At 71.8% G+C, this 193,989-nt stretch carries 181 protein-coding genes and 7 tRNA genes (1 of these 188 cut by a window edge); 130 read left to right on the top strand and 58 right to left on the bottom strand.

Annotation, left to right across the window (positions count from 1 at the left end; genetic code table 11):
• From LRP67_RS04775 to LRP67_RS04785, 3 genes are all read right to left on the bottom strand, one after another.
• Positions 1–595: the 5' portion of a type IV toxin-antitoxin system AbiEi family antitoxin domain-containing protein gene (locus tag LRP67_RS04775; RefSeq protein WP_231269051.1), read on the bottom strand. The gene continues 428 nt to the left of window position 1, outside the view; 595 of the gene's 1,023 nt are visible here — the first part of the coding sequence; it begins with the start codon at positions 593–595; its stop codon lies off the left edge, out of view.
• Positions 596–752: 157 nt separating this feature from the next.
• Positions 753–2,438, bottom strand: coding sequence for a lysine--tRNA ligase (gene lysS, locus LRP67_RS04780; protein WP_231269052.1), 1,686 nt, complete (start codon positions 2,436–2,438; stop codon positions 753–755).
• A gap of 28 nt (positions 2,439–2,466) precedes the next feature.
• Positions 2,467–3,384, bottom strand: a complete 918-nt coding sequence (locus LRP67_RS04785) for a diacylglycerol kinase family protein (protein ID WP_231269053.1) — start codon at positions 3,382–3,384, stop codon at positions 2,467–2,469.
• A gap of 119 nt (positions 3,385–3,503) precedes the next feature.
• On the opposite strand from LRP67_RS04785, the gene LRP67_RS04790 reads away from it, so the two are divergent.
• Positions 3,504–4,787 (top strand): adenylosuccinate synthase, encoded by a 1,284-nt coding sequence (locus tag LRP67_RS04790; RefSeq protein WP_231269054.1) that lies wholly within the window; start codon positions 3,504–3,506, stop codon positions 4,785–4,787.
• A 16-nt stretch (positions 4,788–4,803) separates the two neighbouring features.
• On the opposite strand, the gene LRP67_RS04795 is transcribed toward LRP67_RS04790, so the two are convergent.
• Both LRP67_RS04795 and LRP67_RS04800 read right to left on the bottom strand, forming a co-directional pair.
• Entirely contained in the window at positions 4,804–6,846 is a 2,043-nt protein-coding gene (locus LRP67_RS04795; protein ID WP_231269055.1) for a protein kinase, read from the bottom strand.
• Complete coding sequence (locus LRP67_RS04800; protein ID WP_231269056.1) at positions 6,843–9,032, bottom strand: protein kinase; 2,190 nt, start codon at positions 9,030–9,032, stop codon at positions 6,843–6,845. Before LRP67_RS04800 ends, LRP67_RS04795 begins: the two co-directional genes overlap by 4 nt.
• An 89-nt stretch (positions 9,033–9,121) precedes the next feature.
• On the opposite strand from LRP67_RS04800, the gene purD reads away from it, so the two are divergent.
• Genes purD through LRP67_RS04815 form a run of 3 tightly spaced genes read left to right on the top strand, consistent with a single transcriptional unit; the run spans position 9,122 to position 12,068 of the window.
• On the top strand, positions 9,122–10,363 hold the full coding sequence (purD, locus tag LRP67_RS04805) for a phosphoribosylamine--glycine ligase (RefSeq protein ID WP_231269057.1): 1,242 nt from the start codon (positions 9,122–9,124) through the stop codon (positions 10,361–10,363).
• On the top strand, positions 10,360–11,778 hold the full coding sequence (gene purB / locus LRP67_RS04810; protein ID WP_231269058.1) for an adenylosuccinate lyase: 1,419 nt from the start codon (positions 10,360–10,362) through the stop codon (positions 11,776–11,778). The genes purD and purB overlap by 4 nt, the downstream gene beginning before the upstream one ends.
• A 2-nt stretch (positions 11,779–11,780) precedes the next feature.
• Positions 11,781–12,068 carry a DUF1330 domain-containing protein gene (locus LRP67_RS04815; RefSeq protein ID WP_231269059.1) on the top strand — a complete coding sequence of 96 codons (288 nt, stop codon included), beginning with the start codon at positions 11,781–11,783 and terminating at the stop codon, positions 12,066–12,068.
• 496 nt (positions 12,069–12,564) lie between these two features.
• Here LRP67_RS04815 and LRP67_RS04820 read toward each other — a convergent pair whose 3' ends face one another.
• Positions 12,565–14,037 carry an MFS transporter gene (locus tag LRP67_RS04820; protein ID WP_231269060.1) on the bottom strand — a complete coding sequence of 491 codons (1,473 nt, stop codon included), beginning with the start codon at positions 14,035–14,037 and terminating at the stop codon, positions 12,565–12,567.
• Positions 14,018–14,632 (bottom strand): hypothetical protein, encoded by a 615-nt coding sequence (locus LRP67_RS04825; protein ID WP_231269061.1) that lies wholly within the window; start codon positions 14,630–14,632, stop codon positions 14,018–14,020. The genes LRP67_RS04820 and LRP67_RS04825 overlap by 20 nt, the downstream gene beginning before the upstream one ends.
• Positions 14,633–14,736: 104 nt before the next feature.
• Here LRP67_RS04825 and LRP67_RS04830 point away from each other — a divergent pair, with 104 nt between their 5' ends.
• The gene (locus LRP67_RS04830; protein ID WP_231269062.1) at positions 14,737–15,624 is read left to right on the top strand and encodes a hypothetical protein; all 888 of its coding nucleotides are present in this window, start codon (positions 14,737–14,739) and stop codon (positions 15,622–15,624) included.
• Here the strand turns inward: LRP67_RS04830 and LRP67_RS04835 are convergent.
• Positions 15,567–16,568, bottom strand: a complete 1,002-nt coding sequence (locus LRP67_RS04835) for a sulfotransferase (RefSeq protein ID WP_231269063.1) — start codon at positions 16,566–16,568, stop codon at positions 15,567–15,569. The genes LRP67_RS04830 and LRP67_RS04835 overlap by 58 nt on opposite strands.
• A 45-nt stretch (positions 16,569–16,613) precedes the next feature.
• Here LRP67_RS04835 and LRP67_RS04840 point away from each other — a divergent pair, with 45 nt between their 5' ends.
• From LRP67_RS04840 to LRP67_RS04855, 4 genes are read left to right on the top strand one after another with little or no spacing between them, the layout of a single operon-like run.
• A complete protein-coding gene (locus tag LRP67_RS04840; protein WP_231269064.1) occupies positions 16,614–17,504 on the top strand; it encodes a phosphoribosylaminoimidazolesuccinocarboxamide synthase in 891 nt (296 codons plus the stop codon).
• Entirely contained in the window at positions 17,504–17,926 is a 423-nt protein-coding gene (locus LRP67_RS04845) for an SRPBCC family protein (RefSeq protein ID WP_231269065.1), read from the top strand. Before LRP67_RS04840 ends, LRP67_RS04845 begins: the two co-directional genes overlap by 1 nt.
• Positions 17,927–17,969: 43 nt before the next feature.
• Complete coding sequence (locus tag LRP67_RS04850; protein ID WP_231269066.1) at positions 17,970–20,051, top strand: MMPL family transporter; 2,082 nt, start codon at positions 17,970–17,972, stop codon at positions 20,049–20,051.
• A 38-nt stretch (positions 20,052–20,089) separates the two neighbouring features.
• Positions 20,090–21,667, top strand: a complete 1,578-nt coding sequence (locus LRP67_RS04855) for a long-chain fatty acid--CoA ligase (RefSeq protein ID WP_231269067.1) — start codon at positions 20,090–20,092, stop codon at positions 21,665–21,667.
• Positions 21,668–21,683: 16 nt separating this feature from the next.
• On the opposite strand, the gene LRP67_RS04860 is transcribed toward LRP67_RS04855, so the two are convergent.
• Entirely contained in the window at positions 21,684–22,187 is a 504-nt protein-coding gene (locus LRP67_RS04860) for a general stress protein (RefSeq protein ID WP_231269068.1), read from the bottom strand.
• A gap of 132 nt (positions 22,188–22,319) precedes the next feature.
• Between LRP67_RS04860 and purS the strand changes: the two genes are divergently transcribed.
• From purS to LRP67_RS04875, 3 genes are read left to right on the top strand one after another with little or no spacing between them, the layout of a single operon-like run.
• The gene (purS, locus tag LRP67_RS04865) at positions 22,320–22,580 is read left to right on the top strand and encodes a phosphoribosylformylglycinamidine synthase subunit PurS (RefSeq protein WP_231241672.1); all 261 of its coding nucleotides are present in this window, start codon (positions 22,320–22,322) and stop codon (positions 22,578–22,580) included.
• Positions 22,577–23,257, top strand: a complete 681-nt coding sequence (gene purQ, locus LRP67_RS04870) for a phosphoribosylformylglycinamidine synthase subunit PurQ (protein WP_231269069.1) — start codon at positions 22,577–22,579, stop codon at positions 23,255–23,257. Before purS ends, purQ begins: the two co-directional genes overlap by 4 nt.
• A complete protein-coding gene (locus tag LRP67_RS04875; RefSeq protein WP_231269070.1) occupies positions 23,254–23,700 on the top strand; it encodes a DUF3817 domain-containing protein in 447 nt (148 codons plus the stop codon). Before purQ ends, LRP67_RS04875 begins: the two co-directional genes overlap by 4 nt.
• 9 nt (positions 23,701–23,709) lie before the next feature.
• Here the strand turns inward: LRP67_RS04875 and LRP67_RS04880 are convergent, their stop codons facing one another.
• Positions 23,710–25,110 (bottom strand): glycoside hydrolase domain-containing protein, encoded by a 1,401-nt coding sequence (locus tag LRP67_RS04880; protein ID WP_231269071.1) that lies wholly within the window; start codon positions 25,108–25,110, stop codon positions 23,710–23,712.
• A 206-nt stretch (positions 25,111–25,316) separates the two neighbouring features.
• Here LRP67_RS04880 and LRP67_RS04885 point away from each other — a divergent pair, with 206 nt between their 5' ends.
• From LRP67_RS04885 to LRP67_RS04900, 4 genes are all read left to right on the top strand, one after another.
• Positions 25,317–25,865, top strand: a complete 549-nt coding sequence (locus LRP67_RS04885) for a TetR/AcrR family transcriptional regulator (protein WP_231269072.1) — start codon at positions 25,317–25,319, stop codon at positions 25,863–25,865.
• A gap of 30 nt (positions 25,866–25,895) precedes the next feature.
• On the top strand, positions 25,896–28,157 hold the full coding sequence (purL, locus tag LRP67_RS04890; protein WP_374107392.1) for a phosphoribosylformylglycinamidine synthase subunit PurL: 2,262 nt from the start codon (positions 25,896–25,898) through the stop codon (positions 28,155–28,157).
• A complete protein-coding gene (arfB, locus tag LRP67_RS04895) occupies positions 28,150–28,575 on the top strand; it encodes an alternative ribosome rescue aminoacyl-tRNA hydrolase ArfB (protein WP_231241668.1) in 426 nt (141 codons plus the stop codon). The genes purL and arfB overlap by 8 nt, the downstream gene beginning before the upstream one ends.
• An 80-nt stretch (positions 28,576–28,655) precedes the next feature.
• Positions 28,656–29,408, top strand: a complete 753-nt coding sequence (locus tag LRP67_RS04900; protein WP_231269073.1) for a S9 family peptidase — start codon at positions 28,656–28,658, stop codon at positions 29,406–29,408.
• A 6-nt stretch (positions 29,409–29,414) separates the two neighbouring features.
• Here LRP67_RS04900 and LRP67_RS04905 read toward each other — a convergent pair whose 3' ends face one another.
• From LRP67_RS04905 to LRP67_RS04915, 3 genes are all read right to left on the bottom strand, one after another.
• Positions 29,415–30,131: a hypothetical protein gene (locus tag LRP67_RS04905; RefSeq protein WP_231269074.1), complete on the bottom strand. Its 717-nt coding sequence runs from the start codon at positions 30,129–30,131 to the stop codon at positions 29,415–29,417.
• A 105-nt stretch (positions 30,132–30,236) separates the two neighbouring features.
• Positions 30,237–31,040: an ABC transporter permease gene (locus LRP67_RS04910; RefSeq protein WP_231269075.1), complete on the bottom strand. Its 804-nt coding sequence runs from the start codon at positions 31,038–31,040 to the stop codon at positions 30,237–30,239.
• On the bottom strand, positions 31,037–32,068 hold the full coding sequence (locus tag LRP67_RS04915) for an ABC transporter ATP-binding protein (protein ID WP_231269076.1): 1,032 nt from the start codon (positions 32,066–32,068) through the stop codon (positions 31,037–31,039). The genes LRP67_RS04910 and LRP67_RS04915 overlap by 4 nt, the downstream gene beginning before the upstream one ends.
• Before the next feature lie 62 nt (positions 32,069–32,130).
• Between LRP67_RS04915 and LRP67_RS04920 the strand changes: the two genes are divergently transcribed.
• On the top strand, positions 32,131–33,078 hold the full coding sequence (locus LRP67_RS04920; protein ID WP_231269077.1) for a YafY family protein: 948 nt from the start codon (positions 32,131–32,133) through the stop codon (positions 33,076–33,078).
• A gap of 7 nt (positions 33,079–33,085) precedes the next feature.
• Here the strand turns inward: LRP67_RS04920 and LRP67_RS04925 are convergent, their stop codons facing one another.
• Both LRP67_RS04925 and LRP67_RS04930 read right to left on the bottom strand, forming a co-directional pair.
• Positions 33,086–34,603 carry a multicopper oxidase family protein gene (locus LRP67_RS04925; protein WP_231269078.1) on the bottom strand — a complete coding sequence of 506 codons (1,518 nt, stop codon included), beginning with the start codon at positions 34,601–34,603 and terminating at the stop codon, positions 33,086–33,088.
• Entirely contained in the window at positions 34,600–36,702 is a 2,103-nt protein-coding gene (locus LRP67_RS04930; RefSeq protein ID WP_231269079.1) for an MMPL family transporter, read from the bottom strand. The genes LRP67_RS04925 and LRP67_RS04930 overlap by 4 nt, the downstream gene beginning before the upstream one ends.
• Before the next feature lie 79 nt (positions 36,703–36,781).
• Between LRP67_RS04930 and LRP67_RS04935 the strand changes: the two genes are divergently transcribed.
• The 5 genes from LRP67_RS04935 (at position 36,782) to LRP67_RS04955 (ending at position 41,113) form a co-directional block, all read left to right on the top strand.
• Entirely contained in the window at positions 36,782–37,102 is a 321-nt protein-coding gene (locus LRP67_RS04935; RefSeq protein WP_231269080.1) for a PadR family transcriptional regulator, read from the top strand.
• Positions 37,103–37,156: 54 nt separating this feature from the next.
• The gene (locus LRP67_RS04940; protein WP_231269081.1) at positions 37,157–37,807 is read left to right on the top strand and encodes a permease prefix domain 1-containing protein; all 651 of its coding nucleotides are present in this window, start codon (positions 37,157–37,159) and stop codon (positions 37,805–37,807) included.
• 98 nt (positions 37,808–37,905) lie between these two features.
• Positions 37,906–38,253: a sterol carrier family protein gene (locus tag LRP67_RS04945; protein WP_231269082.1), complete on the top strand. Its 348-nt coding sequence runs from the start codon at positions 37,906–37,908 to the stop codon at positions 38,251–38,253.
• Positions 38,250–39,593 (top strand): dipeptidase, encoded by a 1,344-nt coding sequence (locus LRP67_RS04950; protein ID WP_231269083.1) that lies wholly within the window; start codon positions 38,250–38,252, stop codon positions 39,591–39,593. The genes LRP67_RS04945 and LRP67_RS04950 overlap by 4 nt, the downstream gene beginning before the upstream one ends.
• Positions 39,594–39,715: 122 nt before the next feature.
• Positions 39,716–41,113, top strand: a complete 1,398-nt coding sequence (locus LRP67_RS04955; protein WP_231269084.1) for an FAD/NAD(P)-binding protein — start codon at positions 39,716–39,718, stop codon at positions 41,111–41,113.
• 25 nt (positions 41,114–41,138) lie between these two features.
• Here LRP67_RS04955 and LRP67_RS04960 read toward each other — a convergent pair whose 3' ends face one another.
• Positions 41,139–42,914 carry a cell wall metabolism sensor histidine kinase WalK gene (locus tag LRP67_RS04960; RefSeq protein ID WP_231269085.1) on the bottom strand — a complete coding sequence of 592 codons (1,776 nt, stop codon included), beginning with the start codon at positions 42,912–42,914 and terminating at the stop codon, positions 41,139–41,141.
• A gap of 96 nt (positions 42,915–43,010) precedes the next feature.
• Between LRP67_RS04960 and purF the strand changes: the two genes are divergently transcribed.
• The 3 genes from purF (at position 43,011) to LRP67_RS04975 (ending at position 45,988) form a co-directional block, all read left to right on the top strand.
• On the top strand, positions 43,011–44,561 hold the full coding sequence (gene purF, locus LRP67_RS04965) for an amidophosphoribosyltransferase (protein WP_231269086.1): 1,551 nt from the start codon (positions 43,011–43,013) through the stop codon (positions 44,559–44,561).
• Positions 44,562–44,574: 13 nt separating this feature from the next.
• Positions 44,575–45,651: a phosphoribosylformylglycinamidine cyclo-ligase gene (gene purM, locus LRP67_RS04970; protein ID WP_231269087.1), complete on the top strand. Its 1,077-nt coding sequence runs from the start codon at positions 44,575–44,577 to the stop codon at positions 45,649–45,651.
• Positions 45,652–45,802: 151 nt separating this feature from the next.
• A complete protein-coding gene (locus tag LRP67_RS04975; RefSeq protein ID WP_231241656.1) occupies positions 45,803–45,988 on the top strand; it encodes a DUF3073 domain-containing protein in 186 nt (61 codons plus the stop codon).
• Positions 45,989–46,154: 166 nt separating this feature from the next.
• Here the strand turns inward: LRP67_RS04975 and LRP67_RS04980 are convergent, their stop codons facing one another.
• From LRP67_RS04980 to LRP67_RS04990, 3 genes are read right to left on the bottom strand one after another with little or no spacing between them, the layout of a single operon-like run.
• Complete coding sequence (locus LRP67_RS04980; protein WP_231269088.1) at positions 46,155–50,579, bottom strand: response regulator; 4,425 nt, start codon at positions 50,577–50,579, stop codon at positions 46,155–46,157.
• Between the two features lie 20 nt (positions 50,580–50,599).
• A complete protein-coding gene (locus LRP67_RS04985) occupies positions 50,600–51,940 on the bottom strand; it encodes a hypothetical protein (protein WP_231269089.1) in 1,341 nt (446 codons plus the stop codon).
• The gene (locus LRP67_RS04990; RefSeq protein ID WP_231269090.1) at positions 51,937–54,237 is read right to left on the bottom strand and encodes an aminotransferase class III-fold pyridoxal phosphate-dependent enzyme; all 2,301 of its coding nucleotides are present in this window, start codon (positions 54,235–54,237) and stop codon (positions 51,937–51,939) included. The genes LRP67_RS04985 and LRP67_RS04990 overlap by 4 nt, the downstream gene beginning before the upstream one ends.
• 57 nt (positions 54,238–54,294) lie before the next feature.
• On the opposite strand from LRP67_RS04990, the gene LRP67_RS04995 reads away from it, so the two are divergent.
• Positions 54,295–54,816, top strand: a complete 522-nt coding sequence (locus LRP67_RS04995; RefSeq protein WP_231269091.1) for a DUF1360 domain-containing protein — start codon at positions 54,295–54,297, stop codon at positions 54,814–54,816.
• An 8-nt stretch (positions 54,817–54,824) separates the two neighbouring features.
• Here the strand turns inward: LRP67_RS04995 and LRP67_RS05000 are convergent, their stop codons facing one another.
• A complete protein-coding gene (locus LRP67_RS05000) occupies positions 54,825–55,700 on the bottom strand; it encodes an NAD(P)H-hydrate dehydratase (RefSeq protein WP_231269092.1) in 876 nt (291 codons plus the stop codon).
• The gene (locus LRP67_RS05005; protein ID WP_231269093.1) at positions 55,693–56,445 is read right to left on the bottom strand and encodes a histidine phosphatase family protein; all 753 of its coding nucleotides are present in this window, start codon (positions 56,443–56,445) and stop codon (positions 55,693–55,695) included. Before LRP67_RS05005 ends, LRP67_RS05000 begins: the two co-directional genes overlap by 8 nt.
• A 189-nt stretch (positions 56,446–56,634) precedes the next feature.
• Here LRP67_RS05005 and LRP67_RS05010 point away from each other — a divergent pair, with 189 nt between their 5' ends.
• Positions 56,635–57,021, top strand: coding sequence for a hypothetical protein (locus LRP67_RS05010; protein ID WP_231269094.1), 387 nt, complete (start codon positions 56,635–56,637; stop codon positions 57,019–57,021).
• Positions 57,022–57,033: 12 nt separating this feature from the next.
• Here the strand turns inward: LRP67_RS05010 and LRP67_RS05015 are convergent, their stop codons facing one another.
• Positions 57,034–58,620, bottom strand: coding sequence for an AMP-binding protein (locus LRP67_RS05015; RefSeq protein WP_231269095.1), 1,587 nt, complete (start codon positions 58,618–58,620; stop codon positions 57,034–57,036).
• Between the two features lie 67 nt (positions 58,621–58,687).
• On the opposite strand from LRP67_RS05015, the gene LRP67_RS05020 reads away from it, so the two are divergent.
• Positions 58,688–59,314 carry a TetR/AcrR family transcriptional regulator gene (locus LRP67_RS05020; protein ID WP_231269096.1) on the top strand — a complete coding sequence of 209 codons (627 nt, stop codon included), beginning with the start codon at positions 58,688–58,690 and terminating at the stop codon, positions 59,312–59,314.
• Here the strand turns inward: LRP67_RS05020 and LRP67_RS05025 are convergent.
• Positions 59,311–60,186 carry a LysR family transcriptional regulator gene (locus tag LRP67_RS05025; RefSeq protein ID WP_269211146.1) on the bottom strand — a complete coding sequence of 292 codons (876 nt, stop codon included), beginning with the start codon at positions 60,184–60,186 and terminating at the stop codon, positions 59,311–59,313. The genes LRP67_RS05020 and LRP67_RS05025 overlap by 4 nt on opposite strands.
• Positions 60,187–60,254: 68 nt before the next feature.
• Between LRP67_RS05025 and LRP67_RS05035 the strand changes: the two genes are divergently transcribed.
• Positions 60,255–60,980 (top strand): SDR family oxidoreductase, encoded by a 726-nt coding sequence (locus tag LRP67_RS05035; protein ID WP_231269097.1) that lies wholly within the window; start codon positions 60,255–60,257, stop codon positions 60,978–60,980.
• 7 nt (positions 60,981–60,987) lie between these two features.
• On the opposite strand, the gene LRP67_RS05040 is transcribed toward LRP67_RS05035, so the two are convergent.
• The 3 genes from LRP67_RS05040 to LRP67_RS05050 are packed head-to-tail and all read right to left on the bottom strand — an operon-like array spanning position 60,988 to position 64,246.
• A complete protein-coding gene (locus tag LRP67_RS05040) occupies positions 60,988–62,088 on the bottom strand; it encodes an acyl-CoA dehydrogenase family protein (RefSeq protein ID WP_231269098.1) in 1,101 nt (366 codons plus the stop codon).
• 2 nt (positions 62,089–62,090) lie between these two features.
• Entirely contained in the window at positions 62,091–63,071 is a 981-nt protein-coding gene (locus LRP67_RS05045) for an acyl-CoA dehydrogenase family protein (RefSeq protein WP_231269099.1), read from the bottom strand.
• Complete coding sequence (locus LRP67_RS05050; RefSeq protein WP_231269100.1) at positions 63,068–64,246, bottom strand: acyl-CoA dehydrogenase family protein; 1,179 nt, start codon at positions 64,244–64,246, stop codon at positions 63,068–63,070. Before LRP67_RS05050 ends, LRP67_RS05045 begins: the two co-directional genes overlap by 4 nt.
• 47 nt (positions 64,247–64,293) lie before the next feature.
• Here LRP67_RS05050 and LRP67_RS05055 point away from each other — a divergent pair, with 47 nt between their 5' ends.
• From LRP67_RS05055 to LRP67_RS05065, 3 genes are read left to right on the top strand one after another with little or no spacing between them, the layout of a single operon-like run.
• Complete coding sequence (locus tag LRP67_RS05055; RefSeq protein ID WP_231269101.1) at positions 64,294–65,472, top strand: acyl-CoA dehydrogenase family protein; 1,179 nt, start codon at positions 64,294–64,296, stop codon at positions 65,470–65,472.
• Positions 65,469–66,272 carry an SDR family oxidoreductase gene (locus LRP67_RS05060; protein WP_231269102.1) on the top strand — a complete coding sequence of 268 codons (804 nt, stop codon included), beginning with the start codon at positions 65,469–65,471 and terminating at the stop codon, positions 66,270–66,272. Before LRP67_RS05055 ends, LRP67_RS05060 begins: the two co-directional genes overlap by 4 nt.
• A gap of 24 nt (positions 66,273–66,296) precedes the next feature.
• Positions 66,297–67,448 (top strand): acetyl-CoA C-acetyltransferase, encoded by a 1,152-nt coding sequence (locus LRP67_RS05065; protein WP_231269103.1) that lies wholly within the window; start codon positions 66,297–66,299, stop codon positions 67,446–67,448.
• Positions 67,449–67,492: 44 nt separating this feature from the next.
• On the opposite strand, the gene LRP67_RS05070 is transcribed toward LRP67_RS05065, so the two are convergent.
• Positions 67,493–67,566 (bottom strand) — tRNA-Phe (locus LRP67_RS05070).
• 138 nt (positions 67,567–67,704) lie between these two features.
• On the opposite strand from LRP67_RS05070, the gene LRP67_RS05075 reads away from it, so the two are divergent.
• The 3 genes from LRP67_RS05075 to LRP67_RS05085 all read left to right on the top strand — a co-directional run bounded on the left by LRP67_RS05075 (position 67,705) and on the right by LRP67_RS05085 (position 68,405).
• Positions 67,705–67,777: transfer RNA gene (locus LRP67_RS05075), tRNA-Glu, on the top strand.
• A gap of 96 nt (positions 67,778–67,873) precedes the next feature.
• A tRNA-Asp gene (locus tag LRP67_RS05080) sits at positions 67,874–67,947 on the top strand.
• A 101-nt stretch (positions 67,948–68,048) separates the two neighbouring features.
• A complete protein-coding gene (locus LRP67_RS05085) occupies positions 68,049–68,405 on the top strand; it encodes a metallopeptidase family protein (protein ID WP_231269104.1) in 357 nt (118 codons plus the stop codon).
• A 22-nt stretch (positions 68,406–68,427) separates the two neighbouring features.
• On the opposite strand, the gene LRP67_RS05090 is transcribed toward LRP67_RS05085, so the two are convergent.
• Positions 68,428–69,369: an ATP-binding protein gene (locus tag LRP67_RS05090; RefSeq protein WP_308189700.1), complete on the bottom strand. Its 942-nt coding sequence runs from the start codon at positions 69,367–69,369 to the stop codon at positions 68,428–68,430.
• A 236-nt stretch (positions 69,370–69,605) separates the two neighbouring features.
• On the opposite strand from LRP67_RS05090, the gene LRP67_RS05095 reads away from it, so the two are divergent.
• Complete coding sequence (locus LRP67_RS05095; RefSeq protein ID WP_231269106.1) at positions 69,606–71,096, top strand: NAD(P)/FAD-dependent oxidoreductase; 1,491 nt, start codon at positions 69,606–69,608, stop codon at positions 71,094–71,096.
• 15 nt (positions 71,097–71,111) lie between these two features.
• On the opposite strand, the gene LRP67_RS05100 is transcribed toward LRP67_RS05095, so the two are convergent.
• Positions 71,112–71,783, bottom strand: coding sequence for a PaaI family thioesterase (locus tag LRP67_RS05100; RefSeq protein WP_231269107.1), 672 nt, complete (start codon positions 71,781–71,783; stop codon positions 71,112–71,114).
• Between the two features lie 40 nt (positions 71,784–71,823).
• Here LRP67_RS05100 and LRP67_RS05105 point away from each other — a divergent pair, with 40 nt between their 5' ends.
• The gene (locus LRP67_RS05105; protein ID WP_231269108.1) at positions 71,824–72,384 is read left to right on the top strand and encodes a GNAT family N-acetyltransferase; all 561 of its coding nucleotides are present in this window, start codon (positions 71,824–71,826) and stop codon (positions 72,382–72,384) included.
• Here the strand turns inward: LRP67_RS05105 and LRP67_RS21295 are convergent.
• On the bottom strand, positions 72,372–73,574 hold the full coding sequence (locus LRP67_RS21295; protein WP_269211148.1) for a lytic transglycosylase domain-containing protein: 1,203 nt from the start codon (positions 73,572–73,574) through the stop codon (positions 72,372–72,374). The two genes, LRP67_RS05105 and LRP67_RS21295, sit on opposite strands and share 13 nt — an antisense overlap.
• Positions 73,575–73,812: 238 nt before the next feature.
• Between LRP67_RS21295 and hemL the strand changes: the two genes are divergently transcribed.
• The 6 genes from hemL to ccsB are packed head-to-tail and all read left to right on the top strand — an operon-like array spanning position 73,813 to position 79,754.
• Positions 73,813–75,189, top strand: coding sequence for a glutamate-1-semialdehyde 2,1-aminomutase (hemL, locus tag LRP67_RS05120; protein WP_231269109.1), 1,377 nt, complete (start codon positions 73,813–73,815; stop codon positions 75,187–75,189).
• A complete protein-coding gene (locus tag LRP67_RS05125) occupies positions 75,186–75,866 on the top strand; it encodes a histidine phosphatase family protein (protein ID WP_231269110.1) in 681 nt (226 codons plus the stop codon). Before hemL ends, LRP67_RS05125 begins: the two co-directional genes overlap by 4 nt.
• A gap of 1 nt (position 75,867) precedes the next feature.
• On the top strand, positions 75,868–76,449 hold the full coding sequence (locus LRP67_RS05130; protein ID WP_231269111.1) for a TlpA disulfide reductase family protein: 582 nt from the start codon (positions 75,868–75,870) through the stop codon (positions 76,447–76,449).
• Positions 76,442–77,203 (top strand): cytochrome c biogenesis CcdA family protein, encoded by a 762-nt coding sequence (locus LRP67_RS05135; RefSeq protein ID WP_231269112.1) that lies wholly within the window; start codon positions 76,442–76,444, stop codon positions 77,201–77,203. The genes LRP67_RS05130 and LRP67_RS05135 overlap by 8 nt, the downstream gene beginning before the upstream one ends.
• Positions 77,200–78,783 (top strand): cytochrome c biogenesis protein ResB, encoded by a 1,584-nt coding sequence (locus LRP67_RS05140; protein ID WP_231269113.1) that lies wholly within the window; start codon positions 77,200–77,202, stop codon positions 78,781–78,783. Before LRP67_RS05135 ends, LRP67_RS05140 begins: the two co-directional genes overlap by 4 nt.
• Positions 78,780–79,754, top strand: coding sequence for a c-type cytochrome biogenesis protein CcsB (ccsB, locus tag LRP67_RS05145; RefSeq protein WP_231269114.1), 975 nt, complete (start codon positions 78,780–78,782; stop codon positions 79,752–79,754). Before LRP67_RS05140 ends, ccsB begins: the two co-directional genes overlap by 4 nt.
• Before the next feature lie 97 nt (positions 79,755–79,851).
• On the opposite strand, the gene LRP67_RS05150 is transcribed toward ccsB, so the two are convergent.
• Positions 79,852–80,064 (bottom strand): hypothetical protein, encoded by a 213-nt coding sequence (locus LRP67_RS05150; protein ID WP_231241626.1) that lies wholly within the window; start codon positions 80,062–80,064, stop codon positions 79,852–79,854.
• A gap of 54 nt (positions 80,065–80,118) precedes the next feature.
• On the opposite strand from LRP67_RS05150, the gene LRP67_RS05155 reads away from it, so the two are divergent.
• On the top strand, positions 80,119–80,403 hold the full coding sequence (locus LRP67_RS05155) for a DUF4229 domain-containing protein (protein ID WP_231269115.1): 285 nt from the start codon (positions 80,119–80,121) through the stop codon (positions 80,401–80,403).
• 13 nt (positions 80,404–80,416) lie between these two features.
• Here the strand turns inward: LRP67_RS05155 and LRP67_RS21300 are convergent, their stop codons facing one another.
• Positions 80,417–80,551, bottom strand: coding sequence for a hypothetical protein (locus LRP67_RS21300; protein ID WP_269211149.1), 135 nt, complete (start codon positions 80,549–80,551; stop codon positions 80,417–80,419).
• Between the two features lie 157 nt (positions 80,552–80,708).
• Complete coding sequence (locus tag LRP67_RS05160; protein ID WP_231269116.1) at positions 80,709–81,584, bottom strand: 1,4-dihydroxy-2-naphthoate polyprenyltransferase; 876 nt, start codon at positions 81,582–81,584, stop codon at positions 80,709–80,711.
• A gap of 100 nt (positions 81,585–81,684) precedes the next feature.
• Here LRP67_RS05160 and LRP67_RS05165 point away from each other — a divergent pair, with 100 nt between their 5' ends.
• From LRP67_RS05165 to LRP67_RS05190, 6 genes are all read left to right on the top strand, one after another.
• Positions 81,685–82,662 (top strand): AMP-binding protein, encoded by a 978-nt coding sequence (locus LRP67_RS05165; RefSeq protein ID WP_231269117.1) that lies wholly within the window; start codon positions 81,685–81,687, stop codon positions 82,660–82,662.
• A complete protein-coding gene (locus tag LRP67_RS05170) occupies positions 82,659–83,618 on the top strand; it encodes an o-succinylbenzoate synthase (RefSeq protein ID WP_231269118.1) in 960 nt (319 codons plus the stop codon). Before LRP67_RS05165 ends, LRP67_RS05170 begins: the two co-directional genes overlap by 4 nt.
• Entirely contained in the window at positions 83,615–85,186 is a 1,572-nt protein-coding gene (gene menD / locus LRP67_RS05175; RefSeq protein ID WP_231269119.1) for a 2-succinyl-5-enolpyruvyl-6-hydroxy-3-cyclohexene-1-carboxylic-acid synthase, read from the top strand. The genes LRP67_RS05170 and menD overlap by 4 nt, the downstream gene beginning before the upstream one ends.
• A 106-nt stretch (positions 85,187–85,292) precedes the next feature.
• Positions 85,293–85,802 (top strand): hypothetical protein, encoded by a 510-nt coding sequence (locus tag LRP67_RS05180; protein WP_231269120.1) that lies wholly within the window; start codon positions 85,293–85,295, stop codon positions 85,800–85,802.
• 39 nt (positions 85,803–85,841) lie between these two features.
• The gene (gene nhaA, locus LRP67_RS05185) at positions 85,842–87,722 is read left to right on the top strand and encodes a Na+/H+ antiporter NhaA (protein ID WP_231269121.1); all 1,881 of its coding nucleotides are present in this window, start codon (positions 85,842–85,844) and stop codon (positions 87,720–87,722) included.
• A gap of 2 nt (positions 87,723–87,724) precedes the next feature.
• Complete coding sequence (locus LRP67_RS05190; RefSeq protein ID WP_231269122.1) at positions 87,725–89,605, top strand: cation:proton antiporter; 1,881 nt, start codon at positions 87,725–87,727, stop codon at positions 89,603–89,605.
• Between the two features lies 1 nt (position 89,606).
• On the opposite strand, the gene LRP67_RS05195 is transcribed toward LRP67_RS05190, so the two are convergent.
• Entirely contained in the window at positions 89,607–90,107 is a 501-nt protein-coding gene (locus LRP67_RS05195; protein WP_231269123.1) for a GNAT family N-acetyltransferase, read from the bottom strand.
• 27 nt (positions 90,108–90,134) lie between these two features.
• Here LRP67_RS05195 and LRP67_RS05200 point away from each other — a divergent pair, with 27 nt between their 5' ends.
• Complete coding sequence (locus LRP67_RS05200) at positions 90,135–90,767, top strand: MBL fold metallo-hydrolase (protein ID WP_231269124.1); 633 nt, start codon at positions 90,135–90,137, stop codon at positions 90,765–90,767.
• Positions 90,768–90,798: 31 nt separating this feature from the next.
• Here the strand turns inward: LRP67_RS05200 and LRP67_RS05205 are convergent, their stop codons facing one another.
• Positions 90,799–92,073 (bottom strand): isochorismate synthase MenF, encoded by a 1,275-nt coding sequence (locus LRP67_RS05205; protein ID WP_231269125.1) that lies wholly within the window; start codon positions 92,071–92,073, stop codon positions 90,799–90,801.
• 58 nt (positions 92,074–92,131) lie between these two features.
• On the opposite strand from LRP67_RS05205, the gene LRP67_RS05210 reads away from it, so the two are divergent.
• A complete protein-coding gene (locus LRP67_RS05210) occupies positions 92,132–92,749 on the top strand; it encodes a hypothetical protein (RefSeq protein WP_231269126.1) in 618 nt (205 codons plus the stop codon).
• A 7-nt stretch (positions 92,750–92,756) separates the two neighbouring features.
• On the opposite strand, the gene LRP67_RS05215 is transcribed toward LRP67_RS05210, so the two are convergent.
• Complete coding sequence (locus tag LRP67_RS05215) at positions 92,757–93,632, bottom strand: L,D-transpeptidase family protein (protein WP_231269127.1); 876 nt, start codon at positions 93,630–93,632, stop codon at positions 92,757–92,759.
• A gap of 145 nt (positions 93,633–93,777) precedes the next feature.
• Between LRP67_RS05215 and LRP67_RS05220 the strand changes: the two genes are divergently transcribed.
• From LRP67_RS05220 to LRP67_RS05295, 16 genes are all read left to right on the top strand, one after another.
• On the top strand, positions 93,778–94,467 hold the full coding sequence (locus LRP67_RS05220) for a demethylmenaquinone methyltransferase (RefSeq protein ID WP_231269128.1): 690 nt from the start codon (positions 93,778–93,780) through the stop codon (positions 94,465–94,467).
• 264 nt (positions 94,468–94,731) lie between these two features.
• The gene (locus LRP67_RS05225) at positions 94,732–95,091 is read left to right on the top strand and encodes an NADH-quinone oxidoreductase subunit A (RefSeq protein WP_231269129.1); all 360 of its coding nucleotides are present in this window, start codon (positions 94,732–94,734) and stop codon (positions 95,089–95,091) included.
• Between the two features lie 55 nt (positions 95,092–95,146).
• A complete protein-coding gene (locus tag LRP67_RS05230; protein ID WP_231241610.1) occupies positions 95,147–95,701 on the top strand; it encodes an NADH-quinone oxidoreductase subunit B family protein in 555 nt (184 codons plus the stop codon).
• Positions 95,698–96,423, top strand: a complete 726-nt coding sequence (locus LRP67_RS05235) for an NADH-quinone oxidoreductase subunit C (RefSeq protein ID WP_374107393.1) — start codon at positions 95,698–95,700, stop codon at positions 96,421–96,423. The genes LRP67_RS05230 and LRP67_RS05235 overlap by 4 nt, the downstream gene beginning before the upstream one ends.
• On the top strand, positions 96,423–97,757 hold the full coding sequence (locus LRP67_RS05240; protein WP_231269130.1) for an NADH-quinone oxidoreductase subunit D: 1,335 nt from the start codon (positions 96,423–96,425) through the stop codon (positions 97,755–97,757). Before LRP67_RS05235 ends, LRP67_RS05240 begins: the two co-directional genes overlap by 1 nt.
• A gap of 64 nt (positions 97,758–97,821) precedes the next feature.
• Positions 97,822–98,583: an NADH-quinone oxidoreductase subunit NuoE gene (gene nuoE, locus LRP67_RS05245; RefSeq protein ID WP_231269131.1), complete on the top strand. Its 762-nt coding sequence runs from the start codon at positions 97,822–97,824 to the stop codon at positions 98,581–98,583.
• Positions 98,584–98,657: 74 nt separating this feature from the next.
• The gene (nuoF, locus tag LRP67_RS05250; RefSeq protein WP_231269132.1) at positions 98,658–99,977 is read left to right on the top strand and encodes an NADH-quinone oxidoreductase subunit NuoF; all 1,320 of its coding nucleotides are present in this window, start codon (positions 98,658–98,660) and stop codon (positions 99,975–99,977) included.
• The gene (locus LRP67_RS05255) at positions 99,974–102,397 is read left to right on the top strand and encodes an NADH-quinone oxidoreductase subunit G (protein ID WP_231269133.1); all 2,424 of its coding nucleotides are present in this window, start codon (positions 99,974–99,976) and stop codon (positions 102,395–102,397) included. The genes nuoF and LRP67_RS05255 overlap by 4 nt, the downstream gene beginning before the upstream one ends.
• A complete protein-coding gene (nuoH, locus tag LRP67_RS05260) occupies positions 102,394–103,728 on the top strand; it encodes an NADH-quinone oxidoreductase subunit NuoH (RefSeq protein WP_231269134.1) in 1,335 nt (444 codons plus the stop codon). Before LRP67_RS05255 ends, nuoH begins: the two co-directional genes overlap by 4 nt.
• Positions 103,721–104,281, top strand: a complete 561-nt coding sequence (gene nuoI, locus LRP67_RS05265) for an NADH-quinone oxidoreductase subunit NuoI (RefSeq protein ID WP_231269135.1) — start codon at positions 103,721–103,723, stop codon at positions 104,279–104,281. The genes nuoH and nuoI overlap by 8 nt, the downstream gene beginning before the upstream one ends.
• 26 nt (positions 104,282–104,307) lie before the next feature.
• Positions 104,308–105,105, top strand: a complete 798-nt coding sequence (locus LRP67_RS05270; protein ID WP_374107394.1) for an NADH-quinone oxidoreductase subunit J — start codon at positions 104,308–104,310, stop codon at positions 105,103–105,105.
• Positions 105,102–105,395, top strand: a complete 294-nt coding sequence (gene nuoK, locus LRP67_RS05275; protein ID WP_231241603.1) for an NADH-quinone oxidoreductase subunit NuoK — start codon at positions 105,102–105,104, stop codon at positions 105,393–105,395. The genes LRP67_RS05270 and nuoK overlap by 4 nt, the downstream gene beginning before the upstream one ends.
• 16 nt (positions 105,396–105,411) lie before the next feature.
• On the top strand, positions 105,412–107,343 hold the full coding sequence (gene nuoL, locus LRP67_RS05280) for an NADH-quinone oxidoreductase subunit L (protein ID WP_231269137.1): 1,932 nt from the start codon (positions 105,412–105,414) through the stop codon (positions 107,341–107,343).
• A complete protein-coding gene (locus LRP67_RS05285; RefSeq protein ID WP_231269138.1) occupies positions 107,340–108,860 on the top strand; it encodes an NADH-quinone oxidoreductase subunit M in 1,521 nt (506 codons plus the stop codon). The genes nuoL and LRP67_RS05285 overlap by 4 nt, the downstream gene beginning before the upstream one ends.
• Entirely contained in the window at positions 108,860–110,449 is a 1,590-nt protein-coding gene (gene nuoN / locus LRP67_RS05290) for an NADH-quinone oxidoreductase subunit NuoN (protein WP_231269139.1), read from the top strand. Before LRP67_RS05285 ends, nuoN begins: the two co-directional genes overlap by 1 nt.
• A 71-nt stretch (positions 110,450–110,520) precedes the next feature.
• The gene (locus LRP67_RS05295; protein WP_231269225.1) at positions 110,521–111,453 is read left to right on the top strand and encodes a polyprenyl synthetase family protein; all 933 of its coding nucleotides are present in this window, start codon (positions 110,521–110,523) and stop codon (positions 111,451–111,453) included.
• A gap of 9 nt (positions 111,454–111,462) precedes the next feature.
• On the opposite strand, the gene rarD is transcribed toward LRP67_RS05295, so the two are convergent.
• Positions 111,463–112,374, bottom strand: coding sequence for an EamA family transporter RarD (gene rarD / locus LRP67_RS05300; RefSeq protein ID WP_231269140.1), 912 nt, complete (start codon positions 112,372–112,374; stop codon positions 111,463–111,465).
• Positions 112,375–112,397: 23 nt separating this feature from the next.
• On the opposite strand from rarD, the gene LRP67_RS05305 reads away from it, so the two are divergent.
• On the top strand, positions 112,398–112,793 hold the full coding sequence (locus LRP67_RS05305) for a hypothetical protein (RefSeq protein WP_231269141.1): 396 nt from the start codon (positions 112,398–112,400) through the stop codon (positions 112,791–112,793).
• A gap of 71 nt (positions 112,794–112,864) precedes the next feature.
• The gene (locus tag LRP67_RS05310; protein WP_231269142.1) at positions 112,865–113,257 is read left to right on the top strand and encodes a hypothetical protein; all 393 of its coding nucleotides are present in this window, start codon (positions 112,865–112,867) and stop codon (positions 113,255–113,257) included.
• A gap of 146 nt (positions 113,258–113,403) precedes the next feature.
• Here the strand turns inward: LRP67_RS05310 and LRP67_RS05315 are convergent, their stop codons facing one another.
• Both LRP67_RS05315 and LRP67_RS05320 read right to left on the bottom strand, forming a co-directional pair.
• Positions 113,404–114,474: a 2-oxoacid:ferredoxin oxidoreductase subunit beta gene (locus LRP67_RS05315; protein ID WP_269211176.1), complete on the bottom strand. Its 1,071-nt coding sequence runs from the start codon at positions 114,472–114,474 to the stop codon at positions 113,404–113,406.
• Positions 114,475–114,500: 26 nt separating this feature from the next.
• A complete protein-coding gene (locus LRP67_RS05320) occupies positions 114,501–116,498 on the bottom strand; it encodes a 2-oxoacid:acceptor oxidoreductase subunit alpha (protein ID WP_374107395.1) in 1,998 nt (665 codons plus the stop codon).
• A 244-nt stretch (positions 116,499–116,742) separates the two neighbouring features.
• Here LRP67_RS05320 and LRP67_RS05325 point away from each other — a divergent pair, with 244 nt between their 5' ends.
• The 4 genes from LRP67_RS05325 (at position 116,743) to LRP67_RS05340 (ending at position 120,457) form a co-directional block, all read left to right on the top strand.
• Complete coding sequence (locus tag LRP67_RS05325) at positions 116,743–117,783, top strand: sulfate ABC transporter substrate-binding protein (protein WP_231269144.1); 1,041 nt, start codon at positions 116,743–116,745, stop codon at positions 117,781–117,783.
• Between the two features lie 95 nt (positions 117,784–117,878).
• Positions 117,879–118,658: a sulfate ABC transporter permease subunit CysT gene (gene cysT, locus LRP67_RS05330; protein WP_231269145.1), complete on the top strand. Its 780-nt coding sequence runs from the start codon at positions 117,879–117,881 to the stop codon at positions 118,656–118,658.
• On the top strand, positions 118,651–119,460 hold the full coding sequence (locus tag LRP67_RS05335; RefSeq protein ID WP_231269146.1) for a sulfate ABC transporter permease: 810 nt from the start codon (positions 118,651–118,653) through the stop codon (positions 119,458–119,460). The genes cysT and LRP67_RS05335 overlap by 8 nt, the downstream gene beginning before the upstream one ends.
• Positions 119,461–119,485: 25 nt before the next feature.
• A complete protein-coding gene (locus LRP67_RS05340) occupies positions 119,486–120,457 on the top strand; it encodes a sulfate/molybdate ABC transporter ATP-binding protein (RefSeq protein WP_231269147.1) in 972 nt (323 codons plus the stop codon).
• Between the two features lie 47 nt (positions 120,458–120,504).
• Here LRP67_RS05340 and LRP67_RS05345 read toward each other — a convergent pair whose 3' ends face one another.
• On the bottom strand, positions 120,505–120,996 hold the full coding sequence (locus LRP67_RS05345; protein WP_231269148.1) for a YajQ family cyclic di-GMP-binding protein: 492 nt from the start codon (positions 120,994–120,996) through the stop codon (positions 120,505–120,507).
• A gap of 102 nt (positions 120,997–121,098) precedes the next feature.
• On the opposite strand from LRP67_RS05345, the gene LRP67_RS05350 reads away from it, so the two are divergent.
• Both LRP67_RS05350 and LRP67_RS21775 read left to right on the top strand, forming a co-directional pair.
• Positions 121,099–121,181 (top strand) — tRNA-Tyr (locus tag LRP67_RS05350).
• Between the two features lie 75 nt (positions 121,182–121,256).
• Positions 121,257–122,021, top strand: a complete 765-nt coding sequence (locus LRP67_RS21775; protein WP_231269149.1) for an MOSC domain-containing protein — start codon at positions 121,257–121,259, stop codon at positions 122,019–122,021.
• Between the two features lie 34 nt (positions 122,022–122,055).
• On the opposite strand, the gene LRP67_RS05360 is transcribed toward LRP67_RS21775, so the two are convergent.
• From LRP67_RS05360 to LRP67_RS05375, 4 genes are read right to left on the bottom strand one after another with little or no spacing between them, the layout of a single operon-like run.
• Positions 122,056–122,994 (bottom strand): metallophosphoesterase, encoded by a 939-nt coding sequence (locus tag LRP67_RS05360; protein WP_231269150.1) that lies wholly within the window; start codon positions 122,992–122,994, stop codon positions 122,056–122,058.
• Between the two features lie 9 nt (positions 122,995–123,003).
• Positions 123,004–123,486, bottom strand: coding sequence for a nitroreductase family deazaflavin-dependent oxidoreductase (locus tag LRP67_RS05365; RefSeq protein WP_231269151.1), 483 nt, complete (start codon positions 123,484–123,486; stop codon positions 123,004–123,006).
• Between the two features lie 32 nt (positions 123,487–123,518).
• A complete protein-coding gene (gene fahA / locus LRP67_RS05370; protein WP_231269152.1) occupies positions 123,519–124,697 on the bottom strand; it encodes a fumarylacetoacetase in 1,179 nt (392 codons plus the stop codon).
• Positions 124,694–125,509, bottom strand: a complete 816-nt coding sequence (locus tag LRP67_RS05375; protein WP_231269153.1) for a hypothetical protein — start codon at positions 125,507–125,509, stop codon at positions 124,694–124,696. Before LRP67_RS05375 ends, fahA begins: the two co-directional genes overlap by 4 nt.
• A gap of 79 nt (positions 125,510–125,588) precedes the next feature.
• On the opposite strand from LRP67_RS05375, the gene LRP67_RS05380 reads away from it, so the two are divergent.
• Entirely contained in the window at positions 125,589–126,785 is a 1,197-nt protein-coding gene (locus LRP67_RS05380) for a homogentisate 1,2-dioxygenase (protein ID WP_231269154.1), read from the top strand.
• A 1-nt stretch (position 126,786) separates the two neighbouring features.
• Here LRP67_RS05380 and LRP67_RS05385 read toward each other — a convergent pair whose 3' ends face one another.
• Positions 126,787–127,566, bottom strand: a complete 780-nt coding sequence (locus tag LRP67_RS05385) for a hypothetical protein (protein ID WP_231269155.1) — start codon at positions 127,564–127,566, stop codon at positions 126,787–126,789.
• 142 nt (positions 127,567–127,708) lie between these two features.
• On the opposite strand from LRP67_RS05385, the gene LRP67_RS05390 reads away from it, so the two are divergent.
• The 12 genes from LRP67_RS05390 to LRP67_RS05445 all read left to right on the top strand — a co-directional run bounded on the left by LRP67_RS05390 (position 127,709) and on the right by LRP67_RS05445 (position 136,668).
• Positions 127,709–130,078, top strand: a complete 2,370-nt coding sequence (locus LRP67_RS05390) for an FdhF/YdeP family oxidoreductase (RefSeq protein WP_231269156.1) — start codon at positions 127,709–127,711, stop codon at positions 130,076–130,078.
• A gap of 21 nt (positions 130,079–130,099) precedes the next feature.
• Positions 130,100–131,110, top strand: a complete 1,011-nt coding sequence (locus LRP67_RS05395) for a pirin family protein (protein ID WP_231269157.1) — start codon at positions 130,100–130,102, stop codon at positions 131,108–131,110.
• A gap of 31 nt (positions 131,111–131,141) precedes the next feature.
• Positions 131,142–131,717 carry a DNA-3-methyladenine glycosylase I gene (locus LRP67_RS05400; protein WP_231269158.1) on the top strand — a complete coding sequence of 192 codons (576 nt, stop codon included), beginning with the start codon at positions 131,142–131,144 and terminating at the stop codon, positions 131,715–131,717.
• Positions 131,714–132,073, top strand: coding sequence for a CidA/LrgA family protein (locus LRP67_RS05405; protein WP_231269159.1), 360 nt, complete (start codon positions 131,714–131,716; stop codon positions 132,071–132,073). Before LRP67_RS05400 ends, LRP67_RS05405 begins: the two co-directional genes overlap by 4 nt.
• Positions 132,070–132,777 carry an LrgB family protein gene (locus tag LRP67_RS05410; RefSeq protein ID WP_231269160.1) on the top strand — a complete coding sequence of 236 codons (708 nt, stop codon included), beginning with the start codon at positions 132,070–132,072 and terminating at the stop codon, positions 132,775–132,777. The genes LRP67_RS05405 and LRP67_RS05410 overlap by 4 nt, the downstream gene beginning before the upstream one ends.
• Positions 132,778–132,933: 156 nt before the next feature.
• On the top strand, positions 132,934–134,337 hold the full coding sequence (locus tag LRP67_RS05415; protein WP_231269161.1) for an amidase: 1,404 nt from the start codon (positions 132,934–132,936) through the stop codon (positions 134,335–134,337).
• Between the two features lie 73 nt (positions 134,338–134,410).
• A tRNA-Thr gene (locus LRP67_RS05420) sits at positions 134,411–134,483 on the top strand.
• A gap of 36 nt (positions 134,484–134,519) precedes the next feature.
• Positions 134,520–134,593, top strand: a tRNA-Met gene (locus LRP67_RS05425).
• 33 nt (positions 134,594–134,626) lie between these two features.
• Positions 134,627–134,797: a 50S ribosomal protein L33 gene (gene rpmG, locus LRP67_RS05430; protein WP_170259177.1), complete on the top strand. Its 171-nt coding sequence runs from the start codon at positions 134,627–134,629 to the stop codon at positions 134,795–134,797.
• 74 nt (positions 134,798–134,871) lie between these two features.
• A complete protein-coding gene (locus LRP67_RS05435) occupies positions 134,872–135,273 on the top strand; it encodes a MaoC family dehydratase N-terminal domain-containing protein (protein WP_231269162.1) in 402 nt (133 codons plus the stop codon).
• Positions 135,270–135,647, top strand: a complete 378-nt coding sequence (locus LRP67_RS05440; RefSeq protein ID WP_231269163.1) for a MaoC/PaaZ C-terminal domain-containing protein — start codon at positions 135,270–135,272, stop codon at positions 135,645–135,647. The genes LRP67_RS05435 and LRP67_RS05440 overlap by 4 nt, the downstream gene beginning before the upstream one ends.
• Positions 135,640–136,668: a UDP-N-acetylmuramate dehydrogenase gene (locus LRP67_RS05445; protein ID WP_231269164.1), complete on the top strand. Its 1,029-nt coding sequence runs from the start codon at positions 135,640–135,642 to the stop codon at positions 136,666–136,668. Before LRP67_RS05440 ends, LRP67_RS05445 begins: the two co-directional genes overlap by 8 nt.
• On the opposite strand, the gene LRP67_RS21780 is transcribed toward LRP67_RS05445, so the two are convergent.
• The 3 genes from LRP67_RS21780 to LRP67_RS05460 are packed head-to-tail and all read right to left on the bottom strand — an operon-like array spanning position 136,665 to position 139,548.
• Positions 136,665–137,231 (bottom strand): DUF4190 domain-containing protein, encoded by a 567-nt coding sequence (locus LRP67_RS21780; protein WP_231269165.1) that lies wholly within the window; start codon positions 137,229–137,231, stop codon positions 136,665–136,667. The two genes, LRP67_RS05445 and LRP67_RS21780, sit on opposite strands and share 4 nt — an antisense overlap.
• Before the next feature lie 44 nt (positions 137,232–137,275).
• On the bottom strand, positions 137,276–138,283 hold the full coding sequence (locus LRP67_RS05455; RefSeq protein ID WP_231269166.1) for an adenosine deaminase: 1,008 nt from the start codon (positions 138,281–138,283) through the stop codon (positions 137,276–137,278).
• Entirely contained in the window at positions 138,280–139,548 is a 1,269-nt protein-coding gene (locus LRP67_RS05460) for a pyridoxal phosphate-dependent aminotransferase (protein ID WP_231269167.1), read from the bottom strand. Before LRP67_RS05460 ends, LRP67_RS05455 begins: the two co-directional genes overlap by 4 nt.
• 167 nt (positions 139,549–139,715) lie before the next feature.
• On the opposite strand from LRP67_RS05460, the gene LRP67_RS05465 reads away from it, so the two are divergent.
• The 15 genes from LRP67_RS05465 (at position 139,716) to LRP67_RS05535 (ending at position 153,498) form a co-directional block, all read left to right on the top strand.
• A tRNA-Trp gene (locus LRP67_RS05465) sits at positions 139,716–139,788 on the top strand.
• A 56-nt stretch (positions 139,789–139,844) separates the two neighbouring features.
• Positions 139,845–140,099, top strand: coding sequence for a preprotein translocase subunit SecE (gene secE / locus LRP67_RS05470; RefSeq protein WP_231269168.1), 255 nt, complete (start codon positions 139,845–139,847; stop codon positions 140,097–140,099).
• Between the two features lie 79 nt (positions 140,100–140,178).
• The gene (nusG, locus tag LRP67_RS05475; protein ID WP_231269169.1) at positions 140,179–141,057 is read left to right on the top strand and encodes a transcription termination/antitermination protein NusG; all 879 of its coding nucleotides are present in this window, start codon (positions 140,179–140,181) and stop codon (positions 141,055–141,057) included.
• A gap of 199 nt (positions 141,058–141,256) precedes the next feature.
• The gene (rplK, locus tag LRP67_RS05480) at positions 141,257–141,685 is read left to right on the top strand and encodes a 50S ribosomal protein L11 (protein ID WP_231241571.1); all 429 of its coding nucleotides are present in this window, start codon (positions 141,257–141,259) and stop codon (positions 141,683–141,685) included.
• A 115-nt stretch (positions 141,686–141,800) separates the two neighbouring features.
• Positions 141,801–142,520, top strand: a complete 720-nt coding sequence (gene rplA, locus LRP67_RS05485; protein WP_231269170.1) for a 50S ribosomal protein L1 — start codon at positions 141,801–141,803, stop codon at positions 142,518–142,520.
• A gap of 217 nt (positions 142,521–142,737) precedes the next feature.
• The gene (locus LRP67_RS05490; protein ID WP_231269171.1) at positions 142,738–143,685 is read left to right on the top strand and encodes a D-2-hydroxyacid dehydrogenase family protein; all 948 of its coding nucleotides are present in this window, start codon (positions 142,738–142,740) and stop codon (positions 143,683–143,685) included.
• Positions 143,686–143,862: 177 nt separating this feature from the next.
• Positions 143,863–144,915, top strand: coding sequence for a BMP family protein (locus LRP67_RS05495; protein WP_231269172.1), 1,053 nt, complete (start codon positions 143,863–143,865; stop codon positions 144,913–144,915).
• A 10-nt stretch (positions 144,916–144,925) separates the two neighbouring features.
• The gene (locus tag LRP67_RS05500) at positions 144,926–146,452 is read left to right on the top strand and encodes an ABC transporter ATP-binding protein (protein WP_231269173.1); all 1,527 of its coding nucleotides are present in this window, start codon (positions 144,926–144,928) and stop codon (positions 146,450–146,452) included.
• Positions 146,449–147,591, top strand: a complete 1,143-nt coding sequence (locus tag LRP67_RS05505; protein WP_231269174.1) for an ABC transporter permease — start codon at positions 146,449–146,451, stop codon at positions 147,589–147,591. Before LRP67_RS05500 ends, LRP67_RS05505 begins: the two co-directional genes overlap by 4 nt.
• A complete protein-coding gene (locus tag LRP67_RS05510; protein ID WP_231269175.1) occupies positions 147,588–148,784 on the top strand; it encodes an ABC transporter permease in 1,197 nt (398 codons plus the stop codon). Before LRP67_RS05505 ends, LRP67_RS05510 begins: the two co-directional genes overlap by 4 nt.
• A 48-nt stretch (positions 148,785–148,832) precedes the next feature.
• Positions 148,833–149,816 carry a queuosine salvage family protein gene (locus tag LRP67_RS05515; RefSeq protein ID WP_231269176.1) on the top strand — a complete coding sequence of 328 codons (984 nt, stop codon included), beginning with the start codon at positions 148,833–148,835 and terminating at the stop codon, positions 149,814–149,816.
• An 11-nt stretch (positions 149,817–149,827) separates the two neighbouring features.
• Entirely contained in the window at positions 149,828–150,901 is a 1,074-nt protein-coding gene (locus LRP67_RS05520; protein ID WP_231269177.1) for a nucleoside hydrolase, read from the top strand.
• Complete coding sequence (locus LRP67_RS05525; protein WP_231269178.1) at positions 150,898–151,467, top strand: DUF1989 domain-containing protein; 570 nt, start codon at positions 150,898–150,900, stop codon at positions 151,465–151,467. Before LRP67_RS05520 ends, LRP67_RS05525 begins: the two co-directional genes overlap by 4 nt.
• Entirely contained in the window at positions 151,464–152,591 is a 1,128-nt protein-coding gene (locus LRP67_RS05530) for a class II histone deacetylase (RefSeq protein ID WP_231269179.1), read from the top strand. The genes LRP67_RS05525 and LRP67_RS05530 overlap by 4 nt, the downstream gene beginning before the upstream one ends.
• Positions 152,584–153,498 (top strand): PfkB family carbohydrate kinase, encoded by a 915-nt coding sequence (locus LRP67_RS05535; RefSeq protein ID WP_231269180.1) that lies wholly within the window; start codon positions 152,584–152,586, stop codon positions 153,496–153,498. Before LRP67_RS05530 ends, LRP67_RS05535 begins: the two co-directional genes overlap by 8 nt.
• 1 nt (position 153,499) lies before the next feature.
• Here LRP67_RS05535 and LRP67_RS05540 read toward each other — a convergent pair whose 3' ends face one another.
• Positions 153,500–154,534, bottom strand: a complete 1,035-nt coding sequence (locus LRP67_RS05540; RefSeq protein ID WP_231269181.1) for an AbrB family transcriptional regulator — start codon at positions 154,532–154,534, stop codon at positions 153,500–153,502.
• Between the two features lie 176 nt (positions 154,535–154,710).
• On the opposite strand from LRP67_RS05540, the gene LRP67_RS05545 reads away from it, so the two are divergent.
• The 15 genes from LRP67_RS05545 (at position 154,711) to LRP67_RS05615 (ending at position 170,939) form a co-directional block, all read left to right on the top strand.
• The gene (locus LRP67_RS05545; RefSeq protein WP_231269182.1) at positions 154,711–155,574 is read left to right on the top strand and encodes a carbon-nitrogen hydrolase family protein; all 864 of its coding nucleotides are present in this window, start codon (positions 154,711–154,713) and stop codon (positions 155,572–155,574) included.
• The gene (locus LRP67_RS05550; protein ID WP_231269183.1) at positions 155,571–156,932 is read left to right on the top strand and encodes an amidohydrolase family protein; all 1,362 of its coding nucleotides are present in this window, start codon (positions 155,571–155,573) and stop codon (positions 156,930–156,932) included. Before LRP67_RS05545 ends, LRP67_RS05550 begins: the two co-directional genes overlap by 4 nt.
• 1 nt (position 156,933) lies before the next feature.
• Positions 156,934–157,875: a GntR family transcriptional regulator gene (locus tag LRP67_RS05555; protein WP_231269184.1), complete on the top strand. Its 942-nt coding sequence runs from the start codon at positions 156,934–156,936 to the stop codon at positions 157,873–157,875.
• Positions 157,872–158,849 carry a hypothetical protein gene (locus LRP67_RS05560; RefSeq protein ID WP_231269185.1) on the top strand — a complete coding sequence of 326 codons (978 nt, stop codon included), beginning with the start codon at positions 157,872–157,874 and terminating at the stop codon, positions 158,847–158,849. Before LRP67_RS05555 ends, LRP67_RS05560 begins: the two co-directional genes overlap by 4 nt.
• A 24-nt stretch (positions 158,850–158,873) precedes the next feature.
• A complete protein-coding gene (locus LRP67_RS05565) occupies positions 158,874–160,289 on the top strand; it encodes a 4-hydroxyphenylacetate 3-hydroxylase family protein (protein ID WP_231269186.1) in 1,416 nt (471 codons plus the stop codon).
• Complete coding sequence (locus LRP67_RS05570; protein WP_231269187.1) at positions 160,286–161,467, top strand: amidase family protein; 1,182 nt, start codon at positions 160,286–160,288, stop codon at positions 161,465–161,467. The genes LRP67_RS05565 and LRP67_RS05570 overlap by 4 nt, the downstream gene beginning before the upstream one ends.
• Positions 161,464–162,339 carry a polysaccharide deacetylase family protein gene (locus LRP67_RS05575; RefSeq protein ID WP_231269188.1) on the top strand — a complete coding sequence of 292 codons (876 nt, stop codon included), beginning with the start codon at positions 161,464–161,466 and terminating at the stop codon, positions 162,337–162,339. The genes LRP67_RS05570 and LRP67_RS05575 overlap by 4 nt, the downstream gene beginning before the upstream one ends.
• Positions 162,336–163,490 (top strand): amidase, encoded by a 1,155-nt coding sequence (locus LRP67_RS05580; protein ID WP_231269189.1) that lies wholly within the window; start codon positions 162,336–162,338, stop codon positions 163,488–163,490. Before LRP67_RS05575 ends, LRP67_RS05580 begins: the two co-directional genes overlap by 4 nt.
• Positions 163,487–164,908 (top strand): NAD(P)/FAD-dependent oxidoreductase, encoded by a 1,422-nt coding sequence (locus tag LRP67_RS05585; protein ID WP_231269190.1) that lies wholly within the window; start codon positions 163,487–163,489, stop codon positions 164,906–164,908. Before LRP67_RS05580 ends, LRP67_RS05585 begins: the two co-directional genes overlap by 4 nt.
• Positions 164,895–165,761 (top strand): hypothetical protein, encoded by an 867-nt coding sequence (locus LRP67_RS05590; protein WP_231269191.1) that lies wholly within the window; start codon positions 164,895–164,897, stop codon positions 165,759–165,761. Before LRP67_RS05585 ends, LRP67_RS05590 begins: the two co-directional genes overlap by 14 nt.
• Positions 165,758–167,212 carry an amidohydrolase family protein gene (locus LRP67_RS05595; protein ID WP_231269192.1) on the top strand — a complete coding sequence of 485 codons (1,455 nt, stop codon included), beginning with the start codon at positions 165,758–165,760 and terminating at the stop codon, positions 167,210–167,212. Before LRP67_RS05590 ends, LRP67_RS05595 begins: the two co-directional genes overlap by 4 nt.
• The gene (locus LRP67_RS05600) at positions 167,209–167,727 is read left to right on the top strand and encodes a flavin reductase family protein (protein WP_231269193.1); all 519 of its coding nucleotides are present in this window, start codon (positions 167,209–167,211) and stop codon (positions 167,725–167,727) included. The genes LRP67_RS05595 and LRP67_RS05600 overlap by 4 nt, the downstream gene beginning before the upstream one ends.
• 102 nt (positions 167,728–167,829) lie before the next feature.
• Entirely contained in the window at positions 167,830–169,080 is a 1,251-nt protein-coding gene (locus tag LRP67_RS05605) for an HNH endonuclease signature motif containing protein (RefSeq protein WP_231269194.1), read from the top strand.
• A gap of 143 nt (positions 169,081–169,223) precedes the next feature.
• Positions 169,224–169,883, top strand: coding sequence for a hypothetical protein (locus LRP67_RS05610; RefSeq protein WP_231269195.1), 660 nt, complete (start codon positions 169,224–169,226; stop codon positions 169,881–169,883).
• A 6-nt stretch (positions 169,884–169,889) separates the two neighbouring features.
• Positions 169,890–170,939, top strand: coding sequence for an ImmA/IrrE family metallo-endopeptidase (locus LRP67_RS05615; RefSeq protein ID WP_231269196.1), 1,050 nt, complete (start codon positions 169,890–169,892; stop codon positions 170,937–170,939).
• 181 nt (positions 170,940–171,120) lie between these two features.
• Here the strand turns inward: LRP67_RS05615 and LRP67_RS05620 are convergent, their stop codons facing one another.
• The gene (locus LRP67_RS05620) at positions 171,121–171,996 is read right to left on the bottom strand and encodes a hypothetical protein (protein ID WP_231269197.1); all 876 of its coding nucleotides are present in this window, start codon (positions 171,994–171,996) and stop codon (positions 171,121–171,123) included.
• Between the two features lie 240 nt (positions 171,997–172,236).
• On the opposite strand from LRP67_RS05620, the gene LRP67_RS05625 reads away from it, so the two are divergent.
• From LRP67_RS05625 to LRP67_RS05640, 4 genes are all read left to right on the top strand, one after another.
• Positions 172,237–172,941: a hypothetical protein gene (locus LRP67_RS05625; RefSeq protein ID WP_231269198.1), complete on the top strand. Its 705-nt coding sequence runs from the start codon at positions 172,237–172,239 to the stop codon at positions 172,939–172,941.
• A gap of 1,160 nt (positions 172,942–174,101) precedes the next feature.
• Positions 174,102–174,350, top strand: a complete 249-nt coding sequence (locus LRP67_RS05630; RefSeq protein WP_231269199.1) for a hypothetical protein — start codon at positions 174,102–174,104, stop codon at positions 174,348–174,350.
• Positions 174,351–174,480: 130 nt separating this feature from the next.
• The gene (locus tag LRP67_RS05635; RefSeq protein ID WP_231269200.1) at positions 174,481–174,720 is read left to right on the top strand and encodes a hypothetical protein; all 240 of its coding nucleotides are present in this window, start codon (positions 174,481–174,483) and stop codon (positions 174,718–174,720) included.
• Positions 174,721–175,140: 420 nt separating this feature from the next.
• Positions 175,141–175,299, top strand: a complete 159-nt coding sequence (locus tag LRP67_RS05640; RefSeq protein WP_231269201.1) for a hypothetical protein — start codon at positions 175,141–175,143, stop codon at positions 175,297–175,299.
• Between the two features lie 534 nt (positions 175,300–175,833).
• Here LRP67_RS05640 and LRP67_RS05645 read toward each other — a convergent pair.
• Both LRP67_RS05645 and LRP67_RS05650 read right to left on the bottom strand, forming a co-directional pair.
• Positions 175,834–177,201, bottom strand: a complete 1,368-nt coding sequence (locus LRP67_RS05645; protein WP_231269202.1) for a helix-turn-helix domain-containing protein — start codon at positions 177,199–177,201, stop codon at positions 175,834–175,836.
• 283 nt (positions 177,202–177,484) lie between these two features.
• Positions 177,485–178,357: a tyrosine-type recombinase/integrase gene (locus tag LRP67_RS05650; protein ID WP_231269203.1), complete on the bottom strand. Its 873-nt coding sequence runs from the start codon at positions 178,355–178,357 to the stop codon at positions 177,485–177,487.
• A 1,426-nt stretch (positions 178,358–179,783) separates the two neighbouring features.
• Here LRP67_RS05650 and LRP67_RS05655 point away from each other — a divergent pair.
• From LRP67_RS05655 to LRP67_RS05685, 7 genes are all read left to right on the top strand, one after another.
• On the top strand, positions 179,784–180,587 hold the full coding sequence (locus tag LRP67_RS05655; RefSeq protein ID WP_231269204.1) for a hypothetical protein: 804 nt from the start codon (positions 179,784–179,786) through the stop codon (positions 180,585–180,587).
• 75 nt (positions 180,588–180,662) lie between these two features.
• A complete protein-coding gene (locus LRP67_RS05660; protein ID WP_231269205.1) occupies positions 180,663–181,103 on the top strand; it encodes a hypothetical protein in 441 nt (146 codons plus the stop codon).
• Positions 181,100–181,432, top strand: coding sequence for a hypothetical protein (locus tag LRP67_RS05665; RefSeq protein WP_231269206.1), 333 nt, complete (start codon positions 181,100–181,102; stop codon positions 181,430–181,432). The genes LRP67_RS05660 and LRP67_RS05665 overlap by 4 nt, the downstream gene beginning before the upstream one ends.
• Positions 181,433–181,649: 217 nt before the next feature.
• Complete coding sequence (locus tag LRP67_RS05670) at positions 181,650–182,813, top strand: hypothetical protein (RefSeq protein WP_231269207.1); 1,164 nt, start codon at positions 181,650–181,652, stop codon at positions 182,811–182,813.
• Between the two features lie 308 nt (positions 182,814–183,121).
• Entirely contained in the window at positions 183,122–184,009 is an 888-nt protein-coding gene (locus tag LRP67_RS05675; RefSeq protein ID WP_231269208.1) for a TIR domain-containing protein, read from the top strand.
• Positions 184,010–184,193: 184 nt separating this feature from the next.
• Positions 184,194–184,745 carry a hypothetical protein gene (locus LRP67_RS05680; protein WP_231269209.1) on the top strand — a complete coding sequence of 184 codons (552 nt, stop codon included), beginning with the start codon at positions 184,194–184,196 and terminating at the stop codon, positions 184,743–184,745.
• Between the two features lie 387 nt (positions 184,746–185,132).
• Positions 185,133–186,251 carry a hypothetical protein gene (locus tag LRP67_RS05685; protein ID WP_231269210.1) on the top strand — a complete coding sequence of 373 codons (1,119 nt, stop codon included), beginning with the start codon at positions 185,133–185,135 and terminating at the stop codon, positions 186,249–186,251.
• A gap of 38 nt (positions 186,252–186,289) precedes the next feature.
• On the opposite strand, the gene LRP67_RS05690 is transcribed toward LRP67_RS05685, so the two are convergent.
• From LRP67_RS05690 to LRP67_RS05715, 6 genes are read right to left on the bottom strand one after another with little or no spacing between them, the layout of a single operon-like run.
• On the bottom strand, positions 186,290–187,246 hold the full coding sequence (locus LRP67_RS05690) for an acetylserotonin O-methyltransferase (protein ID WP_231269211.1): 957 nt from the start codon (positions 187,244–187,246) through the stop codon (positions 186,290–186,292).
• A complete protein-coding gene (locus LRP67_RS05695; protein ID WP_231269212.1) occupies positions 187,243–188,844 on the bottom strand; it encodes an NAD(P)/FAD-dependent oxidoreductase in 1,602 nt (533 codons plus the stop codon). Before LRP67_RS05695 ends, LRP67_RS05690 begins: the two co-directional genes overlap by 4 nt.
• Positions 188,841–190,262 carry an amidohydrolase family protein gene (locus tag LRP67_RS05700; RefSeq protein WP_231269213.1) on the bottom strand — a complete coding sequence of 474 codons (1,422 nt, stop codon included), beginning with the start codon at positions 190,260–190,262 and terminating at the stop codon, positions 188,841–188,843. The genes LRP67_RS05695 and LRP67_RS05700 overlap by 4 nt, the downstream gene beginning before the upstream one ends.
• Positions 190,259–191,473, bottom strand: a complete 1,215-nt coding sequence (locus LRP67_RS05705; protein WP_231269214.1) for an aspartate aminotransferase family protein — start codon at positions 191,471–191,473, stop codon at positions 190,259–190,261. Before LRP67_RS05705 ends, LRP67_RS05700 begins: the two co-directional genes overlap by 4 nt.
• Entirely contained in the window at positions 191,470–192,888 is a 1,419-nt protein-coding gene (locus LRP67_RS05710) for an aldehyde dehydrogenase family protein (RefSeq protein WP_231269215.1), read from the bottom strand. The genes LRP67_RS05705 and LRP67_RS05710 overlap by 4 nt, the downstream gene beginning before the upstream one ends.
• Positions 192,885–193,760: a hypothetical protein gene (locus tag LRP67_RS05715; protein ID WP_231269216.1), complete on the bottom strand. Its 876-nt coding sequence runs from the start codon at positions 193,758–193,760 to the stop codon at positions 192,885–192,887. Before LRP67_RS05715 ends, LRP67_RS05710 begins: the two co-directional genes overlap by 4 nt.
• Between the last annotated feature and the right edge of the window lie 229 nt (positions 193,761–193,989).

Consider the following 193,989-nt stretch of genomic DNA (forward strand, 5'->3'; position numbering starts at 1 on the left):
CGTCGGCCAGGCCTACCGCGGTCCGCGCCCGGGTGACGTTCGGCCAGTTCCGCATGGGCTCGAGCGCGGCCTCCAGTTCGGACCTCCGAACACCCATGCGAAGCGCCGAGTCACAGGCGATGAGACCGTCCCTCTCACCGCGTTCCCGCCCGATGTCCACGGCCGTACGCGCGTGGTCGAGCACCGGCACGTCGTTCACGTGGAGCACCTGCTCGGGGTGGAAGCGCGCCAGGTGGTGCTTGACCCCGTACTCCGTCCAGGCGCCGGTGAAGCCGGGGCGGGTGATGTGGACGAAGGGTGCGGGTGGAGCCAGGATGGCGAGCCCGAGCTCGTGCGCGGCTGAATCGTGGCTGAGCACCCACGCTCGCCGCATCGTGAGAATCGCCGCCCGCGCTCGCAGGCGGGGGCGGCCGACGTACTCATCCGCCGCCTGCCAGATCGGGGCGTCGCAGTAGACGCCACGCCGGACCAGCACCCACTCGCCGTGCCGCACGAGCGAGCGGATCGTGGCGGGACTGAGGCCCAGGTCCAGCGCCGCACTGCGGGTGATCAGCCCACCTGACGCTGCGAAGGCTGCGACGACTCCAGGATGCATGCCACAGATCGTTCCCGCGTCCGCGCGGTCCGCCACGGCGGCTTTTGCATCTGTGGATAAGCGCGACCGCGAGATGTAACCCAGTGTCCGACCGTCAAGGACGGTGACCGGTCACCTCCGTAGTGGACCCAACACTGAGTTACATGCGGCCGCAGGCTCAGCCGCCGAGCAGGGCGCGGACGCGGTCCGGGCCGAGGGCGACGAAGAGGGTGGGGAGCCGGGGGCCGCGGTCGGCGTCGACGAGGAGCCGGTAGAGCAGCCGGAAGAACTCCTTCTGGTCGGCCTTGACCTCGTCGGTCGGCGGGTCGTCCAGGTCGAGGCCGCGGCCGAGCTTGGGGACGCCGTAGATGAGCGTGGTGAGCTCGTCCTGGTCGAAGGAGTCGGGCAGGCGGTCGAGGAGCTGGGCCAGCCACCGCTGCTCGTCCTCGGTGAGCGCGGCGAGGCGAGTCGTGTCCGGCGCCGAGCGCACCGTCGTGCGGTCCTCGGCGGGCACGAACTCCCGGATCCAGGTCATCGCCTTCGACAACCGGGGCTCGAGGTCGGACACCGAGTCGTGCGGGTAGCCGAGGCGGCCCACGGTGGTCGAGATCAGCGACGCGGACCCGGCGGTGACGTCGGCGACGGAGGAGAGCAACCGGAACGGCACCGGCACCGGAGAGGTGGGCAGCGTGCCGGCCGATGCGGTCGCGGACGCCCGCTCGAAGGCCAGGACCGCGCCGTCGCGCCTCTCGGGGTCGGCGGCCTTGCGCGCGAGCGCGTCCCACTCGTCGTAGAGGCGCACGACCTCGGGTCCGAAGTCGATCGTGAAGACCTGGCGGGGCTGGCGGCGGACGTAGAGCCAGCGCAGCATCGGGGCCTCGAGGACCCGCAGCGCGTCGGCCGCGGTCGGGACACCGCCCTTGGACGAGGACATCTTGGCCATGCCGGCGACCCCGACGAAGGAGTACGCCACGAACGAGGGCGCGCGGCCGCCGTAGATGGTCGACACCAGCTCCTTGCCGACCGTGTACGACGAGCCGGGCGTCGCGTGGTCGTCACCGCCGGGCTCGAAGTCGACGCCTTCGAAGGCCCAGCGCATCGGCCAGTCGACCTTCCAGACCAGCTTGCCCTCGTCCTGCGTGGCCAGGTTGGTGACGCCCACGAAACCGCACGAGTCGCAGGTGTAGGACAGGTCGGTGGTCTCGTCGTCGTAGCCGGTGATGGTCACCGTGTCGCGCCCGCACTGGCGGCAGTAGGGCCGGTAGGGGAAGCGCGCCAGCGAGCCGTGGTCGGCGGCCGCGGCCTCCTCGTCGGCGTCGTCGACCGGGGCTCCCTTGGTGCGGTAGCGGCCCATGACCGCCTCGATCTCGTCGCGGCGCGAGACCGCGGTCAGGATCTGCGAGCGGTAGGTGCCCGCGCCGTACCTCTCGGTCTGCGACACCTCCTCCATCTCGCAGCCCATCTCGGCGAGCGCGGAGCGCAGCGGCGCCTTGAAGCGCTCGGCCCACGAGGAGAACTCGCCCGACGGGTCCGGTACGGCGGACAGGGGGCGGCCGATGTGCTCGGCCCATGCCGGGTCGACTCCCACCGGGACCTTGCGGAACCGGTCGTAGTCGTCCCAGCTGTGCAGGTGGCGGACCTCGATGCCGCGGCGGCGGATCTCCTCGGCCACGAAGTGGACGGTGAGGAACTCGCGCAGGTTGCCCAGGTGGATGGGGCCGGAGGGGCTGATGCCGGACGCGCAGGTGATGCGCGCGGCTCCGCTCGGCCGCTCCTCGAGGCGAGCGTGCCGGATCGCGTCGTCGGCGGCGCGCGTCACCCAGTCGACGGGGTCGCCACCTTGGCCCTGCTTGCCTCGTGCCACAGGCGGCAACGCTACCCGTCCGCCGGGCTCAGCCGGCGGGCAGGACCATCGAGTAGGCGGCCGGCTCGATGTGCCAGGTGCGGTGCCGCTCGGGTCCGGAGATCTCGCCGTCGGCGCTGATCCAGAACTGCTCGCCGCTCACCGACACCTCGCGGCCCCGCAGGGCGCTGACCTCCTCGGCCTCCTCATGGGTGCCGAGCCCGAGCCGGGCGGCGAACCGGAACCGCGCGAACAGCCCGGTCGCGCGGGAGACCATCACGTCGATCCGGCCGTCCGCGGGGTCGGCGCCGGGCGTGAGCTCGGTCCCGCCCCCGACGGAGGAGCCGTTGCCGAGCGCCACCATGAGCACCCGGGTGTCCAGGTCGTTGACCACGACCCCGTCCACCTCGACGTGCAGGCGCAGGACGGGCGGGTTCCACGCGGTGAGCAGCGCGCCCAGGGGGTAGCCCAGCTTTCCGAGGTTGACCTTGCCGACGCCCACCGAGTGCAGGCGGCCCTTCCAGCGGTGCCCGCGGCGGCTGGCGTTGGCGCCGGCGCCGACGTGGACGCTGTTGACCACGATCTGCCCGACCTCGTCGACGATCAGGTCCATCGGGGTGACCTGCCCCTTCACGAGCACCGTCGCCGCCTCCTCGAGGTCGAGCGGGATCCCGACGCCGCGGGCGAAGTCGTTGCCGGTGCCGAGCGGCAGCAGCCCGAGGACCGCCTTGCTGAGGTCGTGGCGCCGGTGGAGTGCGGCGACGACGGCGTGCAGGCTGCCGTCACCGCCGGCCACCACGATCCGCCGGGAGCCGGCGCGGTGCAGCACGCCGTCCAGCTCCCCGGGGTTGGCGGTCGCCTGGACCTCCACGGAGGTGTGGTCGCGCAGCACGGCCAGGGCGCGCTGCAGCGTCGCGTCGTCGGCGGTGCCGGCGTCGCTGTTGGTGATCACCAGGAGTGGGTCCATCGCAACCGGACCCTAACCCAGGACGATTGAGCGCTGGGCGCCACGCTTTGGTAGCGTGTCGCCGCAAGAGCCCCGGCCGCTGTTGCCGGGGTTTTGTCGTTTCACCACGAGGAGTGCACATGCCCGCCATCGCCATCATCGGCGCCCAGTGGGGCGACGAAGGCAAGGGCAAGGCGACCGACCTGCTCGGAAGCCGCGTCGACCACGTCGTGAAGTTCAACGGCGGCAACAACGCCGGGCACACGGTGGTCATCGGCGACGAGAAGTACGCCCTGCACCTGCTGCCCAGCGGGATCCTGAGCCCCAACTGCACGCCGGTCATCGGCAACGGCGTCGTCGTCGACATCGAGGTGCTGTTCGAGGAGCTGGACGCGCTCACCGCGCGCGGCGTCGACGTCAGCAAGCTCAAGGTCAGCGCCAACGCCCACGTCATCGCCAGCTACAACCGCAGCCTCGACAAGGTGACCGAGCGGTTCCTGGGCTCGCGCCGCCTCGGCACGACGGGGCGCGGCATCGGACCGACGTACGCCGACAAGATGAACCGCATCGGCATCCGCGTGCAGGACATCTTCGACGAGAACATCCTGCGGCAGAAGGTCGAGGGGGCCCTCGAGCTCAAGGGCCAGATCCTGGCGAAGATCTACAACCGCCGCGCGCCCGAGGTGGACGCGATCGTCGAGGAGCTGCTCGAGTACGTCGAGCGGCTGCGGCCGATGGTCTGCGACACCGGGCTGCTGCTCCACCAGGCGCTCGACCGTGGCGAGACCGTGCTGCTCGAGGGCGGCCAGGCCACGCTGTTGGACGTCGACCACGGCACCTACCCGTTCGTGACATCGAGCTCGGCGACCGCCGGCGGCGCGTGCACGGGCTCGGGCATCCCGCCGAGCCGGCTCGACCGTGTCGTCGGGATCGTGAAGGCCTACACGACCCGCGTCGGCGAGGGCCCGTTCCCCACCGAGCTCTTCGACGACTACGGCGCCCACCTGAGCAAGGTCGGCGCGGAGTTCGGGGTCACCACGGGGCGGGCGCGCCGCTGCGGCTGGTACGACGCCGTCATCGCCCGCTACGCCGCCCGGGTCAACGGAGTCACCGACTTCGTGCTCACCAAGCTCGACGTGCTCACGGGCCTGGAGAAGGTGCCCGTCTGCGTGGCCTACGACGTCAACGGCGTGCGCCACGACGAGATGCCGGTCAACCAGAGCGACTTCCACCATGCGAAGCCGATCTACGAGGAGTTCCCGGGCTGGTGGGAGGACATCTCCCACGTCCGGACCTTCGAGGAGCTCCCGGCCAACGCGCAGGCCTACGTGAAGGCGGTCGAGGCGATGTCCGGCTCCCGGATCTCGGTCATCGGGGTCGGCCCCCAGCGCGACCAGACGATCGTCGTCCACGACCTCCTCTGAGCGGACAGCCGCCTCGCTAGGGCTCGAACGGGCCGATCGCACCCATATCCAGCTTCTCCTCGGACACCCTTCGCTGCGAGCCGGGCAGGACCCGGAACCCGCTGCCGGTGGACTCGAGGACCTCCAGTCCGCGGTCGTACTGCGCGACCACCACGTCGTCGTCCCCGTCGCCGTCGATGTCGCTGACGCCGGCGTGGGAGACGGTGAAGGTGGTCTCGCCGCGCGCGAGCCAGGTCTCGGGGGTGAACCGGCCGCCCTCCCACCTCCACACGACCGCCTCCGGCCCGTAGTCGAGGCTCACCATCTCGGTCGCCCCGTCGCCGTCGAAGTCACCGGTCTGCCAGGTCACGTACGCGTTCTCCTGGGGGATGCGCGTGGGCTCCTCGGGGGCGAGCTCCGAGCCGGTGGACCTCAGCACGTGCAGCCGCACGGGCTGGTCGTCGAGCGCCTCGATGTGGATCAGGTCGGCCATCCCGTCGGCGTCCACGTCGCCGACGGCGAACTCGTTGTCGGCCGACCCCCACGAGGTGGTCGCCGGCCTGTCCAGCCAGCCTCGGGCGCGGCCGAAGGTGCCGTCGGCGCGAGCCTTGGCCACGGTGACGACCAGGCGCCCCACGCCGGTCCTGACCAGGCCGAGGTCGGCGCGTCGGTCGCCGTCGACGTCGGCGAGGAATCGCACGGTGCTGGCGTCGATGTCGCCGAACGCGGGGCTCCGCACCAGCGACGCCGGGCTGGCACCGGACGCGAGCCGCACGGTGACGCTGGTCGCCGGTGGCTCCCCCTCGGTCGTGACGACGTCGAGGCGGCCGTCGCCGTCCACGTCGCCGCTCACCGCCGGGTAGCTCACGTCGCCCATCGCCTTCGGCGCGCCGAGCCCGGTGCCGTCGGAGCGCAGCAGCCAGGCGCCCTCGTGGGACTGGGCCGCGAGGTCGCCGAGCCCGTCGTGGTCGAGGTCGCCGGTGACCGCCTGCTCCGGCGGGTCGGGGGCTGGCGTGCCGGTGGGCGCCGGGTCGCCGGTGCCGGTGGTCGGCTCCGGGTCCCGTCCCGGGTCGTCCGCGCCGGAGGTGAGCAGGACCCCCGCGGCCACACCGCCCAGGACCAGCACGGCGGCCACGCCGCTGGCGAGCGCTGCCCGGCGCCGCCGCCGGCGCCGGCCCAGCACGAGGGGCGGGGAGGTCGGCGTCGAGGGCGTGAGGCCGCCGCCCAGCTCGCGCAGGGCGTCGCGCAGGGCACGCGCGGTGGGGTAGCGCTCGGCGGGATCCTTGGCCAGCGCGCCCGCGAGCACCTGGTTGATCCGCACGGTGAGCTCGTCGCTGCCGGGCAGCTGCGGCACCGGCTGCTGCAGGTGCGCCATCGCGACCGCCACGTCGGCCCCCGTGTACGGCGGTCGGCCGGTGAGGCACTCATAGAGCAGGCACCCGACGGCGTACACGTCGCTGGCGGGGCCGCCCGGCTGGCCGGCCGCCCGCTCCGGTGCGAGGTAGTTCCAGGTGCCGGCGACGGCGCCGGGCGTGGTGAGCCCGGCACCCTCGGTGTGCGCCACCCCGAAGTCGCAGAGATAGACGTGGAGTCGGTCGGTGCGCTCGTCGCGCAGCAGCACGTTGGCGGGCTTCACGTCGCGGTGCGTCACTCCGACGGCGTGCGCGGCGGAGAGCGCGTCGGCCACCTGGGCGCAGGCCCGGAAGGCGAGGGGCGGCGGGAGCGGACCCCGCGCCCGGATGAGTCGCCCGAGATCCCCGCCGGCGGCGTACTGGGTGACGATGAACGGCCAGCCGTCCTGCTCGCCGTGGTCGTAGATGGCGACCACGTGGGGGGAGTCCAGCTTGGCCAGGACCGACGCCTCGCGCTGGAAGCGCTGCCGGAACTCCGGTGAGGTGCCGACGTGGCCGAGCATCACCTTGAGTGCGACCTGGCGGTTGAGTCGCAGGTCGGTGGCGGAGAAGACCATGCCCATGCCGCCCACGCCGAGCACGCTGTCGACGCGGTAGTGGCCGATCACCTCGCCGACGCGCGGCGGGCGGCCGCCGCCCGGAGGCGGGGATCCGGACGGTGTGGTCACGGGAAGGTGCTCCCGAGCAGCTCGACGCTGTAGGAGTCGCCGAGCTCGATCGCCCAGGTGCCCCATTCGGTCGTGGTCGCGAAGCGCCTGCCCTTCGAGAGCGCCACCTGCAGCGACGCGCGCCCCTTGGTCTTCGTCGGCCCGATGCTGGCCAGGTCGTCGCGGCCGTCGCCGTCGTAGTCGCCGACGGTCAGGTCGGAGGAGAAGAAGTCGTCGCTGGGGAGCTGGATCAGCCCCCACGGACGCGGTCGCTGCGGGCCGCCCGGCCCGTGGTCGGCGACGAGCAGCTCCACGAACCCGGTGCGGTTGAGCCCGACCACCAGCTCGGCGTCCTCGTCGCCGTCGACGTCCGCGGAGAGGAAGTAGTGACCGATGGCGCTCTCGAAGGTCAACGGCTTCCCCCGCTCGACGAAGGTCCCGTCCGGCCGGCCCAGGTAGGTGTGCAGCGTCGAGCGCGTCGCCGAGTACGACGGCGTCATCAGCACGCCCACGTCGACGATCGCGTCACCGTCGAAGTCCCCGGTCTCCAGGGATCCCTGCTCGTAGCCGAACGGCACCGTGCCGCCCAGGGCCGGCTCGCCGAAGCCGGAGCCGTCGGAGGTGGCCACCCACACCTCCATCCGCTTCATGTGCTGGCCCCAGCTCACCAGCAGCAGGTCGTCGGCCCCGTCGCCGTCTGCGTCGCCGGCGTGGGCGGTCAGCGCCCGGGCCTGGTCCGGCCGGCTCATCGGGTGGTCCACGGGCGTCCCCCCGGAGAGCGCGGCGGTGATCGTGAGCGCGCCACGGGTCGGGACCCTCACCTGGACCAACTCGAGCTCATCGTCGCCATCGAAGTCACCGAGGACCTGCTCCACGGCGGTGCGGTCCTTCAGGCGCGGCTCCTGCCTCTCCGCGGCCGGCACCAGCGCGCTCCCGTCGGAGTGCCACGTGCCCACGCGGTCGTGGCTCGGCTTCTTCTTCGTCTCCTCGACGTAGAAGCTGGCGACCAGATCGGCGTAGCCGTCGCCGTCCATGTCACCGGTGACCGGCCCCACCACCTCGGGAGCCGGCGGCTCGCTGCGGGTGGGCTCGCTCGCGGTGGGCTCCGAGGACGAGGTCGACCCGCCGGTGGGGTCCTGGTCGCCGTCGCCGGGCATGGTCACGGCCACGATGCCGCCCGCGACGGCGAGGACGGCCAGCGAGGACAGCACGACCGCGAGCGCCGTACGCCGTCGGCGCGGCGCGCCGGCGGTCGTCGCCGCCGCACGGGGCAGCGAGCCCAGCGACACGCGTCCGCCCGACGGGAAGGCGGTCGGCGCGGCACCGCCCGGCGGCACCGTTGAGCGGGCGGCGACCGGCCGGACGCCGCTCGTGGGGATCGCCGCCGCGGACAGCAGGTCGGCGCGCAGCGCGTCGGCGGTGTCGTAGCGGGCGCGCGGCTCCTTGGCCAGGGTGTTGGCGAGGATCGCGTTGGCGTGGCGCGTGAAGGGGTCGTCGCCCGCGAGCTGGGGGACCGGGGCGTTCTGGTGGGCGATGGCGATCTCGACGTCGCTCCCGCGAAACGGCGGCTGCCCGGTCAACGTCGCCCAGAACAGGCAGCCCAGCGCGTAGAGGTCGGAGGAGACCGTGCCCGGTGCGCCGGCGCCGCACTCGGGGGCGAGGTAGCTCCAGGTGCCGGACACCGAGCCCGGCGCGGTGAGCCCCTCGCTGTCGGTGCGGGCGATGCCGAAGTCGCAGAGGTAGGCGTGCAGGTCGGTGGTGTCGGCGTCGCGCAGCAGCACGTTGGTGGGCTTGACGTCGCGGTGCACCACGCCGGCGAGGTGGGCGTCGGAGAGCGCGTCGGCGACTTGGGCGCACACCTGGGCCGCGAGCCGCGGCGGCATCGGACCGCGAGCCGCGAGCAGCGCTCCGAGGTCGCCGCCGCCGACGTACTGGGTGGCGAGATAGGGGCAGCCGTCCTGCTCGCCGTAGTCGAAGATCGCGATGACGTGGGGCGAGTTCAGGCGCGCCAGCAGCGATGCCTCCCGCTCGAAGCGGGCCAGAAACTCCGAGGAGCCGCCCAGCGCCGCCGAGACCACCTTGAGCGCGACCCGCCGGTCGAAGGCGGTGTCGGTCGCGGCAAATACGACGCCCATGCCGCCCTGTCCGATCTGGGCGTCGATGCGATAGCGACCGAAGAGGTCGCCGACGCGGGGGAACTGGGGCATGGCTGCTTCTTTCCCGGGAGAGACGAGTCGCAATCATGCCCGGTGGGACGGTGCGGCGCGGCACCCGGCGCGCACTAGGCTGGGTGCCCGTGAAGACTCTCGTGATCGGCACGGGCGGGCGCGAGCACGCGTTGGTCCGCTCGCTCGCCCAGGACCCCGGTGTCGACGAGGTGCACGCGGCGCCGGGCAACCCCGGCATGGCGGCGCTGGCCACGCTGCACGACGTCGATCCGATGGACGGCGTCCAGGTCGCGGACCTGGCCGAGCGCCTCGGCGCCGGCCTGGTGGTGGTCGGGCCGGAGGCCCCGCTGGTGGCCGGCGTCGCGGACACCGTCTGCGCCCGGGGGATCCCGGTCTTCGGCCCGTCGGCCGCGGCCGCCCACCTCGAGGGGTCCAAGGCCTTCGCCAAGGAGGTCATGGAGGCGGCCCACGTCCCCACCGCCCGCGCCCTGGTCTGCGGCGAGGACGACCAGGAGGTCGAGCGGGCGCTGGTCGAGCTCGGACCGCCGTACGTCGTCAAGGACGACGGGCTGGCCGCCGGCAAGGGCGTCGTCGTGACCGAGGACTACGCCGAGGCCGTCGCGCACGCGCGGACCTGCGGGCGGGTGGTGGTCGAGGAGTACCTCGACGGCCCCGAGGTCTCCCTCTTCGCGATCACCGACGGCACGACGGTCTACCCCCTGCAGCCGGCGCAGGACTTCAAGCGCATCGGCGACGGCGACACCGGCCCCAACACCGGCGGCATGGGTGCCTACACCCCGCTGCCGTGGGCTCCGGCCGACCTGGTCGCCGAGACCCTGGCGACCGTACTCCAGCCGACCGTCGACGAGATGCGCCGCCGCGGCACGCCGTTCGCCGGGCTCCTGTACGCCGGCCTCGCGCTCACCTCGCGCGGCCTGCGGGTGGTGGAGTTCAACGCCCGCTTCGGCGACCCCGAGACCCAGCCGCTGCTGGCGCTGCTCGACTCCCCGCTCTCGCCGCTGCTGCTCGGCGCGGCCACGGGCACGTTGGCCGAGGTCCCCTTTCCGCGGTGGAAGGCCGGCGCCGCGGTCGCGGTGGTGATGGCGAGCGCCGGCTACCCGGAGTCCTCGTCGGTCGGTGACGTCATCACCGGCCTCGACGCGGCCGAGGCGCTCGACGGCGTCCACGTCATCCAGGCCGGCACCGCCCAGCGCGGCGACGACCTCGTGACCGCGGGCGGCCGGGTGCTCGCCGTGGTCGCCACCGGCGCCTCGGCCGAGGCCGCACGCGACGCGGCCTACGCCGGGGTCGCGCACGTAGAGTTCCCAGGTGCCCAGCACCGCACCGACATCGCGGCAGGAATCAGATGAGCGTCCCTAACGTCCTGGCCACCCGCTACGCCGGCGCCGACCTCGCGGCGATCTGGTCGCCGGAGCACAAGATCGTGCTCGAGCGCCGGCTCTGGATCGCGGTGCTGCGGGCCCAGCGCGACCTCGGGATCGAGGTACCGGACGGGGTCATCGAGGCCTACCAGGACGTCGTCGACAAGGTCGACCTGGAGTCGATCGCCGCCCGCGAGCGGGTCACCCGCCACGACGTGAAGGCGCGGATCGAGGAGTTCTCGGCGCTCGCCGGTCACGAGCACATCCACAAGGGCATGACCTCGCGCGACCTCACCGAGAACGTCGAGCAGCTGCAGCTCAAGCAGTCGCTGGAGCTGCTGCGTGACCGCGCGGTCGCCGCGCTGGTGCGCCTGGCCAGGCTGGCCGCCGAGCACGAGACCACGGTCATGGCCGGCCGCTCGCACAACGTCGCCGCGCAGGCCACCACGCTCGGCAAGCGGTTCGCGAGCGTCGCCGACGAGATGCTGATCGGCGTCGAGCGGGTCGAGGACCTGCTGCGCCGCTACCCGCTGCGCGGGATCAAGGGCCCGATGGGCACCGCCCAGGACATGCTCGACCTGCTCGACGGCGACGAGACCAAGCTGGCCGCGCTCGAGGAGGGGGTCGCGCGCCACCTCGGCTTCGAGCGGGTGCTCACCTCGGTCGGCCAGGTCTACCCGCGCTCGCTGGACTTCGACGTGATCTCGGCCGTCGTGCAGCTGGTCGCCGGGCCGTCCAACCTGGCGACGACGATCCGGCTCATGGCGGGCAACGAGCTCGTCACCGAGGGCTTCAAGGAGGGCCAGGTCGGCTCCTCGGCGATGCCCCACAAGATGAACACCCGCTCGTGCGAGCGCGTCAACGGCCTCGCCGTCGTCACCCGCGGCTACCTCTCGATGGTCGGCGAGCTGGCCGGCGACCAGTGGAACGAGGGCGACGTCTCCTGCTCCGTCGTACGCCGGGTGGCGCTGCCGGACGCGTTCTTCGCCGCCGACGGGCTCTTCCAGACGTTCCTCACCGTCCTCGACGAGTTCGGCGCGTTCCCCGCGGTGATCCAGCGCGAGCTCGACCGCTACCTGCCGTTCCTCGCGACCACGAAGGTGCTCACGGCCGCCGTGCGCAACGGGGTCGGGCGCGAGACTGCGCACGAGGCGATCAAGGAGGCCGCGGTCGGCGTCGCGCTCGACATGCGGCGCGGCCAGGCCGACAACGACGTCTTCGCCCGGCTCGCCGCCGACCAGCGGCTGGGGCTCACCGCCGCGCAGCTGTCCTCCCTGGTGGCCGACCCGATCACCTTCACCGGCGCGGCCGTGGCGCAGACGCAGTCCGTCGTACGCCGGGTGGCCGAGCTCGCCGAGCGCTACCCGGCCGGCGCGGCGTACTCCCCGGGGGCGATCCTGTAAGCATGACCGCCTACTGGATCAGCCTGTACCGCGAGACCACCGACGAGGCGAAGCTCGCCGCCTACGCCAAGCTCGCCGGCCCGGCCCTGGAGGCCGCCGGCGGCGCCTTCCTCGCCCGTGGCCTGCCCGAGCAGACCTACGAGGCCGGCGAGGCCACCCGCTCGGTCCTCCTCGAGTTCCCCTCCGTCGAGGCGGCGGTCGCGGCCCACGACAGCCCGGCCTACCAGGAGGCGCTCGCGGCCCTCGACGGCGGCGCCGTCCGCGACCTGCGCATCGTCCCCGGCGTCTGACCCGCCTGAGGACCCCCCTTCCTGACGACCTCCTCAGACGAGCGGGTCGGGCGTGGCCGGGCGCCCCAAGGTGACGGCGTCCCGCACCGGGGCGGGGGCGGCGCGGTGCAGCTGGGAGTCGGGTGTGGCGCCCAGGGCGTCGTTGCCGTCGCCGCGACCAGGATGCCGCGCTCGCGCAGGGTGAAGCCGCCCGTGGCGTTGACGCGTCCGAGCAGGTCGAAGAGGCCGGACATGGCCTCGGGCTGGTGCGCCCAGACCCGGGTGAGGTTCATGACGTAGCCGACGTCGCGCGACGTCAGCGACGAGCGGCCCGCGGGGCCCGCCGCGCCGCCGCGGTGGAAGCAGGCCTGCGTGATCTTCCTGGCGTTCTTCCCGCTGAGCCTGCTGGTCAACACGCTCAGCGGCTGGCTGGTGCCCGACCTGGTCATGCCGCTGCGGGTGCTGCTCACGATCCTGGTGATGACACCGGTGATGACCTACGTCGCCATGCCTTGGATCACCCGTCGGATGGCATGGTGGCTGCACCCCGGGAGCGCCGCTCCTGACGCAGCGCCTGCACCGACATCGCCAGCGCGACGGTGAGCACGACCAGGGCGGTGGCCAGGGCCGCCTGGAGCGCGTGCTCGCTGGACGCGGTGCGCCGGGTCAGCTCGTAGACGGTCATGAGCAGCGCGGCGCCGATGGCCGAGCCGATGCGCTGCCCGGTCTGCAGCGCCCCGCCGGCGGCCCCGCCCATGCGCGGGGGTACGTCGTGGAGGGTCAGCGTGATGTTCGGTGAGATGACGGCGCCGCCGCCGAGGCCGGCGACCAGCAGGGCCGGCACGGCGACCGGCCACAGCGGGTCGGCGTACGGCGTCAGGAGCGTCAGCGCGAGGACGCCGGTCATCATCACGGCCAGCGCGACGACGGTGAGGCGGCGCCCGAGGTCCGAGACCACCCGCCCGGCCAGCGGCGCGGCGATCGCTGAGCCCACGGCGAACGGCAGCAGCAGGAGCCCGGTGGCGAGCGGGGTGTAGCCGAGGTCGCCCTGGAGGTGGATCGAGAGCACGAGCAGCACGCCGGTGAAGCCGGTGAAGTACAGGGCGCCGACGGCGAGGCCGTTGACGTAGCCGGGCAGCTGCTTGAGCAGTGCCAGGTCCAGCAGGGGGGCCTGGCCGCGTCGGGCGAGCCGCCGCTCCCAGGTGACGAAGACCCAGGCGAACACCGGGACGCCCACCAGCAGCACCAGCGGCAGCCGCTCGCCACCCTCGAGCCGGACCACGGGATAGAGCAGGCACAGCACGGTGAGGCCGAGCAGCAGCGCGCCGGGTACGTCGATCCGGTTGGCGGGGTCGCGCCGGGCGCCCGGGGGGCGCTTCGGCACGAGCAGCGCGACCGCAGCGATCGCGACCAGGCCGATCGGGATGTTGATGAGGAACAGCCAGCGCCAGCCGTCCTCCTCGCCGACCGCGGCGATGATCAGGCCGCCGAGGACGGGGCCCACCGCCGTGGCGCTGGAGACGGTGAAGCCGAACATCCCGAACGCGCGGGCGCGCTCCCGCCCGCGGAAGAGCTGTTGGATGATCCCGGAGTTCTGCGGGGTGAGCAGTCCGGCGGTCGCGCCCTGCGCCAGGCGGGCCAGCACCACGAGCGTGGCGTCGGCCGCCAGCCCGACCGCCGCGCTGGAGACGATGAAGCCGGCCAGGCCGACCAACATCATGCGGCGCCGGCCGAAGGCGTCGCCGAGGCGTCCGCCCGCCACGAGCGTCAGCCCGAACGTGAGCGCGTAGCCGGACACGACCCACTGGATCATGCCGGGCGAGGTGTCCAGCCCCTCCTGCATGGAGGGCACCGCGACGTTGACGATCGACACGTCGAGCAGCGACATGAAGCCGACGACGAGCGTGACCCCGAGAATGCGCCAGCGTCGCGGGTCGGCGACGTACCCCTGCTCCGCAGCAGGGCCCGGCTCAGGCGCGGGCGTCGCCACCCCAGTTGGCCAGCTTGGTCGCGACGGTGTGCAGGTCTGCCCGCCAGACATCCTCGGGTCCCGCGGGGATGATGTCGTCCCACTCCAGTGCGGTCGAGCCGCTCACGCCGGTCAGCCGGGCGGTGCGGGCGAAGAACCACAGGTGGAAGTGGGAGCCGCCGTCGCCCCAGCGGTTGACGTGCACGCGACCGATCTCGGGGAGGTTCTCGATGATCCGCACGAGCCGGTTGGTGATCCGGCCGAGCTCGGAGGCCCGGTCGTCGTCCATGCCGCCGGCGTCGAGGTGCTCGCGCGTGTGCAGCATGAGCACCAGCGGCAGGCCGGTCGGCGCTCCAGGATGGGTCAGCAGCCAGTGCTCGTCCTCCCAGACGACCGTGGCCGGGTCGAGCGCGCAGGAGCCGCACGGCTTGTCGGGGCTCTCGCCGAAGCGGGCGGGCTCGTCGGCCGGCGGGGCCAGCACCTTCGGTGCCAGGACGCCGTCCACGACCTCCCACGGGAAGATGTCCCAGCCGGTCGACGCGGGCAGCTGCAGGCGGCCTTCGGGGCCGGCGGCGGCGACGACTCGGGCGTAGACCTCTTCGGCGGACTCCGGCATGGTCCAACTCTGCCACCCCGCCCGGTCGCCGCGTGACCCACCCCGGCGGCGCGCGGCGCGGCCGCCACCGATAGTCGATCGACTCGCTCGACTATGCTGGGTGCATGACCACCGACATCCTCGTGCCCCTGCCGTCGTACGACGACGTCGAGGTCGTGGTCCCAGCGCCCGATGCCGGACCCGGCAACTGGGCCGGCGCCGCGAGCGCGGTGCTCGTCGACGGCGTGTTCTGGCTGACCTGGCGGGTACGCCGCCCGCTCACCGACGGCCGTGGCGTCACCGTCGTCGTCGCCCGCTCCGAGGACGGCGTGTGCTTCGAGACCGTGACGCAGGTGCACCGCGACGCCTTCGGCGCGGAGTCGTTCGAGCGCCCGGTCCTGGTGCCGGTGCCCGGACTGGGCTGGCGGCTCTACCTGTCGTGCGCGACGCCCGGGTCCAAGCACTGGTGGGTCGACAGCCTGACGGCGCCGACCGTCGAGGACCTGCCGTCCGGGCGCCGCCAGGTCGTGCTGGCCGGCGACGCGCACACGGGAGTCAAGGATCCGGTCGTCACCGCGGTCGACGACGGCTGGGAGATGTGGCTGTGCTGCCACCCCCTGGACGAGCCCGGCCAGGAGGACCGGATGACCACCCGGCGGCTCACCAGTCCCGACGGTTTGACCTGGATCGACCGCGGCGAGGTCCTCGCCGGCCGCCCGGGGGAGTGGGACGCGCGCGGAGCCCGGGTCGCCGCGGTGCTGCCGGGCAGCCCCCTGACCGTGCTGTACGACGGCCGGGCCGACGCCGCGGCCAACTGGCATGAGACCACCGGGGTGGCCCGCTGGGACGGCACCCGCCTCGTCCCGGACGACCGGCCTCCCATCGCCTCGCCGCACTCCGACGGAGCCTTCCGCTACGCCGCCGCCGTCGCGCTGCCGGACGGGCGGACCCGCTTCTACGTCGAGTCGGCGCGACCCGACGGGGCGCACGACCTGGTGACCTGCGTCCGCTGACTGAAGGAGCCGCGGCTGGCGGTGGACAGCCAGTCGTCGAAGCGTTCGCCGGTGACCTCCGAGAGCTGGGCGATGTCCTCGGCGAAGTGGGGGATCAGGCGCTCGCGCGCCTCGGGCGCGAGCAGCGGCCGGTGGGGAGCGGCCGACCCCGTCAGCTGGGAGATGATCGGCGCGCTCGCGCGGCGCCACACCGTCGGCGGCGCGAACTGGCCGAGCGCGGCGCCGGCACGCACGACCGGCCCGAGCACCCGAGGGCGCCAGCCGGGCTGAACGAAGGGGTGGGAGTTGTCCCGAGGGATGGAGCCGACCAGGCCCGGGGTGATGCCCAGGAACCGGCAGGTCCGGTCGACCGCCGCGGCGGGCTCGTCGACGATGGTGCGGTAGCGCAGCACGAGCACCCGCCCGGGGTCGACGTAGCGGTGCAGGTGCGCGAGCTGGGCGCCGTAGCGGCCCAGGTCGCGGTAGCGCCAGAACGGTGCCCAGCCGTCGGCGACCCGGCGGTCCTGCAGGGCGAACGCCTGCTCGAAGTCGGCCAGGGGCTCGAGGCCGTCGGACCACAGGTGCATCCAGTTGCTGTAGGCGCGGTCGATCGGGTCGCGCACGACGGCGATCAGCTTGACGTCGGGCAGGCTCTCGGCGATCCGGCGGTGTGCGCCGCGGTGCCACAGGTAGAACGGTGTGCTCTCGCCCTGGACGACGCCCTCGCTCGGCGCCGCGAACAGGCGCTCGTAGTCCTCGCGGCGCCAGAGCCACTCCTGCACGGAGTGCGCGTCGCCGGGCCCGCGGTAGGCCGGCGGGGGCGCGTCGTCGCAGAGCCAGTACTTCGGCTCCTTGGGCCGCGACATCCGCACCTCGGGATGCTGGGTCAGCGCGGCGTGCAGTGCGGTGGTGCCGGCCTTGGGGGCGCCGATCACGATGAAGTCGGGTCCGACCACGCTGGTCATTAAGCAACTATGTCACGCGACAAAGACCGCGACTAGGCTGACGGCGTGGCCGATCTGAACATCCCCGAGGCGCCGCCGATCCCCGGCGCCACCGCGCTCCACTCGGGGAAGGTGCGCGACCTGTACGTGCTCGACTCCGGGCCGTACGCCGGCGAGCTGCTCATGGTGGCCAGCGACCGGCTGTCGATCTTCGACTACGTCCTCGACACCACGATCCCCGACAAGGGCGAGATCCTCACCCGGCTGTCGCTGTGGTGGTTCGCCGCGCTCGGGGTGCCGCACCACGTGCTGTCGACCGACGTGCCCGACGCCGTGCGGGGACGTGCGGTCGTGTGCCGGCGACTCGACATGTACCCGGTCGAGTGCGTCGCGCGCGGCTACCTCACCGGCTCGGGCCTGCTGGACTACCGCGCCACGGGCGAGGTGTGCGGCCTGGCCCTGCCGCCCGGGCTGGAGGACGGCAGCAGGCTGCCCGAGCCGATCTTCACCCCGGCGACCAAGGCGGCGCTCGGCGAGCACGACGAGAACGTCTCCTACGAGCAGGTCGCCGGCGTCGTCGGCGCGGACACCGCGGCGGCCCTGCGCGAGCGCACCCTGGACGTCTACGCCCGTGCCGAGGCCGTCGCCCGTGAGCGGGGGATCATCCTGGCCGACACCAAGCTGGAGTTCGGCGCCGGTGCCGAGGGGGCCCTGGTGCTCGCGGACGAGGTCCTGACCCCCGACTCCTCGCGCTTCTGGCCGGCCGCCGAGTGGCGCCCCGGTCGCGCGCAGCCGTCCTACGACAAGCAGATCGTGCGCAACTGGGCGCTGTCGCCCGAGTCCGGCTGGGACAAGGCGTCCGGTGTCGCGCCGCCGCCGCTGCCGCCCGAGGTCGTCGAGCGCACCCGCAGCCGCTACGTCGAGGCCTACGAGCTGCTGACCGGCGAACGGTTCTGATGGCGGTCCACCTCCCGGTCCCCGCCGAGGTCGCGTTCGCCTACCTCGTCGACCCGGCCCACCGGGCGCAGTGGCAGTCCAGCCTGGCCCGGGTCGAGGAGGTGAGCGGCCCGGTGGCGGTGGGTCAGCGCTGGGTGGACGTGACGGCCGCGGGCCTGCGCCCCCGGATGGAGACCGTCGCGCTGGACCGCCCGCACCGCTGGACCGAGCGCGGCACCTGGCGCTCGTGGTCGGCCGAGCTGACGCTCGAGTTCGCGCCCGCGCCCGGCGGCTGCGTGGTCGAGCCGACGATGCGACTGGCCGCCCGCGGGCCGGCCGCGCTTGGCGTGCGGCCCCTCGGCCGCCTGGCGCGGCACGCCGTACGGGCGGATCTGCGCCGCGCCGGCCGGATCCTGCGCAACCTCTCGGCGGATATTGCATAAGTTTCAGGTTGGTGCCGCTCGCGCGCCGCCCTAGGGTTCGGGCGTGGATGCAGACCGAGCGCGGACGACGACCACCCGCTGGCGACCCCTCGTCGGGCGCTGGGCGAGCCGCATCGTGGTCCTGGTGGCCCTCATCTTCTCCGCGGTGGCCCTCGGCTCCGGCATCACCGGGGACGAGAGCTCCAACTCCGTGGCCAACCTGCCGGCCGACGCCGAGTCGGCCCGGGCCAGCGAGCTGCAGGAGTCGCTCGGCACGTCGAAGTTCACCCCCGTCTTCGCCGTGTTCGACCGCGGTGGGGAGAAGCTGAGCGAGGAGGACCGCCGGTTCGTCGGCGAGAAGGTGCGCGAGCTCCAGGACCTCGCCGCCGAGGGGCAGAAGGCGTTCCCGGTCTTCGCCGAGGACGGCGCGGCCGCGTTCGTCGGGGTGCCGCTGGCCACCGACCCGTCCGGGGACTCCTACGAGGAGCCGGTCGCCGACATCCGCGAGCTGGCCGCGGCCGACCTGCCCGACGGGCTCGAGGCGCAGGCGACCGGCGGGCCTGCCTTCTCCGTGGATCTCTCCAAGGTCTTCGACGGCGCCGACGTGCGCCTGCTGGTCACGACCGCCGGCGTCGTGGCACTGCTCCTGCTGCTGACCTACCGCAGCCCGTGGCTGTGGCTGGTGCCACTGACGGTGGTGGCCGTCGCCGACCAGGTCGCTGCCACCGCCGTCGACGTCGCGAGCCGGATCTTCCCGTTCACCGTCGACGGGCAGTCGACCGGCATCACCTCGGTGCTCGTGTTCGGCGCCGGCACCAACTACGCGCTGCTGCTGATCGCGCGCTACCGCGAGGAGCTGCGCCGCGAGGAGAGCCGGTACGACGCCATGCGGGTGGCCTGGCGCCAGGCGGCGCCCGCCATCCTGGCCAGCTCGGGCACGGTGGTGCTCGCGCTGCTGTGCCTGGGCTTCGCCGACAGCCCGAGCAGCCGCAACATCGGCTACGGCGGCGCGATCGGGATCCTCGTGGCGGTGGTCTACGCGCTCCTCGTGCTGCCGGCGGCCATGACCCTGTTCGGCCGGCGGCTGTTCTGGCCGTTCGTGCCGAAGGTCGGCCAGGCCGACCCCACCGCGACCGGCTTCTGGTCGAAGGTGGCCGCGGTCGTCACCGGCCGACCGGTGCTGGTGTCCGTCGCGGGGGTGGCGGTCCTCGCGGTCCTGGCGATCCCGCTCACCGGCGTCGCGGCCGGGCTGTCCCAGACCGAGCAGTTCCGCGCCACCCCACAGTCCGTCACGGGACAGGAGGTGCTGGCCGAGCACTTCGCCGCCGGAGCCTCCCAGCCCACGTCGCTGCTCACCCCGACCGCGGCCGCCGACGACGTGCGCCGAGCGGTCGCCGAGGTCGACGGGGTCGACCGGGTGGAACCGGCCGGCTCGGCCGACGGCACGACGGTCCTGACCGCCGTACTCGGCGCGGAGCCGGCCTCCGAGGCGGCGCTCGAGACCGTCGAGTCGATCCGCGAGGCCGCGCAGGGCGTGGAGCCGAAGGTGCTCGTGGGCGGGGCGGACGCGGAGTCGCTGGACTCCGAGACCGCCACCGCCCGGGACCAGATGCTGATCATCCCGATGATCCTCGCCGTCGTGCTGCTCGTACTGCTGGTCCTGCTGCGCTCGGTCGTGGCCGCGGTGCTGCTGGTGCTCACCGTGGTCGCGACCTTCGCGGCCAGCCTCGGGGCGAGCTGGTGGGCGTTCCAGCACTGGTTCGACTTCCCGGCGCTCGACTACAGCGTGCCGCTGCTCAGCTTCCTGTTCCTGGTCGCTCTGGGCGTCGACTACAACATCTTCCTGACGACACGGGCCAAGGAGGAGGCCAGGCGCCACGACACCAAGACGGCGATCTCGGTGGCGCTTGCCGTGACCGGCGGGGTCATCACCAGCGCCGGCATCCTGCTCGCGGCGGTCTTCACCGTGCTCGGCGTGCTGCCGCTGATCGTCCTCACCCAGGTGGGCGTCATCGTCGGCTTCGGCGTCCTGCTCGACACGCTGCTCGTGCGTAGCGTGCTGGTGCCGGCGCTGGTGTCGCTGCTGGGGCGGCGCTTCTGGTGGCCCGGAGCCCTCTCCCGCGAGCCGGTCAGGGCCGATCAGTAGGTTGGCCCTCATCACGACGAGCTGACGAGGAGGACCGCGTGTCCGACACGACGTACAACCTGGCCAGCCTGCTGGAGGACGGTGCCGCGCGGTTCCCCGAGCGCGACGCGGTCGTCCTCGGCGACACCCGCCTGACCTACGCGCAGGTCGACGGCGCTGCCAACCAGGTCGCGAACCTGCTGGTCTCGCGTGGCATCCAGCCGGGGGACAAGGTCGCGCTGAGCTGCGCCAACCTGCCGCACTTCACGATCATCTACTTCGGGATCCTCAAGGCCGGCGCCACGGTCGTACCGCTCAACGTGCTGCTCAAGGGCCGCGAGGTGGCCTACCACCTGGGCGACGCGGAGGCGAAGGCGTACTTCTGCTTCGAAGGCACCGCCGACCTGCCGATCGGCCAGGAGGGCTTCGACGGGTTCGGCCGGGCCGACGGCTGCGAGCACTTCTTCCTGGTCACCGTCGACCCCGCCGCCGACTCCCCGATCGAGGGCGCGCAAACCTTCGGGCAGGCGCTGGCCGGGCAGCCGGCGAGCTTCGACACCGTGGCCACCGACGAGGACGACACCGCGGTGATCCTCTACACCTCCGGCACGACGGGGCAGCCCAAGGGCGCCGAGCTGCGCCACCGCAACATGCGCGACAACGCCCTCGCCGGCGAGGCGCTGTTCGGCGCCGACGCGCAGCGCCCCGACACCTACCTCTGCGTCCTGCCGCTCTTCCACTCCTTCGGCCAGACGGTGATCCAGAACGGCGCCTTCGCCTACGGCGGCACGGTGGTGATGCTGCCGCGCTTCGAGGCCGGACCGGCGTTGATGACCATGCTCGCCGAGAAGGTCACCTTCTTCGCCGGGGTGCCGACGATGTACTGGGGTCTGCTCGGCGCCCTCGACGGCTCCGTCGACGTCGAGGAGATCCGTCGCAACCTGCGCGTCGCCGCGTGCGGCGGCTCGGCCCTGCCGGTCGAGGTGCACAAGGAGTTCGAGGAGCGCTTCGGCGTGACGATCCTCGAGGGCTACGGGCTGTCCGAGACCTCACCGGTCGCCAGCTTCTCGCCGTACGGCGAGCCGGTGCGGGTCGGCTCGATCGGCCGGCCGATCCCGGGCGTGGAGATGACCCTGCTGAAGCCCGAGAGCTGGGAGGAGATCGAGGGCGGCGAGGACCCCGAGCACGCGATCGGCGAGATCGCGATCAAGGGCCACAACGTCATGAAGGGCTACTACAACCGCCCCGAGGCCACCGCCGAGGCCATCCACGACGGCTGGTTCCGCTCGGGCGACCTGGGCCGACGCGACGCCGACGGCTGGTACTACATCGTCGACCGCTCCAAGGACATGATCATCCGCGGCGGCTACAACGTGTACCCGCGCGAGGTCGAGGAGGTCCTGATGACGCACCCCGACGTCTCGCTCGCCGCCGTCATCGGCGTGCCCCACGAGAGCCACGGCGAGGAGATCAAGGCGGTCGTCATCCGCAACGCCGGCTCCACCCTCACCGAGGACGAGCTCATCGCGTGGTGCAAGGACCAGATGGCCGGCTACAAGTACCCGCGCCAGGTCCAGTTCGTCGACGCCCTGCCGATGACCGCCACCGGGAAGATCCTCAAGCGCGAGCTGGCCTGACCGCTCAGGCGAACGGTCAGGCGAACGGGTCGGGGGTAGCGCCCGGCAGGCGCGCCAGCAGCTCGCGCGCCTGCGCGGCCACCTTGTGCTCGACGAGCACCTCGTAGCGGGTCGCCACCACCTGGGTGACCGAGGAGAAGTCACGCTGGCCGCGGGTGAGCGCATAGCTCACCAGGGCGAAGATCAGGCCGAACAGCGCCCCGAAGAGCATCGTCGAAATGATCGTGACCAGCGCGCCCTCCTCGGTGAAGATCGCGAAGATAAGTCCGATGAACAGCCCGAACCACACCCCCGAGAGTGCCCCGCCCAGGGCGACGCGACCCGTCGTCAGGCGGCCGGTGATCCGCTCGATGCGCTTGAGGTCGGTCCCGACGATCATGCACTGCTGGACCGGGAACTTCTGGTCGGCCAAATAGTCCACGGCCTTCTGTGCGGACTGGTAGTCGTCGTAGATCGCCAGCGACTGTGGGAAGGCCAGCTTCAGCGGCGACGCGGGGGTGGCTCCGGAGGGCAGGCTCATGTCCCCAGTGTGCCCCGACCGCGATGGGAGGCGCGAGCACCGAGGCCCACCCACTGTGGGAGCACTGGGGCGGGCTGAGGAGGACCTCCTAGAATGGAGGCACCGCCACCCGCCTTGAAGCAGGAGTCCGCTGTGCCCCGAGTCGTCGTCGACGTCATGCCCAAGCCCGAGATCCTCGACCCGCAGGGCAAGGCGGTGCTCGGGGCGCTGCCCCGGCTCGGCTTCTCCGGCGTGAGCGACGTACGCCAGGGCAAGCGCTTCGAGCTCGAGGTCGCCGGCGAGGTCACGGAGGCGGTGCTGGCCGACGTGCACCGGATGGCCGAGACGCTGCTGTCCAACCCGGTCATCGAGTACTTCACCGTCCACGTCGACGACACGGTCGTGCCCGCATGAGGGTCGGGGTCGTCACCTTCCCGGGCTCGCTGGACGACGTCGACGCCCAGCGCGCGGTGCGCATCGGCGGCCACGAGGCACTCGCGCTGTGGCACGGCGACCACGACCTGCGCGGCGTCGACGCGCTGGTCCTTCCCGGCGGGTTCTCCTACGGCGACTACCTGCGGTGCGGTGCGATCTCGCGCTTCTCCCCGGTGATGACCGAGGTCGTCGCCGCAGCCGAGCGCGGGATGCCGGTCCTCGGCATCTGCAACGGCTTCCAGGTGCTCTGCGAGTCGCACCTTCTCCCGGGGGCGCTGATCCGCAACGACCACCGCAAGTTCGTGTGCCGCGACCAGCGGCTTCGCATCGAGAACAACCGCACGCCCTGGACGGCCGCCTATGCGGAGGGGGCTGAGGTGACGATCGTCCTCAAGAACGGCGAGGGCGGCTTCGTGGCCGACGAGCCCACGCTGGACCGGCTGGAGGGGGAGGGCCAGGTGGTGGCCCGCTACCTCGACGGCAACCCCAACGGCTCCCTGCGTGACATCGCCGGCATCAGCAACGTCCGCGGCAACGTCGTCGGCCTGATGCCGCACCCCGAGCACGCGGTCGAGGCCCTGACCGGCGCCGGCACCGACGGCCTCGGGTTCTTCACCTCGCTGACCGCCGATCTGATCGAGGAGGTCTTCGCATGAGTCCGACCCGCCTGTTCCGCACCGTCGCCACCGCCGAGGCCGTCACCTGGGCCGGGCTGCTGGTGGGCATGTTCCTCAAGTACGTCACCAACACCACCGAGCTCGGGGTCAGGGTATTCGGCATGCTGCACGGCACGGTGTTCATCGCCTACCTGCTCACGACGCTGCTCGTCGCCGTCGACCGCCGCTGGACGCTCGGCCGTACGGCGCTCGGCCTCGCCTCCGCGGTGCCGCCGTTCCTGACGCTGTGGTTCGAGCGCCACGTCGAGTCCCGCGGCGGGCTGGCGCCGACCTGGCGACTGCTCAAGGAGGAGCCGACCCGCGGCCCGGAGCGACCGGTGGCCTGGCTGCTGCGCAACCCGCTGCGCGGCGCGGCGACCGGCCTGGTCGCGGTCGTCGCCCTCACCGGCGTCGCGCTGCTGGTCGGCCCGCCCGTCGGCTGACGCGGAGCCTCAGCGGCGGCCCTTGAGCAGGGGCGCCCACGAGGCGTCCTGCATGACGCCGTTGACGGGCACCTTCGCCTTGGCCTGCCAGGCTCGCAGCTTGGCGTCGGTCCGGGCGTCGAAGACGCCGGTGATCGCGATCGCCTTGCCGACGCCGGTCGCGTTGAGCGCGCGCTGGACCCGGCGGACGGCCGGACCCACGGACCCGCGCTTGAGCACGACCTTGTCGCCGCTCGCGAGGACGGAGACCCAGCCGCGGATCCACCAGACCCGGTCGAGGCCCAGGCCGGCACTGCGCTGGTAGGCGTTCATCGCGGCGACCAGCCGCTTGCTCCAGCCGCCCCCGATGTTGCCCTGGTAGAGGCCCTTCTCCTTGAGCAGGCACTGCAGCGCCTTGACGTGCGGCTTCGACGGCTTCACGCCGTTCGCCGGGGGACGCAGGACGGGGTAGGTCGAGAACGAGACGTTGATGCCGCCGCAGCGGGTCTCGGGTGTCGCGACCGAGCCGCGCCCGACCTCGAGGAAGTTGGTGTCGATGTTGATCCGCACGCCGCCGTGCACCTCGTCGTGCCCCCCCTTGTACTGCTTGACGCGGCGTCCTGGGCGCCAGCCGTCCTCGCGCAGGTACGACGAGGAGGTGTTGGCGACGCCGTCCCAGCGCGCCACCCAGATCATGTCCGGCAGCGTGAAGCGCGTGGGCCGGTTGATCCGGGCCGAGTCGAGCGCCGCGATGCCGGAGCCGGCGCTGGAGTAGACGCCGGAGACGTAGCCGTGCTTGTGCAGGCGGGTGGTCCAGCCGCTGAGGAACGACAGCGCCGACTCGCGGCAGCGCTCGTTGCTCGAGTCGAAGCCCTCGAGGTCGTACCAGAGCGTGCTCCCGCGGACGATGCCCAGCGCCGCCGCGTCCTTGACGGTCTTGTCGGCCTCGGCCACGCCCTGGCGACGCGAGGGACCGTAGACCTGCTTGGTCCCCGGGTTCGGGTCGATCTTGACGTCGTCGGAGTAGCGCGGGAAGCGCGGCTGGCACGACGCTTGCGGCCCGAGCGTGATCGGGAGCAGCCGCCAGCCCTTCGCCAGCTGGGTCGCGACCCAGGTGGGGGTCAGGTTGGGCTGGCTGCGGCAGGCGCGCGAGTCGCCGGAGATGTAGATGCCGACCGCGAGGTACGGCGAGGTCGCCAGCCAGGTGTCCATCTGCTTCTGGTTCGGCGCGAGGCACTGGTCGAACCCGAAGCCGGTGAAGTCGCCGGGGGTGACGGGGTTGGTGGCCCGCGCCGCGCTCGGGCTCGAGGAGGCCTTGCCGTCGCTGGCCTGGGCTCCCGCGCCGGACGCCGTGAGGGTGGCTGCCGCCACGACCGTGGCGGCGAGCACGCAGAGGGCGCGCGTGCGCAGGGTGGACAGGGAAGGGGACATCGCGGGGCTCCAGGGGAAGGCTCGGCACCAGGTCGGCGCGATCACGATAACCCCACCAATCACAGCAGTAACAGAGCTCGTGAGGAACTACAGTCCTGTAGTTCCGGCAGTGCCGTCGTCCGGCGCGCGGTCCGGGCAGTGGCGGTCGGTGTACGGTAGATGTGGAGATGGACTCCGGTTGTGGGCGACCCTGGGGAGGTGAGGCCGTGCGTGCCGATGCCAAGCGCAACTACGAGCGCCTCGTCGAGGTCGCGCGCGAGGTCTTCCGCGAGCAGGGCTACGACGCCTCCCTCGACGAGGTCGCCAAGCGCGCCGGCGTCGGGCCCGGCACCCTCTACCGGCACTTCCCCCGCAGGGAGCACCTCCTCGACGCGGTGATGCAGGGCTGGGCCGACCGGGTCGACGAGGCGGTGGCGGCGTCGCTGGCCGACGAGGGCGGCCCGCGGGACCTGCTGCTGCACTGGTTCGAGGAGTACGTCGCCCTGATCAGCATGCATAAGGGGGGTCCCGCCAAGATCACCTCGGCGATGGGGGACCCGGCCTCCCCGATCAGCACCAAGTGCGACGTCCTGCGCTCGGCGGGCGACCGGGTCCTGGAGCGGCTCCGCGGGCAAGACGCCCTGCGCAACGGGGTCGACGCCACGCAGGTCGCACGCCTCGTGGGCGGCGTCGCGACGGTGGCCGACGACGGCGGCCTGGGTCCGAGCGACGTACGGCGCCTGCTGGAGGTCGTCGCCGATGGGCTCCTTCGGTGAAGAGCGCGCCGCGCCGGTAGATTGACGCCCGTGACCGAGACCCGCCTGCACACGCTCGACACCGTCTCCGTCGCCGGCGAGGACCCGGGCCGTGAGCAGCCGTGGGCCGACCTCGGCCTCAAGGCCGACGAGTACCAGGAGATCCGCGAGATCCTCGGGCGCCGTCCCACGAGCGCCGAGCTCGCGATGTACTCGGTCATGTGGAGCGAGCACTGCTCCTACAAGTCCTCCAAGGTGCACCTCAAGCAGTTCTCCGAGATCCCTCAGGAGACCCCCGCCGGCCGGATGCTGGCCGGCATCGGCGAGAACGCCGGCGTCATCGACGTCGGCCAGGGCTACGCCGTGACGTTCAAGGTCGAGTCGCACAACCACCCGTCGTACGTCGAGCCCTACCAGGGCGCCGCCACCGGCGTCGGTGGCATCGTGCGCGACATCCTCGCGATGGGTGCCCGGCCCGTGGCCGTGATGGACCCGCTGCGCTTCGGCCCGCTGGACGCCGACGACACGCACCGGGTGCTGCCCGGCATCGTGGCCGGCGTCGGGGGCTACGGCAACTGCCTCGGCCTGCCCAACATCGGTGGCGAGGCGGTCTTCGACGAGACCTACCTGGGCAACCCGCTCGTCAACGCGCTGTGCGTCGGCGTGCTGCGCCACGAGGACCTGCACCTCGCCAAGGCCTCCGGAGTCGGCAACCAGGTGATCCTCTACGGCGCCAAGACCGGCGGCGACGGCATCGGCGGGGTCAGCATCCTCGCGAGCGAGACCTTCGAGTCGACCGGACCGGCCAAGCGGCCCAGCGTGCAGGTCGGTGACCCGTTCATGGAGAAGCTGCTCATCGAGTGCACCCTGGAGATCTTCGCCGCCGGCCTGGTCGCCGGCATCCAGGACCTGGGCGGCGCGGGCCTGTCGTGCGCGACCTCGGAGCTCGCCAGCGCCGGCGACGGCGGGATGCACGTGGAGCTCGACACCGTGCCGTTGCGCGACTCCACGCTCTCGCCGGAGGAGATCCTCATGAGCGAGTCGCAGGAGCGGATGATGGCCGTCGTCGAGCCCGACGACGTCGCCGCCTTCCTGGCGATCTGCGCCAAGTGGGAGGTCGACGCCACCGTCATCGGCGAGGTCACCGACACCGGGCGCCTGCAGATCGACTGGCACGGCGAGCGCGTCGTCGACGTGCCGCCGCGCTCGGTGGCGCACGACGGACCGACCTACCACCGCCCGTTCGCGCGGCCGGACTCGCAGGACCTGCTCCAGGCCGACACCGCGGAGGCGCTGCCGCGGCCCGCCACCGGCGAGGAGCTGGCGGCGACCGTGCTGCGGATGGTCGCCTCGCCCAACCTGTGCGACAAGTCGTGGATCACCGACCAGTACGACCGCTACGTGCGCGGCAACACCGTGCTCGCCCAGCCCAGCGACAGCGGCATGATCCGCATCGACGAGGACACCGACCTCGGCGTCGCCGTCTCCACCGACTGCAACGGCCGCTTCACGCTGCTCGACCCCTACGCCGGCGCCCAGCTCGCCCTCGCCGAGTCCTATCGCAACGTCGCGACCGGCGGCGCGGTGCCGCTGGCGATCTCCGACTGCCTCAACTTCGGCTCGCCCGAGGACCCGGCCGTCATGTGGCAGTTCGCGGAGGCCTGCCGCGGCCTCAAGGACGCCTGCCTGGAGCTCGGCATCCCGGTCACCGGCGGCAACGTGAGCCTCTACAACCAGACCGGCGAGACGGCGATCCTGCCCACGCCGGTGGTGGCCGTGCTCGGCGTGATCGAGGACGTCACCCGGCGCACCCCCTCGGCGTTCGAGGCCGCGGGCGAGCGGGTCTTCCTGCTCGGGGAGACCCACGAGGAGCTGTCCGGCTCGGAGTGGGCGCACGTGGTGCACGGCCACCTCGGCGGGCTGCCGCCGCGGGTCGACCTGGCCCGCGAGAAGGCCCTCGCCGAGCTGCTGCACGAGGGCGTCGGCCTGCTGACCAGCGCGCACGACGTCTCCGACGGCGGCCTGGCGCAGACGCTGGTCGAGGCGGCGATCAGGAACGACGTCGGGGTCACGGTGACCCTCGCCGACGACCCGTTCCTCGCGCTGTTCTCCGAGTCCGCCGGACGCGTGGTCGTGACCGTCGCGCCGGAGGCGGCCGACGACCTGGCCGCGCTGGCCGCGCGCCACGGCGTACCGCTCACCGAGCTGGGCGTGACGGGCGGCGACTCGTTCGCGGCGGAGGGGGTCTTCGAGCTGCCGCTGGCCGACCTGCGCGCGGTGTGGGCCGCGACGTTGCCGGCCGCCCTTGGCTGACGACCTCGTCGTCTCACGGTCGCTGGTGATCCCGGCGGCCGAGCTCTCCGAGCGGTTCTCGCGCTCCTCCGGGCCGGGGGGCCAGGGCGTCAACACCGCCGACACCCGCGTCGAGCTGTCCTTCGACCTCGCGGCCTCGGCCTCGGTGCCGGCGTACCTCCAGGAGCGGATGCTGTCGCGGCTGTCCTCGCGGCTGGTGGACGGCGTCGTCACCGTGACCGCCAGCGAGCACCGCACCCAGCTGGCCAACCGGCGCGCGGCGCGCGAGCGGCTGGCCTCGTTGCTGCGCGACGCGGCGCTGCCCCCCTCGCCGACGCGGCGGGCCACGCGCCCCACCCGCGGCTCCAAGGAGCGACGGCTCGGCGCGAAGAAGCGGCGCGGCGAGATCAAGAAGGGCCGGCAGGGGCGCTTCGAGTGATGCGCCGGCGCCACCTGCTGGGGCTGCCCGTGGCCGGGGCCCTGGGTGCCCTGGCGGCCGGGTGCGGGGAGGATGCTCCCGTGAGCGAGCCAGAGGGTCGCGCCGAGGGGCGCCTCGACTACGGATCCGATCCCAGCCAGTACGGCGAGCTGTCGCTGCCCGAGGGCGACCCGCGCGGGGTGGTCGTGGTGATCCACGGCGGCTTCTGGAAGGCGGCCTACGACGCCTCGCTCGGTCGGCCGCTCGCGGCTGCGCTTGTGGCGCGGGGCTGGGCCGCGTGGAACCTGGAGTACCGCCGGGTCGGCGCGGGCGGTGGCGCCGGCGGGGGCGCGCCCGCGACCTTCGACGACGTGGCGGCCGGCATCGACCACCTGGCCGGGCTCGGGCTGGACCTCACGACCGTGGTCGCCCTGGGCCACTCCGCGGGCGGCCACCTGGCCGCCTGGGCGGCGACGCGCGGGCGCGACGGCTGGCCGCAGCGCGTCCCCGTCACCGCGGTCGTCTCGCAGGCGGGCGTGCTCGACCTGCGCTCGGCGGACGCCGACGGGCTGGGCGACGGCGCCGTGCGCGCCCTGCTCGGCCACGCGGCCACGGCGGCCGATGCGCCGTACGACCCGATCCAGCGGGTGCCGGCCGGGGTGCCGGTCTGGTGCGTGCACGGGCGCGACGACGACGTCGTGCCGCCGAGCCAGTCGGCGGCGTATGTCCAGGCGGCCAGGGCGGCCGGCGGGGAGGCGGAGCTGGTCGAGGTCGACGGCGACCACTTCGTCGTCATCGACCCCGACTCGCCGGCGTGGACGCGGATCGTCGGGATCCTCGACACGCTGGGCTGAGCCGGCTCACGAGGGCAGGGTCGAGATCTTCTGCCAGATCTTGCGGGACATGCCGGTGGTGAGCTGCTCGATGGAGTTGACGGTGTCGAGCACCACCGCGTCGCGGGACTCCTCGGCGCACAGCGCGGCGGTCTTGCCCACGAGGCTGAGCAGCTCCGAGCAGTAGTCGAGGTAGCGCTCCATCTCGTCGCGGGTCATGTCCAGCGGTGCGCTCACCGAGGTCGGCGCGAACGAGGGGCGCAGCTGCTCGGGGTCCTTGGTGAGCTGGTGCATGTCGATGATGTGGGCGGTGGAGCGGAGCTGGTGCAGGAGCGCCAGGGTGCGGCCCCGCTGCAGCCGCTCGGGGAAGCTCCACAGGAAGTACACCGCGATCCCCGCGAACACCAGGTCGTTGATGACCGTCTCGATCAGCGGCAGCACCTCGAGCGAGTTGTCGAGCACGCCCCCGAGGCGCAGGGTGTCGCGCACCGCCAGGACCAGCGCCACCACCGTGCCGACCAGCACCACCACCATCAGCACCCGCGACGCGAGCCGGGCGGCGCGGATCCGGCCCTGTGCCTCGCCCGCGCCAGACTCCACCTCGTCGATGATCAGCAGCAGGTCTCCGGCCACCTTGCGCAGCCCGCGCGCGGGAAACCGGGCCGCGATCCGCTGCTGCAGGTGCGTCACCGTCGTCCGTACCGGCCCCGCCTCCAGCGGCTCGTACAGCTCCCGGGACGTCACGACCCGCAGCCTAGGACGCCCACCCGTCAGAAACTCGCGCCGACCGCCGCTGACCCGTCAGAAACTTTGACGGGTCAGCGGCGGTCGGCTGCAGTTGGTGACGGGTCAGCCGGAGGAGCGCATGGCCCGCAGGCCCACCGTCAGTCCGAGGGCGGCGGTGACGGCGGCGGCGAGGAGGCCGGCGCCGATGGTGTCGGCGGGGTAGGAGCCGGCGAAGAGCGCGCGCTCGGCCTCCACGACGTACGCCAGGGGGTTGAGGTCGGAGGCGACCTGGAGCCAGCGCGGGGCGCCCTCGAGGGGGAGCAGGACGCCCCCGAGCAGCAGCAGCGGGAAGATCACGGTCTGCTGGACGGTCCAGAACAGCCAGTCCTGGTCCCTGGAGGCGAGCGCGAGGGCGAACGACAGGGAGCCGATCCCGATGCTGAACAGCGCGAGGATCGTCACGCCGACGAGGATCCCGCCGAGGTGCAGCTCGAAGCTGAACGGCGTCACGACGGCGACGATGATCGCGGTCTGCATGAGCATCGGCACCACCTCCTTGAGTGCGCGGCCGACCAGCAGCGAGGAGCGGCTCAGCGGCGACACCAGGAGCCGCTCGTGCGAGCCGCTCATGATCTCCTGCATGAGGTTGGCGCCGGTGAAGCTGGCCCCCATGAGCACGGTCATCGCGACGATGCCCGGCACGAACCACTGCAGCGCCGAGCCGTTGCCCACGTCGGGCAGCAGCGGCGCGAAGAGCCCGAGGAACACCAGCGGCTGCACCATCGCGAACAGCACCGACGCGGGCTCGCGGAAGACCGGCTTGAGCTCGCGGACCATGACGTTCCAGGTGTCGCCGAGGAAGCCCGGCGGTGTCGGTGCCTCGACGGCGGGCCGGCGGACGGGGGCGGTCTCGATGAGGGTGGTCATGCTGCTGCTCCTTCGGTGGCGGCGGTGCTGGTGCGTGTGGCGGTGCCGGTCTCGCGCAGGCTTCGCCCGGTGAGGTCGAGGAAGACGTCGTCGAGCGTGGGGCCCGCGACCTCCATGCGGGTGGCCGGTGTCCCGGCCCCTGCCAGGTCGGCGACCAGGCCGGGTGCCAGGTCGCGCCCGTGGGCGACGCGGACCGATAGCGCGGCGCCGTCGACGTCGACCGACGCCCCCTCCAGCCGCTCCGCCCGGGCGGCGGCGGCCTCGGCGTGGGCGCCTGAGGCGAACCCGAGCGTGACCAGGTCGCCGAGTGCCGACTTGAGGCGTGAGGCGGTGTCGTCGGCGATGACCCGCCCATGGTCGATCACGATCACCCGGTCGGCGATCGCGTCGGCCTCCTCGAGGTAGTGGGTGGTCATCACGATCGTGGTCCCGGCCTCGCGGTTGAGCCGCTTGACCTGCTCCTGGAGGTTGACCCGGTTCTGCGGGTCCAGGCCGGTCGAGGGCTCGTCGAGGAACATCAACCGCGGGGCGTGCACCAGGCCGATCGCGACGTCGAGCCGGCGCCGCTGGCCGCCGGAGAGGGTGGACACAGGCCGGCGGGCGTGCTCGGTGAGGTCGAAGGCCTCGAGCAGCTCGTCGGTGCGGGCGTGGGCGGCGGACCGACTCATCCCGAACGAGCGCGCCTGGCTCACGACCTCGTCGCGGCCGCGCTGCTGGTGGCCGGCGGCGTTGCCCTGACCGACGTACCCGATCGAGCGGCGTACGTCGCGGTGCTCGCGGACCACGTCGTGGCCGGCGACCTCGGCGGTGCCCGCGGTCGGCCTGATCAGCGTGGTGAGCATGCGCAGGGTGGTGGACTTGCCGGCCCCGTTGGGGCCGAGGAAGGCGACGAGCTCGCCGTCGGAGACCTCGAGGTCGAGGCCGCGGACCGCCTCGACGGTCTGCTGGTGGCGGGTGAAGTGGCGGGTGAGGCCGCGGGTGCGGATCACCGGCCCGGGAGGGGTGTGGTGGTGAGTGAAGGTGGTCATGCGGATGACGCTAGGAGCGCTTCAGGCCAGTTTCCGTCCGCAATCGGATCTAGTCTGGCGACATGTCCACGAGTGCCCGGATGCTCCGGCTGCTGTCGCTGCTGCAGACCCACCGCTACTGGCCCGGCGAGGAGCTCGCCGCCCGGCTGGAGGTCAGCGGCCGCACGCTGCGCCGCGACATCGAGCGCCTGCGCGAGCTCGGGTACGCCGTGGACGCGGTGCGCGGCGTGGCCGGCGGCTACCAGCTGCGCGCCGGCGGGTCGCTGCCGCCGCTGCTGCTCGAGGACGAGGAGGCGGTGGCGATCGCGGTCGGCCTCCACCAGGCGGCGAACGGCTCGGTGGCCGGCATGGAGGAGACCTCGGTGCAGGCGCTGACCAAGGTGGCCGCGCTGATGCCGCCGCGGCTGCGGCGCCAGATGGACGCGCTGCGCTCCCAGACCGACAACCTGGTCTGGGGTGGCGGCCCCGTCATCGACCCGTCGCTGCTCACCACGCTCGCCCAGGTCTGCCGCGACGACGAGCCGCTCCACTTCACCTACACGGCCCGCGACGCCGACCCCACCGAGCGCCGGGTCGAGCCCTACCGGCTGGTCTCGCTCGGCCGCCGCTGGTACCTCGTCGCCTACGACCGCGACCGGCAGGACTGGCGCTCCTTCCGCGTCGACCGCATCGCCGACCCGCGCGCGACCGGCCAGCGCTACCGCCGCCGGGAGCTGCCCGCTCCCGACGCGCTCGCGTTCGTGCAGTCCGGGATCCGCCGGATCCCGCAGCGCTACGACGTGCGGGTCCGGGTCGCGGCGGCCCCCGAGGTGGTCGCACGAGCCGTGGGCCGCTGGGGCGACGTCACGCCGTACGACGACGGCTGCCTGCTCGAGATGAGCGTCGACGACCTGCAGTGGCCGGTGATGGTGCTCGCCCAGCTGGGCGCGGACTTCACCGTCGAGTCGCCCGCGGAGCTGGTCGCGACCGTCTTCGAGGTCAGCGCCCGCTTCGCGCGCGCCGCCGGCTGAGGCCGCCTCAGTGGTCGTGCCCGTCCGGCGGGCTCCCGGCGGGTGCGCCGCGCTCGACCACGACGAACTGGCCCATCATCCCGCGGTCCTCGTGACGCAGCAGGTGGCAGTGGTACATGTAGGGCAGGTCCGGGTCGGTGTAGTCGCTGAACCGCACGAGCAGCTCGACCTCCCCTCCGGGCGGCACGAACACCGTGTCCTTCCAGCCCGCCAGCTCCGGCGGGGGCGCTCGGCCGTCGACGCTCTCCACGGCGAACTGGACGTCGTGGACGTGGAAGTTGTGCGGTGTCCCGTCGGCATTGCGGACCCGCCACCGCTCGGTGGTGTCGACCTCCGCGACGAGGTCGATCCGCGACATGTCCATCTGGCGGCCGTTGATCCGCTCGCCGGAGAGCGTGAAGTCACGCGTCGTCACCACGTCCGCCGGATCGAGGGAGGGAGCGGCGGCGAGCTCCCGGGGCACGGCCGGGCTCGGCGCGAGCTCGTCGGCGGCGCGCAGCTGGAGGACGTCGAGCGCGTCGTCGGCGCCGGCGAAGCGGCCGCCCCCGTTGTCCTGCGGTCGACTGCGCAGCACGGCCGTCTCCCCGGGTGAGAGCTTCACGACGATCTCGGCGCGCTCGCCGGGTGAGAGCTGGATCGAGGAGCTGCGGACGGTGCGGGGCAGCAGGCCGCCGTCGCTGGCGATCACGTCGAACCGGCGGTCGTCGCTCAGGTGGAAGTCGTAGACCCGGGCGTTGGACGCGTTGACCAGCCGCAGGCGCACCCGCTCGGTGGTGACGTCGAGGTAGGGCCCCGGGGTGCCGTTGACGAGGACGGTGTCGCCCAGCAGCCCGACGCCCGACAGGAACGACCCGCTCTCGTCGAGCTCGTGTCCGTCGAACCGCTTGTCCTGGACGATGACCGGCACGTCGTCGACGCCGTACGTCGAGGGCAGGCGCTCCTGGACCGCCGCCTCGGCCGGGTCGTCGAGGAGGAACAGCCCGGCCAGGCCGCGGTAGACGTGCCGGGCGGTCTCGCCGTGCGGGTGGGGGTGGTACCAGAGCGTCGCGGCGGGCTGGTCGACGCGCCACGTCGGCGACCACCTCGCGCCCGGTGCGACCATCTGGTGCGGTCCGCCGTCCATCCGCGCCGGCAGGTGCATGCCGTGCCAGTGCAGCGTGGTGGCCTCGTCGAGGTCGTTGTCCACGTTGACGAGGACCTCCTCGCCCCGCACGGCGCGGAGGGTGGGGCCCAGGTAGGAGCCGTTGACGCCCCAGGTCGGGGTCGGCCGGTCCCGGCCCAGGTCGGTCTCGCCGGCCTGCAGCGTGAGGTCGAAGACCCGCCGTCCCTGCCCGTCCAGCCGCGACGGGGCGAGGGGCGGGATCGCGAGCGCCCGGTCGAACTCCACCTCGCCGACCGTGTCGGTCCTCATCGTCACGAAGGACCAGGCCACGAAGCCGGCGAAGGTGGCGACCGGAAGCGCCGCCACGCACGCCAGGACGACGAGCGCGCGCAGCCAGCGGGGCCGCCGCCGACGCTCGCTCATTCGAGCCGCACCCGAGGTACGGCGCGCGCCAGCCAGCGCGGCGCCCACCAGGCCCGCTCCCCGAGCAGGCGCATCACGGCGGGCACCACGAGGCAGCGGATGACCAGCGCGTCCAGCAGGACCGCGGAGGCGAGGCCCACCCCGAACTGCTGGAGCATCCGGTCGGGGGAGAACACGAAGGCGCCGAACACCACGATCATGATCGCGGCGGCTGCGGTGATGACGCCGCCGGTCGTGGCGAGCCCTTCGCGTACGGCGCCCAGCGCGTCGCGGGAGCGCATCCACTCCTCGTGCATGCGCGAGACCAGGAAGACCTCGTAGTCCATCGAGAGGCCGAAGACGATGGCGAAGATCATCACCGGCACGAACGCCTCGATGGGTCCGGGCTGCGCCCCGAAGCGGCCGTCCTGGAAGACGAGGGCGATCACGCCGAGCGCGGCGCCGATGGAGAGCAGGTTGAGGACCGCGGCCTTGACCGCGATCGCGACGGAGCGGAAGACCACCAGGAGCAGCAGTGCGGACAGGCCGACGACGCTGCCGATGAACAGCGGGAAGCGCCGGCTCACGGTCTCCGAGAAGTCGACCGCCGCCGCGGTCGGGCCCCCGACGATCGCCTCGCCGGGCAGGTCCTGGCGGAGCCGGTCGACCAGCTCGGTCGTCGCCTCGTCCTGCGGCGAGGTGGTCGGGAACGCCAGGCTGGTGAAGATCGCACCGTCCGGCGAGGCCTGCGCCGGGGTGACCTGAGCGACGCCGTCGGCCTCGGCGAGCACGTCGTACGACGCCTGGGCGGCCGCCTCGTCCCCGCGGGTGACCACGACCAGCGGGCCGTTGCTGCCGGGCCCGAACCCCTCGGCGAGCAGATCGTAGGCCTGGCGGCTGGTGGTGCTGGGGTGGTCGTTGCCGGCGTCGGCGAACCCGAGGTGCATCGACAGCGCCGGCACGCACAGCGCGCCCAGCACGGCGACCGCCACGAGCAGCGCCGACCAGGGCCGGCGGCCCACGGCGATCGCCCATCGCCGCCAGGCCTGCCCGGGCACGCGCTTCTGCCTGGCGGCGTGCTTGCGGACGCTGCGCTCGATGCGCGGGCCGAAGAGGGTCATCAGGGAGGGCAGCAGCGTCAGGGAGGCGAGCATGGTCATCAGCACGGTCAGCGTGACCGCGAGGGCCACGCCCTCAAGCGAGCCGAGGCCCAGGGTGTAGAGCCCGAGCAGCGCGATGACGACCGTGGCGCCCGCGAACAGGACCGACCGCCCGGCCGTGTCGAGCGCGATGCGCACGGCCGCCTCGCGGTCGGCTCCGGCGAGCAGCTCGGAGCGGTAGCGCGCGAAGACCAGCAGGGCGTAGTCGATGCCGACGCCCAGCCCGACCAGCATCAGGACCGGCGGGGTGTAGTCGGGGACGGTCGCCACGTGGGAGGCCAGGGCGACGACACCGAACGTCGTCCCCACGGCGAAGATCGCGGTGATCAGCGGCAGCGACGCGGCCAGCAGCGATCCGAACAGGAACAGCAGGATCACCAGCGCGGCCAGGATCCCGGCTCCCTCGGCGCCGCCCCCGGCCTCGCTCTCCTGGATCTCCCGCACGGCGTCGCCGGTGAGCTCCACGCGCATTTCGTCGGTCTCGTGGGCGAGGGCGGTGTCGAGGATCGACTGCTTCGCCTCGGTCGGCACCAGCCCCGCCTGGTCGTCGAGGACCACGGTGGCGATCCCGACGGTGCCGTCCTCGGAGACGGTGCCGCCCCTCGGGTCCGGAGGCTGCACGGCGGCGACGTGCTCCAGGGTGCCGAGGTCGCCGGCGAGGTCGTCCACGGCGCCCGCGTGGGCCTGCAGGCCGTCCTCGGCCTGCACGACGACCGTGATCGAGTCGCCGCGCTGCTCGGGCGCGTGCTCCTCGAAGGCGTCGAGCAGCTGCTGGGACTCCGTGCCCGGGAGCGTGAAGTCGTTCCCGTAGTCGCTGCCGACGGCGCTCGCGGTCCCCGTGACGGCCACGAGGGTCACCAGCCAGAGGCCGATGGCCGCCCAGTGGTGGCGCTGTGACCAGGAGGCGAGGCGGGTCATGCGGGTGTCCCGGTCGGGCCGGGGGAGCAGGGTGCCGGTCATGGCGCTCCTCATGCGTAGTACGCCGATACGTAGTCTGTCTATGCATGGACAGTAGGACGGCAAGAGGTAGGCTGTCTACATGAAATCGGACGCTCTCAGGGGGCACCTCGACGCGATGATCCTGGCCGTGGTGGAGTCCGAGCCGCTGCACGGCTACGGCATCATCGAGGCCCTCGCGCTCCGCAGCGGCGGTGAGCTCGACCTGCCGACCGGCACGGTCTACCCGTCCCTGCGTCGGCTCGAGGCCGCCGGCTACCTGGTCAGCTCCTGGTCGGAGGACACCGGTCGCCGACGTCGGACCTACCGGCTCTCCGCGGCCGGGCGGCGGGCCCTCAAGGCCAAGCGCCAGGAGTGGGCGGCGTTCACCCAGGTGGTGGGCGGAGTCATCGGCCATGCCTGATCTCAGGGTGAATCCCGATGGCCGCCGTGGCCGTCACGGAGGACGATCGGGACCATGACCCTCAGCGCCGAGCCGCAGGTGCGCGACTACGTGGTCGCGCTCGACCGCACCCTGGTGGGCCCGCCTCGCGCCAAGGCCGACCTGCTCGAGGAGGTCGCCGGCCATCTCGAGGACGCGGTCGAGGCCTACGAGGGCGCCGGGTACGCCTCGCCCGACGCCGCGCGCCTGGCCCTCGAGGACTTCGGCGCCGTCCCCGAGGTCGCGCCGGCCTTCCAGTCGACGCTGGCGATCGCCGCCTCACGCCGTACGGCGTGGACGCTTCTGGCGGGCCTCGGGCTGCAGCCGTTCCTGTGGGACGGCGGGCTGGATCTCGCCGACTCCTCGCACGCCCAGGCTCCCGACGGCTGGCTCTACGCCGTGCTCGACCAGGCCATCGAGACCGGCGGCGGGCTGCTGCTGCTCGGTGCGGTGCTGGCGCTCCTACTCACGGGCGTCGGCCATCGCTGGCTGAACGCCGACCGCGCCGTGGCGCGGGCCACCGCCTGGTTCACGATCGGGGCCGCCACCTTCGTCCCGCTGACGGCCGTCTCGATGACCGCCATGACCGGCGGTCGTGCGGGCCTCTGGCTGCTCCTCGCCGTGCTGCTGCTCGGGCCCATGAGCGCCGCCGCCCAGTCGGCACGCCGCACCCTCGCCGCCTGCTGAGGTCGGACCCGAGGTCGGACTCGTGCCGGCGTCGGCGACGCCGCGGCGGCCAGTCATACTCCCTCGATGCGCACCTACCCCGACGGGGGCGAGGGCTGATGGCGCCCCGCCTGCGGGTCCTCGCCCCCGACGAGCTCGCCGCCGCGTTCGACGCGGACGACCACCGCGCGCTCACCAAGCACTTCCTGGCCGTGCTCGAGCAGCGCGCCCCCGGACACTCGGTCGAGGTGCGGGTGCCGCCGTACGCCGCCGTGCAGGTCATCCCGGGGGTGCGCCACACCCGCGGCACCCCGCCGGCCGTGGTGGAGATGGACGCGCCCACCTGGGTCGCGCTGGCCAGCGGGGAGCTGACCTGGCAGGAGGCCGAGGCTGCGGGCCGGGTCCGCGCCAGCGGGGAGCGCGCCGACCTGTCGCCGTATCTGCCCCTCGGTAGGTTGGGGGCATGAGTGACGACATCCGCGCGAAGGTGACCGACGTACTCCCAGGGCTCCGCCAGGACCTCGAGGACCTCGTGCGGATCGAGTCGGTCAGCGCCGACCCGGCCCGCGCCGGCGAGGTCCAGCGCAGCGCCGAGGCCGTGGCCGAGCTGTTCCGCGCCGAGGGCTTCGACTCCGTCGAGATCGTGAGCGCGGAGGCAGACGGGCGGGCGCCGGCCGTCATTGCGCACAAGGCCGGGCCGGAAGGTGCGCCGACGGTGCTGCTCTACGCCCACCACGACGTCCAGCCCGAGAACGACCCCGCCGACTGGGAATCGCCGCCGTTCGAGCCCACGGAGCGCGACGGGCGGCTCTACGCCCGCGGCGCCGCCGACGACAAGGCCGGCATCGCCGCCCACCTGGGCGCGCTGCGGGTCTTCGGCGACGACCTGCCGGTGAGCGTCACGATGTTCATCGAGGGGGAGGAGGAGGTCGGCTCTGACACCCTGCCGGCGCTGCTGAAGCAGCACCACGACCGGCTGCGCGCCGACGTCATCGTGATCGCCGACTCCGGCAACTGGGACATCGGCGAGCCGGCCCTCACGACCAGCCTGCGCGGCCTCGTGCGCGTCGACGTCGAGGTCCGCACGCTCACCCACGCCGTCCACTCCGGCATGTGGGGCGGCCTCGTGCCCGACTCGCTGATGGCGCTGAGCCGGGTCATCGCCAGCCTGCACGACGACGAGGGCAACGTGGCGATCGCCGGCCTGCACTCCGGCCCGGCCGCGGACGTCGTCTACCCCGAGGAGCGGCTGCGCGCCGAGTCCGGCGCCGTGCCGGGCATCGAGTGGATCGGCAGCGGCTCCGCGGTCGAGCGGCTGTGGACCAAGCCCGCGCTCTCGATCACCGGCCTGGACGCGCCCAAGGTCGACGGCGCGAGCAACACGCTGGTCCCGGCCGCGCGCGCCAAGATCAGCCTGCGCGTCGCCCCCGGCGACACCTGCGAGAACGCCCTGGCCTTCCTGACCGCCCACCTCGAGGCCCACGTCCCGTGGGGCGCGGAGCTCAGCGTCACGCTCGTGGACACCGGCGAGGCCACGCGCATCGACGCGACCGGACCGGCGTACGACGCGGCGCGGGCGGCGTTCGAGGAGGCCTGGGACGGCGTCGCGCCGGTCGACATGGGCGTCGGCGGCTCGATCCCGTTCATCGCGGAGTTCCTCGAGGCCTTCCCCGAGGCCAGCGTGCTCGTGACCGGCGTGGAGGACCCCGACACCCGCGCCCACGGCGCCAACGAGGGCCTGCACCTGGCCGAGTTCGCCCGGGTCGTCCTCGCCGAGGCGCTACTCCTGCGCAACCTGGCCCGCTGACCCGTCACCAACTCGACGAAAACCACCGCTGACCCGTCAGAAAAGTCTCTGACGGGTCAGCGGTAGGGCCCAGGCGTCGTGTCGCTTTCGCATCATCTCGATAGAGGCACTAGACTTTCAGCGTGGCCACTCTGTACCCGTCCAGTCCTCCCGCTCCGCCGACCACCGCGCCTGCGACCCGGGTCGCCATCGTGGGCGGGGGCGCCAGTGGCGTCCTCACCGCGGTCAACCTGCTGAGCGCGGCCGGCAGCGAGGGGCTGTCCGTCACGATCCACGAGGCGAGCGGCATCGTGGGACGCGGGATCGCCTACGGCACCTCGGATCCGCGGCACCTGCTCAACGTCCGTGCCCGGCACATGAGCGCGTGGCCCGACGTACCCTCCGACCTGCTGGAGTGGGCCGCCCGCACCGGGCGCGACATCGACCCACAGGGCTTCCTGCCCCGCCGCGACTACGCCGCCTACCTGCAGGACACGCTGGCCAGCGTCGCCGACCACCGCCTGAGCGTCCGCGCCGGGCGCGTCGACGACATCGTGCCGCTGCCCGAGGGGGGCTACGAGCTGTACTCCGCCGGCGCCGTCTCGGTCGCCGACGCGGTCGTCCTGGCCTACGGCAACCAGGAGCCACGGGACCTGGTCGTCGACGGCGACACCCTGCCCGCCGCCCCGTGGCACCTGCCCAACCCGTGGGACCTGGCCGGCCTGCACCTGCTCCCGGGTGACGCCACCGCGGTCGTCGTCGGCACCGGGCTCACCGCCATCGACACCACGATCACCTTCCTGGAGGAGCACGCGTCGCGCCGGGTGGTGATGACCAGCCGCCATGGCCTGCTCCCGTTCCCCCACGTCGGCCAGCAGTCGACGGCCTGGGTCAGCCCTCCGGTGGAGACCCCGGCGACCGCCGACGCGCTGGCGGCGTTCTTCCGCGAGCAGGTGGCCGCGGCCGAGGCGCGCGGCGTCGACTGGCGCGCCGTGGTCGACGGTCTGCGTCCCCAGACACAGGCCATCTGGCAGGGCATGAGCCTCGACGAGCGGCGGCGCTTCCTGGCCACGCACGCCCGCTTCTGGGAGGTACGCCGCCACCGCATGGCCCCCGAGGTGGCCAAGCGGCTCGAGGACTACCAGGCCGAGGGCCGGCTCGTGGTCCTCTCGGGCGGCATCGCCCGGGTCGTCGACCGCGGACGCCGCTGCGACGTGCACATCGGCCAGGTCGGGGCCCCGGTGCCGGCCGACGTGCTGGTCAACTGCACCGGCCCCTCATCGGACATCACCCGCAGCAGCGACCCGCTCCTGCTCGCCCTACGAGAGCGCGGCCTGGCCGCCCCCGACACCCTGCACCTCGGCCTGGCGACCACCGCCGACGGCGCGCTCCTCGACCCCGACGGCCGCGTGGTGCCGGGCCTGTACGCCGTAGGGCCTCCGCGCAAGGGCGTGCTCTGGGAGTCGACGGCGATCCCGGAGATTCGCGGCCAGGCGGCCGAGGTCGCACGCGCCCAGATCGCGGGCGTGGTCCGCCGCTGAGCAGGCGGGCCGGGCGCAGGGCCGCTCAGGCGGGTGCGGCGGGCAGCCTCAGCGTGAACGTGCTGCCGACGCCCAGCTCGGAGGTCACGGTGACGCTCCCGCTGTGCCGGTCGACGATGCGGCGGACGATGGCCAGGCCGAGCCCGGTGCCGGGCTGGGCCAGCGCCGCCGGGTCCGCGGAGCGGTAGAACTCGTCGAAGAGCTGCGCCTGGTCGTGCAGCGAGATGCCGATCCCCTGGTCTCTCACGGTCACCACCGCGTCGTCACGCTCCCGGGCCAGGCTGACCGTCACGACGGTGTCGGGACGGCCGTACTTGACCGCGTTGCCGAGCACGTTGCCGAGTGCGGTGTCGATCTCCTCCGGCTCGCCCAGGGCCCCCACCGGCTCTTCCGGTGTCTCCAGCCGGATGGTGACGCCGGCACGCCGGGCCGCGACCGTGTGCAGCTCGGCGAGCTCCTCGAGCACCGGCTGCAGCGGCACGGGGACCGCGATGAGGGCGCTGTCGGGGTCGCCCACCTTGGAGAACAGCAGCAGGTCGTCGATGACCCGCTGCAGGCGCTGCGCCCCGCGATCCATGGCGGCGAGCGAGCGGCGGGTCGTCTCGCTGAGCTCGGGGGCCGCCTCTGCCATCTCGAGATGGCCGACCACCGCGGTCAGCGGGCTCTTGAGCTCGTGCGCGACGGTCGCGATGAGCCGCCCCTTGTACTGGTCGAGCGCGGTGAGCTCCTGGACGAGCCGGTGCTCGCGAGCGAACGTCCGGGCGTTGAGGATCGAGCGACCGAGGTCATGGCCGATGTCGAGCGCCGCCTCGGCCTCGGTCCGCCCCCACGGAGGCTGGCCTTCCACGCGGGTCAGCACCAGGTTGCCCACGCACGACGCCCCGGCGCCGATCGGGACGAACAGCAGCGACGCGGCCTCGATCCGCTCCATGAACAGGTGGATCAGGCCGGACTGCTCCGAGGTGAGCAGCTGGACCGGGAGGTCCCGCTCGATCACGACCCACTGCTGCGCGGCCCACAGCTGGTGGGCGGCCTCCTCGGCGACCTCGATCAGGAGATCGGGCAGCACGATCTCGGCCCCTCGGGCGCTGTGCAGCGCCCCCGAGCCGAGGACGTCTCCGGCGAAGGTCTGGACCCAGCTGCCACCGGCCCGGAAGCCCGCGGAGAGCGCGGCGCCGCACTGCTCGAGCAGCTCCTCGATCGGCAGGTGGACGCTCAGGCTCCGCACGATCTCCCGCGCCGTCGTGGCGAGGCGGATCTGCTCGGAGAAGTCATGGCGCTCCAGCGCGACGAGGACGGTGCGCTCGGCATGGGCGGCGTAGCGCTCCAGCAGCGCTCGCTGGCGGGCGTCGGGGCGGCGCCCGCTCGTGGGCAGGTCGATCGAGAGCAGCCCGACCAGGCGGGCGTCGTCGTCGTACAGCGGCGCGAGCAGCAGGTCACGGGGGTCCCACGCCTCGTCGTCGTCCGCGGGCTCGTACGCGGGGACCCAGCCCCACTCGTCGACGGCACCCGCACGCTCGCTCGGGACGAACTTGAAGCGCCCCCAGTCGTCGGCCTTGGCCAGCTCGTCGCGGATCACCTGCATCGGCGTGACGGCGTCCCACAGCGCCGCGCGCGCCTCGTCGCTGCCCGCGATCGCGACCGAGTGCAGGTCGTCGCCGCGGACCACCGAGACCGCGGCCACCTGGAAGCCGGCCATCTCGCGCACTGCCTCGGCGATCAGTCGCAGGGCATCGCGCGAGAGGGCGTCCGACCAGCCGGCCCGGTCGGAGGCGAGCATGCCGACGGGCTCGAGCGCCATCTCCACCTCGCTGCTTCATCGTCCCGATACGGCGTCCAGCCCCGCCATGCTACGGGCGACCCGGCGATCCGGCGTGCGATCTCCTAGACTCGACCCGTGCCCTACCTCAGCAGTCGTGGCCAGCGTCTCGGTGGAGACGGCCGACTCACCGCGGCGCTCGATCCCCAGGACCAAGGACCACAGGACGCGTGCGGAGTCTTCGGAGTCTGGGCCCCAGGCGAGGACGTCGCCAAGCTGACCTACTTCGGCCTGTACGCCCTGCAGCACCGGGGCCAGGAGTCGGCCGGTATCGCGGTCAGCAACGGCCGCCAGATCCTGGTCTACAAGGACATGGGGCTGGTCTCGCAGGTCTTCGACGAGACCACGCTGGACTCGCTCAAGGGCCATCTCGCCATCGGGCACTCGCGCTACTCGACCACCGGCGCCAGCACCTGGCAGAACGCGCAGCCGACGTTCCGGCCGACGGCCGACGGGTCGATCGCGCTCGGCCACAACGGCAACCTGATCAACACCCATGAGCTCGCGCAGCTGGTCACGGACCTGCCCGCCGACCCCGGCGAGCTCGACCTGCACGCGCGCAACGTCGAGTCGTCGACCAACGACACCGGCCTGGTGACCGCGCTGTTCGCCCATCACCCCGACACCTCGCTGGAGCAGCGGGCTCTCGAGGTGCTGCCGCTGCTCAAGGGCGCCTTCTCGTTCGTGTGGATGAACGAGAACACCCTGTACGCCGCCCGGGACCCGCAGGGCATCCGGCCGCTCGTCCTCGGCCGGCTCGACCGCGGCTGGGTCGTCGCGTCGGAGGATGCCGCGCTCGCCACGATCGGCGCGAGCGTCGTGCGCGAGGTCGAGCCCGGCGAGATGCTGGTGATCGACGACCAGGGCCTGCGCTCGCACACCTTTGCCGCACCCGAGCCCAAGGGCTGCGTCTTCGAGTACGTCTACCTCGCGCGCCCCGATGCGACGATCGCCGGGCGCAGCGTGCACGAGTCGCGGGTCGAGATGGGCCGCGAGCTCGCCCGGCAGTTTCCGGTCGAGGCCGACCTGGTGATCCCGGTGCCCGAGTCCGGCACCCCGGCCGCCGCCGGCTACGCCGAGGAGAGCGGGATCCCGTTCGGCCAGGGCTTCGTCAAGAACGCCTACGTCGGCCGCACGTTCATCCAGCCGAGCCAGACGCTGCGCCAGCTCGGCATCCGGCTCAAGCTGAACGCGCTGGAGCACATGATCCGGGGCAGGCGGATCGTCGTCGTGGACGACTCGATCGTGCGTGGCAACACCCAGCGTGCTCAGGTCCGGATGCTGCGCGAGGCGGGCGCCCAGGAGGTCCACGTGCGGATCTCCAGCCCGCCGGTCAAGTGGCCGTGCTTCTACGGCATCGACTTCGCCACCCGCGCCGAGCTGATCGCCAACGGACTGACCCCGGACGAGATCGCGGCCAGCGTCGGCGCCGACAGCCTCGGCTACATCTCCCTCGACGGCATGATCGAGGCGACCAAGCAGGAGAAGACCCGGCTCTGCACGGCCTGCTTCACCGGCGAGTACCCCATCGAGCTGCCCGACGCGAGCCTGCTCGGCAAGCACCTGCTCGAGGCCACGCTGAGCTCGCCCACCCTGGGCAAGGCGCTCCCCGTCCTCAACAACCCCTGATCGGAAGCATGCCGTGAGCGAGACCTCCACCCCTGGCACCGCCTACGCGCGAGCCGGCGTCGACATCGAGGCGGCCGACACCGCGATCGAGCTGATGAAGGGGTGGGTCGAGAAGGCCCGCCGCCCCGAGATGATCGGCGGCCTCGGCGGCTTCGCCGGGCTCTTCGACGCCTCGGCCCTCAAGGGCTACGAGCGCCCCCTGCTCGCGACGTCGACCGACGGCGTCGGCACCAAGGTGGCGATCGCCCAGGCGATGGACGTCCACGACACGATCGGCTTCGACCTGGTCGGCATGGTCGTCGACGATCTGGTCGTCTGCGGCGCCGAGCCGCTGTTCATGACCGACTACATCGCGTGCGGCCGGGTCGTGCCGGAGCGGATCGCGGCCATCGTCAAGGGCATCGCGGAGGCGTGCGTCGAGGCGGGCTGCGCCCTGGTGGGTGGCGAGACCGCGGAGCACCCCGGCCTGCTGGGCCCCGACGAGTACGACGTCGCGGGCGCGACGACCGGCGTGGTGGAGGCCGACCGGCTGCTCGGCCCCGGCCGGGTGCGCCCCGGAGACGCCGTGATCGCCATGCAGGCCAGCGGCCTGCACTCCAACGGCTACTCGCTGGTCCGCCACGTGCTGCTGCAGACCGCCGGATGGGCCCTCGACAAGGACGTGCCGGAGCTCGGGCGCACGCTGGGAGAGGAGCTGCTCACCCCCACCCGGATCTACGCCAAGGCGTGCCTCGCGCTGGCCGAGCAGACCGAGGTCCACGCCATGTCGCACGTCACGGGCGGCGGTCTCGCCGCCAACCTCGCCCGGGTGATGCCCCAGGAGCTCATGGCCACCCTGGAGCGCGGCACCTGGACCCCCCAGCCCATCTTCGACCTGGTGCGCGGCGTCGGCCAGGTCTCGCAGCCCGACCTCGAGGCCACCCTCAACTGCGGTGTCGGCATGGTGGCGATCACCGCTCCGGCGGCGATGGACCGCGCGATCGAGGTGCTCGACGGCTTCGGGATCCGCGCCTGGGTCGCCGGTGAGGTCGCCGTCGACCCCGAGCAGTCCGGCCGCGTCGTACTGCGTGGCCAGCACCCCGGCTGGTGAGTTCGCGCACGGCGTAGGCAGAAATACGCCGGACATCGCACCCGGGCGTGCGGGAACAGCCAGGCAACAGGTAGCGTTGTCCTCACGAGAAATCTTTGAGACAGCCCGGGAGCCATGGTTGCCCCGGCCGACTTGCGAGGGGGCTGACCCTATGGGGCGCGGCCGAGCTAAAGCCAAGCAGACGAAGGTCGCGCGCGACCTCAAGTACCGCACTCACGAGACGGACTTCGGGGCGCTCGCCAGTGAGCTGCACGGCGACAGCGGCACCAAGGACGAGCAGGTCGATCCCGAGGTGCTGGAGAAGTGGTCCGACGTCATCGAGCCCTCGCGCGACTGACGCACCTCGCGCGGCGACGTGGGTTTGGTCGGCTCGCGGGAGTTTCACCGGGCACCCGGTGAAACTCACGGCTCCCCGACGAAGTTTCGTCAAGGAGCCGCGAGTTTCATGCACCCCCTGGGACGTGAGTTGACCTCAGCGCCCACCTGGCGCCGCTGAGCCACGGTCAGCGGGGGAGCCACACGCCGCGCAGGCGGCCCACGTCGCGCATGCGGCGCTCCGCGAGGCGGTCGGCGGCGGTGGCGGGCGGTACGCCGTCGGAGGCGGCGAGCTCGAAGACGGTGCGCGCCGTGTCGAAGATGCCGGTCGCGCGCTGGTGGGCACGCTCGAAGGAGAAGCCCTCGAGCTCGTCGGCGACCTGGATCAGGCCGCCGGCGTTGACGCAGTAGTCGGGCGCGTAGAGGATTCCGCGGTCCTCGAGCGCCTTCTCCACTCCGGGGTGAGCCAGCTGGTTGTTGGCCGCGCCGCACACGATCTGCGCCGACAGCACGTCGACGACCTCGTCGCTGAGGGCCCCGCCCATCGCGCAGGGGGCGTAGACGTCGAGCGCGCCCGCGACGAGCTCCTCGGTCGAGGCGGCGACCCGGACGCCGGGCAACTCGTCTCGCAGCCGGGCCACCGACGGTGCGTGCACGTCGGTGACGACGACGTCGGCGCCGTCCTCGACGAGGTGGCGCGCCAGGTGTCGCCCGACCTTGCCGACCCCGGCCACGCCGACGGTCCGCCCGGCGAGCGACTCGGTGCCCCAGGCGAAGGCGGCGGCCGCGCGCATGCCCTGGAACACGCCGTAGGCCGTGAGGACCGAGCTGTCGCCCGCGCCGCCGTGGGCGGTGGTGCGGCCGGTGACGAAGGAGCACTCCCGGGCGATGTCGTCCATGTCCGGCGAGAAGGTGCCGACGTCGCAGGCGGTGTAGTAGTGGCCGTTCAGCGACTGCACGAAGCGGCCGTAGGCGCGCAGCAGCGCCTCGGTCTTGAGCTCGGCCGGGTCGCCGATGATCACCGCCTTGCCACCGCCCAGGTCCAGGCCGGCCAACGCGGCCTTGTACGACATCCCGCGCGCGAGGTCGAGCACGTCACGCACCGCGTCGGAGGTGCTGGCGTAGGGGAAGAAGCGGGTGCCGCCGAGGGCCGGGCCGAGCGCCGTGGAGTGGATGGCGATGATCGCCTTGAGGCCGGTGGCCGGGTCGTTGGCGAAGACGACCTGCTCATGCTCGGCGCCGAGGTCGAAGACGTCGGCCGAAGGGCTTCCAGACATGGGTGCTGTCCGTTCTGTGTCGTGGTCCGCGCGGGTGGGCGGGCCGAGGTGGTGTCGGGGCGGCAGGGGTGACGCCGCCCACCGCCCAGGATAGGGGCCGACGACCCGGCGGACGCCTCGTCGTCGGCGACAGGAAAGCGCCCCAGGTTTGGTGGATTGCGCCGGGTCGGCCGCCGCCAGGGCCTCGACCCCGTCGGCGACGCTGGCGGCAAGGGCGGCGAGGAGGCCGTCGATGCCGTCGGTGGAGCCGGCGTCGGCCCGTGCCTCGACGGCCGCCGCGGCGGCGCCCACCTGCAGCAGGCCCAGGTTGAGGGCGCTGCCCTTGAGCTGATGGGCGGTCGCGGCGGCGGCGGCCGCGTCGCCGGCGGCGACGGCGGCGCGCAGGTCACCCAATACCCCCTCGACGCGGCCGATGAAGGACGCGCGGGTGCGCTCGAAGAAGCTGACCCCGTCCTTGATCAGCTCGGCCAGCATCGCGACGCGCTCCGGGTCCAAGACGACCTCGGTGCGGCCGGCCGGCACAGCGGGCGTCTCGACCGGTCCCCACACGCGGGCCGCCGGCGCCCAGCGGGACAACGCCCGGGCGAGCTGCGGAGGGTCGACCGGCTTGGTGAGGAAGTCGTCCATCCCGGCCGCGAGGCACCGCTCACGCTCGCCCTCGAGGGCGGAGGCGGTCATCGCGATGATCGGCACCCGGGTGCCGTCCTCCGCGGCCCGCACGGCGCGCGTGGCGTCGTAGCCGTCGAGCAGTGGCATCCGGCAGTCCATCAGCACTGCGTCGTACCCGTGGTCGCCTTGAAGGGCGCTCACCGCCTCGACCCCGTTGCCGACGACGTCCGCGTGGCAGCCGAGCGCCTCGAGGAGCCCGGTGGCCACCATCTGGTTGACGGCGTTGTCCTCGACCACGAGCACCCTCACCCCGATGGCCGGCGGCGACGGCGAGCGGCGAGTCGAGGTCTGGGGCGCTTCGCCCACGATGGTGTGCAACAGCGCGTCGTACAGCTCGGAGTAGCGCACCGGCTTGGTCAGCGTCGCGGTGATGCCCGCTGCCCTGGTGCGGCTCTCCGAGACGACCTGGTCGCGGGTGAGCAGCAGCAGCGGCGGGGCGACCGGCTCCGCCTCGCGGATCCGGGACGCGAGCGCGAGGCCGTCGGTGGTGTCGAGCGTCAGGTCGAGGAGGATCGCGTCGTACGGCCTGCGGTCCAGCGCCGCGCGGCCCACCTCCGCCAGGGCCTCCTCGGCTGTGGCGGCGGGCACGCAGGTGAGGTGCCAGGCGCCGAGCTGCTCCAGCAGGACGGTGCGCGAGGTGCCGTTGTCCTCCACCACGAGGACCCTGCGGTCCTGCAGCGGGTACGGCGAGACGTCCGGGCCGTCGGGCCGGTGGGAGCGGGCCGTGCCCAGTCGTGCCGTGAACCAGAAGGTGCTGCCCTGGCCGGGCGTGCTCTCCAGGCCAATCTCACCACCGAGGGCGTGGACCAGCTGCTGGGAGATCGCCAGCCCGAGACCGGTGCCGCCGTGCTGCCGGGTCGTGGAGCGGTCGGCCTGGGTGAACGCGTCGAAGAGCCCGTCGCGCTCGGCCTCGGTGATCCCGATGCCGGTGTCGGCGACCTCGACGCGCAGCACCAGCTCGTCGTCGGTGCGCTCGGCCACCGAGGCCCGGATCGACACCTCCCCGTGGTCGGTGAACTTCACGGCGTTGGAGCCCAGGTTGGTGATGATCTGCCCGACGCGCACGGAGTCGCCGTTGACCAGGACGGGGACGTCGGGGTGGCAGGCGACGACCAGCTCCAGCCCTTTCTCGTGGGCGGGCCCGGCGAGCACCGCGGCCGTCTGCTCGAAGACCGCGCGGATGTCGAGGTCCTCCGACTCCAGCTCGAGCTTGCCGCTCTCGATCTTGGACAGGTCGAGGATGTCGTTGATCAGCCCGAGCAGCGTCAGCCCGGCGCTGCGGACGCCCTCGGCGAGCCGGCGCTGACGCGCGTCGAGCTCGGTGCGCAGCAGCAGGTCGTTGAGGCCGATCACGCCGTTCATCGGGGTCCGGATCTCGTGGCTCATCGTCGCCAGGAACTCCGACTTGAGCCGGGAGGCCTCCATCGCGCTGTCACGCGCGGCCGCGAGGTCGGCCGCGCTGCGCTCGCGGTCGGCGACCCGGTTGAGCTGGTCGGCGATCTGGTGGATCAGCTCGCGCGAGCGGGCGTCCGGCGGCATCTCGTCGGCGATGAGCTCCACGACGCAGGCCACGTCGGGGCCGCCGACCACCGGGAAGGCCACGAGGCTGTGGGTCGACTCCCGGCCGGGAGCCGGGACCGACTCGATCTCCCGTGACGCCCAGCACCGCTCGGCCAGCTCGAAGTCGGGCTCGGGCAGGGAGACGACGTCGGACCCGGGCATGCTCATGGGCGCCAGGGGGCCGCCCGGGTGCTCGCGGACCAGCAGGCTGATGACCTCCCACCCGTCGGTGCCGGACAGCGCGGAGGAGGCGTGCTCGACGGCGGCGGCCAGGCTGCTCGACTGGTTGGCCGCCTCCGCCATGCCCCGCAGCAGGTGCAGCCGTCGCGTCGCCTCGGCCGCCTGGAAGTCGGCGCGCACCAGGTCGGTGATGTCCTGGGCGGTACCGGTCATCCGCACGGGCGCCCCGTCGGCCCCGCGCTCGACCACCCCGAGCCCGCGGACCCAGCGCTCGTCCGCGTCCCCGCGCCGGGTCCGCGCCTCCCAGCGGAAGCTGTCGGCGCCGTCGAGGGCCTCCGCGATGGCCGTCTCGACGGTGGGGCGGTCGTGCTCGTGGATCCGGGCGAGGAAGGCGTCGTACGTCGCCTCGAACTCGTCGGGGTGCAGGCCGTAGATCCGGTAGAGCTCGTCGGACCACCAGATCCGATCGCTGCCGATCGCCCACTCCCAGCTGCCGAGGCGGGCCAGTGACTGTGCCGCGGCGAGCTGGTGCTCGCGGTCCTGCAGGGTGTCGAGAAGGCCCTTGCGATCGGCGTACTCGCTGATCCGGTGCAGCCAGCCCAGCGTGGAGCCATCGGCGCCGTGGAGGGGCGCCCAGCTGAGCAGCGTCCACACGCTGGTGCCGTCGGCCCGCAACGTCAATGAGTCCAGGTTGTGCTCGCCAGGGTGCCCGGCGCGCATGTCCTCGAGGTGGTCCTCGAGCTGACGGCGGCCCTCCTCGTCGACGATGTCGAAGAGCGTGACCCCGCTCAGGTCGTCGCCGGGGCGCCCGACGATCTCGGCCATCCGGGGGTTGGCGAGGACGGTCGCGCCGTCGGCATCCACCACCCACAGTCCGTCAGGACTGTCGGCGACGATGCCGCGCAGCAGCGTCTCGGCGTCCACCATGGATCCCTCCCCCGCCCTTCCTACCCTGCTGCTCCGGGCGTGACACCCTCGGGCTCCCCGGAGTGTCCGCGGGCGAGTACCACGTCGCCGTGGGTGCCGTAGCCGACCAGCGCGCCGCCGTACCTCGTGGCGTCGAAGCCGATCAACAGCCAGGACCCGTCGCCGTCGGGCGGCAGGAGCGTGGGCCACGGGAGGTTGGAGTGGTACGGCGCCTCGAGGGTGCCGACCTCGTGCAGGTCCAGGTCGAAGACCGGATAGCGCTCGCGCTCCCCGGACCGCCCGTCGCGTCCGTCGCTGGCCAGCAGGTGCCACTCGCCCTCGAGCCGGACCAGCGTGGGGCCCTCGGTGGCCCGCCGCCGGGAGGCGGCGGCGCGGAAGGCGAGGGCGTCGAGCCGGGGTCCGGTGGCGAGGACGGGATGGAAGGCGAAGAACCGGCGGGCACTGACGTAGGCGGCCAGCCACGTGTCGCCGTCACGCACCAGGTGCGGATCCCAGACCCCCACCGAGCGCAGCCCGTCGGTGGGCAGCGGGAGGGCGCGGGTGTCGAGGACGTGGCGACCCCGGGTGAGGTCGGCGGTGGTCTCGGCGAGGGTCACGCCGACGGTGGCGCCCGGCGCCGCGCGGTCGAAGTCGCCCCAGGTGCTGGTCGCGGCGAGCCACCGGTCACCGTCGCGCAGCAGGTGGGTCGCGTGGTCCCCGAAGACGCCGGGGCGGTCGGGGCGGCGGAAGAACAGGTCGCCACGGTGGCGCAGCGCGGGGGTGTCCGGGTGCAGTCCCCACACCGAGGTGTGGGCGGTGTCGAAGAAGCCCGGGCCGGCGCTGGTCGCGGTGAGCAGCGCCTCGCCGCCGTCCCGGTACGGCGTGCCGTCAGCGTGGGTGACCAGGCGCAGGTCCCGGAGCCCGAGCTGCCCGAAGCCGCCGGAGCGCACGGCGCAGACCGGCCCGTCGGCCGTGGCCTCGAGCCCGGCCAGCCAGGTCTCGTCGCGGGTGTCCACCCGCCCGGCGAGGTCGACCCGGCCCCGGACCGTCCACACGCCGCCCTCGCGGCCCAGCACCGCGAGGTGGGTGCCGGTGAGGCTCAGCCCGACCGCTTCGAGCGGGCCGCCGGGGCGGGCGTGGCGACGGCTCCGGTGGGTGGTGGTGCGGCCCCCGGCGGTGACCGTCAGGGCCAGCCCGTCGTCGTACCCGCCGCTCAGCCGATCGGCGCCGCTCCTCAGCGTCAGCGCCGTTCGGCCCGGACCCGTCACGTCGGCCTGGACCGCGACGTACGGCGCCAGGGCGCCGGGGAGGTCGGTGCCGGGGACCACGAGCTCGACCGGTCGACGGCGCGCGACCGTCTCGAAGCGGGGCAGCCCGGTCATCGGCGCCCGCCCACCTCGTGCAGGACCCGGTCCAGCGTGGAGACGAACAGGTCGGCGTGCTCGACCTCCCACACCAGCGGGGGCCGCACCTTGAGCACGTCACCGCCGGGACCGGTCAGCCCGGCCAGCACGCCGTGCGCGACGAGGCCGGCCAGCACCTCGCGGGCCAGGTCGCGACCCGGCAGGTCCAGGCCGGCGAGCAGCCCGGACCCGCGCACCTCGCCGACCGCGTCGTGCGTCGCCGCCAGGTGCCGCAGGCCGCGGCGCAGGTGCTCGCCCACGAGGACGGCGCGCTCCGGCAGCCGCTCGGCCTCGAGCACGTCCAGCACCGCGTTGCCGGCCGCCGCCGCCACCGGGGTGGCGGCGAAGGTGGAGAAGTACTCGTAGCGGCGGGCCAGGGCATCGGCGGTCTCGCGGCGGGTGACGACCGCGCCGACCGGGTAGCCGGCACCCATCGGCTTGCCGAGCGTGACGATGTCAGGCGTGATGCCCGCCAGCGCGAAGCGCCACAGCTGCGGGCCGGTCCGGCCGTAGCCCACCTGCACCTCGTCGGCGAGGAAGAGCGCGCCCGCCTCGTGCGCGCCGTCGACCAGTCCCTGCAGGTAGGCGGGCGGGGCGTCGCGCACGCCCTCGCTGGTGAAGCCGCTGTCGGCCAGGACCAGCGCCGGCCGGTGTCCGCGCTCGGCGAGCTGCGCCGCCGCGTCGCGGACCCGTCCGGCCGCGGTCGCCGCGGTGAGCAGAGCGGGGTCACCGTACGGCGCCTCGAACCGCGCCACGCCCTCCGGCCGGTGTCCCGGTGGCCACTCGTTCGGGCTGAGGTCGGCCATCCAGCGGGTGCTGCCGTGGTAGGCGTGGCGGGCGACCAGCGCGCCGTCGCCGCCGGTCGCCTCGGTGGCCAGGCGCCACGCCAGCTCGTTGGCCTCGGTGCCGGACGTCGTGAAGAGCACCGTGTCGAGCCCCTCGGGCATGGTGGCGACCAGCCGCTCCGCCAGCCGTACGACGCCCGCGTGCAGGTAGCGCGAGTGGGTGTTGAGGCGCGCGAACTGGCGGGTGACGGCTCGGGTCACCGTGGGGTGGGCGTGGCCCACGACCGCGACGTTGTTGTAGGCGTCGAGCATCCGGCGGCCGTCGTCGCCGACGAGCCAGGGACCCTCGCCTCGGGCGACGTGCAGGGGGCGCGCGTAGAAGAGCGGCGACAGCGGACCACCCATCACCGCGGCCCGCCGCGCGCCGAGGTCGCCGTCCACGTGGGGCTCGGCGGTGCCGGCGAGGCGGTGCAGGCGCCCGCTCAGCTCGCCCGGGGACAGCGCCGCCAGCTCGGCGAGCACCCGCGCGTTGGCGTCGTCGTACTGGGTGATGTAGGCGACGTTGTCGGTGTGCCGGGCCGCGCGGCTGCGCGAGATGAGCGTGGAGACCGCCAGCCGGGCCAGCACCAGGTCGCCGAGCACCTCGACCTCCTCGGCCTGCAGCGGCTGCCGGCGCTGGTAGCCACGCAGCACCGCCCCGGCGAGGTCCCACAGGCCGGCTTCGTGGCGCGGCCCCGAGTTGCGGAGCACGGCGGTCAGGGTGACCGCGAGGTCCGCGACCCGGGCCGTGTGGTGGACGTCGCCGAAGTCGATGACGCCGGTGACCCGGCCGTCGTGGGCGAGCACGTTCGTCAGCGTCACGTCGGCGTGCTGGACGCCCGACGGCAGGGCGGGGCAGGCGCGCAGGGAGCCGGCAACCCGGTCGGGCAGGCCGGCCAGGACCGGCTCGCGTACGGGGTCCAGCACCCCGGAGACGAGCGCGCCGCGCACGACGTCGGGCAGCCGGCGTACGTCCCAGTCCAGGCCGCGCCCGCCCGCGGCCGGGTGGAAGAACCCCTGCAGCGCGACGCTCGTGCGGGCCGCCAGCTCGCCGACCTGCTCGGCCAGCGAGCTCGTCACGACCGCCCCCTCCAGGATCTCGCCGGGCACGACCGTGACGACGCGAGCCAGGCAGGCCCGGCCGGCGTCGTCGGTGGTCTCGAGCAGCCCGTGACCGCCGATGGTGGGCACGGTGCGCGGCATCACCAGCTCCGGGTCGGTTGCGGCGGCGTGCGCCATGACCGCGACCTCGAGCTCGACGCTCTCGCGCGTCTCCGCGGGGTTGGAGACCTTGAGCACATGGCGCCCGCCCACCAGCACGTTGAGGTCGCGCTCGCTCGGCAGCGGCCGGACCTCAACCGCCCCCAGCCCCCAGCCGGTCTCGAGCAGCGTGGTCACCGACCGAGCGGACAGGGCCGGGGCGGGCGCGCGCAGCACCTCGTCGAGCGTCATGGGTCCCATCCTGTCGGAGCACAGGAATACGGCGCCCCGAGCGGGGTACCACCCGTCATGACCCTTCTGTCCGAGCTCCTTGACGGTGTCGCCGCCCTCCACCGCGGCGACTCGGCGTACGACCCCGACGACCGGGTGCACCTCACGGGGTTCGCCGGCAGCATGACCGCCTACGGCGCGGTCGTCGCTTCGCTCGTGGCCGTGGCCAGGGCCCGTGGTCACGAGGCGCCGGAGCGCTATGCCGTCTCCGACCTGGCGGTGGGTGGGCTGGCCACCCACAAGCTCACCCGGCTGCTGTCGCGCTCCTCGGTGGCCAGTCCGCTGCGGGCGCCGTTCACGAGGTTCGAGGAAGCTGCCGGGTCAGGCGAGCACGTCGAGGCACCCCGTGGCCACGGGGTGCGCCACACCGTCGGCGAGCTCCTGACCTGCCCCTTCTGCCTGGGAGTCTGGGTCGCCACCGGGTACGTCGCGGGGCTCACGCTGGCGCCGCGCGCGACGCGGGCGGCGGCCGCGGTCCTTTCGGTCACGGCGACCTCCGACGTCCTACAGCACGCCTACGCCCGGCTGCGCGGGGACTGAGCCCTCACTCAGCCCAGCTCGACCAGGATCTGTGGCACCTGCGCGGGCAGCTCGCGGGCGAGGTAGCCCACGACGCCGACCTCCGCGGCGAGGCGCTCGCCGGCGCGGGCGTGCAGGTAGGCGCCCCAGGTCGCGGCCTGTGCGGGCTCGGCGCCGCGCGCGATCAGGCCGGCCACGATCCCGGCCTGCACGTCGCCGGACCCGGAGACGCCCAGCCCGGGACCCCCGCCCTGGACGAGCCAGGAGTCCCCCTCGGGGGTGACCACGTGCTTCTCGGCGGCCCCGCACAGGACGACGACGCGGCAGCGCCGCGCCACCTCCGCCGCCACCGCCGCCAGGTCAGCCTCCGCCTCATCGTCCTCGACGCCCGCGGTGCGGGCCAGCTCGGTCGGGTTCACGCAGAGCACGGCGCGGCCCTCGAGGTGGTGCAGTCCGTCGGGGTGGGCGGTGAGGAACGCCGAGCCGAGCGCATCGACCACCACCGTCCCGGCCAGCTCGGGCGCGAGGCGGCGCAGCAGGGCCGCCGAGGCGTCGGGGTCGGAGAAGCCCGTGCCCACCAGCACCACGTCGGCTCCCTGCGCCCAGGGCGCGAGAACCTCGGCCGCGGACTCGGCGAGGTTGCCGTCCTGGTCGACGGCCACGCCCTCCACCGAGGCCTCGGGGACCGCGACGGCGAGCGCCGGGGCGGCGGTCGCGGCGGTCGCGAGCGCGAGCACGCCGCCGCCGGCGCGCAGGCTGGCCTCGCCGGCGACCAGGACGGCGCCGGGGGTGGCGCTGGTCCCACCGACCACGCAGACCCGTCCCCGGGCCCGCTTGCCCTCACCGGCCGCGGGCAGCGCCCAGTCCCGCAGCACGGCGGGGGTGACGACCGTGGGCTCAGACATCTGCGCCGCCCGCCCCCACTCGGTCCGCCTGCTCGGTCACGTCGGCGTCGGTGCGGTCGACCGCCGCCGTGTCGGCGAAGGTCACGAGCTCTAACCCCTCGCCCTGGCGCCGGTAGGTCGTGAACGAGGCGTTGGGGATCTGCACCTCGCGGTCGATGTCGAGGATCTCCTCCTCCGAGAGGCCCTCCAGCGCGTAGCGGAACGACATGATCACCGCCTGGTGGGTGAACAGGTAGACCCGCGCGTCGTCGTAGCCGTGGCGCAGGTCCTGCAGCAGGCTGCGAACCCGCAGCGCCACGTCGGCCCAGCTCTCGCCGCTGGGAGGCTGGTAGTAGAACTTGCCGAGCTTGTCGCGCCGCTCGGCCTCCTCCGGGTGTCGCTTCCGGATCCCGCTCCCGGTGAGCCCGTCGAGCACCCCGAGGTCCCGCTCACGCAGCCGCTCGTCGTACTCCAGGTCGACGCCCAGGCGCTCGACGGCCCGCCGCGCGGTCTCAGCGGCGCGCCGGTACGGCGAGCTGACGACCACCGTCGGGCGGTCGTCGTCGCCGAGCTCGTCGAGCCACCGCCCGACGGCGTCGGCCTGCTCCTGCCCCGTGCGCGAGAGCTCCACGTCGGCGTCGCGAGCGTCCAGGTCGAGCACCTCCGCACCGGCCTGGCGCGCGGCACTGTCCGCCTCGTTGCCGACGCTGTGACCGTGCCTGACCAGGGTCAGTCCGGCCGGTCCGCTGGTCCATCTCGGCTTCACGCAGCTCTCCGTCCTGGGCGCCTTCGGGGCTCGACGCCAGCGCGGTACCCACCCCCCTCCCCCCGGATGCGCACCCACCGACCCGTCACCGACTCACCCGATTCACCGCCGACCCGTCAGAGACTTTTCTGACGGGTCAGCGGTCGGAGCCGGGGACAGGGAGGGCGGCGTCGGTTAGCGTCTGGGGACATGAGGCGCCCGGGCCACGAGAACGTCGCGACCGTGCTGGTCGAGCCCGTGGCGCTGCGCGAGCTCGAGCTGGACCTCATGGCCCTGGACCTGTGGGTGTGGCCGGTGGCCACCGCCCAGGTCCACGAGGACGGGCCGCGGGCCGCCTTCCAGCTTCGCCGTCGTCTGGTCGAGGCACGCCGGGGTGCCTGGGACTGCGCGGCGCAGTGGGTCCCGGTGTGGGTCGCCTTCGGCGCCAGCTGGCGCACCGGTGACGAGCCGCTGCCCTGGGCCGCGCACCAGGCGCTCTACGACGCCCTCGACGCGCATGCCGCGCACGTGCGCTACCGCCGCGGGCTCGGCGGCGTACGCCGGCTCGAGGTCACCCGCGAGCGCGAGGCCGGGTAGCCGGCGGCCGCCCTAGCGGAGGTCCTTCTTGAGCACCTTGCCGCTGGCGTTGCGCGGCAGCTCGCTCAGCACCGTCACCTCGCGCGGGACCTTGAAGTTCGCCAGCCGCTCGCGGCAGTACGCCGTGAGCGCGGCATGGTCGAGGTCAGCGCCGGGACGCAGGGTGACGTAGGCGCGGCCCACGAAGCCCAGGCGCTCGTCGGGCACGCCGACGACGGCGGCCTCGACGACGTCGGGATGGCCGCTCAGCACGTTCTCGACCTCCGCGGGGTACACGTTGAAGCCGCCGACGGTGAACATGTCCTTGATCCGGTCGGTGATCTTCAGGCAACCGTGCTCGTCGAGGCGCCCCACGTCGCCGGTGTGCAGCCAGCCGTCGGGGTCGATCGCCTCGTCCGTGGCCACGGGGTCCTCGAAGTAGCCCAGCATCACGTTCTCGCCGCGCAGCAGGACCTCCCCGTCCGCACCGACCGGGACGTCGCGACCCAGGGCGTCGACGACGCGGACCTCGATGCCGGCGACCCCCGGGCCGGTCGTCTCGGCGACGTGGCGCGGGTCCTCGCCGGGGCGGGACTGGGTGGCGACGACGCACTCGGTGAGGCCGTAGGCCTGCGCGACGGTATCGAAGCCGAGGACGTCGCGCATCTGCTGGAAGAGGCTCGGCGGCACGGTGGCGGCGCCCGCGATCGCGAAGCGCAGCGACGACAGGTCGAAGGCGCTGCGCTGCGGGTGGTTGATGAGGGTGAGGAAGATCGTCGGTGCGCCCGGCAGGACGGTGATCCGCGCCCGCTCGATGAGCGCCATCAGGCTCTCGGGGGTGTAGACCGGCACCGGGTAGACCGCCGCACCGGCGGTGCAGGCCGCGATCAGCCCCGCCTTGTAGCCGAAGCTGTGGAAGAACGGGTTGATGACGGCGTACCGGTCCTCGTCGGTGAGTGCGGCGCCGCTCGCCCAGACCGACGCCACCCCGATCGTCTGCCGGTGGCTGCTCATCACGCCCTTGGGCAGGCCCGTCGTGCCGGAGGTGAAGAGGATGTCGCAGACGGTGTCGGGCATGACCTGCTCGGCGAGCGCGGCGACCTCGGCCTCCGGCACCTGTCGGCCCCGGGCCAGCAGGTCTCCCCACGACAGCGTCCCCGCCTCGTCACCGCCCGCCATGTCCACGACCGTGTGCAGCCGGGGCAGGCCCGCCACCGGCCCCCCGCCAGGTACGCCGCCCACCGGCGCCGACTCGCGCAGCATGCGGGTGTAGTGGGTGTCGAGGAAGCCGTCGGCGACCACGAGCACACAGGCGCCGGAGCGCTCGAGGATCGCCCGCGCCTCGTGACCGCGGTAGCGGGTGTTGAGGGGCACCAGCGAGGCGCCGAGGCACTGCGCGCCCAGCAGGGCCAGGGCGAACTCGGTGCGGTTGGGCGCCCAGACCGCCACCCGGTCGCCCGGAGCCACCCCGATCGCACGCAGCCCCCGGCTGGTCCGGTGGACCTGGGCGGCGAGCCCGGCGTAGGTCAGCGACCGGTCGCCGTCGATGATGGCGGGGCGGTCCGCGAAGCGGGTCGCCGCCTGCTCCAGGAGGCGCGGGACGGTGGGCGGTGCGGCCACGGGGACCTCCTCACTGACCAAGTGCTTGTTTGGTAGCCTACGGTAACCCGACCGGAAGGGGTCGTCGATGAGCCCGAGCGACGCCGAGCGACCTCGCCGCCGTGCGAGCAACGGCGCCGGCTCGAGCCGCCGCGCCGAGCTCCTGGGCATCGCGGAGCGGCTCTTCGCGACCCGGGGCTACTCGCAGACGACAGTGCGCGACATCGCCGACGAGGCGGGGATCCTCTCCGGCAGCCTCTACCACCACTTCGACTCCAAGGAGACGATCCTGCAGGAGATCCTGCAGGACTTCATGCAGAGCCTCCTGGCCGGCTTCGAGGAGAGCGTCGAGCGCGGGGGCGGGCCGCGCGAAAGCCTGGACGGGCTCATCCGGAGCGCCTTCGCGACCATCCACGCCAGCCCCGACGCGGTCGCGCTCTACCAGAACGAGTCCGCCGTGATCGCGACCCTGCCCGAGCTCGCCTTCGTCGGCGAGACCAGTGCCCGCGTCAACCGGATCTGGCTGGGCGTCATCGAGGAGGGCCAGCGCTCCGGCGACTTCCGCGAGGACCTCGAGCCGCTGCTGGTCTACCGGTTCGTCCGCGACGCCGTCTGGGCGACCGTGCGCTGGTACCGCCCGGACGGGCGGCTCCAGCACGAGTCGGTGGCCGACCAGTACCTCGCGCTGCTCCACGGCGGCCTGCTGAGGCGCTAGCGGCGCACGGCGGCCCGCACCAGACCGGCCACGCCCCGCGAGCGGCTGTGGGGCGGCCACGCGATCACGGTCGTGACCCGCGCGGCGTCCGTCACCGGTACGGCGACCAGGTCGCCGTGCAGTCCGGCGACCCCCGACTCCGGCACGATCGCGCACGCCCGCCCGAGGGCGATGAGCTGGGTCAGCTGCGTGTGGTCGCGCACCTGCGGGCCGGGGCCATCGGCGAAGGTGCCGTCGCGTCGTGGCCACCGGGGCAGCGGCAGCCCGGGTAGCGAGCCGGCCTCGGCCTCGGTGATGGCGCTGCGGTGGCTGAGCGGGTGGCCCGCGGGCAGGACGAGCACCTGGCCCTCGGTCAGGAGCTCCTCGGTGTCGAGGCCGAGCGTCGCGTCGAACGGCCGGTGCAGGATGGCGACGTCCGCGCGCCCGTCGCGCAGCAGCGGCTCCTGCTCGCCCGGGCCGCACAGGCGCACGTCGACGGTGGCGGCGCCCGGCTCGGCGGCGTACGCGTCCAGGAGCTTGGCCAGCAGCTCGGTGGACGCCCCCGCCTTGGCGACGAGCACCACCGAGGGTGCGCCCGTCGACGCCAGCGCGGCGCGCCGAGCCCGGCGGCCGGCGGCCTCGACGGCGTCGAGCGCGGCCCGGGCCTCGTGGAGCAGCACGTCGCCGGCCTCGGTCAGGTCGACCCGGCGGCTGGTGCGCTCGAGCAGCGTGACCCCGAGCCGGCGCTCGAGCTGGCCGATCGCCCGCGAGAGCGGCGGCTGCGCCATGCCCAGCCGCTCCGCGGCTCGGCCGAAGTGCAGCTCCTCGGCGACCGCGACGTAGTACCGCAGCTCCCGGGTCTCCAGATTGGCGACGGCGTCGTCGGGATCCATACCCTGAGGATATCGGTGCCCACCCGATCGGTGTTGAAGCGCGAGGCCGCGGGGGCCAGGCTCGAGGCATGGCAGACAAGACGACCGCGCTGGTGACCGGCGCGAACAAGGGAATCGGCTACGAGATCGCCGCGGGGCTGGGCGCCCGCGGCTACCGGGTGGGCGTGGGCGGCCGCGACGCAGGGCGACGCGAGGAAGCCGTGGCGCGGCTGCGGGGCTCAGGTGTCGACGCGTTCGGCGTCCCGCTCGACGTGATCGACGACGAGAGCGTGGCCGGCGCGGCCCGACTGGTCGAGGAGCAGGAGGGGCGTCTCGACGTGCTCGTCAACAACGCCGGCATCACCGGCGGCATGGACCAGACCCCGACCACGGTCGACCTGACCGCGGTGCGTGTCGCCCTGGAGACGAACGTGCTGGGCGTCATCCGGGTGACGAACGCGCTGCTGCCGCTGCTGCGGCGCTCGGCGTCGCCGCGGGTGGTGAACGTGTCCAGCACGGTCGGCTCGCTGACCCGGCAGAGCGACCCGGAGCGCGACTCCGGGCCGATCGCCGTGGCCTACTCGCCGTCCAAGACCATGCTGAACGCCGTGACGGTGCAGTACGCCAAGGAGCTGGCGGACACCAACGTCCTCATCAACCTCGCCTGCCCCGGCTTCGTCGCGACCGACTTCAACGGCTTCCGTGGCCACCGCACCCCGGCGCAGGGCGCGGCGACGCCGATCCGGCTCGCCACGCTGCCCGACGACGGCCCCAGCGGCGGCTTCTTCGACGACGACGGGGCGATCCCGTGGTGAGGCGAGGTCAGAGGGCCTGAAGGATGCGCGCACGGTGCTCGTGCGCGGCCCCGAAGAGCTGGGCGGTGGCGTGGGCGCGCTTGAGGTACAGCTGCGCGTCGTGCTCCCAGGTGATCGCGATGCCGCCGTGCAGCTGGACGGCCTCGGCGGCGACCGTGGAGAACGCCTCGGAGCACCAGGCCTTCGCCAGGGATGCCTGGAGCTGCTGGTCGGCGGTGTCGCGTGAGGTCGCCCAGGCGCCCGCCCAGGAGATGGACCGGGCAGTCTCGACGGCGACCAGCAGGTCGGCGACTCGGTGCTTGAGCGCCTGGAACGAGCCGAGCGGTCGCCCGAACTGCTCGCGCTCCTGGAGATGGGCGACGGTGCGGTCCAGCGCGGTCTGCGCCCCACCCACCTGGAGTGCGGTCACCGCCACGGCCGCGATCGCGTGCAGCCGCTCGAGCGCGGCGCCGGCGTCGGTCGACAGTGCGGTCGCCGGTGCCTCCTCGAAGCGCACCTCGGCGAGCTGGAGCGTCAGGTCCAGCGCCGGCGTCGGCGTGCGGGTCACCCCGCCGGCCGCGGGGTCCACCTCGAACAGCCCCACGCCGCTGCCGGTGTCGGCCACCGCCAGCAGCAGGTCGGCGCGCGCGCCGTCCAGCACGAGGGTGGCGGCGCCGGTGAGGGTCCACCCGGCGTCCTCGGAGGCCGTGATGTCGCCGGTGTCGGTGCGCCATCGGCCAGCCGCGTCTGCCCAGGCGAGAGCCCCGATGGTGGTGCCCTCGGCCAAGCCCGGGAGGAGCCGGGCGCGGTCCTCGGGGCCGGCGGCGTTGAGGACCGCCTGCGCGGCCAGGACCGCTGAGCCGAGCATCGGCGAGGGGGTCAGCGACGCCCCGAGCTGTTCCAGGACGACCTGGACCTCGAACAGCCCGAAGCCGGCGCCGCCGTACTCCTCCGGCACGGCGAGCGCGGCCACGCCGATCTGGCCGGTCAACGCCGACCAGAGCTCCTCGTCGTAGCCCCGCTGGGTGGCCACCGCGGCGCGCAGATCCAGGGTGCCGGCGCGGCGCTCGACCAGCCCGCGTACGGCGGCGGCCAGCTCCTCCTGCTCCTCGGTGAGGGCGAAGCGCACGATCAGGCCCCCGTCAGGTGGTCGTGGACGCGGGCCCGGTGGAAGCCGGGCGCGCCCCAGACCCCGAGGAGGGCGCGCACCTGCAGCAGCCACAGGCTGAGGTCGAGCTCGAGGGTGTAGCCGACGGCGCCGTGCACCTGCAGCGCCGTGCGCGCGGCGAGGTGGGCGGCGTCGGAGGCCGCGACCTTGGCGGCGGACACGTCGCGCGACGCCACGGCGCTGCCCGCGCCCAGCTCGAGCGCGGCGCCGTGGACCAGCGGCCGGGCGAAGTCGAGGGCCACCCGCACGTCGGCCAGCAGGTGCTTGAGCGCCTGGTACTCGCCGATGAGCCGGCCGAACTGGCGGCGCTGCCCCGCGTAGGCGACGGCCTCGTCGAGCAGGCGCCGACCGGCCCCGACCAGCACCGCGGAGGTGGCCAGCGCCGCGTGGTCCAGGGCACGGGTGGCCGTGGCCGCGCCGACGGCTCCGACCTCGTCGGTGGCACGGACCTCGGCGAGTCGCCGGGCCGGGTCGACCGACGTGAGCGCGCGTGCGACCGTCGCCCGCGAGAGGATCCCGTCGGCGGCGAGGAACACGTGGGTGGCGCGGTCGGCGTCCACGGCGTACGGCGTGTGCGGCGGCAGCGCGAACGTGACCCGGGCGTCGCCCTCGGCGACCCGCTCGAGCAGCCCGCTCTCGGAGGTGCCGGCCAGCAGGATCGGGGCGACGGCGAGCGACTCGACGACCGGCCCGGGGATGCCGTGGTAGCCGATGGGGTCGAGCGCGACGACCAGGTCCAGCGGGGTGCCGCCGATGCCGCCGAGCTCCTCGGGGACGCCGAGGGCGGTCACGCCGAGCTCGGCCAGCCGGCCCCACAGGGCCTGACCGGCCGCAGGGTCGCCGGCCGCCCAGGAGCGTCGCGCGGCGGGGACGTCGGCCGCGGACAGCAGCGACTCCACGGCCTGACCGAAGGAGCGCTGCTCCGCGGAGGGCCCGAACCTCATGCGCCGGCTCTCCGATCGCCGCGCGGCAGGCCCAGCAGGCGCTCGGCGACGATGTTGCGTTGGATCTGGTTGGTGCCGGCGTAGATCGGCCCGCCCAGCGCGAACAGGTAGTCGTCGGCCCACGCGCCCGATGCTCCCTCGCCGCGCAGCTCCTGGTCGGGGCCGAGCAGCTCGAGCGCGGTCTCGTGGAGGTCGACGTCGAGCTCGGACCAGAAGAGCTTGTTGACGCTGCCGTCGGCGCCGAGCTCGCCGCCGTCCTGCAGCCGGTCGACCGTGGCCCAGGTGTAGAGCCGGTAGGCCTGGGTGCCGATCCAGGCGTCGACCACGCGGTCACGCAGGTGGGGGGCGTCCGCGCCCCGCTCGCTCCACAGCGCCAGCAGCCGGTCGGCCGCCGCCAGGAACCGTCCCGGCGCGCGCAGCGAGAGACCGCGCTCATTGCCGGCCGTGCTCATGGCCACCCGCCAGCCGTCGCCCACCCCGCCGAGCACGTCGGAGTCGGGCACGAAGACGTCGGTGAAGAAGATCTCCGCGAAGCCGGGATCGCCGTCGAGCTGGGCGATCGGCCGCACGGTGACGCCCTCGCCATCCAGCGGGAAGAGGAAGTAGGTCAGGCCCCGGTGGCGCTCGGCGTCCGGGTGGCTGCGGAAGAGCCCGAACCCGCGATCCGCGAACGGCGCCCGCGAGCTCCAGGTCTTCTGCCCGTTGAGCACCCAGCCGCCGCGCTCGTCGTCGCGCTCGGCCCGGCTGCGGATCCCGGCCAGGTCGCTGCCGGCCTCGGGCTCGGACCACGCCTGGGCCCACACCTCGGTGCCGTCGGTCATCGGCTGCAGGTAGCGGGCCTGCTGCTCGGGGGTGCCGTGGCTGAAGAGGATGGGGGACAGCAGCGTGATGCCGTTCTGGGCGATCCGGGTCGGTGCGCCGCTGCGGTAGTACTCCTCCTCGAAGAGCACCCACTCGGTCAGCGAGGCGTCGCGGCCCCCGTACTCCTCGGGCCAGGCCACGACCGACCAGCGGGCCTGCGCCAGCGTCCGCTCCCAGTCCCGGTGCGCGGCCGCGCCCTCGGGGGTGTCCATCGACGGTAGCCGCCCGGGGCTGTGCTCGGCCAGCCACCCGCGCGCCTCGACGCGGAACGCCTCCTCGGCCTCGGTGAGCTCCACGGGGGCCGGGTCGGTCATGCTTCGCACCGTACCAAACAAGTGCTTGGTTTGGTACGGTGCGAGGCATGGACCTGACCCACTCCGCCGCCGACGAGGCGTTCCGCGAGGAGGTCCGGGCCTGGTTGGCGGAGAACCTGGTCGGGGAGTACGCGGCGCTCAAGGGCCGGGGAGGGTCCGGACGCGAGCACGAGGCCCACGAGGAGCGGCTCGCCTGGAACCGGCACCTCGCGGCTGGGGGGTGGACCTGCCTGGGCTGGCCGGAGCGGTACGGCGGACGGGGGCTGAGCCTCTTCCAGCAGGTGATCTTCCACGAGGAGTACGCGCGGGCCAACGCACCGGCGACCGTCAACCACCTGGGCGAGGAGCTGCTCGGTCCCACGCTCATCGCGCTCGGCACCGACGAGCAGCGCGCCCGCTTCCTGCCCGGCATCGTGAACGTGACCGAGCTGTGGTGCCAGGGCTACTCCGAGCCCGGCGCCGGCTCCGACCTCGCCGGCGTGCGCACCAAGGCGCGGCTCGAGGGCGAGCGCTGGGTGCTTCACGGGCAGAAGGTCTGGACTTCGCTGGCCCACGTCGCCGACTGGTGCTTCGTCGTGGCCCGCACCGAGCCCGGCTCCCAGCGGCACGCCGGCCTCTCCTACCTCCTGGTGCCGATGGACCAGCCCGGGGTCGAGGTGCGCCCCATCCTGCAGCTGACCGGGACCTCGGAGTTCAACGAGGTCTTCTTCGATGGCGCCGAGACCGAGGCGGGCCTTGTCGTGGGCGATCCGGGCGACGGCTGGCGGGTCGCGATGGCGACGCTCGGCTTCGAGCGCGGCGTCTCCACGATCGGCCAGCAGGTCCGCTTCGCCCGCGAGCTCGACCGCGTGGTCGCCGAGGCCCGGCGCACCGGGGCGTTCGACGACCCGGTCATCGCCGACCGGATCGCGCGCGCCCGGCTCGGGCTCGAGGTGATGCGCACCCACGCGCTGCGCACGCTGAGCGCGTACGACGCCGGCTCGCGGGGCCCCGAGGCCTCGGTGTCCAAGCTCCTGTGGTCCCGGTGGCACCGCGACCTGGGCGAGCTCGCCATGGACGTCCTCGGCGGGGAGGGGCTCACCGTCGAGGCACCGTACGGTCTGGGGGACCTGCAGACGCTGTTCCTGTTCAGCCGGGCCGACACGATCTACGGCGGCTCCGACGAGATCCAGCGCAACATCATCGCCGAGCGGGTGCTCGGCCTACCGAAGGAGCCTCGCGGATGACCTCGGCCCGACCCGGACAGAGCGCGCCCGACTACGTGCCGGGCCACGGGCTGCTGGCCGGGCGCACCGTGGTGGTCACCGCGGCGGCCGGGGCGGGGATCGGCGCCGCGGTCGCGCGCAAGGTCCTGGAGGAGGGGGCGACCGGGCTCGTTATCGGCGACACCCATGAGCGCCGCCTGGCCGAGGCGGCCCAGGCGCTGGGCGCGGAGTTCGGCCCCGACCGCGTGGTCTCGGTCGCGTGCGACGTGACCCGGGAGGACGACGTGCAGGCGCTGCTCGACGCCGCCGAGCCGTTCGGCGGCGTCGAGGTGATGGTCAACAACGCCGGCCTGGGCGGCACCGCCTCGATCCTCGAGATGACCGACGAGCAGTGGTCCCTGGTCCTGGACGTCACGCTGACCGGCACCTTCCGGTGTGTGCGCGCCGCGGGGCGGCGCATGGTCGAGCGGGGCACGAAGGGCGTGATCGTCAACAACGCCTCGGTCATCGGCTGGCGCGCCCAGGAGGGCCAGGCGCACTACGCCGCCGCCAAGGCCGGCGTCATGGCCCTGACCCGCACCGCCGCGATGGACCTGGCCGAGCACGGCATCCGGGTCAACGCCGTCTCCCCGAGCCTGGCGATGCACCCCTTCCTCGCCAAGGTCACCAGCGACGAGCTGCTGGCCGAGCTCCAGGGCCGTGAGGCGTTCGGTCGCGCCGCCGAGCCGTGGGAGATCGCCAACGTCATGGTCTTCCTCGCCAGCGGGTACTCGTCGTACCTCACCGGCGAGGTCGTGTCCGTCAGCAGCCAGCACCCGTGAGACCGACCAGCAGCGGAGGACCCCGTGCCTGAGGCCTACATCGTTGACGCCGTCCGCACGCCCGTCGGCCGTCGCGGCGGCGCGCTCGCCGGCGTCCACTCCGCGGACCTCGGTGGCCACGCGCTGGCCGCGCTCATGCGCCGCAGCGGCGTCGACCCGGGCGCCGTCGACGACGTCATCCTCGGCTGCTGCGACACGATCGGCTCCCAGGCCGGCGACGTCGCGCGGACGGCCTGGCTGGTCGCCGGCCTCCCCGAGCACGTGCCCGGGGTGACCATCGACCGGCAGTGCGGCTCCAGCCAGCAGGCCGTCCACTTCGCGGCCCAGGGCGTGATGTCGGGGACCGCCGACCTGATCGTGGCCGGCGGCGTCCAGAACATGTCGGCGATCCCGATCTCCTCGGCCATGGTGGTCGGCCGGCAGTTCGGGTTCACGACGCCGTTCGCGGAGTCGCCCGGCTGGCAGGCCCGGTACGGCGACCAGGAGGTGTCGCAGTTCCGCTCCGCCGAGATGATCGCGGAGAGGTGGGACATCTCCCGCGACGACATGGAGGCCTTCGCCTACGAGAGCCACCAGCGGGCGATCCTGGCCACCGACGAGGGGCGCTTCACCCGAGAGATCGAGCCGCTGGCCGGGCTCGAGGTCGACGAGGGGCCACGCCGCGACACCACCCGCGAGCGGATGGCCGGCCTGAGGCCGCTCGCCGAGGGCGGGCGGATCACCGCGGCCGTCGCCTCGCAGATCAGCGACGCCGCCAGCGTCATGCTGCTCGCCTCCGAGCGCGCGCTCGCCGACCACGGGCTCACCCCGCGGGCCCGCATCCACCATCTCAGCGTGCTCGCCGACGACCCGGTCTGGATGCTCACCGGTCCGATCCCGGCCACTCGCCGAGCCCTCGAGCGGACCGGGATGAGCATCGACGACATCGACCTGTTCGAGGTCAACGAGGCGTTCGCCTCCGTCGTCCTGGCCTGGGCCAAGGAGACCGGCGCCGACCTCGCGAGGACCAACGTCAACGGCGGCGGCATCGCCCTCGGCCACCCCATCGGGGCCACCGGCACCCGGCTGATGACGACGCTGCTCTACGAGCTCGAGCGCACGGGCGGCCGCTACGGCCTGCAGGTGATGTGCGAGGGCGGCGGCCAGGCCAACGTGACGATCCTCGAGCGCCTCTGAGCGCCGAAGCCCCCGTCGCGTGCGACGGGGGCTTCGGTTGCCGGTGGCCAGGGGCGGGGTCGAACCGCCGACCTTCCACTTTTCAGGCGGACGCTCGTACCAACTGAGCTACCTGGCCAAGCGACCGAAACCCTACAGGAGGCCCCGGGCGGGGGCGAAAGCGAGACCACGACACGGTCCGGGCGCGCTCCGGGCCGCTCCGGGGCGGCACTTTGGAGGCCGATCGTGCGCGGCCCTATGCTGGCCCGGCAGCAAGGCCCCCATCGTCTAGCGGCCTAGGACGTCGCCCTTTCACGGCGGTAGCACGGGTTCGAATCCCGTTGGGGGTGCGGCGCGGGTCCCGGATTGGGACCTGCTCGCATCGATGGGTTAGAGTTCCAGCGCTTCGGCCGAGCCGCAGCGAGCAGCACCAGAGCACCACACCTGGCCCCGTAGCGCAGTTGGTTAGCGCGCCGCCCTGTCACGGCGGAGGCCGCGGGTTCGAGTCCCGTCGGGGTCGCAGAGAGACGCCCCGGACCATCACGGTCCGGGGCGTCTGTGCGTGCCGGGGATCCGCACCGCGCGCCGAGCTCGCGGACGGCCTTCGGGCACAATGGCGGCGTGCCGATCGAGATGGAGCCGGAGCGCTTCGACGAGCTCGTCGATCAGGCCTTGGACGGGATCCCCGACGAGCTCGCGACGCTGGTGCGCAACCTGGTGGTCCTCGTCGAGGACGAGCCGCCCGAGGGCGAGCCCGACGACCTGTTGGGCCTCTATGACGGGGTCGCCCTCACCGAGCGCGAGTGGACGACCGGCGCGGAGCTGCCCGACCGGATCTTCGTCTTCCGCGGACCGCTGCTGGACATGTGCGCCGACGAGGCCGAGCTGGTCGAGGAGGTGCGGATCACCGTCGTCCACGAGGTCGCCCACCATTTCGGGATCAACGACGAGCGCCTGCACGAGCTCGGCTACGCCTGACCCGGCCTGGGTGCCTCGAGGCTCAGGACAGGGAGGTCTGTCGCACCGACGGGTCGCTGGACCCGCGCCACGGCAGCGACTCCTCGCCGTTGGCCTGCCGCACGAACTCGCCCAGGAACCACTCCTGGAACTGCTGCTGCTCCTCGGTGCGGGCCAGGGACAGCAGCCGCTCCTCGCGGCAGAACGCGTCGGCGAGGTCGAGCAGCTCCATGAACCGGCCGATCAGCTTGGCCGAGGAGCGCTCCATGATCACGTGGACGTCGGTCGTGGTGCTGCCGGCCTCGAGGGCCGCCTCGATCTGGCCGGCCCCCATCCCGTCGTGGAGGGGCTGCTCGAGCGAGCCGAACAGGTCGGAGAGGTTCTTGGCGAGCGGGTAGTCGGCCTCGTGGGCCAGGGCCAGCAGCCGCACCTCGCGGCGCAGCTCCCGGTAGTGCCGGTGGAAGGCGACGTAGGCCTTGAGCGGGACGTCGCGGATCTCGAACTCGATCATGTCGGGGGAGTCCGACAGCGAGCGACCCTCGCGGGCGATGCCGGTGATGACGCCCTCGACCCCGTCGTCCTCGGAGAAGACCGGGGCCGGGTTGAACCAGACGATCTTGCCGTCCTCCTCGATCTCCGCGCCCCAGGCGTCCGCGCTGCGCGCCACGATGCTCAGGCCGCGGCCGAAGGTCAGCAGCAGGTCGTCCTCGTCGGTGGGCTCGGTGATCGACGGCAGCAGCGGAGGCGTGGTCGAGCCGTCGCGCACCTCCACCCGCGGGTGCTCCCAGGTGCCCCGCACGCGCACCTGGATCGGGGGGGCACCATGGAGCAGGGCGTTGGTGACGAGCTCGGACACGCCCAGCTCGGCGCACTCGATCAGGTCGGAGCGGTCGATGTCCACGCAGGTCGCGACCACCCACCGGCGCGCGTCTTGCACACCTCGGGGTCCACTGCCCAAGGACAGGGCAGGCCGGTTCAACGGCACGTGTTATCTCCGACGGGGTTCTGGGCAGGCTCGGGCCATTGTCGGCAGGTTTACCCCGGCGATGCCGGCACCAAACCTGTGTCGTTGAAAAATTCGCTAACGGGCACAGGTGGTCTAGCGGGGCCGTCGCCAGCGGGCGAGCACACTGGAAGGTGTCGGATCGCCTCGGGATTCGTCACCACCGGCCGGACCGCAGGACAATGGTAGGAGAGAAGCGAGCGAAGGGGATGGGCCAGATGGAGACCACAACGACGCAGGGGAGTACGCCCCAGCGACACCGGGTCGTGGTCGTCGGCTCGGGGTTCGGCGGGTTGTTCGGCACCAAGGCGCTGCGCCGAGCCGACGTGGACATCACGATGGTGGCCAAGACCTCCCACCACCTGTTCCAGCCGTTGCTGTACCAGGTCGCGACCGGGATCCTGTCCCAAGGGGAGATCGCGCCCCCGACCCGCGAGGTGCTGAGCGGGCAGAAGAACGTCCAGGTCCTCCTCGGGGAGGTCACCGGCATCGACCTCGAGCGCCAGGAGGTCACCTCGCAGGTCCTGGGCCGCGACATCACGCTGCCCTATGACTCGCTGATCGTGGCCGCCGGCGCGGGCCAGTCCTACTTCGGCAACGACCAGTTCGCCGAGTACGCCCCCGGCATGAAGAGCATCGACGACGCCCTCGAGCTGCGCGGGCGGATCTTCGGCGCGTTCGAGATGGCCGAGCTGGGTGCCAAGCGCGGCGACAACGTCGACCACCTGCTGACGTTCGTGGTGGTCGGCGCGGGCCCCACGGGCGTCGAGATGGCCGGTCAGATCGCCGAGCTGGCCCACCGCACGCTCAGGCGCGACTTCCGCGCCATCAACACTCGGACCGCCCGGGTGGTGCTCCTGGACGCGGCGCCGCAGGTGCTGCCGCCGTTCGGCGCCAAGCTGGGCGCCTGGACCTCCCGCGAGCTCGAGAAGCTCGGCGTCGAGGTCCAGCTCGGAGCCATGGTCACCGACGTCGATGAGCGCGGGCTGGAGGTCAGGTACAAGGACGGGCGCATCGAGCGCATCAACACCGTCACCAAGATCTGGGCCGCCGGCGTCCAGGCCAGCCCCCTCGGCAGGACCCTCGCCGAGCAGACCGGGGCCCCGCTCGACCGCGCCGGGCGCATCGGGGTCAACCCCGACCTGACGCTCCCGGGCCACCCGGAGGTCTTCGTCGTGGGCGACATGATCTCGCTCGACAACCTCCCCGGAGTCGCCCAGGTGGCGATCCAGGGTGCCAAGTACGCCGCCAACGAGATCGACGGCCGGCTCAAGGGCAAGCCCGCGCAGGCGCCGTTCAAGTACCGCGACAAGGGCTCCATGGCGATCATCAGTCGCTTCCGTGCCGTAGCGATGGTCGGCAAGCTCCGGCTCACCGGCATCCTCGCCTGGCTCATGTGGCTGGCCGTGCACCTCGTCTACATCACCGGGTTCAAGAACCGGGTCACGGCCGTCCTGCACTGGTTCGTGTCGTTCCTGGGCCGGGGTCGCTCGGAGCGCACCACCACCGAGCAGCAGATCTTCGCCCGGGCGGCGCTCGGCCGACTCCGCCACGGCGCCACCGACCTGGTCTCCGCCCCCGGTGCCTACGACGCCGCGCGCGAGCTGCTGGACGAGAGCCGCCGCCACGAGCTCGAGCAGCAGGCCCTCGAGGAGTCGCGACTCAGCGACTCCGGCGAGCGGGGGGTCAAGACCGGCGACCGCGTCTGACGCCGCCGGGCACGGCTACTCGAAGTACCGAGGGGTCGGTCGGTCGGCCTCGCGTCTCGCGATCGCGTCGCGGGCCCAGCGGGGGAGGATGAAGAGGCCCTCGGCCTCGACGGTGATGCCCTCGGGGCTGAGGAGATGGCCCTTGGCCCAGGTCTTGTGGCCCTCGCTGCGCTCGATCCACGACTCGGCGCGCAGGTCGCCCAGCGGGGTGCCGCGGCGGTAGCGCAGGGTGAGGGTGGCGGTCATGCCCGGCTTGCCGCCGGCGCCGGCGGCCTCGCCGAGCATCTGGTCCAGGACCATCGCCGAGACGCCCCCGTGCACCAGGCCGGGAGGGCCCTCGTAGGCGGCGCCGAGGTGGAAGTCGGCCCAGGCCCGGCCCTCGTCGTCGTGGTCGATCAGCAGCGGCGGCGCGGCCGCATTGCGTACGCCCACAACCGTGTTGCCCCAGGGGCGCCCGCGGCCCTCGGCGCCGAACCGCACGCCGTACGGGCCGTCGAGCTGGCTGGTGCGAAGCCGGGCGACCACCGCCTCGATGTCGGCCTGGGCACGGCGGATCTCGTCGTCGTCGACGGTGGTCCGGATCGCGGCGTCGAGGAGCTCGCGCACGCTCTGCGTGAAGGGCTCGTAGAGCCGCCGCTGTCGCTCGATCTCGGCCGGCTCCAGGTTGTCCCTCACATATCCGGTCACCGGCGGAGTCTAGAACACGTTCCACTTCTACGATGGGCCCATGACGGCTCTCATCGTCCCCGACGTCCGCCTGTGCGCGAGCTGGGCTGAGACCGTGCGCGACTTCGGGACCGAGACGATGCACGGCTCCGGCGACTGGCACTTCCCGGGCGGCTGGCGTGACCTGCGCGAGAGCGGGTGCCAGGCGGTGGTGGACTGGCTGCGCCAGGCCGCCGAGCCTGTCGAGCCCCTGCCCGGGGGGCTGGTGCCGAGCGACTACTACTGGATCACCGACGGCGACCCGGAGAGCCTCGTCGGCTTCCTGGCCCTGAGGCACCGGCTCAACGACTGGCTGCTCGAGCAGGGCGGGCACATCGGCTACTCGGTGCGGCCGTCGCGGCGGCGTGAGGGCCACGCCTCACGTGCGCTGGCTCTCGCCGTACGACGGGCGGGCGAGCTGGGTCTGGACCGGGTCCTGGTCACGTGCGACGACGACAACGAGGCCTCACGCCGCACCATCGAGGTCAACGGGGGCGTCTACGAGGACACCCGCGGCCGCAAGCTGCGCTTCTGGATCGACACGTCACCGCATTCAGGGCCGGGGCCGGGTCAGGTGGTGTAGTTCTTCACGCACTGGTCGAACCTGTCGTTGTTGACCAGCGGGTTGTCCACGAGACCGTCGAGCGCGCACTGGACCAGCGCCTGAGCCAAGGTCAGGACCTGGTCCACGGGCGGCACCGAGGTCGAGGGCAGCGGCGGAATGGTCACGGGAGGCAGTGACGGGCTCGGCACCTGCGTCGGGATGCCGCCGCCTCCGTTGCCGCCGCCGCCTGCGTTGCCGCCGCCGTTGTCGCTGGGCTCGGGCGCGGCCGGCTCGGTCGGGGTCGGGGGGGCCGGGGTGGGGCCGCCCGCCTTGCCACCGCCGTCGTTCAGCTTGCCGCCCTGTCCGCCGCTGGAGCCCTGGCCGCCGGAGTAGCCCGGGTCGGGGACGATGCGGCCTGCCGAGGAGGTGGAGTTGGGGACCGAGGTGTAGTCGCCGGACATGTAGGCATCCATGATCGACAGCACCAGGTCGACGTACGCCGTCGAATGGTTGTAGCGGTAGACCGAGGCCCGCTGGCCGCCGAGGGTGCCGAGGTCGTCGTTGCCCGAGCAGAGGTAGACGGCCGAGGCCAGGGCCGCGTCGTCGATGTCCTGGGGGTTGCGCTGGCCGTCGCCGTCGGCGTCCACGCCGACCACCGACCAGGTCGAGGGGATGAACTGCATGGGGCCGATGGCCCGGTCGAAGGCCTGGTCCTGGTCGTAGAGGCCGGCGTCGGTGTCGCGGATGACCGCCGTGTTCTTCTTGCCGTTGAGGGGCACGCCGAAGATGCCGGGCGTCGCGACACCGTCGTCAGTGAGCGTGTTGCCGCCGTAGCGGCCGTGGTTGGACTCCACGCGGCCGATCGCGGCGACCAGCTGCCAGGGCAGGCGGCAGGCCTTGTCGGCGGAGTTGATGACGGTCTCGGCGCGCATGTAGGCGGCCAGGGCCGCCGAGGGGATGCCGTTGGTGGAGGAGGTCGCGATGATCTGCGCGGCGTTGCCGTCGACCGCGCCGCCGAGGCCGCTGCCGGCGGTCACGGAGGCGGGGGCCTCGATCGCGTCGGTCGGGACACTGGTCCCGTCGGGCAGCGACTCGCCCTCCTGCGACGTCGTGGCCGAGACCGTGGTCGGGCCGACACCGGCGAGGCTGGCGGTCCAGGCGGCCGAGAGCAGGGCGAGCGGCAGGATCGCCGTGGCCTTCTGCAGGCGACCGAATCGCTTGGCGGACATTTCTCTCCCCTTGGTTGCAGCCATGCTTCCCACCCGCATGCTGTTCCAATCCAACGAATGTTGTGACACCCAGTTACGCCTCGCGAGGCGTGCTTCGCACGGTGGCGGCGACGCCGCCGAGCATGAAACGAGTATGCGCCCGTTCCGTGACGACGTACACCGGGTGAAGTGGAATGCGTCACTCCGCGCCCGGGGACGAGCGGGCGGCGATGCCCGTTCGTTGGCCCTCTCGGCGACAATGGCAGGCGTGAGCATCCCCCCAGCACCCGAGTCCGCCGCGCTCTTCGCGCGCGCGCGTGCAGTCACGCCCGGGGGCGTCAACTCCCCGGTGCGGGCGTTCAACGCCGTCGGAGGCACACCGCGCTTCATCCGCTCCGCTGCGGGCGCCTGGCTGACCGACGTCGACGGCCACGAGTACGTCGACCTGATCTGCTCGTGGGGGCCGATGCTCCTGGGCCACGCCCACCCGGAGGTCCAGGCCGCGGTGCTGGCCGCGGTCGGCCGGGGCACGTCGTACGGCACCCCCACCGAGCCCGAGGTGCTGCTGGCCGAGGAGATCGTCGCCCGGGCGCCGGTCGAGCGGGTGCGGTTCGTCTCCTCCGGCACCGAGGCCACCATGTCGGCCATCCGGCTCGCACGCGGGTTCACCGGTCGCGACGTCGTGGTGAAGTTCGCCGGCTGCTACCACGGGCACGTCGACTCCCTCCTGGCCTCCGCCGGCTCCGGCCTGGCCACCCTTCGCGACGCCTCGTCCCCCGGCCCCTCAGGAGTCGCGTTCGCGACGCCGGGGACGCCGGGCGTGCCCGAGTCGTCCACTGCCCTGACCCTGGTGCTGCCCTACAACGACCGGGGCGCCGTCGAGGCCGCCTTCGCCGAGCACGGCGACCGCATCGCCTGCCTGGTCACCGAGGCCGCCCCGGGCAACATGGGCATCGTGCCGCCCGAGCCCGGCTTCAACCGCTTCCTCGCCGAGACCTGCACGCGCCACGGCGCGCTGTTCGTGAGCGACGAGGTCATGACCGGGTTCCGCGCCTCGCGCCAGGGCCAATGGGGTCTGGACGGCGCGGTCGAGGGCTGGCGCCCCGACCTCGTGACGTTCGGCAAGGTCATGGGCGGCGGCTTCCCCGCGGCGGCGTTCGGCGGTCGCGCCGACGTCATGTCCCAGCTCTCGCCGGACGGGCCGGTCTACCAGGCCGGGACGCTCTCGGGCAACCCGATCGCGACCACCGCGGGGCTCACCACGCTGCGCCTGGCGACCGACGAGGTGTACGCCCACATCGGCGCCGCCGCGCACACCGTCAAGGAGGCGACCGCCGCCGCGCTCACCGCGGCCGGCGTGCCGCACGTCGTGCAGAGCACGGGCACCATGTTCTCGGTGTTCTTCACCGACCCCGGCGACGGCCCCGTGCGAGACTTCGCGGACGCCTCGCGCACCGACACGGTCGCGTACGCCGCTTTCTTCCACGCGATGCTCGAGCGCCAGGTCTACCTGCCGCCGTCGGCGTACGAGACGTGGTTCCTCTCCTCCGCGCACGATGATCGTGCCGTTCAGACCGTGCTCGACGCCCTGCCCGCCGCGGCCGAAGCGGCCGCCGCCTCCCGAGGAGACCGATGAGCCAGACCCCCGACACGATCGTCCACCTGATGCGCCACGGGGAGGTCCACAACCCCGACGGCGTGCTCTACGGCCGGCGCGACGGCTTCCACCTCTCCGAGCTGGGCAAGCAGATGGCGGAGAAGGTCGCCGACTCGATCAAGGGGCGCGACATCGTGCACCTGCGGGTCTCGCCGCTCGAGCGGGCCCAGGAGACGGCGCAGCCGCTGGCGGTGGTGCGCGGCCTGGAGATCGTGACCGACGAGCGGATCATCGAGTCCACCAACGTCTTCGAGGGCAAGCGCTTCGGGCAGGGCGACGGCACTCTGAAGAACCCCAAGAACTGGCGCTACCTGTGGAACCCCTGGAAGCCCTCGTGGGGGGAGCCCTACCGCGAGGTCGTCGCCCGGATGATGTCCGCGGTCCGTGACGCCCGGGAGGCGGCGGCCGGGCACGAGGCCGTCCTGGTGTCGCACCAGCTGCCGATCTGGATCACCCGTCTGCACGCCGAGAAGCGCTCGTTCCTCCACGACCCGCGCTCGCGGCAGTGCACGCTGACCTCGCTCACCTCGCTGCACTTCGTGGGCGACCGGCTCACCCAGGTCTCCTACAGCGAACCGGCCGGCGACCTGATCCCGACCGCGGACAAGAAGGCGCCGTTCTCGGCCGGCGGCGCCCCCGAGGAGCACCGGCCCTGACATGTCCTCGCTTCGCCGCATCGCCGCACCGCTCCTCGTCACCCTGCTGACGGCGGGGCTGACCGCCGGCTGCTCGGGACTGCAGGGGACCGGTGACGGCGACTACGTGCCGGGAGCCAAGGGCAACAACGTGGCCGAGGTGGCCGTCGAGGAGCGGGAGTCGCCGATCGAGCTGTCGGGGACGACGCTCGACGGTGAGGAGCTCGCCCTCGACGACCTGCGCGGCGAGGTGGTCGTCGTCAACGTCTGGTGGTCCCAGTGCGCTCCCTGTCGCAGCGAGATGCCGATGCTGGTCGAGGCGTCCGAGGAGCTGGACGCGACGTTCGTCGGCATCAACATCCGCAACAGCAGCGAGGCGGAGGCGCGGACCTTCGAGACCAAGTACGGCGTCACCTACCCCTCCATCCACGACCCCGGCAGCGAGACCCTGCTCGCCTTCGGCACTCGCTACTTCCCGCGCTCGATGCCCAGCACGGTCGTCCTGGACCGCGAGGGCCGCGTGGCGTCGCTCGTCAGCGGGCCCATCCCGTCACGCACCACGCTCGAGGCCCTGGTCGAGGGAGCCGCGGCCGCCGATGGGTGACTGGTTCCAGGAGCAGGCCGCCGGCGGCTCGCTCGCCCTCGCCCTGCCGGTCGCCCTGGTGGCCGGGCTGGTCTCCTTCTTCTCGCCGTGCGTGATCCCGCTGCTGCCCGGCTACCTCTCCTATGCCACGGGCCTGTCCGGCGCGGACCTCGCCTCGGGTGAGGGCGACTCGCGTCGCGGGCGGATGGTGCTCGGCTCCGTGCTGTTCGTGCTCGGGTTCGCCGCCGTCTTCGTGGCGATCGGGACGGCGATCGGGTCGGTCGGCTACTGGCTGCGGACCTGGCAGGACGAGATCACGATCGGCCTCGGCATCCTCACCATCCTGTTCGGCCTGGCCTTCGCCGGGCTGGTGCCGTTCCTGCAGCGCGAGTGGCGCGTCCACCGGGTGCCGGCCGTCGGGCTGGCGGCGGCCCCGCTGCTCGGCGTGCTGTTCGGCCTCGGCTGGACGCCGTGCATCGGCCCGACGCTCGGGGCCATCAGCGCGCTGTCGTTCAACGAGGCCACCGCCGGGCGGGGCGCGCTGCTCTCGGGCGTCTACGCGCTCGGGCTCGGGATCCCGTTCGTCGTCGTGGGGCTGCTCTACAGCCGGGCGCTGGGCGCGATCGCGTTCGTACGCCGCCACCAGGCCTGGGTGACCCGCATCGGCGGGCTGATGCTGGTCGCGGTCGGCGTCCTGCTCGTGACGGGCTGGTGGGACACGGCGGTCACGTGGGTGCAGAGCGAGCTCTACAGCGACTTCGAGGTGGGCGTGTGACCACGACCCTGCCCCCCAAGGCGCCCGAGCGGCGCTCCGGCGAGCTCACCCCCCGCGAGCTCGGCCGTTGGCTGTGGCGCCAGCTCACCTCCATGCGGACGGCGCTGATCCTGCTGCTGCTGCTGGCGCTCGCGGCGGTGCCGGGCTCGATCATCCCGCAGGAGGGCGTCGACTCCTCGAAGACGGCGCGCTGGCAGGACGAGCACCCGACGCTCACCCCCATCTACGAGCGGCTCCAGCTGTTCTCGGTCTACGACTCCGCGTGGTTCTCGGCCATCTACCTGCTGCTCATGATCTCCCTGGTGGGCTGCATCATCCCGCGCACCTTCGTCTACCTGCGCGCGATCCGGGCCGCTCCGCCCGCGGCGCCGCGCAACCTGACCCGGCTGCCCGACCACACGTCGTACGACACCCACGCGCCGGTCGACCAGGTGCTGGACCGCGCGCGGGCGGCGCTGAAGAAGCGCGGCTACCGGCTCCGGCCGGCCGAGCCGGGGACCGATGCGGTCAGCGCCGAGCGCGGCTACCTCCGCGAGGTCGGCAACCTGCTCTTCCACCTGTCGGTGGTGGTCGTGCTGGTCGCGTTCGCAGCCGGCTCACTGTTCGGCTTCCGCGGCGGCGCGATCATCGTCGAGGGCTCGACCTTCACCAACACCCTCACCCAGTACGACGACTTCGAGCCCGGACAGCTCTTCTCGGCCGACCAGATGGACCCGTTCGTCTTCACCTTCGACGACTTCGACGTCGAGTGGCAGAACACCCCTCGGCGCGGCGTGCTGGCGCGCGCGTTCAAGGCGGGGCTGACCTACCGCGAGTCGCCGACGGCCGAGGAGAAGACCTACGACCTGCGGGTCAACCACCCGCTCAGCGTCGGCGACACCGACGTCTTCCTGATCGGTCACGGGTACGCGCCGGTCATCACCGTCAAGGACGGCAACGGCGAGGAGGTGTTCAGCGGGCCGGTGCCGTTCCTGCCGCAGGACCAGTCGTTCCTGTCGTTCGGCGTGGTCAAGGTCCCCGACTCGCCGACCGGGCAGATCGGGCTGGAGGGGCTGTTCTACCCCACCTTCCAGCTGATCGACGGCAACCCCGCGACGATCTACCCCAACGACGCCAACCCGCTGATCTCGATGCAGGTCTACACCGGGGACCTGGGTCTCGACTCGGGGCCGCAGTCGGTCTACGACCTCGACAAGGACGCAGCCCAGCAGGTCCTGAACGACGAGGGGAAGCCGCTGCGGCTCGACCTCGGCCTCGGTGAGACCGCGACCCTGCCCGACGGGCTCGGGACCGTGACCTTCGACGAGGTGCGGCCCTGGACGCGCATCCAGTTCAGTCAGAGCCCGGGCAAGGAGGTCGCGCTCGCCGGCGTCGTCCTCGCGCTGGTCGGGCTGCTCGGGTCGCTGTTCATCCGACCGCGTCGGGTCTGGGTTCGCGCCCGTCGCGAGGGGGCTGTCACGATGGTGGAGGTCGCGGCGCTCGACCGCTCCGGTGGCGGGGACGTGGTCCCGGTGCTCGAGGAGCTGGTCGCGGACCTGCAGACCGCCGTACCGCACGACGAGGAGAAGGCCGACACATGACCGACGCAGCGTGGGAGAACCTCAGCGACCAGGCCGTCGCGGTAGCCGGGATCGTCTACTTCCTGGCCCTGCTGGCGCACCTGGTGGAGTGGGCGTCGCTGCGCGAGCCCGCGCCGGCGCGCGCGTCCGCAGGTGCCGCGTCCGAGGGCGCCGTCGCCGTCGAGACCGGGCCGGACCGCGCCGCGGACCGGGAGCGCCGGGTCGCCATGTTCGGCCGCCTGGGGCTGCTGCTCACCGGGTTGGCCGGCGCCGTGCACTTCGTGGCGCTGCTGGCCCGCGGCCTCGCGGCCGACCCCAACCGGGTCCCGTGGGGCAACATGTACGAGTTCACGGTGTCCGGCACCTTCGTGGTGACGGTGATGTACCTGGTGCTCTACCGCCGCTTCGCCCTGGCCTGGATGGCGCCGATCGTGACCGCGTTCGTCCTCAGCACGCTGATGGTCTCGGTGATCTGGCTGCACAGCGAGGTCACCCCGCTGACCGAGGCGCTCAACTCCTACTGGCTGGTGATCCACGTGGTCTCGGCCGTGATCGCCACCGGCGCGTTCACGCTCGGCGGCATCCTGTCGGCGGCGTACCTGGTCAAGGACCGGCGCGGCGAGGCCACCTCCGGTCCGCTCGCGCGGGTGCCGTCGCTGCCGACGCTGGACCGGGTGTCGTACCGGATCCACGCCTTCGCGTTCCCGGTGTGGACCTTCGCGGTCCTCATCACCGGTCCCATCTGGGCGCACGAGGCGTGGTCGTCGTACTGGAACTGGGACCCCAAGGAGGTCTGGGCGTTCATCACCTGGGTCGTCTACGCCGCCTACCTGCACGCCCGCTCCACCGCGGGCTGGAAGGGCCGCAACGCCGCGATCCTCGCCCTCGTCGGCGTCGCCACCTTGTGGTTCAACTTCATCGGGATCAACTTCTTCTCCACCACCAGCCAGCACTCGTACGCCGAGATCGTCACGGTGGTGGCGCGGCCCTGAGGCTGGCAGGTTTACCAGCAGATGCTGAAAAACCTGACGTTCTGGGGGGAAATAACGGCCCAGAACGTCAGGGAAAGGCCCAGAAGCTGCGGTGCCGTTAGGCGTCCGGGTCCTCCGGGTGGCGTCGCTTGCGGTCGAGATCGCGCAGGAAGTCCTCGTCGTCGTCGGGTCCGATCACCCGAGGGGGCGCGGCCGGCGGCCGGCGACGGGGCAGGGTCGGCCGGGTGCCTGCGCCGCGTTGCTGGGCAAGCCGGGTGACGAGGTAGACCGCCACAGCGAAGATCGCCACGACGAGCAGGAACTTGAGCACGCCTCAAGAGTAGGCCCCGCCTGGTCACGCAGGGCCACGAACTACCCTGGAGACGTGAAGGAATTCCTCGTCTACACCGGTCTGCGCCTCGCCCTGTTCCTCGGATCGTTCGCTTTGGTCTTCGGCATCTGGTTCGCGGTCTCCGACGAGGTCCCGATCGTCTGGGCCGTCGTCATGGCGTTCATCATCAGCGGCGTCGGGTCTTACTTCCTCCTCAGCGTGCCGCGCGAGGCGTTCGCCCGCCGGGTCGAGACGCGCGCCAACGTGGCCAGTGCGCGGTTCGAGGAGATGCGTACCAAGGAGGACGCCGACGACCTGCCCTCCTCCGACCAGCCCTAGGTCGGGCGAGCGGTCAGCGCTTGCGGCGGTTGAGCTGCCGGTTGACCCGGCCCTCGGACTGGCCCAGGATCCGCGCCAGCAGCGGCACGCGCATCCGGTAGGCCACGACGCCGACGACGATCAGGGCGACCAGGATCAGGAACCACATGCCTGAAGCGTACGCCGCACCCGGCGCCGGCTGCCCATCACTGCTCGACGCGCCAGCAGGCACGCGGAGCTTCTGGGGAGATCCCTGTCCTTCTGGGGCGAAATAACCGCCCAGAAGGACAGGGTTATCAGCATCTGCTGATAACCCTGCTCAGCCGCTACCCACCCACGACGAGCGCGGCGGCGACGAGGGCGGCCCAGAGGAGCTCGGAGAGGCCGACCTGCTGGATGGCGGGGATGAGGGCGGGGCCCTCGGCGCCGGCGAGGACGGTGCGTAGGGCGGGCAGCACGATGGGCAGGAAGGCCAGGCCGACCAGGGCCCACCAGGTGGTGGCGGCGGCGACGGCCACGACGGCGGCCGCGGCGGCGAGGACGAGCAGCGCGAAGAGGCCGCGAGTGCGGGCCGCACCGAGACGTACGGCGAGCGTGCGCTTGCCGGCCACGGTGTCGCTCGGGATATCGCGCAGGTTGTTGACGACCAGGATCGCGCACGCGAGTGCGCCCACGCCCACGCCGGCGTACAGCGCGGCCCAGTGCCACCTCTCGGTCTGGACGTACGTCGTCCCGACCACGGCGACCAGCCCGAAGAACACGAACACCATGACCTCGCCGAGGCCGAGGTAGCCGTAGGGGGTCTTGCCGCCGGTGTAGTACCAGGCGGCCATGACCGCGACGGCGCCCACGGCGAGCAGCCACCAGGCGGTGGTCGCGGCGAGCGCCAGACCGGCGGCACCGGCCACGCCGAAGGCGAGGAAGGCGGCACGCTTCACGGCGCCCGGGGAGGCCGCGCCGGAGCCGACCAGCCGCATCGGGCCAACCCGCTCGTCGTCGGTGCCGCGGATGCCGTCGGAGTAGTCGTTGGCGTAGTTGACCGCGACCTGCAGTGCGAGGCTCACCACCAGGGCGAGCAGCGCCTTCCACCACACCAGCGCGTCGTCGTACGCCGCCACGCCGGTGCCGGCGAGGACGGGCGAGACGGCAGCGGGGAGGGTGCGGGGCCGCGCGCCGGCGAGCCACTGAGCGGGAGTTGCCACGAGCAGTGATTCAACCTCAGGGCGCGCCGGGTCGGCGCGGCGGGAGTGGGAGGCCGACGTGGCTGCGGGTGCCGGATCACATCCGACTACCGTCGTGCGCATGGACAACGGTGAGTCGGGCTTCGCCGCGCTCCGCCGCTGGCTGGAGGCTCCGGGCGAGCCGGATCCCTGGGTCGTCGAGACCTCCGGGTCGACCGGGCGCCCCAAGCGGGTGCTGCTGTCGCGGCGCGCGGTGCTGGCCTCCGTCGACGCGAGCGCGCGCCGCGTGGGCGCCACCGGCCGCTGGGTGCTGACCCTGCCGCCGACGTACGTCGCGGGGCTCCAGGTCGTCTGCCGCTCGCTCGTCGCCGGTTTCGAGCCGGTGGTCGGCGCAGACTGGCCGCGCGAGGGGACGTGGTTCACCTCGATGGTGCCCACCCAGCTGCACCGGGCGCTGGAGGATCCCGACCAGGTCGCCGCGCTGCGCACCTGCCACACGGTCCTGCTGGGCGGCGGCCCGATCGACCCGGCACTGCGCCGTCGGGCCGAGGGCGAGGGCGTGCACCTGGTCGCGACCTACGGTGCCGCGGAGACCGCCGGCGGCTGCGTGTACGACGGGCTGCCCCTGGACGGCGTGGCGGTGGCGCTCGGCGAGGGCGGCCGGATCCGGATCGGCGGGCCCACGCTCTTCGACGGCTACGAGGGCGACCCCGAGCTGACCGAGCAGACGCTCGTCGCCGGCTGGTACCTCACCAACGACGCCGGCCGCCTCGATGAGGACGGGCGCCTGCAGGTGCTCGGCCGGCTCGACGACATGCTGATCAGCGGCGGCGTCAACGTGCCTGCGGCCGCGGTCGCCGCGCGCCTGCGCGAGCACCCCGACGTCGCCGCGGCCGAGGTGCTCGGCGTCCCCGACGACGAGTGGGGGACCCGGGTGGTGGCCTTCGTGGCCGGCTCCCTGTCGCTGCAGGAGGCGCGCGACTTCGTGGCCGAGCGGCACCCGCGCTCGTGGGCGCCGCGCCAGCTCGTCGTCCTCGACGCGCTGCCGCTGCTGGCCAACGGCAAGCCCGACCGGCTGACGCTGCAGGACCTCGCATGAGCGCCGTCGAGGTCTTCAGCATCCCGATGCGGACCCGCTTCCGCGGGATCACCCTCCGGGAGGGGCTGCTGCTGCGCGGCGCCGCCGGGTGGGGGGAGTGGAGCCCGTTCCTGGAGTACGACGCCGAGGTGGCCGAGCCGTGGCTGCGCTGCGCCGAGGAGGCCGCGGCGGGAGACTGGCCGGCGCCCGTGCGCGACCGGGTCCCGGTCAACGTGACCGTCCCGGCCGTCGGGCCCGAGCAGGCCCACGCGATCGTGCGCGCCGGCGGGTGCGCGACCGCGAAGGTGAAGGTCGCCGAGCCGGGCCAGTCCCTGGGCGACGACCAGGCACGGGTCGAGGCGGTGCGCGACGCCCTGGGAGCCGGGGGCGCCGTGCGCGTCGACGCCAACGGCGGCTGGTCGGTCGACGACGCGGTCGCCGCGGTCGCCGCGCTGGACCGCGCCGCGGGTGGGCTGGAGTACGTCGAGCAGCCGGTCGCGAGCGTCGAGGACCTGGCCGCCGTGCGCCGCCGCGTGGGCGTGCCCGTCGCTGCCGACGAGTCGATCCGTCGGGCCGCCGACCCCTACCGCGTGCGCGACCTCGAGGCCGCGGACATCGCCGTGCTCAAGGTGCAGCCGCTCGGCGGGGTGCGCGCCTGCCTGCGGATCGCCGAGGACATCGGGCTGCCCGTCGTGGTGTCGTCCGCCCTGGAGACCTCGGTCGGCATCGCCGCGGGCGTGGCGCTCGCTGCCGCGCTGCCCGAGCTGCCCTACGCCTGCGGGCTCGCGACCGTGCAGATGTTCACGCGCGACGTGGTGGACGACTCGCTGCTGCCGGTCGAGGGTGCGCTCCGGGTCGGGGTGCCGCCCGTGGACGAGGCGCTGCTGGCGGCCGTCGCCGCTGCGCCGGACCGGGTGGCGCACTGGGAGGCCCGGCTGGCCGAGGTCCGGGCGCTGCGGCAGGATCGTCGCTCGTGACCAACCCGTCGACCGAGCTCGCCCGCGGCGTCCTCACCGCCTTGCTGGACGCGGGGGTCACCGAGATCGTCGTGGCGCCCGGCTCGCGCAACGCGCCGCTGTCGTTCGCCGCACTCGCCGCGGCCGACGGGGAGATGGTGCGGCTGCACACCCGCATCGACGAGCGCAGCGCCGGCTTCCTGGCCGTCGGCCTGACCCGCAGCCACGCGCGCGCAGCCGTGATCTGCACCTCGGGCACCGCCGTCGCGAACCTGCATCCCGCCGTGCTGGAGGCGGCCCACGCGGGGCTGCCTCTGGTGGTCGTCACGGCCGACCGGCCGGCCCGCCTGCGCGGCACCGACGCCAACCAGACGACCGACCAGGTCGGGGTCTTCGGGCGCCTGGTGTCGACGCTCGACGTCACGGCCGCGGGCGACGTCGTGCTCCACGAGGCCGGGCCCACCCACCTCAACGTCCAGCTCGACGACCCGCTCGTCCCCGACGACGACGCCTGGGGCCCGGCGAGCCCCGGGTGGCAGATCTCCCGGACCGGCGCCGAGGCGAGCGCGCTGCCGCTCGGTCCCCGCACCGTGGTGGTGGCCGGGGACGACGCGGCGCAGGCGGCCCGCCAGCTCGCCGAGGCGGCCGGCTGGCCGCTGCTGGCCGAGCCGACCAGCGGCTCCCGCACCGGCGAGCACGCCCTGCGCTGCTACCGGCTGCTGCTCGGCACCGAGCTCGGGCGCCGCATCGAGCGGGTCGTCGTCTTCGGGCGCCCCACCCTCTCGCGCCCGGTAAGCCGGCTCCTGGGCCGCCAGGACGTCGAGGTGTGCTCGGTCCCGGCGCGGGGGGTCTGGGCCGAGCGGCCCTACGAGGTGGCGCACACCGCCGCCGCGTTCACGGTCCCCGGCCAGGACGGCACGGGCTGGCTCGAGGAGTGGCGGGCCGCCGACCGCGACGTGTCCCGCCGCCTCGACGCCCTGCTGGCCGCCGAGCCGGACCTCACGCCGTACGAGGTGGCGGGGGCGGTCAGCCGGGCGCTGCCGCCCGGAGGGCAGCTCGTCGTGGGTGCGTCGAGCCCGATCCGCGACCTGGACCTGATGGTGCGCCCCTACCCGGTCGGCAGCCGGCGCAAGACGATCGCCAACCGCGGCCTGTCGGGCATCGACGGTGTGGTGTCGACGGCGATCGGCGCGGCGCTGGGCCGCGACTCCGACGCCCCGACCTTCGCGCTGATGGGCGACGTGACATTCCTGCACGACAGCAACGGGCTGGTCCTCGGCCCCCAGGAGCCCCGCCCGGACCTGACGATCGTGGTCGTCAACGACGACGGTGGGTCGATCTTCTCGATGCTCGAGCAGGGCGCGCCGGAGCACGCGGCCGGCTTCGAGCGGCTGTTCGGCACCCCGCACGGCGTCGACCTCGCGGCCCTGTGCGCCGCCAGCCGCACGCCGTTCCTGCGCGTCGAGAGCCTGCCGGAGCTCGAGCAGGCCCTGGCCTCGCCGAACGGCGGGATCGAGGTGGTCGAGGTGCGCGTGCGACGCGACAACCGCCGCGACCTCGACGCCCGGATCCGAGCACTCACCGCCTGAGGGTGCTTCCGGTCTCCTCCTGGGCCCCCTGCCGCAGAGCGCCCGCCCTCGCTACTCTGGACGCTCTCGGGTTTCCCAGCCGCTCGTCCAGGATCTGGTGCCCTCCATGCCCACTCGTCTGACTCGGCCGGCCGTCACGGCGGTGGCCCTGCTCCTGCTCGCCGGCTGCGGCGGCGCGGGGGGCGACGACGGCGGCGCCGGGCCGAACCCGGCGTCGGGCGCGGCGGCGGCGCTGAGTGCGCCCAAGGCCTCGCCGAGTGCGCCGGCGCAGGACATCGCGGCCTATCGAGCCGCGCTCGAGCAGCTGGAGGCGGACGTCGACCACTTCACGTCGGCGTACTCGACCGCGCTCGGGGCCGACGACCACGCCGCGGTCGTGAAGGCCGCCCAGGGGCTGGGCGGGGCGATCGCCGAGTTCGACGCGGCGGTCCGGGGCCTGGACCTGAGCGCCGTACAGCCGTTGGTGGACCGGCTGCTGCGGCTGGACGCGCAGTTCGTGGCGATGCTGGCGGAGGTGCCGGGCGCGCCTACGGGCGCCAAGGCGGCCCGGATCGTGGAGATGCTGCCGTTCCAGGACTTCGTCGTCGCCTACGAGGCCGTGGCCGACGCACTCTGAGCCCTCGGCGGCGCACGTGGGTGCCGATAGGCTGGCGGCGTGGTCGCCTCGCAGACTCCCTGCAGCGACGGGGACTTGGAGGAGGAGCGTCAGGTCGCTCACCCGTTGCGGGCCTTCATCCGCACCGAGTCGGGCAGCGCCGGGATCCTCGTGGTCGCTGCCCTCGTCGCCCTGGTCTGGGCCAACTCGCCGTGGTCGGGCTCCTACGAGGGGCTCTGGCACAAGACGGTGTCGGTGGCCTTCGGGTCCAGCGGGATCTCCATGGACCTGCACCACTGGGTCAACGACGGCCTCATGGTGGTCTTCTTCTTCGTCATCGGCCTCGAGGTGCGCCGCGAGCTCTCGCTCGGCGAGCTCACCGACCGTCGTCGCGTGACCGTGCCGCTCGTGGCCGGCGTCATCGGCATGCTGGTCCCCGCCGCGCTCTTCCTTGCGCTGAACCCCTCCGGCGAGGCCGCCCGAGGCTGGGGCATCGTGATCGGGACCGACACGGCATTCCTGCTCGGGGTCCTCGCCCTGGTGGGTCCGGCGGTCTCGACCCAGCTCCGGATCTTCCTGCTGACGCTGACCGTCATCGACGACATCGTGGCCGTCAGCGTGATCGGCCTGGTCTACTCCGAGTCCCTCGACACGGTGCCGCTCACGGTGGCGGCGGTCTGCCTGGTCCTGCTCGCGGTGCTCGCGCGCGTCGGTGAGTGGCGCGCCGCACCGTACGTCGTCGTGGTACTCGTGCTGTGGCTGGCCACCCTCGAGTCCGGGCTGCACGCCTCCATCGCCGGCATGCTGGCCGGCCTGCTGATTCCCGCCCTTGAGCCCTCGCGCGGGCTGGTCGACACCGCCGCGTCGCAGTTCCGCGCCTTCCGGCAGTCGCCGATGCCCGAGGTGCAGCGCCTGGCGCGCCAGGGCCTGACCCGGGTGATCTCGGTCAACGAGCGGCTGCAGGAGGGCCTGCACGGCTTCACCAGCTACGTCGTCGTCCCGGTCTTCGCGCTCGCCAACGCCGGGGTCGATCTCCGCGACGGCGTCCTTGGCGACGCGCTGCGGTCCTCGCTGACGTGGGGCGTCGTCGTCGGCCTCGTCGTCGGCAAGACCGTCGGCATCGGCCTGGGGGCCCTCGGGTCGGTGCGGCTCGGGCTCGGGCGGCTGCCCCAGGGGGTGGGCACCGGTCACGTCATCGCGGGTGGCGCGCTGTCGGGGATCGGGTTCACCGTCTCGTTGCTGATCGTCGGTCTCGCGCTCGACACCGAGGCGCTGCGGGCCCAGGCGACGGTGGGCGTGCTGCTGGCGGCAGTACTCGCGAGCGCCGCAGGCTGGCTGCTCTTCCGCTTCGCCGCGCGGTTCCTCGGGCAGCACGACGCCGCGCTGCCCCGCGTCCTGAGCGACCCCGTCGACCCCGGCCACGATCACATCCGCGGCCCCGTGGACGCCGACCTCACACTGGTGGAGTACCTCGACTTCGAGTGCTCGTTCTGCGCCAAGGCCACCGGGGCGGCCGAGGAGGTGCGCCGGCACTTCGGCGACCGGCTGCGCTACGTCGCCCGCCACCTGCCCCTGGCCGTGCACCCCCACGCCGAGTTGGCGGCCATGGCCGCCGAGGCGGCGGGCGCCCAGGGCCGTTACTGGGACATGCACGACCTGCTCTTCCGGCGGCAGGACGAGCTCGAGCTCCAGGACCTGATCGGCTACGCCGCCGACCTGGGCCTCGACGTCGAGCGGTTCGTGCGTGACCTGGAGTCGGAGCGGCTGGCCGAGCACATCCGCCGCGACGTGACCAGCGCGGACGCCAGCGGGGTCCGGGGCACTCCCACCTTCTTCGTCGGCGACCTGCGGGTCCTCGGCCCGCACGACGCCCGATCGCTGATCCAGGAGCTCGAGGGCCTGGGCCGGCGCCCGACCGACCCGACGCACGCGGACCGCTGACCATGGAGATCGCCTTCTTCCTGGTCGCCCTCGCCGTGACGGTGCTGGCGGTCACGCCCCTGTCCGAGCGGGTCGACCTGCCGCCGCCGCTGGTCCTGATCGCCGTCGGCGTCGCGGCGTCGTACGTGCCCGGCATGCCGGAGGTCCACCTGGGGGCCGAGGTGGTCCTCCTGGGGCTGCTGCCGCCGCTGCTCTACGCCACCGCCATCCAGACGTCCCTGGTCGACTTCAACGCCAACCGCCGCACGATCCTCCTGCTGTCGGTGGGCCTGGTGGTGTTCACGACGGCCGGCATCGCAGCGGTGGTGCACTCACTGATCCCGGGCATCGGGTGGCCCGCGGCGTTCGCCATCGGCGCCGTCGTCGCGCCGCCCGACGCGGTGGCGGCCACCGCGATCGCTCGCCGGATCGGGCTGCCGCGGCGCATCGTCACCGTCCTGGAGGGCGAGTCCCTGCTCAACGACGCCACCGCGCTCGTGGCTCTGCGCACGGCGCTCGCGGCCGGCGGCCTCGGGGCTTCCGCCCACGGCGAGGGCATCAGCACCTGGGGGGTGGCCGCCGACTTCGCCGTGGCCGCCGGCGGTGGCGTCGCCATCGGGGTCGGCTTCTTCCTGGTCGTCGCCGGCCTGCGCAAGCAGATCACCGACCCGATCCTGGACACCGCGATCTCCCTGGTGGTGCCGTTCGCGGCGTTCGTGGCCTCGGAGCGGGTCCACGCCTCCGGCGTGATCGCGGTGGTCGTCGCGGGTCTCCTGCTCGGTCACAAGGCGCCGATCGTGCAGACCGCCCAGTCGCGCATCGCCGAGCGCGTCAACTGGCGCACGATCGCGTTCCTCCTCGAGAACGCGGTGTTCCTGCTGATCGGCCTGCAGGCGGAGTGGCTCCTGCGCGACGTGGGGCGCAGTGACCTGTCGACGGAGCGGATCGTGGCGGTGTGCGCCGCGACCCTGGTCGGGGTCATCGTCCTGCGCATGGTGTGGGTCTTCGTCACCCGCTACCTCCTGGTCCGGCCCGGGCCGGACCTGGTCACCGGCAGGGTGCCGCCCTGGTCGTTCACGGTCGTCCTCGGCTGGGCCGGCATGCGCGGTGTCGTCACCCTGGCCGCGGCGTTCCTCATCCCTGCAGAGGCCGAGCACCGCGAGGTCCTGCTGCTCATCGCGTTCACCGTCGTGGCCGGCACGCTGTTCATCCAGGGGCTCTCGCTGCCCTGGCTGGCCCGGTGGCTCGAGGTGCCCGCGCCGGACCCGACCGACGACGCGCTCGCCCGGGCCACCCTGCTCCAGCAGGCCTCCAAGGCGGGCTTCGAGCAGCTCCAGAAGATGGAGTACGACGACCCGCACCACGTCGTGGATCTCATCCGCCAGCGCATCGACCAGCGCAACTTCGCGGCGTGGGAGCGGCTCGGCACCACCGCAGACCAGGAGAGCCCGAGCGACCTGTACGCGCGCATCCGCCTCGACATGATCGAGGCGGAGCGCCGCCGGGTCCTGGAGATCCGCTCCTCCGGCACGGTCGCCTCCGACGTCGTCGCCGACGTGCTCGCGCTGCTCGACGTCGAGGAGTCGATGCTCGACAACGCCACTCAGGAGCGGGAGAACATCCGCGCCACGGCGGGGCGCCGTATGGGCGAGCAGTGCGAGCACCTGCGGTCGACGTCGGTGGTGCCGACCCCGGCCGACCCCCAGTGCGCGCGCTGCCTGCAGGACGGCACCCGGTGGGTGGCCCTGCGCCAGTGCCTCACCTGCGGCACGGTCGGCTGCTGCGACTCCTCTCCCGGGCAGCACGCCACCGAGCACTTCCATGAGACCTCTCACCCGGTGATGCAGTCCGCCGAGCCCGGCGAGGACTGGCGGTGGTGCTACGTGCACCACCTCACCGCGTAGATCAGGTGCCCGCGCGGACCATCCGCACGTGCCGCCCCTCGTCGTGCTCGTCCTCGGTCCCATCGAGGCGGAAGCCCTGCCGCTCGTAGAAGGCGATGGCCCGGGTGTTGCCGGCGAGCACCCACAGGTACGCCGCTCGGTCGCCGACCGCCTCCTCGAACAGCACGTACCCGACGCCGGTGCCCCACCACTCCTTGCGCACGTACAGCGCCTTCAGCTCGAGCTCGATGTCCACGTCGTTGTCGCGGCCCGGTCCGGCGGAGACGAAGCCGATCAGCCCGTCGGGCCCGACGGCGAGCAGCGTGGGTGTGGGCCCGCCCTCCTCGAGGATCGCGCGCCACCGGGCCACCCGCTCGTCGACCGTCGTACGCCGCTCGTCGAGGATCGGCTGCGGCATGAGGCCGGTGTAGGCGTCGTCCCAGACGTCGAGATGCAGGTGAGCGAGGGCCTCCGCGTCGGACGGGGTGGCGGGGCGGACGACGACGTCGGAGGGCAAGGGCACGAGACCCAGCCTAGATAGGGTCGGACCATGCGGATCACGAAGTTCGGACATGCCTGTGTGCGGATCGAGCACGAGGGCGAGGTCGTCGTGCTGGACCCCGGCGTGTTCACCGACGCCGAGGCCGTCGACGGGGCGAGCGCCATCCTCATCACCCACGAGCACCCCGACCACTACTTCCCCGACCACCTGCGGGCCAGCGACGCACCCGTCTTCACGATCGAGGCGGTCGCGGCGCGGCTGCGCGAGGACGCCCCGGACCTGGCCGAGCGGCTGACGGTCGTCGCGCCCGGAGAGGTCTTCGACGCCGGGCTGCCGGTGCGCGCCGTGGGGGAGCTGCACGCGGTGATCCACGAGGACTACCCGCGCATCCACAACAGCGGCTACCTGCTGAGCGTGGGCGAGGCGACCGTCTACCACCCCGGCGACGCCCTGACCGTGCCCGACGGCGCCGTCGACCTGCTGCTGGCCCCGGCCTCCGCGCCGTGGCTCAAGCTGAGCGAGGCCGTCGACTTCGTCCGCGCCGTCGGCGCCCCGCGCAGCCTGGCCATCCACGACCGGGTCTACTCCGAGGTCGGCCTCGGGATGGTCGAGCAGCACATGGGCAACCTGCTCGGCGACAGCCAGGAGTTCCTCCGGCTCGCCGACGGCGCCGACCTGTAGCGCCGTCCCGAGGGGAGCCGGGAATCGTCCGTCAGCCCCCGGCGAGCGCGTCGCGGACGGGCACGAACTTGGCCTGGGCCTCGGCGAGCTCGGCGGCGGGGTCGGAGTCGGCGACGATGCCGCAGCCGGCGAAGAGCCGGACGGTGTCGCCGACGACCTCGGCGGAGCGCAGGGCGATGCCCCACTCGCCGTCGCCGTTGGCGTCCATCCAACCCACCGGGCCGGCGTAGCGCCCGCGGGCCATGCCCTCGATCTCACCGATGAGGTCGGTCGCGACGCTCGTCGGCGTGCCGCCCACCGCCGCCGAGGGGTGCAAGGACTCCGCGAGCTGCAGCGACGAGACGGTCGCGGCGTCGTGCACCACGCCGTTGACGTCGGTGGCCAGGTGCATGACGTTCGGCAGGTGCAGCACGAACGGCGCCTCCGGGACGTTCATGGACGAGCAGTGCGGCTCCAGCGCGTCGGCGACCGAGCGGACGGCGTACTCGTGCTCCTCGAGGTCCTTCGAGGACCGGGCCAAGGTGGCGGCGAGCGCGAGGTCGCGCTCGTCGTCGCCGGTACGCCGGATGGTGCCGGCCAGGACCCGGGAGGTGACCAGGCCGCGCTCGCGGCGCACCAGCATCTCCGGGGTGGCGCCGAACATGCCGTCGACGTGGAAGGTCCAGCACATGGGGTAGGACTCGGTCAGGCGGTGCACCGGCCAACGCACGTCGATCGGCCCGTCCGCGCGCACGACCAGGTCGCGGGCGAGCACCACCTTCTCGAGGTCGCCGGCGTTGATCCGGGCGACCGCGTCGGCGACGACCGACATCCATTCCTCGCCGTTGAGCGCACCGTCGGCGAAGGAGACGGCGATCGGCGGCAGGGGCGGCGGCTCGGCCGGCCCGACGGCGGGGACGGCCACGGATGCGCCCGTCGTGGAGATCGTGGTGAGCCACGCGCGGTCGCCGCGACGGCCGACGACCACCCGCGGGGCGACGAGCACCGAGTCGCCGGGCACGTCGTCGAACGCGAAGGACCCGAAGCACACCGGACCGGTGCCGGGCTCCCCGACGTCGTCGACGACGTCGGCGCGCGCGATGGTCTCGCTCCACCACTTGTCGGCGTCGGAGAAGCGGGTCGGTCCGCTGGAGCGCACCACCGCGGCCTCGCCCCAGCCGACGAGCCCGTCCCCGCGCCGCAGCCACGCCACCGGGTGGTCGGAGGGCAGCAGGGAGGCAAGGGAGGTCGCCGAGGACAGGTCGAGGGGGACTGTGCGCGCGACCAGCGACGGTGGGGGACCCGTCGGGGCAGCAGGGCTTGTCACGCGGTCGAGACTACCCAGCGGCTGGCCGCAGCGGGCACCACGTGGGTAACGTCACCGGGTGACCGCCTCCCCCCGCACCGCCCGTCCCTTCGTCGTGGGCTCCCTCGTCGGCCTCGTGATCCTGGCGCTCCTGGTGGCGTTCGCGGTGCTGCTGCCGAAGGCGACCGCGGGTCCGGTGGACCTGCCGGAGACGCTGCCCGGGGGACTGCGCGCCGTCGAGCTGGAGGCCGACGACGTGGAGGGCGAGAACGCCGACGCGGCCACGGACCTCGCCGAGCGCCAGCGCGGCATCAACGAGTCGGGCGCCGAGCTGCTGGAGGAGCTGTTCGACGCACCCGCGCAGATCCGCACCTACCAGGACGAGAGTCTCGAGACCCAGGTCACGATCACGGTGGTGGAGCAGCCGGCCGGCCCGTTCCTGCCCAACGGCCCGCCGTTCGATCCGTCCTACGTCAACTTCGAGCGCAACATCACCGACCTGGTGAGCGCCGGCGACGGCGTCTGCGCGCGCTACTACGAGCAGCCGGTCCCGGAGGGCCAGGAGATCCCCGACGAGGGCGATGCGCCGGCGGCGATCCAGTGCCAGGTGGGCTCCGGCAACGCGACGTACCAGCTCTACGGCCGGGGCCTGGACGCCGACGAGGCCGTCGAGCTGCTCGACGGGCTCGCCGACTAGGTGGCGGTCAGGACCGGTAGACGACGACCTCGTCCCCGACGCGCACCTGGTCGTAGAGCCACGCCACCCCGTCGTGGTCACGGATATTGACGCATCCGTGGGAGGCGCCGTCGTAGCCCACGGCGGCGAAGTCCGGTGAGTAGTGCACGGCCTGGCCGCGCGAGAAGAACATGGCGAACGGCATCGAGGTCTCGTACAGGCTCGAGACGTGGTCGCGGCTCTTGTAGGTGACCTGGAAGAGCCCCTCGCGGGTCGGGGTCGCCGCGCCGCCGAACCGCGCGTCCATCGTCTTGAGCACCCGGCCGTCGACGACCCAGCGCAGCGTGCTGCTGGTCTTGTCGATGCAGAGCACCCGGCCGGTCAAGCAGCGCCGGTCCAGCGCGCCGGGGGTGTTGCCGCCGAGCTGGTTGGCGAGCTCGGCCGCCGTCGGCGAGGTGGTCATGGCGTGCAGGCGACCCAGCGTGCGGCGGTCCACCTCGCCGGTCACCGGGATCTCGCGCTTGGCCTGGAAGCCGCGGACGGCGGCCACCGTGACGTTGCCGTAGAAGCCGGTCACGTCGCCCTCGAACCAGTCGATCTGCCGCAGCCGGGCCTGCAGGTCGCGCACCCGGTCGCCCTCGTCGCCGCTGCCCAGCAGCCGCGGGCCGGGTCGCAGCGCGGGCGGTTCGGGCGTGACCTCGGGCTTGGGGGACGGGGCCGGCGACTCCGGTGACGGCGCCGGATCGCGGGGTGCCGGCTCGTGGGGCGCCTGGGCCGGTCGCTCCAGCGGGGCAGTCGAGCGTGGCGCCTCGGCGGAGCGGCTCGCCCACCCCACGCCGAGGGCGGCACCGGACAGCAGGGCGGCGGCGGCGACGATCATCACGAGGCGGCGGGCGAACAACATGGCGGGGCCTTTGCGATCTGGTGGGTGGGTACTCAGATGACGCCACGCCGGCCGCACTGGTTGCCAGGCGCGGCCGACAATCGCCGGTTGTGACCAACCCGTTACCGCCTGCGGGCCGACGGCGGTCCCCCCGTACGCTCTGCGAGTGGCCCGCGCTGAGCTCGACAAGCAACCCACCGACGTACGCCGGATGTTCGACGCCGTCGCGCGCCGCTACGACGTGACCAACGACGTCCTGTCCCTGGGGCAGGACCGGCGCTGGCGCCGCGACGTGATCGCCGCCGTCGACCCGCAGCCCGGTGAGCGGGTCCTCGACCTCGCGGCCGGCACCGGGACCTCGAGCCAGCCGTTCGCCGACCGCGGTGCGGCGGTCGTCCCCTGCGACTTCTCCCTGGGCATGCTCCGGGTCGGCAAGCGCGCGCGCCCCCACCTTCCGTTCACGGCGGGCGACGGGACCCGGCTGCCGTTCGCGGACGCGACGTTCGACGCGGTGACGATCTCCTTCGGCCTGCGCAACATCGTCGACCCCGCCGCCGGGCTCGCCGAGCTGCTCCGCGTCACCAGGCCGGGTGGACGCCTGGTCGTCTGCGAGTTCAGCCACCCGACCTGGGCGCCCTTCCGCACCGTCTACATCGAGTACCTGATGAAGGCGTTGCCGCCGATCGCGCGCGCGGTGTCGTCCTCGCCCGACGCCTACGTCTACCTCGCCGAGTCCATCCGCGCCTGGCCCGACCAGCAGCGCCTCGCCGAGCTGGTCGCCGCCGCCGGTTGGCAGGCCCCCGAGTGGCGCAACCTCTCCGGCGGCATCGTCGCGCTCCACCGCGCCACTCGGTAGTCGCCCGCGGCACGAATCGCGCGCGTAGTACGGCGAAGTACGTCCGGCGAGGCCGGCGAGGCGCCCTCTTCGCAGGTCAGGCCGTTGACCCAATTAGGCAAGCGGCGCGTGCGCTAAATGGCCAGGTGAGGAGCGGTTTGCGGCCGGGCAGCCCTGGGTGTGACGCGCGCGCCGACGAGTGGCAAGATGTGCGTTGCGCCACCTCGTGATTCGCTTCACAAAGTCACAACCGACGGCGCGCCAGGCACCAGGAAGGGACTGCGGATGGAGCTCTACACGCCGGTACTGGCGTTGGCCATCATCGCGGCACTGTTCGCGGTCGGCTCCGTGGCGATGAGCGCGTTGGTCGGCCCCAGCCGCTACAACCGCGCCCGGCTCGACTCCTACGAGTGCGGCATCGAACCCACCCCGCAGCCGGTCGGCGGCGGGCGGTTCCCGGTGAAGTACTACATCACCGCGATGCTGTTCATCGTCTTCGACATCGAGATCATCTTCCTCTACCCGTGGGCGGTGCACTTCGACGCGATGGGGCTGTTCGGTCTCGTCGAGATGGTCATCTTCATCGCCACCGTCTTCGTGGCCTACGCCTACGTGTGGCGCCGGGGCGGCCTGGAATGGGACTGAGAGTCACGATGCCCGCACTTCACGACCTGCCACGACCGCAGAAAGGACGCCTCTGATGGGAATCGAGGAGAAGCTCCCGAGCGGCGTGCTCCTGACCACGGTCGAGGGCGTCGCCGGCTACATGCGCAAGGCCTCCTTCTGGCCCGCCACGTTCGGCCTCGCCTGCTGCGCCATCGAGATGATGACCAGCGGTGGCCCCAAGTACGACCTGGGCCGCTTCGGCATGGAGGTCTTCCGCGCCAGCCCCCGCCAGGCCGACCTGATGATCGTGGCCGGCCGGGTGAGCCAGAAGATGGCCCCGGTGCTGCGCCAGATCTACGACCAGATGCCGAACCCCAAGTACGTCCTCGCCATGGGCGTCTGTGCCAGCAGCGGCGGCATGTTCAACAACTACGCGATCGTCCAGGGCGTCGACCACATCGTCCCCGTGGACATGTACCTCCCCGGCTGCCCCCCGCGCCCGGAGATGTTGATCGACGCGATCCTCAAGCTCCACGACCAGGTGCAGTCGACCAAGCTCGGCGTCAACCGCCTGGCCGAGATCGAGACCCTCGAGACCGAGGCGCTCAACGCGCTGCCCACCTCGGCGATGCGGGGCCAGCTGCGATGAGCGAGGACAACAAGGACGTCGTGCCCGAGCCCAAGGGCCCGGAGCAGCCGGCCGTCGAGCAGTCCCCGGAGAACGTCCCGGCCGCCCCCGGCGAGGTGACGGCGGTCGGCGTGCGCAAGGGCATGTTCGGCGCCGCCGGCACCTCCGACACCAGCGGGTACGGCGGTCTGGTCGCCCCGATCGTGTTCCCCGGTCCCGCCCAGCGCCCCTACGGTGGCTGGTTCGACGAGGTCGCCGACGTCCTCGAGGGCCACCTCGGGCACGTCGTGATCCACCGCGGCGAGATCACCTTCCACGTGAGCCGCGAGGAGCTGCGCCACGTCGCCCAGACGCTGCGCGACGACCCCGCACTGCGCTTCGAGCTCTGCTCCGGGGTGAGCGGCGTGCACTACCCCGACGACACCGGTCGCGAGCTGCACGCGGTCTACCACCTGCTCTCGATGACCTACAACCGCCGCATCCGCCTCGAGGTCAGTGTCCCCGACGGCGACGCGACGATCCCCTCGCTGGTCGGGGTCTACCCGACCCTCGACTGGCACGAGCGCGAGACCTTCGACATGTTCGGGATCGTGTTCGAGGGCCACCCGGCTCTCACCCGCATCCTCATGCCCGACGACTGGCCGGGCCACCCCCAGCGCAAGGACTACCCGCTGGGCGGCATCCCCGTCGAGTACAAGGGCGGCACCATCCCGCCGCCGGACCAGCGGAGGTCGTACAACTAATGACTCAGGACATCTACGCCGGCACCAACCAGACCAGCGAGGGCCGGGTCTTCACCGTCACCGGCCAGGACTGGGACCAGATCGCCGAAGGGCTCGCGGAGGACGCCGACGAGCGCGTCGTCGTCAACATGGGCCCGCAGCATCCCTCGACCCACGGCGTGCTGCGCCTGATCCTCGAGCTCGAGGGCGAGACGGTCACCGAGGCCCGCTGCGGCATCGGCTACCTGCACACCGGCATCGAGAAGAACATGGAGTTCCGCTCCTGGGTGCAGGGCACGACGTTCGTCACGCGCATGGACTACCTCAGCCCCTTCTACAACGAGGCGACGTACTGCCTCGGCGTCGAGCGCCTGCTGGACATCGAGGACCAGATCCCCGAGAAGGCCAGCGTCATGCGGGTCCTGCTCATGGAGCTCAACCGGCTGTCCTCCCACCTGGTCGCCATCGCCACCGGCGGCATGGAGCTCGGCGCGCTCACGGTGATGACCATCGGGTTCCGCGAGCGCGAGCTGGTGCTGGACCTGTTCGAGCTGATCACCGGCCTGCGCATGAACCACGCGTTCATCCGCCCCGGCGGCGTCGCGCAGGACCTGCCCCCGGGCGCGCTCGACGAGATCCGCAGCTTCGTGGCCCTGATGAAGAAGCGCCTGCCCGAGTACGCCGCGCTCTGCAACGCCAACCCGATCTTCAAGGCCCGCCTCGAGGGCGTCGGCCACCTCGACCTCGAGGGCGTCCTCGCGCTCGGCATCACGGGGCCGGTGCTGCGCAGCACCGGCTACGCCTGGGACCTGCGCAAGACCGAGCCCTACTGCGGCTACGAGGACTACGACTTCGACGTCCAGACGTGGGACTCGTGCGACTCCTACGGCCGCTTCCGCATCCGGCTCAACGAGATGTGGGAGTCGCTGAAGATCATCGAGCAGGCCGCCGATCGCCTGGCCGGCCTCGAGGGCGCCCCCGTCATGGTCTCCGACAAGAAGATCGCCTGGCCGAGCCAGCTCGCGATCGGCAGTGACGGGATGGGCAACAGTCTCGACCACATCCGCCACATCATGGGCGAGTCGATGGAGGCCCTCATCCACCACTTCAAGCTGGTGACCGAGGGCTTCCGGGTCCCGCCGGGCCAGGCCTACGTGCCGATCGAGTCGCCGCGTGGCGAGCTCGGCGCCCACGTCGTCTCCGACGGCGGCACCCGCCCGTTCCGGGTCCACTACCGCGACCCCTCCTTCACCAACCTTCAGGGCACGAGCGTGATGAGCGAGGGCGGCATGGTCGCCGACGTCATCGTCGCCATCGCCTCGATCGACCCCGTCATGGGAGGCGTGGACAGATGAATCCCACGAAGTTCCTCGGCTCCTCCGCTTCGCTCCTCCGCCTCCCAACTTCGAGGGGACCCCGATGAGTCTCACCCAGGAGACCTACGGCGAGCTGCGCGCGATCGCGGCCCGCTACCCGCAGCCGCGGTCGGGGCTGCTCCCGATGCTGCACCTCGTCCAGTCCGTCGAGGGTCGCGTGACGCCGGAGGGCATCGAGGCCTGCGCCGAGATCCTCGAGCTCACCGCGGCCGAGGTCAGCGGCGTGGCGACGTTCTACACGATGTACAAGCGCAAGCCGGTCGGCGACTACCACGTCGGCGTCTGCACCAACACGCTGTGCGCGGTCATGGGCGGCGACCTGATCTTCGAGCGGCTCAAGGAGCACCTCGACGTCGGCAACGACGAGACCACCGAGGACGCCCCCGGACTGAAGAGCATCACGCTGGAGCACGTCGAGTGCAACGCGGCCTGCGACTACGCGCCGGTGATGATGGTCAACTGGGAGTTCATGGACAACATGACGCCGCAGTCGGCGACCCAGCTGGTCGACGACCTGCGCGCGGGCAATGAGGTCCACTCCACCCGCGGGCCCAAGCTGTGCACCTGGCGCGAGGCCGAGCGGGTGCTCGCCGGCTTCCCCGACGGCCTGGCCGACGAGGGCCCCTCCGCGGGCCCGGCCAGCCTGGTCGGACGCGAGATCGCGCGCGAGCGCGGCTGGACCGCCCCGTCCTCGGACGCGAGCGGAAGCACCGGCGAGACCGCCGACACGAAGACCGAGGCGGTCGAGCAGGCCGACACCTCCCGCGCGGAGACCGAGACCGAGCAGGAGAAGGCCGATGGCTGAGTTTCGAGGCTCGCAGGCTCGCGCCTCAGGACAAGCGCTCCGCTCGCACCTCAACCACCGGGAAAGGACACTCCGTGGCTGACACATTGACCCCCGTCCTCACCGACAACTGGGGCTCGGAGCGCAGCTGGACGCTGGCGGCCTACGAGGAGCAGGGCGGCTACGGCGCGCTGAAGAAGGCGCTCGCGCCTGACTTCGGGGGGCCCGACGCCATCATCGCCGCGGTCAAGGACTCCGGTCTGCGCGGCCGCGGCGGCGCCGGCTTCCCGACCGGCATGAAGTGGAGCTTCATCCCGCAGGACAACCCCCGGCCCAAGTACCTCGTCGTCAACGCCGACGAGTCCGAGCCGGGCACCTGCAAGGACATCCCGCTGATGATGGCGACGCCGCACACGCTGGTGGAGGGCGTCATCATCAGCTCCTTCGCCATCCGCGCCAACACCGCGTTCATCTACATCCGCGGCGAGGTGCTCCACGTCATCCGCCGGGTCCAGGCCGCCGTCGCCGAGGCGTACGCCGCCGGCCACCTCGGCAAGAACATCCACGGCTCGGGCTACGACCTCGACCTCGTGGTCCACGCCGGTGCCGGCGCCTACATCTGCGGCGAGGAGACCGCCCTCCTCGAGGGCCTCGAGGGCCGTCGCGGCCAGCCCCGCCTGCGCCCGCCGTTCCCGGCCGTCGCCGGGCTCTACGCCAGCCCGACGGTCATCAACAACGTCGAGTCCATCGCCTCGGTGCCGAGCATCATCGACCACGGCGCCGAGTGGTTCGCCTCCATGGGCACCGAGAAGTCCAAGGGCTTCGGGATCTTCTCGCTGTCGGGCCACGTGACCCGCCCCGGCCAGTACGAGGCCCCGCTCGGCATCACGCTGCGCGAGCTGATCGACCTGGCCGGCGGCATCCGCGAGGGCCACCAGCTGAAGTTCTGGACGCCGGGCGGCTCCAGCACTCCGCTGCTGACCGACGAGCACCTCGACGTCCCGCTGGACTTCGAGGGTGTCGGCGCGGCCGGCTCCATGCTCGGCACCCGCGCGCTGCAGCTCTTCGACGAGACCACCTGCGTGGTGCGCGCCGTGCTCCGCTGGACGGAGTTCTACAAGCACGAGTCCTGCGGCAAGTGCACCCCGTGTCGCGAGGGGACGTGGTGGCTGGTGCAGACGCTGGCCGCCCTCGAGAAGGGCCAGGGCAGCGAGGCCGACCTCGACCTGCTGCTCGACCAGTGCGACAACATCCTGGGCCGCTCGTTCTGTGCCCTCGGGGACGGCGCCACCAGCCCGATCTCCAGCTCCATCCAGTACTTCCGTGACGAGTACCTCGCCCACCTCCAGCACGGAGGCTGCCCGTTCGACCCGGCCGCCTCCACCACCTTCGCCACCGCCGGAGCCTCCGCATGAGCACCCCCCAGAAGACCGACGTCGACCTGGTCTCGGTGACCATCGACGGCATCCAGGTCAGCGTGCCCAAGAACACCCTGGTGATCCGGGCCGCCGAGCAGGTCGGCGTCCAGATCCCGCGGTTCTGCGACCACCCGCTGCTCGAGCCGGTCGGCGCCTGCCGCCAGTGCCTGGTCGACATCCCCGACGCCGGCAACGGCCGCGGCTTCCCGAAGCCGCAGGCCTCCTGCACGCTCCCGGTCGCCGAGGGCATGGTCGTCAACACCCAGGCCACCAGCGAGGTCGCCGACAAGGCGCAGCAGGGCGTCATGGAGTTCCTGCTCATCAACCACCCGCTCGACTGCCCCGTGTGCGACAAGGGCGGCGAGTGCCCCCTGCAGAACCAGGCGATGACCAACGGTCGCGGGGAGTCCCGGTTCTCCGCCTCCGGCGGCATCAAGCGCACCTACCCCAAGCCGATCAACATCTCCGCCCAGGTCCTCCTGGACCGCGAGCGCTGCGTGCTGTGCGCTCGCTGCACCCGCTTCTCCGAGGAGATCGCCGGCGACCCGTTCATCGCGCTCATCGAGCGGGGCGCGCTGCAGCAGGTCGGCATCTACGAGAAGGAGCCGCTGCAGTCCTACTTCTCGGGCAACACGATCCAGATCTGCCCGGTCGGCGCCCTGACCTCGGCCGAGTACCGCTTCCGCTCGCGCCCCTTCGATCTGGTCTCGTCGGCGTCCGTGGGCGAGCACGACGCCTGCGGCTCGGCCATCCGTGTCGACCACCGGCGCGGCAAGGTCATGCGCCGTCTGGCCGGCAACGACCCCGAGGTCAACGAGGAGTGGATCACCGACAAGGACCGCTTCGCGTTCCACTACGCCGACCAGGGCGACCGGATCACCTACCCGCAGGTGCGTGACGAGGACGGCTCGCTTCGGCCCGCCTCGTGGACCGAGGCGTTCGCCGTCGCCGCCCGCGGGCTGCGCGACGCCGGACCGTCCGCCGTACTGCTCGGGGGTCGGCACACCGTCGAGGACGCCTTCGCCTACAGCATGTTCGCGCGGGTGGCGCTCGGCACCAACGACATCGACTTCCGGTCCCGGCCGCACTCCGCCGAGGAGGCCCAGTTCCTGGCCTCGCACGTGGTGCTCTCCGGACCCGAGGGCGGCGCCGTGACGTACGCGGACCTGGAGCGCGCCGCGACCGTCGTCCTGGTGGGCCTCGAGCCCGAGGACGAGGCCGGCGCGATCTTCCTGCGCCTGCGCAAGGCCACCAAGCACGGCACCCGCGTCGTCGCGATCGCGCCGTTCGCCTCGCGTGGTCTCGAGAAGCTCGGCGGCCACCTGGTCGCCACCGCCCCGGGCGACGAGCCCGCCGCGATCGAGAGCCTCCTGGGCCACGCCGACCACGGGCTGGACGCCACGAGCGTCGTCCTGGTCGGCGAGCGACTGGCCACCGTGCCCGGCGCCCTGTCGGCAGCCGCCGCTCTGGCCGCCAAGTCCGGGGCCCGGCTGGCATGGGTGCCCCGACGGGCCGGCGACCGCGGTGCTGTCGAGGCCGGCTGCCTGCCGAACCTGCTGCCCGGAGGCCGGCCGGTGGCCGACGCCGCGGCCCGCGTCGACGCCGCCGCCGCGTGGGGCGTCGACGCCCTGCCCCACGCCGAGGGTCGCGACGGCGCCGGCATCGTCGCCGCGCTCACGGCCGGCGAGCTCGGTGGCGTGGTCGTCGGTGGGATCGACCCCGACGACACCGCCGACCCGGCGGCCACGCGTGCCGCACTCGAGGCGGCCCGCTTCGTCGTGGCCCTCGAGCTGCGCGAGACCGACGTGACCCGTGCTGCCGACGTCGTGTTCCCGGTGGCGCCGGTGACCGACAAGGCGGGCACCTTCGTCAGCTGGGAGGGCCGGACCCGTCCGTTCGAGGAGATCCTGTCCAACCCCGCCTCTCTCCCGGATCTGCGCGTCCTCGCCGGCATCGCCGAGGAGCTCGCCGAGCTCGGTGCGGGCGGCGTCCTCGGATTCCGCACCGTCGCCGAGGCACGACGCCGGATGGCCGAGATGGGCCCGTGGGACGGCGAGCGGCCCAGCGCACCGAGCGTGCCCGCGCTCGCCGCGGACGCCAGGCAGGGAGGTACGCAGGGCCTGGCCCTCGCGACCTGGAAGCAGATGATCGACAACGGCTCGATGCAGGACGGCGACAAGTACCTCGCCGCGACGGCGCGACCGACCGTGGCCCGCGTCTCGCAGACCGTCTTCGACGCGGTCGGCCCCGCGATCACCGTCACCGGTGACCGGGGCTCCGTGACGCTGCCCGCCGTCGTGGCACCGGACCTCTCCGACGGAGTGGTCTGGCTGCCCGCCAACTCCTTCGGGCGCGGGGTGCTCGCCGACGTGGCGTCGCCCGGCTCCCGCGTGAGCGTGAAGGGAGCGGACGCGTGATCCCCGAACTCACCGTCCTCGCCGCCGAGGACCTGAGCGCCTTCGGGCGCGACCCGTGGTGGCTGGTCATCGTCAAGGCTGTCCTGATCTTCGTCGTGCTGGTGGTGCTCACGCTCTTCCTCATCTGGTTCGAGCGCCGTGTCGTGGCGCGCATGCAGCACCGCATCGGCCCCAACGTCAACGGTCCCTTCGGTCTGCTGCAGTCGCTCGCCGACGGCGTGAAGCTGGCGCTCAAGGAGGACTTCATCCCCAAGGCCGCCGACAAGGTGGTCTTCGTCCTGGCGCCGGTCATCGCCGCGGTGCCAGCGTTCGTGACGTTCAGCGTGATCCCGTTCGGCCCGGAGGTCGGGCTGCCCTGGACCGACCGGACCACCCCCCTCCAGCTCACCGACATGCCGGTGGCCGTGCTGTTCGTCATGGCCATCGCCTCGATCGGCATCTACGGCATCGTGCTCGGCGGCTGGGCCAGTGGGTCGACGTACTCGCTGCTGGGCGGCCTGCGCTCGAGCGCGCAGATGATCTCCTACGAGGTCGCGATGGGCCTGGCGCTCGTCGCGGTGTTCCTCTACGCCGGCTCGATGTCGACCTCCGGGATCGTCGCGGCCCAGGACGACCTGTGGTTCGGGCTGATCCTGTTCCCCTCGTTCGTGATCTACGTGATCGCCATGGTGGGGGAGACCAACCGCGCGCCGTTCGACCTCCCGGAGGCCGAGGGCGAGCTCGTCGGCGGCTTCCACACCGAGTACGCCTCGCTGAAGTTCGCGCTGTTCTTCCTGGCCGAGTACATCAACATGGCCACGGTCTCGGCGCTCGCCACCACGCTGTTCCTCGGCGGCTGGCACGCGCCGTTCTGGATCGACGAGATCTGGGAGGGCGCCAACGAGGGCTACGTGCCGGTCATCTGGTTCTTCGGCAAGATGTTCGTCTTCATCTTCCTCTTCATCTGGCTCCGTGGGACGCTGCCGCGTCTTCGCTACGACCAGTTCATGGCGTTCGGGTGGAAGCGCCTGATCCCGATCGCTCTCGTCTGGATCATCGCGGTCGCCACCATCCGCACGCTCTCGCTCGACGACGGCATCGACCGGCAGTACCTGCTGATCGGCATCGGCGTGCTCGCGGTGCTCTTCCTCCTGCTGTTCCTCTTCGGCGAGGACCGCGAGGAGATCGACGACACTCCCGTCGTCGCCGAGCCCACGCCGGGCGGCTTCCCGGTGCCCGCGATGCCCGCGGGCGGCCCGGTGCGCGGCGCCGCGGCCCCGCTCACCTTCGACACCCCGATCTCGAGCTCCGCCGACGCCGGCGCGGGCAAGGAGGCACACGCAGATGGCTGAGTCCCGCGGCGTGAAGGAGCAGTTCTGGGACCCCATCGCGGGGTTCGGGGTCACCTTCCGCACCATGTTCCGCAAGGTCGTCACCGAGCAGTACCCGTTCGAGAAGTCGCCGACGGCACCCCGCTTCCACGGCCGGCACCAGCTCAACCGCTACCCCGATGGCCTCGAGAAGTGCATCGGCTGCGAGCTGTGCGCCTGGGCCTGCCCCGCCGACGCCATCTACGTCGAGGGCGACCAGAACACCGAGGACGGGCGCTTCTCCCCGGGCGAGCGCTACGGCCGCGTCTACCAGATCAACTACCTGCGCTGCATCCTGTGCGGGCTGTGCATCGAGGCCTGTCCGACCCGGGCGCTCACCATGACCAACGAGTACGAGCTGGCCGACGACAACCGCGCCGACCTCATCTACGAGAAGTCCGACCTGCTGGCTCCACTGCTGCCCGGCATGGAGCAGCCCCCGCACGCGATGCTGCTCGGCGACGACGAGGGCGCCTACTACCGCGGCGAGTACGCCGCGCCCGCCCCCGCGGCCCGTGGGGAGGCGACGTCGTGACCGCCTTCTGGATCCTGGCTCCGCTGATGGTGCTCGCCGCCCTCGGCATCCTCTTCGTGCGCAAGGCCGTCCACGCCGCGCTGCTGCTGGCGGTCGTGATGGTCAGCCTCGCGGTGCTCTACGCCGCGCTCGAGGCACCGTTCCTGTTCGCGGTGCAGATCATCGTCTACACCGGCGCCATCTTGATGCTGTTCCTGTTCGTGATGATGATCGTCGGCGTCGATGCCTCCGACTCGGTCGTGGAGACGATCCGCGGCCAGCGGGTACTCGCGATCCTCGGCGGTCTGCTGCTCGGGCTGACCCTGGTCATCGGGCTCGGCCAGCTGACCCTCGGCACCGCGGTCGGCCTCGAGCGCGCCAACGCCGGCGGCAACATCCAGGGCCTGGCCGACGTCTTGTTCTCCCGGTACGTGTTCGCCTTCGAGACCACCAGCGCCCTGCTCATCACCGCCGCGCTCGGAGCGATGGTGCTCGCGCACCGCGAGCGCCTGAACGCCAAGCCCGGCCAGGCCCAGATGTCCCAGCAGCGCCTGCGTGACTACGCCGACAAGGGCACCCACCTCGGACCGCTGCCCTCGCCGGGCGTCTTCGCGCGCCACAACGCCGTCGACACCCCGGCCCTGCTCCCCGACGGCACGGCGTCGGAGGCCTCGGTCTCCCGCGTGCTCTCGGCACGCGGCACGGTCCGCAGCGCCCCCGACCTCGCCGACGACATCGAGGAGGTCCAGCGCTCGCTGGGCTACGACGACCAGTCGCGCCCCGACGCCACTCCCGAGACCAGCGGCAAGGGCGGCGCGACCGCCCACACTGAGGAGCAGCCGTGAATGAGTACATCGTCCTGTCGGCGATCCTCTTCACCATCGGGTGCGTCGGGGTCCTGACCCGGCGCAACGCCATCGTGGTGTTCATGTGCGTCGAGCTGATGCTCAACGCCTCGAACCTCGCGCTGGTGACGTTCGCCAAGCAGCACGGCAACCTCGACGGGCAGATCGCGGCGTTCTTCGTCATGGTCGTGGCCGCCGCCGAGGTCGTCGTCGGGCTCGCGATCATCATGACCATCTTCCGGACGCGACGCTCGGCCTCGGTCGACGACGCGAGCCTGCTGAAGTTCTGAGAGGGCCACGTCCGAGATGCACCTTTTGACTGAGTCTGCCCACATCCCGGTGGTCGACCCGACCTCCGCCGACGGGATCTTCTCCCTGATGTGGCTCGTGATCGGGCTGCCGCTGGCCGGCGCCGTCGTCCTGCTGCTGGGCGGTCGGCTGACCGACCGCTGGGGCCACCTGCTCGGCACCGCCACGGCGGCCGGGTCCTTCGTCGTGAGCCTGCTGATGTTCCTGTCCCTGATGGACCGCGGCGAGGACGAGCGACAGATCTCCCAGCACCTCTACGACTGGATCCACGTCGGCGGTCTCGACGTCGGCATGGACCTGCTCTACGACCCGCTGTCGGCGCTGTTCCTGCTGCTGATCACCGGCGTCGGCACGCTGATCCACGTCTATTCGATCGGCTACATGGCGCACGACCCGCGCCGTCGTCGCTTCTTCGGCTACCTCAACCTCTTCGTCGCGGCCATGCTCATGCTGGTCATGGCGGAGAACTACGTCGGTCTGTTCCTCGGCTGGGAGGGCGTCGGCCTGGCGTCGTACCTGCTGATCGGCTTCTGGCAGCACAAGCCCACCGCTGCCGCCGCCGCCAAGAAGGCCTTCGTGATGAACCGCGTCGGCGACATGGGCATGGCCCTGGCGATCTTCCTGTTCTTCGTCACCTTCGGCACGACCAGCTTCAGCGGCATCAGCGAAGCGTCGGCGGGCGCCTCCGAGACCACGCTCAACGCGCTCGGCCTGCTGCTCCTGCTCGCGGCGTGCGGCAAGTCCGCCCAGGTGCCGCTGCAGGCCTGGCTGCTGGACGCCATGGAGGGCCCGACCCCGGTGTCGGCGCTCATCCACGCCGCCACGATGGTGACCGCGGGCGTCTACCTGATCGTCCGCTCCAACTTCGTGTTCGAGCTGGCCCCTGCCGCCCAGACCGCTGTGGTCATCGTCGCCACCGTCACGCTGCTGTGGGGCGCGGTGCTCGGGTGCGCGAAGGACGACATCAAGAAGGCGCTGGCCGGCTCCACGATGAGCCAGATCGGCTACATGATGCTGGCCGCCGGTCTCGGCACCGCCGGCTACGCGTTCGCGATCTTCCACCTGCTCACGCACGGGTTCTTCAAGGCCAACATGTTCCTCGGCGCCGGCTCGGTCATGCACGGCATGGACGACGACGTGGACATGCGCCGCTACGGCGCCCTGCGGCACGCCATGCCGGTCACCTTCCTGACCTTCGCCATGGGCTACCTGGCCATCATCGGCTTCCCCGGATTCTCCGGGTTCTGGTCCAAGGACAAGATCATCGAGGTCGCCCTCACCGAGAACCTCGTGGTCGGCCTGGCCGCCCTGCTCGGCGCCGGCATCACCGGCTTCTACATGACCCGGCTGATGCTGATGACGTTCTTCACCAACAAGCGCTGGCGGGAGGGCGTGCACCCGCACGAGTCGCCGGCGGTCATGACCGTCCCGCTGATCGTGCTGGCCGCGCTGTCGGTCCTCGCCGGCGTCCTGCTCCTCGGCGACTGGATCGTCGACTGGCTCTCGCCGGTGGTCGGGCACGTCGAGCACCACGAGCCGCCGCTCCCGGCGCTCGCCATCACCGGCATCGTGGTGCTGGTCGTCGCGGTCGGCGTCGCCCTCGCCTGGTTCCTCGTGGCCAAGCGGGAGATCGCACTGACCCCGCCCGAGGACGTCTCCTTCGCCACCAGGGCGGCGCGCGCCGACCTCTACGGCGACGCCATCAACGAGGGCCTGGTCGTCAACCCCGGCCGGCACCTCGTCGGCGGCCTGCTCACGTTCGACCGCCACGGTGCCGACGGCGCCTTCACCGGGGGCGCGCTCGCGGTCTCCGGCATCGGCGGACAGCTACGGAAGATCCAGAACGGTTTCGTGCGCTCCTATGCCCTCTCCCTCCTCGCCGGCGTGCTCCTCGTCGTGCTGGCCCTGCTGGCGGTGAACCTCGGATGAACGACTTCCCCTGGCTCACCCTGCTGATCGCCGTGCCCCTCGTGGGTGCGCTGGTCGTGGGCTTCGCGCCCCCCGCCGTCACCAAGGTGGCCGCGGTCGGGGTCTCCCTGCTCACGCTCGCGCTCGGTGTCGCGATCGCTCTGCAGTACGACGTCGACGGCGGCATGCAGCTGCAGGAGCAGCACACCTGGATCGAGGCGTTCGGCGTCAACTACGCCCTCGGCGTCGACGGCCTGGGCCTGCTCATGGTCCTGCTCACGGTCGTCCTCGTGCCGATCGTGCTCGTGGCCGGCTGGTTCGACGGGGACGAGGGCAACACCCGGGCGTTCTTCGCCTGGGCCCTGGCCCTCGAGGCGCTCTCGCTCGCGGTCTTCTGTGCCACCGACGTGTTCCTCTTCTACGTCGTCTTCGAGGCCACGCTGATCCCCGCGTACTTCCTGATCGGCGGCTACGGCAAGGCCGGTCGCGGGGGCGCCGCGGTCAAGTTCTTGATGTTCCAGCTCGCCGGCGGGCTCGTGCTGCTGGCCTCGGTCATCGGGCTCTACGTCGTCTCCGCGCAGCAGGGCACGCCGTCGTACCTGCTCTCGGACCTCGCCGAGCTCGACATCTCCACGGAGGCCGGACGCTGGCTGTTCGCGGGGTTCTTCATCGCCTTCGCGATCAAGGCGCCGCTGTTCCCGGTCCACACCTGGCTGGCCGACACCACCGAGAAGGCCACCCCGGGCGTCAGCGTCCTGCTGGTCTGCGTGCTCGACAAGATCGGCACCTTCGGGATGCTGCGCTTCTGCCTCGGGATCTTCCCGGAGGCCTCGGAGTGGGCCACGCCGCTGGTCATCGTGCTGGCGCTCATCTCGATCGTCTACGGCGCCCTGCTCGCGATCGGCCAGGACGACATCCTGCGCCTGATCGGCCTCACCTCGCTGAGCCACTTCGGGTTCATCACGATCGGCGTCTTCACGATGACCACGCAGGGCGGCTCCGGCGCGATCCTGTACATGGTCAACCACGGTCTCGGCACGGCCGCGCTGTTCCTGCTGGCCGGCTACCTGATCCGACGCCGCGGCACCACGCTGATCAGCCAGATGGGCGCGCTGGAGAAGGCCACCCCGGTGCTCGCCGGGCTGTTCCTCATCGCCGGCCTGGCGACCCTGGGCCTGCCGGGTCTCAGCCCGTTCATCTCCGAGTTCCTGGTGCTGCTGTCCGCCTTCGACTACGCCTGGTACGTCGGTGCCGTCGCGGTCACCGGCATCGTGCTCGCGGCCATCTACGTGCTGTGGATGTACCAGCGGGTCTTCACCGGCCCCGGCCTCCCGGAGCTGCAGGCCACCCCCGACCTCGACCGGCGTGAGGTCGGCGCGGTCGTACCGCTGATGCTGGCGCTCGTGCTCTTCGGCTTCTACCCGATGCCGCTGCTCGACGTGGCCAACCCGACCATCGACTCGCTCCTCGTCCACGTGGGCGTGAGCGACGACGAGCCCGACGTACCTGCCGGTTCCCAGGAAGGGGGCGAGCACTGATGGAGTTCGTCAAGCCCACCATCGAGTACTTCGAGCTGTCACCGTTGCTCATCGTCTTCGCCGCGGCCTGCCTCGGGGTCCTCGTCGAGGCGTTCCTGCCGCGCGAGCGGCGCTACCTGGTCCAGGTCGCCCTGGCCGGGGTCGGTCTGGTCGCCGCCCTGGTCGCGACGATCTGGGTCGCCACCGACCTGACCGAGCGTGGGGGCGGCGCCGCGCGCGGCCTGCTCGGCGCCTCCGACACGCTGGTCATCGACGGTCCGGCCGTCTACCTGTGGGGCCTCATCCTGGTGTTCGCGATCGGCGGCGTGGCCCTGTTCGCCGAGCGCCGGCTCGAGGTCGGCGTGTCGGCCTTCGCCGGCCAGGCCGCGGCACTGCCCGGCACCGAGGCGGAGCGCCAGGCGTCGACGCGCGGGCTGGACCACACCGAGGTCTACCCGCTGCTGATGTTCGCCGTCGCCGGCATGCTGCTGTTCCCGGCGACCAACGACCTGCTGACCATGTTCGTGGCCCTCGAGGTGCTCTCGCTGCCGCTGTACCTGCTCTGCGGTCTTGCGCGCCGCCGCCGGCTGCTGAGCCAGGAGGCCGCGCTCAAGTACTTCCTGCTCGGCGCGTTCTCCTCCGGGTTCTTCCTCTACGGCGTCGCGCTGGTCTACGGCTTCGCGGGGTCGATGCAGCTCGCGGAGATCGGCGAGGCCGTCCGCAACGACGTCGGCAATCAGTCGCTGCTGCTGATCGGCATGGGCATGCTGGCCGTCGGCCTGCTGTTCAAGGTCGGTGCGGCTCCGTTCCACTCGTGGACTCCCGACGTCTACCAGGGGGCTCCGACGCCGGTCACCGCCTTCATGGCGGCTGGCACCAAGGTCGCCGCCTTCGGCGCGCTGATGCGCCTGTTCTACGTCGGCTTCGGGCTCGAGCGCTGGACGTGGCAGCCGATGATGTGGGCGGTGGCGATCCTCACGATGCTCGTGGGCGCCGTCCTGGCGATCGTGCAGTCCGACGTCAAGCGGATGCTGGCCTACTCGGCGATCTCCCACACCGGCTTCCTGCTCACGGGCATGCTCGGTGTCCAGGCGGCGGGCGAGCTCGTGGACGGCCAGGTCACCTCGCTCGAGTCGGTCCTGTTCTACCTCACGACCTACGGCTTCGCGACGGTCGGCGCCTTCGCCATCGTCACGGTGGTGCGTGACTCCGGTGGTGAGGCCACGACGTTCCCGCGCTGGGCCGGTCTGGGCCGGCGCTCGCCGTGGATCGCCGGGGCCTTCGCGTTCTTCCTGCTGTCGATGGCCGGCATCCCGCTGACGGCGGGCTTCGTCGGCAAGTGGGCGGTGTTCACGGTCGCGATGTCGGCGGGGGCGTGGCCGGTCGTGTTGGTCGCGATCCTGGCGAGCATCATCGCGGTGTACTTCTACATCCGCCACATCCGGCTGATGTTCTTCAGCGAGCCCGAGGGGGAGGTCGCCGCGGTGACCGCGGCCTCGCCGCTGACGACCGTGACGATCACGGTGTGCGCCGTCGCCACGCTCGTCCTCGGCGTCGTGCCGGGCCCGGTGCTGGATCTCGTGACGAATGCGGGAGACTTCATCAGGTGAGCTCGAACCCCGCCGCGGACCTGGCGCTGCCCATCAGTGACGATGCGCTGGCGGCGCGCCTGCGCGAGCGGATGGCGGTGGTCGAGGCGGCGCTGTTCGAGCACGCGCAGAGCCGGGCGCCGTACGTCACCGAGGCGGCGCGCCACCTGCTCTCCGCCGGCGGCAAGCGGTTCCGACCGCTGCTGGTGCTCCTCGCGGCCGAGGCGGGTCATCGCGCGGGCGCCGACGAGGTCGTCACCGCCGCCTGCGTCGTGGAGATCACCCACGTCGGCTCGCTCTACCACGACGACGTGATGGACGAGGCGTCCCTGCGCCGCGGCGCCGACTCCGCCAACTCCCGCTTCGACAACCACGTGGCGATCCTGACCGGGGACTTCCTGTTCGCGAAGTCCTCCGAGCTGACCGCTCGCCTGGGGGCCGACGCCGTGCGCATCCAGGCCGAGACGTTCACGCGGCTGGTCGAGGGCCAGATCCTCGAGACCGTCGCGCCGGGACCCGGCGATGATCCCCTGCAGCACTACCTCGACGTGGTCGCAGGTAAGACCGGCTCGCTGATCGCGACCTCGGCCCGCTACGGCGCGCGGTTCGGTGGCGCCAGCGCGGAGGTCGAGGAGGCGCTCACGGCCTACGGCGAGATCGTCGGCGCGGCCTTCCAGCTCTCCGACGACATCCTCGACGTGGCCTCGGAGTCCGCCGAGTCCGGCAAGACTCCCGGCACCGATCTGCGCGAGGGCGTGCCCACACTTCCGGTCCTCATGGCCCGTGCCTCGAAGGACCCGGCCGACGCCCGGCTCCTGGAGCTCCTCGACGCCGACCTGACCGACGACGCTCTGCACGCCGAGGCGCTCGACCTGCTGCGCAAGCACCCGGCGATGCAGGAGGCGCGGGCCTACGTCGTCTCGCGCGCCGAGGAGGCCAAGGCGCTGCTGACCGTCCTGCCCGAGGGCACGGTGCGCGAGGCGCTCGAGGCGTTCGCGGACGTCGTGGCGGTCCGCTCCGCGTAGCAGGCAGGTCTACCCGGCTGTCGCCGACCTCGCCGCGAGCGCCAGCTGGCGGCTGCGGTGGCGCACCGCGTCCACGGTGAGGACGGTGAGGGCCAGCCAGACCAGCGCGAACCCGGCCCAGCGGCCGGGCGGCATGTCCTCGTGGAACCAGAACACCCCGAGCGCGAACTGCAGGATCGGTGCGAGGTACTGCAGCAGCCCCAGGGACACCAGGGGGATGCGGGTGGCCGCGGCGCCGAAGCACAGCAGCGGGATGGCCGTGACGATCCCGGTGGTCATGAGCAGCACGACGTGCCCGGCCCCGTGGGAGCCGAAGTCGGCATCGCCGCTCGTCCCGAGCCACGCGAGGTAAGTCGCGGCGAACGGCACGATCAGCAACGTCTCCGCGGTGAGCCCTTCGATCGCACCGACCCCGGCGGTCTTCTTGGCCAGCCCGTAGATGCCGAAGCTGAGCGCCAGGACCAGCGCCACCCACGGCAGGCGCCCGTAGTCCCACGTGAGCACCAGCACCGCCAGGATCCCCACGCCGAGCGCCAGCCACTGAGGGCGGCGCACCCGCTCGCCCAGCAGCAGCACGCCCATGAGCACCGTCACCAGCGGGTTGATGAAGTAACCCAGCGAGGTCTCGACGACGCGACCGTTGTTGACCCCCCAGATGTACATCGCCCAGTTGACCGTGACGCTCGCCGCCGACAGCACCAGCAGGGCCAGCACACGGCGGTCGCGGGCCAGCGCGCGGACCCGCGAGCCCCGGCGCAGCGCCACGGCGATCAGCCCCATCGTGACCAGCGACCACAGGACCCGGTGGGCCAGGATCTCGAAGGCTCCGGCCGGCTCCAGGAGCGGCCAGTACAACGGGAAGGCACCCCACATCAGATAGGCGGCCACCCCGAGGAGCAGTCCCTTCCTGGCCTCCAGCACGGCCCGAGCATAGGGTGAGCGCCATGGGGACCCCTCGTCTGGTCTGGCACGCCGCGAGGGCGCGGCTCGGGGTGCTCCTCGCCGCCCTCGTCGTCGGGTCCGCGGTCCCGGCCACCGCGGCCGAGCCAGGACGGCTGCCCGACCGGGCGTCGTACGTCGACGGCAGCCACTACCTGGCCGGGCAACTGACCGAGGGCGCCGGTCGGTGGGTGCACTACCAGCGCAAGAAGTGCGCGACCTGTGCCTGGAAGCACTACGCCACGCGCCGCGCCGACGCCCGGGGACGCTTCCGGTTCCGCATCGAGTTCCCGCGCACGGACCGTCCGGTATGGCGCTACCGCGGCCTCGCCCCGGCGGCCGGTGACCTGCCCCGGCTCGAGGGCCGAGTGTGGCTCGCTTGCGCCCGGGAAAACTGCTGAGAGCGGGGGTTTAGTCAGGTGACGGCGTGGATAGGACTAGGGTGCGTCATCCCCCATTCTTAGGAGAAACCATGCGGTCCACCATCCGCCTCGTCACTGCACTGCTCGCCGCCCTCGTCATGCTGGGCGCCACCCTGTCCACCGGCACGGCCTCGGCCACCGAACGCTCCACGGAGAAGGCGCGCACCTACCACGTCTTCAAGGAGCTCTCGGGCGGCGGCAAGAACGGCAAGTTCTACGTCAAGGGCCAGGTCGTCACCGCCAAGAACAAGGTCGTGAAGCTGCAGAAGAAGGCCTGCAAGCGCTGCGGGTTCAAGAGCTTCAAGCAGCAGCGCACCACCAAGGCCGGCCGCTTCAACTTCAAGTTCGGCGGCAAGGTCGGCGACTGCTTCCGCATCTACGTGCCCGCGAACGCCACCCACAAGGCGACCAACAAGTGGGCGGGCTGCATCGTCCGTCGTTGAGTTCACCTCTACGCAGCACGAGGGCCCTGCCGGTTCGGCAGGGCCCTCGTGGCGTCTCGGTCCCGTCGCGCTGGGGTGCGGCTGCCTCACGCCTCACGGGGTTTCGAGACGGCCCGGCCAGCGACCGAGCAAGCTCGGTCGCGGCCTCAGACGACGGTCCAGGTGTCGCCGGAGTTGATGAGCGCGCCGAGGCGCTCGGTGGGGTCTCCGGGGGCGTCGGCCTTGGCGGTGGCGATCTGGGCGCGGGCCTGGTCGTCGTACGTCGGGCGCTCGACCTGGCGGAAGATCCCGATCGGCGACTGGTTGAGGTAGCCGGAGTCGGTGAGGCGGCTGATCGCGAACGCGGTGGACGGGTCCGGGTTGTGCGCGTCGTGGACGAGCAGCTGGTCCTCGCCGACCTCGGCCACGAGCGCCACCTTGACGCCCCCGGTCACGCTGTCGCGGATCAGGCCCTTGGAGCCCTCGGCGCCGAAGCGGATCGTCTCGCCGTGCACGAGCGGGATGATCGCGTCCGCCTTGGTGTCGTTGTTCTTGATCGCGTCGAACGCGCCGTCGTTGAAGATCGGGCAGTTCTGGTAGATCTCGACCAGCGAGGTGCCGCGGTGGGCGGCGGCCGCGGAGAGCACGTGGGTGAGGTGCTTGCGGTCGGAGTCGATCGTGCGGGCCACGAACGAGGCCTCCGCGCCGAGCGCCAGCGAGACCGGGTTGAAGGGCTGGTCCAGGGAGCCCATGGGCGTCGACTTGGTGACCTTGCCGGTCTCCGAGGTGGGGGAGTACTGGCCCTTGGTGAGGCCGTAGATGCGGTTGTTGAACAGCAGGATCGTCATGTTGACGTTGCGGCGCAGGGCGTGGATCAGGTGGTTGCCCCCGATGGAGAGGGCATCGCCGTCCCCCGTGACGACCCACACCGAGAGGTCCTCGCGCGCCGTGGCGATGCCGGTCGCGATCGACGGCGCGCGGCCGTGGATCGAGTGCATGCCGAAGGTGTCGAGGTAGTAGGGGAACCGGCTGGAGCAGCCGATCCCGGAGACGAAGACGATGTTCTCGCGGCGCAGCCCGAGCTGGGGCAGGAAACCCTGGACCGCCTTCAGGACGGCGTAGTCGCCGCAGCCCGGGCACCAGCGGACCTCCTGGTCGGAGGTGTACTCCTTGCCGGTCTGGGGCGCGTCGTTGGTCGGGACGAGCTCGATCCCGGAGCGGACGCCCGGGAACGGCAGTCCGGTGGTGGTCTCGGTGCTGGTGGTCACTGGGGTGCCTCCTCAGGCGTGAGGTCGACCTCGATGCCCTCGGCCTCGGCGACCAGGGCGCCGATCGCGTCGGCGAGGACGGCGGCCTTGATCGGCATGCCGTTGACCTGGTTGTAGCCGACGGCGTCGACGAGGTACTTCGCGCGCAGCAGGGTGGAGAGCTGGCCGAGGTTCATCTCGGGGACGAGGACCTTGTCGTAGCGACGCAGGATGTCGCCGAGGTCGGAGGGGAACGGGTTGAGGTGGCGCAGGTGGACCTGAGCGACGTGGTAGCCGGCCTTGCGGACGCGCCGGCAGCCGGCGCCGATCGGGCCGTACGTCGAGCCCCAGCCGATCACCAGCACCTTGGCCTCGCCGGACGGGTCGTCGACCTCCAGCGCCGGCAGCGAGGCGGCGATGCGGTCGACCTTGGCCTGGCGGGTGCGGACCATGAGGTCGTGGTTGGCCGGGTCGTAGGAGATGTTGCCGTGCCCGTCGCCCTTCTCCAGTCCGCCGATGCGGTGCTCGAGCCCCGCGGTGCCGGGCACCGCCCAGGGACGGGCCAGGGTCTCCTCGTCGCGCAGGTACGGCCAGAAGTCCTTCTCCTCCGCGGTGACGGTGCCGTCCTCCGCGGTGCCGGCCGGGGTGACGACGTGGTTGGCCTCGGTCGCGAAGGCGGGGTCGATCAGGGGCAGGTCGTCGATCTCGGGGATGCGCCACGGCTCCGAGCCGTTGGCCAGGTAGCCGTCGGAGAGCAGCATCACCGGCGTGCGGTAGGTGATCGCTATCCGGGCGGCCTCGACCGCGGCGGTGAAGCAGTCGCCGGGCGACTGCGGGGCGATGATCGGCACCGGCGCCTCGCCGTTGCGGCCGAACATCGCCTGCATCAGGTCGGCCTGCTCGGTCTTCGTCGGCAGTCCCGTCGACGGGCCGCCGCGCTGCACGTCGATGACGAGCAGGGGCAGCTCGGTCATGACGGCCAGGCCGATGGCCTCCGACTTCAGCGCGATGCCGGGACCCGAGGTGGTGGTGACCCCCAGGTGGCCGGCGAACGAGGCGCCGATAGCGGCGCCGACGCCGGCGATCTCGTCCTCGGCCTGCAGTGTGGTCACGCCGAACGACTTGTGCTTGCTCAGCTCGTGGAGGATGTCGGAGGCCGGGGTGATCGGGTAGGACCCCAGGAAGATCGGCAGCCCGGAGCGCACCCCGGCGGCCACCAGGCCGTAGGACAGCGCGAGGTTGCCGGTGATGTTGCGGTAGGTGCCCGCCGAGACGGGGGCCGGCTTGATCTCGTAGGAGACCGCGAAGGCCTCCGTGGTCTCACCGAAGTTCCACCCGGCCTTGAAGGCGGTGATGTTGGCGTCGCGGATGTCGGGGACCTTGGCGAAGCGCTTGGACAGGAACGCGATGGTGGACTCGGTGGGCCGGCCGTACATCCAGGACAGCAGCCCGAGGGCGAACATGTTCTTGGCCCGCGCCGCGTCCTTGCGCGAGAGCCCGAACTCCTTGACCGCCTCCACGGTCATGCCCGTCAGGTCGACGGGGTGCACGTGGAACTCACCCAGCTCGCCGCCCGCGCCGCCCTGCTCGAGGGCGTCCAGGGGGTTGGAGTCGTAGCCGGCCTTGGTCAGGTTGCGGCCGGAGAAGTCGTGGCTGTCGACGATGATGGTCGCGCCCTTGGGCAGATCGCCGAGGTTGGCCTTGAGCGCGGCCGGGTTCATCGCGACCAGCACGTCCGGGGCGTCGCCCGCGGTCAGGATGTCGTGGTCGGCGAAGTGCACCTGGAACGAGGAGACACCCGGCAGCGTGCCCTGAGGGGCGCGGATCTCGGCCGGGAAGTTCGGCAGGGTCACCAGGTCGTTGCCGAACACCGCCGACTCCTGGGTGAACCGGTCTCCCGTGAGCTGCATGCCATCACCGGAGTCGCCCGCGAACCGGATGATCACCCGGTCGAGCTGCTTGACCTGCTTTGACACCTTGCCACCTTCGACGTCCGGAGCACCTGCCCCAGCGATCGTACTCGGAGCCCGCGAAGGCCTGGAACGCGATTCAGGCGGGTCGGTCCGACCCTCCCGGCCATGGCGTTCTTCTCACGATAGTCCGTCATGCGAGGCCGCGGCGGACGTCTCCTGCGCTGGACAGTGAAGTGCGACACACCGAATTCATCCACACGAACCTAGGTAATTCGACTACTCTGCTCGACATAAGCGCATTAACACCGTCGTGGGGGACGCCGCGGCACGACAGAGGGATGACACGATGAAGAAGACGATCAAGGCCGCGGTGGCGGGTGCCGCCACCGGGGTGCTGGCCTTGACCGGGTGCTCTGCTTCGGGTAGCAGCGATTCCGGCGAGAAGATCAGCGTCAACGCCTTCTCGGTCATGGAGGCGGCGAACAAGCCGGTCTTCGATGACTTCAAGAAGACCGACGAGGGCGACGGGGTCGAATTCGGCACCTCGTACGGCGCGTCGGGCGACCAGAGCCGCGGCGTCGTCGCCGGCGCTCCCGCCGACGTCGTCCACTACTCGCTCGAGACCGATGTGACTCGTCTCGTGGGCGAGGGTCTCGTGGCCGAGGACTGGAAGGACAACGCCACCAAGGGCATCGCGACCTCCTCCGTCGTCGTCTTCGTGGTCCGCAAGGGCAACCCAGAGGACATCTCGACCTGGGACGACATCGTCGAGCCCGGCGTGGACATCATCACGCCCAACCCGGGGTCGTCCGGCTCCGCGCGCTGGAACATCCTCGCCGGCTGGGCCCACGTGACCGGCAACGGCGGCAGCGAGGCCGAGGCCCGCGAGTACATCACCAAGCTCCTCAACAACACGATCGCACTTCCGGGGAGCGGCCGCGAGGCGACCACCGCGTTCACCGACGGCTCGGGCGACGTCCTCCTCTCCTACGAGAACGAGGCGATCCTGGCCAAGCAGAGCGGCGCCGACATCGACTACGTCATCCCGCCGGACACGCTGCTGATCGAGAACCCCGCGGCCGTCACCAAGGACGCCAGCAGCGCCGCCAAGGCGTTCCTGGAGTTCATGACCGGTCCCGAGGCGCAGGCCGACTATGCCCAGTCCGGCTTCCGTCCGGTCGTCGACGGCGTCACGGTCGGCGAGGTCGAGGGGGCCAACGACCCCTCCGACCCGTTCCCGACTCCGGAGAAGCTGTTCACCCTGGACACCGACTTCGGCGGATGGGGCGAGGCAGCCGACAAGTTCTTCGGCGACGGCGAGGACGGCAACCCGCTCGGCATCATCACCGAGCTGCAGCAGACCACCGGTCAGGTCGGCGAGGAATGACCTCCGCCCTCATCGGGGCGAGCGAAGTAGCCAGGCCGGCGTCCCCTGAGGGACGCCGGCCGCGGCGCGTTCGCCGCTCGACCCCACGCAACACCTTGACCCGCGGTGCCGGTCTCGGCCTCGGCATCGCGATGATCTGGTTCAGCCTGCTGGTCCTGATCCCCCTCTCCGCGGTCATCGCCGCGGCCGGCGCGGGCGGCTGGGACCGCTACCTGTCGGTCCTCCGCGACGACCAGACCTGGGCCGCGGTGACCCTCACCGTGGGCCAGGCCGCGATCGTCACGGTGATCAACATCGTGATCGGCACGGTCATCGCCTGGGTGCTGGTCCGCGACCAGTTCTGGGGCAAGCGGCTGCTCGACGTGGTCATCGACGTGCCGTTCGCGCTGCCGACGATCGTGGCCGGGCTGGTCCTGCTCTCGCTGTACGGACCCAAGAGCCCCCTCGGCCTGCACTGGGCGTTCACCGAGAACGCCGTCACGCTGGCGCTCGCGTTCGTGACCCTGCCGTTCGTCGTCCGGACCGTCCAGCCGGTGCTCGAGGAGCTCGAAGCCGACGTCGAGGAGGCCGCCGCCTCGCTCGGAGCCGACCGCCCGACGATCCTGCGCCGGATCATCCTGCCCAGTCTGGCGCCGGCCATCGCGGCCGGGGCCGCGCTGTCGTTCGCACGCGCGATCTCGGAGTACGGCTCCCTGGTCCTGCTGAGCGGCAACCTGCCCTTCGAGACCGAGGTGGTCTCGGTGCGCGTGCTGACCTTCATCGAGAACGGCAACAACGGCTCGGCCGCCGCGCTGGCCTCGGTGATGCTCTTCGTCGCCCTGGTCGTGATCGTGACGTTGGACCTGGTGCAGCGAAGGGTGGCCCGCCGTGGTTGAGGTCTCGCTCCCCGTCAAGTGGCTGCTGCGGCTTGCGGCCGTCGGCTACGTCTTCTTCCTCGTGGCCTGGCCGGTCACGCTCGTGGTGCAGCGCACCTTCGAGGCCGGCTTCGACAACCTCTCCGAGGCCCTGGCCGACGAGCAGGTGGTCGGAGCACTCCAGCTGTCGCTGATGATCGCGTTCTGGGCCGTCGTCATCAACCTGGTCTTCGGCGTGGGCATCTCGCTGCTGCTGGTGCGCTTCGAGTTCCCGGGTAAGCGGGTCCTCTCGGCGCTGATCGACCTGCCGCTGTCGGTGTCTCCCGTGGTCGTGGGCCTGGCGCTGCTGCTGGTCTACAACGCGCGCGACGGGTGGATCGGGCCCGCCGCCCAGAGTGCCGGGCTCCAGATCATCTTCAACTCACCCGGCATGGTCATGGCGACCTGCTTCGTGGCCCTGCCGCTGGTCATCCGCGAGGTGGTGCCCGTCCTGCACGAGATCGGGGACGACCAGGAGCAGGCGGCCCGGAGCCTGGGAGCCAGCACCCGGCAGACCTTCTGGCGGATCACGCTGCCCAGCATCAAGTGGGCGGTCGTCTACGGCGTGGTGCTCAGCCTGGCCCGCAGTCTCGGCGAGTTCGGGGCGGTCAAGATCGTCTCGGGCAGCATCACCGGAGAGACCCAGACCGCACCGCTCGTCGTGGAGTCGAAATACCAGGGCTTCGAGCAGCAGACGGCGTACGCGACGTCGTTCCTGCTCATCCTCGTCAGCATCGCCTGCCTGGTCGTCGTCGCCCTCCTGCGCCCTCAGCGCACCCACTGACTCGCTCGATCCCGAAGGACCCACCATGAGTATCGAAGTCAAGAACGTCACCAAGAAGTTCGGGGACTTCGTCGCCCTCGACGACGTCTCCGTGTCCCTGCCCACCGGTCAGCTGACCGCCCTGCTCGGTCCGTCCGGCGGCGGCAAGTCGACCCTGCTGCGGATCATCGCCGGCCTCGACAGCGCCGATGTCGGCACCATCGACATCGAGGGGACCGACGCCACCCGGCTGCCGGCCCAGAAGCGCGGTGTCGGCTTCGTGTTCCAGCACTACGCGGTCTTCAAGCACATGACCGTGGCCAAGAACGTCGCGTTCGGGTTGGAGATCCGCAAGCGGCCCAAGGACGAGGTCAAGCGCCGGGTGGAGGAGCTCCTCGAGCTCGTGCACCTGTCGCAGTTCTCCCACCGGCTCCCCTCGCAGCTCTCCGGCGGTCAGCGCCAGCGCATGGCGCTGGCCCGCGCCCTGGCGGTCGAGCCCAAGGTCCTGCTGCTCGACGAGCCCTTCGGGGCCCTCGACGCCAAGGTCCGCAAGGAGCTGCGCGACTGGCTGCGCCGCCTGCATGACGAGGTCCACGTGACCACGGTGTTCGTGACCCACGACCAGGAGGAGGCCCTCGAGGTCGCCGACGAGATCGTGGTCATCAACGAGGGTCGGGTCGAGCAGATCGGCACGCCCGACCAGCTCTACGACGAGCCGGCCAACGAGTTCGTCATGGGCTTCCTCGGCGAGGTCACCCAGCTCGGCGCGGTGCGCCTGCGCCCGCACGACATCGAGCTCACGGTGACTCCGGGCCCGGACGGCGCGATCGAGGGGACGGTCACGCGGGTCCTGCGCGTGGGCTTCGAGGTCCGGACCCAGGTCGCCACCGCCGGCGGCGACGTGACCGTCGTGCTCACCCGTACGCACGCGCGCCAGCTGGAGCTGGCCGAGGGCGCGAGGGTGTGGCTGACCGCCGCCTCGGGTGCGACCGCCGTCGCCGCGATGGCGGCCGTCTGAGGCACGGAGGGCGGGCGTCGGACCGGCGCCCGCCCTCCGGCTTCGGCTCAGCGGTAGTTCGTGAACTGCACGGCGAAGTCGTAGTCCTGCGACTTCACGAGCGCCTGCACGGCCTGCAGGTCGTCGCGCTTCTTGGAGGAGACCCGGAGCTCGTCGCCCTGGATCTGCGCCTTGACCCCCTTCGGACCCTCGTCGCGGATCAGCTTGGAGATCTTCTTCGCGTCCTCCGACGAGATGCCCTCCTTGAGCGCGATCGCGATCTTGGAGACGGTGCCTGACTGGCGCGGCTCGGAGGGGTCGATCACCTTCAGGCTCACGTCGCGCTTGATCAGCTTGCCCTTGAAGACGTCCAGGACGGCGGTGGCGCGGTCATCGGCCGAGGCGGTGATCTCGATCGCCTCGTCGCCCTGCCACTCGATGGTCGCGCCGGTGCCCTTGAAGTCGAACCGGGTCGCGATCTCGCGCGCGGTCTGACCGAGCGCGTTGTCGACCTCCTGCCGGTCGTACTTGCTCACGATGTCGAAGGACGAGTCGCCCATCTGGATCACCTGCTCCTGGTCTGCGGTTTTTCGTTCGCGGTTGTCGCTGCGCTATTGTTTCGCCTCGTTGCCGACCGACCAAACACCGGTCGTGCTTCGCCAGGCAGGTTGCCCGAGCGGCCAATGGGAACGGACTGTAAATCCGTCGGCTTATGCCTACGCAGGTTCGAATCCTGCACCTGCCACCGCAGCGCCCCGGCCCCCAGGACCGGGGCGCTTGAGCGTGTCGTCATGCCCACGACCGTGCGAGGATCGAGGTCGTGCAGGTCGTCTCCGTTGGGTTCTCGCCGGTCAAGGGCATGCGACACACGTCCTACGACGAGGTCGCGCTGGACGACCACGGACCGGTAGGGGACCGCGCCTTCTGCCTCGTCGACGTCGAGCGGCGCACCGTCCTACGGACCGTCACCCACCGTGCCCTGCTGGCGGTGGTCGCCGCATGGGACGGGTCGGTGCTCGACCTGGAGCTGCCGGACGGCCGGCGTGCGTCGGCGCCGCCGGTGCTCACCGGCGAGCGGGTCACGTGCGACTACTGGGGCCGCTCGGTTGCCCACGAGCTCACCGACGGGCCGCACGCCGCGCTGCTGACGTCGTACCTGGGCAAGGAGGTGCGGCTCGCCGCGTCGCCGCGCGGCGGCGTCGTGTACGGCGCCCCCGTGAGCCTGCTGACCACGGCCTCCTTGCGCGACCTCGGGGAGCGCACCGGCCGCGGGGACCTGCTCGACACCACCGCGCGCTTCCGGATGACGATGGTCGTGGACGCCGGCGACGAGCCGTACGCCGAGGACGGCTGGGCCGGCCGTGAGCTCCGAGTGGGTGAGGCGGTCGTCCGTATCCGGGGGCCGGTCGGCCGCTGCGGCGTCATCGACCTCGACCCCACGACCGGAGAGAAGGACGGCTCCCTCCTCAAGGCACTGTCCAGGTACCGCCCCACCACCGACGGCGAGCCGTGGTTCGGCGTCGACGCCCAGGTGGTGACCCCCGGCGCCGTCCGTCCGACCGCTGACCCGTCAGAGACTTTCTGACGGGTCACGGTGGTTGCGCGCAGTTGGCGACGGGTCAGTCGCGGGGGGAGTGGTCCTCGAAGTCGGCGTTGAAGGGGGAGTCCTTGCGGGAGAGGGCCTCGCGGCGCTCTTCGGGGGAGAGGGCCTCGACCTGGGCGAGGACGTCGGAGGGGAAGCCGCTGACCTCGGGAGCCTCGGCCAGGGGTACGACGGTGTGCACCACCCGGTCGGCGTAGACGTGCATCATCGTGAACGACGTGTGGCCGTCGACGCCGGAGACGAACCGCTTCACCGGCGCGGGGTCGGAGGTGTAGCAGGAGGCCGAGGCGACGCTGACCGGCACGCCCGCGAACTGCGAGTACGTCGAGAAGTGGAAGTGCCCGCCCATGATCTCGCGTACGTCGGTCCCGCGGACGACCTCCTCGAGCCGGTGCTGGTCGAGGAGCTCGATGATCTCCGCGGCCCGGAGCATCGGCAGCGGGATCGGCGGGTGGTGCATCGCCAGGATCGTGCCGTGCTCGGCCGGGGTGGCGAGCACGTCGGCCAGCCAGGCCAGCTGCGACTCCTCGAGCTCGCCGTGGTGGTAGCCCGGCACGCTGGTGTCCAGCGCCACGACCCGCAGGCCGGCCACGTCGTAGACGCGGTCCTGCGGCCCGGTGGCCTCCTCGCCGAACAGCCCGGCGGCGTACTCCGCCCGCTCGTCGTGATTGCCCATCGTCCAGACCACCTGCGCGCCCATCGCGGCCGCCGCCGGCTCGACGATCTCGCGCAGCCGCGCGTACGCCGCCGGCTCGGCCTTGTCGGCGAGGTCGCCGGTGAAGACCAGCGCCTGGGGGGCCGGATGCACGTGGGCGAGTCGCTCCAGCGCGCGCCGCAGGCCGGCCTCGGTGTCGACCCGGCCGTACTGCCGCTGCCCGCCGGCGAGCAGGTGCGGGTCGCTGAGGTGGGCGATGACGTGGGAGGGCGCGGGGTGCTGCCCGAACTGCGCGTGCATGCCGAGACCTTAGGGCCTGGGCGACTGTGTCCGCTCGAGAAGGAAGACCGGGATCCGCCGGGTGGTGCGCTCCTCGTATTTGGCGAAGTTGGGCCACGTGCGCAGCATCACCTGCCAGAGCTCGGCTCGCTCCTCGCCCTCGACCTCGCGCCAGGTCACCTCGTGCTCGACGCCCTGGTAGCGGACCGTCGCGGTGGTGGTGGCCCGGAGGTTGGCGACCCATAGCGGCGTCCGAGGCCCCCCGAAGTAGGAACCGGCGACCAGCCAGCCGTCTCCGTGCGGCACGCACAGGAGCGGGGTGGTGCGCGGGATGCCGCTCCTGCGCCCGGGCACGGTCAGTGCGAGGTTGGGCAGCCCCGCGACGTCGAGGAGCGTGACCCGCCCGCCGGTGAGCCGCTGCAGGCGGGTGTCGGTCCACACCACCTGAGGCAGCAGCCGGGGCATCCAGGGGAGGGCCCCGATGCGCACGGCGAGTGGTGTCAGCAGGCCCATGGCCGAAGGGTAGGCCCGGAGCAGAACGGGTTCTAGTGTGCCGACTCGATCCGCCCGCGCACGTCGCCGAGGGCGATCCGCCCGCCATCCGCCCCGGGCGCGGAGTAGCGGAGCACGACCTCGTCGCCGTCCTCCAAGAAGGTGCGTCCGTCACCCCACGGCTCGCTCCCGCCCCAGCTGAGCTCGAGGAGCGACCCGCGCTGGGAGGCCTCCGGGCCGCTGATCGTGCCCGAGGCGAAGAGGTCGCCGGTGCGCAGGGAGGCCCCGTTGGCGGTGAGGTGGGCCAGCATCTGCGCGGGCGACCAGTACATCGACGAGTACGGCGGCCGGCTCACGACCTCGCCGTCGATCACGACCTCGACGTCGATGTCGAGCCCGCGGGCGCGGTCGGGCGCGAGGTAGTCGAGTGGGCGCGGGTCCTGGCCGGGCAGGTCGACCCAGGCCGCCTCCAACGCCGCCAGCGGGGTCACCCAGTGGGAGATCGAGGTGGCGAACGACTTGCCGAGGAACGGCCCCAGCGGCACGTACTCCCACGCCTGGATGTCGCGCGCCGACCAGTCGTTGAGGCCCACCACGCCGAACACGTGCCGGGCGAAGTCGTCGTGCGGCACGGGGGTGCCGAGCGTCGAACCGGCGCCGACCACGAAGCCGAGCTCCGCCTCGATGTCCAGCCTCCGGCTCGGTCCGAACGTCGGCGCGTCCTCGGTCGGCGCCTTCCGCTGCCCGCTCGGGCGCACCACCGGCGTGCCGCTGGGCACCACCGTGCCGGCACGCCCGTGGTAGCCGACCGGCAGGTGTCGCCAGTTGGGCAGCAGCGGCTCCTGGTCGGGTCGGAAGATCCGCCCGACGTTGGAGGCGTGCTGCTCCGAGGCGTAGAAGTCGACGTAGTCGGCCACCTCGACCGGCAGGTGCAGCGTCACCTCCTCGAGGGGGTACGACGGCCCGTCGGCCTCGGCCGCCGTGCGGGCCTGCTCCCGGGTCTCGGCCCACACGTCGGGGCCGAGGGCCATGAAGGCGTTGAGCGAGGCGGACGCCAGCTGCGGCCGGCCGGTGGCGGCGTGCAGGTCGAGGACCCGGTCGCCCAGGCGGACCCCGACCCGCGGAGCCTCGCCCGCGGGCGAGAAGACGCCGTACGGAAGGTGGTGGAAGGACTCCGTCCTTCCATGGGGAGTACTCGCTGCGCTCGTACTCCCGGGCGATGCGGTGCTCATGCGACCAGCCCCAGCTCGCGCAGGTCGGCCCACGGCTCGGCGACCGAGCAGGACCCGAACGACGTGAACCACCGCCGTACGCCGGTCAGGTCCCGCGCGGCCAGTGCGGCCGCGTCCCGCGACTCCAGCGTGGCCACCACCTCCTCCCGCGACCCGCCGTCGAACGCGAGCCGGGTGGCGGCGAGCACGTTGAGGAAGCCGTGACCCTCGTCGTGGCGCACCGCGTGGTGCAGCCCGGCCGTGCACTTGAACGGCGTCTCGCGGTCGAGCGCCGCGTCGATCCACGCCGCGAGCGTGGCGGACGAGGGCACGTGGTGGGCCTCGAGGCCGCCGGTGCGGAGCTTGAGGCGCAGCTCGGCGCCGGCCACCTCGTCGGCGGCCGCGAGCCAGGAGTGGCCCGGGTCGTCCAGGGGCAGCTCGACGAAGATCGGCAGGTGCTCGTCGAGCACGCCCTCGGCGCGGGCCGCGTCCACGGCGGCGACCACCCGGCGCGCGTTGCCCGCGAGGTCGTCGAGGTCGCGCAGCGCGATCTCGAGGGCCGCGAGACGCAGCCCAAGCCGGCCGCACAGCCCCGCGGGGCCGGCCAGCTGACCGGCACCGCCGGTCACGACCACCGACAGGGGGGCCTCCAAGCCACGCACGGCAGGCAGGTCGGTGTCGCGGAGCACGAAGCTTCCGACCAGCTCCGCGCCCTCCTGCGGCGTACGGGCGGCATGGGCGGCGACGGCCTCGGGAAGCGGGACGTCGCCGGGCGGGAAGATCGCCGCGTCGTCGACGAGCCCCGCGAAGGCGGGTTCCAGGGACGGGGACACGCGGCTACTCTAGGTCAGTGACAGATAGCGGACGCAAACGTCCGCTGACCGAACATCCTCTTCGACGACTGGAGTCCCCGTGGCGTACTACCGGCAGGTCGGCGAGGTGCCGCCCAAGCGGCACATCCAGTTCCGCGACCTCGAGGGGCGCCTGTACTACGAGGAGCTGATGGGGGAGGAGGGCTTCTCCTCGGACTCCGCGCTGCTCTACCACCGCGGCGTGCCCTCGGCGATAGTCGCGAGCGAGCTCTGGGAGCTGCCCGACCAGGGCACCGCCCCCAACCATCCGCTCAAGCCGCGCCATCTGCGCCTGCACGCTCTCCAGACCGGCGACTGCGCCGTGACCGGTCGCCGCCTGGTGCTGGGCAACGCCGACGTCCGGATCGCCTACGCCGTCACCGGCACGAGCGCCTCGGCGCTCTACCGCAACGGCACCGGGGACGAGTGCGTCTTCGTCGAGTCCGGCTCCGGCACGGTGCAGACCGTCTTCGGGTCGGTCGACTACCGCACCGGCGACTACGTCGTCGTCCCCCGCGCGACGACGCACCGCTGGGTGCCGGCCGAGCCGAGCCGGCTCTACGCGATCGAGTCGAACAGCCACATCGCGCCGCCGAAGCGCTACCTCTCGCGCTACGGCCAGCTGCTGGAGCATGCGCCGTACTCCGAGCGAGACCTCTACGGCCCCACCTCCCCGCTGCTCGTCGAGGGCGAGGACGTCGAGGTGCTGGTGAAGCACCGGGCCGGTGGGCGGGTGGTCGGCACCCGGATGACCTATGCCAGCCACCCCTTCGACGTGGTGGGCTGGGACGGCTGCCTGTACCCCTACACCTTCAACGTCGAGGACTTCATGCCGATCACCGGCAAGATCCACCAGCCGCCGCCGGTGCATCAGGTCTTCGAGGGACACCGCTTCGTGGTCTGCAACTTCCTGCCCCGCAAGGTCGACTACCACCCGCTCTCGGTCCCGGTGCCGTACTACCACTCCAACGTCGACAGCGACGAGGTCATGTTCTACGTCGGCGGCGACTACGAGGCCCGCAAGGGCTCCGGGATCGGGCTCGGCTCGATCTCGCTGCACCCTGGCGGCTACGCCCACGGCCCGCAGCCCTCGGCCATCGAGGCCTCGCTGGGCGCGGAGCGATTCGACGAGTCGGCGGTCATGGTCGACACCTTCGCCCCCCTCGACCTCGGCGAGGCCGCGCTCGAGGCGGAGGACCCGGCGTACGCGTGGAGCTGGGCGAGCGACCGGGCCGGCCGTGGAGCAGAGAGCCAGTGAGCTAGGGAGCGACCGGCTGGCGGGTGAGCACCTTGTAGGTGTAGGCCGTGCCGATGAGCACGACCGGGACGCTGACGATGGCGCCGACGAGGCAGACGAGGAAGCCGAGGAAGGCGACGACGCCGCCGACGATGTACCAGACCAGGGTGTCGGCGAGGTTGGTGCGGACCAGGTGGATGCTGGCCTTGATCGCCTGCCAGGGGCCCATGCCCTTGTCGACGATGAAGTACAGCGTGTACTGGCTCGCGAAGCTGAAGACGATGCCCGGCAGGAGGCACAGCAGGAGCCCCACGGTCGTGAGGACCCCGATGAGGATCGAGGCGACGACGACCTGGGGCAGGTGATGCGGGGAGATGACGGTGGCCGGGGTGAACCGCCGCCCCTCGGTGAGGTCCAGGCCGCCACGGATCACGCCGGCGCTGATGATCTGCGCGACCACGAAGGACAGGGCGCTGAAGAGCAGCGAGACCAGGCTCGCCAGGCTCACGTAGCCGCCGCAGTCCTCATACGACGTCCCCCGGCAGCCCATGGCGTCGCGCACGAGGTAGCCGGCCCCCTGGACGACCCCGACGGCCACCACGATCGCGATCGCGGCGACGATCACCGCCCCCACGTTCGCCCGGAACTTCTCCCACCCGTAGCGCAGGGCGCTGCCGACGTCCCATCCGGAGGCGCCGAGCGCGGGCGCGCCGTACCCGCCGGGGGGCTGCGCGGGGGGCGGGCCGGGTGGCCGCTCGGGTGGCTCTGGGGGTGTGCCCTCAGGGGGTCCGTAGGTCGACATCGGCGTTCCTTCTCAGAGCCGGCGCCACGTCGGACGCAGCGTGGGTAGGCCCAAGCTAGCCTGGGGTGCACCGCCCGGACAGGGCCGGACGGATCCTCAGGATCCGGAGGATCGCCCCTTGGCAGATGGGTACTGGCGCACTATGGGTCGAAGGTCACGAGAGCACGAGATCAACGAGGCCCACGTCGAGGCCGGCGGGCCGTCGCACGCGGCCGCCGGCGTCACCGCCGTGGGCGTGGCGCTGAAGCGGGCCGTGGGCCACATGGGCGTAGTCCGCTCGGCGCGGACGCTGCTCAAGCTCAACCAGACCGATGGGTTCGACTGCCAGGGCTGTGCCTGGCCCGATCCGAGTCCGGAGCACCGGCACACCGCGGAGTTCTGCGAGAACGGCGTGAAGGCGGTCGCCGACGAGGCGACGCGCGACCTGATCGGGCGCGAGTTCTTCGCCGCCCACCCGGTCGCGGAGCTGGCCGAGCGCACCGACTACTGGCTCAACCAGCAGGGCCGGGTGATCGAGCCGATGGTGCTGCGCGCCGGCGGCACCCACTACGAGCCGATCTCCTGGGACGACGCGTACGCCCTGATGGCCGACCACCTGCGCGCCATCGAGCCCGACCAGGCGATCTTCTACACCTCGGGCAAGGTCTCCAACGAGGCCGCGTACCTCTACCAGCTCTTCGCGCGCTCCTACGGCACCAACAACCTGCCGGACTGCTCCAACATGTGCCACGAGTCGACCTCGGTCGGTCTGGCCGAGTCGATCGGCATCGGCAAGGGGTCGGTCACGCTGGACGACATCCACGGCGCGGAGCTGATCGTGATCATGGGCCAGAACCCCGGCACCAACCACCCGCGAATGCTGCAGGCACTCGAGATCGCCAAGCAGAACGGCGCCAGGATCATCGCGGTCAACCCGCTCAAGGAGACCGGGCTGGTGCGGTTCAAGAACCCGCAGACCCCGCGCGGCTTGCTCGGCCCCGGCACCGGCCTGGCCGACCTGTACCTCCAGATCCGCACCAACGGCGACCTCGCGCTGCTCCAGGCGATCGGCTCCCTGCTGCTGGAGTGGGGCTGCGTGGACCGGGACTTCATCGACCAGCACACCGCCGGCTTCGAGGAGTACGCCGCGGCGCTCGGCGCCCTCGACTGGGACAAGGTGCTCGCGTCCACCGCCTTGCCCCGCGAGGAGATCGAGGCGGCCGCGCGGATGTTCCAGTCGTCGTCCAAGACCGTCATCTGCTGGGCGATGGGCATCACCCAGCACCACAACGCCGTGGCGACGGTGAAGGAGATCGTCAACGTCGCGCTGCTCCAGGGCAACATCGGCAAGCCGGGCGCCGGCCTGTGCCCGGTGCGTGGTCACTCCAACGTCCAGGGCGACCGCACCATGGGCATCTGGGAGCGGGTCCCCGACCACTTCCTGGACCGGTTGCAGGCCGAGTTCGACTTCGACCCCCCGCGCGAGCACGGCCTCGACACCGTCGCCTCGATCAAGGCGCTGGCGCAAGGCGACGCGCGGTTCTTCATGGGCCTCGGCGGCAACTTCGTCTCCGCCGCGCCCGACACCTCCGTCACCGAGGACGCGCTGCGCTCGGCGGCGCTGACCGTCCAGGTCTCCACCAAGCTGAACCGCTCCCACGTCGTACACGGTCGTGAGGCGCTGATCCTGCCGGCGATGGGGCGCAGCGAGCGCGACCAGACCGGCGGCCGCCTGCAGAAGGTCACCGTCGAGGACTCGATGTCGTCGGTGCACACCTCCCACGGCCCGCTCAAGCCGGCGTCGCCGCACCTGCGCTCGGAGGTCGACATCGTCTGCTCGCTCGCGCTGGCGACGCTGGGCCAGTCCAGCCCGGTCCCGTGGGCGGACTTCCGCGCCGACTACGGGCAGATCCGCCGCTCGATCTCGCGGGTGGTGCCGGGGTGTGCCGCCTACGACGAGAAGGCGAGCCAGCCCGGCGGCTTCGTGCTGCCGCACCCGCCCCGCGACACCCGGACCTTCCCCAACGACGCCGGCAAGGCGCTGTTCCAGGTCAGCCCGCTCGAGGTGCTCCAGGTGCCCGAGGGCCGGCTGGTGCTGCAGACGATCCGCTCTCACGACCAGTTCAACACCACGATCTACGGCCTCAGCGACCGCTACCGCGGCATCGAGGGCGGCCGGCGCGTGATCTTCATGCACCGCGACGACATCACCGGGCTCGGCTTCGAGGAGGGCGACTTCGTCGACATCGTCAGCGAATGGGAGGACGGCTCGGTGCGGCAGGTGCCGACCTTCCGGGTCGTCGCCTACGACCAGCCGCGCGGCTGCGCCGCGGCCTACTACCCGGAGACCAACCCGCTGGTGGCGCTCGAGCACACCGCGGAGGGCAGCAACCAGCCGGCGTACAAGTCGGTGATCGTGCGGCTCGAGCCGTCCAGCGGCGGCCGCACGGGGGTGGTGCAGTCGAGCGACGCGCACCGGTTCACCAGAGGCGACGAGACCAAGCGCTACGTCGAGCCGCCCCAGCTCTCTTGACCCTCCGGCAGACTGGGGGACGTGGACCGGGACCGGGTGCAGCTGCTGACTCCGCGTGAGGTGCCGCTGGGCGGCCCCCGGGCGATGACGGTGCGGCGCACCCTGCCGCAGCGTGAGCGCTCCCTGATCGGCGCGTGGTGCTTCGTCGACCACTACGGCCCAGACGACGTCGCCGACACGGGCGGCATGTCGGTGCCGCCGCATCCCCACACCGGTCTGCAGACCGTGAGCTGGCTCTTCACCGGCGAGATCGAGCACCGCGACAGCGCCGGCAACCACGCCATGGTGCGCCCCGGCGAGGTCAACCTGATGACCGCCGGGCGCGGCATCAGCCACTCCGAGGTCTCCACCCCGCAGACGCGCGAGCTGCACGGCGCCCAGCTGTGGGTGGCGCTGCCCGACGGTGCCCGCGACGTCGCCCCGGGCTTCGCCCACCATGCACCGCCGCTGCTCACGGGCACCGGCTGGGAGGCGCGCGTCCTTCTCGGCTCGCTCCTGGGCGACACCTCGCCGGTGCCGACCGCGACGCCGCTGCTGGGCGCCGAGCTGTTGCTCGACCCGGGGGTCACCCTTGACCTCGACGTGGACCCGGCCTTCGAGCTCGGGGTGCTGGTCGACCGCGGTCGGCTCGAGGTCGCCGGCACGACCGCGGAGCGCGGTGACCTGGCCTTCGTAGCGCCCGGGTCGGCGTCCTTGAGGCTCAGGTCGTACGACGAGCCGGGGCGGGTGCTGCTGCTGGGCGGGCCGCCGTTCGGCGAGCCGATCGTGATGTGGTGGAACTTCGTCGGGCGCAGCCACGAGGAGATCGTCGGCTTCCGCGCGCAGTGGCAGGCGCAGATCGCCGACGAGGCCGGCGAGCCCGCCGATCCGGGCGCGGCCGGCGGGCTGCGCGAGGAGGCCGGCCCCGGGCAGCGGGTGGTGCGCGACGGGCAGCTGGTCCGCGACGGGCGCTTCGGCGTCGTGGTCGGCGAGCACCTGCCGCCCATTCCGGCGCCGTCACTGCCCAACGCCAGGCTGCGAGAGCGCCGCTGACCCGTCGGCACCCGATGGGAGGATGCCCGGCATGGGACCGGTGCAGGGTGAGGACGGCGTGCTGCGCTGCCCGTGGGCGGGCGGCCCGGGCCTCATGCGCGACTACCACGACACGGAGTGGGGCAACCCGGTGCACGGGGAGGCCGCCTACCTCGAGCGCCTGACCCTCGAGGCGTTCCAGTCCGGACTGTCCTGGTCGACGATCCTGCACAAGCGCGAGGCGTTCCGCGAGGTCTTCCACGGCTTCGACGCCGACGCGATCGCCGCCTTCGACCAGCGCGACGTCGAGCGCCTCATGGCCGAGCCGCGCATCGTGCGCAACCGGCTGAAGATCCAGGCCGCGCTGACCAACGCGCGGGCCACCGTGGCCCTGCGCGAGTCCGAGGGCCTCGAGGCGTTCGTGCTGGGCTTCCGACCCGAGGTGCCGCCCGCACCGGAGACGACCGAGGAGCTGGCGACCACCTCGCCCGAGTCGGTGGCTTTGTCCAAGGCGCTCAAGAGTCGCGGCTTCGCGTTCGTCGGCCCGAAGACGATGTACGCCCTGAGCGAGGCCGTCGGCCTCTTCGACCCGCACCTGGTGGGCTGTCACCGCCGTGGTGCCGCATGATCACCGGGCTCACCTGGCTCCTGGCCTGCCAGCTCGTCGGCGAGGTGGCCGTCCGGCTCCTCGACGTGCCCGTGCCGGGCCCCGTGGTCGGGATGCTGGTGCTGTTCGTGCTGCTGCGGGTGCGTGAGGTCCGCGACGACGCGAACGTCGTGCGGGCCGGCCTGGGGCTCCTGCGCCACCTGCAGCTCTTCTTCATCCCCGCCGGTGTCGGGGTTGTCGCCTACGCCGCCACGATCCGCGACCAGGCCCTGCCGATCGCCGTGGCGCTGGCCGGGTCTTGGCTCGCCGGGCTGGTCGTCGTGGGCTGGGCGACCGTGCTCCTGGAGCGCTGGCTGCCCCAGCGGAGCGCCTCGTGAGCGAGACCCGCGAGTGGCTGGTCCACTCGCCCGTCTTCGCCCTCCTGCTGACCCTGGTCGCCTACCGGATCGGGCGTGAGGTCCGCGATCGCACCGGCGGGCACGCCCTCGCCCAGCCGGTGCTCGTCGCGATCGTTCTCGTCGCGGCGGCGGTCGTGCTGCTGGACGTCGACTACGCCGAGTACCGCGACGGGACCGACGTACTCGTGTTCTGGCTGGGGCCGGCCACGGTCGCGCTCGCCATCCCGCTGCACCGCCAGGCCCACCGGCTGCGTGGCTTCCTCGTGCCGATGCTGGTCGCCATCCCGCTCGGCGCCGCGGTGTCGATCGCCAGCGCGGTCCTGCTCGTGCGGGCCTTCGGCGGTGACGAGCTGCTCGAGCGCACGACCGCCCCCAAGGCGGCCACCACCCCCGTCGCGATCGCCCTGGCCGAGAGCAACGGCGGCATCGCCGCACTCGCGGCGGTCCTGGCCATCCTCGCCGGCATCCTCGGCTCCGTCGCCGGCCCCGCCGTCCTGGACGTGCTCCGCGTGCGCGACCACCGCGCCCGCGGCCTCGCCCAGGGCGCCGTCTCCCACGGCATCGGCGCCTCCCGCATGCTCGCCGCCCACGAGACCGAGGGCGCCTTCGCCGGCCTCTCCATGGGCCTCACCGCCCTCGCCATGGGCATCCTGCTCCCGCTCCTGCTCGCCGTCCTGCTCTAGCCGCCCGCCGGCCGGTGAGGGCCTCAGGGACCTCGAGATTCACCGGGCACCCGGTGAATCTCATGCTTCCGGTACGAAACTTTGTCGGGGAGGCGTGAGTTTCACCGGGCGCCCGGTGAAACTCACCAGCCACCACCCCGCCGCTAGGTTGCTGCCATGAACCGCGTGCACACCTTCACCGACGACGCGCTGGGGGAGCTCGACGCGGTCGGGCTCGTCGAGGCGCTGCATCAGGGCGCCGTGTCGGTGCCGGAGGTGGTGGAGGCCGCGATCGCGCGGGTGGAGCGGGTCGACCCCGACCTCAACGCGGTCGCCTTCCGCGCCTACGACCGCGCGCGCGCCGAGGCGCGCGCCCCACGCGCCGGCTACTTCGCCGGCGTGCCGACCTTCGTCAAGGACAACGTCGACGTGGCGGGGATGCCGACCCAGCAGGGCACCGACTCCTACGTCGGTCGGCCGCAGGCCGCGGACGGCGACTTCGCGCGCATGTACCTCGCCACCGGCCTGCTGCCGCTGGGCAAGACCCAGCTCTCCGAGTACGGCTTCTCGGCCGCGGCCGAGCATCCGCGGCTCGGGGCGGTGCGCTCGCCGTGGTCGACCGACCACGTGGCCGGTGCGTCGTCGGCCGGGTCGGCGGCCCTGGTCGCGGCGGGGGCCGTGCCGTTGGCCCACGCCAACGACGGCGGCGGCTCGATCCGGATCCCCGCGGCGGTCAACGGCCTGGTCGGGCTGAAGCCGACCCGCGACCGGCTGGCGCAGGACAAGCTGGCGCGCGACATGCCGATCCGGATCGTGTCCGACGGCGTCCTGACCCGCTCGGTGCGCGATACCGCGGCGTTCCTCCGGGAGGCCGAGACGGTCTACCGCGCCCTGCATCTCCCGCCCATCGGTGACATCACGCGACCCGGCAAGCGCCGGCTGCGGGTGGCCCTCAACACCACCGGCATGGGGGTCTCCGCCGACGCGGAGGTGACCGCCCTCACTGAGGGCGTCGCCGCGCTGCTCGAGGACCTGGGCCACCACGTCGAGCCCGTCGAGGCGATGATGGTGCCGGATACGTTCCGCGATGACTTCCTGCTCTACTGGTCGATGCTGGCGATGTTCCTGGTCCGCACCGGCCGCCGTACCCACGGCCGGAGCTGGGCCCCGCAGAACCTCGACAACCTCACCCTGGGCCTGGACCGGCACTGTCGCCGCAACCTGCACCGGCTGCCGCGCGCCATCCGCCGGCTGCGGCGGACCCGGGCCCACTCCGAGGCCTTCTTCGGCCAGTACGACGTCCTGCTGACCCCTACGCTCGCTACGGGAACGCCGCAGGTGGGCCACCTCGACCCGACCCGCGACTACGACACGATCATGGGGCGGCTCCTGGACTGGGTGGCCTTCACGCCGCTGCAGAACGCCACCGGCGACCCGGCGGTCTCGCTGCCCCTGGCGACCACCGCGGAGGGGCTCCCGCTGGGGGTCATGTTCGGTGCCGGGGCCGGCCGGGAGGCCACCTTGCTGGGGCTGTCCTACGAGCTGGAACAGGCCCGCCCATGGGCTCGGATCCAGGGCTGAGATCGGGCCGACGGCGGGAGGGCGGGACCGATTTCTCCAACCGTGACCCCCCTGTGTATCGTTCTCCGTCGTTGCCCCTTTAGCTCAGTCGGCAGAGCGTCTCCATGGTAAGGAGAAGGTCTACGGTTCGATTCCGTAAAGGGGCTCTGGGTAGGCTCTGATGAGCCTGATCCCTTCCCCATGGCGGGGTAGCTCAGGTGGTTAGAGCACACGGCTCATAATCGTGGTGTCGCGGGTTCGAGTCCCGCCCCCGCTACGCAAGACGACTGAATACGACAAAGGACTTCCCGTGGCCAGCAAGAGCTCCGACGTTCGCCCCAAGATCACGCTCGCGTGCGTGGACTGCAAGGAGCGCAACTACATCACCAAGAAGAACCGCCGCAACGACCCCGACCGGTTGGAGCTGGCGAAGTTCTGCCCTCGGTGCCGCACGCACAAGGCGCACCGCGAGACCCGCTGAACCTCATGCCTCCGTTCGACCCGCCGCTGACCCGCGGCGGGTCGAATGCATTTCGGGGACGCTAGATTCGAGCCATGCCAGTCGACCAGTCCCTCGTCGGCCGCACCTTCCCGCCGACCCCACGCTACGAGGTCACCGAGGAGAAGGTCCGGGACTTCGTCGCCGCCACCGGCGGTGAGTACGCCGGAGGGCCGGCGCCCGCGACGTTCCCGATCGTCCTGGCCTTCGACGCCATGAACGCCTTCCTCGAGGCCGAGCGCATCGATCTGTTCCGCATCGTCCACGGCGAGCAGAGGTTCGCCTACGAGCGGGCCGTCCTGCCCGGCGACGTGCTCAGCGCGACCCTGACCGTCGCGACCCTGCGCCAGATCGGCGGCAACGACATCATCGGGACCACCAGCGAGATCTCGGACGTGATGGGCGCGGTCGTCTGCCGCACGTCGGCCACCCTGGTCCACCGGGGGGCCGAGGCATGACGCTCGAGACCCGGACCTTCACGATCACCCGCGCCGACCTGGTCCGCTATGCCGAGGCCAGCGGCGACCACAACCCGATCCACCAGGACGAGGCGGTCGCGCTCGGTGTGGGGCTGCCGGGCGTGATCGCCCACGGCATGTACACCATGGCGCTCGCCGCCCGCGCGGTCGACGGCTGGTTCCCCGGCGCCCAGGTGGTCAGCTTCGGCTGCAAGTTCACCAACCCGGTCGTCGTACCCGCCGAGGGCGGGGTCGAGCTGGAGGTCGCCGGCGAGGTGAAGGGCACCGAGGACGGGCTGACGACGGTCGCGCTCACCGTGACGTGCGGTGGCCAGAAGGTCCTGGGGATGCCCAAGGCCGTGGTCCGTGCCTGACCTGCGCGACCTCACAACGCTGCGCCTGGGCGGGCCGGCCGGGCGCTTCGTCACGGCCACCACCGAGGCCGAGCTGGTCGAGGCCGTCTCCGCCGCGGACGCGGCCGGCGAGCCGGTGCTGGTCCTCGGCGGCGGCAGCAACCTGGTCGTCGCCGACGAGGGTTTCCCCGGGGTCGTGGTGCACGTCGCGACGCGCGGGATCGACCCCGACGTGCCCGAGGGGGAGACCGACGCCTCGTGCGGAGGGGTGCTGGTCACCGTGGCGGCCGGGGAGTCCTGGGACGGGCTGGTCGCGACCGCCGTCGAACGCGGCTGGGTGGGCGTGGAGGCACTCTCCGGCATCCCCGGCGCGGTGGGAGCCACCCCGATCCAGAACGTCGGCGCCTACGGCCAGGAGGTCGCCCAGACGGTCGCCTCCGTGCGGGTGTGGGACCGGACCCTGCGCGGGGTGCGCACCTTCGCCAACGCCGAGTGCCGCTTCGGCTACCGCCACTCCCGGTTCAAGGCCGACCCTGGGCGCCACGTGGTGCTCGACGTGACGTTCCAGCTCGCCCAGGGCTCGCTCGGGGCGCCCGTGGCCTACGCCGAGCTCGCGCGCACCCTCGGCGTCGAGGTGGGTCGCCGCGCGCCCCTGGCCGACGTCCGCGAGGCGGTGCTGCGCCTGCGCCGGGCCAAGGGGATGGTCCTCGACGTCGATGATCACGACACCTGGAGCGCGGGGTCGTTCTTCACCAACCCCGTGGTCGCCCCGGCCGAGATCCCCGACGGTGCGCCCGCCTGGCCGGTCGACGGCGGGGTCAAGACCAGCGCGGCCTGGCTCATCGAGCACGCCGGCTTCGCCAAGGGACACGGGACCAGGACGGTCGCCCTGTCCGGCAAGCACCCGCTGGCCCTCACCAACCGCGGCGGCGCGACCACCGGCGAGCTGCTCGAGCTCGCCCGCGAGGTGCGCGACGGCGTCGCCGCCCGCTTCGGCATCACGCTGGTCAACGAGCCGGTGCTCGTGGGCTGCGCGCTCTAGTAGCGGCCGTCGTAGGACGAGGTCCAGTCGGTCATCCCCACGAACGCCACGACCACGATGACGGCCAGCACCGCCAGCACCGTGGCGACGATGCCGGTGATGAAGCCGGCGACGGCCTGACCGCGGTTGGTGTAGGCCCCCGGGTTGCGGTCGATCGTGCGCCTGGCGCTCGCGCCGGTCCAGATCGCGAACGGACCGACGAAGACGCCGGGGAAGGTCAGGCAGCACATCGGCGTGAGGAGGATCGAGACGATCCCGATGATGCCGAGCACCATCGACGTCGTGGCCTGGCCCAGGGGCTGTGCGTAGCTGTAGCCCGGCACCGGCTGGCCGTAGCCGACGAAGTTCGGCGGGTACGGCGGCTGGCCGTAGGGCTGCTGCAGGTAGGGGTGCGGCGGTCCGGGCGCGCCGTAGGACGGGGGAGGCGCCGTGGCCGGCGGCTCCGGGGTCGGCTCGCTGGGCTGACCGTACGTCGGCCACTGCGGCGCGCTGGGCTGCTCCGGGCCGGAGGGTGAGGCGAAGGGCTGCGTCTGGTCCGAGTCGTCCGGCCCCTGGTTGGTCACACGGAGGATCTTCCCAGGGGACGGAGCGCGCAAACAGCGGGTGGTCAGGCCAGCCAGGCGTCGATGTCGGCCAGGACCGCGGCGCGCACGTCGTCGGGCGCCCTCGAGGCCCGCACCGACATCCGCGCCAGCTCGGCGAGGTCCTCGTCAGTGAGCTCGTGGGCCGCGCGCATCGTGGCGTACTGGCCGGCGAGGCGGGAGCCGAACAGCAGCGGGTCGTCGGCGCCGAGCGCCACGGTGGCGCCGGCCTCGAGCAGGGTCGGCAGCGGCACTGAGGTCAGGTCGCTGTAGACGCCCAGTGCCACGTTGCTCACCGGGCACACCTCCAGCGCCACGCCGGCCTCGACGATGCGCTCGAGCAGGGCCGGGTCCTCTGCCGAGCGCACCCCGTGGCCCAGTCGGTCGGCGTGCAGGGAGTCCAGGACGGTGCGGATCGAGTCGGGCCCGAGCAGCTCCCCGCCGTGCGGGGCCAGGAGCAGCCCGGCCCGCTCCGCGATCGCGAAAGCCCCCGCGAAGTCGGCCGTGCGGCCGCGCCGCTCGTCGTTGGAGAGCCCGAAGCCCACGACGCCGCGCCCGACGTACTGCGCGGCCAGACGCGCCAGGGTGCGCGCGTCGAGCGGGTGCCGGGTGCGGTTGGCGGCGATCACGACCGCGATCCCGAGGCCGGTGCGCTGCGAGGCGTCGCGCACGGCGTCCAGGACGAGGTCGGTGAAGGCGGTGATCCCGCCGAAGCGCGCGGCGTAGCCGCTCGGGTCGACCTGGATCTCCAGCCACCGCCCCCCGTCGGCCACGTCGTCCTCTGCCGCCTCCCGGACCAGGCGCCGTACGTCGGCCTCGGTGCGCAGCACCGAGCGCGCCACGTCGTAGAGCCGCTGGAAACGGAACCAGCCCTTCTCGTCGGCCGCGCTCAGCCGCGGGGGCCACTGCGAGACCAGGGACTCGGGCAGGGCGATGCCGTCGCGCCCGGCCAGCTCGAGCAGCGTGCTGTGCCGCATCGACCCCGTGAAGTGCAGGTGCAGGTGCGCCTTGGGGAGGGCGTGGAGATCCCTCAAGCGAACAGCTTCTGCAGGCGCGAGAGGCCCTCGACGAGGTCGTCGTCGCCGAGCGCATAGGAGAGCCGCAGGTAGCCGGGGGAGCCGAAGGCCTCGCCCGGGACGACCGCCACCTCGGCGGCGTCCAGGATGTAGCCGGCCAGGTCGGCGGAGGTCTCGATGACCTGACCGCCGTACTCCTTGCCGAGCAGGCCCTTGACCGACGGGTAGGCGTAGAACGCGCCGCCGGGCATCGGGCAGACGACGCCGTCGATCTCGTTGAGCATCGACACGATCTTGTGGCGCCGGCGGTCGAAGGCCGCCTTCATCTCGTCGACGGCAGTCAGGTCCCCCTCGAGGGCGGCGATGGCCGCGCGTTGGGAGACGTTGGCGACGTTGGAGGTGGCGTGCGACTGCAGGTTGGTGGCTGCCTTCACCAGGTCCGCGGGGCCGATCATCCAGCCGACGCGCCAGCCGGTCATGGCGTAGGTCTTCGCGACCCCGTTGACGACGACACAGTTGTCCTGCAGGAACGGGCACAGGACCGGCATCGACCCGGTGTCGGCGTCGTCGTAGACGAGGTGCTCGTAGATCTCGTCGGTCAGGACCCACAGGTCGTGGTCCTCGACCCACTGGCCGATGGCGCGGATCTCCTCGGAGCTGTAGACGGCGCCGGTCGGGTTCGACGGGGAGACGAACAACAGCACCTTGGTGTGCTTGGTGCGGGCGGCCTCCAGCTGCTCGACGGTGACTTTGTAGTCCTGGGTCTCGTCGGCGAGCACCTCGACCGCCACGCCCCCGGCGAGCTGGATCGCCTCCGGGTACGTCGTCCAGTACGGCGCCGGCACGATCACCTCGTCGCCGGGGTCGATCATCGCCGCGAACGCGGCGTAGATGGCCTGCTTGCCACCGTTGGTGACGAGCACCTGGTTGGCCTCGATCTCCAACCCGCTGTCGCGGCGGGTCTTGGCGACGATGGCCTTCTTCAGCTCCGGCAGCCCGCCGGCCGGGGTGTAGCGGTGGTTGCGCGGGTCGCGGCAGGCCTCCGCGGCCGCCTCCACGATGTAGTCGGGCGTGGGGAAGTCCGGTTCGCCGGCCCCGAAGCCGATCACCGGCCGCCCCTCGGCCTTGAGCGCCTTCGCCCTGGCGTCCACCTTGAGCGTGGCGGACTCGGCGATCGCGCCGATCCGGCGCGACACCCGGCGCTCGCGCGGGTTGGTGCCCACGGGCGACTCGGTGGTCGACGAGGTGGGGGTGGAGGACGGGGCAGCGGACGAGTCAGACATGTCTGTCATCGTAGAGGCGCACCCCCGGGACCGACATCCGAGATCCGGGGGGTGGTCGGAGTCGTTTGGACGCGATCAACACCCGCACCGTAGACTCCACGTTTGGTGGATTCCCACATGTTGTCGCGCGCCCGGATCTCGAGGGTGCGCAGCGTGGGCCTCCGCGAAGGGCACTAGCTCAACTGGCAGAGCATCGGTCTCCAAAACCGAAGGTTGGGGGTTCAAGTCCCTCGTGCCCTGCGTAGCAGGAACGATCACCAGAAGCACCCGTCAGGACGACAGAGAGAGGTGAGAGCGTGTCGGACAGCAAGGCAGTCGGCGGCGGTTCCCGCAACCGCGACACCAGGACCGACAAGCGCACCAGCCTCCCGACGTTCTACCGGCAGGTCGTGGCCGAGCTCCGCAAGGTGGTCTACCCCACCCAGGAGCAGCTGGTCACGTACTTCTTCGTCGTCATGATCTTCGTGATCTTCATGATGGTGCTGATCTCGGCCCTCGACCTCGGCCTGGGCAAGCTCGCGCTCGCCGTCTTCGCCGGCGGCGACGGCTGACCCCCTCCCGGCGCCCCGTGACCACGGTCCGGGCGGGCCGGGGACCCGGACCACCCCCAGCAACACGACAAGCAATGTGATGGAGCAACACGTGTCGGAGCAGTACGAGCAGGTCGAGACCGAGGAGACGCCGGCGGACGCCGAGGCGACCCCCGTCGTCGACGAGGCCGCGGACGAGAGCCCCGAGGCGCCCGACGAGGCGGCCTCCGACGACGCCGCCACCGACCTCGAGGCCACGGACGAGCCGGTCGCCGAGGGTGACGAGAGCGACGAGAGCGACGACGCCGAGGCGGACACCGCCGAGGACCAGGACGCCGCCGAGGACGAGGACGAGGACCCGTTGGAGGCCTTCCGCCGCGAGCTGTGGGCCAAGCCGGGGGACTGGTTCGTGGTCCACACCTACTCCGGCATGGAGAACCGGGTGAAGTCCAACCTGGAGAACCGCATCATCTCCTTGAACATGGAGGACTACATCCACGAGATCGTGGTCCCGATCGAGGACGTCGTCGAGATCAAGAACGGCCAGCGCCGCACCCGCACCAAGCCCTCGTTGCCCGGCTACGTGCTCGTCCGCATGGACCTGACCGACGAGTCCTGGTCCGCCGTACGCCACACGCCGTCCGTCACCGGATTCGTGGGCCACAGCCACCAGCCGGTGCCGCTGAGCATGTCCGAGGTCGAGAACATGCTCGCCCCGAGCGTCCTTGCCCGGGCCGAGGCCGAGGCCGTCGCCGCCGGCACCCCCGCCAAGGGCGGCGCCGCCACCGCGAAGAAGCAGGTCGAGGTCGCCGACTTCGACATCTCCGACTCGGTCATGGTCGTCGACGGACCGTTCGCCACGCTGCACGCCACGATCACCGAGATCAACGCGGAGGCCCAGCGGGTCAAGGCCCTGGTCGAGATCTTCGGTCGTGAGACCCCCGTCGAGCTCAGCTTCTCTCAAATTCAGCGGGTCTGATCCGAGACCGACCCGGGGCTCGGTACCTCATCTGAACAGCACCACCGCACCACCAGCACGCACGACGTACCACCAGAGGGCCGCAGATTTCCCCATTCGCCGCGAACGGCGCAGAATGGTGCGGCTGCTCAGAACAGCAAGTGGCAGAGGACGCCGGACGTCCTCGTCATGACCACAGAACAGGAAGAGAACAGAACAGATGCCTCCCAAGAAGAAGATCGCTGCGCTGGTCAAGGTGCAGCTGCAGGCCGGTGCCGCGACCCCGGCCCCGCCGGTCGGTACCGCGCTCGGTCCGCACGGCGTCAACATCATGGACTTCTGCAAGGCGTACAACGCCCAGACCGAGTCCATGCGCGGCAACGTCATCCCCGTGGAGATCACCATCTACGAGGACCGGTCCTTCACCTTCATCACGAAGACCCCGCCGGCCGCCGAGCTGATCAAGAAGGCCGCCGGCCTGAAGAAGGGCTCGGGCGTCCCGCACAAGGAGAAGGTCGGCAAGCTCAGCAAGGACCAGATCCGCGAGATCGCGCAGACCAAGCTGCCCGACCTCAACGCCAACGACCTGGACGCCGCGATGAAGATCGTCGAGGGCACCGCCCGCTCCATGGGCGTCACCACCGACTGACAGAGCCCCGAGGCTGAGCCCGCGAGGGCCGGCACGAGGCACGACCGCACCTGTGGCAGAGCCGCGCTGGCTCACCTGACCACGACTGGCACCGAAAGAATCGAGAGAACCAGACATGCAGCGCAGCAAGACCTACCGCGCGGCGGCAGACACGTTCGACAAGGACGAGCTCTACGCCCCGCTGACCGCGATCAAGATCGCCAAGTCCGCCAGCAAGAAGAAGTTCGACGAGACCGTCGACGTCGTCATGCGCCTCGGCGTGGACCCCCGCAAGGCCGACCAGATGGTTCGCGGGACGGTCAACCTCCCGCACGGCACCGGCAAGACCGCCCGCGTCCTGGTGTTCGCCAACGGCGACAAGGCCGACGCGGCCCGCGAGGCCGGCGCCGACGTCGTCGGTGGCGACGAGCTGATCGAGAAGGTCAACGGCGGGTGGCTCGACTTCGACGCCGTCGTCGCGACTCCGGACATGATGGGCAAGGTCGGCCGCCTCGGCCGCGTGCTCGGCCCCCGCGGCCTCATGCCCAACCCCAAGACCGGCACCGTGACGCCCGACGTCGCCAAGGCCGTCTCGGACATCAAGGGCGGCAAGATCGAGTTCCGCGTCGACCGCCACGCCAACCTGCACTTCATCATCGGCAAGGCGTCGTTCTCCGAGGCCCAGCTGGCCGAGAACTACGCCGCCGCCCTCGAGGAGGTGCTGCGGCTCAAGCCGGCCAGCTCCAAGGGCCGCTACCTGCGCAAGGTCACGGTCTCCACGACCATGGGCCCCGGCGTCCAGGTCGACCCCAACCGCACCCGCAACGTCGCGGCGGAGGACGAGGGCCAGGCCTGAGGCCTCCCTTCTCACGTATGCCGGACGGCCGTCACCCCTCGTGGTGACGGCCGTCCGCCTTTGCGGTGCAGGTTCGCCTGCGTGAGTTTCACCGGGCACCCGGTGAAACTGGCGCCTTCCCTACGAAACTTCATACGGGAGGCGTGAGTTTCACCGGGCACCCGGTGAAACTCACGGTCGCGGCCCCCACCCCACCCCGACCTGGCAGGCTCAGCGGATGCGCTGCGTGATCCTCGACGACTACCAGGGCGTCGCGACGTCGTACGCCGACTGGTCGGTGCTCGGCGACGTGGTGGTCGCCCCGGTGACCGAGCACCTCGAGGGTGAGGCTCTCCTCGACGCGCTGTCGGGTGCCGAGATCGCGATGGTGATGCGCGAGCGCACCCCGCTGACACGCGAGCTGCTCGAGCGACTGCCGGACCTGCGTCTGGTGGTCACCAGCGGCATGCGCAACGCCTCGATCGACCTGGCGGCCTGCGTCGAGCGCGGCGTCGTCGTGTGCGGTACGGCGAGCAGCCCGGCGCCGGCGGCCGAGCTCACCTGGGCGCTCATCCTGGGGCTGGCGCGCCACCTCGAGCGCGAGGCGGCGTCGTTGCGTGCGGGCGGGCCGTGGCAGCTCACCGTCGGCCGCGACCTGGGGGGCGCGACCCTGGGCGTGGTCGGGCTGGGCAAGATCGGGAGCCGGGTGGCGCAGGTCGGTCAGACGTTCGGCATGGAGGTCGTCGCCTGGAGCCCGCACCTGAGCGACGAGCGCGCCGCCGAGGCGGGCGCGACCCGCGCCGAGAGCCTGTCCGCGCTGATGGCGGCCGCCGACGTGGTCACCCTGCACCTGGTCCTCTCGCAGTCCACGCGCGGGTTGGTCGGCGTCGCCGAGCTCGCCGCGCTCCGTCCGCACGCCCTGCTCGTCAACACCTCCCGCGCCGGTCTGGTCGACACCGGAGCGCTGCTGGACGCGCTGCGCGGCGGGCGGCTCGCGGGGGCCGGTCTCGACGTCTTCGACGAGGAGCCGCTGCCCCTCGACCACGCGCTGCGCTCGATGCCGCAGGTGCTGGCCACCCCGCACCTCGGCTACGTCACCGAGGCCAACTACCGCACGTTCTTCTCCCAGGGCGTCGAGGACATCGCCACCTGGCGCGCGGGGGAGCCGGTCCGTCGACTCGGCTGAGCCGGACCGCGCTGTCCCTGTGTGCCGGGTGTTGTCTCCGGCCCGTTAAACCTCGGTTTCCTCTTGCAGACTTGGGTTGTCGACCCTCTCGCTGCCCCCAAGACTGGCCGCTGTCCACCCAGCAGCGGCTCACGATCCGGGAACGTGCGGCTGCCTCGACTCCTCAGGAGCAGCAGCATGAAGGCATTGATCCGGACGGCGGCGCTGGTCGCTGTGGCGTCCTTGGCGCTCGGCGCCTGTGGCGGCGGCGACGAGGAGTCGGCGAGCGACGAGACCGGCGGCGCGGGCCCCGGAGCGGGCGGCACCGTGGCGGTGGCCTACGACCTCGGCGGTCGCGGGGACGGGGGCTTCAACGACCTTGCGTACGCCGGCGCGAAGGCCGCGGCCGACGCGCAGGGCGCCGAGGTCACCGAGTCGACGGCCAAGGAGACCGACACCGACGAGGACCGCGCGGCGCGGCTGGAGCTGCTCGCGCAGAGCGGCGCCGACCCGGTGGTGACCGTCGGCTATCTCTACGCCACCGCGCTCAACGAGGTCGCGCCGAAGTATCCCGACACCTGGTTCGCCATCGTCGACGACGCGACCGTCGATCAGCCCAACGTCGCGGCTCTGACCTTCGCTGCCAACGAGGGCTCCTTCCTCGTCGGCGCGGTCGCCGCCCTGGAGTCGGAGAGCGGCAAGGTCGGCTTCATCGGCGGCGTCGACACGCCGCTGATCAACGAGTTCGAGGCGGGCTTCCTCGCCGGCGCCGAGGCGGCGAACCCGGAGGTCGACGTCAGCACGTCGTACCTGACCCAGCCGCCGGACTTCGCGGGCTTCAACGACCCGACGCGGGGCAAGGAGTCGGCCAACGGGCAGTACGACTCGGGCGTCGACATCATCTTCGCGGCCGCCGGCGGCTCGAACGCGGGCGTCTTCGACGCCGCGAACGGCGCCGGGGCCAAGGTGATCGGCGTCGACAGCGACCAGTACGACACCACCGAGCCGCCGCTGAACGAGGTCATCGTCAGCTCGATGCTCAAGCGCGTCGACGTCGGCGTCCAGACCTTCATCGAGTCCGTCGCCGACGGGTCCGTGGAGGCGGGGGAGCGTCGCTTCGACCTCTCGACGGACGGGGTGGGGTACTCGACCTCGGGCGACCTGCTCTCCGAGGAGACCATCGCCGCGGTCGACGAGTTCGCCGCCCAGATCAGGTCCGGCGACATCACGGTCCCGACGACCGTTGAGTGACTCGCCACCGGTGAGCACTCCGTCGGGCTCCCTGGCCTACGCCGTGGAGCTCGACGGGATCACCAAGAGCTACCCCGGCGTCCTCGCGAACGACGACGTCCGCCTGCGGGTCGTGCCCGGCACGGTGCACGCCGTCGTCGGCGAGAACGGCGCCGGCAAGTCGACGCTCATGAAGATCCTGTACGGCGCGGCCCGTCCCGACCGCGGGACGCTGCGGATAGGCGGCGCCCCGGTGAGCTTCTCCTCGCCGTCCGACGCCATCGCCTCCGGCATCGGCATGGTCTTCCAGCACTTCAAGCTGGCCGAGAACCTCTCGGTGCTCGACAACGTGATCCTCGGCGAGGAGCCGGTCGGGCGCTTCGGGCGCATCGACCGCGACGCGGCCGCGCGACGGATCCTCGAGATCTCGGAGCGCTACGGACTGGCGGTCGACCCGCACGCGATGGTGCGAGACCTCGGCGTCGGCCGGCGCCAGCGGGTCGAGCTGATCAAGGTGCTCTTCCGGGGCGCCCGGATCCTGATCCTGGACGAGCCCACCGCGTTGCTCACCGTGCAGGAGTCGGCCGACCTGCTGAGCCGGATCCGCGGACTCTGCGAGGACGGCCTCACCGTGGTCTTCATCTCCCACCACCTCGACGAGGTCGTCGAGATCAGCGACGCGATCACCGTGATGAGGCGCGGCAAGGTCGTCGCCGACGTCCTGCGCGGCGAGGCCGACGTGCACGAGCTCGCCGTGCTCATGGTCGGTGCGGAGCCGGCCGCGCTGCCGCTGCGGGACCGGGGTCGGGATCGAGCGGTGCTGCTGCGCATGGAGGGCGTGACCGCCACCGCGCCGGGCGGGGGGCGCCTCGACCTCGACCTCGAGGTCGGCGCCGGCGAGATCGTCGGCGTCGCCGGGGTCGAGGGCAACGGACAGGACGAGCTGGTCGACGCGCTCCTCGGCGTGCTGCCGCTGACGGCCGGGACGGTGGTGCTCGACGGCCGCGACCTCGCCGGGGAGTCGACCGCCCAGCGCCGGGTGGGCGGCCTGGGCTGCATCCCCCAGGACCGGCAGCGCGAAGGTGTGCTGCTCGACCAGCCGCTGTGGCGCTCGCAGCTGCTCGGCCACCTCCACGACCGGCGCCTGGCGCGCGGCCCGTGGCTGCGCATCGGCGCCGTACGACGTGCCGCGGAGGCCGTGGTCGCCAGCTCCGACGTGCGTGTGCCGTCCGTCGACCTTCCGGCGTCCGCGCTCTCCGGCGGCAACCAGCAGAAGTTCATCGTCGGCCGCGAGCTCGACGCCCGGCCGGATCTGCTCGTCGCAGCCCAGCCGACGCGCGGGGTCGACGTGGGGGCGCAGCGGGCGATCTGGGCCCGGCTCATCGAGGCGGCCGAGCGCGGCACCGGCGTGCTCCTCATCAGCGCCGACCTCGAGGAGCTGTTGACGCTCTCGGACCGGATCGTCGTGATGGTGCGCGGCTCCGTGGTGGCCGTGCACGACGCCGAGTCCGCGACGGTGGCCCAGATCGGCCGCTCGATGACCCAGGCGGTGGCGTGAGCGGGCGGCTCGAGGGGCTGGTGAGGCGCGTCGTCTCGCCACCGCGCCTGGCCTCGCTGGGCCTGCACCTGCTCGCCGTCGGCATCGCCCTGGCCTTCGCGGCCGCCGTGCTGGCGGGCATCCTCGCGGCGTACGCGATCTCCCCGGGAGTGATCGTCGACGTCGTCGGACGGTTCGCACTGACGCCCGAGGGCTGGGTGGCGATGGTCAACAAGGCGACGACGTACTACCTGGCCGGACTGGCGGCGGCCATCGGCTTTCGGATGTACCTCTTCAACATCGGCATCGACGGACAGTACCGGCTCGGTGTGTTCGCCGCCGCCGTCGTGGGGGCGGCGGTGAGCCTGCCGATGGTGCTCCAGATCCCGCTGCTGATCACCGTCTCGTGCCTCGTCGCGGGCGCGTACGCCGCGGTCGCGGCGTACCTGAAGGCGAGCCGGGGCGTGAGCGAGGTGATCAGCACGATCATGCTGAACGCCGTCGCGACGGGGATCGTCGCGTTCCTCGTCGCGCCCGAGCGGCTCGGGGCGCGGGACGAGGGCAGCAACAACACGCAGACGCCGCTGATGTCGGAGTCGGGCTGGATGCCCTCGATCCCGGTGCCCGGCCTCGGCGAGATCTACGGGTTCACGGTGCTCGCCGTGCTCCTCGGGGTGGGGTTCTGGTTCCTGACCGAGCGGACCCGCTTCGGCTTCGAGCAGACCGCCGCCGGGCAGGCTCCGCGGGCCGCGCTGCTCGGTGGCACCGACCCGCGTCGGATGATCGTGCTGACGATGGTGGTCTCCGGCCTCATCGCGGGGCTCGTCGGTCTGCCCGAGCTGCTCGGCTCCGCGACCCACCGCTACGGCATCGGCTTCCCCGCCGGACTCGCCTGGGTGGGGCTCTCGATCGCGATCGTCGGGCGCAACCACCCGGTCGGAGTGGCGCTTGCGGCGCTGCTGTGGACCTTCCTCGAGCGCTGCGCACTGCCGCTCGACCTCATCGGCGTGCCCAAGGAGGTCGTCTCGGTCGTGCAGGCCACGGTCGTGCTCGCGGTCGTCACGTCCTACCAGCTGGTCCACGGGATCTCCACCCGCGCTGCCCGTCGCCGCGCCGCGTCGTACGCGGGCCGTGCCGTCGCGGTGGAGGCCGTCTCGTGACCCGGTTCTCCTGGTGGTGGGTGCTCGTCGTCGTCGCGCTGGCGCTGCCGGTCGCGGCGTACCTCGCGGACGCCCCCGACCTCACCTCGGCCGGGCTGGCCGGCGCCACGCTGCGCTTCTCGGTGCCGATCCTGCTCGCCGGCCTCGGCGGCCTGTGGGCGGAGCGCTCCGGCACGCTCAACCTCGGGCTGGACGGGATGATGATCATCGGAGGCTGGACCGGGGCCTTCGTCGGCCTCCAGTACGGCCCCTGGGCCGCGCTGGTCGGCGGGGTGCTCGGCGGGGTGCTGACCGGGCTCCTGCACGCGGTCATCACGCTCGCCTGGGGCGTCGATCAGGCGATCGCCGGCATCGTCATCAACATGGCCGCCCTCGGCATCGTGCGCTTCCTGTCGTCGATCACCTTCGCCCAGCAGGACGGCGGCAGCATCAGCCAGAGCCCCACGCTCGAGCCGGTGCCCACCGTCTCGCTCCCGGGTGCCTCGTGGCTGCTCGATCCGGTCGCGGACAGCGGCGTGCCGTTCCTCTCGGCGTGGGCGAGGATCCTGACCGGCCTGGTCACCGACGTCTCGGTCGCGACCCTCATCGGCCTGCTCCTCGTCCCCGTGACGTGGTGGACCCTCGCCCACAGCCGCTTCGGCCTGCACGTGCGGGCGTGCGGGGAGAACCCGTCGGCCGCCGACTCCCTCGGTGTCTCGCCGTACCGCATCCGCTACCTGTCCCAGGCCATCTCCGGAGCCCTGGCGGGCCTCGGCGGCGCCTACCTCGTGGTCGCCGCCTCGTCGGTGTATCGCGAGGGCCAGGTGGCGGGCCGGGGGTTCATCGGCCTGGCGACGGTGCTCTTCGGCAACTGGACGCCGGGCGGAGTCCTCGGTGGCAGTCTGCTCTTCGGCTTCACCGACGCGCTCAGCACCCGACAGGCCGCGTCGGTCTCGGCGCTGCTCCTCATCGGCGGCGCCGCCCTCGCCCTGCGCGCACTGTCGCTGCTGCGCCAGGGGCGCGGCTCCGAGGCATGGGGCAACCTGGTGGTCGGGGCGGCCGTGCTGATCTGGTTCGTGTGGGGGCCGCCGGTCCCGCGGGAGCTGGTCGTGGTCGCGCCGTACCTGACGACCCTGCTCGTGCTCGTCGTCGCGCGGCAGACCCTGAGACCGCCCGCCGCGGTCGGCATCGCCTACCGACGCTCCGACGAATGACCCCCTTCCCCCGACGGTCCGACGAATGAATCCCTCTAAGGAGACCAGATGACCAGCAACGCCTGGAAGGCCAGCGTGCTCGCGAGCTGCGCGACGGCGAGCCCTCTGTGCCGCGACGTGACGATCGACGACGAGCAGGTCTCGGCGGTCGCCGACTGGATGTGCTTCGAGGTGTTCGCGCCCATCGGGGGTGCCCAGCCCGACCCAGAGCGGCCCTTCCTCACCGATCCTGACGACCAGATCGACTTCGCGCTCGTGACGACCGCGATCAACTTCGCCTACACCGACTTCGAGACCGGTGTGCCGTGGTCGGTGGAGCACGAGGGGCGCGAGCTCGTCGACGCCGACGGCATGTTCCTGCGCTTCGAGCAGGCGCTCGCGGCCGGCGTGCCGGTGCTCGAGGGCGCCTGGCTCGCGTCGGTGACCGAGGAGCAGCTCGCCGAGGTGCTGCACGGGCCACGACCGATCCCGCTGCTCGGCGAGCGCGTGCGCGTGCTCAACGAGATCGGGGCCGTGCTGGTCGAGCGGTACGACGGGCGGTTCAGCACCTTCGTCGCCGACTGCCCCCCGCGGGCGTACGCCGACGGCGCGGGCCTGCTCGAGCGGCTGACCTCGGAGTTCGCCCAGTTCGACGACAGCTCGATCGTGCACGGCGTGCCAGTGCGCATCGACAAGCTCGCCCAGCTGGGCGTCTGGACCCTGCACCGGCTGGGGCTGGTGCTGTTGGAGGACCTCGACTCGCTGGCGGTCTTCGCCGACTACATCGTGCCCGCCGCGCTGCGGGCGTTGCGGGTGCTGCGCTACTCGCCCGCGCTCGCAGCGGCGGTCGACGACGGTCGGATCGTGCCCTCCGGGTCGGACTGGGAGAACGAGATCCGGGTCCAGACGATCGTCGCGTGCGCGCGGATCACCGACGCCCTCAACGAGCGGCGCGCCGAGCCGGTCGTCAACGCCCAGGTCGACTACCGCTTCTGGTCCGCCTTTCACGACCTGATCCGCCCACACCACCTGACCGTCACGACCCGGTACTGAGAGGAGCACCCGTGCGCCGACCCCGCCACGCCGAACCCCCGCCGGTCTTCCGTCCGGGGGGCCGACAGCGCCTCATCCTCGACGTCGACACCGGCATCGACGACTCGCTGGCCCTGCTCTACGCCGCGGGCCGCCCCGACGTCGACCTGGTCGCTGTCACGACCTGTGCCGGCAACGTCGGCGTCGACCAGGTCGTCCACAACACCCTCGGCGTCCTGGAGCTCGCCGGGGCCCCCCACGTCGAGGTGGCCAGGGGCGCGGCCGGCCCCATCGCGCGGCGGCTGGAGACCACCCCGGAGACGCACGGACCCACCGGCACCGGGCACGCCGTGCTCGAGCCGAGTGGCACCGTCTCGGACCGGACGGCGATCGAGGTGTTGGTGGACGAGGCCCGTCGTACGCCGGGAGAGATCACGCTGGTCACGGCCGGACCCCTCACCAACCTGGCCGCGGCCGTATTGGCCGAGCCCGACCTGCCGTTGCTGCTGCGTGACGTCTTCGTGATGGGCGGGACGTTCAGCCAGGCGGGCAACGTGCACCCGCGGGTGGAGTGGAACATCCACGTCGACCCCGAGGCGGCGCGCACGGTGCTGCACCAGTGGAGCGCGGCGGGGAAGCGCGGAGCGGTCCCGATCACGATGATGGGCCTCGACGTCACCGAGACCTCCGTGATCCGTGCCGAGGACCTGCTGGCGGTCGCCCACGCCGCCGGGCTCCCGGCGGCGGCCGGGACGGACGTCGAGGTGATGACCACCGCTCTCGGCTCGCCCGTGCTCGACTTCGTGCGGGACTCGCTGCGCTTCTACTTCGAGTTCCACGAGCTGCACGACGGCTTCTACGGAGCGCACGTGCACGACCCCTTCGTCGTCGGCGCCGCGGTCGACCCGACGCTGATCGCGTCCCTGTCGACGGTGGTCGACGTGGAGCTGGGTGGGCAGTGGACCACCGGCGAGACCATCGCCGACTGGCGCGGCCACTTCGACAAGCCCGTCAACGCCTACGTCGCCACGACGGGCGACGGCCCGGAGTTCATCCGGCGGCTGCGCTCGGTGCTGGCCGACCTGGTCCGGGAGGGCACCTCGTGAGGGGCCGGACCGTCGAGGTGCCCCGCGGCCACGCGACCCGGTTCGACCTGGCGGTGGGGGACCGGCTCACCGTCACGACGCCGGACGCCCGCTCGGGCGGTGACCTGACCTTCCCGTGGTTCGACCGGGGGATCACCCGCAATGTGATCGGCTACGAGCGCTACGGCGCCCCGCCGAAGCTGCCCTTCCACGTCCGGCCGGGCGAGACGCTCCACGACACCGACGGCACCGCGGTGCTGCTGCTGGAGGAGAACACGTCCCTGGGCGAGATCGACATCATGCTGCCCGGGTGCCGTCGCGCGACGTACGCCGACGGGCGAGCCGGCTGTCGCGAGCTGGTCGCGGCCGCGCTCGGCATCCCGGTGCGTGAGGTGACCGGGATGGCGTCGTTCTGGGAGAACACCACGGCGACCGCGGACTACTACGACCCGTTCGGGCCGAAGAACGAGCGCCCGGGGGACTCCTTCTCGGTGCGGGCCCTGCGTCCGGTCTCGGTGGCCGTCTCGGCGTGCCCCGACACCCGGATCCGGACGGTCCCCGGGGGTTGCCTGGAGGTGACGACGTGACGGCGCGGCGGCGCACCGGCTGGGTCTTCGACGAGCGCTACCTCTGGCACGACACCGGCACCGGCGCCGGTCCGCTGCCCGCGCGCCTGAGCCGGTGGATCGAGCCGATGGAGCACGTCGAGTCACCGCCGGCCAAGCGTCGGCTCGCCAACCTGGTCGCGGTCTCGGGGCTGCTCGACGAGCTGGTGCCCGTGCGGCCCGCTCCGGCCACCGAGGCGCAGGTGGAGGCGGTGCACGCCCCCGCGCTGCGGCGCCGGATCGAGGCCGAGGCGGCCGGCGGAGGCGGCGACGCGGGCGACGGGTCGAGCCCGTTCGGAGCGGAGTCCTACCGCATCGCCCTGCTCGCCGCCGGCGGTGTCGTCGCGGGCGTCGATGCCGTGCTCGACGGCGTCGTGGACAACGCCTACGCCCTGGTGCGACCGCCGGGCCACCACGCCTCGCGCGAGACCGGCTGGGGGTTCTGCCTCTTCAACAACCTCGCCATCGCCGCCGCGCACGCCAGGTCCCGCGGCCTTGAGCGGGTCGCGATCGTCGACTGGGACGTCCACCACGGCAACGGCACCGAGTCCATCTTCGCCGCGGACCCGAGCGTGCTCACGATCTCGCTGCACCAGGACGGCGCCTACCCGCCCGGCTCAGGCCCCGTGTCGTACGTCGGCGAGGGCCCGGGCACGGGCACCAACCTCAACGTGCCGCTTCCGCCGGGTTCCGGTGGCGGTGCCTACGAGCACGCCATGATGGACGTCGTGCGTCCCGCCCTCGCCCGGTTCCGGCCCGACCTCGTGCTCGTCGCCAGTGGCCTCGACGGCAACGGCGGCGACCCGATGGCGCGCCAGATGTTGAGCTCGGAGGGCTTCCGGATGCTCACCCGCCACGTGCGCGAGGCCGCGGAGCAGCTCTGCGGGGGCCGACTCGTGCTGGCACACGAGGGCGGCTACAACCCGTGGGTCGTGCCGTTCTGCGGGCTGGCGGTCCTCGAGGAGCTCAGCGGGGTGCGCACGGCGGTGGAGGACCCCTACCTCGCCGCCATCGAGGGGTACGGCCAGCAGCTGCGGCCGCACCAGGAGGAGGCCGTCGGGCTCGCAGCCGCGAACGTCCTCGGCGTGCCGGGCCCCGATGCCTGAGCCGGCGCCCGCGGGCCGCGTGATCGTGGTGGGGTCGGCCGGCGTCGACCGCACCGCCTTGCTGGCGCAGCTACCGGCGCCGGGGGAGACGGTGCTGACCCCACGCGTCCTCGTCGGCTTCGGGGGCAAGGGCAGCAACCAGGCGGTCAACGCGGCCGCGATGGGCGCGCGGACCGCCATGGTCGTCAAGCTCGGTGAGGACGCCGACGGCGCCGCCGTGCTCGACGACCTCCGGGCCGCCGGCGTCGACACGAGCGAGGCGATCGCCGACGCGGCGTCGCCGACGCAGCAGGCCTTCATCTGGGTCTCCGCCGATGGCGAGAACAGCATCGTCGTCGCCAGCGGCGCCACCGGCGGCCTCACCCATGACGACGTCGCCGCGGCGCTCTCGCGCTTGGCTCCGGCAGCGGGGGACGTCGTGCTCACTTGCGCGGAGATCCCGCGCGCGGCGCTCGAGGCAGTGCCCGCCGGGATCGGCGACGGCGCCACCTGGGTCCACAACGCGGCGCCCGCCGGCCGGCTCCCGGCCTGGGGGGACCGGCCGCCGATCCTCGTCGTCAACGAGGTCGAGGCCGAGCAGCTGACCGGCCTGGCCGATGTCGAGGCCGCGGCCGGCGTCCTCGGCGCCTCGAGCGTGGCGACGATCGTGACGGTCGGAGCCGGCGGTGCTCTGGTCGCCGACGGTCCCGCGATCCGGCGCGTGCCGGCCCCGACGGTGGAGGTCGTCGACACCACCGGGGCGGGCGATGCCTTCTGCGGCGCGCTGGCGGCCCTGTTGGTGCAGGGCCGGCCGCTCTTCGATGCGGTCGCGAGGGCGGTCGCCGCGGGGGCCGTCGCGGTCACCGCCCTGGGTGCGCGGGGCTCCCTGGCCACGCCCGAGTCCGTCGCGCGCCTGCTGGGGGAGTGACTCAGCCGCTCTCGCCCCGCCGGAGGAACGCCGCGACGAACGGCGCGCTGCCGAGCACGATGATCAGCCGGACGATCTGGGCCGCCGCCACGAAGGTGACGTCGCCGCCGGTCGCGGCGGACATGCCCAGGACGGCGTAGATGCCGCCCGGGTTCGTCGCGAGATAGGCGTCGAGGGGGGAGACGTCGGTCGTCCAGACGAGCACCCAGCCCAGGGCGGCGCAGGCCACCTGCGTGATGACGATGGTCAACAGCGCGGTCGGCAGCATGCCTCCGATCCGGCGCAGGCTCTCGACGGTGAACTTCAGGCCGACCTGGATGCCGATGAGGGCGTAGCCGACGGAGGCGACGAGCCAGGGCACCCGGGCATCGTCGAAGACCGGCACGAGCGTGAGCAGCGCGGCCGCCACGAGCGGGCCGATGATCGCGGGGGTGGGGAAGCGCAGCAGGCGCCCGCCGACCAGGCCGGCGACGATCGCAACCAGGGCGAAGGCCAGGTCGGTGAGCAGTGCATGAGTCTCCACCTCGAGCGGGTTCGCATCGCTGCTCGCGCCGAAGACGGTGGTGGCCACCAGCGGCATCGTGACGAGCACGACGAGCAGGCGCAGGTACTGCAGAGACGCCACCACGCGCGAGTCGGCGCCGAGCTCGTCGGCGACGGCGGTCAGTCCGGCGGCGCCTCCGGCGATGGAGGAGAAGGTCGCGGTGACGCGCGAGACGCCGTGGCGCACCAGCAGCTGCCCAGCGAGCACCGAGACGATCAGGGAGAAGCACGAGACCACCATGACGATCGCCCAGCTCGCGCCGAGCGAGGTCAGGCTGCCCCAGTCGACCGACGCCCCGACGAGCACACCGACGACCGCCTGGCCGACGGTGAACCACCGTCCCGGCAGCTGCAGCGGTCGGCGGGGACGCGACACGGCGTAGATGAGCCCGCCCAGAAGTCCACCGAAGAGGAGCGGGGTCGGGAGGTGGGCGACGGAGAGGATCGCGGAGGCGACGGACACCATCGCCAGCAGTAGCAGCCAGCGGAGCACGGGCCACACCGTAGACCCCGCGAGGGTGGTCACGCGGGCGATGCGGGACAGGTCACACAGGCGCCTCCTGTCCCCTTGTCCCCGTGCATGTAACACGGGTGAGAAGAACGGGCCGAAGCCGTAAACACCCGATTACACGGGGGTTCTGGGCGTCCGGAGGTCCCTACGCTCGCCCCATGAGTCGCTCCTCCTACACCCTGGCGATGGCCCAGCCACGTCGCATCCACGGCGATGACGGGAGCCCGAACGTCGATCACGCCGTCGGCCTCGTGACCGAGGCCTCGGCAGCCGGGGCCGACCTGGTCTGCTTCCCGGAGTTCAGCCCCGGCCCGATCGACCTCGACCTCCCTTCCTACGACGCCGGCCCGGCGCTCGCCGCCGCCGCGAAGGCCGGCGACATCAACGTCGTCTGGTCGCGAAACGAGGTCTGCGAGGACGGGCTCAACCGCCTTGTCGTGTACGTCGTCGGCCGTGACGGCTCGACGCTGCTGCGCTACGAGCGCACCCATCCCGCGACGATCCCCGCGGAGGAGACCGGGGGTGCCCTGACCTCGGCGGGCGAGGCCTTCGGCAACGTCGAGATCGATGGAGTGCCCTTCGGCATCGTCGTCTGCTCGGAGATGTGGACCCCCGAGGTCGCCCGCATCGTGGCGCTGCGCGGTGCCGAGGTGATCCTGTCGCCGGCCGGAGGCGGCTTCACGAGCCTGACCCGCAACTGGCAGATCATCAACCAGGCGAGGGCGATCGAGAACCTCTGCTACGTCGGCCTCACCAACAACCTCTTCGGCGAGGAGCAGGGCGCCGCGATGATCACAGGCCCCGAGCACCCCCTCGCCTTCGCGGGCCGACGCGAGCTCGTGCTCGCCACCCTGGACCTGGACCGGGTCCGCTGGCTGCGCGACCACGACGACTCGATGGCCGAGCCGAAGCGGTTCGACTCCGTCCCCGGTCTGCTGCGCGCCCGGCGCCCCGAGATGTACGGCGACCTCGTCGCCCCGCAGGCCGATGCCTACGACTATGTGACCGGGCGTGGTGCATGACCGTCCTGATCCGTGGCGGCTGGGTGCTCGCCCCGGAGGCGATCGCCGACGGCGCGGTCGTCGTCGAGGGCGCCCGGATCGTCGAGGTCGGCCCGTACGCCGACCTCGTCGCGCGGTATCCCGGCGCCGAGGTGCACGGGTCGGCGTACGACATCGTGTCCCCGGGCTTCGTCAACACCCACGGGCACTTCTCCGAGGGCCTGATCACCGGCATCGCCAGCGACTACACCCTGTGGGAGTGGATCTGCGCGCTGATCAACCCCGTCAGCTCGCACCTGGACCGCGGCTCGGCGTACCTCGGCACCCTGCTCTCCGGCATCCAGATGCTGCGTAGCGGCGTCACCACCGCCAACGACATGTTCGTCTGCCATCCGGCCGACGACGCCGCGCCGGTGACACCCGGCGTCGTCGACGCTCTCGAGGAGCTCGGCCTGCGCGGCGTGCTCTCCTTCGGAGCCGGTGACCGAGGCGGACGCTCGATCGGCCGCCAGGTCGAGGAGCACGACGCGCTGCGCGAGGCCGTCGCGAGCAGCACCCTGCAGACCTTCCGGGTGGGCATCGGGGCGCTCGGTGGCCAGAGCGACGAGATGTTCGCGGCGTCGGTCGAGTACGCCGTCGGCGGCGGCCACGGCGTGCACATCCACGTGCAGGAGATCCGCGAGGAGGTCACGGCGACCTTCGAGCGCACCGGCCGGACGGTGGTCGGGCACTGCGCTCACGAGGGCCTCTTCGCGGTGCCGACGCTCGCCGCGCACTGCGTCTGGGTCGACCGGGCCGACCGCGCGCTGATGGCCGAGCACCGGGTGGGCGTCGCCCACAACCCGGTCGCCAACATGATCCTCGCCAGCGGCGTCGCGCCCGTCACCGAGATGCGCCAGCTCGGCATCGACGTCGGCATCGGTGTCGACGGGGCGGCCTCCAACGACTCCCAGGACTTCCTCCAGGCGATGAAGTCGGCCGCGCTCCTGGCCCGGGTGCACCACCAGCAGGCGACGGCGATGAGCGCGCGCGAGGCCTGGGAGATGGCGACCATCGGCGGCGCCCGTGCCCTGCGGATGGAGGCGACGATCGGCACGCTCGAGGCCGGCAAGCAGGCCGACGTCGTCGTCCTCGACGGCACCGGACCGACCCTCGCCAACGTCCATGACCCCTATCAGGCCATGGTGTTCGTCGCCGGCAGCCGGGAGGTCAAGGAGGTCTGGGTCGGCGGGCGAGCGAGCCTGCTCGACTTCGAGGTCACCGCCGTGGACCCGGGCGAGGTCGCGGCGCGGTCGCGGCCTGTCGCCGCCGACCTGGTGCGTCGCGCCGGTCTCCCCCACCTCTCGGTGCTCGCAGGCTCCGGGTCGGCCGGGAGCTGACGTGGAGGTCGCGCCCGGCGTGGACGAGGTCTACCGCCGCATCCTGGACAGGATCCTCAGCGGGTACTACCCGACGGGGTCCCGCCTGCCGTCGTGCCGGGCGCTGGCCACCGAGCTCGGCTCGAACTCCTCCACGGTCGACCGGGCCATCGGCCGTCTCGCCAGCGGGGGCCGGGTCCGCACGGTGCCGCGGCGCGGCACGTTCGTGGATCAGCAGGACGGCGCCACCGTCGATGCCCGCGAGGTGGTCGCCACCGAGCTCGACGAGGTGCTCCTGCGCGCCCGCCGGCTCGGGTTCACCGCCCTCGAGCTGACCGGCATGGTCGAGGTCGCCCTGGACCGCGTGGACTCGGTTCGGCGTATCGCCGTCGTCGAGTGCAACGAGCGCGACCTGCGCCACGTGCAGAGGCTGGTGCAGCGCGCCAGCGGCGTGGAGGTGCAGCCGGTGCTGCTGGCGGAGGCGGCCGGCCGGGTGCTCGACGAGGAGTTCGACGCCGTCGCCGTGCCGATCTTCCACCTCAACGACATCGACGGGCTGGTCAAGGACCTCGACCAGGTCGTCGAGCTCAACCTCGTCGCGTCGCCGGCTGCTCTGCGGCGCATCATCGGCGTGCGCGACCAGGAGAGCCTCGTCGTCGTGGCTGCGAGCGCGCGCGGCGTGCAGTGGATGACCGCGCTCGTCGGGCAGTACTACCCCGGGCACATCCGGGGCGTCGAGCTCGGCCCCGACGCGCCGGACGACGGTGCGTGGCTCGAGGGCGAGCCGGTGCTGGTCGTCAACAACGCCGCCACCCTCGGGCCGATCGCGGAGGCGAAGGCCGGCCAGGTCATCGCCATCGAGTGGGAACTCGACGGTCGCTTCAACGCGGCTCTGCGAGCACGCGTCGAGAACGTCATCAGTGCCCGGGCGGTCGTGCCCCGGCCAGGAACAGGAGAAGCATGAAGCTGAACCTCGGGTTGTCGGAGTCCGCACGCACGCGGCCGCTGGCCGACGGTCGGGTCGTCGTGGACGGTTTCGACGCCGACGTCACGCTGACCGGCGTGCAGGCCCTCTTCAACCAGCAGACGGTGGAGCACACCTACGACGCGTGCGAGTTCCCGATCGCGACGTACCTGCGAACCCTGCAGGATCCCGCCCGCCCGTACCTGGCCGTGCCGGTGTTCCCCTCGCGGCACTTCCGCCTCTCGTGCATCTTCGTCAGCGAGCACGCCGACGTGAGGACCCCGGCCGACCTCGCCGGCCGGCGCATCGGGATCTCCGTCTTCGACATGGCAGCCGGTGTCTGGCTGCGCGGCATCTTGCACGACCACTACGGCCTGGACAGGTTCGCGCCGACGTACGTCATCGGCGGTCTCGAGGAGGCACGGAGCGGCGACGAGCACCCCCAGGTCTATCCCGACGGATTCTCCTTCGAGTCCCGCTCGGATGCCAGCCTGGCCGAGCTGCTGGCGGCGGGCGAGATCGACGCACTGATGACGGCGCGCGCCCCGTCGACCTGGCCCGTCGGGGGCGTGCGGCGACTCTTCGACGACCCGCGCCCGGCCGAGCAGGACTACTTCCGCACGACGGGCATCTTCCCGGCCATGCACGTGCTCGCCGTGAAGCGGCCACTCGCCGAGGCGCACCCCACGTTGTCGATGGCGCTCTACGACGCGTTCGTGCGCGCCCAGGCGCTCGCCCGGACGGACCTCTTCGACTCGACGGCGCTGGACACGCTGCTGCCCTGGCAGCTGGAGGAGCTGCTCGCCACCGAGCGCGACCTCGGGCCTGACCTCTGGGCGTCCGGCGTCGCCGCCAACAGACCGATGCTCGAGCAGGTCGTCGACTACTGCGTCGCCGACGGCCTCATCGGCACCCGCTTCACCGTGGAGGAGCTCTTCGCCGGTCCCGGCGCCGAGCAGATCCTCGCCACCTGAACGACCCTCGAAGGAGAGTGCACCTTGCGCACCGGAGCCGACTACACCGCCGCTCTCGACGACGGCCGGTCCGTCTACGTCGACGGCGAGCTCGTGGCCAACGTGGCCGAGCACCCGGCGTTCGCCGGGGTCGTGCAGACCATGGCGGCCGTCTACGACGCCTCGTGCCTGCCTGGCTCGCCGCTCGTCGACCCCGACACGGGCCGGCTCGCGATCTTCACGGTGCCGCGGACCCGGGAGCAGCACGATCGTCGCAAGGCCACGCTGGAGGAGTGGTCCAGGCTGACCCACGGCTTCATCGGCCGCGGGCCGGACCATGTCTCCGGCCTGCTCGCCGGCTTCTCCTCCCGCCCCGAGCTCTTCGACACCGACACCCACCAGCTCGGCGACAGCGTCCTCGCCTACCACGACAAGGCGGCGGCCGAGGGGTTGTGGGTGACGAACTCGATCGTGCCGCCGCAGCAGAACCCCAACGACCCGACCAGCCGGGTGCGGCCGGTCGTCCTGGTCGAGGAGACCGACCTGGGCATCGTGGTCGACGGCGCCCAGATGCTCGGCACCGGCGCGGCCGTGGCCGACGCGATCTTCGTGACGAGCATCCGGCCGCTCGCGCCCGAGGAGACGGCGCGGGCGCTGTCCTTCGTCATTCCCGTCGGGACGCCGGGCCTACGGCTGCTCTGCCGCAGGCCCTACGCCACCGCGGGCGAGAGCTTCGACTACCCGCTCTCCAACCGCTACGACGAGACCGACGCGATGGTCGTCTTCGACCGGGTCCTGGTGCCGTGGGAGTCCGTGTTCGCCGCGGGCAGCGTGCAGGTGGTCAACAGCCAGTTCTTCGGTACCGCCGCGCACCAGATCGGCAACCTCCAGTCGATCGTCCGGCTCACGGCGAAGCTGCGGTTCCTCACGGGTGTCGCGAGCCTGGTCGCCAAGGCCAACGGGCGCGACACCGACATGGCCATCAAGGGCCAGCTCGCCGAGATCTCGATGATCCAGACCGTCTCCGAGGCCCTCACGGAGTCGGCGCACGCCTTCGCCGAGCCCGATGAGCACGGCGTGCTCCGGCCGGCCGGCAAGTACCTCTACGCGGCCCTCGGCATGCAGACCGAGGTCTACCCCCGAGCGGTGAAGCTGCTCGGCGAGCTCGCCGGTGGTGGCGTGATCCAGGTGCCGTCCTCCGTGCGCGACTTCGACGACCCGGTCGCGGCCGAGGGGATGGACGTCGTCATGGGCTCCGACCACCTGCCGGTCCAGGAGAGGGTGAAGCTCTTCAAGCTCGCGTGGGACCTCGTCGGCTCGGAGTTCGCGGGGCGCCACGTCCAGTACGAGCGCTTCTACTCCGGCAATGCGGCCGTCGTCCGGGCTCAGGCGCACCGCTTCTACCCCTTCGCCGAGACCGAGGCTCTCGTCGGCGACTTCCTGGGGACCTACGGGCTGTGACCGGGGCACTCGCACCTGACGGCGACGTGCGCCTGCGGCCCACGTCCCACGGGCCGCTGGACGGCGTGCGGGTCGTCGTCAAGGACCTCTACGACGTGGCCGGTCGGGTCACCGCGGCCGGCAACCCCAGCCTGGCGGCGGGAGCCCCGGCGACCCGGCACGCCGCCGCCGTCGCCAGGGTGCTCGGCGCCGGGGCGAGTGTGGTCGGCAAGAGCGCCACCGACGAGCTCGCGATGGGCATGTTCGGTGTCAACAGCCACTTCGGCACCCCGGAGAACCCCTCCGCGCCCGACCGGGTGCCCGGAGGGTCCTCGAGCGGATCGGCGAGCGCCGTCGCCGCTGGCGACGCCGACCTGGGGCTCGGCACCGACACGGGCGGGTCGATCCGCTCGCCCGCGTCGTTCTGTGGGCTGGTCGGACTCCGGCCGACGCACGGGCGCATCGACACCGCCGGGGTCCGTCCGATGGCGCCGCGCTTCGACACCGTCAGCCTGCTCGCGCGCACGCTCGGCCCGGTGGCCGCGGCGTTCGGGGTGCTCGCCCACGACGCGGCGGGGCGGGGGCGCGACGACGTGCGCCGCCTGGTGCTGCTCACCGACCTGCTCGACCTGGCGACTCCCGACGTGGCCGCCCACGTGCGGCAGGTGGCGGCGGCCTGGGCCGACCGCCTCGGCCTGCCCCTGGTGGAGGAGCCGCTGCTCGTCTCCCCCCTGCCATCCGAGCTGCTACCGGTCTTCTGGCCGCTGATGAGCCGCCAGGTCTGGGAGAGCAACGGGGAGTGGGTGCTGCGCGACGAGCCCGAGCTCGGGGAGGGCATCCGCGAGCGCATCCTCGCGGCCGCGGACGTCACCGACGCCGAGGTGCGCGCCGCCGAGGCACAGCAGGTGCTGCTGGTGGAGCGACTGACGGAGCTGCTCGACGACGGGCTCGCCGTGCTGCCGACCACGGTGGACGCGGCGCCGCTGCGCGACCTGCCGCATGCCGACCTGATCGCCTACCGCGACCGCAACCTTGCTTTCGTCGTGCCGGCCTCCCTGGCCGGCGTGCCCCAGCTCTCACTGCCCACCGGCAGCGTGGTGCACCGGACCGCAGGCACGACGGCGCCGATCGGCACCTCGCTGCTCGGCCTGGCCGGCGACGACGAGCTGCTGCTGGCCCTCGCCCAGGAGATCGCATGAGTGAGCGCAGGCCCCCGGCGCCGTTCGCCCTCTCCTCCGAGGCGCCCCGGCTGGAGCCGCTCGACGGGGCCTCGGTCCTTGTGAACGTCGTGGTCAACCTCGAGCACTGGACCCTCGACCGGCCGATGCCGCGGGCAGCGTTGCCGGCACCCGGCGGGCTCACGGTCGTCCCGGACGTCGCCAACCACTCCTGGGTGCTCTACGGCCTGCGCGCGGGGCTGCCGCGGCTCGTGGAGGCGCTCGCGCCGCTCGGCAGCGCGGTCACGGTCGCGCTCAACGCCGACGTCATCGATCACTACCCCCAGGTCGCCGACCTGGTCGAGGCGCGCGGCTGGGAGGTCGTCGCCCACGGCGTACGGCAGCAGTCGATCCAGTCGTACGAGGCCGAGGAGCCGGTCATCGCGGAGGCGCTGACGCGCATCGAGGCGCGCTTCGGGCGCCCTCGCGGCTGGCTCAGCCCGGGCATGAACCAGACCGACGACTCGCTCTCGTTGATGCGGGCGGCGGGGCTGGAGTTCAACCACGACTGGATGGTCGACGACCGCCCGGTCTGGCTCGGCACCGACCACGGGCCGATCCTCGGGCTGCCCTACACGCTCACGCTGAACGACGTCACGACCTACCAGGTGGGCCTCCAGGCCGACGGCACGCTCGAGGACCGCGCGCTCCGTACGCTCGACCGGCACACCCACGAGGCCGCCCGCAACCCGCTGGTCATGCCGATCGGGCTGCACCCGCACATCATGGGCGTCCCGCACCGCATCGGGGAGCTGGAGCGGATCGCCTCCGCCGTCGCCTCGACCGCGGGCGTCGCCGCGGTGACGTCGTCGCAGATCCACGACTGGTACGCCGCGCAGGTGCCGGCCCCATGACGCTGCGCAGCGCCGATGCCACCCTGCGCGCCTTCACCCACGTCGCCGACGACCGGTCGCACGGGGACGGGCCGCTCGCCGGGATGCCGGTCGGGGTCAAGGAGATCATCGACGTCGCCGGGATGCCCGTGGGGCTCGGCTCGGCACTCTTCGCCGACCGGGTGCCCCGGACCGACGCGGAGGCCGTCGCCCGCCTGCGGGCCGCCGGCGCCGTCATCGCCGCGATCACGACCAGCACGCCCTTCGCCTGCGGCACCACGACGCCCACCGACAACCCACGCGCTCCCGGCCACACGCCGGGCGGCAGCTCGGCGGGGTCGGCCGCTGCGGTCGGCGCCGGCCTCGTGCCGGTCGCGCTGGCGAGCCAGTCGCAGGCCTCGACGATCCGGCCGGCGTCGTACTGCGGCGTGTGGGGGTTCAAGCCCAGCCACCTCGCCCTGCCGCGTGGCGGGATGCACCTGCTCTCCGACACCCTCGACGACCTCGGCGTGATGGCCTCCTCGCTGACCGACCTGACGGCCGTGCTGGACGTGCTGGGCGTCGTCCCGGGTCCGCCGGCACCGCCTCGAGTCGGGCTGCTGAGGCTCGACGACGGCGGGCTCCCGCGTCCCGAGACCCGCGCGGCGCTCGCCGGGCTCGTCTCCCGGATGCGCGGGCTCGGGGTCGAGTTCGTCGACGACGACCCGGGGCTCGCGGCGTTCGACGCCGCGGTCGTGGGGTCCGGCCAGGCGTGCTTCGACCTGTTCGCGGGGGAGTCGGCGGCGCTGCTGCGCACCTACGTCGCGGCCGGCGAGCCCGACCCCCGGCTGAGCGAGATGGTCGCCCACGCCGACGCGATCGGGCCGGAGGGGCTCGCCGCCGCGCTGCGGCATCGCGCCGAGCTGCAGGCGGCCTGGGCCGCTCTCACTCCGACGGTCGACCTCGTGCTGACCCTGTCCACCACCAACCCCGCCCCGTCCGGCCACGCCACCACAGGCTGTCGGCGGATGCCCGCGACCGCCTCGCTGCTCGGCGTGCCGGCGCTCTCGGCGCCGTGGCTCACCGTCGACGGACTGCCGCAGGGCGTCCAGCTGCTCGGTTTCGCCGGTGGTGACGCGGCGCTGCTCGGCGGGGCCCGCTGGCTCGACACCCTTCTACAAGGAGACCGATGACTGCGCTCGACACACTCGAGGAGCGGGTACGCCGCGACCTCGAGCTCACCGCCTACCCGCGACCCGAGTGGGTCCGCCCTCGCACCCGGGACGGCGAGCACGTGCTCGACGTGCTCGTCGTCGGCGCCGGCCAGGCGGGGCTCACGGTGGCCTTCGCCCTCAAGCGGCGCGCCGTCACCAACGTGCTCCTCCTCGACGCCGCGCCCGCCGGCAGCGAGGGCCCGTGGACGACGTACGCCGCCATGCACACGCTGCGGACCCCCAAGACCCTCACCGGTCCCGACCAGGGGCTGCCGTCGCTGACTCCGGAGGCCTGGTACCGCGCCGCGCACGGCGACGCCGCCTGGGAGGACCTGCGCTTCATCCCCAAGCAGCACTGGCAGGCCTACCTGGGATGGTTCCGCAAGGTGACCGAGCCCCGGGTGCACAACGGCGTGAGCGTCACGGGCATCCGGCCCGCCGGCGACCTGCTCGAGGTGGAGACCAGCGAAGGCGTGCGGCTCGCGCGGCGGGTCGTGCTTGCGACCGGCCTCGCGGGCAACGGCGAGTGGACCGTGCCCCGGATGGTTCGCGACGCGCTGGCGCCCCACCGCTACGCGCACACCGGCGAGCGGCTCGACTTCGCGCGGTTCGCCGGCCAGCGGGTCGGCGTGCTCGGCGGCGGTGCCTCGGCGTTCGACTACGCGGGCGCGGCACTCGAGCACGGCGCCGCCGGCGTCGACCTCTTCTACCGCCGCCCCGAGGTGCCGCGCGTGAACCTGTTCCGGTGGATGGAGTTCTACGCCTTCGGCGCGCACTTCCCCGACCTGCCCGACGAGGACAAGTGGCGCTACTCCGTGCACTTCCAGCGCATGAACCAGCCACCGCCGCAGGCCAGCTGGCACCGCTGCACGGGGTGGGACTCCTTCGCCTGGCACACCTCGGCGGACTGGAAGTCCGTCGAGGTCGACGGCGACCCCGGGACCGGCGAGATCGTGGTGGCGACCGGGGCGGGAGAGTTCCGGTTCGACGCGGTGATCAGCGCCACCGGTCCCAACGTCGACCTGGCCGCGCGGCCCGAGCTGCGCGACGTGGCGCCGTACGCCGCGACCTGGGCCGACCGCTTCACGCCACCGGCGGGCTGGGAGGACGAGGCCACCGCCGGCTACCCCTACCTCGACGGTGACTTCGGCTTCACCGAGCGCACGCCCGGCTCTGCCCCGTGGTTGAGCCGGATCCATGACTTCACCTACGGCGCGCGCGTGTCGATGGGACTCAACGGCAACATGAACTCCGGGCTCGGCGCCGGGGGCCGCCGCCTCGCAGACGCCCTCTCACGCTCGCTCTTCCTCGAGGACGGTGCCGCGTTCCTCGAGGACTACACCCGCTACGACCTCGCCGAGCTCACCGACCTGGGGAGGCCGGATGGTGGGCGCTGAGCGTGACCTGGTCGGCTACGGCCGCGAGCGCCCCGACCCGCGGTGGCCGGAGGGGGCGCGCCTCGCCGTCAATATCGCGGTCAGCGTCGAGGAGGGCGCCGAGCGGGGGGAGTGGCCGCTGACCGACGCCGGCGCCGCGGGGGTCGACGTGCCGGGCCGCGACCTCGCGGCCGAGTCGATGATGGGCTACGGCAGCCGGGTCGGCTTCTGGCGCGTGCACCGGCTGCTCACCGAGCGTGGCCTGCCCGCCACCCTGTCGGCCTGCGCGCTCGCGCTCGAGGCCAACCCCCTCATCGCGCCCGCGGCCCGGAGCGCGGGATGGGACCTCATGGGGCACGGGCTCGGCTTCGACAAGCACTACCTGATGGACGTCGACGAGGAGCGCGCCGCGATCACGGCCGCGGTGGCGTCGTTGACCCGGTCGTGGGGAGCCCCGCCCGAGGGCTGGTACTGCCGCTACGCCCCCTCGGCGCAGACCCGGCGGCTGCTGGTCGAGCACGGCCTCGCCTACGACTCTGACGCCTACGACGACGAGCTGCCGTACTGGGTCGCGGTCGCCGGACAGCGCCACCTCGTCATCCCGCACACGTTCTCCAACAACGACAACAAGTACGCCAAGGGCTGGTGGTCGACCTCGGAGGACGCGTTCGTCTACCTGCGCGACGCCTTCGACGTGCTGTACGCCGAGGGCGGGGGAATGCTCGTCGTGTCGGTGCACCCGCGGCTGACCGGCCATCCGGCCCGCGCGGCCGGTCTGGCGCGCTTCCTCGACCACGTCGTGGGGCACGAGGACGTGTGGGTCACGACGCGCGCAGGGGTCGCCCGGCACTGGCGCGAGGAGCACGCGCCGTGAGGACGCTGCTGACCGGTGGCGTCGTGCTGACCGGACCGGCCTGGGTGCCCGGCGCCGCCGACGTGCTCGTCGAGGACGGCCGCGTCGTCGAGGTCGGCCGGCTCGAGGGCGCCGAGCGCCTCGACGCCGCGCGGGTCTCGCTCGAGGGCCGGCTCGTGATGCCCGGCCTGGTCAACGCCCATACACACTCACACACCCTCCCGGCGCGGGGCGCGTCTCGCACCTGGACCCTCGAGGACTCGCTGCTCAACGGCGGCTGGATGTCCGGCCTGCGCAGCGAGGAGCTCGCCGAGCTGTGTGCGCTGCTGGCCGCCGCGGAGATGATCGCCTCCGGCGCGACCGGCGCCTTCGACCTGATGGCCCAGGCCGGTGGACCCGACCCCGCCGGGCTCGCGGCCGCCGTCCGCGGCTACGCCCGCGCCGGGCTGCGCGTCGTCCTCGCGCCGATGGTGGCGGACCGCTCCGTGCACGAGGCGGTGCCGGCGATCGGCGGGTGCTGCGGGCTCCCCCCGGGCGGCGTGCGGGCCGAGACGGTCGTGGCCCGGTGTCGCGAGTTCGCGGCGCAGTCCTTCCCCCCGCTCGTGGCTCCCGCGGTCGCGCCCACGATCCTCGCCCACTGCACGCCCGAGCTGGTCGCGGGGCTCCTGGCGCTCGCCGACGAGCACGACCTCCGGGTGCACACGCACCTGGCGGAGTCCAAGCCCCAGGCACTCAGCGGTGCGGCCCGCTTCGGGCGCTCCATCACCTCCGAGCTCGCCCGGCAGGGGGTCCTCGGGCCGCGGCTGACGGCGGCGCACGCGATCTGGCTCTCCGCCGAGGACCGGGGACTGCTCGGCGCGACCAGCTCGGTCGCGGTCGCCGTACCGGGCTCCAACCTGCGGCTGGGCTCCGGGACCGCCGACACCCGCGCCCTGCTCGAGGCCGGGGTGACGCTCGCCGTCGGCACCGACGGGGCGAACTCCGCGGACGCCCTCGACGTCCTCGACGCCGCCCGGCTCACCGCGCTGATGTCGCGGACGTCGACGCGGCCGGCCTCCTCGTGGCTGACCGTGGAGGAGGTGCTGACGGCGGCGACCGCCGGTGGTGCCGCCGCCTGCGGGTGGGATGACGTCGGGCGGATCGCGCCCGGGTACGCCGCCGACCTCGCGGTCCTCGACCTCGGGGCCCGCGCGTTCCTGCCACCGAACGACCTCGCCAACCAGGTGCTCACCGCGGCCCGGGCATCCGACGTCACCGACGTGATGGTCGCCGGGCGCTGGGTCTACCGCGACCGCGTGTTCCCCGGCCTCGAGCTCGCCGCTGCGTCCGCCCGGTTCCGCGACCTGGCGCTCGACCTGCAGGAGCGGCACGTCGCCGCCCGGGAGCGCGCGTCGCACGAGTCCGCCCTGGCCGCGCCCGACCTCGCGGACCTCCGTGCCGTGCCCTGGACCGAGGATCGGCTGCTGCCGTGACCACCGACGACCGGCTCGAGGTGGAGCTCGTGCACCGCGTGGACGCCGACGAGCTGCGCCGTACGATCGCCCGGGTGCCCGCGCCGGTGACGATCGTCACCGCCCACACAAGCGACGGACCGATCGGCTTCACCGCGAGCAGCTTCGTCAACATCTCCGTCGAGCCCCCGCTCGTCGGCGTCCTCGTCGGCGCCACCTCGCGCTCCTACGACCACTTCCTCCGGGCCGATCGGGTCGCCATCAACCTCCTCGCCGACCACCACAGCGAGGCTGCGGTCGTCTTCGCGGGCAAGGGCGACGACAAGTTCGACCACGTCGACCTCGACCCGGACTTCCCGGCCGCCCCGGTCATCATCGACGCGATGGGCGTCCTCGTCGGCCGCGTGGCCCAGCGGCCCGTGCTCGGCGACCACCTGCTGCTGGTCGTCCACGTCGAGCAGGTCGCCCGCCGCGTGAAGGCGCCACTGGTCTACCAGGACCGCAAGTTCCGGGCGCTGGCCGACCTGCAGCTTTAGACGTCGCAGCGCACAGTCCACACGCACTTGCCGGGCCGGCCGCCGTCGCGTACAATCGAACACACGTTCGATCTCGCCGATCCTGTCAACTCCACCGTTGTGGTGGAGCTCGCCGGCGTGCTCGCGGAGGCTCCGCTCGCGAACGACCCCGTCGATCAGGTCGACGAGATCCGCGCGCTCGAGACGCTGGTCTGTGCCGCCCAGGCGCGGCAGCAGCGACTGACCACGGCCTATGCGGAGAGCCGCGACGACCCGCGCGGCGTCGCGGCCGAGGTCGCGCTCGCGCGGCGCGAGTCGCCGCACCGCGGCCGTCAGCACCTCGGGCTCGCGCTGGTCGCCGGCGAGCTGCCGCACACCATGGCGGCGTTCCGTGCCGGCCGCGTCACCGAGTGGCGGGTCATGAACGTCGCGCGCGAGACCGCCTGCCTCTCCCTCGAGGATCGGGCCGAGGTCGACCGCGCGATCGCCGCCGACCCCGACGCCTTCGAGGCGTGGTCGGACCGCGAGGTGCTCGGCCGGCTGCGCTCGCTGGCCGCCCGCCTCGACCCGGCCTCCGTGGCCGAGCGCCGCCGCCGGGCCGAGTCCGGGCGCGGCGTCACAATCCGGCCCGCGCCCGACACGATGGTCTACCTGACGGCACTGCTGCCCGTCGCCGACGGCGTCGCGGCGTACGCCACCCTCTGCGCCGAGGCCGACCGGGCCCGGGCCACCGGCGACCCGCGCGGCCGCGGGCAGGTGATGGCCGATGCGCTCGTCGCCCGCGTCACCGGGTGCGCGGGCGACGACGCCGGGCGCCCGGTCGTCCCGGTCGCGATCGGGGTCGTCATGAGCGACCGGACGCTCCTCGCCGGCGCCCATGACCCGGCCGGCCTCGTCGACCACGGCCCGATCCCCGCCGACCTCGCCCGCGAGCTCGTGCTCCGCAACCTCGACGCCCACCAGCGCACCTGGGTCCGCCGCCTCTACGCCCGGCCCGGCACCGGCGAGCTCGTCGCGATGGACTCGCGCCGTCGGGTCTTCCCCCGAGCGCTCGCCTCGTTCGTCCGGTTGCGCGACCAGTGGTGCCGCAGGCCCTGGTGCAACGCCCCGATCCGCCACACCGACCACGTGGTCCGCTCTGCCTCCGGCGGCCCCACCTCCGCCGCCGACGGCCAGGGCCTCTGCGAGTCGTGCAACTACACCAAGGAGTCGCCCGGCTGGCACCACCAGCCCCGCCGCGGCCACGACCGCCACACCGTCGACATCACCACCCCGACTGGCCACGAGTACCGGTCGACCTCGCCACCCCTCCTCGTCTCACCCCGCCCCGCCTTCCGCCAGGTCGCCCTGGGGCGGTGGGTGCTGGGCGCGTAGGTGCTGCGTTAGCGGTGGAATGGGCTAGGTCAGGCTGACCCGATGCGTGCAGCAGTGGGCTGAGCAACCGGCGTCCCGGTTGCGCGATCCGGCACCGCATTTGTGGTAGCGTTTCGCGCAACACCTTCAGGAAGGTCTCGCCAATGACTATCAGCACCGAAGAGCCGTTCGGCCCGGATGATGAGCGACGCCTGAACGAGTTGGGCCTGTCCAGTGCCCTGATCCATGATGGCTTGCGCCGCGGCGCTTCGAGGGCGAACAACCGCACGGCCAGGGCTCTGCCATCGTCGCGTGGGACCGACATCTACTACGACGGCATGGAGGACTTCCACATCCTCCTGGCCGAGAACGGGTGGTCAATGGCGGAGGTCCGTCAGCAGCCCCGCCTCTTCCACCCGAAGGGTGTCGTGTCGTTCACTCTGTCGGCCGGAAAGAACGTCGGGCTTAGGAACATGCGGACCGACCGGAAGGGTCCCGCGACGCGGGAGAGTTTGGCCGAGGCGCCGTTCGTTCCGAGCTTGTTCCCCGACTTAGACGAAGTGCTCCTTAAAGAGCGGGCCAGCCACGAGCGCCTGAGTCAGGTGCCGTTCTACCTGCTGCTTATCGAGCGCATCGCCGGTGAGCGGCCGGGGTTGCGGATCGAGCTCGCACAGCCGGTCGACACCAACGACAGCGGTTGTGTGGTCGTTTGGGGCGAACGTATCAAGGTGCACTTCTTCGACCTCGATGGCGACCTGAGTGCCTTCGACGACCCGGATGCGGATGGCGGCGACGAGTTCGACGTCCCCGTTGCACCCCGCTAACAGAGCATGGTCCTTCCCTCCGCGCCTTTCAACCCAGCAAGGCTGAAGCTCGCGAGGCTTCGGCTCGGTTGGTCACTCACGAAACTTGCTGAAGAGAGCAGCGTGTCGCTCAGGTCGCTGACCGAGTATGAGACCGATAAGCGTCCACCGAGCGAAGAGAACCTCACCAAGCTGGCAGACGCGCTTGACGTGCCCGCTGGGTTCTTCCACCGCGAAGCGATCGATCTGGTCCCGGTCGAAGCTGCGAGCTTCCGAAAGCTCAGCAAGGCAACCGTCGGACGTCGCAACGCCGTCCTCGCATCAGCCTCGCTCGCCCTCGAGCTCTACCGCGAAATCGACGATCGATTCGAACTCCCGGTCGCAGACGTCCCGACGCACGACAAGCTCAGTCCGTCCCAGGCAGCCGACCTAGTCCGTAACCAGTGGAACCTCGGTGACCGACCCATCTCCAACATGGTTCACCTGCTGGAGTCCAAGGGCGTACGCCTGTCAGCGCTCAACCATGAGTACGGCGACATCGACGCATTCTGCTTCTACCGAGACGGCGTCCCTTACGCGTTCCTCAACACAGGCAAGACCGGCGAACGACAAAGGTTCGACCTTGCACACGAACTCGGACATCTCGTTTTGCACAGCGACTTCGAGATGGACCTCAGCACCTCGAAACAACGCGAAGCCGAAGCGCAAGAGTTCGCATCCGCCTTCCTCATGCCGGCCACCGCAGTGCGCAGCCAATCCATGTCCGGCGCCACAATTGAGCGAATCCTTAGGGCCAGGTCGTACTGGAAGGTCTCAGCCATGGCGCTCACCCACCGGCTCCACGAGCTCGAACTCCTCAGCGACTGGCAGTACCGCTCGACCTGCATCACGTTGTCGGAGCGCGGCTACCGCAAACAAGAGCCCGGCGGGATTGTGCCCGAGACCTCGCAACTATTACGCAAGGTCATGTACGGGACGGATGCGAGCCTGAAGGTCCGCGAGGTCGCAGCCGCCCTCGATCTCAACGCCGGCGAGGTCCGCAACTTCATGCGCCACCTCGTCCCCATGACGGCCTAGTCACCTCAAAGAGCGCGATGTCGAAAGCTGCCACTCATCGCGACGGATCTGGATGCGCCCTGAACGCGGCGGTAAGACGCAGCTTCGTCGGTCCCGAATGACGAGGTCACCCTGTGAGGTGACCGTGCGGGATGCGCCTGCGAAGCCCGTCAACTTGCGACGGTCGCGCAGGTCTGCATGCCTAGCAGGCCCCGAGGTCGGATTCGTTTCGGGTTCCCGAGAACTCGCTCCAGCCGTGCTGTCGAAGCCATACGTAGCCGGCGACGGAGCCGGCGGCAGGGCTGCGACCGAGCCAGACGCCGTCGATGCCGTCGATGTCTACCCCGACCTCGGGCAGGCCCTGTGTCTCGAAGGAACGGAGCATGGCAAACCCCTCGGTGAGTTCGACCCACAGCCACAGGTGTCGAGATGTCACGTTATCGGCAGCCAGGAGCTTGTGCACGTCTGAGAGGTGGTCCTCGCGTAGTTCCTCGGAGACGAGCGTGGCGGGAAGGTTTCGGTCGGCCGGTCGGCTGAACGCAAACCCTCTGGCCACCCAAACCTGGCCACCGTGTTCGTCAAGCAATGCCGCGGTGGCATCGGTGACGCGACTGAGGATCGAGAACCCGGCGCCGTCGAGGGCGCGTGCCGCCTCCCATTCGGGTGGCCGAAGCGAGGCTGGCGCGAACGCGTGCTGCTGCCACCGCGGCGTGTGGATCTGCTCGATTCCAAGCGTCTCCAGTGCGGGGAGGTGGGTCTGCAGCGCGTCGATCGCCGTGTCGGCCTCGATGACGCCTGCGTGGTGGGCAAGCCAGCAGCCTGTTAGCCCCGGGACGTCGACCCAGTCGTCGAGGGTTGCCCGGTTCCAGCGGTGGTCTCGCCCGACACGCTTCCCGTCGGCAATGGTGGTGACTTCGAGCGCGATTGTGTCCGCCTCAGTCGTGATGGTGAAGTCGTGCATATGGTCGCGGGAATTGTCGTCGTGCAGACAGCCGCGCACGGCCCCGCCGGTGAGAGCCGTCAGTTGCTGCACCACGGCGTTCGCCGCGGCGTTCTCTCGCTCTCGCTTGCTTGCCACGTAGGCAATGGACCACGGCAAGGACCGCGTGGCAAGTGAGAATCGCGGTGAGGTAGGCGAGTAGTGAGGGTACGGCAGTGGCGCGGCCCGACACTCGCCTGACCCGAGCGATCGTGGGTATCGACCGTGGCCGTCGACCGTGGCTGTGGCGCTCCCGGTGGGCTTTGCGGACGCATTCCCTGACGTTTTTATGCGAAAGCAAGCACCGCAGGCGATGCCCGTCTGGCTATCCTCCGGGCCATGAGCAACGCAGCCGGGGCGCAGGCAAACCGGGAAGAAGAGATCGCATTCCTCGCCATGGAGGAGGTCCTCGGGGTCGACATCCGGCTTGCGGATGCCGGCGCCGGCAACAAGATGCCTGACGGCACCTGGCTCGACCCGGATGGCCAGGGCCGGCGCGGCATCGTCGAGATCACCTCGCCCCCAGCCGCGGTCCTGATGAAGGAATGGGCGGCCGCGAAGCGGGAGGGGCGCGCCCAGAGTGAGAGCGGCTCAGTTCCGACGCGCTTCGGCGAGCTCGCGCAGGTGTGTACCGAGATGCTTGCCACGGACTGGGCGTGCGAGAACCTCGACAAGCTCTTGGCGCAACCCGCAGATGAGAGGCACCTGTTCCTTTTCGGGCGGGGCCACGACGTAGCGCACTACTTCTACCGACTCTCCGACACCTACGACGGTGCACCGGCGGAGCACGTCGAGGACCTGGAGCTCCCCGAGGGCATCTCGGACGTCTGGTTCCGCGGCCGAGCGCAACGAGACCCAGAAGATCGGCAAGGGTCGACGAAGGTCTGGCTCGCTCGATTCCAGGCCGGAGCCGGGTGGCGCCGCTACGTGGTAAACATCGAGGAGCGGCACCTGCCGTCCCCCAACGCCGGCATCGTCGACGACCCGGTTCCCGGCGGTTGGCGGGAGCCGAAGGACCGGTCGGTCCCGCCCGCCGGCGAATAGGGCCGGTTCGAGCTCCCGTCGGCTGGTGTCAGGGGGCAGCCGGGTGCTCGATGCGTAGGTCAGGTGCCACACACGGCAGTCGCGGCGGCGCCCCTCACGATCTGTCCTCAGGTGCAGGCGCATCGCGACTGGCCAGTGCTTGGCCTGACAGTCAGGGATCTCGGTATGTACGTTGACGTGTGCCCTACACCCGTCCTGCGGAACGGTGGTCAATCGACCTCGACCTCTTCACGTCACCAATCCCGCTGGTACGCCGTCGGCTTGGAGCGCCCGCTCGGCCCGGGGTGTACGTAATCACCTGCGGTGGGTGTGTGCCGCACGTTGGTACCTCCGGCAGCCTTCAGTCTCGGATCCGGAGTTTGGCGGCGCTTGGCAATCACCGCGGATCCGCCGAGGTGCTCTGCGCCGCATTTTGTACCGGCGAACAGCCGATGGTGCGCTGGCACGAGACCGAGACGGCCTTGGACGCTCGATCCATTGAACGGGAACTGAAGGCTCTCGGTGAACCCCCGCAACCCCGTGAAGACTTCGCAGGTTGCGTCAACGGAATTGCTCTGCGGAATGCCCTCATCTCCGCAGCTGGCCCATCGACTTGGGAGGCCGGATACATCGAGGCGCTATTCGACGTCGGCGAACAGCTGCACCGGGTGTTCGACAGTCGGTTTGAGCGTGTCTGGGCTGTGATCGGACAACCACCGGGACCGTGGTTGGGGTGATCACGGAGTCTTCCCGCGGGCTGTCGCGGCGGTAAGACGCACGTCGTGCGCAGCTCGGCTCGGCTTCGCCGTGTGCGACGACACCTCTTCTCTGAGTCCTGCATGGGAAGCGCGCCCTGGCACATGATGAACTCGATTGGTCCGGAGTGCACGATAGGAGGAGGGAAAGGTGAGTCGAGCGAACCCGAAGTTCGTTGACCAGATCCCGGTGAAGACGCTCGTGTTCACATGTAGCTGTGGCGGCCGGCGCTCCCGAACCCTGAAGAAGGTCAAGGTGAACATCGAGCGCCTCGACGATGGGTGTCACCGGTGGCGCGTTTGGGGACCGGTGGGTGCAACCCCGCACGCCGACAGGATCATTGGATCGTCGTAGGCCAGCCGTCGGCGGACGACATGCCTCCCGAGGGTTACGTCCTTCTTCTCGATGAAGCTCATGCTCCGGTGTTGTACGACCAGGACATCGCCAGCGACGAACCGGACGACCTCCTCGCGGACGGCTTCGAACGGATCGAAGCCAAGGGCGACAGTGGGATCCGCTATGTCTATTACAAGTTGCGCCTGCGATGCCCTCACTGCCAGCTCGACGTGACGTTGCGCCCAGAGGCAGCGGATCAGGTGGTCCGCGACCTGATTCGGTCCGGGGTGTCGAGCGTCGAACTGTCGACACTCGCGAAGTACGCTAGTCGTCAATAGCCCGAAGCCAGGGCGGGTACGGGTCGCCGGTCGACACATGAGCAACCGTGTCGGATGCCCCTCACGTAGGTGACAGATAGAAGCTCCTGAGGAGGGAGCCACTAAGTGGCAACCCTCCAGGAGTGCACCCGTGAATCATCAATCGAAGAAGGCTGGCCGGGTCGACGACCCTGCGACGGGACTGTTTCGCCTCGTCTTCGGCGTGACCGTCGCTCTGAGCACCCTGTGCCTGCTGCTGAACGTCGTGCTCGCGCTGGCCGTCAGCAACCCCTCCGCGCAACAACTCGACGTCTTGAGCACGCTTTCCACCGGTTGGAAGATGGGATTCGGAGCCATTGTCGGTCTTCTGGGCGGAAAAGCGGCCGCTTGACGGCTCCGGTTGCCGCGAGTGGGGACCTCAGGCGGCGGATTGACGCCGATTGGATGTGACCGGGTGCCGTGCGTCGACGATTCCGCCTATCGTCTGGTCCGTGATCCCGCCACCGCATCCGGGACCGCCTATCGAGGCGGACGAGCGATACTTCCGCTGCACGCTGCAGGAGCCGGTCCCGGGCCATCGGCAGGGGATAGTGATCGGGCACCTGACAGGAACGGAGATCGAGGTCGGTCGTCTCTCGTTCGCATACAAGAACGGCGATCCGCCAAGTCTGCAGACGGTCAGCTACTCAGTTCCCCCGATTGCGTGCGCCGTGGCTGTGCACGCGAACTGACAAAGGCACTGAGGAGGCGCTACCCCGGGGTGCGGCTGTCGACGAGCCCAGCGACTCCGACCAAGCGTGGCCGCGCGACCATGCTCGCGCTGCACAGAGAAGGCCTCATCGACTCGTTGTCGCTCGACCTTGAGGCGCTGGATCCCACCACACTCGAGGACGAGAACGACCAGGAGCAATGGGCGGGCATCACCTCGGTGCCAAATCCTTGCTCAGGCGAACACGAACCCGAGCGTTGAGAGAGAGGTACGTCGTATTGTGGAACGACCGGGAGTTCCCGTAAGTGACCATGCTGACGAGTTCCGCTGAACAACTCTCAACTGTAGTGCGAGCTTGCTCGGTCAGATCGTTCGCAGACGGCGCGACTGATTCGTGGATGTCGTGGACATCAAGCGCGCGGTCGGCGGGCTTCATCGACGAGCTCGAGGCCTCGGGAAGGGTCATGTGGATCGGAGAACCAGAGGTGGGGCTCCGGCCTCGGGACGCGGTCTCCTGGCTTCGACACGTCGATGAAGGGCTGAGTTCAATGATGACTGGCGACCCGGCGTACCACCGTTCGCTCGACGAAGGCGGCCCTCACTGCCTCGGCAGGGTGCCGTGGGTGCTGGCCCACACGCTCCCGATCGACCGGGCGGAGTCGCCTGGGAAATGCCTCGACTGCGGCGTAGCGGGCCCGGCGTACCTCGAGCCGTAATCATGGAGCGGGCGGGGTTCTCGGGTGCGCAGAGGCTCCGCGCGGCGCGAAGCGGCCGGTGGAGGGCGCGACCACCGCCCTAGCCGAGCACCTCATCTATGACGTCGAGGGGACCCGCTGCCGCCCAGTTCTCAAGGTTGGCGCGCGTGTTACCGCTGACGCTCCAGTAGCGGCGGCGAATCGCGCCCATGCTGGTCAGCTGACCGAGCTCTGCGATCCCGAAGGATTGTGCAATTTCGTTGGTCAGTCGTGCTGCCGTCTGAATCAAAGTGGGCGTTGCTGCCAGCAGGTCCTCGACAGGGGCGGCAGTCTCAGCTGGCGACAGTTCGCCGGCGACAGCGACGCTGCTACGACTCTCGCCGATGCCGAAGGAACGCGTGTGGCCGATCTCGATCGCTCGCGCGAGTGGACTGGGAAGGAGACGCGCTCGGACCACGACGTCTCCGGAGACGCCAGCTCGTGCCTGTGCATTTTCGGCCAAGCGCATAAGGCCCGTCAGCACGGCGAGGACGAGCTGTTCATCGTCGACGAGTGTGTGAATCTCTTGAGCCTGGTCGGTCTGCTTCTCTCTCGCAGTGCGATGAAGATCCGGAAGCCGGAGCGCGTACGTACCCGAACCGTCTGCGTGCGCCTCCATCGATGCCCACTGAGCATCCGGACTGTTCACTCCACCGTGCGCAATCAACCGGCTTCGCGAAGTTCGCACATGTCGAAAGCTGACGCCGTGCGGGCAAATTGACCACGCCTCTCGTCCGAGCATCCGGTTCTCGAACGTGCGGAAGGCTTCTTGGTCCAGATCGAACCCACCTGCTAGAGCAGGGACAAGAGATACGAGGAGCCAGGGGTTGACGTCGCGCTCGAGGATCTCGATTGCCTGATTCTCAATCCATTCCGCACGCTCTACGCGGGTTCGCGCGGAGTCGAGCCGCATGCGATACGCCTCGGCGACTTCGGGTTCCGAAAGGTACCGAGTGGTGGCGCCATTGTGACGGGGGTATCGCAATCCATCGTTGATTAACACTGCATGTGGCGCACTTGCACTGCGAGCAATGGCCAGTATGTAGAACCCGGTAGACGGGTTGCCGGCGGTAGGGATGTTGAGGATGTCCAGCGTTGGGTGGGGAGCCACCAAACTCGCGACGATCTGCCGCATTCGGGCTGTCTCCGCGTCACTCAAAGGAACGCCGGGCGTCGCGACCGCTCGTGCTTGCTGGTCTTCTTGCACTCCCAGCACGATCACGCCGCCTGCCGTGTTTGCCATCGCAGCCACGTCACCGGCGAGGGAACGGCGAGCCGAGTCGTTCGAGCCGTACAGCTCTTCCTTGTAGTCGATGTCGAACGCTTCCTCGACACCCGACGTCACAAGAGACTGGATATGACTCTCAGAAAGCTGATCGATCGGACTGTTGAAAAGTGCCTCGATGCGTCGGGACCGGAAGGTGGCCATTCTGCTCCTCGGTATCGATTGGGGTGCGCTTCCTGTAACACAGCACCCTCAAACTGCATTGGGTCGACCTCGTCCTCGAAGGTAGTTGCTTGCGTGGGAGTGTGAGCGACTTTGATTGGACCCAATGTTCTGGCCCAGGTGCGCTGGCTTGCTCGCACCGGCTGGGGGCAGCTCGCGCTGATCAGATGTCGTAGAAGGGCTGGGACTGCTGGCTCGGCGCCGCCACCTCTGGAGATGGTGGGCAAATCGCGACCAGCCCTTCTGGGCGGAGCTGAGGGAGTGATCAGACGCCGGCAACGTATGCAGTCAGGAAATGGACCCCGTGCCGGTCGAGGTTGCCGCGGGCTCGGTCGTAGTGCTCGGTCGTGCGCGGGTCGGCATGCCGAGCCAGGATCTGGGCGTCTCGGAGTGGAACGCCTGCATCGAGGGCGTTGGTGATGGCGGCGTGCCGCAGGGAGTGCGGGCTGATGTGGCGGGGGATGGTGGCGACCTTCGCGATTCGGGCGACCATCCGGTAGGCGTCGCGGCGGTCGGTCGGGTTGCCCGAGACTGGTCGGAGGATGAGTGGTCCGGTTGTGCGCTGGCCACGGCAGGCTTCCAGGACCCGGAGGACTGGCACGGTGATCGGCATAGTGGCGGGCTTGTTGCCTTTGCCGACCAGGTGCAGCACTCGGTGGCCTCGGAGGGATTCGGCGTAGTCCTCGATCCGCACCGCTGCGGCTTCGGATGCTCGGAGGGCATTTATGCCGAGCAGGTAAGCCAAGGCTCCGTGGTGAACAGTGAGGGTCTGCGCGACCTGTAGGAACCGGATTAGTTCGAGCCGGTCCAGCCCGTGGGTTCGAGACTCATCGCGGTGCACTTTCGGGAGCCTCGCGTAGACGGCGGGGTCCGACACGATGAGACCGTCGATGTGCGCGAACCGGAAAAAGCCACGGACCGCGTGCATCATGGTGACGACGGAGGAGTCCATCAGTCCCGAGCTCCCAAGTTGGCGGATGTAGAGCTCGACGTGAGCGCGCTGAATCCCCTGCAGCGGGTCAAGCCCGTTGCTCTCGCACCAGACGAACCAGCGTCGTAGCTGGAAGGCGTACAGCCGGTGAGTATGTCCCGAGTAGCGAGCAAGGTAGGAGACCGCCGCCAGTTGGGCTGGCGACATCTCGGTCGGTTGGAACGGTAGGAGTGCGGTCGCGCATGACATGGAGCCACCTCGCGGCGGCCTGGCTCTGTCCGGCCCGCCCGCCGTCAACGTGACCGGAGTCTGGGCCTATCCACGCTAGTCCTCTCGCCCCGACCGCCGCCGTCCGCTGAGCGGTTAAAGGACGCACTACCCGCGCAGGCGTGGCGTCAACCTGCCGAACTGAACGCGCCAATGGCCAAGCTGACGGTGCCAAGCATCTACTCTTCCGGCATGGCCACAGTCGTGACCCTTGCAACGACCGTCGCATCTGGCGTGATTGCTGCTGTGATCGCGCTTGGGTTCGATGGGTGGCGCAATGACCGGGCCAGGCGAAAAGACGGGCGTCAAGCCCTCCAGGAGATGCAGCGTGTCCTCGCGGACCTGTCCGCGTCCCTTCTAGCGCAGACTCGGTCATCGATGAGACTCCGCTCGAAACCCTCTCTTGGGGCGACGTTGCCCTCGCACGCCGCAGCGCTTACCCGTACCGAGATTTACCCTCGCCGAACGACCGAGAGCTCGTCACGAGGAGCACCATTCCGTTTGACCGATATAGCGACCTTCCCTATGACAACAGGCAGATCGCCGTAAACACATGGGCAGTGGAGCTTGAAGACGCCATCGACCGGGCCTACGCGACTCGCCTCAAGCGTCTTCAGATTCGTCTGCTGAGCCATTGGTCGAAGCGGCGGGACTCGCCGACTTCCGCTGGGCGCTAGACGGTGGCGTTCCACGAACTCCTGGCGTCAGGGTGTCCCGCCCACTCTGCAATGAGGAGGCCAGTAGTCACATCGCGGTGCCCGTGGTCGGGCAACCAATAGAAGCCGTCGCCATGTCGTCCGAAGACTGCGCGCTTGCCACCAATGACCTCGACAGTGCGGATAGTCGCAGTAGCTCCGTTGTCTGGTCCGCCGCTCAACAACACGAGAAGCGGGTCGATCCGGGAAGTGTGCGTAGAGGTGAGAGCTTCCACGCTGTCCGTTGTACGTGGTCCAGGTACTTAGTGTCTCGTCGAAGGATCGCCTCACCGCTTGTCCGGATGACGCCAGCACGCGGCGGATAGACGCAGGTCGGCGATAGCCGGGTCGCAAGAGGCCTGAACGCATCTGGTGCCGGCTAACGGCGCTGAGAAATCGAACATGAACCATGTGTCGAAGTCGATGTTCCAGTTCGGTCCTGTTGCCGACGAGCGGGCGTTCCCTCACTTCTTGGCTGCAGACTCTCGTCGCGATCGCTCTTCGACAGTCGCGGAGTCTGCAGTGACGGGCATCTTGCGCGTAGCACCGACGGGAGCGCTGCCTTCCGCGTTACGACTTCTCGCACGGTGGTCCAGAGGACGGACGTGCTCCGAAGGCAGCGACCTTTCAGTTTTGCGCCAGGAGAGTGGCCTCGACGTCAGGATGACCCCATGGAGGAAGCAGCTGAAGGCGGCGGCAGGCCACAGCGACTCTCGGATGATGACGTCGTTCGTTTTCTGGAGGAACTGCACGTCTGGGTGGCTGCTCAGATGGGTGGCTTGCGTGCGCAAGAGGGCTGGATGGTCTCGCCTGGTAGCCCCCTCGCTGGAGACGACCGAGCGACGGCGCCGCATCAGACCTCACACACTGCTCACGGGGCGCTGGGCGTCGCCCTTGACCATCTGCACGCGCTCACCTTCATGGTCGCCGAGCACAAGACTCTCCACCTCAACGCCACGTACACCCTGGCTCGTGGGGCCATCGAGAATGCGGCCATCACCTACTGGCTGGTCGCACCGCCAACCCGGCGCGAGCGGGTCTTGCGAACGTTGCGCCTGCACGCGATGGACGTGCGGGATGCGACGAACGCGACGGACGACCTGGGTGCCACCGCGCTCGTGACCCTGGATGAGCGGATGGAACAGTTGCGCGCGTTGGCGGCCGCGGCAGGCATTGACTCGACCAGCCCGAACTGGCCCAAGCGAGTGACCTCGGTCGAGATGGTGAAGGCGCTCGACGAGGGACTGAACATCGGCATCAAACCGGGACCGCTGGGCGCATGGCGTCTGTTCTCCGGGATGGCGCACGGCAGGCCATGGGCTTCCGCCGCCTTCATGAACCGCGAGGTCACGCCTGTCGACGGCTTGGTCTCGAAGGTGCGTCGCGCCAACACGCCTGACCGAGTGCTCTTCGCGGCGTCCATCGCCCAAGACGTCATCACTCTCGCTATGAACAAATACGAGGAGCGAGCCTGAGCCCCGCACGCGTGAGAAGAGGTAGCCGCCGCGTGGCGCTCAGCGATGTCGGCGGAGCGTCCTACCGTTCAGGTCATGCTGGATCCGACTGAACCGGACGTAGACGCGCCGCCGCGGCAGGTCTACGAGTGGACCGTCGTGCCGGGACATGACCCGCGCGTTCAGCGCAGGCAGACCGACGGACGGCTCGTCGGCTCGTGCACCTGCGACGCACGAGAAAGTGGTGTCAGTCGCAGCTGGCCCGACGAGCACCTCGCCAACGCGTGGCCGATCCTGGTGCCACGTGAGCCGGGGGAGAGCGTCCAGTCGTGGCGCGAGCGCCTCGTTACCGAACTGGATGAGGCGCGTGCGAAGGACGAGCACCTCTCGTCTGCACTCGGCGCACGCATGGCCGTGAAGCCGGGTGAGCCGTACCCGGCCATTACCGATGACGACGTCGCCGCCAGCCAGCGCGTCGAGGTGCTGGAACACCAGTTGGCCCAGGTGCCTTTCGAACGATTGGGAGGCCCGATGTGAGCACCGACCGGTCGGGCTTCTACGGCGGCAAGCACTACACCGAGTACATCGAGACGGTGAACAACCTGAAGCGCCAGGGTCGCCTCGACGAGGCCGTCGAATTGCTCGGACACCTGGTGGACGCGACCGAGAACGAAGCGCGAAACAACGCCGGGTGGGGCGTCGCCCCCTGGTACTACGAACAGTTGGCGATCATCCACGCCAAGCGCGGAGACGTCGACGCTGAGGTGGCAATCCTGGAGCGCTACGCGGCGAAGCCGCACGCGCCGGGCGCGAGACCGCCACAGATGGCCGCGCGACTGGAGAAGGCGCGAGCGAAGCGGGGCTAGGTCTCGTCACGTCCCACACGCCGTGGTCCAGTACCCCGGGCGTCGCATGAGTCGGCGGGCGGACGCGGCCTGTCATCGGCAGACCATGCGTTCCTGGCGGCGGACAAGCGGCGCCATGACGCGACCGGACGGCACGCGGCGGAATGCTGCAGACGACCGGCCAGCACGGACTCCGGAACGTCCCCGCCTCTCAACCCTGCGGATCTAGAGTGCCTACGTGTTCACCTACCTTGCGACCCTGGCGGCGGAAGTGCCAGACCCAGCTGACGTTAACTGGCTGCTGAGCGCGCTCGCTCAAGCCTCTGCCGCTTTGGTTGCGATCGTCGGTGGCCTTCTGGTTTCGCGCTACGTCTCCCTGCACGCCGAGCAGCAGGCGGCCGGTCGCCGAGTCGCGGACCTTAGGCGCCGTGTGGCAGAAGTCGAGACGGAAGTTAAGGCGGCACGGCTCGCGAGGGATGTCGAGGACATCGACTGGTTCCTTTATGACCCTAGGGTCTACGACGAGATCCGCGTCCGCGATTTCGAGCCGACGATCCTCAACGTCGTCGACGCAACGGGCGGCTACGGGACCGACCTGGACCAGGACCTCATGACCGAGCGCCTCGCCGCGCTCGCTGCCGACCTGAAGGACGCTTTCACGATTATGTGGCCCCTCGTCCCGGCCGGCGGCTCCCAGCCGAGCTGGATCGAGTTCCGGCGTCGCACGGGCGTGGAGGCGGGCGACGACGATGCTTGGGAGTGGGCATACGACTTCATCTGTGAGCACCGAAAGCGGGCAGCGGGCAATCGGAATCCCTTCGCGGCACTGGGCGGTCAGGCGATGAGGCCGATGTCTCGCCGAGACCAGGTGCACCTTGCGGCCCTGCGCAACCGAGTCGAGCGTGCGGAGGACGAGGCCAGGGCTCTAGCGCAGGAGCGAAGACTGGCCGAGGAGACCTTCGACGCCACTCGGCAGCCAGAGGGCTTTCGGCTCGGATTGCAGGTTCTCAGCGTGCTATCGGTCCTCGGCATGGGCGTTCCGGTCGTGCTTATGGCCTTCGTCCAGTACTCGCTGCCCTGGTGGGGCCGCTCCCTTACCGTGGCCGTCTTCTTCGTCGGAGTGGCGCTGCTGCTCCGCTTCCTCTTCGTCTACGCCGCGTTCCTGCGCGAGGACGGTGGCCGTGATCGGTTGCCAAGCAACGCGCTCTGGCTCTTTGTCCCGGCCAGATTCCAGCCGAAGTCGTCCGGCGGCTCGGAGCCGGAAATCCCTGCAGCCGACACAGATCAGGCCTTGAATGCCACCGGGTCAGTCGATGGCGTGCCGGAGGAGCCAGTCGGCGACGGAATGCGACAAGGCGACGAGGTCGAGCAAGCGGTCGAACCGGTGGGCGACACCCGTTAGTCAGGGTCCGGCGTTCAGGTCAGCTGGTCGCGGTCGTCGCCCGCCTGAAGTCAGCAGGACTACACGGACCGGGGCGTGGCGGAAAGTCGAGAGAAGGGCCGCTCTGCTGACCCCTACTCATCCAGGACCGCCAGGATCACGATGGCGACCGCAACTACGAGAAGAGCTGCATCCAGCTGATCGCGCCCATTCTTCGCTCATGCTAGTGGGCCACGTGTGCCCTGAGCTGCAGAATTGCGGCGGATTGACGCCTCCTTGAGGTGCGACGTGCGCCATGTCGCGTCCACACAATCGCGTAAGTTCCTCGCGTGACCGCCAAACTTCGCTGGGCTCCTGAACGCCTGCAAGCCTCGATCGACGACTCGCTCGAGCGGTACCGGACGTTGCGGGCGATGCCCGCTTCGACAGACGCCGAAAGGGCGGCGCTTTTCGCCGCGTTCAGGAGCTGGGATGAGCGGAACCAGCGGCTGCTCGACAGCGCATTCGCCCCCGTCCCGTGGCATGCGACGAGCCCCAAGAGCGACTACGCGACGCTTCAAGGCTTGGAATGGATCACCTTGACGGAGCTGCCAAGCGAGAAGGCGTCCGATCTCCTCGCGGACCTCGATGAGCGCGCGCGACGGCTCGATTCGATCAAGAACGATGTCGAGTTCTATGAGCTTGCAGAACCGGCAGATCGATCCGCATCGAGCCCTGGAGATTCGAACGACGAGACCACTGGGACGGTGCACACCGACCAGCCGCAGAGTGGTCGCTCAATCTTCCTGGTTCACGGGCGCGATCGAGCGGCAAAGGAGGAAGTCGCTCGTTTCATTGAGAAGGTCTCAGATGACGATCTCATCGTGCTCGAGGAGCAGCCGCATGTAGGCAGGACGATCATCGAGAAGTTGGAGGGTTACCTTCCGGAATCCAGCTACGTGGTCGTGATCATGACCGGGGATGATGAGGGCCGACTCAGAGGTGACGCTGAGCTCAATGCACGAGCTCGACAGAACGTCATCTTCGAGTTGGGCTGGGCGATCGGGAAGGTGGGCCGGCAGAACGTTGCCGTTCTCTACGAGGACGGAGTCGAGCTTCTCAGCGATTACTACGGCGTGGGCTACATCGGTTTCGACGCAAGCGGTGGCTGGAAGTTGAAGTTGGTCGGAGAGTTGAAGGCGGTTGGATTCACCGTAGACGCCAACCGGATCACCTGAGGCGTCGACCCACCCCCCCTGGTGCGCATGGCACACGAGCTCGAGCCACCCCTGCCGACGCCGGCACTCGGCCCGCCCACACCGCGGTAGAACGACCAGACCAACCGGGCACGCCGCCGGGACGCACGCGCCTGATTGAACGAGCCGCAGCAGGACTCGGTATGTTTGCTGCAAGGCTAGGGCCATGAGCCTGCTACCGATGGGCGAGGACGAATACGACAGCCACCCGGCAATTTGGCTGCGTGCCCTGCTCGCAGAAATGCCGGTGGGGAGCTTTCTGATTGAGCTCCACTCTGGGTACCGAGAACGTGCAGAACGCCGAGCGTTCGACCTCCTCAACGAGATCGCCAAGCAGGTGGACGAGCGCCTTATGCGAGACCGGTTGCAGAGCTCTGAGCACTTGGAGTCGATCTTCTGGCGTTCGATGCAAAGCGCGGCCGAGTCGACCCACGAAGGAAAGCGCCGCCTGCTGGGCAAGGCCCTTGCGAACGCGTTCTTGGATGAAGTGTCGGTCGACGAATCCGAGTTGATCTCCGGGCTCTTGGCAAGCATCGACACCCCTCATATCGCGGCACTCGCCAGGCTGAGCCAGGCGGAACGTGAAGCCCGCGAGTCCGGTGAGCTGCCCGAGCGGGCACAGTATGCAGAGCGACCGCTCATCGACGCTCTCCGCGAGGCGGGAGAGCGCGAGCATCCGCTGGTTCTAGGAGTCCTTGCAACACAGGGGACTGATTGATGTAACCAGCGGTTTCGGCGACAGCGAGGCCAGGTTCCGAGGTCTGACTCAGTTCGGTTCGACTCTACTGGAGGACCTCGGGCGGCTCGCTGACTGAGCATTCGCGCGGCTCAACCGGCGCTCGTCGTCCGACGGGAGCCATGCCCGCTCCAGACGCAGACGCGGCGACCTGGGCTACATGGGACTCACCCAAGGGTCCGCATCCCGCCAGCCGTCGGTAGTGCCGGTCAGACTGGAGCGCATGGGGAAAGACCGCAAGCGCCGCGAGCCGCGCCGAGCGCGCAAGCGCACAAAGGAGACTCTGAGCGAGTCGCCGATCAAGGTCGCGATCGCTACTACGCCGCAGAGCACAGGGGGGAACGTCGGGCGCTCGACCAGGACACCGAGTTGGCCAAGGCGGCGCTGCTGTACGCCGACGAGGTCGAGATGGTGAGCCTCGGCATGTCGATGTTCGAGGAACTCCGCCAAGTGATTGACGCGGGGGAGTTGGGTGGTTACGGCCTGCTCGCCTCGCTTGACGACGACACCATCAACTACCTCGCGACTCACGGCGGGTCCGAGAATACGCTGCCGCCCGACTGGCGGCAGACGCTTGAGGCGGCCCTGTCCGTGTCGCCGGAATCCCTTGAGGCGCTGGGTGTCGAAGGGGCTGATCAATTGCGGGAGTTGCAGGAGATGGCTGCCGAGCAGGGGCGCCGAACACAGCAGGACCTCGCAAACCTTCTGGACGAGCAGGGCGCTACCGAACTGGTGACGGCGATCCGGGGTGGTGCGATCAAAGTTGCCGAACTCGGCGCGTCGCCCTCCTCGACGCTTCGACCGACCGACCTGGACCCGACCGACAGCACCGACGTCCAGATGTGGAACTGGATCGACGCCCTCGTCGCTCGACTCACCGACAAGAAGACCCGGCTTCTCTTCGATCGCCAGGCAGGGGGCCTGATCCAATCCATGCTGGTAGAGGGGATGATCCCGGCTAACCCACAGGGCTTGCGTCTCGCGGCGCAAGCAGCTCTCGGCGCGGGCTTCACCGAGCGTCTGCCGGCATTTCCCACCGCCAAGATGGACGAACTGCTGGACATGCGGAAGGAATTGGCGCTGCCACTGGCCCGTTATCGGGGCGCGGTCGCTCGGTTCTCCAAGGACATGCCGCAGGTCCTTGGGGAGAACCTCGATTTTGAGGTCGAGCAACTTTGGATCGAGACGGTGAAGCCTGCCCTGCTCGGGCTGGAAGATGAGATGGCCGACCACGGCTTGGTGCGGGAGATTGCCCGGTCGCTGGACGTTCAGAACATCCGCGATTTCGGCGGATGGACAGCAGGCACGTACTTCGCGGTCGCGAGTTCTACAGCACTTGACGCCCTAGCCACCGGGCTCATCGCCAGCGCTGCCGGGGGAGCGGCGACGGTTGCACTGGAAGCCGTCAGGGCCAGGCGAGAGGGGCAGCTCGGGCCGAAGGCAAGCGAGTTCTACTACCTCTACGAAGCGAACCGTCGTCTGAGCTGAACAGATTCCCACCCACGTCATAGTGGGCAGAAGGCCTGTCAGCCTGTCCCGACTACGACGCCGTGCGGCAGCGGGTGCTTCGCGGAGACGTGCACGTTGCTGAATCCCGCCTGCTCGACCAGCGCGACCAGCTCCGCGAGCCGGCGGGCGCGGCCCGGGGTCTCGACGTGCATCATCAGGTCGAAGAGGGGGCCGAAGGCGCCAGGCGGGTCGCCGGGGAGCTCGAAGACGACGACCCGGCCGCCGGGGGCGAGGATCTCGTGGGCGACGCGAAGGACGGTGGCACAGTCGTCGTCGGTGAGGTCGTGGAGCAGGTGCGAGAGCAGCGCGACGTCGTACGACGCGGTGCCGACCGTCGAGGCCGCGTGGGGTGAGAGCAGGTCGACGGGGCTGACCGAGACCGAGGCGGGCAGCACCGACGCCGCCCAGGCGGCGACCGGGGGGAGGTCCACGAGGGTGACGGTGTGCCCCGCGGCGGCGAGGGGGGCGGCGTACGCACCGAGGCCGCCGCCGAGGTCGGCGACGCGGGAGCCGGTGGGGATGACGCTCGTGAGGTCGGGGCCGGTGGTCTCGGCGAGCACGACGAGCGCCTCGAGGAAGGACCGGGCCTGCTCGGGGTCCGTGGCGAGCCGGGTCGCCCAGGGCGCGAGCTGCGGGACTCCGGTGCGCACGGAGTCCTCCAGCGAGAGCCACACCCGCGCGAAGTACGCCTCCTTCTCCGCGACCAGACGCAGATCGCCGTCGGAGGCGAGCCGGCGGGCCGCGGAGGTGAGGGCGTAGCGGGAACCGTCGGTCGTCAGCAGCTCGACCCCGACCAGCGCATCGAGGAGAGCGCGCGTGGCGCCGGCGTCGGTGGAGATGGCGTCGGAGACCGCCGCCGGGGACAGGGGCCCGTCGGCGAGGCAGTCATAGACGCCCAGCCGCCCGGCCGCGACGAGCGCGGCAGCGGGCTGGTAGCCCGTGACGAGGTCGATCACCTTGAACACGTCGCTCATCGGATGCCCTTTCTCATCGAGCGGTAGGCCTGGAAGCCGCGGACCAGCCCGCGCACCTCGGCGCGCAGCCGCTCGACCCGAGGCGGCGGCGTCGCGGCACCGGACAGCACGGTGGTCGCGACCGCCGAGCCGGAGGCGCCCGACAGCCCGCCCCCGGGGTGTGAGCCGGCGCCGGCGAGGTAGAGCCAGGGCAGCTCCGTGCGCAGGTCCGCGTGGCCGGGCACGCGCCAGCCGAGCAGCTGGTCGAGGGTGTTGTCGAGATGGTTGGGACTGCCGTCTCCGCCGACCCGACCGGCCCAGGTCGCCGGTCCCGAGACGACCAGGTCGACCAGTCCGGCGCGCAGGTCGACGCCGAGCACCGAGGAGACGTGGTCGACCAGCCGCTCGCCGGCGAGCCGCTCCCGCTCGGCCGTCCACGGGCCGTCGGCGGCGTCGAGGGGGACGACCGAGCTCAGCCAGGTGGCGGCACCGGTCACCCCGGCCGGCTGCCGGCCCCGGCCGACCATGGACCACGGCGAGGTGGGCAGCTGGCCGGCGAGGATCTCGCCGAAGCCGCGACGTACGTCGCCCGGCTCGGCGACGGCGTACCAGATCGCGTCCGTGTCGTGCCACGGGAGTGGGACCGGCGCCGAGGAGACGACCGTGACGGTGAGCTCGGAGACGTTGAAGTGGCCGCTGTGCAGGTCGTTCGTCGCCGCCCTCAGCGCCGGTGCCGGATCCGTCAGCAGCGACCCGGTGCGGGGCAGCCCGAGCGTCGAGACGACGACGTCGGCGGCGAGCACGGTGCCGTCGGCGAGCTCGACCTCCCCGCCACCGCCGCCGCCGGACTCGTCGAGACCGCCGCCGAAGGCCGCGCCGCGGCGCCGGTGCGTCGAGAGCCTTACGACCGGGGCGGACGTGCGTACCTCCCCGCCGGCCGCCTCGAGCGCGGCGACCAGGCCGTCGACCAGCGCTCGGGAGCCGCCGACCGGGCGCACCGACGGGCCGCCGTGGGCCAGCGGCAGCAGGAACGCGAAGAGACCGGTGCCCGGCGCCCACGCGGGCACCTGGGCGTGCGAGGCCTGGAGGGCCAGTGCGGCGCGGGCGAAGGGGTCGGTCAGGGTCGCCTCGATCACCGTCTCCGCCGACTGCACCATCGTGCGGAAGAGGGCGTCGCCACTCGGCACCGTCGCGAGAGCGGCCGCGACCTGGGTCGGGGTGGGTGGGGTGGCGAAGGTGCCGAGCAGCCCGAAGAGCGTGTCGGCGAGCTCGACCAGGCGACGGTACGCCGGCCCGTCGGCGCCGAGCTCGCGCACGGTGTGCTCCAGGTCGGTGTGGAAGACCCGCTGCGTACCGTCGGCGAAGTGGAAGCCGGCGGCGACCGGGTGCTCGACGTAGTCGACGTCGAGCTCGAGCTCGCGGGCGACGGCGAGCACGCCGGCATGCTCCCACGCCCCCCGCTCGACGACGACGCCCGAGCGATGGGTCTCGGTCCAGACGCAGCCGCCGGGCTCGACGCCCTGCTCGAGGACGGTGACCCGGCAGCCCGCGCGCGCCAGCCGTACGGCGGCGACGAGCCCGTTGTGACCGCCACCGACGACGATGACCGACCGGCTCATGCCAGCACCGAGTGGCCGGTGGCAGCGAGGCCGGACGCGCGCGCGATGCGCTCCATCAGCGGCCGGCAGCGCACGATCTGCGCCGTCTCGTCGACGCTCGCGCAGCGGTGGTCCGAGACGACCTGCGCGCCGTCGACCCACACGTCGCGCACCGAGCGCGGCGACGCGCCGTAGACCAGCTGAGACACGGGGTCGTGGAGCACCGAGACGTCCACGGTGTCCTGGAGGAGGACGACGTCGGCGCGCTTGCCGGGCTCGAGGGAGCCGACCAGGTGGTCGATGCCGAGGGCGCGGGCGCCGTCGATCGTGGCCATGGTGAGCACGTCCAGCGCGTCGATGACCAGGGCGTCGTGATGGTGCAGCTTCTGCAGCAGCGCGGCGGCCTTGACCGCCTGGAGCATGTCCTGGCTGTCGTTGGAGGCGGCTCCGTCGGTGCCGATGCCGACCACGACGCCGGCGGCGCGCAGCCGCGGCACCGGGCAGACCCCGGAGGCCAGGATCATGTTGGCGACCGGGTTGTGCGCGATCGCCACGTCGTGCCGGGCGAACGTCGCGATGTCGGACTCGGTCAGCCAGACCCCGTGCCCGGCGATCAGCGGCCGCTCGAAGAGCCCGATCCTCAGCGCGTGGTCGACGGTGCGGTGTCCCCAGCGGGCGCGGCTCGCGGTGATCTCCTCGCGCACCTCGGCGAGGTGGGTGTGCACCGCCCAGCCGTGCTCTCGGCAGAGCTCGACGCCGGCCGTGAGCAGGTCGTCGCTCTGGCCGAGCATCGTGCCGACGCCGTAGCGGAAGCCGATCAGCGGCGCGGTCGCGACGTGCGCCGCGAGGTCGACCTGCTCGGCGAGGATGTCGTCGATGATCTCGGTGGGCTCCAGGTCGACCAGGGCGCCCAGCGGCAGGTCCTCGGCTCCGTAGGAGACCACGCCGCGCATGCCGGCCCGCGCGAGCCCGTCGACGACCCCGAGGGAGGCGCGCGACCCCACGTGGCCATGGCAGAACATGTCGTTGACGGTCGTGACGCCCGAGAGCAGCATCTCGACGGCGCGCAGCGCGGTGCCCTCGGCGGCGTCCTCGCGGGTGAGCACGAGGCCCAGGGGCCCGACGATCTCCTCGCCCCACTCGAAGAGCGAAAGCTCGGAGCCCATGCCGGTCCCGAGCGCCTCCGAGAGGTGGGTGTGGGTGGAGATCAGGCCCGGCAGGACCAGCCCGGTGCCGTCACCGTGCACGGGCACGTCGGGGTGCGCGGCCCTCAAGGCGTCGTACGCCGCGACCTCGACGATCTCGCCGTCGCACACGAGCACGGCGCCGTCGCCGACGACGCCCTCGAGGTGGGCGCCGGGGGTCCGCTCGCGCTCGCCGAGCGGGGCGAGCCCGGCCATCGTGAGGACGTGACGCCCACGCACCAGGAAGGCGGTCATGCGATCTCCCCCAACGTGGTGCGCAGCGCCTCGAGGAAGACGTCGACCTCGGACCGCGTGATCACCAGCGGCGGCATGATCCGAACCGTCCCGGACTGGTTGAGCACCGACCCCGTGAGCACGCCCAGCTCCTGCATCCGGGTGACGAGCGGGTTGGCGTCGACCGAGACCTCCAGCGCGCACCAGAGCCCCTTGCCGCGCACGTCGACGAGCAGGCCGGGGAAGTCGGTCATCATCGTGCTCAGCTCGTCGCGCAGGTAGGCGCCGACCTCGGTCGCGTTGTCGAGCAGCCCCTCGTCGACGATGACGTCGTAGGCCGCGATGCCGGCCGCGCAGGCGACCGGGTTGCCGCCCATCGTCGTGAGGTGCGAGAGCGGCGGGTCGACGAACGTGGCGAACAGCTCGGCCCGCGCGAGCACCGCGGCGAGCGGAAGCCCGCCACCGGTCGCCTTCGCGCAGGTGACGATGTCGGGCCGCACGTCCCAGTGCTGGTGGGCGAACCACCGCCCGGAGCGACCCATCCCGCCCTGCACCTCATCTGCGATCAGCAGTGCCCCCGCGTCGTCGCAGAGCGAGCGCAGCCCGGGCAGGAAGCCGTCGGACGGCACCCGGATGCCTCCCTCCCCCTGGATCGGCTCGACGATCACGGCGGCCGTCCGGTCGTCGATCGCGGCGGCCGCGGCCGCGAGGTCGTCAAAGGGCACGAACTCGACCTCCGGCAGCAGCGGCTCGAACGGCGTGCGCCACTCCTCGCGCCACGACACCGACAGTGCGCCGAAGCTGCGCCCGTGATAGGCCCGCTCCATGGCGACGAACTTCGGGCGGCCGGTCACCTTGCGGGCGAGCTTGAGGGCGCACTCGTTGGCCTCGGCGCCGGTCGAGAGCAGGTAGGCCATGTCGAAGCCGGGACCTGCGGCGGCGACCAGGCGGTCGACCATCTCGACCTGCTCGGGCACCACGAACCGCCCGTAGACGTTGACGTGCGCGTAGCGCGCCACCTGCTCCTGCACCGCGGCGACGACGCGCGGATGGCAGTGGCCGACGTTGGCGACGCCGATCCCCGAGGTCATGTCGAGGTAGGTGCGGCCCTCGTCGTCGGTGAGGGTGCACCCGGACGCCGACGCCACCTGAAAGTCCTTGCGCCCCGGCATGTTCTGCGAGAGCCGCTCCACGAAGCGGTCGCGGTAGTCCTCGCTGGTGGTGATGGTCATGATGCTCCCTTCGGGATCGGGACGATGCCGGCGGGGCGGACACCGCGAAGCGCGATGAAGCGGGTGCGGGTGAGCTCCTGGAAGGTCCAGCCGAGGCCCTCGCGCCCGGCGCCTGCGAGGTCGACTCCTCCGAACGGCACGATCGGAGGGCGGTAGTTGTTGGTGCCGTTGACGACGACGCCGCCGAAGTCGAGCCGCCCCGCCATGGCCAGCGCGGTCGGCAGGTCGGCGGAGAAGACGGCGGCGGTCAGCCGCAGGCGGGTGGCGTTGGCCAGCGCGAGCGCCTCGTCGTCGTCGTCGTACGCCGTGACGGGCAGCACCGGCCCGAAGATCTCGTCGTCGTGGAGCACCGCCGCCTCGGCGGGCACGTCGGCGAGGACGGTCGGAGCGAACCAGGCGCCGTCCGGGGGAGCGCCGAGCGCACGCGTGGCGCCGTCGGCGATCGCGCGCTGCACCTGCTCCTCCACCCGTGCGGCCGCGCCCGCGTCGATGAGCGGCCCCAAGCGGGCTCCCGGCGAGAGCGGGTCGGTGGGGTCCACGTCGGTCAGCGCGGCGACCAGGCGCTCGGTCAGGTCGGCCGCGACGCTGCGGTGGGCGACGACGCGCTTGGTGGCCGCGCAGGCCTGGCCGTTCATGAGCAGCCGGCCCCGCAGGCACTCGTCGACGACGTGGTCGAGGTCGGCGTCGGCCCGCACGATCGCGGCGCCGTTGCCGCCGAGCTCGAGGTGCAGGGGGCGCAGGACGCCCGCGGTCGCTCGGGCCACCGCCACCCCGGCGCCGACGGACCCGGTCAGGGACACCGCGTCCACCCCGGGTGCGGCGCAGAGCGCCGCGGAGGTCTCGGTGTCGGCGTACACCCGCTGGAGGACCCCGGCCGGGAGTTGGCGCTCCAGCACGTCGAGCACGGCGGCGGTCGTGAGGGGGTTCTGCGGGGGGAGCTTGACGATCGCGACATTGCCGGCCGCCAGTGCGGCCGCCGCCTTCTCCATGGTCAGCTCGACCGGGAAGTTGAAGGGGATCACCGCGACCACGACGCCGAGCGGCACCCGCTCGACCATGGTGATGTCGCGCTCGCCGCCAGGGAGGCCGCCGGTCGCTGCCAGCTCACCGGCCGCGGTGCGGCCGAGCTCGGCGTTGCGGCGCAGCAGGGCGATCGCGCCGAGGACCTCGTGGTGTGCCTGGGCGAGCACCTTGCCCGACTCGCGGGCGTGCTGGCCGGCCAGCTCGTCGACGCGCAGGGCCAGCTCGTCGGCCGCCGCGACCAGCGGCTCGGCGCGCTGGTGCGGCGCCGCCCCCGCCCAGTCGCCCGCGGCCGCGCGAGCCGCGCCGACGATGCCCGCTACGCCCTCTAGCGGCAGCGCGGTGATGTCGCCGAGGACCTGTCCGGTCCCGGGCGCCCGGATCGTCGTGGTCACCGGGTCAGCTCGTCCAGGCGCGTGACGAGGGTGGCGGCCAGCTCGGGCAGGCCGAGAGGCGTGTCGTGGCCGTCGCCGCGGGCGAAGATCGAGCGCACCGAGGCGGCGCCCGCCGGCCGGCCCTCGCTCGCGAGCCGCTCCGCCAGTCGCTCCCGGGCCAGCGTCTTCTGCGCCGGCGTAGGCAGCACCTCGAGGCTCTGCAGCTCGCCCGTGGGTGCCGCGTCGAGCACGCCGAGCAGGAAGCTGCGGTGGGTGAGCCCGGGGGAGACCCACGCGAGGACCGCGTCGTACGACGGCGCCAGTCGGGTCAGGGTCGTGGTGAGAGCCTCGACCATCGCCTGGTGCATTGCGGCGTACGCCGCCCGCTCGGCCGGGCCCCACGCGAAGGCGCCGTCACCGCGCGGCACCGCGCTGAAGGTCGGGTGCTCGGGTGACACGGAGGTGCCGCGTCCCTCGAAGAGCCCCGGGTCGTCGTACGAGGTGGCCGGCGAAGGGCCCCCGCCGAGGGCGTCGGGGAGGTACATCGTGTGCTCATAGGGGATCAGCGCCAGCGGCTCGGAGATCACGAACCGGTCGAGCACGACCCCGTCACGCACCAGCGGCGCGTTGGCCAGCAGGTCGGGTGACTCGTCGGGGGCGAGCGCGGAGGCGAGCTCGGCCGGGCCGTCGTACGCGCTGCTCGGGCGCCACCCGGCGCCCAGGAGGGCGGCGTTGACTCCCCGATGCTCGCGGCTGGTGAAGTAGGGCTTCATCTTGGTGCAGGGCAGCAGCAGAGCGATCCGCGAGTGCGTGCCCGGGACGGCGCTCGGCGTCCACTCCTCCTGGACGTAGCGCAGCCACGATGCGACCCGGGGGTGGTCCAGGGCGTCCACGTTGGTCTGCGGCGAGTAGAGGCACAGGGTCGGGTCGAGCTCGAACGGTGCGCGGATCTTGCGACGCGAGCCGGCCAGGCGGGCCTCGGGGAGCAGCGCGGCCAGGGAGGCGGTCAGGGGGGTGGTGTGAGGGGCGGAGCCCCGGGGGGGGGGGGGGGGCGCGGGGGGGGGGGGGGGGGGGCGGGGGGGGGGGCGGGGGGCACCCCGCCCCCGGGGAGGTGGGGGTGTA

The organism is Nocardioides sp. cx-169 (genome assembly GCF_021083605.1).
Classification (GTDB): domain Bacteria; phylum Actinomycetota; class Actinomycetes; order Propionibacteriales; family Nocardioidaceae; genus Nocardioides.

Bases quoted from the DNA above. Each gene is read 5' to 3' on its own strand.
- LRP67_RS05440 (WP_231269163.1), top strand. From the start codon at position 135,270: ATGACGCTCGAGACCCGGACCTTCACGATCACCCGCGCCGACCTGGTC.
- LRP67_RS04985 (WP_231269089.1), bottom strand. From the start codon at position 51,940: ATGACCGGGCTGCCCCGCTTCGAGACGGTCGCGCGCCGTCGACCGGTC.
- rplK (WP_231241571.1), top strand. From the start codon at position 141,257: ATGCCTCCCAAGAAGAAGATCGCTGCGCTGGTCAAGGTGCAGCTGCAG.
- LRP67_RS05095 (WP_231269106.1), top strand. From the start codon at position 69,606: ATGGAGACCACAACGACGCAGGGGAGTACGCCCCAGCGACACCGGGTC.
- LRP67_RS05580 (WP_231269189.1), top strand. From the start codon at position 162,336: ATGACGCTGCGCAGCGCCGATGCCACCCTGCGCGCCTTCACCCACGTC.
- LRP67_RS05190 (WP_231269122.1), top strand. From the start codon at position 87,725: ATGGAGATCGCCTTCTTCCTGGTCGCCCTCGCCGTGACGGTGCTGGCG.
- LRP67_RS05415 (WP_231269161.1), top strand. From the start codon at position 132,934: ATGAACCGCGTGCACACCTTCACCGACGACGCGCTGGGGGAGCTCGAC.
- LRP67_RS05490 (WP_231269171.1), top strand. From the start codon at position 142,738: ATGCGCTGCGTGATCCTCGACGACTACCAGGGCGTCGCGACGTCGTAC.
- LRP67_RS05305 (WP_231269141.1), top strand. From the start codon at position 112,398: ATGGGGACCCCTCGTCTGGTCTGGCACGCCGCGAGGGCGCGGCTCGGG.
- LRP67_RS05050 (WP_231269100.1), bottom strand. From the start codon at position 64,246: ATGACCGACCCGGCCCCCGTGGAGCTCACCGAGGCCGAGGAGGCGTTC.
- nuoI (WP_231269135.1), top strand. From the start codon at position 103,721: ATGGCTGAGTCCCGCGGCGTGAAGGAGCAGTTCTGGGACCCCATCGCG.
- LRP67_RS05105 (WP_231269108.1), top strand. From the start codon at position 71,824: ATGACGGCTCTCATCGTCCCCGACGTCCGCCTGTGCGCGAGCTGGGCT.
- LRP67_RS04915 (WP_231269076.1), bottom strand. From the start codon at position 32,068: ATGACCACCTTCACTCACCACCACACCCCTCCCGGGCCGGTGATCCGC.
- LRP67_RS05645 (WP_231269202.1), bottom strand. From the start codon at position 177,201: ATGGCCACCTTCCGGTCCCGACGCATCGAGGCACTTTTCAACAGTCCG.
- LRP67_RS05310 (WP_231269142.1), top strand. From the start codon at position 112,865: ATGCGGTCCACCATCCGCCTCGTCACTGCACTGCTCGCCGCCCTCGTC.
- LRP67_RS05515 (WP_231269176.1), top strand. From the start codon at position 148,833: ATGACCAGCAACGCCTGGAAGGCCAGCGTGCTCGCGAGCTGCGCGACG.
- LRP67_RS05660 (WP_231269205.1), top strand. From the start codon at position 180,663: ATGCTGGATCCGACTGAACCGGACGTAGACGCGCCGCCGCGGCAGGTC.
- LRP67_RS04835 (WP_231269063.1), bottom strand. From the start codon at position 16,568: ATGACCAGCGTGGTCGGACCCGACTTCATCGTGATCGGCGCCCCCAAG.
- LRP67_RS04990 (WP_231269090.1), bottom strand. From the start codon at position 54,237: ATGACGCTCGACGAGGTGCTGCGCGCGCCCGCCCCGGCCCTGTCCGCT.
- LRP67_RS05225 (WP_231269129.1), top strand. From the start codon at position 94,732: ATGGAGCTCTACACGCCGGTACTGGCGTTGGCCATCATCGCGGCACTG.
- LRP67_RS05200 (WP_231269124.1), top strand. From the start codon at position 90,135: ATGCGGATCACGAAGTTCGGACATGCCTGTGTGCGGATCGAGCACGAG.
- LRP67_RS05385 (WP_231269155.1), bottom strand. From the start codon at position 127,566: ATGTCGACCTACGGACCCCCTGAGGGCACACCCCCAGAGCCACCCGAG.
- LRP67_RS05390 (WP_231269156.1), top strand. From the start codon at position 127,709: ATGGGTCGAAGGTCACGAGAGCACGAGATCAACGAGGCCCACGTCGAG.
- LRP67_RS05680 (WP_231269209.1), top strand. From the start codon at position 184,194: ATGAGCCTGCTACCGATGGGCGAGGACGAATACGACAGCCACCCGGCA.
- LRP67_RS05655 (WP_231269204.1), top strand. From the start codon at position 179,784: ATGGAGGAAGCAGCTGAAGGCGGCGGCAGGCCACAGCGACTCTCGGAT.
- LRP67_RS04845 (WP_231269065.1), top strand. From the start codon at position 17,504: ATGGCGGTCCACCTCCCGGTCCCCGCCGAGGTCGCGTTCGCCTACCTC.
- LRP67_RS05270 (WP_374107394.1), top strand. From the start codon at position 104,308: ATGGTGCTCGCCGCCCTCGGCATCCTCTTCGTGCGCAAGGCCGTCCAC.
- rplA (WP_231269170.1), top strand. From the start codon at position 141,801: ATGCAGCGCAGCAAGACCTACCGCGCGGCGGCAGACACGTTCGACAAG.
- LRP67_RS05360 (WP_231269150.1), bottom strand. From the start codon at position 122,994: ATGCACGCGCAGTTCGGGCAGCACCCCGCGCCCTCCCACGTCATCGCC.
- nuoE (WP_231269131.1), top strand. From the start codon at position 97,822: ATGAGTCTCACCCAGGAGACCTACGGCGAGCTGCGCGCGATCGCGGCC.
- LRP67_RS04790 (WP_231269054.1), top strand. From the start codon at position 3,504: ATGCCCGCCATCGCCATCATCGGCGCCCAGTGGGGCGACGAAGGCAAG.
- nuoL (WP_231269137.1), top strand. From the start codon at position 105,412: ATGCACCTTTTGACTGAGTCTGCCCACATCCCGGTGGTCGACCCGACC.
- LRP67_RS05285 (WP_231269138.1), top strand. From the start codon at position 107,340: ATGAACGACTTCCCCTGGCTCACCCTGCTGATCGCCGTGCCCCTCGTG.
- LRP67_RS04880 (WP_231269071.1), bottom strand. From the start codon at position 25,110: ATGTCCCCTTCCCTGTCCACCCTGCGCACGCGCGCCCTCTGCGTGCTC.
- LRP67_RS04800 (WP_231269056.1), bottom strand. From the start codon at position 9,032: ATGCCCCAGTTCCCCCGCGTCGGCGACCTCTTCGGTCGCTATCGCATC.
- LRP67_RS05055 (WP_231269101.1), top strand. From the start codon at position 64,294: ATGGACCTGACCCACTCCGCCGCCGACGAGGCGTTCCGCGAGGAGGTC.
- LRP67_RS05325 (WP_231269144.1), top strand. From the start codon at position 116,743: ATGAAGAAGACGATCAAGGCCGCGGTGGCGGGTGCCGCCACCGGGGTG.
- fahA (WP_231269152.1), bottom strand. From the start codon at position 124,697: ATGAGCACCGCATCGCCCGGGAGTACGAGCGCAGCGAGTACTCCCCAT.
- LRP67_RS05130 (WP_231269111.1), top strand. From the start codon at position 75,868: ATGTCCTCGCTTCGCCGCATCGCCGCACCGCTCCTCGTCACCCTGCTG.
- LRP67_RS05295 (WP_231269225.1), top strand. From the start codon at position 110,521: ATGGCGGTGGTCGAGGCGGCGCTGTTCGAGCACGCGCAGAGCCGGGCG.
- purQ (WP_231269069.1), top strand. From the start codon at position 22,577: ATGAGGGTCGGGGTCGTCACCTTCCCGGGCTCGCTGGACGACGTCGAC.
- LRP67_RS04935 (WP_231269080.1), top strand. From the start codon at position 36,782: ATGAAATCGGACGCTCTCAGGGGGCACCTCGACGCGATGATCCTGGCC.
- LRP67_RS04995 (WP_231269091.1), top strand. From the start codon at position 54,295: ATGACCCTTCTGTCCGAGCTCCTTGACGGTGTCGCCGCCCTCCACCGC.
- LRP67_RS05180 (WP_231269120.1), top strand. From the start codon at position 85,293: ATGCCCACTCGTCTGACTCGGCCGGCCGTCACGGCGGTGGCCCTGCTC.
- LRP67_RS04980 (WP_231269088.1), bottom strand. From the start codon at position 50,579: ATGGTGGACGCCGAGACGCTGCTGCGCGGCATCGTCGCCGACAGTCCT.
- LRP67_RS05240 (WP_231269130.1), top strand. From the start codon at position 96,423: ATGACTCAGGACATCTACGCCGGCACCAACCAGACCAGCGAGGGCCGG.
- LRP67_RS05705 (WP_231269214.1), bottom strand. From the start codon at position 191,473: ATGACCATCACCACCAGCGAGGACTACCGCGACCGCTTCGTGGAGCGG.
- LRP67_RS05165 (WP_231269117.1), top strand. From the start codon at position 81,685: ATGGACAACGGTGAGTCGGGCTTCGCCGCGCTCCGCCGCTGGCTGGAG.
- LRP67_RS04960 (WP_231269085.1), bottom strand. From the start codon at position 42,914: ATGGCGCTCGAGCCCGTCGGCATGCTCGCCTCCGACCGGGCCGGCTGG.
- LRP67_RS05000 (WP_231269092.1), bottom strand. From the start codon at position 55,700: ATGTCTGAGCCCACGGTCGTCACCCCCGCCGTGCTGCGGGACTGGGCG.
- LRP67_RS05700 (WP_231269213.1), bottom strand. From the start codon at position 190,262: ATGACCGCCTTCCTGGTGCGTGGGCGTCACGTCCTCACGATGGCCGGG.
- LRP67_RS05405 (WP_231269159.1), top strand. From the start codon at position 131,714: ATGATCACCGGGCTCACCTGGCTCCTGGCCTGCCAGCTCGTCGGCGAG.
- LRP67_RS04945 (WP_231269082.1), top strand. From the start codon at position 37,906: ATGGCGCCCCGCCTGCGGGTCCTCGCCCCCGACGAGCTCGCCGCCGCG.
- LRP67_RS04830 (WP_231269062.1), top strand. From the start codon at position 14,737: ATGACCACCGACATCCTCGTGCCCCTGCCGTCGTACGACGACGTCGAG.
- LRP67_RS04785 (WP_231269053.1), bottom strand. From the start codon at position 3,384: ATGGACCCACTCCTGGTGATCACCAACAGCGACGCCGGCACCGCCGAC.
- LRP67_RS05345 (WP_231269148.1), bottom strand. From the start codon at position 120,996: ATGGGCGACTCGTCCTTCGACATCGTGAGCAAGTACGACCGGCAGGAG.
- LRP67_RS04950 (WP_231269083.1), top strand. From the start codon at position 38,250: ATGAGTGACGACATCCGCGCGAAGGTGACCGACGTACTCCCAGGGCTC.
- LRP67_RS05625 (WP_231269198.1), top strand. From the start codon at position 172,237: ATGAGCAACGCAGCCGGGGCGCAGGCAAACCGGGAAGAAGAGATCGCA.
- LRP67_RS05650 (WP_231269203.1), bottom strand. From the start codon at position 178,357: ATGTCGCCAGCCCAACTGGCGGCGGTCTCCTACCTTGCTCGCTACTCG.
- LRP67_RS05550 (WP_231269183.1), top strand. From the start codon at position 155,571: ATGACCGTCCTGATCCGTGGCGGCTGGGTGCTCGCCCCGGAGGCGATC.
- LRP67_RS05575 (WP_231269188.1), top strand. From the start codon at position 161,464: ATGAGTGAGCGCAGGCCCCCGGCGCCGTTCGCCCTCTCCTCCGAGGCG.
- LRP67_RS05010 (WP_231269094.1), top strand. From the start codon at position 56,635: ATGAGGCGCCCGGGCCACGAGAACGTCGCGACCGTGCTGGTCGAGCCC.
- LRP67_RS04940 (WP_231269081.1), top strand. From the start codon at position 37,157: ATGACCCTCAGCGCCGAGCCGCAGGTGCGCGACTACGTGGTCGCGCTC.
- LRP67_RS05125 (WP_231269110.1), top strand. From the start codon at position 75,186: ATGAGCCAGACCCCCGACACGATCGTCCACCTGATGCGCCACGGGGAG.
- LRP67_RS04975 (WP_231241656.1), top strand. From the start codon at position 45,803: ATGGGGCGCGGCCGAGCTAAAGCCAAGCAGACGAAGGTCGCGCGCGAC.
- LRP67_RS05535 (WP_231269180.1), top strand. From the start codon at position 152,584: ATGCCTGAGCCGGCGCCCGCGGGCCGCGTGATCGTGGTGGGGTCGGCC.
- LRP67_RS05170 (WP_231269118.1), top strand. From the start codon at position 82,659: ATGAGCGCCGTCGAGGTCTTCAGCATCCCGATGCGGACCCGCTTCCGC.
- nusG (WP_231269169.1), top strand. From the start codon at position 140,179: ATGGAGCAACACGTGTCGGAGCAGTACGAGCAGGTCGAGACCGAGGAG.
- LRP67_RS04920 (WP_231269077.1), top strand. From the start codon at position 32,131: ATGTCCACGAGTGCCCGGATGCTCCGGCTGCTGTCGCTGCTGCAGACC.
- LRP67_RS05460 (WP_231269167.1), bottom strand. From the start codon at position 139,548: ATGTCTGACTCGTCCGCTGCCCCGTCCTCCACCCCCACCTCGTCGACC.
- LRP67_RS05590 (WP_231269191.1), top strand. From the start codon at position 164,895: ATGGTGGGCGCTGAGCGTGACCTGGTCGGCTACGGCCGCGAGCGCCCC.
- LRP67_RS04925 (WP_231269078.1), bottom strand. From the start codon at position 34,603: ATGAGCGAGCGTCGGCGGCGGCCCCGCTGGCTGCGCGCGCTCGTCGTC.
- LRP67_RS04930 (WP_231269079.1), bottom strand. From the start codon at position 36,702: ATGACCGGCACCCTGCTCCCCCGGCCCGACCGGGACACCCGCATGACC.
- LRP67_RS04860 (WP_231269068.1), bottom strand. From the start codon at position 22,187: ATGAGCCTGCCCTCCGGAGCCACCCCCGCGTCGCCGCTGAAGCTGGCC.
- nuoN (WP_231269139.1), top strand. From the start codon at position 108,860: ATGGAGTTCGTCAAGCCCACCATCGAGTACTTCGAGCTGTCACCGTTG.
- LRP67_RS05235 (WP_374107393.1), top strand. From the start codon at position 95,698: ATGAGCGAGGACAACAAGGACGTCGTGCCCGAGCCCAAGGGCCCGGAG.
- purB (WP_231269058.1), top strand. From the start codon at position 10,360: ATGAGCGTCCCTAACGTCCTGGCCACCCGCTACGCCGGCGCCGACCTC.
- LRP67_RS05255 (WP_231269133.1), top strand. From the start codon at position 99,974: ATGAGCACCCCCCAGAAGACCGACGTCGACCTGGTCTCGGTGACCATC.
- LRP67_RS04910 (WP_231269075.1), bottom strand. From the start codon at position 31,040: ATGACCACCCTCATCGAGACCGCCCCCGTCCGCCGGCCCGCCGTCGAG.
- LRP67_RS05025 (WP_269211146.1), bottom strand. From the start codon at position 60,186: ATGGATCCCGACGACGCCGTCGCCAATCTGGAGACCCGGGAGCTGCGG.
- LRP67_RS05435 (WP_231269162.1), top strand. From the start codon at position 134,872: ATGCCAGTCGACCAGTCCCTCGTCGGCCGCACCTTCCCGCCGACCCCA.
- ccsB (WP_231269114.1), top strand. From the start codon at position 78,780: ATGACCGACGCAGCGTGGGAGAACCTCAGCGACCAGGCCGTCGCGGTA.
- LRP67_RS04875 (WP_231269070.1), top strand. From the start codon at position 23,254: ATGAGTCCGACCCGCCTGTTCCGCACCGTCGCCACCGCCGAGGCCGTC.
- LRP67_RS05495 (WP_231269172.1), top strand. From the start codon at position 143,863: ATGAAGGCATTGATCCGGACGGCGGCGCTGGTCGCTGTGGCGTCCTTG.
- LRP67_RS04825 (WP_231269061.1), bottom strand. From the start codon at position 14,632: ATGCCGGAGTCCGCCGAAGAGGTCTACGCCCGAGTCGTCGCCGCCGCC.
- LRP67_RS05695 (WP_231269212.1), bottom strand. From the start codon at position 188,844: ATGAGCCGGTCGGTCATCGTCGTCGGTGGCGGTCACAACGGGCTCGTC.
- LRP67_RS05035 (WP_231269097.1), top strand. From the start codon at position 60,255: ATGGCAGACAAGACGACCGCGCTGGTGACCGGCGCGAACAAGGGAATC.
- hemL (WP_231269109.1), top strand. From the start codon at position 73,813: ATGGCAGGCGTGAGCATCCCCCCAGCACCCGAGTCCGCCGCGCTCTTC.
- LRP67_RS05045 (WP_231269099.1), bottom strand. From the start codon at position 63,071: ATGAGGTTCGGGCCCTCCGCGGAGCAGCGCTCCTTCGGTCAGGCCGTG.
- LRP67_RS05610 (WP_231269195.1), top strand. From the start codon at position 169,224: ATGACTATCAGCACCGAAGAGCCGTTCGGCCCGGATGATGAGCGACGC.
- LRP67_RS05020 (WP_231269096.1), top strand. From the start codon at position 58,688: ATGAGCCCGAGCGACGCCGAGCGACCTCGCCGCCGTGCGAGCAACGGC.
- LRP67_RS04815 (WP_231269059.1), top strand. From the start codon at position 11,781: ATGACCGCCTACTGGATCAGCCTGTACCGCGAGACCACCGACGAGGCG.
- LRP67_RS21295 (WP_269211148.1), bottom strand. From the start codon at position 73,574: ATGTCCGCCAAGCGATTCGGTCGCCTGCAGAAGGCCACGGCGATCCTG.
- LRP67_RS05340 (WP_231269147.1), top strand. From the start codon at position 119,486: ATGAGTATCGAAGTCAAGAACGTCACCAAGAAGTTCGGGGACTTCGTC.
- LRP67_RS05215 (WP_231269127.1), bottom strand. From the start codon at position 93,632: ATGTTGTTCGCCCGCCGCCTCGTGATGATCGTCGCCGCCGCCGCCCTG.
- LRP67_RS05230 (WP_231241610.1), top strand. From the start codon at position 95,147: ATGGGAATCGAGGAGAAGCTCCCGAGCGGCGTGCTCCTGACCACGGTC.
- LRP67_RS05690 (WP_231269211.1), bottom strand. From the start codon at position 187,246: ATGAGCGACGTGTTCAAGGTGATCGACCTCGTCACGGGCTACCAGCCC.
- LRP67_RS21300 (WP_269211149.1), bottom strand. From the start codon at position 80,551: ATGTGGTTCCTGATCCTGGTCGCCCTGATCGTCGTCGGCGTCGTGGCC.
- LRP67_RS05585 (WP_231269190.1), top strand. From the start codon at position 163,487: ATGACTGCGCTCGACACACTCGAGGAGCGGGTACGCCGCGACCTCGAG.
- LRP67_RS05135 (WP_231269112.1), top strand. From the start codon at position 76,442: ATGGGTGACTGGTTCCAGGAGCAGGCCGCCGGCGGCTCGCTCGCCCTC.
- LRP67_RS05545 (WP_231269182.1), top strand. From the start codon at position 154,711: ATGAGTCGCTCCTCCTACACCCTGGCGATGGCCCAGCCACGTCGCATC.
- LRP67_RS05400 (WP_231269158.1), top strand. From the start codon at position 131,142: ATGGGACCGGTGCAGGGTGAGGACGGCGTGCTGCGCTGCCCGTGGGCG.
- LRP67_RS05060 (WP_231269102.1), top strand. From the start codon at position 65,469: ATGACCTCGGCCCGACCCGGACAGAGCGCGCCCGACTACGTGCCGGGC.
- LRP67_RS05365 (WP_231269151.1), bottom strand. From the start codon at position 123,486: ATGGGCCTGCTGACACCACTCGCCGTGCGCATCGGGGCCCTCCCCTGG.
- LRP67_RS05615 (WP_231269196.1), top strand. From the start codon at position 169,890: ATGGTCCTTCCCTCCGCGCCTTTCAACCCAGCAAGGCTGAAGCTCGCG.
- LRP67_RS05560 (WP_231269185.1), top strand. From the start codon at position 157,872: ATGAAGCTGAACCTCGGGTTGTCGGAGTCCGCACGCACGCGGCCGCTG.
- LRP67_RS05640 (WP_231269201.1), top strand. From the start codon at position 175,141: ATGCTCGCGCTGCACAGAGAAGGCCTCATCGACTCGTTGTCGCTCGAC.